The organism is Streptomyces sp. NBC_01264 (assembly GCF_026340675.1).
In the GTDB taxonomy this organism is placed as follows: Bacteria; Actinomycetota; Actinomycetes; order Streptomycetales; family Streptomycetaceae; genus Streptomyces.
The window spans coordinates 4,329,679-4,553,280 of sequence record NZ_JAPEOX010000001.1; the positions used below are offsets into that span (position 1 = coordinate 4,329,679).

A 223,602-nucleotide genomic window follows, 5' to 3' on the forward strand; every position below is an offset into this window, starting at 1 on the left:
CGGGGGTCCTCCCGGACAGGGGTGCGGGGCTGGGGTCGGGTGATCAAGGTTGCCGCAGGTGAACGGGGCGGACCAGGGGGCACGGGTGTCCTGGACCCGACATGTCCTCCACAGGACAGGTGGTCGGATCGGCCAGAAATCTCTGTGGGATACCGTGCCGCCCGCCCTTCGGCGGGGCCGCCGGTCAAGCTAGCCTGGCGCACGTACACAGGGCCTGTGAGCTGCATCGATACGCCCTGCAGGGTCTTCCAAGGGGTGGGCGTCAATGGTCGGTCGGCTAGAGCTCGATGACGTGACCGCATCGGTCTACCGGCGCAAACTGGCCCATCCTCACGACGGGGTCCCGGAGCTGGCCGAGCACCTCGGGCTGACCCCGGACGACGTACGCCGCTCGCTGGCCCGGCTCAGCGAGATGGCGCTGCTGCGCGGCGGCGGGGGCGATCCCGGACAGGGCCGCGCCATCGGTCCGGAGCTGGCCCTCCAGCTCCTCCAGGCCCGCCAGCAGGCCGAACTCGCCGCCCAGCAGCAGCGCATGGAGGCCACGCGGGCGGCCGTCGTCGGGCTGATGGCCGAGATCGCCGACTCCTCGTCGCAGGAGGCCTCGAAGTCCGGGATCCGGTACCTCGAAGGCATCGACGCGATCCGCGACCAGATCGAGCTGCTGTCCGCGGGAGCCCGCTCCGAGGTGCTGTCCTTCGCCCCCGACTCCCAGATGTCGCAGGCGAGCATCGAGGCGGCCCGGCCGCTGAACCAGCGCAACGTCGAGCAGGGCATCGAGATGCGGACCATCTACCTCGACAGCATCCGCCACGACCACCACGCCCGGGAGTACACGACGTGGCTGGAGGGCATCGGGGTCCACGTCCGCACCAGCCCGGTCCTGCCCAACCGGCTCACCATCGTGGACCGGCGCAGCGCCCTGGTGGCCGTCGACGCGACCAACACCGGGGCCGGGGCGGCGCTGGTCACCAGCCCGGGCCTCATCTCCCTGCTGGTCACGCTCTTCGAGCACATCTGGGAGGCCTCGGCCCCGCTCGGTCCGACGGCCGCGCCCGGCGAGCCGGAGCTCCTCACGCGGCAGCAGGCCGCGGTGCTCCAGCTCATGGCCGAGGGCCGGACGGACGAGGCCATCGCCCACGGCCTGGGCGTCTCCACGCGCACCGTGGGCCGGGTGATCACCGGGCTGCTCGCCCACCTGGGCGTCCGCAGCCGGTTCCAGGCCGGAATGCGCGCGGTCCAGTACGGATATCTGTCGCACTCACACCCGCACTCGCACCCGCATGCCTCGCGCGCCGATCAGGCCACGAGGTCGGCGTAGAGGATCACGTTGTTGGTGCGGTGGCCGTTCCTGATCTCGCCGCCGCAGGTCAGCAGGCGCAGCTCGGGGCGGTTGGTGTCCCCGTAGACCTTGTCGGTCGGGAAGTCCTTCTTGGCCACGTCCTCGATCTCGCGGATCTTGAACCTGGCCGTCCTGCCGTCCTCGCGCGGCACCTCGATCAGGTCACCGAGCTTGATCTTCTTGACGTTCTTCATCACCGCGGGCCCGTACTTCGTGTCGAAGTGCGCGACGAGGACGGACACCCCCTTCTCGCCCGGAGTCACTCCCTGGGTCCACCAGCCGGGGTTGTCCGCGTCGGTGTCCGCGTTCGGCACGCCGAGCTCGCCCGTCGCCGGGTCCACCGCGAGGTCGACCATCTTCTTCGCGTCCACCCCGGCCGCGTCGATCTTCATCCCGGTCGGCTTCGAGCGCGGCAGGGCGGCGGCGGCCGGGTGCCCGCCCTCGGGAGCGGGAGCCGCCGTGCTGCCCACCTCGGGATCCGCCGGCAGCCCGGTGCCGGTGCCGGAGCCGGAGCCGCACGCGGTGAGGGTCCCGCACGCGGTGAGCGCGACGATCGCGGCGACGGCGGCGGTACGGAAGGTGGCGCGCATCAGTGTTTCCCTCGGGTCGGCGTCACCTGCGGTGGCGACGACACGACGTTACGAGGGTCATGTCCGGATCGTCCGTCGGGAACGTAACAGCCGCCCGGACGCCACCCCGCGAAGCCGTTAAGGACGGACGAGGGCCCCTCCGGCCGAAGCCGGAGGGGCCACATCACGACATCACGACGTCACGGAAGCGAGGCGGGCTCGGCGGCCCTCGGCCCCGTCCTCAGCTGAGGCCCCTGCTGCGCTCGCCGATGCGGTCGCCCTGCGGGGTCCCGGCCCGCTTGAGTTCCGCCTTCGTGTGCGCTCCGCCCTTGACCTTGCTCCGGATCGGACCGGAGAACCCGTGCGCGTGCTCCACGGCACCGGGCAGGTGGGTCGCCTCCGCGGCCTTCGCGACAGCCGCCTGGAAGTCCTGCTTCTGCTCTTTGCTCATCCCGTCGTCACTCCCTAAAAAGACTCGGGGCACCCAATCGGACTACTGGGATCGTATGCATATAAAGGGCCCAACGCACCCGGACCGGACGTAACAAACCGTCGATCAAGGACGGTCGATCAGGGGCCGTCGATCAAGGACGCGGCGAACCCGGCCGCTCCGGCGGCCCGAGCACCTCGTAGACCAGTTCCTCCGGACACGGCGTGCCCCGCGGGATCTGGTACTTTGCCGCGATCCGGTACTCCCCCGGCGCCGGGGCGAGCAGTTCCGTCCACTCGTCGCCGATGCCGTCCGAGGGCGCCTTGAACAGGCACCCCGCCGTGTTCGCGTAGACCTTGGGCTCGGCGACCGTGCCCTTCGGCGTCGCCTTCCCGGCGGCCTTCGAGGCCTCCGTCTCCTGCGGCGGCTCCACCGGCTTGCCCGCGCCGTCCACCAGCCCCAGCCACGGGGAGTGCGGAATCCGCACGAGCACCCGGCCGGCCTGCTTGACGTCGATGACCAGCTGGTCGGCGCTGGCCCGCACCACCGTCGCCTGACCGGCGACCAGGTTCGTCGGGTCCGTGACCTTGAAGAGCTGCCAGTTCGCGTCGCCCCAGATCTGCTGGAGGTACGGGAGCCCCTCGCGCACGAGCTTCGCCTCGTCCCGCCCGCCCTCATCGGGTTTGTCGGCGGGCAGCACCACATAGTGCACGGCCCAGCGGTCCAGCCACTCGCGGTAGCTGTAGGAGGTCAGGGTGTCGTCGTAGAAGACCGGGTTGCGTTCCAGGTCGGCCTGCCGGTTCCAGCCGCGCGCGAGGTTCACGTACGCGGGGAAGGCGGAGGACTCCCGATGGCTGCTGGCCGGGACCACCTCGACGCGGCCCCGGTCGGCGCCCGCCCTCTGGAGCTGGTCCACCAGCGGGGCCAGCTCGCGGCTCCACGAGGCCAGCGGGGTGGTGCGGACGATGTCGGTGACGCTGTTGACGGTGATCCAGGCGGTCACTCCGGTCAGCGCGAGGAGCAGCCCGTACCAGCGCCGCGTGCGCGGGGCCTCGTACGGGAGGGCCGCCAGCAGCACCACCCCGCCGAACAGCATGGCCAGCCGGGTCACGTTCGAACCGACCTGGGAGTCGATCGCCCAGGTCAGCGCCACCCCGAGGGCGTAGATCGCGGAGGCGGTCCGGACCGACTTCCAGCCCTTCGGTACGAGGAACAGCGCGGCCAGCGCGCACGCGAACGGCAGCGCCGCCGAGATCAGCTTCATCGGCTGCGTCCCCGAGAAGGGGAACAGCCAGGAGGACAGCCCGACCACCGCCACCGGGGCCAGGCCGAGGGCGTACGCGCCCGGGCGCCGGCCGTTCAGGAACAGCGCGGCCGCGATCACGCCGAGGAACAGTCCGGCGACCGGGCTGGAAGCGGTGGCGATCGCCGCGAGCGGAGCGGCCACGGCGGCCTTCGCCCAGCGCCGCTCGGCCCATTTGCGGGGCCAGCAGAAGACGGCGGCGACGGCGCCGAGCGCGAACATCGCGCCGAGCCCGAAGGTGACGCGGCCCGACACGGCGTTGCACAGCAGCCCGTACACCCCCGCCAGGGCGGGCCACAGCGGCTCGCGGACGGCGCCCCGGCAGCGGGTCAGGATCATCGCGAGCAGCCCGGCCGAGACCGTACCGGCGATCATCATCGTGGTGCGGACGCCGAGCACGTGCATCACGTACGGCGAGACCACGCTGTACGAGACCGGGTGCATGCCGCCGTACCAGGCGAGGTTGTACGCCGAGTCGGGATGGCGGCCCACGAACTCCGCCCAGGCGTCCTGCGCGGCGAGGTCGCCGCCGCTGTTGGCGACGGCGAAGAACCAGATCAGGTGCAGCAGCCCGGCCAGCGCGGTGGCCACGGCCACGGGGTGCCGGCGGGCCCAGTCGAGGGCACGGAGCACCGACCCGGCGGCGCCGGCCTGCGGGCTCGGGGCCTGGGAGGCCTCAGGGGCCTCAGGGGCCTCAGGGGCCTCGACAGGGTCGGGAGCCTCGACGGGTTCGGGGGCCTCCGGGGCTCCGCCCCGGCCGTGGACCCGGGTCTCGGCCCGCGCCTGGTCCTGACCCGGGGTCCGGCCTTGGTTCCGGCCCTGGTCCTGGCCCTGGTCCTGGCCCTGGTCCTGCCGCTCAGCGGTGGTCACGCCGACGTACTCCCCACTCCGGTCCCTCGGGTGCGTCCCTCGGTTCGTAGACGCGGTCCGCCGCCCCGGGGTTGCCCCCGGGGCGGGCGTCGGACCTGCTCCGCGCTCGTGCGCGGCGGCGGCCGACGGCCGACGGCTCAGCCGACGCGCGTCAGCTTCTTGCCGACGCCGGGCGCGGTGAGGTCACCCTGCAACGCCACCGGCACCTTCACCTGGCTGGCACCCTCGCCGACGGTCAGCATGCCGATCTCCGAGCCCGCCTTGGCGGTCTGCGGAAGCTGGGTGGACCCGTCAGCCAGCTTGATGGCGATCGTGAGGGTCGGCCAGCCGACCGCCTGCACGTCGGCGGTGGCCACGACCGGGACCTGGGTGCCGAGGCCGTCGTCCACGTAGCCGACGACATCGCCCTTCTTCACGACGGGCTCGGCCGTGAGCATCTTCTGCGTGGCGATCATGATGTTCTTGCTCGCCGCGATCGCGGTGCCGAGGATCGGCACGCCGTGCTGACCGAGGACCGCTCCGACGATCAGCTGGTTGGTCTTGCCGACCTTCTTCTCGGCGGCGAAGAGCAGGTTGCCACCGGCCTTGGTGGTGGAGCCGGTCTTGATGCCGAGCGAGCCGTTGAAGGGCACCAGGTCGTTGTAGTTCCGCCACTCCTTGCCCGTGGGGTCGATCCACTTCGGCTTCTTGGTGATCGCGATCAGCTCCGGCATCTCGACGATCTTGAGGCCGAGCTTGACCTGGTCCTCGGCGGTGCTGACCGTGGTCGCGTCCAGACCCGAGGGGTCCGTGTACGTGGTGTTGGTCATGCCGAGTTCCCGGGCGGTGTCGTTCATCTTCTTGACGAACGCCTCCTGCCCGCCGTCCCAGCGCGCGAGCAGGCGCGCGACGTTGTTGGCGGACGGGATCATGATCGCGTTGAGGGCGTCCTCCTGGGAGATCTGGCCGCCCTCCTTCAGGTTGTTGACCGTGGACTCGCCCTCGGTCTCCTTCTTGCCGTCGTCGACCGCCGTCTTGTCGACGGGGATCATCTGGCCCTTCTCCCCCTTCTTCATGGGGAAGTCCTTGAGGATGACGTAGGCGGTCATGGCCTTGGCCACGCTGCCGATCGCCACGGGCTTCTGCTCGCCGAAGCTGCCGACGGTGCCGAGGCCGGCCGCGGCCATGTAGGCCTGGCCCTCCTTCGGCCAGGGCAGGGTCGGGTCCGCGCCCTTGAAGGTGTACGAGGCGTTCGCGGTCATCTTCAGCGTCGGAGCCGGCAGCGGGCGCACCAGCTGGACGACGGCGAGGACCACCGCGAGGAGCACCAGGATAGGCGCGTAGATCTTGAACCGCCGCAGGGCGGTCCGGGCCGCGCTCGGCGGCGGGGGCGGGTTGTTGGTGAGGTCCGCCAGCATGTCGAGCGGCGGCTTGGGCGGCAGCGGCTGCTGCGTGGTCCGCTCCGGGGACTCCTGCGTCACCGGGGTCCGCACGCCGGCGGGGACCGGGGTCCGCGCGGGGGCCTGACCCGGAGCGGGGGCCTGACCCGGAGCGGGGGCCGCGGGGGTCTTGGGGGGCGCGCCCGCGGTGGGCCGCGCGGGAGCGTCGTCGCCGCGCAGCGGTACGAAGGTGCTCTCCCGCTCTCCGGCGCCGGTACGCGGGGGCGCCGGCTGAGCCGCGCCACCCTGCCCGACGGTGCCGCGCCCGGCGGGGCGGGCGGTGTCGGGGTGGGCGGTGCCCTGCCCTGCGGGGCCGGGGGTGGCGGTACCGGGCTTGATGGCCCGGAACACGGCGGTCCGCTCGCTGTCGGTCGGCTCACCGTCGGCCGGAGCGGCCGGAGCCGGGGGCTTGACCGCCCGGAACACAGCCGTCCGCTCACTGTCCTCCGCCGACCCGCCCGGGGCGGATCCGGGCTTGACCGCCCGGAACACGGCAGTCCGCTCACTGTCGGTCGACTCACCGGAGCCACGACCGCCGGGGGTGCGGGGGGCACCGGGGGTGCCCGTACCGGTCCGGCCGCCCGGAGCCGCCGGGGTGCCGGGGGTGCCGGGCGCGCCCGTAGCGGTCCGGTCGCCCGGAGCCGCCGAGGCACCGGGGGTGCCGGACCCGGTCCGGCCAGCCGGGGTCGCAGGGGCGCCCGAGGCCGGCTGCTTGCCCGGCGCAGCCGGAGAACCCGAGGCACCCGAAGGACCCCGAGTACCGGAAGGAGCCGGTGCGGCCGGAGCGCTCGAAGACGCCTGGCTGCCGGCGGAAGCCGAACTACGGGCGGCGGTGTCGTTGCCCGGCGCAGCCGGAGAACCCGAGCCCCCGGTTCCGGAAGAAGCCGCGTTGCCGGCGGACGCCTGGTCGCCCGACGTGGTCGGAGAGCCCGGGGCGCCGGAGCCGGCCTGACGGCCCGAAGCCGCCGCAGACTCCGGGGCACCCGAAGGGGCCCGCGTGCCCGACGAGGCCGGGGTGCCCGAGGAATCCTGGGCGCCGGGGCCCGACGTGGTCGGGGAGCCCGGGGTGCCCGAAGGGGCCCGGGTGCCGGACGTGCCCGACGAGGCCGGGGTGCCCGAGGAAACCTGGGCGCCGGGGCCCGACGTGGTCGGGGAGCCCGGGGTGCCCGACCGGGTGCCGGGCGAGGTGGGGGTGCCCGGGGGTGGGGGGGGCGGCATGCGGAAGACGGCCGTGCGCTCGCTGTCCGCGGGGGCGTTCGGCGCTGCGGAATCCGCGGAGGCCGGGGGCGTGACCGTGCGGAACACCGCGGTGCGCTCGCTCTCGACCGACCCGGCGGCGGGCGCGGGCCCGTCCGAGGCGCCAGCACCGGAACCGGAAACCGAAGTGGAAGCGGAACCCGAGGCGGAGTCTGCGGGCAGATCCGTGCCGGCAGGAGGCGTCTCCGTACGGGACGGGATCGTACGGTCAGCGGCGGGCTCAGCCGAAGCGGAACCCGCGGAGCGACCGGCATCCGCCGAAGGCGCCACCGTACGGAACGAGGCCGTACGGTCGCCTCCGCCCGAGCCGGCGGCAGCCGTGGGCTCGCCGGAAGCGGAGGCCGGGGGCGTCACGGCGCGGGAGGCAGTCCTGTGGTCGCCGCCCGCCGGCCCGCCCGAGGATTCGGTACCGGAAGTGGCCGCGGGCGCAGCAGTCGAAGCCGCAGGTCGGCCGGCCTCGGTACGGGACCCCGCCCCGCCCGTCGCGTCCACGGGACGGGCCTCGGAGGCGCCTGTGCGGCCCGCGGACGCACCACCCGTACGCCGGGAAGCGGAATCAGTGGAGTCGGTCGAGGAGGCGCCATCGGCAGCCGGGGGCGTCACGGTGCGGAACACCGCCGTGCGCTCGCTCTCGACCGCGGAGCCCGCAGGGTCGCCGCCCTCGGACCCCGAAGCGGAGTCAGAATCGGAACCCGAAGGGGAGCCCGAAGCGGAACCCGGCACAGCCGCGTCCGCGGGCAGGGCCTTGAAGACCTCGGTCTGCGCGCCCGGAGCCGCCGGCGTGGCCGGCCCGTCGGACTCCTCGTCCCCGGAGGGCGAGGGCTCCGCCGTGGCCACCCACGCGGCCACCGCTTCGCGCAGCGGATCGCGGTCCGCCGGCCCGTCCTCCGAGTCCCTCGGGCGGAACAGCGACGCCCTCGGGTCACGCCCCTCGGACGACTCCGCCGTCCCCGACGTTCCTTCATCAACCGACTTGTCGGGGGACTCGCCCGCCACCAGTTCCTCCTCGTTCGCCTTCACGTCCGGCTGTCCGAATGTCTAACAGTGTCCCGTCTAGGGGGCATCGCCCCCGTGCTAGACGAGAACGACATAGCTGACGGTTCCCCCACAAAGCGGCCAGGCGCTCTCGACAGATGAATGTGAGAGGCGTCACCCTGTCACTCATCCACGCGGGGAGGCATGGATGGGCAAGAGCCGCAGAACGATTCCGGAGGAGCTTTTGCTGCTCGCCTTGGACCCGGCCACGGGTACCACGGCGCAGCCGCAGTCGCTCGACCTCGGCCTGGCCGGGGCACAGCTAGTGGAGCTGGCTCTGGCAGGACGGATAGCCCCTGATGGGGATCGTATCGCCGTGGTGATGCCACGGCCGACAGGAGATCCGACTCTGGACTCCGCACTGGAACTGCTGCGCAGGCGCGGCAGCCCGGTTCGGGCGGTCCACTGGATCGGCGGACCCCGACTGGGGCTCCGTCAGATTTACCTCGCTCACCTGGAGCGTTGCGGCATGGTGCATGCCGTCGCGGGCCAGATGTGCGGGGTGCTGCCGACGACTCGCTACCAAGCGACCGACACAGCGATCAGCCGGGAGATCCGAGGCCGGCTGGACAGTGCGATCCGCACCGGTGTACCGCCGGACCCGCGGACCGCGGCGCTTGCCGCACTGGCCCACGCGGTCGGACTCGGCAAGCACCTGTACCCCGGCAACGAGGGGCGGTCGTCCAGGTCCCGACTGCGGGACCTGATCCGGCACGACCCGATGGGCGGACTGGTGGCTCACGCCGTCATGGACGTCCAGAACGGCGTGGCCGCACAGCCGCGCCGCGACCGGGCACCGGCCCAGCCCGCCCGGGCAACGGCCGCAGCCGCCGCGCTGCAGCCGCGCCGGACCGGTGCGATGGCCCGCGTGGCCGCGCACTGATCCACCGGCGGGGCACGCACGGCCGTGCGCAAGGCCGTACGTAAGGCCGTACGCAACACCAGCAGGACAGCAGGACCGGCAACACCAGCAGCGCAGCAACACCAGCAGGGCAGCAGTGATCGCAACCGCCTACGCGCGGGGCGACGGGCCGGCGTACCGGCTCCGTCGTCCCGCGCGTTTGCTTTTCCCGCCCGTTCCCCAGCGAGGCCGCATGCTTCGGTGGCAGTCTGCTCACCAGCAGACACGCAGAGAGACAGCAACGGAAGACAGCAACAGAAGAAGGCGGAGGTGCCGTTCACGTGGCGTCCAATGTCAATCCCACCGTCCGACGCCGCCGACTGGGCATGGAGTTGCGCAAACTGCGCGAGGACAAAGGCATGACGGCCGAGCAGGTCGCGGAACGCCTGCTCGTCTCCCAGTCGAAGATCAGCCGGCTGGAGAACGGCCGCCGTTCCATCAGTCAGCGCGACGTCCGCGATCTGTGCGACGTCTACGAGGTCGAGGACCGGCGGCTCGTCGACTCCCTCATGCAGATGGCCAAGGATTCCCGTCAGCAGGGCTGGTGGCACGCCTTCGGGGACATCCCGTACAGCGTTTACATCGGCCTCGAGACGGACGCCGCCAGCCTGCGCACCTACGAACCCCTGGTGATCCCGGGGCTGCTCCAGACCCCGGAGTACGCCCAGTCGCTCGTCCGCGGCGCATGGCCGGAGACGGCTCCCGTCGACGTGGAGAAGCGCGTCCAGGTCCGGATGCACCGCCAGAAGCGGCTGCACGAGACCGAGAACAGCAATCCCGAGATCGGGCCGCTGCGTCTGTGGGCGGTCATCGACGAGGCCGCCCTGCGGCGGCACGTGGGCGATGCCCAGCTCATGATCCGGCAGCTCGAGTTCCTGATAGAGCAGTCGGAGAAGCCGCACGTGACGGTCCAGGTGATGCCCTTTTCGGTGGGCGCCCACCCGGGCGTCAACGGCCAGTACGCCATTCTGGAATTCCCGGACGCCTCGGACTCGACGGTCGTCTACATCGAAGGCGTGACGAGCGACTTGTACCTGGAGAAGGCCAACGACGTCCAGAAATACAGCGTGATGTACGAACATCTGCGCGCACAGGCCCACAACGTGGACCAGACGAGGCAGTTCATCGCGCAGATCATCGAGGACTTCGCCGGCAAGGGGTAAGGGGGATCGGGGAAGGGTTTCGGCGAAAAGGCCGGTACGGTACACCGTCACTCCCCGGCGGCAGAAGACCTGAATGGAATATGCCACTCGGTCGGGTGAACGCCCCCTTCGCACAACGGGCGCTGCGGGTAGCGTCGATCACGTCAGCCGGAGCAATGGCCGACATGACACCGGAACCACTCGCTGAACCGGAGAGAAACATGGCTATTCGTCAAGGTGCAACGGAAAACTGGACCAAGTCCTCGTACTCCGCCAACGGTGCCTGCGTCGAAGTCAAGTCCCCCGTCATGGAGGCCATCGCGGTCCGTGACTCGAAGGTGCAGGACGGCCCGTCCCTCACCTTCGCCCCCGGCTCCTGGACCTCGTTCGTCGCCGACGTGACCGAGGGCCGCCTGGGACGCCTCGTCTGAACGTCGAAGCGACCCTCCCGGCCCGTCGTCACACGATCAGCGCCACCGGCTTCACCGCAAGACCAGCACCACCTGCACCACTGACTGGAGCCCTCTCGCCCGGCCCGCCGTCGCCTGCCGAGGGGGCTCGGCCATGTCCGAGCCCCCGGGCCCAGCTCCCTCGCTACCTCAGCTGGTCGACGTACCGGTCCGTCCCCGGCACCGTCGGGACGAACGGGGCCACCAGCTCCACCCGCCCCAGCCCCGACTCCGCGACCTCCGCGTCCAGCCCCTGGAACCGGTCCCAGCACTCGCGCGGGTCGGCCTCCAGGAACCACAGCAGGGTCAGCCGGGTGTCGACCCCCTCCACCTGCTTGACGTACGTCATCCGGTCGCCGGGCAGCGGCGTCGGCCGGAAGACCGTCACCATCGCGGCCGGTGAGCCGGCCAGCCGCTTCGGCAGGGCCCGCGAGCGCAGCCACTCCAGCAGTTCGGCCCGCTGCTCCGAGCCCTCCGCGTCGATGACCTGGACCACGAGCCCGCCGTACGGGTGGTCGAGGGCGTGGAAGTCGCGGGGCCCGGCGGCGCCGTCCCGGTAGACGGTGGCCTCGTGGTCCTGGAACGCGGTGAAGACGTGGGTGCGGTCCTGGTAGACCCGGCCGTCGCGGTTGAGGCGCTTGTTGATGCCGACGGTCCACTTCATGTGCTCGTCGTAGCGGCCCTCGGTGACCCAGTACGTGGAGATGTAGCACCCGGCGGTCACGGGCTGGGCCACGGCCGACTTCTCCGGGTAGCGCAGCTCCTGGAGGTCGCGGGTGGCGACCCAGCGGCGGCCGGCGAACATCCAGGGCATGGCCATGGCACCGGCGTAGTAGTGGTCGTCCTCGTACCAGCGGTTGTACGCGAACTCGTGGCCCGGGTGCGGCTCGACCATGGTGATCAGCGCGTGGCCGGGGTGGACTCCGTAGGGGCCGACCGAGGCGAGCTCGGCATAGTCGTCGGCCCGGGTGTTCCGCTCGTCTGCTGTCATGAGAGACGGTCTAGCTGATGCGGCGTCAGATGGGGAGCCCTTGGGGGGCGTTCAGCATCCGATACATAGGTGCCGTCTACACCTTCCCGCGGCTACGATGCGCGCACCCGCCCCCCGAAGGAGCCCCCGTGCCCGCCTCCGCGCCCGCCTCCGCACGCTCCCGCACCACGCCGGTCGCCGCCCCGGCCGCGCCGTCCGCCCCGGCCACCCCTCCCCCGCCCTTCGCCGCGCGGATCCGTACGACCGCGCCCTCCGCCGTGCGCGAGATCCTCGCCGTCACCGCCCAGCCCGGCATGACCTCCTTCGCCGGCGGCCTGCCCGCCCCCGAGCTCTTCGACGCCGAGGGCCTGCGGGCGGCGTACGACTCCGCCTTCGCGCGGTCCGCCCGCCGCGCCCTCCAGTACTCGACCACCGAGGGCGCCCCCGAGCTGCGCGCGGCGGTGGCGGCCCGGCTCTGCGCGCAGGGGCTGGCGACCACCCCGGACGACCTGCTGATCACCACCGGATCGCAGCAGGGGCTCGGCCTGATCACGACCGCGCTGATCGAGCCGGGCGACGTGGTGCTCGTCGAGAACCCCACCTACCTGGCGGCGCTCCAGGGGTTCGAGCTCGCCGGCGCCCGGGTGGTCCCCGCGCCGTGCGACGACCAGGGCATCCTTCCCGACGCGCTGGCCGGGCTCGTCGCCCGCGAACGCCCCAAGCTGCTCTACACGATCCCCACCTTCCAGAACCCGACCGGCCGCACCCTCCCCGCCGACCGCCGCGCCGAGATCGCGGCGGTCGCGGCCCGGCTCGGCCTGTGGCTCCTGGAGGACGACCCGTACGGGGAACTGCGCTACGAGGGCCGCGAACTGCCCCGGCTCGCCTCCTACCCCGGGGCCGAGGACCGTACGGCGCTCCTCGGCAGCTTCTCGAAGGTCATGGCCCCCGGGCTCCGGCTCGGCTGGCTGCGCGCCCCGGCCGCGCTGCTGCGCGGAGCGGTGCTCGCGAAGCAGGCGGCGGACCTGCACACCTCGACGGTCGACCAGCTGGCGGCGGCGGAGTACCTGCGGACGGCGGACCTCGACGCGCACGTCGGCCGGGTCCGCGACGCGTACCGGGTCCGGCGCGACGCCCTCCTGTCGGGCCTGGCCGCCGCGCTGCCGCCGGGCTCCACGTGGAACCGCCCGGAGGGCGGCATGTTCGTCTGGGCCCGCCTGCCCGAGGGCCACGACGCGACGGACCTGTTCCGCTCGGCCACCTCCCGGGGCGTCGCCTTCGTCCCCGGAGCCCCCTTCTTCGCCCGCGCCCCGGACCCCCGCACCCTGCGGCTGTCGTTCACGACGCACACGCCGGAGGAGATCGAGGAGGGCCTGCGCAGGCTGGCGGGAGCCTGAGCCTCACCGGGCGGCCGCGGTCACCGGGTCGGCAGCCAGGCGTCGAGGGCGGCTGCCAGCTCGGCGTGCCCGGTGAAGACGTGTCCGCTCATGCCGAGGGCCCGCGCCGCCCGCACGTTCTCCTCGCGGTCGTCGACGAAGAGGAAGTCGGCGGGGTCGGCCTTCAGGGCGATCACGCAGTGGCGGAACGCCGCCGGGTCCGGCTTGGCCGCGTGGATCTTCCCGGAGAAGGCGACGTGGTCGAGGTCGTGCAGCCAGGGCTGGGCGGCGAGGAAGGCGTCCGCGTGATCGGCGGGGATGTTGGACAGCAGGGCGACCTCGGCGACCTCCCGCAGGGACTGCGCGTAGGCGACCATGCGCTCATCGACGCGTGACCAGCTGTCGATGTCGGCGAGCCGCAGCTGCTCGACGGTGTCGGGGTGGGCGGGGAGTGACAGCTGGTGCAGGACTGCCGTCCAGTACTCGGCTGCGGAGAACTGCCCCGCGTCGTAGGGCAGGCGGCAGGCCCAGTAGGCGGCGTCGAAGGCGTCCGCCGGAGCGCCACCGCTCAGCAGGGCCATCGCGTCCATGGCGCCGGGGCGCTGGTGGCGTGCGATGACGCCGAAGAGGTCGAACAGCACGATGGGTCGGTCCGTGGACACGGCGGGGGTTCCTTCCGCGCGGGGGTGGGGGGCAAGGCGCCTCGTGCCAGAGGCGGGTGGGGGCGGTCTGCGTCAGGCCCGAGCGGAGCAGCCGTACGGGCACGGGCACCGGCCCTCACCGGAGCCGGTACCGGGCTCGCCCTGGAGCAGATCATGCGGGGCCAGGGCCAGGCTCGAGGCGAAGAACGCCGAGGCCATGACGCGGGAGGTGGTGCGCAGGCGTCGCAGCAGCGGTGTGCGGGGGGACGTACTCATGTCGGAGCTCCTGGAGCGGTGTGGGCGGCAGGGGTGTGGGCCGAGGGGGTGTGCGGGGAGGGGTTCGGGCGCGGGCGGCCGCCGTCGGATCCGGTGCGCAGGACCCCGGCGGCCACGGCGGTGGTTCCGCAGAGCAGGGTCAGCAGGAGGAAGGCGTGGTTCAGGGCGACGAGGTGGGACAGCCAGCCGATGACGGCGGGGCCGGCGAGCATGCCGACGTAGCCGAGCCCCGCGACCCGGGAGACGTTGGCGCCGGCGGCGGCCGGGTCGGCGTGCCCGGCGGCGCTGAACAGCTGCGGGACACAGCCCGACAGGCCCAGGCCGAACAGGGCCCAGCCGGTGAACGCGGCCCACATCCACGGGCCGAGGGCCACGAGCGTGATGCCGACGGCGGCCGTGGCGGCGCCGTGGCGCAGGATCGCCACGGAGCCGAACCGGGAGACGAAGCGGTCGGCGAGGAGCCGGCCGGCTGTCATCGCCGCGGCGAAGGTGCCGTAGGCGAAGGCGGCCGTGGCGGCGGAAGCGCCGAGTACGTCCTTCAGGTGCAGGGCGCTCCAGTCGTTGGCGGCGCCCTCGCAGAGCATGACCATCAGCGCGAGGACGGCGAGGAGCCGGATGCGCCGCGCGGTGCCCCGGTGCGCGGCGTCCGGTGACGCCCCGGCCTCCGCCGCCGGGCCGCCGTCGGTAGCAGCGGGGGCCCCGGTGGCGGCGGGGCCCTCGGGAGCAGGGGCGGTCGGCAGCAGGGCGCGTGCCGAGGCCAGGGCGATCACGATGCCCACGGCTCCCGTGGCGGCCAGCGCCGCGGCCGGGTTCAGGCCGGCGCTCGCGGCGCCCGCCGCGACGAGCGCGGCCAGGACTCCGCCGACGGAGAAGGTGGCGTGGAAGCCCGACATGACGGGCCGGCCGTACGCCTTCTCCACGTGCACGGCGTGGGCGTTCATGCCCACGTCCAGACAGCCGTTGCAGAAGCCGAAGACCAGCAGGGCGCCTGCCAGCGTCCACGGATCGCGGGCCAGACCGGGCAGCACCAGGGTCGCGGCGCACAGCACGCCGGCGGCGGGGATCACGAGGCGCGCGCCGAGTCGGTCGGTGAGGCGACCGGCCACGCGCATCCCGAGGAAGGCGCCGAGCCCGAGCAGTACCAGCAGGCCGCCCAGGGCCGCGTGGCTGATGCCCACGCGCTCCTCAATGGCGGGGATGTGCACCACCCATGCGCCCATCAGGGTGCCGCACAGGACGAAGTAGACGTAGGTCGCCACTCGGGCGGTTCGAAGCGAACGTTCCATGCGACCCACCATAACGAACATGATTGATGTTCGTAAACCGCACTATCGAACATTTTGAATGTTTGAAGCTCGATGGTGTTCAATCGCGGCATGAGCAACGCAGACCGCCACGGGCTGATCGCGAAGGCCGTCAGGGACTCGGGCAGCGCCACGGTCCAGGAGCTCGCGGAGCTGACCGGGGCCTCCGAGATGACCATCCGGCGCGACCTCGACGCCCTGGCCGCCCAGGGCGCCCTCGAACGCGTCCGCGGCGGGGCGCGCACCCTGCTGCTCCGGGGCGAGGAGCCGCCCTTCGCGCTGCGCGCGCACGAGGCGGTCGAGGCCAAGCGCCGGATCGCGGCCGAGGTCTCCGCGCTCATCGCCGACGGCGAGAGCGTGCTGCTGGACAGCGGCACCACCTGCCTGGAGGTCGCCCGGCTCCTGCGCGAGCGGCCCGTCACCGTGATGCCGCTGTCCTTGCAGGCCATCCACCTGCTCAGCGAGACGCCCGGCCGGGCCACCCTGGTGGTGCCCGGCGGACAGCCCCGCGCCGCGGAGCAGGCCCTCACCGGCCCCCTCACCCTGGCCTCACTGGCGGCCCTGCGCTTCGACACCGCCGTCATCGGCTGCTGCGGGCTGAGCGCGGCCGACGGGCTGACCGCCTTCGACCTCGACGACGCCGCGGTGAAGAAGGCGGGCATCGCCGTGGCCCGCCGCACCATCGTCGCCGCGGACGGCGGCAAGCTCGGCCGCACCGCCTACGCCCACGTGGGCCCCTCCACGCTCCTGCACACCCTCGTCACCGACACGACCGCACCCGCCGCCGAGGTGGCCGCGCTGGAAGACGCCGGAACCGTCGTCAGAACCGCCTGACCGGGCCTTCGGCAACGCCGCGGCGACGGCGCCGCCCATCCCCTTCCCTCCCCGCGCCCCGCCCCGTAGCCTGACGCCCCGTCAGATCCATTGGGTCGTCAGGAGGCCGCACCATGTCGCCGCTACTGCTGCAGGGCAAGACCGTCATCGTCTCCGGCGTGGGCGCCGGTCTGGGCCATAAGGTCGCCGCCACCGTCGTCCGCGACGGCGGCAACGCCGTGCTCGGGGCCCGGACCGAGGCCAACCTCGCCAAGTCCGCCGCCGAGATCGACCCCGACGGCACGCACACCGCGTACCTGCCGACCGACATCTCCGACGAGCGCCAGTGCGAGGCCCTCGCCGCCCTCGCCCAGGAGCGGTTCGGCGGGGTCGACGCCGTCGTCCACGTCGCCGCCTGGGACTCGTACTTCGGCGGCCTCCAGGACGCCGACTTCGGCACCTGGCAGCAGATCCTCGACGTGAACCTGCTCGGCACCCTGCGCATGACCCGCGCCTGCCTTCCCGCGCTGAAGGCCGCCGGCGGCTCCGTCGTCATCATCGGCACCCAGTCCGCCATCGCCTCCCCCAACGAGGTGCAGCAGGCCGCCTACGCCGCCTCCAAGGGCGCGCTGACCTCCGCCATGTACTCCATGGCCCGCGAGCTCGGCCCGCACCGCATCCGCGTGAACACCGTGCTCCCCGGCTGGATGTGGGGTCCCCCGGTCCAGGCCTTCGTCACCTTCACCGCGCACACCGAAGGCGTGCCCGAGGCCGAGGTCCACGCACGGCTCACCGACCGGATGGCGCTGCCCGATCTGGCCACCGACGGGGACGTCGCGGACGCCGCGGCCTTCCTCGCATCGGACCGCGCACGGGCGATAACCGGCCAGTCATTGCTGGTCAACGCCGGGGAGCTGATGCGATGAGCCCCTCCGTGCCCGTGCGAGCGGATCGTATGCTCGGGCCATGACCACTCCGAGTGACGCTCCGACCGAGAACTCGATGCGCCGCGCGCTCCGCCGCGCCCGCGACGGCGTCGCGCTCGACGCGACCGAGGCGGCCGTACTCCTCCAGGCGCGCGGCGAGGCCCTGAAGGACCTCGCCGCCTCCGCCGCACGGGTGAGGGACTCCGGGCTCGAGGCCGCGGGCCGGCCCGGCGTCATCACGTACTCGCGCAAGGTCTTCATCCCCCTGACCCGGCTGTGCCGGGACAAGTGTCACTACTGCACCTTCGTCACGGTCCCCGGCAAACTGCGCCGCGAGGGCCACGGGATGTACCTGTCCCCCGACGAGGTCCTCGACATAGCCCGCAAGGGCGCCGCCATGGGCTGCAAGGAAGCCCTGTTCACGCTCGGCGACCGGCCCGAGGACCGCTGGCCCGAAGCCCGCGAGTGGCTCGACGCGCACGGCTACGACGACACCCTCGCCTACGTGCGCGCCATGGCCATCCGCGTCCTGGAGGAGACCGGTCTCCTCCCCCACCTCAACCCCGGCGTGCTGTCCTGGTCGGACCTCCAGCGCCTCAAGCCCGTCGCCCCGTCCATGGGGATGATGCTGGAGACCACCGCCACCCGCCTGTGGTCCGAGCCCGGCGGCCCGCACCACGGCTCCCCCGACAAGGACCCGGCCGTCCGGCTGCGCGTGCTCGAGGACGCGGGCCGCTCCAACGTCCCGTTCACCACCGGGGTGCTGATCGGCATCGGCGAGTCCTACGGGGAGCGCGCGGACGCGTTCTTCGAGCTGCGCCGGATCCAGCGCAGCTACCACGGCATCCAGGAAGTCATCGTCCAGAACTTCCGGGCCAAGCCCGACACGGCCATGCGCGGCATGCCCGACGCGGAGCTGGAGGAGCTCGCGGCGGCCATCGCCGTGGCCCGCCACATCCTCGGCCCGAGCGCCCGCATCCAGGCCCCGCCGAACCTGGTGGACTCCGAGTACGCGCTGCTCATCGGCGCCGGCATCGACGACTGGGGCGGGGTCTCCCCGCTCACCCCCGACCACGTGAACCCCGAGCGCCCCTGGCCGCACATCGAGGAACTGGCCGCGCGCACCGCCGCCGCGGGCTTCGAGCTGCGCGAACGCCTCACGATCTACCCGGAGTTCCTCCAGCGCGGCGAGCCGTGGCTGGACCCGCGCCTCCTGCCCCACGTGCGCGCGCTGGCCGACGCGGACAGCGGGCTCGCGGACGAGTCCGCGACCGTCGAGGGCCGGCCGTGGCAGGAACCGGACGAGGGCTTCACCGCCTACGGCCGCACCGACCTGCACACCACCATCGACACGCAGGGCCGTACCGGCGACCGCCGCGACGACTTCGACGAGGTCTACGGCGACTGGGAGGCCCTGCGCGAGGCCGCGGCCCCCGGGATGGTCCCCGACCCCGAGCGCATCGACAGCGACGTACGGGGGGCGCTCGCGCAGGCCGCCGACGACCCGACGAAGCTCACCGACGAGCAGGCGCTCGCCCTGCTGCACGCGGACGGCCCGGCGCTGGACGCGCTGTGCCGGATCGCGGACGACCTGCGGAAATCGGTGGTCGGCGAGGACGTCACGTACATCGTGACCCGCAACATCAACTTCACCAACGTCTGTTACACCGGCTGCCGCTTCTGCGCCTTCGCGCAGCGCCGTACGGACGCGGACGCGTACACCCTCTCGCTGGACCAGGTCGCCGACCGGGCCGCGCAGGCGTGGGACGTGGGCGCGGTCGAGGTGTGCATGCAGGGCGGCATCCACCCGGACCTGCCCGGGACGGCCTACTTCGACATCGCGCGGGCGGTGAAGGAGCGCGCCCCCGGCATGCACGTGCACGCCTTCTCCCCGATGGAGGTCGTCAACGGGGCGACCCGCACGGGGATGTCGGTACGGGACTGGCTGACCGCGGCCAAGGAGGCCGGCCTCGACTCCATCCCCGGGACGGCCGCGGAGATCCTGGACGACGAGGTCCGCTGGGTCCTCACCAAGGGCAAGCTGCCGACGGCGGACTGGATCGACGTGGTCTCCACCGCGCACGAGCTCGGCATCCGCTCCTCCTCCACGATGATGTACGGCCACGTGGACCAGCCCCGCCACTGGCTGGGCCACTTCCGCACGCTGGCGCGCATGCAGCAGGAGGCGCGGGCCAAGGGGGTGGAGGGCTTCACGGAGTTCGTGACCCTGCCCTTCATCCACACCAACGCCCCCGTCTACCTGGCGGGCATCGCCCGCCCCGGCCCGACGGTGCGCGACAACCGCGCCGTGACGGCGATGGCCCGCATCCTGCTCCACCCGCACATCACCAACATCCAGACCAGCTGGGTGAAGCTGGGCTCGGAGGGCGCGGCCGAGATGCTCCGCTCGGGCGCCAACGACCTGGGCGGAACCCTGATGGAGGAGACCATCTCCCGGATGGCCGGATCCAGTTACGGCTCGTACAAGTCCGTCCAGGACCTGATCGCCGTCGCCGAGGCGGCCGGCCGGCCCGCGAAGGCCCGTACGACCCTCTACGGCGAGGTCCCGGAGGAACGCCAGGCCGCGGCCCGCGCCTCGGACGGCCACCTGCCGGAGCTGCTGCCGGTCCTGGACTGACGCGCCGGCCCCGCGAACGCGTGCGGGCCCTGCCAGGGGGACAGCCCGGCAGGGCCCGCACGCCGAACCCCTTCGGGGTCTAGCCGACCAGGAGGTCCTTCTTCAGCTGCTTCAGCTCGCGGCCGTCGATGCCGAGGCCGTCCTTGAGGTAGGTGTCGAAGCTGCCGAACTTCGCGGTGACCTCGTCGTACCCGGCGTTGAGGTACTCGGGGCGCACGTCGAGCAGCGGCTTGTACACGGCGGCCTGGGCGGCCGGCAGGTGCGAGAGGATCGCGTCGTTGGCGGCCTTGCGGTAGTCGTTGCTGGCCAGGTAATCGGCCATCACGGTCTCGCTCGGCACGCCGAGGGCGGTCAGCAGGGAGGCGTTCGCCCAGCCCGTACGGTCCTTGCCCGCGGTGCAGTGGAACAGGACGGAGCGGTTGCGGTCGCGCTCGATGCCCTCGAAGACCTGGGTGTAGGCCTTCTTGCCGCCCTCGCCGCTGACCATGCCCTTTTCGGCGTCGACCATGGCCTTGACGGCCTCGTCGGGGGTCCTGGGCATGGTCTGGAAGGAGCCGGAGCCGGCGAAGACGTCGGCGACGACGTAGGTGGCGCCAGCCGGGACCTTGTCCACGTCCGTGGTGCGCTCGCTCTCCATGCGGAGGTCGAAGATGGTCTTGACGCGCAGGCGCTGGAGCTTGGCGAGGTCGTTCTCGGTGAGCTTGTTCAGCGCGTCGGAGCGGTAGATCTCGCCCATCTTGACCCACTGGCCGTTCGTGGTGCGGTAGCCGCCCGCGTCACGGAAGTTGGCGGTGCCGTCCAGCTTGATCAGCCGGTCGGCCAGGCGCAGGCCCTCGCCGCGCTCGGGCTCGAAGTCGAACCACTGGCGGTCGGCGGCGGGCAGCCCGCGGACCACGGCCTCGCCCTGGGCGCCGCCCTTGGCGACGACCTTGCCGTTCGCCTTGATCTCCACGCGCTTGGTGCCCTTGGCGTTCCACTTCAGGGTGAACGCCCCGTCGGCACCGGCGGTGACGGTGGCCTCGGTGAAGGGGATGGAGGAGTTGCCGTGGTGACCGCCCCAGTGGAAGTCCCACCCGTGGGCGGAGGCGGCGGGGGCCGCGACGATGGCGACGGTGAGCGTGGATGCGACGACGGTCGCGGCGAGCAGTGCCTTCTTCATGCCCCCGAGACTCTTGGCCTCCGAATAACGCAACGTGAACTCTGCATGGCCGAAATCGACCGGGCGTAAGTCCACTGTCAAAACGTGCCACCCATCTGGCCGGCGCCCCTCCCTGACGCGGAGCCCGCACCGCTGCGCGGGCTTCGCCCCGCTGCGCCGGGCACCTTCTCGACGCGGAGCTCGCACCGCTGCGCGGGCTTCACCCCGCTGCGCCGGACACCGTCCGGCGGTGGCTGGGCGGCGGTGCCGCCGTGGCCGCGTGGTGCGGGGCCGCGCCGCGCGTCGAATCGGGGGGCGGAATCCAGCCGTTCCCCGGCCCCATACCCCCCACACGACCGACTACTTCCGGACCCGATCGGTACTGTCCACTACAGTGCCCGCCAGAGCACGCGCGGGCAGTCCGGGGGGATCGACATGGACACGGCGACGGAAACGTCCGGGGAGCAGCAGAGCAGGCCCGGGGCCGCCCAGCCCCTCCAGGCGGCGCCCCCACCCACCGGCGGAGCCACCCGCGGGGCCACCAGCCTGGGCCCCGCCACCGGTCCCGCCGCCGGCGCCACCCTGGGCGGCCGCGCCGCCGTCACCACCGGTCTCTGGGGCCGCACCGAGCAGCAGGACTTCCGTAGCCGCGTCAGAGGAACCCTCCTCGGCTCCGCGATCGGCGACGCCCTCGGCGCGCCCGTCACCCCGCTCTCCCTCCCCGAGCTCCTCGAGACCCACGGCCCGGCGGGCCTGACCGAGCCGGCCCCCCACACCAGGGTCACCGCCGCCACGCAGCTCGGCCTCTTCACCCTGGACGGCCTGATACGGGCCCACGTACGCCGGGACACCGGCGCCTGGCACCCGCCGACCGACGTGCACCGCGCCTACCTCCGCTGGGCCCTCACCCAGAGCGACTGGGGCCCCGACGAGCGCCGCGAGGACAACGGCTGGCTCGCGCAGGAGGAGTGGCTCTACGCCCGCCGCTCCCCCGCCCGTTCCTCCTTGACCGGCTTCGCCGACGGAGTCCTCGGCACGCTCGCCCAGCCGAAGAACCCGACCGCCGTGGACCCGGCCGCCGCCACCCGTTCCGCCCCCTTCGGGCTGCTGGTCGGCTGGGAGCCCGCCCTGGTCCTCCAACTCGCCGTCGAGTGCGCCGTGCAGAGCCACGGACACCCCACCGCGTACCTGTCGGCCGGCGCGCACGCCGTCATCGTCCACGGCCTGACCCGCGGCGAGTCCCTCGACTCCGCCGTCCAGCGCGCACTGGGCCTGCTCGGCGTCCGCACCGGCCACCAGCCCGTCACCGACGCCCTGCAGCGCGCGCTGGGCGCCGTCACCGCGGGCGCCCCCTCACCGCAGACGGTCGAGGGCCTGTCCCCCGGCCAGGGCGGCTCCGCCGAAGAGGTACTCGCCGTCGCCGTGTACTGCGCCCTCGTCGCTGAGAACGTGGCGCACGGCCTGCGCCTCGCCGTGAACCACAGCGGGGACTCCGCGGCCACCGGCGCCCTGTGCGGCTCCCTGCTCGGCGCCCAGCACGGTGAAACGGCCCTCCCGGCGGCCTGGCTCGCCGGCCTGGAGGGCCGGGCCACGGTCCTGGAACTCGCCGACGACTTCGCCCTGGAGATGACCCAGGGCCCCGCCCTCCACGGCCCGGCGGCCACGTCCACGGCCTGGCTGACGCGATACCCGCGGGGGTGACCGCGGGAGTGACCGCGGGAGTGACCGCGGGGCGCCTCGGGGGTGCCTCAGGGCGACCTCGGGGGTGACCTCGGGGGCGACTTCCGGGGTGCCTCGGAGGTGACCTCAGGGAGGACCTCGGGCCGCCGCCCCGGGCCACGTCCACGACCGTGACCGCCGCCACGTCCGTGGCCGACGCACGCCCCTGCCCTCCGCACGCGCGAAGCCGTACTTTGGCCCTCCCCAGACCACGGAGGTGTCAGCGCACATGCGGATCGCCACGACCGTCTTCCTGACCGACCGCACCATCGCTCCCGTACCCCTCGCCCACGCGCTGGAGGAACGCGGCTTCTCCGGCCTCTACCTCCCCGAGCACACCCACATCCCGGTCAGCCGCGTCACCCCGGCCCCGATGGGTGGCGAGCTCCCGGAGATGTACGGCCGCACCCTGGACCCCTTCGTCGCCCTCGGCCAGGCCTCCGCCGTCACCGAGCGGCTCCAGCTCGGCACCGGCATCACCCTCGTCACCCAGCACGACCCCATCGACCTCGCGAAGCAGGTCGCCACGCTCGACCACCTGTCCGGCGGCCGCGTCACCCTCGGCATCGGCTACGGCTGGAACGTGGAGGAGGCCGCCGACCACGGAGTCGAGTGGCGCACCCGCCGCGAACTGGTCCGCGACCGGATGGCCCTGATGCGGTCCCTGTGGTCCCCGCAGCCCACGGCGTACGTGGGCGAGTTCTCCTCCGTACAGGCCAGCTCGGCGCACCCCAAGCCGGCCCAGCCCCCGCGCGAACTCGCCCCGGGCGTCCCCCTGTACGGCCCCCGCACCCTGATCGGCGGCCAGGCCGGCCCGAAGCTCTTCGCAGCCATCGCCGACCACAGCGACGGCTGGCTCCCGATCGGCGGAGGCGGCCTGACGGAGTCCCTCCCGGCCCTGCGCCAGGTCTGGGAGGCCGCGGGCCGCGACCCCAAGTCCCTCCAGGTGGTCCCGTACGCCGTCCAGCCGACCCCGGGGAAGATGTCCCACTACGCGGACCTGGGCATCGAGGAGGTCGTCCTCCAGCTCCCCTCGGAGGGGGAGGAGGAGATCCTGCGGGTGCTGGACGGGTTCGGGCAGTACTTGTGACTGCGCCTTCAGCCCCGAGGGATCAGCCGGCGATGCGGCGGACCGGCTGGCCCGTGATGCGCGCGATGGTCTCGAAGCCCGCGTCCTGGTGGAGGACCGTGAGCTTGTGATGCTGTGCGGTCACGGCAACGAGCAGGTCGACAGGGCTGGCGCACTGGTGGCAGCCCTCGTCGGCCAGCTTCTGCTGGAGTGCCGCCGTCTCCTCCCATACGGAGTCCCTGGCCACGAAGTACGGGAAGGTCTCCCGGAGCAAGCCATCGGCCTCGTAATAGGCCGGACGGCCGCCCACGGCGCGCAGGAACTCCTGGCGCACCGGTTCGCAGAGGCCCGCCTTTCCGGCCGTGACCACCTCGTCCCAGGCAGGTGCGGCCTGTCGACGGTAGAAGCGGACGAGTGCGCTCGTGTCGATCAGGAAGTTCTCGCTCACGCTGCCGGTCGCTCGCCGGGCGTCTGCTCGCCCTCGCTGACCTCTGCGCCCTCTGCGCCCTCACTGACCTCTACGCCCTCGATCGCCGAGAAATCGATCTCTCCGTCAGCGACCATCTCCCGCATACGTGCCACCGCCGCCGCTCTACGACGGCGGTCCGCGATCTCCCGCAGGGCGGCATTGACCGTGTCCCGCTTGGTCGTGGTCCCAAGGTGGCGGGCGGCCTCCGCCAGCGCTTCGTCGTCGAGGTCGATCACCGTGCGCGACATGATGGCCTCCAAGACGGGCGTATATACGATTCCCAAATAAGATATCACCGGAGCCTCAGCTCCGCCCAGACCGTCTTCCCGACCAGCCGGTCCCTGCCCCCCCCCCAGTCGGCGGCGACGGCGTCGACGATGCGCAGGCCGTAGCCGGTCTCGGCCCCGGCGCCGTACTCGTGCGGCAGGACGGCCGGACGGCGGTCCCGGCGGGCGTCGGACACCTCGATGCGCAGCGCCCCGGGGAGCAGGCTCAGGCGGAGCTCGAAGTCCCGGCCGGGGACCCGGCCGTGGGCCACGGCGTTGGCGGTGAGCTCGGCTACGAGGAGCCCGGCGTCCTCGGAGAGGCCGGACCGGTCGGGGATGCCCCAGTCGTGCAGCTCGACGAGCGCGAGGTGCCGGGCCAGGCGGGCTCCGCGCCGGGTGGAACTGAAACGCTGAGTGAACGTGCGTGCGAGGGTCTGGGGGGCGTCCGAGGGTGCGGTCATGCGGCCAACGTCCCGTGTGGGCTGGGGTGTTCCCAGCACCTGGACCGCTACTTTTCATCTGTACGAGTTCGCGCTCTGGACAGTGGTGGTCACCGACCGTGAGGCTGTTCGCGGGGAGGTGACCGCCGTGGCGAGCGTGGACGAGAGCGGTGACGACGAGGTCGAGCAGGACAGCGACCTCGAAAGCTTCGGGGACATGATCAAGGCGTTCCGCAAACGGGCCGACCTGACACAGGAACAGCTCGCGACCCTGATCCGCTACTCCGTCCAGTACATCGGCTCGGTGGAACAGGGCCGCCGCCACCCGTCGACCAAGTTCGTCGACCGGGTGGAGGAGAAGCTCGACGCCTTCGGCGTCATCCGCATCGCGGCGAACCAGCTGACGCGACGGCGGGGACTGGCGAAGTGGTTCCGGCGGTGGGCGGAGTTGGAACAGGGGGCGATCACCCTCCATACGTACGAGTGCCGCTCGATCCCAGGCCTGCTCCAGACCGAGGCCTACGCGCGGGCCCAGATCCGGGACGTACCCCCGCTGCCGACACCGGAGGACGCGGAGGCACGCGTGGTACTGCGGCTGCGCCGCCAGGCGCTGCTGCGCAAGACGCCGTTCATCGCCTTCAGCTTCATCATCGAGCAGTCGGTGATCGAGCGGCAGACTGGCGGCGCGGAGGTCACTGGGGAGCTGGTCGACCATCTGGTGGGGTGCGGGAGCCTGCCTAATGTGGATTTGCAGATCATGCCTACGGTGAGTCCTGTGCATGCTGGCACCGATGGCCCCTTTCGCCTCCTCGAAACCGAGGAGCACGAGCGGGCCGGTTACAGCGAGGGCCAGAAGACAGGCCACGTCATCACGGACCCGAAAGCCGTCAGCGTGCTCCACCAGCGGTATGCCAAACTTCGCATCCAGGCCCTCAATCCCGCCGAAAGCGCGGGCCTGTTGATGCGATTGCGAGGATCCCTGTGAACAGCTCCCAGATCCGGTGGTTCAAGAGCAGCTACAGCGGCAGCGAGGGCGACGACTGCGTCGAGGTCGCGAGTTGCCCCGACTCCGTCCACATCCGGGACTCGAAGCTGACCGCCAGTCCCGAGCTGGCGGTGTCCCCCCGGACCTGGGCTGCGTTCGTGGGCGGGGTCACCGGGGCCTGAGCTGCGGGCTGATCCTTGGCGTTGACAGGGTCCGGGGGGAGCCCGGCAGTCCAGTGTCCTTTCGGTGCGGGCCGGTCCCTCAAGGGCGCTCCCTGCGGTCGCGTCGCTTCGCGATGGCCTTCGGCCACCCTTGACCGACCGGCCCACCCCGAAACGCCACAAGACTTCCGGGATCCCCCCGGGGAACGGCCGGGAGGGACGAGTGGGGAGGGGCGGGCAGGCCGGAGAGGCGCAGCCTGCCTGTGGCCGGTGGGCATCTGGACACGGGCCCGGCAGGACCGTGAGCTCAGCCGGAACGGACGCGCGGGGCGGTCAGAGCATCCAGGGCCGGGGGGCTGGACACCCTTCCCGTGACGGTCGACAGCCACCACCGGCCGTGGCTGATCTAGCGGGCGACCTGGTCCCGCCGCTCCTGACGGGCCACGCGGTGCGCAAAGCCCGAACTGGGCGGTATAGACCATCAGTTAGGGCACGAGACCTATGCGATCATGAGCGTCGATTTCCGGCCGCTTGCCGGATTCTCATATTGATTGCAGAGGACCATGAAGCTCAACGTGTTCGCCCGTGTTCGGCAAGGACTGCTTGTTCTTGCTGCCTCCGTCGGTCTCGTGTTCGGTGTCTCGACGGCTCCGGCCCACGCCGCTGAGACGGTCTACTACGTCTCCATCGTCGAGATCCGCGCGAACCACTCCGGCATGTGCCTTGAGGTGGCTGACTGGAGCACCGCGAACGGTGCGGCCGTCCGTCAGTGGCCCTGTACGGGTGGCGCCAACCAGAAGTGGTACCGCGCCTACAAGTCGGGCACGCCTGTCGACGCGTACTTCTACGTGAACGTCAACAGCGGCAAGTGCATGGAGATCGGCGGCTGGAAGACCAACAACGGCGCACCCGCCAACCAGTGGGACTGCCACTACGGCCTCAACCAGCTCTTCTACGGCAGCGTCGGTCTCAACATGGACTTCTGGTACGCCCGCCAGAACATGTGCCTGGAGATAGCCGACTGGAGCACGCAGGCGGGTGCCCCCGCGCGACTGTGGACGTGCACCGGTGGCGCCAACCAGAGGTTCGACCTCAGGATCGTGTGATCCCCCGGGTGGGCGCCGGGCACCTGCCCGGTGCCCACCCGTGGTCAGATCGTGACGGGGCCGTGGGCGGTGGCGAACTCGACCGAGACCAGGCCCGGTTCCTCGTCCTCGGCCCAGGTGACGTCGATCTGGTCGAGGGGGTGGTCGGCCGGCTCTCCGAGGAATTCGGAGATGAAGGCGGCGTCGCCGGCGAGGGAGACCCCGTGGATGGTGGTGGCGGTGCGCGGGTCGGCGCTCGGGCGCTCCTCGTCGGGAACCAGCCACTGGAGGAAGAACGGTAGTTGCGGGTCCTCCATCAGGTCCAGCACGCCGATCTGCTTCCACCTCAGGTCGAACCCGTCGGGGCGGACGCGGTGGCCCTCGGCCGAGGTGCGGCCGAGGCGGGCCTCGACCGGGGCGATGTCGTCGACGGAGACCACCCAACCGAGCCAGCCGCCGCCCTCGGCGGCGCGGCGCGCGACCGCCTGGCCGAAGGGCGCGCGGTCGGCGGCGGGGTGGTCGAGCGTGGTGACGACCTCGACGTAGGTGCCGCCGCTCAGCGGAAGAATGAAATTGCGGGTGCCGAACCGCGGGTGCACGCCACCGTCGACGAACCCGGCGCCCAGGGACGACCCGATCCACTGGACGGTCGAGACGAAGCTGTCGCGGGCCACCGCATAGGACACGTGATCAAGTCGCACCGCGCCATCATCACCCGACAACCCGCACAAATCCCCACGCCACGCCCGCTAGGGCGTGTCCGCAATGTCAGTTGGGGAGCCATAGCCGTAGGCAGGCAAGGGTGACCAGGGCTTTGTAGTGGCGGGCTCGTTTGTCGTAGCGGGTGGCGAGGGCCTTGTTCTGCTTGAGCCGGTTGAAGCAGCGTTCGACGACGTTGCGGCGCCGGTAGACCGCACGGTCGAAACGGCACAGGCTCTCGCCGCGCCGCATACGCCCGCTGATCTGGTCGACGCGCTCGGGGATCGTGCAGGCGATGCCGCGTCGCCGCAGGTAGGAGCGGATCTTGCGGGACGAGTAGCCCTTGTCGCCGACCACCCGCTCCGGCCGGGTGCGGGGCCGGCCGGGCCCGCACCGTTTGATGCGGATGCGGGCCATGACCGGCTCGAACTGCGTGCAGTCGTTCACGTTCCCGCCGGTGATCGTGAACGCGAGAGGCCGGCCCTGCCCGTCGCAGGAGAGGTGGATTTTCGTGCTCAGTCCGCCGCGGGAGCGTCCGAGTGCTTCGCCGGTCCAGGGCCCCCTTTTCGGGCCCCGGCTGCGTGCTGGTGAGCTCGCACGATCGTCGAGTCGACGCAGACGATCGTCCAGTCGACCTCGCCGATCGCATCCGCGTGCTGCTGGACGTGGGCCAGGAGCCGGTCCCAGGTTCCGTCGGCTGACCAGCGGCGGAACCGTTCATAGACCGTCTTCCACGGCCCATACCGCTCCGGCAGATCCCGCCAGGCCGCACCCGTGGACAGCTTCCACAGGATCCCGTTGAGGACCTGACGCCGGTCTCGCACCGGACGACCCATCCGGGGCGGAGCCAGCAACGGCCCGATGACATCCCAGGCCTGATCAGTCAGTTCATGACGTCGCACCACGAACGGAGTAACGACCGATCGACATTGCGGACACGCCCTAGGTCTTCGGGTTCCAGTCCTGGGCCAGGAGGCCGAACAGGACCTCGTCCAGGAACTCGCCCATCACCCAGGCCGAGGAACGCAGCACTCCCTCACGGACGAAGCCGTTGCGCTCCGTGGCACGGATCATCGCGATGTTGTCCGCCAGCGTCTCGATCTGCAGCCGGTGCAGGCCGCGTACGACGAAGCCGTAGTGACACAGGACCGCGACCACGTCCGTGCTGTAGCCCTTGCCCCGGGCAGACGGCAACAGCCCGAGCCCGACGTGCGCGGACCGACTGTGGTTGTCGATCCCCCACAGCGTCGCGGTACCGAGCAGCGCACCGCTCTCCAGATCCACCACGGAGAACGGGACGTGCCCCTGTTCGCTGTCGTCGACCATGAACGACAGGCTCTTCGAGCCGGCCATCAGCGGTCGCCACGGTTGACCCGTGGCCCGGGACGCGGTGACCACGTCGTCGTGGAGTCCGGCATGAAGGATCGGAATGTCGTCCTCGTGCCGGGCCCTGAGCCCAACCGTCTTGCCTTTTAGCATGCAAGTGTCCTATCCGACCGCAGCCCCCGACGGCAACTGAATAGACCGGCTACAGAACCTCATCGTCCGCGTGCGCGCCGAACTCGGCGACGCGCACCTCCGCGATGTGCTCGTACCGGGCGATCCGGTCGGTCCACTCCGCGTCCACGCCGAACGCCACCTGCGCGAAGCCCACCTGCCGGACGGCCTCGGCCATGCCCGGATCGCCAGGGGCCAGCAGCCGCACCGGCGCGTCAAGCGCCACGGTGTGCGGCGGCACGAAGTACTCGTCCGGCAGAACGGTGCGCGCATGGACGAACGCACCGACGGCGACAACCGACCCGGCGCCCAACCGTGCGCGCTGCAGGACCGTTGCCGAGGTCGCCACATAGACGCACCGGCCGACCTCGCAGCCCAGCAGCGTGGCATGCGGCCCCACGAAGACGTGGTCACCGACAAGCACCGGCTGATCGCCGGCGACCGCAGACCCGCGCAACACCGCGTTCTCGCAGATCACCGCCGCCTCCCCGACCTCGATCCGAGACCCCTCGGCATCAAGCACCGCCCCGTACATCACCCGCGCCCTGGGCCCCACACGAACATCACCGACGAGCGTGGCCATCGGGGCGACGTAGGCGGTGGGATGAACCTGCGGTTCATGCCCGCGATGCCGGATACGGATTCCCTGCGCTTCAGTGGCCATGAGCGGATCCTCGCCCAACCGACCACGAGCATGCTGGCGGATTTCCGACGTCGCGCTACAACGCCACTAGATCAGCCACGGCCGGTGGGTAGCCGCTAAGCCGAGTGGGAGCACGTAACGATCTGTCGCGCCCCCCGACCCTGAGGCCGTCCTCATCCCCCTCTAGCTCCTAGTGGCTGCCGACCGTCACGGGAAGGGTGTCCAGCCCCCCGGCCCTGGATGCTCTGACCGCCCCGCGCCCCCGTCCCGGCTGAGCTCACGGTCCTGCCGGGGCGGTGCATGGATGCCCACCGGCCGGAGGGGGCTGCGCACAGCCAACCGGCCCGCTCCTCCCCACTCGTCCCTCCCGGCCGTTCCCCGGGGGGATCCCGGAAGTCTTGTGGCGTTTCGGGGTGGGCCGGTCGGTCAAGGGTGGCCGAAGGCCATCGCGAAGCGACGCGACCGCAGGGAGCGCCCTTGAGGGACCGGCCCGCACCGAAAGGACACTGGACTGCCGGGCTCCCCCCGGACCCTGTCAACGCCCCGCCCACCCCGCAGCACAAGCCCCCACCACCCCGCCCACCCAAAAACCCCTTCCCCTCCCCCCACCCGTCCGGAACCATGAACCGCATGGTGTCCACTGACCGGCTGCTGGCGTTCGCCGCCATGTCGTTGCTGCTGATCCTCATCCCCGGGCCGAGCGTGCTCTTCGTCATCGGGCGGGCGTTGTCCCAGGGGTGGCGGGCCGCGCTGATCACCGTGGCCGGGAACACGCTGGGGGCGTACGTGCTCGTCGTCGCCGTGGCCTTCGGGGTGGGGTCCGTCGTGGAGCGGTCCGTGCTCGTGTTCACGGCGCTCAAGCTCGCGGGGGCGGCCTACCTCGTCTACCTGGGGGTCAAGGCCTTCCGGCAGCGGCGTTCGCTCCGTGCGGAGTTCGGGGCGGGCGCAGCCGAGTACGGGAACTGGCGCTCGCTGTGGGAAGGGTTCGCCGTCGGGGTGGCCAATCCGAAGACGATCGTGTTCTTCGCAGCGGTCCTGCCGCAGTTCGTGGACCGGGACCAGGGGCACGTCACGGCCCAAATGCTGCTCCTCGGGCTCGTGTTCAACCTCATCGCCGTAGTCTGCGACAGCACCTGGGGCATGGTCGCCGCGACCGCTCGTAGCTGGTTCTCGCGCTCCCCGCAGCGGCTCTCCGCCGTCGGCGGAGCCGGCGGGCTCGCGATGATCGGCCTGGGTGTGACCGTCGCCGCGACCGGGCGCAAGGACTGATCCTCGGGTCGATCGCTGAGGCCGAGGACGCGGTCCAGGAGGCCTGGCTGCGGTTGAGCCGGACCGATGTCAGTGACGTGGAGAACCTGACTGACTGACTGACTGACTGACGACGGTCGTGGCCCGGCTCTGCCTGAACGGGCTGCGGGCCCGCGAGACGCGCCGGGAGGACTCCCTCGACGACCGGCTGGAGCGTGCTCCCCGCATGCCCGACCCCGTCCTCGCCCGGGAGGGTGGCGTGGTCGACCCCGAGCACGAAGTGCTGCCCCGATGTGGCGCTGCGGTCGGACGGCGGTACGGCGCGTGCCGGCCAGTCGGTGGTGCTCAGCGGGGCCCGGATCGTGGAGTCGCAGGCGGCCCTCTACAGCTCCCTCGCCCCGTTCGTCCGTCCGGTGCTCGTCAACGGGGCCGCCGGCGTGCTGTGCGTGGTCGAGGGCCGGCTGATGTCGGTGATGGCCTTCACCGTCACCGACGACGGCCGGATCGCCGCCATCGACGTGCTCACCGATCCCGACCGGGTGGACCTGGTCGAGCTCGGCCCCCTCCTCTTCGGCCCCCTCCTCTTCGACCCCCTCCTCTGACGCCCGGACCCCCCGCCCGTACCCTCTCCCCCATGATCGACTCACGCGCGCACATCCGGATCGCCCGGCCCTCCCTCGACCTCGCCGCCGCCGAGCGGTTCTACGTGGGAGGGCTCGGGCTCGACGTGCAGTGGCGGTCCACCGAGCGGGTCTCCGGGGAGCACGACCTGCTGATGGTCGGCCCCCTCGGGGGCGGCTGGCACTTCGAGCTGACCCATGACCCCGAGAACCCGGTGGCGCCCTCCCCCACCCCCGAGGACCTCTTCGTCGTCTACCTCGGCGAGGCCCCCGACGAGGCCCTGGTGGCCCGGCTCGTCGAGCACGGCGGGACCCGTACGCCCGCTCACAACCCCTACTGGGACACCTACGGGGTCACCGTCACCGACCCCGACGGCTACCAGCTCGTACTGTCCTCCCGCACCTGGGGCTGACGGGGGCCCAGTCTGTGCCCGGCCCGGTTCTCCCGACTCCCGGTCCCCCCGGCCGGTCGGGTGGGAGACTCGGCCGGACGCGACGATCTGAGGAGTTCCAGGCATGGCAACAGGCGCCCCCGACGCAGCGGTTCCGGAACCAGCCATACCCGGGCAGCGGGTCCTCGACCTCCTGGACAAGGCGATCGACCTCCAGACCCCGCTCGTGCGCAAGAACATCGCCCGGGCCCGCCAGCGGAACCCGGAGGCGACACCGGAACAGGTGATTCGCGGTCTGGAGCGGATGTACGTCACCGCCCTGGCCGGGACGGGTGCCGCGGTGGGAGGAACCGCGGCCGCGCCCGGAGTCGGCACGGGGATCGCACTGGCCCTGTCGGCGGGCGAGGCCCTCTCCTCCCTCGAGCTGAGCGCCCTCTTCGCGCTCTCGATCGCCGAGGTCCACGGGGTCCCCATCGACGAGGTCGAGCGCCGCCGGACGATCGTGATGGGGATCCTGCTCGGCGGGAGCGGCACCGCCACCATCTCCAAGGTCGCCGAGCGGACGGGTCAGCACTGGGGACGTCAGGTCGTCGCCAAGGTGCCCATCGAGACGTTGCGCCAGATCAACAAGGTCCTGGGGAAGAACTTCATCACGAAGTACGGGACCAAGCAGGGGATCATCGTGCTCGGTCGAGTGGCACCGTTCGGGATCGGCGCCGTGATCGGCGGTGGCGCCAACGCCGCCATCGGCACCTTGTCCGTCCGAGCCGGCCGTCGCGCGTTCGGCCCGCCCCCGACGTCCTGGCCCGGCGCCTGACCGGCCGTTCACTACCGCCAGAACTGCGCCAGGGCCGCGTCCTTGAACGGTGCCGGGCTCACGCTCAGTTCCCCGGCGAACGGCCGGTCGAGGGCCACCACCAGCAGCAGGCTGAAGCCGATCAGGCCCGCCACCGCCGAGACGAACAGCAGCTGCATCTTCAGGCTCCGCAGCCCGAAGAGGAAGGTGAGCGGGAGGATCACGAACGCGCCTCCGTACACCAGGACTTGGAGCAGTGGTGGCAGCGAGGTCTCGGCCATCGTCACCCGCGCCCGGCGCTGCGCGGCGACGTCGTTGAGGCGGCCGACGGCCTCCCCGTAGAAGGTTTCGCTCCGGGGGCCGGAGGGCTCGTAGGCCTGGAGTGCCGTGTACAGGGCGTGCGTCTGGTCGGCGGTGGCCTCGTAGCTGGGGCGGCCCTCGCGCATGAGGGGCCACTGGATCTCGACGACGGCGTGCACGTAGTCCCCCACCGCCCGGTCCACTCGGGCGCGTTCGGCGGGCGGGAAGACCTCTGCGCTGCGGACGACCAGGGCGAGGTCGGTGGCCTCGGTCGCGACGATGGTCTGGGTGTTCTCCAGTTGCGTCCACAGGGTGACGACGACGAAGGCGAGGATGATGCCGTAGATCGCGCCGAACATCCCCAGGGCCACCCCGACCATCTCGTTGTGGTCGCCGTCCGCGAGGTGCGGGAAGCGGCGGCGCGCGGCCAGGCTGCCGCCGATGGCGAGGGCGACGAAGCCGCCGACGAGGAGGACGCCGAGGAAGAATGTGCTGAGGTGATTGAGCAACCAGAGGATCATGTCCTGCCCAACGACCACCCCGTCGGGAGGGACCGCCCCGAAATCCGCGCGAGCGGGATCAGCGGGTGAGGGCGTACTCGACCCGGCGCGCCGGGCACCACCCGGCCTGGTACCTGAACCTGCGCGCCGACCCGACCGTCACCCTCCAGGTCGGCGCCGAGAGCTTCCCGGCGCTCGCCCGCCCCGCGACCCCGACGGAGGCGGAGGCGGAGCGGCTGTGGCCCGTGGTGGTGGCCTCGATGCTCGATGCCCGCCTGCGCGGCCTACCCGGACGCGGCCGCGCGGACGGGCGGCCGGGAGGTCCCGCTGGTCCTGGTCACCCGGCGGGACACCTCCCTCCGCGGCTGAACCTCAGCCACGCACCTTCGGCGCCTTCGGCAGCCCGGACGACAGCGCGGTCCCGGCTCCGCCGAGGGAGGCGTCGGTCGCCTTGGAGGCGGACCCGGCGGCCGAGGCGGTGATCTCCACCGCCGTCTTCGCGTCCTTCACGGCGCCGCCGGGGTGGTCGACGATCTCGCCGACGCGCTGGGTGATCGGGGGCCCCTGGATGGCGGGCTCGTCGGCGGCGTGCGCGAGGGCGGGGCTGAGGGCGAGGGCCGCCCCTCCGGACAGGACGAGGGCGGCGAGGCTGCGCTTGATGGCGTTCATGCCCGTCCCAACGACCCCGCGCGCCTACGGGTCACCGCCCGGCCCCGCCAACTCTCATCCAGATCAGCAAGGCCATCACGGCTGGCGGCCGGCGACCGGCAAGGTGGGTACCGCTCCTCCATCCCGCGGGCCGAGGCGGCGTACCAGGATGACGTGACACAGCAGGAGGAGGACACCCCGTGAGCCCGACACCCGACCGGAGCGCCAAGGCCGCCCGCCGGGACGACCTCGTCGAGGAGTTCGCCTTCTTGCCCGCCGAGCAGGCGGAGATCGACCGAGGGGCGGCGGAGATGATCGCCGTCGTCCGCGCGCACCGCCTCGCGGAGGTCCGCAAGCGGCAGCACATCACCCAGGTACAGGTCGCGGAAGCCATGGGGGTGACCCAGGCACGCGTTTCCCGGATCGAGAACGGCGAGCTGGAGCGCAGCGAGGTCGAGACCCTCGCCGCCTACGTGCGTGCCCTCGGCGACGATCAGTACACCCTCGGCTGACAACGCCCGCGGCCCCGGATCGGAGGATCGATCCGGGGCCGCGGGCGTGCATGACACAGCGGGGGGGGGGAGGGGCCGGGGGCCCCGGGGTCAGTCCTGGACCACCAGGGACGGGGTGGACTTCGTCAGGACCTCGCCGCGGAAGAAGGCGGGGCTGCGGCGTTCGGTGACGAACATGACGACCAGGCCGAGGGCCAGCAGGCCGACGCCGATGATGAAGACGCTGCCGACGCCGAAGACCGTGGAGCCGGAGCCGTACGACGGGTTCCACATGTCGATCAGGGTCTTGAAGAAGACCGTGGCGAGGAGGAGGCCGCCGAGGACCGGGAAGACGCCCTTGAAGAACAGGTCGCGGGTCGAGCGGCGCAGGTCGCCACGGAAGTACCAGGCGCAGGCGAAGGCCGTCAGCGAGTAGTAGAAGCAGATCATCAGGCCGAGCGCGAAGATCGTGTCGGTGAGGACGTTCTCGCTGAGCAGGGTCATCACCGTGTAGAAGACGCCGGTGGCGACGCCCGCCATGATCGTGGCGCGGCCAGGGGTCTTGAACTTCGGGTGGACCTTGGCGTAGGAGGGCGGCAGCGCCTCGTACGTGGACATGGCCAGGACCGTGCGGGCCACCGGGATGAAGGTGGTCTGCAGGGAGGCCGTCGCGGAGGCCAGGACGGCGATGAAGAGCAGGATGCCGAGCATCGGGCCCATCACCGGGCCGGCGAGGGCGGCGAAGACGTTGTCGGAGGTCTCCGGGTTGCCGAGGCCGAGGCCTTCGGTGCCGGAGCCGACGGCCATCTGGGCGGCGATGCCGGTGGCCAGGTACGAGCCGACCAGGACGACCATCGCGATGAGCGAGGCGCGGCCCGGGGTCTTCGCGGAGCCGGTGGTCTCCTCGTTGGTGGCCAGGCAGGCGTCCCAGCCCCAGTACATGAAGATCGAGAGCGAGAGTCCGGCGGTGAAGGCCGCCATGGACTCGACCGCGAAGGGGTTCATCCACTGCCAGGAGAAGTCCAGGCCGGTGTCGAAGGTGCCGGCGGAGGCCTTCTGGAAGGCCATCGCCACGAAGATGGCGAGGACGGCGAGCTGGAGGCCGACCAGCGCGTACTGGACGCCCTTGGTGGCCGTCATGCCGCGGTAGCTGATGGCGGTCGCGGCGGCGATGAGGGTGAGGCAGGTAGCGATGTGGACGAGCTTGTTGTCGTCCAGGGCGGAGATCGCCGGGTTGTTCGTGACCTCGCCCGCGAGGAGCCAGAAGTACGAGGTGGCGACGCCGGCCAGGTTGGAGAGCACGATGATCGTGGCGATCACCAGGCCCCAGCCGCACATCCAGCCGATCCGCGGGCCGAAGGCCTTCACGGTCCAGGTGAAGGAGGTGCCGCAGTCCGGCATGGCCTTGTTGAGCTCGCGGTACGCGAAGGCCACCAGCAGCATCGGGAGGAATCCGGCCAGGAAGACGGCCGGCATCTGCACGCCGACCTCACCGGCGGTGGAGCCGAGGGTGGAGGTCAGGCAGTAGACCGGGGCGACGGTGGAGATGCCGATGACGGCGCTTCCCACGAGGCCGACGGAGCCCTTGCCGAGGCCCTTGCCCCGTACGTCACCATCGGAGCCACCCCGGGGGGTGGCTCCGTCTACCGTGTCTCCGGCCTGGGGCCGGACGTCCAGCTGTGTCATACCTCAGGACGTTAGACGCTGCGTTTTCCACATCTGGAGGACTTAGGTCCGGATCCCCACATCCCGAAAGCCCTTGGAATCCCGAGACCGAGACTCTTCACGAGGATGTAATACAAGGTTCACAGGCCTGCCGATCATCGTTTCGGCAGGCCTGGACCTTTTATTTCGCGATGCGGAAACCGCAGCACTGTCCGTTTTGACCGGCTTCAAACTTTCCGGGTCAATCTTTGGTCAAGCCCAGACGTTCTTGGTCAAGCCCAGACGATCGACTGCATCTCGCTGTAGGCGTGCAGTGCGTACGAGCCCACGTCCCGCCCCACCCCGGACCGCTTGAAGCCGCCGAACGGCGCCTCCATGTTCCGCCCGATGGTGTTCACGCCGACCCCGCCCGCCCGCAGCCGCCGCGCCACGCGGAAGGCGCGCGCCGCGTCCGCGGACCACACGTAGCTGATCAGGCCGAAGTCGCTGTCGTTGGCCAGCGCCACCGCCTCGTCGTCGTCCCCGTCGAAGGGGACCACGACGACCACCGGCCCGAAGATCTCCTCCCGGACCACGCGCATGTCGTTGGTGCAGTCGACCAGCAGGGTCGGAGCCACGTAGAAGCCCTTGCCCGCAGCGGCGCCTTCACCCACCACCGGGCGCTCGCCGCCGAAGGCGATCCGGGCGCCCTCCTTCCGGCCCAGCTCGATGTACGACTCCACGCGGTCCCGGTGCGCCGCCGAGATGACCGGGCCCACCACGGTGCCGCGCACCGCCGGATCCCCGACCTTCATGAAGGCCAGGTACCCCTGCAGCTTCTCCACCAGCTGCTCGTACACCGACCGGTGGACGATCACCCGGGTCGGAGCCGTGCAGATCTGCCCGGAGTAGAAGGAGAAGGTGGTGCCGATCCCCATCACCGCCGCGTCCAGGTCGGCGTCCGCGAGCACGACCGCCGCGCCCTTGCCGCCCAGCTCCATCAGCTGCCGCTTCATGGTGCGGCCGCAGACCTCGGCGATGCGCTGCCCGACGCCCGTGGAGCCGGTGAAGGACACCATGTCCACGTCGGGTGAGTCCACGGCCGCCTCGCCGACCTCCACCGAGGTGCCGGAGACCACGTTGACCACGCCCGCCGGGACCCCGGCCTCGTGCAGGGCCTCGGCCATCCGGAACACCGACAGCGGGTCCTGCGGGGCCGGCTTGACGACCACCGTGTTGCCCATGGCCAGCGCCGGGGCCACCTTGCCCGCCGGGTTGGCCCACGGGTTGTTGTACGAGGTGATGCAGGTGACGACCCCGACCGGCTGGCGCACCTCCAGCGCGCCGAGGATGCTCGCCGCACCCATCGGGCCCGCCTCGGTGACCTGCGGCGGCAGCCCGCGCTCGACCGGTTCCAGCGCGCCCTTCGCGTACCGGCGGAAGCGGGCCACGCCCACCCCGACCTGCATGCCGCGCGCGATCCCGGTGGGGGCGCCCGTCTCGGCCTGGGCCAGCGCCGACCAGGGCTCGTACCCGCGCTGGATGATGTCCGCGGCCCGGTCCAGGATCGCCGCCCGCTCCTCCGGCTTCGTCCGGGACCAGCCCTCGAAGGCCGCGGCCGCGGCGCGCGCCGCGTCCTCGACCTGGCCGCGCGAGGCCTCGGGGGCCAGGCCGACGACGGATTCGTCGGCCGGGTTGACCACCTCGTAGTGCCCGCCGGCCGGCTCGACCCACTCGCCGCCGATGAAGAGTCTCTGGGCGTGGGGCTTCTGCGGGTTGTCCTGCGCGTTGCCCGTAGCGCTGCTCACCTGGTGCTCACCGTCCTCGTGTCCCGGCCCGAACGGAGCACGATCCCCGGGATCGCCCCCGTGACCTCGTCGTCGCGGATGGTCTCCACGCCGTTGACGCGTACGGACACCATGCCGATGGCCCGCGCGTCCAGCCGCGGGCTGTCCCCGGGCAGGTCGTGCACGAGCGTCGCGGGGCCGGCCTCGATCCGCTCCGGGTCGAAGAGCACCAGGTCCGCGTGGAAGCCCTCGGTGATCCGGCCGCGCTCGCGCAGCCCGAACAGCTGGGCCGGGTCGTCGGTGAGCATCCGTACCGCCTGCTCCAGCGGCACCAGCTTGCGCCCGCGCAGGCAGTCCCCGAGGAACCGGGTCGTGTACGGGGCTCCGCACATCCGGTCCAGGTGGGCGCCGGCGTCGGAGCCGCCGAGCATGACGTCCTCGTGCTGCCAGGTCTCGGCGCGCAGCGCCCAGCTCGCCGGGTCGTTGTCGGTGGGCATGGGCCAGAGCACCGTACGCAGGTCGTCGTTGGCGCAGATCTCCACCAGGCACTGGAAGGCGTCCTGGCCGCGCTCGGCGGCGATGTCGTTGACGACGCGGCCGGACAGGCCCTCGTTGGCCTCGCTGTAGGTGTCGCCGATGACGTAGCGGCCGAAGTTGGCCAGGCGCCGGAAGACCCCGGCCTCCTTGCTGGCCGCGCGGACCAGCATCTCGGCGCGCACGTCGGCGTCGCGCAGCTTCGCGATGCGCTCGGGGACGGGCAGGCCCAGGATCTCGCCCCAGCCGGGGATGAGGTTGAGGGCGCAGAAGGTGCCGAGCGACATGTTCATGGGCGTCAGGATCGGCATCGTCAGCGCGACGATGCGGCCGCCGGCCTTGCGGGCGCGCTCGCTGGGGATCAGCTGGCGCGGCACGCGCTCGGGGACGGAGGCGTCGATGGTGAGCACGTTCCAGTTCAGGGGCCGTCCGGCGGCCGCGCTCATCTCGACGAAGAGGTCGATCTCCTCGTCGGCGAACTGGTCGAGGCAGCCCGCGACGATCGCTTCGAGCTGGGTGCCCTCGTGCTCGGAGACCGCCCGGGAGAGCGCGAGGAGCTCCTCGGGCTTGGCGTGCCGGGAGGCGACGGGGGCGCCGGAGCCGTCGGAGTGGGTGGAGGACTGGGTGGTCGACAGGCCCCAGGCGCCGGCGTTCATGGCGTCGTGGAACAGGTCGAGCATCGCCTGCATCTGCTCTTCGGTGGGCTGGCCGCCGACGGCGTCCTCGCCCATGACGTGCCGGCGCAGCGCGCAGTGGCCGACCATGAAGCCGGCGTTGACCGCGATGCGGCCGTCGAGCGCGTCGAGGTACTCGCCGAAGGTGGACCAGGTCCAGTCGACGCCCTCTTCGAGGGCCTTGAGCGCCATGCCCTCGACCTTGCTCATCATGCGGCGGGTGTAGTCGGCGTCTTCCGGGCGGGCCGGGTTGAGGGGGGCCAGGGTGAATCCGCAGTTGCCGCCCGCGACGGTGGTCACTCCGTGGTTCATGGAGGGGGTCGCGTACGGGTCCCAGAAGAGCTGGGCGTCGTAGTGCGTGTGGGGGTCTATGAAGCCGGGGGTGAGTACGAGGCCTTGCGCGTCCTCGCTGGTCGTGGCGGGTTCGGTGACGGTGCCGGGCTCGGCGATGACGGCGATCCGGCCGTCGCGTATCCCGACGTCGGCGACGCGGGCGGGGGCGCCGGTGCCGTCCACGACGGTGGCGCCCTTGATCAAGTGGTCGAGCATGACGTCCTCTCTGCCGGTGTTCGCGTTACGCGCCGTCTCCTGGGGCTCCGCCCCAGACCCCGCTCCTCAAACGCCGGAGGGGCTGGATTCGGCCGGCGTGGCCCGCACGTGCGGGTCGCAGGTCCCTGCCGAATCCGGCCCCTCCGGGCAAGATCCAGCCCCGCCGGCGTTTGAGGCGCCGCCGGAGGCGCATGTGGCCGGGCCCACGAGCCAGGCGCGGGAGGAGGCCGGCCTCAGCCGGATCCAGCCCCTCCGGCGTTTGAGGAGCGGGGGTCCGGGGGCTGGTCCCCGGGAGCGGTGCCGCAGGGGGCCGACCCCGGGAGCGGGGCCGCGGGCGGACCGCCCAGGGCCCCGGTCGGGGGTCTTCGGCCGGCCGCGGCCTCCGTGCAACCCCCGGCCGGGGCCGGTACGGGGCGGCGGTCCGGGAAGACGCCGCCCCCGTTCCCCCGCGGGCTACGCGCCTTCGCGGAAGCGCGTGGTGCGGTGCACCGGGTCGGTGTCGATGTGCGGGATGACGTGCTCGCCGATGAGCTTGATGGTGGTCATCGTGTCCTCGGGCGAGACGCCGGTCGGCAGGCCGAAGGAGAGCTGGTCGGCGCCGGCCTCCTCCCAGCGCTTGCACTGGGCGCGCACCTCGGAGGGGTCGCCGCAGATGAGCAGCTCCTCCTCGATCAGCAGCTCGATGATCTCCGCGTTGTACTCGGGGAGGATCTCGGGCCACTCGGGGATCATCTCGGGGCGCGGGAAGGTGTCGTGGTAGCGGAAGACCAGCGACTGGAAGCGGTTCATGTTGGCGTTGACGGCGATCTCGACGGCCTTGTCGTGGGTCTCGGCGCAGATCGCGGTCGAGGTGACCATGACGTTGTCGTTGACGAAGGCGCCGATGGCCTTCGCCTCCTGGATCGCGGTCTTGTACTGCTCCAGCACCCAGGCCATGTCGGAGACCTTCTGGACGCTGAAGCCGAGGACTCCGAGGCCCTTCTTGGCGGCCATTGCGTACGAGGAGGGGGAGCCGGCGGCGTACCACATGGCCGGGTGGGCCTTGCCGTACGGCTTGGGGAAGATCTTCCGGGGCGGGAGGGACCAGTGCTTGCCCTGGAACCCCTCGTACTCCTCCTGGAGGAACATCTTGGGGAACTCGGCGATGGTCTCTTCCCAGATCTCCTTGGTGCCGTTCATGTCCTCGATGCCGGGAAGGAAACCGAGGATCTCGTGGCTGCCGGCGCCGCGGCCGGTGCCGAACTCGAAGCGCCCCTTGGAGAGGTGGTCGAGCATGGCGACCTTCTCGGCCACCTTGACCGGGTGGTTGACCGGGGCGAGCGGGTTGAAGATGCCGGAGCCGAGGTGGATGCGCTCGGTGGCGTGAGCGAGGTACCCGAGGAACACCTCGTTCGCCGAAAGGTGCGAGTACTCCTCCAGGAAGTGGTGCTCGGAGGCCCAGGCGTACTTGAACCCGGACTTGTCCGCCTGGATGACGTACTCGGTCTCCTCGATCAGCGCCTTGTGCTCTGCCTCGGGGTCGACCTTGGACCGTGCCTCAGGCACGTATCCCTGCACAAAGAGCCCGAATTCCAAGGGGATTCACCGTCCTTCTGTTTCTGACGTTGCGTCAGATTTGATGTCACGACTGTTCCATCGCGGGGGCGGGAGCGTCAATACCTGACGCTCCATCAGATACGGTCGGAGGGTCGCGGGAGGACCGCTAGGCGATGCTGACGCCCGCCATCCAGCCGCCGTCGATCACGAACGGCTGGCCGGTGATGTACGAGGAGTCCTCGCTGGTCAGGAACAGCGCCAGCTTGGCTATCTCCTCCGGCTGACCCACCCGGCCCATCGGCACCACGCGCTTGTAGAGGTCCGCCATGGCGTCCCGGGCCTCCTGCGGCAGGTCCGCCGGATTCGTGTTCCCGGGCGTGGCCATCGCGGTGTCCACGGCCCCCGGGCACATCGCGTTGACCCGGATGTTCTTCGCGGCCAGTTCCAGCGCGGCCACCCGGGTCAGGCCGAGGATCGCCGCCTTGGTCGCCGCGTACGTGCCCACGTACGCCATGCCCGTCAGGCCCGTGTACGAGGAGGTGTTCACGATCGTGCCGCCGCCGGCCGCCTCGATCTCCGGGGCCACCGACTTGATGCCGAGGAAGGCACCGACCTGGTTGACCTGGACCACCTGCTGGAACTCCTCCAGCGGGGTCGCGGTCAGTTCGTTGAAGCGCAGGATGCCCGCGTTGTTGACCAGGCCGTTGATCTCGCCGAAGGCCTCCTTGGCCACCGCGATGGCGGCCGCCCAGTCCTCCTCCCGGCTCACGTCCATCCGTACGTACCGGGCCCGGTCCTCGCCGATCTCCTTGGCGACCGCCGCGCCCTGCTCGTCCAGCACGTCGCCCAGGAGCACCTTGGCGCCCTCCGCGGCGAAGAGCCGGGCCTCCTGCTCGCCCTGGCCGCGCGCGGCGCCCGTGATGATGACGACGCGTCCGTCCAGCTTGCCTGGCTTGCCCATGCGTTGACCCCTAGCTCGCTAGTCGTTGAGGAGCGGGCCCACTTCGGACCCGAAAGCCGTGATCTGGTCGATGAGTTCGGCCCGGTCGCGGTTGCGGAAGCGGACCTGGATCTGGTCGATGCCGATCGCCTTGTACGCGCGCAGCGACTCGGCGAGCGCCTCCGCCTTGCCGGTGAGGGTCCGGCGGCCGGTTTCCCAGCCGGGCTCGCCGACGTACAGCGGGGCGGTGATCGCGCCGAACTCCACGGGTCCCGTGACCCCGGCCTCGGCGCGCAGCTCCTTGATCCGGGCGATCTGCGCCGGGAGCTTGTCGAGGGGGTCGCCCTGCGGGAGCCAGCCGTCGCCGCGCACGGCGGCCCGGCGGACGGCGGCGGGCGAGGAGCCGCCCACCCAGACCGGGATCCGGGACTGGACGGGCCGGGGCAGCTGCCCGAGGTCCTTGAAGGAGAACAGCTCGCCCTCGAACTCCGGGTACTCCTCGGGGCCCAGCGCGGCGCGCAGGGCGTCGAGGGTCTCGTCGAGGACGGCGCCGCGGCGCGCGAAGTCCACGCCGAGCACCTCGAACTCCTCCTTCACGTGCCCGGCGCCGACGCCGAGGATCAGCCGGCCGCCGGAGAGGTGGTCGACGGTGGCGTACTGCTTGGCGCTGAGCAGCGGGTGGCGCAGGCCAAGGATGGCGACGTGGCTGAGCAGCCGTACGTTCTCGGTGATCCCGGCCAGGAAGGAGAGGGTGGCGATCGGGTCGTACCAGATGGTGCTCATGGGGCCGGCCATGTGCCGCGGGATGGCCACGTGGTCGCAGGTGGCGACGTAGCCGAAGCCCGCCCGGTCGGCCGCCCTCGCTATCGCGGCGAGGTCCGCCGCGCCCGCCGTGGCCTCCCAGGGCTCGGCGTAGATGGTGCTCTGCGACTGGATCGGGAGCTGCATCCCGTAGACCAGCCGACCTTCCGGAAACACGCGCGCCATGGGCCGTACCCGCCTCGTCCTCGACTGCCGATTCGTCATACCCGTGCGGGGGCCATCGTCGTAGCTGACGGGTCGTCAGGCAAGGGGTCGGCGGGATACGCGTCCGCGTCCTGGATGTGAGCCCGTGACCTCGTGAGGGGTGTGCCGCGAGCGACCGGCCGCTAGGGTGCCGCCCGTGGATCTCTTTCTGACACTGGTCAGCGGGCTGGCGTGGACCCTCGTGTACGCCGAGGCGATCCGGGTGGGGCTGCGCGACCGGACGTACGCGATGCCCGTCGCCGCGCTCGCGCTGAACTTCGCGTGGGAATCGACCTATGCCGTACGGGAGTTCAGCGTCGGGGTCTCCGCGCAGGGCATCGTCAACGTGGTGTGGGCCCTCGCCGACATCGTCATCGTGTACACGTATCTGCGCTACGGGCGGGCCGAGTTGCCCGGCTTCGTGACCCGGCCGCTGTTCGCCGTCTGGACCGCGCTCCTCTTCGCGAGCGCCTTCGCCGTGCAGTGGCTCTTCCTCGCCCACTTCGGCCACCACGACGCGAGCCGCTACTCCGCGTTCCTGCAGAACCTGCTGATGTCCGGCCTGTTCATCGCCTTCTACGCGAGCCGGCGCGGCCCGACCGGACAGTCCCTGGTCATCGCGGTCGCCAAATGGCTCGGCACGCTCGCGCCGACCGTCCTCTTCGGTGTCATCGAGGACGCCCCATTCATCCTCGGGCTGGGGCTGCTCTGCTGCGTCTTCGACCTCGCGTACATCGCACTGCTCGCCCGGAACCCGGCCGCGCGCGAGCCCGTCAGAAGCCCTTCGGCCCCATCACGATGACCGGCTTGGCCGCCGGGTCGAGGGTCTCCAGGACCTTCTGCATGGCGGCCTTCGGGATGCCCACGCAGCCCTGAGAGGGGCCGTCGTGGTCCACGTGGAGCCAGATGTTGCCGCCCTTCTGTTCGCCCTCGGGCTTCGTCGGGTCGAGCGGGCTCACGCCCGTCCTGCGGTTGAAGTCGATGGCGACGACGTAGTCGAAGGAGCCGCTCAGCGACTCCCCGTTGACCCCGAGGCCGCTCGCCACGAAGCCGCTGTCCTGGTCGTACGGGAACTTCGTGCCCGGCGGCTTCGCCAGTAGCCCGCCCGCGTCGGTCAGCGCGAACACGCCCTCGGGGGAGGTCAGGTCCCCGTACGTACGCTCCGTCGACCAGCCCTTGGCTCCGTTGCGCGCGGGCCAGCTCTGGCTCTTCAGCCAGTCGGTGCCGGCCGCGGGGCGGCTGTACAGGGTCGCGGTGGACTCCGAGGAGTCCTTCGCCTTCCCGGTGACCAGGATCAGCTGGCGGGCGTCCGCGGGGATCTTCGCCCGGGTCCGCTCGCTGACCTCGGGCAGCCCCTGGAAGGGATCGCGCTCGGCGGCCCGCGCGGCCCGCTGCTCGGCGGGCGGGCGGGCGTCCGCTGCCGCCGGGGCGGCGGCGTTGGCCGGCGGGTCGTGCGCCAGGTACACCCAGGCCGCGCCGAAGCCGAGCAGTCCCAGGGCGGCCGCGAAGGCCAGTGGGCGCGAACCGCGCGGGCCCCGGGGGGCGCGGTCGCCGCGGTCGGCGCGCCGCTTACCGCCGGCCCGGGTGCGCCGGGTCGGGCCGGTCTGGCCGGTCGGGCCGCTCTGGCTGGTCGCACCGGGTGTGCGGGACGGACGGGTCGCGCGGGAGCCGGCTCGGGCGTGCTTGCTCATTGACCCGACCGTACACAGCCGATCTTCATTTTTGTTGACCGGTCAAGCGCCCGGCGTTTCCCCGGCGGATCGCGCGGCCGGTGACCCGGCCGGGAACCAGACCCGGACCGTCAACCCGCCGCCCGGCGCCGGGTTGGCCCGCGCCGTCAGTTCCGCGCCGTGCGCCCGCGCGATCGACGCGACGATCGAGAGCCCCAACCCGGCGCCCTCGCCCGCCGTATGCTGCCGCTCCGCCCTCCGCCGGAAGGGCTCCAGCAGCCGCGGCACGTCCTGCGGCTCGAGCACCGGACCGGTGTTGGAGACCGTCAGCACCCCCTCCGGGGACACCGTCACCTCCAGGCGGCCGCCCGCGCGGTTGTGACGTACGGCATTGGCCAGCAGGTTCCGTACGAGGTGCCCGAGGAGGGTCCGGTCGCCCGTGACGGTCAGCGGCGCGAGGTCCCGTACGAGGACCAGGTCCTGAGGGGCCGTCGCCTCGACGGCCGCCAGCTCCGTCTCCGCGAGTCCGGCCAGGTCCACCGGCTCCGTCGCCTCCAGCCCCTCCTCCGAGACGGCGAGCAGGAGCAGCGACTCCACGAGGTGCTGGCTGGAATCCGCGACCTCGATGAGCTTCGAGCGGATCCGGGCCACCTTCTGCGGCGGCGGGTCCCCCGCCAGGCCGATCTCGGCGGCCGCCCGCTGGACGGCGAGCGGGGTGCGCAGCTCGTGGGCGGCGTTCGCGGCGAACCTGCGCTGCGCCCCGACCAGGTCCTCCATCCGGTCGAGCATCCCGTCGAAGGTGTCCGCGAGCCGCTTGAGTTCGCCGGGCGGGGCCTGGAGGCCGATCCGCTCGTGGAGGTTGGCGCCGGACAGCCGCCGGGCCGTCTCGGTGATCACGCTGACGGGGCGCAGGACGCGGCCGGCCATCCACCAGGCCAGCCAGATGGACAGGACGGCGAAGACGGCGAGGGCGACGAGGGAGACGACCAGCAGCTCGTGGAGGGTGGCCTGCTCGACGGCGGTGGAGAGGTTGCGGGTGGCCTGCCACTGGGCGAGCAGCTCCGGCGAGGGGGTGGCGCCGGGGTCGAGCTTCTCGGCGGGGACGGGGAACTTCTGGCCCTCCACCGCGGGCGGCGGGGTGCCCTGATAGGCCGGCACGGTGGTCGTGACGGCTCCGCTGATGCGGCTGTAGAGGCCGTTGCGGAGCAGGATGTTGATCAGTGCGATCAGTCCGCCGCCCGCGAGGAGCAGCAGGGACCCGTAGAGGGCGGTGAGACGGGCGCGCTCGGATCGGAGCACTGCTCTCACCGTGGATCACCGATCCGGCCGTCGTCACCGCTCGGGTGGTCGTCACCGATCCGGTGGTCGTCACCGATCCGGTATCCGGCGCCCGGCACCGTCTCGATCAGCGGCGGCGCCCCCAGCTTGGCGCGCAGCTTGCTCAGGGTCACCCGTACGGCATTGGTGCTGTACGAGGTGTCCTCCTCCCACACCTGCTCGATCAGGTCGTCGTTGCCGAGGACGGCGCCCTCGGCGCGCAGCAGCGCCTCCAGCACGGCGAACTCCTTGCGGGACAGCGTCAGCCTGCGCCCCTCCCGGGTGGCGGAGCGGCGCGCGACGTCCACTGCCACGCCGGCCCGTTCCAGCACCGGCGGCAGGGCCGGCTGGACGCGCCGCCCCAGGGCCAGGACGCGGGCGAGGAGCTCGTCGTAGGCGAAGGGCTTGGTGAGGTAGTCGTCGGCGCCGAGGCCCAGGCCCTCCACCCGGTCCCGTACGGTTCCTGAGGCCGTCAGCATCAGGACGCGGGTCGGCAGCCGGTCGCGCACCACCTGGCGGCAGACCTCGTCGCCGTGCAGGCCCGGCAGGTCCCGGTCGAGGATCAGGACGTCGTACGCGCCCAGGCGCAGGCGGTTCAGGGCCTCCAGGCCGTCACTCGCCTCGTCCACGGCCAGCGCGTCGCCGCGCAGCCCCTCGGCGATCATCTCCCGCAGGAACTCCTCGTCCTCCACCACCAGAACTCGCATGGCGTCCTCTTTACCGGAGAGGAGCATTTCGCCGTTGTAAGCACGAGCCGTTAGAGAAGCGAAACCCGCTGTTCGCGCAGGCTCGGGCCCATGAAGCGATCCACGACCATGACCACGGCCGCGCTCCTCACCGGCCTCACCCTCTTCGTCACCGCGTGCACGGGCGGCGCCGGCGGCTCCGACGGAAAGAAGGACGAGAAGAACGACTCCTCGAGCTCCAGCGGCACGGGCGGCAGCGGTGGCGGCGCGGACGCCGACAACGCCCTCAAGCTGCGCAAGTGCCTGCGCGACAACGGCGTCGACGCCCCCGACCCGAAGCCCGGCGAGGACCCGCGCGGCATGACGCTGGGCGCGGGCGCGGACCAGGAGGTCCTGAAGAAGGCCATGGAGAAGTGCGGGATGCAGGCCCCCGGCTCCGGCGGCGAGACATCGCAGGCGGAGAAGGACAAGGCCCTCAAGCAGGCCAAGTGCATGCGGGACAACGGCTTCGACATGCCCGACCCTGAGTTCAACGGGAACATGCGGTCCGGGGTCTCGATACCCGACGGCGCCGACAAGGACAAGTTCATGGCCCAGCTGAACAAGTGCAGCGGGGACCAGTGAGCAAGGGCAAGAAGTGGGTCCTGGGCTCACTGGCCGTCGTACTCGCCGTCACGGGCGGCGGGTACGCGGTCGTCGCCCAGGCCGGGACGGACGGCGGTGGCGACGGCGGCGGCTCGAAGCAGGGCCGCGCGGACGGGCTGCCGGGGGCCACGTCGCCGGTCACGCGGAGCGACCTGAGCGCCGTGGTCAAGGCCGACGGGACGCTGGGCTTCGCGAAGGAGCGCAAGCTCAACGCGGTGGGCTTGGACGCGGCGGGCGGGGCGGGTGGGGCAGGTGGCGCCGGTGGCACCCCGGGCGCGGGTGGGGCTGGTGGGGCCGGAGCGGGCTCCGGGTCCGCCACCCTGACGTGGGTGGCGCCCCCCGGCTCCTCCGTCGAGCGCGACGGCAAGCTCTACGAGGTCAACGGCAAGCCGGTGCGTCTGATGTACGGCTCCACCCCCATGTACCGGTCCCTGAAGTCCGGGGACAAGGGCGAGGACGTCAAACAGCTCAAGCAGAACCTCCAGGCCCTCGGCTTCGGCACCGGCCTGGACACCACCGACGGCACCTTCACCGACGGCACGGTCACCGCCGTCAAGCGCTGGCAGAAGTCCCACAAGGTGAAGGAGACCGGCGAGGTCGGCAAGGCCGACATCGCCTTCGCCTCCGGACCCCAGCGGATCCAGAAGAACGACATGGCCGTCGGCGATGAGGCCGCCGCTGGCAAACCCGTCCTGACCCTGACCGGCACCGAGCGGATGGTCCGCCTGCAGCTCGACGTGGCCAAGGCCGCCAAGCTCAAGACCGGCGACCCGGTGACCGTGAGCATGCCCAACGGGGGCACCGCCAAGGGCAAGATCAGTTCGATCGGCACCACCGCCAACGGCGACGACCCGTCCTCGGGGGGCGGGGGCGGGAGCGGGGGCGGAGGCGGCGGGGGCGGCGGGGACCAGAAGCCCAAGGTCGGCGTCGAGGTCGCCCTCGACAACCCCGCGGAGGCCACGGGCCCCGACCAGTCGCCGGTCTCGGTGAGCCTGACCGGCGAGGTCCGCAAGGGAGTCCTCTCCGTGCCGGTCAACTCGCTCCTCGCCCTCGCCGGAGGCGGCTTCGGGGTCCAGGTCGTCGAGGACGGCAAGGTCCGCGAGGTCAAGGTCGAGCTCGGCATGTTCGGCCAGGGCCGGGTGGAGGTGAAGGGGGACGCCCTCAAGGAGGGCATGCTCGTAGGAGTCCCCAAGTCATGAACAAACACGCCCACGCGGTCGTCGAACTGGCCGGCGTCACCAAGGAGTACCCCGGCGGGGTCGCGGCCCTGCGCGGAGTCGACCTCACGGTCATGAACGGCGAACTCCTCGCCATCGTAGGACCGTCGGGCTCGGGCAAGTCGACGCTGCTGCACATCGTGGGGACGCTGGACCGGCCGACCGCCGGCCGCGTCGCCATCGCCGGGTACGACATCGCGAGCCTCTCCGACCGGTCGCTGTCGGCGCTGCGCTCCCGCCACGTCGGCTTCGTCTTCCAGTCCTTCCACCTGGTACCGGGCATCAGCGCCCGCGCCAACGTCGCCGAGGGGCTCCTCTACTCCGGCCTCTCCCGCGCCGAACGCGGACGGCGGGCGGAACGCGCCCTGGAGCGCGTCGGCCTCGGCGACCGCATGGACCACCGGCCGCACGAACTGTCCGGCGGGCAGAAGCAGCGCGTGGCGATCGCCCGCGCGGTGGCGGGCGAACCGGACCTGCTGCTCGCCGACGAGCCGACGGGCGCCCTGGACACGGCGTCCGGCGAGTCGGTCATGGAACTGCTGCACGAGCTCAACCAGGACGGGGCCACCATCGCCGTGATCACCCACGACAACGAGATCGCGGCGAGCCTGCCCCGCCAGGTCCGCATCCGCGACGGCGAGATCGTGGCCGATGTGTGGAACGCCGATGCGTTGGGGAACACGGACGCGCTGGGGGTGGGTGCGTAGTGGGTGCCCGTACGAAGGCGCGCGCGGCCGGGAAGAAGGCCCGCAAGCTGTCCCCGCCGCGACTCGGCCCCCGGGACGTGTTCCACGTGGGATCGGCGGGGCTGCGCTCGCGGCCCATGCGTGTGTTCCTGTCGGCGCTCGGGATCGCGATCGGCATCGCGACGATGATCGCGGTCGTCGGCATCTCCTCGTCGAGCCAGGCCAAGCTGCTCCAGGAGCTCGACAAGCTCGGTACGAACATGATGGTCGCGACCCCCGCCCCGTCGATGTTCTCGGGACAGGACACCAAGCTGCCGAAGGACGCCCCCGGCATGATCGCCCGGATCGACGGGGTCGAATCGGTGGGCGCGACGGGCGACGTGAAGGAGTCCGTGCGGCGCAGCGAGAGCATCCCCAAGGAGGAGACGAACGGCATCGCCCTCAAGGCGGCGAAGGGCGACCTCCTGAAGACGCTGCGGGCCCGGATGCACAGCGGGAGCTGGCTCAACGACGCGACGGGCCGCTACCCGTCCGTGGTCCTCGGGCACGTCACCGCCGAGCGCCTGGGCATCACGGGGCCGGGCGGGCAGGTCTTCATCGGCGGGCAGTACTTCACCGTGATCGGCGTCCTGGAGCCGATCCCCCTCGCGCCGGAGATCGAACGCTCGGCGCTCATCGGCTGGGGTGCCGCGCAGAGCCTCCTGGGCTTCGACGGCCATCCCACGTCCGTCTACGAACGCTCCGCCGACGACCGCGTCAAGGAGGTCCGGAACCTCATCGCCAAGACGGCCAACCCCGAGAGCCCGAGCACGGTCGCCGTCACGGACCCGTCGGCGGCCCTCCAGGCGAAGGCCGCCACCGAGGGCGCCTTCAGCACCCTCCTCCTCGGCCTGGGCGGCATCGCCCTGCTGGTGGGCGGGGTCGGGGTGGCCAACACGATGATCATCTCGGTACTGGAACGCCGCCACGAGATCGGCCTGCGCCGCTCCCTGGGCGCCACCAAGGGCCAGATCCGCATCCAGTTCGTCACGGAGTCACTGCTCCTGTCGGGGCTGGGCGGCCTGGCCGGCATCGTCCTGGGCGGCGCGGCCACGGCGGTCTACGCCCGAGCCGGCGACCTCCCCTGGGTGGTCCCCCTCTGGGCCGTCACCGGCGGCTTCGCCTCAACCCTGGCCATCGGCACGGTGGCAGGCCTCTACCCGGCGGTCCGCGCGGCGAAGCTGTCGCCGACGCTGGCACTGCAGGCTGGGTGAGGGGGGTGGGCGGGGTGGTGGGGGCTTGTGCTGCGGGGTGGGCGGGGGCGTTGACAGGGTTCGGGGGGCTGAGCACCCTTCCCGTGACCGTCGGCAGCCACTAGGAGCTAGAGGGGGATGAGGACGGCCTCAGGGTCGGGGGGCGCGACAGATCGCTACGCGCTCCCACTCGGCTTAGCGGCTACCCACCGGCCGTGGCTGATCTGGAGTGGGGGCGAGTTCTTCTCGGTTTGCCGGGAGTTCGAAGACGAGGTCGATTCCGTCGGTCTCGTTTTCGCGCTCGGCGACTCGGGTGAAGCCGAAGCCGGCGATGGTGGCCAGGGAGGCCGTGTTGTCGGATCGGATCGTGGCCCGGACGGTCCTGACGTCGGGTTCTTCGGCGGCCCTGGCCAGGAGGGCGGTCAGCATGGCGCGGGCGTAGCCCTGGCGGCGGTGGGCGGAGACGACGCTGTAGCCGATCTCGACCACGCCGGATTCGTCGGGCGGGCCGTGGAATCCCGCGTCGCCGATGACCGTCCCGTCCGGTTCCGACACTGCCGCCCGGGTGGTCCAGGGCGCGGCGGACGGGTCCTTGGCGTGCTGGTCCGCGCGGTAGCCGAAGATCCAGCGGGCGCGGTCGGAGACGAAGTACTCGTCGAGGGCCACCCCTGCCTCGGCGCTGCCGCCCGCGAGGTCGCCGTCTGCGAGAGCCCGTAGGGCCTTCGCGTTGAGCTTGACGAAGCGGACGCGCTTGGGGAGAAGTTCATTGCTCATCGCGGCGATGCTCACCCAGGGTTTGAGGGCTGTCCAGTCGATTTCCGACCCCGGTCAGCCCGCCGCCTGCTCGTCCTTCCGGCGTACCAGCTCGGTGATCCAGGCGGGTGCGTACGGGGAGGTGCAGCCGGGGGGCGTCGGGTAGTCCTTGAGGACCTCCAGGCGTTCGCCGATGGCGAGTGCGCGGGTGCGGTGGGCGGCGTGCTCGATGCCGATCTGGGTCAGGCAGTGGTTCATCGCCCACTGCAGGCGGTCGGGGGCCTCCTTCATCTCCGCCTCGATGACGTCGAGCAGTCCCGCGAGATCCAGGCCGTCCGGCTTCTTCGCCACCCGCTCGGTGGTCAGCGCCCATCCGGCACTCGCGACCACGGGATCGGCATCGGCGAACCACGCGAGGCGCAGCTCTTCGGCGTGGGGGCTCTTCTTCACCACGTAGTTCACGAGCCAGTCGTGGACCTTGGGCGTGCGCGCGTCGCGCAGCATGGTGTCCAAGTCGTCCTGCTCGAAGGCCTTCGGGCGGCAGATCAGGATCGCCAGCAGCCTCGCGGCGGTGTCCCCCGTCTCCCACAGCCGGCACGACAGGTCCTGCTGGGTCTTCAGCCGCTTCGCGACCGCGCGCAGCTTGCCGAGGTTCACCCCGTGATCGTCACCGTGCTTCTCGTTCACCGCCCGGATCTTCGGGTCCTCCAAGGCGGCCAGCTCGGCCATCACCGTCTCGATCATCGCCGTCTCTTCTTCCTCGCGCACGGGATTCAGCCTACGAGCCTGCACCGCTCCGCAGATCGGCCACGGAGGGTCCAACACCCCCGGAATCCATCTTTTGCTGACCCATCGCCCAGGCCCCCTGACCCCCGTAGGAGCACCCCTACCCCGGCTGTACACTGCAGCCACGAATCCGGGGGGATGACGCAGCCACGCCATCGCGTCCACTCCGTCTGCCGAGCGCCCATCGCGCGCGCCGGCCCCCCGACCAGTACTTATGTCCCAGGGGGGACCTTGAACTTCTCGCGCCACATGCGCCCCGGCCGTCTCGCGGTCTGCACGGCCATCGTCCTCGCCACCGGCGTGACCCTGGCCGGCACCGCCTCGGCCACCGGGGACCCCTCCCACGGCACCGTGGCCCGCCCGACCCCGAAGGCGGAAGCTCCGATCGGCCCGCTGCCCGCGAAAGGCAAGAAGGCCTCCGCCGGCCTGCGCGCCGCCGGTCTCGCCGCCCTGCGCTTCGACGCGGACGGCGACAACATCCCCGACTCGCTCTACCAGGCGATCAACGACGAGTACTTCGTGAACTCCGGTGGCGCCGCCGAGTCCTTCAAGTACAAGGTGGGCCAGGCCAGCGCCTACTTCGACTACAAGGACCTCATCCCGTTCGGCCGGATCGGCTCCGGTAACGAAACCGACATGCTGGGCCTTTCGGCCGACGGTGAGCTGTCCTTGCTCATCTCCTGGGGCCGTGAGGGAGCGGAGCAGAAGTCCTGGTCCGGCCGCGGCTGGGGCATCTACAACAAGGTCTTCGCCCCCGGCGACATCAACCGCGACGGCAACATCGACCTGCTGGCCCGCACCCCGGACGGCGTGCTCTACCTCTACCCGGGCAGCGGAAACCAGGACTCCCCGCTCAAGGCGCGCATCAAGGTCGGCGCGGGCTGGCAGGCCTACGACCAGCTGGTCGGCACCAACGACATCAACAGCGACGGCATCGCCGACCTGGTCGCCCGCGACTTCTCCGGCGTCCTCTTCGCCTACCTGGGCACCGGCAGCACCAGCGCCCCGTTCAAGCCCCGCGCCACGATCGGCTCGGGCTGGAACGCGTACAACCAGATCGTGGGCCTGGACGACTACGACGGCGACGGCCACGGCGACATGGTCGCCCGTACCGTCTCCGGCCAGGCGTACATCTACAAGGGCAACGGCAACGGCGGCTTCAAGCCGCGCATCAAGGGCAGCACCGGTTGGAACGTCGCCACCCTCTTCACCCAGCAGGGCGGCAACCCCGACTTCGGGCGCAACGATCTGTTCGCCCGCGACTCCGCCGGCACCCTCTGGTGGTACTACTCCAAGAACAACGGAACCCTCAGCGGCCGCCTGAAGGCCAGTGACACGGGCGGCTGGAAGGGCGCCAGCATCACCTCGGGCTCCTCCTTCACCAACGAGAACACGAGCGCCATCCTGGAGCAGGGCTCCAACGGCGCCCTCTACATCAACGGTGACTACAAGGGCCTCGGCTGGGGCTCGTACAACGCCCTGGCCGCCCCGGGCGACCTCAGCAACGACGGCACCGGCGACCTCCTGGGCCGCGACAAGTCCGGCAACCTGTACCTGTTCCAGGGCAACGGGGTCGGCGGCACCATGAACAAGATCAAGATCGGCGGCGGCTGGGGCGTCTACAACAAGCTGACCGGCGCCGGCGACCTCACGGGCGACGGCCGCGCGGACCTGCTGGCCCGCGACGGCTCCGGCAACCTCTACCTGTACGCCGGCACCGGAGTCCCCTCGGCCCCCTTCAAGCCGCGGGTCCGCATCGGTTGGGGCTACGAGGGCTACAAGCAGCTCGTGGTCACCGGTGACCTCACCGGAGACGGCCGCGCCGACCTCGTCGCCACCGACTCCGCGGGCGTCCTGTGGCGCTACGACTCCTACGGCACGGGCAAGCTGACCAGCCGTACCAAGATCGGCACGAACTACCAGATCTACCCGAACCAGTACTGACCCGCTGAAACCCGAGCCGGGGCACCCCTCCACCCGAGGGAGCGCCCCGGCTCGGTGCCGTGGTGAGACCGGGGCACTTGCTATAATCCTTCTGTCGGCCTTCGACGCCCCCCAACGGGTGGCGCGCGAAGGCTTTTTTTATGCCCTCCGACACTTCTGCCTCCGGCACGCCTCCCACCACCTACCGTGAGCTGCTCCGCAACCGTGAGTTCGTCGGCCTGTACGTCAGCTTCACGCTGACGGTGGCCGCGAGCACCTTGTCGGGCTTCGCGCTCGGCACGCTGGTCAACCAGCAGACCAAGTCCCCGTTCCTGACCGCCGTGAGCATGTACGGCGCCACCTTCGCGACGGTCCTCGGTGCGCTGACGCTGATGTCGGTCGCGGACGGAAACCGCCCTCGCCGGATCCTCGTCACGCTCCAGTGCGTCTTGCTCGTCAGCGTCGGCGCACAGGCAGTCCCGGGGCTGCCGCTCGCCGCCCGGTTCGGTCTGCTCCTCGTCCTGGGGTTCTTCCAGTCCCTGGGAACGGGCGCACGGATGGGGCTGCTCACCGAGGTGGTGCCCACCTCCGCCTACGCACTGGCACGTTCGCTGATGAACATCACCTCGGGAGGCATGGCCATCCTCGGCTACGCCATCGGCGCCGTACTGCTGCGGTACCTGAGCCCGCAGGAGGTCTTCGCCGTTGCGACGGCCCTGACCGGCGGCGGGTTGATCATCGTGGCGGTGACGGTCCGGGAACACTCGGTCCGTCTGACCCGTCGCCCCGGACTGCGCCAGACCTGGACCACGAACGTCGAGCTCTTCACCCACTCCGGCCAACGCGCGCTGCTGCTGAACCTGTGGATCCCCAATGGCCTGATCGTCGGCTGCGAGGCCCTGTTCATCTCCTACGCCCCCCATCACGCCGGCGTCTTCCTCGCCGCCGGATCGGCAGGCATGCTCCTCGGTGACCTCGCGGTCGGTCGGCTGTTCACCGCCGAGCGGCGAAGCCGCTACGCCTTCGCCCTGCGGCTGCTGCTCGCCGTCCCCTACCTGCTGTTCGCCGTCCACCCGCCCGTCCTGGTGGCGACCGCCGCGGTGTTCATCGCCAGTGTCGGCTTCGCCGCCACCCTGCCGCTCCAGGAGCAGCTCCTGGAGCTGACCCCCGATCCGGTCCGCGGCCAGGTCCAGGGAGTCGAGTCCGCCGGCCGGATGACGTGGCAAGGCATCGGAGCCGCGATCGCCGGCGGCATCGCCCAGTACTTCACCGCCGGCACGGCCATCACCCTCGTGGCCGCCGCCTCCGTCGCCATCAGCGTCTTCTCCCGGCCCGCCGTGGTGCGCGCCCGAGCCGTCCGCGCCCAGGCGGCCAAGGCGTAGGTTCCCACGACCGTACGAGCGGGGGCGCGGCCGGACGCGCCCGCCGCACCCCCGCGCATCCGCATCCTCCTCCCCCATAGGCCCGTTGAACCGGCGACCGTACTGCTTGCCGTTCCCGGAGCTTCCGTGCCCCCTTCCTCCCGGCCCGCCCCCTCCCTCCCCACCCCGCCCCCCGGCCTCCTGGCCGCGCGGGTGCGGGATCCGTACCCCTACTTCGCCTGGCTGCGCCGCCATTGCCCCGTCCGTGCCGAGCGCCGGGACGGGCGCCCCACCGTGTGGCAGATCTCCCGCTACGAGACGTGCGGGTGCTGCTCACCGACGAGCGGCTGAGCAAGGACCCGGGGCGGGTGCCCGGTTACGTCGCGGGGCCGGCCGGGCTGAACCCGCCGTGGAAGAGCTCCTGCGCTACGACTCCCCCGTGCGGGACGCCACCTTCCGCTGCGCAGCAGAATCGATCACCCTCCACGGGCAGGTGATCGGCGAGGGGGACATCGTCAGCCTGCTCATCGGCTCGGCGAACCGGGACGGCCACCGCTTCCCCGATCCGGACCGGCTCGATCTCGGGCGGACGCCCAACGACCACCTCGCCTTCGGCTACGGCCCCCACTTCTGCATCGGCGCCGCCCTGGCCCGCCTCGAGGGCGCCGTCGCGCTCCCCCTCCTGCTCCAGCGCCTGGGGCGCGTCGAACTGGCCAAGCCCGCCGAGGAACTCCCCTGGCGGCCGACCCGCGTCATGCGCGGACTGGCCTCACTGCCCGTAGTACGGAACTGACCCCTCCGCAGAACCACCCGAGCCCCCCGAGCCCCCAGCCTGGAGCACCCACATGCCCGACCCCGGCCCCGGCCCCGCAGTGCTGACGACCGAACCCACCCCGGGCGTCCTCCTCGTCACCCTCAACAGGCCGCACGTCCGCAACGCCGTCGACCGGCCCCTCGCCGAGGCGCTCGACGCGGCCCTCACCCGGCTGGAGGACGATCCGTCGCTGGCCGTGGGCATCCTCACCGGCGCGGAGGGCCACTTCTGCTCCGGCATGGACCTCAAGGCCTTTCCCACCGAAGGCGTCCCCGTCGTCGCCGGGCGCGGCCTGGCGGGGCTGACCCGGGCCCGGCTGCGCAAGCCGCTCATCGCCGCCGTCGAGGGTGCGGCCGTCGCGGGCGGCTTCGAGCTGGCCCTCGCCTGCGACCTCATCACCGCGGCCGACACCGCGTTCTTCGCCCTGCCCGAGGTGGCCCGCGGCCTGATCGCCGCCGAGGGCGGAGCGATCCGTCTGCCCGGCCGGCTCCCGTACCACGTGGCCATGGAGATGCTCCTGACCGCGGCCCCCCTGCCCGCCGCCGACGCGGCCCGCTACGGCCTGGTCAACCGTCTCACCCCCGAAGGCCAGGCCCTCGAGGCGGCCCTCGCCCTGAGCGCCCGCATCCAGGCGCACTCGCCCCACGCCGTCCACATCACGAAGCAGATCGTCCAGAACACCCGCGGCCTGGACGACCACGCCGCGTACCGCGTCCAGGACCCCCTCAGCACGCCCGTGTTCACCACCACGGCCGCCACGGAGGGAGCCCGGGCCTTCACCCAGAAACGCTCACCGGCCTGGGACGGCCCCCCGCCGGGCCGGCACACCTGATCCCCCGCTCCCCGCTCCCCGCTCCCCTCCGACCTCTCCCTCCCCCCGCACCCCCGGTCGTACGCTGGTCCGATGCACCCTTCACCTCGAACTCCCCGGCAGGCCGCCAGAATTGTCGTGCTCAACCCCGCCGGATCCGTGTTCCTCTTCCGCGAGAACAACGTGGAAGTCGGCATCCACTGGCTGCCGCCCGGCGGTGGCATCGATCCCGGGGAGACGCCCGAGGAGTGCGTACGGCGGGAGTTGCGGGAGGAGACGGGCTGGACGGACCTGCGACCGGAGCGGCTGCTCTGCACCTGGGAGCACGACTTCACCCACCAGGGCATCCCCGTACGCCAGCACGAGCACATCTACGTGACCACCGGCCCGCACCGCGATCCGGTACCGGAACACCCCGAGGCCCACTGGCGATGGCTGTCCCCGCACAGCCTCGCCACCCTCGGCGAACCCCTGTGGCCACCCCGCCTCGCCGAACTCCTCGACGAGTCCCCCACGGAGCCGGTCCACCTGGGGCTCCTCGCCTGACCGCCCCGGTCCGGGGAGGGCCCCGGCTAGCGGCCCCCGCCCGCCGGGCCCGTTGCCCGGGCGTACAGGGCGGATGCGTAGTCGGTCAGGATCGTGCTCGTCGAGACGTCGTCCGTGTCTCCGCCGGTCAGGACTCCGATGATCTTTCCGTCCGCCGCGATCCATGCGCTGCCGCTCGTGCCGGTGGGGAAGTCCGCGCAGTCGAAGCGCTGTTCCGTGGCGCTGAGCCGTACCGCGCGGGACACGCAGGTGCGCGGGACCTGGCGGCCCGACGGGTAGCCCGTCACCGTGACCTGTTCGTCCGTGCGGCCCGTGGTGTCCAGGACGGCGGCTCCGGTGACGTCCTCGACGGCGCGGCCCTCGGCGTCGGGGGCGAGGCGGGCGAAGGCCAGGTCGTAGTCGTCGTCCGTGCCGTCCGACCAGCGCGGGTCCTCGAAGACCTCCGCGATCCTCCAGGTGCCGTACGGGGCCCGCCCGTCCGCGTACGCGGGTGCGAAGGAGGCTCCGCGTTCGCCGGACCGGCCGGCGCTCAGGCAGTGGCCGGCGGTGGCGATCAGGTTCCGCCCGGGGCTGTGGACGACGGTCGCCGTGCAGTAGTGGTCGCCGGTCGCATCGCCCGCGAACAGCGCTCCCGCGAAGGCGACGGCCCCGCCCGGCGCGGAGGGTGACGCCGACGGTCCGGGGTTCCGGCCATCGGACTGTTGACGCCGTTCCGGTGCTTGCGACTGCGATGACGGCTGCGAAGGCGGCCGCGAAGGCGTCGTCGTGCGGGCCGCCTTCGCGTGCCCGCGGGCCTTGCCGTCACCGGCAGGGACCACCTTCGTCATGGCCGCGGACGCTCCGAGCGCCACCGCCGAGCAGAGCACCGCGGTCACCACGGTCCGCTTGTCCATCAGAGACACCCCTCCCCTTTGCTGCGGCGAAGCATGCCCTGCCCGCGGTGACCCCCGCAAGGCGAGGCGGCCCAGGGGGTCAGGTCAGTGCGCAGATGCGGCGGCGGCCCCCGGGAGACCTCCCCGGGGGCCGCCGCCCACTACGCCACCGCCACCGCCGCCGCTACGCCCCCGGCCACAGCCCTTCCGGGGTCAGCCCCAGCAGATCGATCGCGTTGCCGCGCACGATCCGGTCCACCACGTCCGGGGCCAGGTGCCCCATCTGGGACTCGCCGACCTCGCGGGATTTAGGCCACGTGGAGTCGGAGTGGGGGTAGTCGGTCTCGTAGAGGACGTTGGCGACGCCGATGGAGTCCAGGTTCTTCAGGCCGAAGGCGTCGTCGAAGAAGCAGCCGAAGACGTGCTCCGCGAAGAGCTCCGACGGCGGCCGCAGCACCTTGTCGGCGACGCCGCCCCAGCCGCGGTTCTCCTCCCAGACCACGTTCGCGCGCTCCAGGATGTACGGGATCCAGCCGATCTGGCCCTCCGCGTACATGATCTTGAGGTTCGGGAAGCGTTCGAACTTGCCGCTCATCAGCCAGTCCACCATCGAGAAGCAGCAGTTGGCGAAGGTGATGGTGGAGCCCACGGCCGGCGGGGCGTCCGCCGAGGTGGAGGGCATGCGCGAGGAGGAGCCGATGTGCATGGCGATGACCGTGCCGGTCTCGTTGCACGCCTCCAGGAAGGGGTCCCACTCGTCCGTGTGGATGGAGGGGAGCCCGAGGTGGGGCGGGATCTCCGAGAAGGCGACCGCCCGGACCCCGCGCGCGGCGTTGCGGCGGACCTCGGCGGCGGCCAGGCGGGCGTCCCACAGCGGGATGAGGGTGAGCGGGATGAGGCGGCCGTTCGCCTCCGGGCCGCACCACTCCTCCACCATCCAGTCGTTGTACGCGCGCACGCCGAGCAGGCCCAGCTGGCGGTCCTTGGCCTCGGTGAAGGTCTGGCCGCAGAAGCGCGGGAAGGTCGGGAAGCAGAGGGCGGACTGGACGTGGTTGACGTCCATGTCGGCGAGCCGGTCGGGAACCGAGAAGGAGCCCGGGCGCATCTGCTCGTACGTGATGACTTCGAGCTTGATCTCGTCGCGGCTGTAGCCGACGGCCGTGTCGAGTCGGGTGAGGGGTCGGTGCAGGTCCTCGTACACCCACCAGTCGCCTATCGGTCCGTCGTCGCCCTTGGCCCCCATCACGGGGGCGAACTTGCCTCCCAGGAAGGTCATTTCTTTCAGGGGGGCGCGGACGACGCGGGGGCCGACGTCGTGGTACTTGGACGGGAGCCGGTCCCGCCAGACGTTGGGGGGCTCAACCGTGTGGTCGTCCACCGAGATGATCTTCGGGAAGGTCTCCATGTCCTCACGGTAGCGTCAATCTGACGAACCGTCAGCTAGTTGGGCGCGCCCGGCTGCAGGATCCGCACGGACCACGCACCCGATCCGTGCGGACCAGGCACCGGATCCGCACGGACCGGCCACCGGATCCGTACGGACTGGGTCCGTTACGGACTGACGTGTACGCGCAACACAGGGCAGACTGGCCCTTACACCTATGGAAGGCAGGGGGGAGACCAGATGGACGGCACACCGGCCATCCCGCACCAGCGGAACCACCCCGAGTCCGGTGACACCGCCATTGCCGCAGCCGCCGGACCCGAAGTCGGAACCGGAGCCGGGCCCGGAGTCGAAGCGGCACCCGCCGCGGAAGCCGTCGACGCGGCCCCGGCCCCCACCGCCCCCGGAGGCAACCGGTTCTCCGTGCTCGGGCCCATCCGGGCCTGGCGCGGCGGCGAGCCGCTGAGCTCCGGGACCCCGCAGCAGCGGGCCCTGCTCGCGGTGCTCCTGCTGCGCGAGGGCCGCACCGCGACCGCGCCCGAGCTCATCGACGCCATCTGGGGCGAGGACCCGCCGCCGCAGGCCCTCGCGACCATCCGTACGTACGCCTCCCGCCTGCGCAAGATCCTCGAACCCGGGCTGCTCGTCAGCGAGTCCGGCGGCTACGCGATCCGCCTGCCCCACCCCGAGGCCCTCGACCTCGGCATCGCCCGGGCCCTCGCCGCCGACGCCGAGGCCGCGCGCGCCGGGAAGCCGAAGGACGGCTCCGCCGAGAAGGCCGCCCCCGGTGCCCCCGCCGGCCAGGGCGACCGCGCCCTCGCCCGTACGCTGCTGGCCCGCGCCCTGGACGTCTGGGACGGCGAACCGCTGGCCGGCGTACCCGGACCGCACGCCGGCACCCAGCGCACCCGGCTCACCGAGTGGCGCCTCCAGCTGCTGGAGACCCGCCTCGACCTGGACCTGGAGCTCGGCCACCACGCCGAGGCCGTCTCCGAGCTGACCGCGCTCACCGCCGCCCACCCGCTGCGGGAGCGGCTGCGCGAGCTGCTGATGCTCGCCCTCTACCGCAGCGGCCGCCAAGCCGAGGCCCTCGCCGTGTACGCCGACACCCGCCGGCTCCTCGCCGATGAACTCGGAGTCGACCCGCGCCCCGAACTCGCCGAGCTCCAACAGCGCATCCTGCGCGCCGACTCCGAACTCGCCCGAGCCGAGGACCCGGCCCCGGCGGCCGCCCCCGTGCACGTGAGGCCCGCCCAATTGCCCGCCACCGTCTCCGACTTCACCGGCCGCTCCAGCTTCGTCCGGGACCTCGGCGAGATCCTCGCCGGCGCCGAGGGGCAGGTGATGGCGGTCTCCGCCCTCGCCGGCATCGGCGGCGTCGGCAAGACCACCCTCGCCGTGCACGTCGCGCACGCCGCCCGCCCGCACTTCCCCGACGGGCAGCTCTACGTCGACCTCCAGGGCACCGAGGCCCGCCCCGCCGAGCCCGAAGCCGTCCTCGGCTCCTTCCTGCGCGCCCTCGGGACCCCCGACAGCTCCATCCCCGACTCCCCCGCCGAGCGGGCCGCGCTCTACCGCTCCACCCTCGACGGCCGGCGCGTCCTGGTCCTCCTCGACAACGCCCGCGACGCCGCCCAGGTCCGCCCGCTGCTGCCGGGCACCGCGGGCTGCGCCGCCCTCGTCACCAGCCGGGTCCGGATGGCGGGCCTGGCCGGCGCGCACCTCGTCGACCTCGACGTGATGAGCCCCGAGGAGGCGCTCCAGCTGTTCACCCGGATCGTCGGGGCCGAGCGGGTCGGCGCCGAGCGCCAGGCCGCCCTCGACGTGGTGGGCGCCTGCGGGTTCCTGCCGCTCGCCATCCGCATCGCCGCCTCCCGGCTCGCCGCCCGCCGCACCTGGACCGTCTCCGTGCTCGCCGCGAAGCTCGCCGACGAGCGCCGCCGCCTGGACGAGCTCCAGGCCGGCGACCTCGCCGTCAAGGCCACCTTCGAGCTGGGCTACGGGCAATTGGAGCCCGCGCAGCAGCGCGCGTTCCGCCTCCTGGGGCTGCCGGACGGGCCGGACATCTCCCTCGCGGCGGCAGCCGCCGTACTGGACCGGCCGGAGCACGACACCGAGGACCTGCTCGAAGCCCTGGTGGACTGCTCCCTCCTCGAATCGGCCGCGCCCGGCCGCTACCGCTTCCACGACCTCGTACGCCTCTACGCGCGTGCCTGCGCCGAGCGCGACGAGCAGCCGCCGAGCGGGTGCGACCGCGCCCTCGACCGGCTGCTGGACTTCTATCTGGCGACCGCCGCCGGGGTGTACGCCCTGGAGCGGCCCGGAGACCGGCTCGTGGCCCACCTGTCGGCCACCCGCCACCCCGGCCTGCGCTTCACCGAGCCGCACTCCGCGCAGGACTGGCTGTACGCCGAGGCCGGCCCGCTGCTCGCGTGCGTACGGCAGGCCGCCGTGTGCCCGTCCGGGCGCCAGGACCTGCTGCGGCGGGCCGTGGACCTGCTGTGGGCGGCCAAGGACCTCGCCGAATCGGGAGCCAACTCCAAGCAGTACGAGTCCGCCGCCACCGCGCTGCGCGACGCCGCCGAGGCCGCGAAGGACCCGTACGCCGAGGGCCGCGCCCGTACCACCCTCACCAACACCCACCTGGTCGCGGGCCGCTTCGCCGAGGCCGACGCCGAGGCCAGCCGGGCCATGTCCCTGGCCCGTACCGCGGGGGACCTGCTGCCCAGCTGCTGGGCGCCCAACGACCGGGGCATCATCGCGATCTACGAGGGCCGCTACGACGACGGCGAGCGGTACCTGCTGGAGGCCATCGCCAACTTCCGGGCCGACGCGAACCACGTCGGCGCGGCGAGCGCCCTGTGCAACCTCTCCCGCATCCACGTGGAGCAGGGCCGGCTCTCCAGCGCGATCGACCTCGCCCAGCAGGCCATCGCCATCTACGACCGGATGGGGCTCACCCTGCGCCTGGCCAACGGCCGCTACGCGCTGGGCATCGCCCTCACGCAGGCCGACCGGCTCTCCGAGGCGCACTCCCAGCTCAGCGACGCGCTGGCGCTGTTCCACGAGAACCGGCAGCCCCTGTGGGAGGGCGTGACGCACTTCCGGCTCGCCAAGGTCCATCTGGCGGCGCGCAGGCCCACGCTGGCCGCCTCGCACGCCGAACAGGCCATCGCCCTGCGGGGGATAGGCGGCGAGTGGAACCGGGCCAGGGTGCTGACCGTGCTCGGCAGGGCGCTGCGCCAGCTGGGGCAGCGGGACCGGGCGCGGGTGTGCTGGCGGGACGCCGAGGTGGTGTTCACCCAGCTCAAGTCGCCGGAACTGGCCGAGGTCCAGGCGCTGCTGGCGGCGGAGATCGCCGCCTGAGCTCGCCGCCCGAGCCGCGTTGAACGAGGCGTTCATCGTTCGTTTATCACCACCCGACAGAATGGGGTCATCGACTCGACGTGTCGGGGGGCACTCCCGGGTCGACCGGAGGACGACCCGTTCGGCGGTCCGCGGGGGAATCGCCGAACGGGACCCACTCACCCATCAGGAGAACCGATGACGACGAACGAGAACATCCTGCCGCCCGACGGTGACACCGCTCCGCTCGACAACCAGCTTTCGGATGTCGACATCAAGCCGCTGGACAACGACGCGGCCGGCGTGGAGATCAAGCCGCTCGACAACCACGCCGCCGGCGAGGAGATCGTGACGATGGACAACCACGCGGCCGGCGGCGGCCTGTAGGTGGGGGCGTAGGCCTCAGGACTCACAGACGCGTACGGCCCGGGGAACACGGGGGAACGGGGGATCCGGGCCGTACCGCAGTACGTACCACGGGGGACCGGGGGTCACGGGGGACCAACGGGGTGCACGGGGGGAACGGCGGCCGCGGTGGCCAGGAGGGGGACCACCGCGGCCGCCGCACGTGTGCGTGCGCCCGGTGGGGGGGGGACGGGGAGGAGACGGCGGGGCGGCTCAGCCGCCGAGCTGGAGCAGCCGCTGGTCGCCCCGGGCGGCTTCCAGCAGCGCCGGCGAGAACCGCTCCAGCTCCGCCCGCGTGTGCAGCGAGGCGGCGGCGGTCAGACTGACCGCGCCCACCGGGATGCCCGTACGGTCGAAGACCGGCGCGCCCAGGCAGCGGGCCGAGCGCTCGTACTCCGCGTCGTCGACGGCGTAGCCGCGTTCCCGGACCGTCCGCAGTTCGTCGGCGAGACCCTCCTCATCTGCGCGGGTCCGCAGGACGCCCTCGGCCTCCTCCGGCGGCAGGTGCGCGAGGACGGCCCGGCCGATCGCGGTGGCGTGCAGGGGGATGCGCATGCCGACGCGCGAGGAGGTCCGGTGGGACCCGGAGCCCTCGATCTTGCGGATGTACGTGAGGGCGTTGCCGCTGCGCAGGGCCAGGTGGACGGCCTGCCCGGTGCACTTCTGGAGGAACTCGAGCAGCTCGACGATGCCCTCGGGCCGGTCGGCGCAGACCTCGGCGGCCAGGGTGCGCAGCCGCAGGCCGACTCCGTAGCTGCCCTCGCCGTCGGTGACGGCGTAGCCCTGCTCGACGAGGGAGACCAGGATCCGGTAGGTGCTGGATTTGGGCACCCCGGCGGCGGCGGACAGCTCCGCGAGCCGGTGCGGGCCGCCGAAGGCGGTCAGCGCCTCGGTGATCCGCAGGGTCTTCTCCAGGGCACTGCCGTTCCCCTGGCTGCTCCCGTGGCCGCTCCCGTAGCCGACGCCCTGGCCCCCCACACTCTGACCCGGCACCTCACTTCGTATGGCACTGACCACGGAATCCCCAAGGGTTGGCAAAACCATTCGTTTCACCCTACGTCACGGGATGCCCCTTTTACCCGGGGCCGAAGGGCCTGAAATGCCGGGCGGCCGCTCCCTCGCTGACTAGGCTGACCGTGTGTTCACCTCCCAGGGCCCGACCCTCCGCGAACTGGCCGTACAGGCCCTGTCCTCCGTCGAGCGGGGCTACGACCTCCTGGCCCCGAAGTTCGACCGGACCCCCTTCCGCACCCCCGACCGGATGCTCGACGCGGTCGAGGAGACGCTCGCCCGCCACGAGGGCCCCTTCGACGCCGGACTCGACGTGTGCTGCGGTACGGGCGCGGGCCTCGGCCTGCTGCGCCGGCTGTGCCGGGGCCGGGTGACCGGGGTGGACCTGAGCTCGGGCATGCTCGCCGAGGCCGGGCTCGCCCACCCCGGGGCGGACCTGCTGAGGGCCGATGCCCGGCACCTGCCCGCCGCGCTCGGGGACTCGTACGACCTGGCCGTCAGCTTCGGCGCCTTCGGCCATTTCCTCCCGGCCGAGCGCCCCGCGGTCTTCTCCGGGGTCCACGCGGCGCTGCGCCCCGGCGGCGTGTTCGCCTTCCCGATCGGCGCCCCGATCGCGCCGAGCCGCCCGGCGTGGTGGGCCCTGTCCGGCTTCGACGCGGTGATGCGCGTGCGCAATGCCGTCTGGCGCCCGCCGTTCGTCATGTACTACCGCACCTTCCCGCTGGGCGGCGTCCGTACGGACCTGCGCGCCGCCGGGTTCACGGTCGAGACGCTCCCCCTGGACCACTTCGGCCGCCGGCCGGACGGCACGCCGAGGTGGCGACTGGTGCTGGCGCGCCGAGCCTGAGCCCCGCCCCCTCCCCTACTTCTCCGGCAGGCGGCCGATGTCGGAGACCGGGCCGAGGTGGCCGAGCTTGTCGGGGTTGGACACGGTGTGGACCGCCCGGACCACGCCGTCGGCGATGTCGAGCTCGACCACGCTGGCGACCCGCCCCTCGGCGTCGACGATCAGGGCGCCCGGCCGGCCGTTGACCAGCGTCGGCCGCAGGGAGGCGCCGAGCGAGCGGAGGCGGCGCAGTCCGCCGATGAGCAGCTGTCCGACGCGGCGCGGATCGGTCACCGACCGCGCGACCGCGCGGGCCTTGCCGCCGCCGTCCCCGTGGTAGACGACGTCGGGCGCGAGCATGTCGAGCAGGGCGTCCAGCTCACCGCCCGCCGCGGCGTCGAAGAACGTACGGGCGAGCTCCTCGCCCTCCGCCCGCCGGGCCGGGGTCGGCGGGCCGCCCGCGGCGATGCGTTTCCTCGCCCTGGCGAAGATCTGGCGGCAGTTCGCCTCGGACTTGCCGGTGGCCCGGGCCACCTCCGGGTACGCGTACCCGAACACCTCGCGCAGCATGAACACCGCGCGCTCCACCGGGGACAGGGCCTCCAGGAGGACGAGGAACGCCATCGACAGGGAGTCGGCCAGCTCGGCGTGCTCGGCCGGGCCCGGCCGTTCGTCGGACACGACGACGGGCTCGGGCAGCCACTCCCCCACGTACGTCTCGCGCCGGACCCGCGCCGAGCTCAGGTGGTTGATCCCCAGCCGCGTGACGGAGGTGGTCAGGTACGCCTTCGGGGCGGCGATCCCGGTCCCGGCCCGGTGTGCCTTGGCGAGCCCGAGGAACGCGTCCTGGACGATGTCCTCCGCGTCGCCCACCGACCCGGTCATCCCGTAGGCGATGGAGAACAGCAGCGGCCGGTACCTCACCGCGTCCGCGACGTCCGTTGATCCCTGCACGAAATCCTCCCCCGATTCGCTGTGTGCACTGTGTGCGACGTCCGGCAGGTTACCCAAGGGGGATCCGGCTCAACGATCATGAACAGCCTCGTGACCCGGGTCACACCATCCACGTGTCACAGGGCGCGGGGGCGCCTTGTCTTAGAGGGAGAACAGCAAGGAACAGCCGCCGAACGACCCACCCCAGCAAAGGAATCCGCCATGACCGCTCGCCTGAACCTCTTCGCCGACCCGGTCGCCGTCAAGGCGTGGAAGCACATCATCGCCGCGAGCAAGGCGCTCGGGGAGTCGACCCTGCCGGCCTCGACCCGCGAACTGGTCATGCTGCGCGCCAGCCAGATCAACGGCTGCGCCGGATGCATCGACATGCACACCAAGGACGCGGCGGCCGCCGGCGAGACCGCGGTACGCCTCCACCTGGTCGCGGCCTGGCGCGAGGCCACGGTGTACACCGACGCCGAGCGCGCGGCCCTGCTCCTGACCGAGGAGGCCACCCGCATCGCGGACGCGGCGGGCGGGGTCAGCGACGAGGTCTGGGCGAACGCCGCCAAGCACTTCGACGACGAGCAACTCGCCGCCCTGGTCACCCAGATCGCGCTCATCAACGCCTTCAACCGCGGCAACGTCATGGTCCAGACCCCGGCGGGCGACTACCAGCCGGGCCAGCTCCAGCACTGACCCACACACAGCACGGCTCCTCGCCTCCCCCCTTCCTCTCCCCTCCCTTCCCCTCCCCTCCCTCCCCTCCCCGAAGGACCGAGTGCTCCCATGAACATCGCGCTGTGGATCGTCACCGGACTCCTCGCCGTCGCCTACCTGCTCGGCGGCGCCTTCAAGGTGTTCACGCCGAAGGAGAAGATCGCCGCGAGCGGCGCCAGCGCGCGGTGGGTCGAGGACTTCGGCCCCGGCGCGGTGAAGGCGATCGGAGCCGTGGAGATGCTGGCCGCACTGGGCCTGACCCTCCCGGCCCTCCTGGACATCGCCCCGGTCCTGGCCCCCCTGGCCGCGGTCGGCCTGGTCCTCCTCATGCTGGGCGCCACCCTCACCCGCTACCGCCGCCACGAGCCCACGTACATGGCGGTGGACCTGGCCTACGTCCTCCTGGCCGCCTTCGTGGCCTGGGGCCGCTTCGGCCCGGAATCCTTCACGGGCTGACCTCGGCATGGTCCGTGACCACACGCCGGAACAGCCGGTGACCCGTCCTTCCTGAATGCTGCAGCGCCCAGTCCTGCGCGGTCTCCTGCTCGTCCTGAGGGCACGAATCGGCCCCGCATCCGTAAGCCACACAGAACACTTCCCACGCGGATCCGCCGGCGGGCACATGCCGGATGGTGTGCTCTACGAACCGGTAGCTGCTCCTCGGCATCAGTGAACCTCCGCCCTGTGAGCGCGAAGCCGGATGTTCGCATCCGTCACCCCGCTGTAGTCGAGGGCACTGCCCGCGTTCTCTCGCCGGACCGCCAGGCTCAGGCACTCGGGGCATCCCGGTGCGGCCTTTGGCGGATCGGCAGGAAACGGGTCACGCTGACTGGCCTGCTGCCAAAGCTTGATGGATCCCACCGCGTACCCCTTGAGCCGTAGCCGTCTGTCTCGGGTTCAGGCTTCACCGACGGACAGCTGATCCCCACATCCATGCGCGTCATGGACTAAAGATCACCTGAGGGCGGCTGCGCAGGCCCCGAGGAAGTCCCGTGCGTCGTCACCGAAGAGGGCCCGGTCCTCTAGGTGCGAGAACTCCTCACGGTGGCTCGCCACGTCCCGGGGGTCCCGGAAGACCATGACTCCGGTGGACAGTTCGACCGTGGCGATGCGGTCGTCGTAGACGGTGAAGGTGTTCAGCGGTGCGGGACCGGTCGGCACGGTCAGGGGGACGACGCCCAGCCTCACGTTCGGCAGGTGGGTGAGCGAGGCCAGGTGGTCGACCTGTACCGCGAGCGCGTCGGGCCCGACCAGGGGCCACCGGACAGCTTGCTCGGTGAGTATGAACGTGAACCGCTTGGAACGGTCGTACAGGACCTGTTGCCGTTCCAGCTTCCTGGCGATGGTCCTGGCGTGGTCGCCGGGGATGTGGGCGAGGCTGGCCCGGATGTATTCAGGGGTCGAGAGCAAGCCCGTGATCATCGACAGCAGGAAGAACCTAAGCTCGGCTGACGAAGCTTCGAGGCCGGCGAGTTCGAGTTGCTTCCTCTCCAGGCCCTTGCGCCGCATGCCCCGGGCACCCTGCCACTGCGTATGAGCGAGACGGGCCAGGTTCATGACCCGTGAGACCAGAGCGGGGTCGGCCTCACAGGCCCGCAGGATTTGCTCCACGTCCACGAGGGACGGGCGCACCTTTCCGTTCTCGATCCGGCTGACCTTCGACTGGGACATGTTGCAGCGGGCGGCGGCCCGAGCCCCTGAGAGCCCGGACCGCTTCCGGACGGCCTTCAGCAAGGCCGCCAGCTCTTCGCCGGACTGGCCGAGCTCCTCTGGTTCGACGCTCACGTACGGATGTACTCCAGGAACGGCACGGAAGCCTCCACGGCAACGCGCTGGTACTCGATGAACGGCGCGGGATCCCCCTCGTACAGCTCTCGGCTGATCTGTTTGCCGTCCGGTTCGTAGTGCATGAGCACCACGATGGAGCGGTCGAACATCCAGAAGTCCTCGACATCCGGGAGCGGGTTCGCCCGGTCGGTCACGTCAAGGATGCGGATCTCTTCTCCTGCCGGTGCCTGATGCTGGTAGTAGCGCTCGAATTCGAACCGCAGGTAGTCGCTCAGCGGCCGAGTGACGATGTGCACACGCCCTACGCTCCGACTGCGCACCATCTCGGTCCACGAGTCCTCGTACGGTCCGGGGAACCGGGCCCCCGCCTTGAAGGCTGCGAACTCGTCCGCTTCCTGAGGTACGAGGTACTGGGGCAGTGTCTCAAGCCGCCAGGCCTCCGCCTGGAACGTCTTGAACTTCGATGCCCAGTCCTCACCAACCAAGAGCACGGAAGGCCTCCCTGAGCACTGCCTCGGGGATCTCTACGAGCCCCTCGCCGGTCGGCGGGGTGAAGGCTGCGGATACGTCGCCCTGGACGATGAACGAACCGGACGCGGTCTGGTAGACGTTCGGGCAGTCGCCCTGCCCGCACTCGCCGTTTCCGTTGCCTGTGAGCCGGGTCAGTTCCTCACGTGCCATGTGAAGCCCCTCGGTCCCAAACCCCTGCTGGGCCTGATGCCAAGACCGTAGGGATCAACCGGTTATGCCGTCTATGCGCGAACGCGACTATGCGCGTCTTGGCATAAAGAGACCCGGCCTTCCGCGATGATCATGACGGTCCCGCCCGTCTCGGACTTGGGTTCTGAAGGCCGCACCCACCGGGTCGCGGCCGGCCGGGACCCGGTGGGCCGCGGTGCTTCTTTTGGTCTGAGTACTTGGGGAAAGAACCCTTCCCAGACCCCTCCAGCCTCCCGCCGGACAGGCGCTCACTCACACGGGTGAATCGGCCAACTGGGGTGGATTTCGCGGTGGTTGTCTGGCATATGCTCGCCCCGACAACTCTCAGACATGAGACGGCCCCCGCCGGGACTGCGAATCCCGATCGAGGGCCTGACCAACGAGGAAGTAGCACTCTTCCCTATGGCTTCGGTGCAGTTTACCGCGCCCGCGCGCGCGACATACGGGGTTCGGCACGCCAACGTCCGGCTCACCGGGCGGTTCACCGTGGTGAGCAACGACCTGATCCAGCATGGTGAGATGTCGGTGCTCGCGCGGTTCCTGGGGATCTACATCCAGTCGCTGCCGGCCGGGACGCCCATCGGCATCAAGGACCTGGTCAGGCGGCTGCCCGATGGGGAGATCGCCATCACCAAGGCACTGCGGGAACTGGTGGCGTTCGGCTACCTGGACCGGTCCCTGGTGAGCCTGCCGGGTGGGCGGATCGTCACCCGTACGGTGTCCTACAACCATCCCCGGGCCGCTGCCGTCGCGGCGGCGCGTCGTGGCCACGGTCCCGCTGCCCCGCCCACGGCACCCGCACCGGCGGAACCTGCACCGGAGCCGGTGCGCGTTGAGACGCCGCCGCCGGTCGAGGCTGGTCCGGAGCCCGCCGTGCCGACGGAGCCGGATGCGGCAGGGGACGTAGAGGTGGCTGCCGCGCCCGGCGGGGGGCTGCCCGGGCCCCGGGAGCGGGACGATCCCGGGCGGCGGCGGCTCGCGCGTGAGGTGCTCGCGGAGTTGCGGCGGGTCGATCCGCAGCTGTTGCTCGGGGAGCGGGACGTACGGTACCTCGCGGGTGGGGTCGAGGCCTGACTGGAGCGCGGGGCGGGGGTGCGGGCCACGGTGACCGCCCTTACGGCGAGACTGCCGGCGGGGCTGCGCAATCCGGCCGGGCTGATCGCCCACCGGCTCACGGCCCAGTTGCCACCGCCGCTGATTCCGCTGCCCCGCGCACCTGCCTTCGTACCTCCCGATCCCTTCGTGATCTGCCCGGAGTGCGAGCGCGCGTTTCGCAGTCCGACACCCGGGGCGACCTGCAAGGGATGCAGTACGTAGCGGGGGTCAGCGCTCGATGTCGAGCGTGAAGCGCCTGGTGCCCGTCCCGATCGTCTCGGCGTGGATCGAACCACGGGCCCGGTCGTACTTGCCGGTGCCGCCGGTGATCGCGTTGTCGAACGCGGGCGGAGGGCCCGGGACGAGGTGGCCGAAGACCATGCCCTGCGCGGCGATCTGGCCGCCCGGGAGGGTGTAGGTCACGACGCAGGCCTCCGCGCCGCCGTTGTCGACCCGGGTGGTCGTGCAGGTGCCGCCGGTCTCGCCGACCTGGTTGCCGTCCTTGTCGAAGAGCAGCGAGCGGAAGACCGTCCGGTCACCCTGCGCGGCGGCGCCGCCGGGGTTGACGGGGAAGCGCGACTGCTCCGCGAGCCGGCCGGTGAGGGTGATGACCTGGCCCTTGCCATTGCCGTTGCCCTTGTCGCGGTCGTGGGCGGCACCGATGTCCGTCGTGACGGCGGACGCGAGGGGGGGCGCAGGCGAGGAGGGCGACCAGTGCGGTGGCGGCCGAGCCGATACAGGCTGTTCTGGTGGGACGGCGCATGGGGGCTCCTGGGGACGGGGCTCATGGATGGTGGATGAATCATCCATAGCGGCGGATCTCGCGCCGCCGGGAGTGTCCCGGCGCGACCCACCGTCAGATCCGACCGATCGGACCAGCCCGAAGCCGTTGGTCCTTCCGTGCGGCGCAGCGCGCTCGCACGGCGTGTCCGGATCTGACAGAAGCTCGTCATTGCGGCCGTCGCGGCGGGGCGGAAGGATCAGCGCATGCCCGTACCGCACAGAGTCGTCATCGCGGCCTTCCCCGGTACCGAACTGCTGGATGTCACCGGCCCGGCCGAGGTGTTCTCCGTCGCCACACGGGTCGCCGCCACCATCACTGCTACCGGCACCACGGCCACCGGCACCGGCACCCCAGGCCCCGGCTATCTCGTCCGGATCGCCACCGCCGACGGCGGGCCGGTGACCACCTCCAGCGGTCCGGCTGCTGGCTGACCTGGCCCTGGACGAGGTGCGCGGCCGGGTCGACACCCTGCTCGTGGCCGGCGCGGTCGACCTGGTGGGCGACCGGGTGGAACCGGTGATCGACAGCGAGGTCACCCGCTGGCTGCGCGAGGCGGCGCCCGTGGCGCGCAGGACCGGGTCGATCTGCGCGGGAGCGCACCTGCTGGCCGCGGCGGGCCTGCTCGACGGGCTGGCCGCCACGACCCACTGGCTCACCGCCGCACGGCTGGCCGCCGACCATCCCGAAGTCACGGTGGATCCGGACCCGATCTTCATCCGGTCCGGGAGCGTGTGGACCTGCGCCGGTGTCACCTCGGGGCTGGACATGGCGCTGGCGATGGTCGCCGAGGACCACGGCCAGGCCCTCGCCCTCGCCACCGCGCGGATGATGGTCATGTACGTCAAACGCTCGGGCGGGCAGAGCCAGTTCAGCGTTCCGCTCTCGGCCCCGGCCACGTCCGGCGACCGGATCGACGACCTGCGCGTGTGGATCGCCGACCACCTCACCGAGGACCTCACCGCGGAGGCCCTGGCGGCACGACTGCACCTGAGCGTGCGGCTCCTGGGCCGGAGGCCCGTGATCGTCGACGCCGGGACGCCCGGCAGCGGCCGGAAGATCCACGACCGGATCACCGAGCTCGGAGTGGACCCCGGGGACGTCTCGCTGATCGTCCTCACGCACGGGCACATCGACCACTTCGGCTCCGCCGCCGAACTGCACCGGCTCACCGGTGCCCCCGTCGCCGGGCACGTCGCCGACCTCGGCCCGTACCGCAGCGGCCGGGTCCGCGAGCCGTACCTGCCCACGGGCCCGATGGGCCGGATCATGGACCGGAGCAAGGAGCTGCACGCTCGGGCCGAACCCGTCGAACCCCAGGTCCTGATCCGCGGTGAGACCTCCCTGGAGGACTTCGGGCTCGCGGCCCGCATCATGCCGACCCCGGGGCACACCGCCGGGTCGATCTCCGTCCTCACCGATGACGGGGACCTCGTCGCCGGCGACCTGGTCGCCAACTCCGTCATGGGGCTCATCCCGGGCAAGCCGGCGAACCCGCCGTTCCACGACGACCCGCGGCGCAACCTCGTCAGCCTGCGCGAGATGCTCGACCTCGCCCCCACCAGGCTCCACGTCGGCCACGGCGCCCCGCTGGAACCCGACCGGGTCCGCCGCTGGGCCGACCGCGAGCACGCCCGCCTGTCGAAGCGCGAAGCGACCGGCCGGATCGCCACACGTGCCGGGGACGCGGCGTGACCCTCCGTTCCCCGCTGGGTGTCGGCGCCGCGGGTCATACTCGTGCCGCGGCGCCGGCCGGAGCCGTAGGACGAGGGGAGCGATGACATGGCCAAGGTGCTGGTCTTCCACCACGGGCAGGGGCTGACGCCCGGCGTCCGGGCGTTCGCCGGGGAGCTGCGGCGTGCCGGACACGTCGTCCACGTCCCGGACCTGTTCGAAGGGCGGGTCTTCGACAGCCTCGACGAGGGCATCGGCTACGCCGGGGAGACCGGGTTCACCGCGATCACCGCGCGCGGAACCTCCGCCGCCGAGGTGCTGCCCGCGGGGCTCGTGTACGTCGGGTTCTCGCTCGGGGTCCTCCCGGCGCAGAAGCTGGCCCAGACCCGGCCCGGCGCGCGGGGCGCGGTGTTGATCGAGGCGTGCGTGCCCGTCTCGGAGTTCGGTGATGCCTGGCCCGGGGACGTTCCGGTCCAGGTCCACGGCATGGACGCGGATCCGTTCTTCGCCGGGGAAGGCGATGTGGACGCGGCCCGCGCGCTCGTCGGGACGGCCCGGGACGGACGGCTGTTCCTCTACCCCGGCGACCGCCACCTGTTCTGCGACAGCGGCCTGCCGTCGTACGACGAGGACGCCGCGCAGCGGGTCACCGGTCGGGTGCTCGCCTTCCTCGACCGCGTCGGATAGGCCTGGGGGCCGGCCTGGCCGGCCCCCTCCTCCACCCCAGGCCGGCCCCCGGCGTCGTCCGTGTCCTCAGCGGGTGCGCAGTTCGCGTTTGAGGACCTTGCCGCTCGCGTTGCGCGGGAGTTCGGTGACGAACTCCACCTCGCGCGGGACCTTGTAGTTGGCCATCTCCCGGCGGGACCACGCGATCAGGTCGTCGGCCGTGAGCACCGCTCCCGGGCGGCGGACCGCGTACGCCTTGCCCACCTCGCCCAGCCGCGGGTCGGGCACTCCGACGACCGCCACGTCGGCGATGTCCGGGTGCAGGCCGAGGAGTTGCTCGATCTCGGCGGGGTAGGCGTTGAAGCCGCCGACGATGAACATGTCCTTGATCCGGTCGGTGATGCGCAGGTTCCCCGCGGCGTCGAGGACGCCGACGTCCCCGGTGCGGAGCCAGCCCTCGGGGGTGATGGCCCCGGCGGTTTCGGCGGGGTCCTCGAAGTAGCCGCTCATGACGTTGTGGCCGCGCACCCACACCTCGCCGGCCCGGCCCGTGGGCTGGGGGCCGCCGTCCGCGTCCACGACCCTGACCTCCGTCCCGGGGATGGCCCGGCCCGAGGTCGACGCGATGGTCTCCGCCGGGTCGCCGCGGCGGCACATGGTGACGATGCCGCTCGCCTCGGAGAGCCCGTACGCGGTGAGGACGGTGCCGATGTGCAGCTCGCCGCGGAGCCGTTCGACGAGCTGCAGCGGGACCACGGCGGCGCCGGTGACGACCAGGCGCAGGGCGGAGAGGTCGTGGTGGGCGCGCTGGGGGTGGTCGAGGAGGGACTGGTGCAGGGTGGGCGGGCCGGGGAGTACGGAGATCCGCTCGGCGGCGATGTTGGCGAGGACGGTGTCCACGTTGAAGACGGGCTGGGGGACCATCGTCGCCCCGCGCATCAGGCAGGCGATGACCCCGGCCTTGTAGCCGAAGGTGTGGAAGAAGGGGTTCACGATCAGGTAGCGGTCGCCCTCGCGCAGTCCGGCGAGCTCGCTCCAGACCTCGTAGCAGCGCAGGGACTGGGCGTGGGAGATGACGGCGCCCTTGGGGCTGCCGGTGGTGCCGGAGGTGAAGATGATGTCCGAGGGGGCGGTGGCGGGGATCGCGTCCGTACGGGCCCGGACGGCCTCCGCGGTGACGGAGTCGCCGCCGGTCAGGAACTCCTTCCAGGTGCGGAAGGAGTCCGGGGCGTCCTCGGACAGGACGACGACCTGCTTCAGGTGGGGCAGGCCGGGCAGCGGCCCGGAGCCCTCGCCCTCGGCGGCGGCGCGGCGCAGGGAGGCGACGTAGGAGGTACCGAGGAAGGTGCCGGTGACGAAGAGGAGCCGGGCGCGGCTGCGCTGGAGGACGTAGGCGGCTTCGGAGCCCTTGAAGCGGGTGTTGAGGGGGACGAGGACGGCTCCGGCGGAGACGGCGCCGAGGGCGGAGACGATCCATTCGAGGGTGTTGGGCGCCCAGACGGCGACCCGGTCCCCCGGTTCCACGCCGGCGGCCATGCAGGCGGCGGCGGCCCGTTCGACGCGCTCGCCGAGCTGCGCGTAGTCGATCCGGACCCGCCCGTCGACGACGGCCTCGCGGTCGGCGTAGCGCTCGGCGGCGTGCCGTACGAGTCCGCCGATGCTGGTCCAGGCGAGATCGGCCCGTCCGTCCTCCGGCGTGTCCCGCGCCGTGTCCTGCGCCGCGTTCTCCACCGTGTCCTGCGCCGTGTCCGCGGCCCCGCGCGTGCGCTCGTCCTCGTCCTCGGTCATCGTCCGCCCTTCCCTGCAACACCACTAGCTGACTATCCGTCAGATTAGCTGTAGCCTTCGCGGCTGTCAGTACTGGTGCACCCCGGAGGTGGCGATGGCGGCAACGCTCAAGGACGCTACGGCGATAGTCGGCATCGGGCAGACCGCCTTTGCCAAACAACTGCCGCAGTCCGAAAAGGAACTGGCCTGCCGGGCCATTCTCGCGGCGCTCGAGGACGCGGGCATAGACCCGTCCGAGGTCGACGCCTTCTCCTCCTACACCATGGAGGAGACCGACGAGGTCGAGGTCGCCAAGGCCATAGGCGCCGGCGACGTCACCTTCTTCTCCAAGATCGGCTACGGCGGCGGCGGTTCCTGCGCCACCGTCGGACACCTGGCCGCCGCCGTCGCCACCGGCCAGGCGAGCGTCGGCGTGGCCTGGCGCTCGCGCAAGCGCGGCTCGGGGCCGCGGCCGTGGAAGAACACGGCCGTCCAGCTCCCCACCCCCGGTCAGTGGACGCGCCCCTTCGGGCTGCTGCGCCCCGCCGACGAGATCGGCATGCTGGCCCGCCGCTACATGCACGAGTACGGCGCCACCCGCGACCACCTCTTCAACGTCGCGATGGCCTGCCGCAACCGCGCCAACGAGAACCCGGCCGCGATGATGTACGAGCGCCCACTGACCCGCGAGATGTACATGACCGCCCGCATGATCAGCGACCCGCTCTGCCTCTTCGACAACTGCCTGGAGACCGACGGCGCGCTGGCCTGCGTCATCGTGAGCGCCGAGCGCGCCCGCGACTGCCGCCAGAAGCCCGTCTACGTCCACTCCGTCGCCCAGGGCCTGCCCTCCCAGCACCACGGGATGGTCAACTACTGGAACGACGACCCGCTCTCCGGCCCCGCCTGGACGGCCGCCCGACACCTGTGGAAGCAGGCCGACTTCGGCCCCCAGGACGTGGACGTCGCCCAGATCTACGACGCCTTCACCCCGCTGATCCCGCTCTCCCTGGAGGGCTACGGCTTCTGCGGGCGCGGCGAGGGCGCCGCCTTCACCGAGGGCGGTGCGCTGGAGATGGGCGGCCGGCTCCCCATCAACACCGGCGGCGGCGGCCTCAGCGAGGCCTACGTGCACGGCTTCAACCTGATCAACGAGGGCGTCAAGCAGCTCCGCGGCATCTCCACCGCCCAGGTGCCCGACGCGGCGACCTGCCTGGTGACCGCCGGTGAGGGCGTCCCCACGTCCGCCATCCTGCTGCGAGCGTCCTGATCAGCTGATTGAACCTGTGTCAGACATAGTTCCTGACCACAGGTTTTCCCATCGTGGAGGTGTGGCATGGGCGTGGAAGTGAAATCCCGCACCCAGTGCTGCTCCGCGCGGCCGGTGTCGGCTCGTGGGGGTGCTGATCGTCGTCACGCCCTGGTGCCGGTGAGCTGCGCGGGGCAGCAATGTCCGGTCCGTGTAGGCGTGTCCCTCCGGACGCTGGCCCGCCGAACTCGTAAGCCTGGCAGGGGAGGGTGTCCGGCGTCGCCTGGGCGTCGGACGTGTTGTCATATGCCGAGTTGGGCCGGTCTTGGACCGATCCCACCGGCTCACTTTCGGCACGGTCGGTGTAGTGATCGCGCCCGCTTCGAGGTCGTTAACCACGGCACGGATGGCCATCGCACCTGTGGTGCGGTCGGTCACCGTCTTCAACTGATGGGCAAGTCCACGTGCCGCAATACGCTGCCAAGCACCGTGATCGCGATCTCCTTGCCACCCGCAGCCGGGATTGAGACAGAAGGCCCATTTCCATCCGGGAGTGGTTGGCCGGTCGGGGGCTTTGCGGTGCCTGAGGGGGGTGAGGCATTGCGGGCAGTGCTTCGAAGTGTTGCGCGCCGGGACAGTGACGACGGCGATGCCTGTCTCAGCGGCCAGAAGCCGCATACGGTCCATGATCTGCCCGCGCACCTGCTGGGAGAGCCGAGTGTTGATTGTCCGGCCCATACCGCGCGCTTCCATGGAGCGGAGGTCTTCCCTGTAGATGACGCTCGCCCCAGCTGCGATGGCCTGATCGACCGCCCAACGGGCCGCTGCCCAGGCCAATGCATCGTTGAGATTCGACCGGCGTGCGCTGACCCGGCTGATTTCCTCACTCAGAACGGTGTTTTTGGCGACGAGGCAGTGCTGCTCAGCCCCGGCGATCAGCTGCTGATACCGCCTGGCTTTGGCGTGCAGATGTTCGGAAAGCCGGCGCAACCGGTGCTGCTTCGCGAGGACCCCAGCCGCCCGGAACAAGGCCCCGCCCCCCAGGACGGCTATCCTCCCGCCCTCGTGCACTCGGGCCGCACCCGCACTGAGCAGAGTGTTCAGGCCCCAGTCCACACCGAGCGCGACCACGTGCCCGCTGCGCGCCGCCATCGGGACCGGGTAGCTGTAGGCGAGATCGGCTCTTACACAGCCCTGGTACGGACGGAGCGTGGGCAGGTGCAGCACCGCATCCACAGGGATCGTCGGAGGCAGCTTGATAGGGCAGGCGACCCATGTCCAGTCCTTATAGGACTGCGGATCGGGGCGAGTGGGAAGCTGCAAGCGCAGCAGCGCCCGGCCCGGCTGATCCGCACGTTCGATGGTTGCCTGCTGCCCGTCACACGCCGACAACAACAGCATCGGTGCCACCCGGGGCGCCCTCTCCAGCACGAACAGGTCAGCCGGCATCCGGCCCTGCTGTTTGATGAACGTGGCAATCTGCCGGGTGCTGGATGTGATGACACTCGACGGCAGATTCTGCCCTCCAGGCACCATTTCGCGCACAGCGTCCCACTCCCAGCTCGTGCGCTTGCCGGGGTCGGCGGGCCAGGTCGTGACCACTCCGGCAGTCAGATCAGCACGCCACTTCACCGATCGGAGCGTACGCCCGGCCTGTTCCTGCGCCATTCGAACGATCCTGTCATTGACGCGGATGCCCCCAGGCGGCGCGATGGTCCAGCCAAGGCGGCGCAGCGCCATCCACGCATTCGACGGCAGCTTCCTGCCCGCGCCGTCCTCCCCGGAGGCGAGCGCATCCACATCCGGCCCGTTCCAGTGTGCGGCCAGCAGCTCGCCGACCATGCCGGAGACCAGGGTGGCTGCCCACCCGACACGATCCGTCAGCACGCTGGGGGTCAGTAGTTCGCCAGTCCCCTCATTCACCCCAGCCCGCAACAGGCCACGGGCACAGGCGGTCCGAGTCGTCTCGCCATCTGCCAGCGGCACCTTCCGGCTCATCCCTCACCCCCCGCATCCTGTGCTGTCATCCGATCAACGACACCACTGGCGAAAGGTCACCCGTTCGACTCGTGAACCCGTGCCCGGCAACCACGCCGGACGCCCACCACGACGAGAACGCAACATCACTACGGATACCCAAAGAACCATGTGAGTCTGAGGAGCTGACCAATGACCTCCGCATCCATAGAATCCGCTGACGAACTCCTCCTCCCCGTCCCCGACGGGGACGGTGCCCCCTTCTGGGAGTACGCCGCCCAGGGCGAACTACGCGTCCAGGCCTGCGCGGCCCCCGCGTGCGGGAAGCTGCGCTTCCCGCCCCGCCCCTGCTGCCCGCACTGCCGGTCCTTCGACTCCGAATGGCGCCGGATGAGCGGCCGGGGCCGGATCTGGTCGTACGTCCAGCCGCACCCGCCGCTGCTGCCCGCGTACGCCGCGCAGGCCCCGTACAACGTGATCCTCGTGGAGCTGGCCGACGCCCCGCAGATCCGCCTCGTCGGGAACCTCGTCACCTCCGCCGACGCCCCGCTGGACTCGATGGACCCGGCGCGGCTGCGCATCGGCGCGCGGGTCCAGGTGGTGTTCACCGAGACGGGCGGGATCGCGGTGCCGCGCTGGATCCTGGAGAAGTCGTGACGGCCCAGGGGACCCCCGGCCTGCGGGTGGAGCGGGACAAGACCACCGGGGTCGCGGTCGTCACCCTGGACCGGGAGCGCAAGCACAATGCGATCGACCTGGGGACCGCAGCCGAACTCGCGCGAGTATGGAGGGAGTTGCGCTACGAGGACGCGGTACGGGCGATCGTGCTGACGGGCGCCGGGCAGGCGGCCTTCTGCACGGGCATCGACCGGGGCGTCGAGGTGCCGCAGCCCTCCTCGCCGTACTCGGTGGACGACCCGCTCGTCGCCATCGGGCCGAAGGCCAACGACCTGTGGAAGCCGGTGGTCGCCGCCGTCAACGGCATGGCCTGCGGCGGGGCGTTCTACCTGCTGGGCGAGTCGGAGTTCATCATCTCCTCCGCCTCCGCGACCTACTTCGACCCGCACACCAGCTACGGGATGGTCAGCGCGTACGAGGCGATCTACATGGCGCAGCGCATGCCCTTCGGCGAGGCCGCCCGGATGTCCCTGATGGGCACGGCGGAACGGCTCTCCGCGCGGCGGGCGTACGAGATCGGCCTGGTCTCGGAGCTGGCGGAGCCCGGGGAGCTGCTCCCGGCGGCCCTGCGGGCGGCCGAGACGCTGGCCGGCTTCCCGACGGAGGCCGTGCAGGGCACCGTACGGTCCCTGTGGGCGGCGAAGCAGGCCACCCTCCAGCAGGCGCTGGCGCAGGCTCCGGGACTGGTGGCGCTGGGGAACCTGCCGCCCGAGCGGCAGGCGGAGCTGTTCGCCGGGCGCCGCGGCGGGGCGGGCCAGGAGCCCCGGATCCGCTGAGGCGGGGGCTGCCTTCGCGGGCCCCCGCCGCCGCTAGCGGGTCTTCCTCGTGGACCTGGGCTTCGGCTTGCTCGGGGTCTTGCCGCCCGTGCTGCCGCCGGTGGTGGTGGACCCGGTGCTGCCGGAGCCGGACGTCGAGGTCGGGGTGGGCGACGCGGTCGAGAGGGTCTGTACGGGGCCCAGGGTGCAGCGCTTGACCTCGCCCGCCTTGGCCGCGCTCGTCATCGGCAGGTCGACCGTCCGGCTCTCGCCCGCCTTGAGGGCGAGGTCCACAGAGCCGGAGTCGACCCGGCCGGAGGCGCCTTCGAAGACCAGCGGGACGCGGAAGGTGTGCCCGGACGCCGAGTCGGAGGTGACCTTGACGGTGGCCTTCGCCACCGAAGGCCCGGCGCAGGTGACGACCTCGGCGTGCGCGAGCGGCCGGGTCCCGGTGGCCGTGGCCGTGGCCGTGGGGGTGGCCGCGGAGCCGCCGCCGCTCCCGCCCGTGCCGCTGTAGCTCTTCTTCTTCGACTTGCTCTTGGAGCTGGAGCAGCCGCCCCCGCTGCTCTTGCTCTTGCCGCTTCCGCCCGTCGACGAGAACCCCGTCAGCGCGAGCACCACACCCACCAGTACCGCTGTGAGCCGGACCCGCCGTCCCGTGACCACCATGGCCTGAACCCCTCCCCGTTGGACAACCGGCGGCACGCTACCAGGAGGCTCGAGGCGCAACGGTACGGTGGCCGCCACGCGCGACGGCCGCGATCAGCCACTCCCCGGGGGGACACACCATGACCGACGAGACCAACACCAGCCCTGACGCCGGAGTCATCACGGCGATCGCCCGCCTCCAGGCCCGGCCCGGGCTGGAGGCGGAGGTCCGCGCGCAGGCCCTGTCCCTGGTCGCGCCGACCCGGGCCGAAGCGGGCAACGTCTCCTACCGCGCGTACGAGGACCCGACCGCTCCGGGTGCCTGGGTCGTCGTGGAGGAGTGGGCGGACTCCGCGTCCTGGGAAGCCCACCTGGCCTCCCCGCACCTGGCCGAGGCCCTGTCCCGTACGGGCGCCCTGCTGGCCGGGGCGCCGGTCGTGCGGGTGTTCCCCCCGGCGCTCCCCTCTTAGGGACCCGGGGGCGGGACTCCGGGGGCGGGACTCCGGGGGCGGACCCCACGTCCGGACCCCGCCCCGGACCCCGCCCCGGACTCCGCGTGCGGGACTCCGGGGGCGGGCGTAGCGTCGGGATCGAGATCCAGACCCACTCCCCCCGGAGGGCCGGGCATGATCCGCAACGTACTCGGCTCGTTCCTGGGTCTGATCGGAGCGACGGCCGCCGTCTGGAGCCCCTTCCGTGCCTGGTACGACGGCCGTCACGGGCGCGACTACCGCATCGAGGAGCTCTTCTCCTCCTCCGGGATCACCGATGACAAGGCCGCCCTGCTGGGCTCGCTGCTGCTGCCCTTCCTCTTCGCCGCCGTGCTCGCGCTGGTCGCGATCGTGCTGCGCTCCCGGCTGCTCATGGCCCTCTCCGGGGTCGTCGTCCTCGGCTTCGCCGTGCTCTGGATGGTCCGCCAGGGCCAGGCCGCGGGGAGCCTCTCGGTCGGCGGCGACGGCAGCGCGGGCCTCGGGGACGGCCTCGCCAACGCCTTCGGTGCGGGCGCCCTGCTCATCCTCGCGGCGGCCGTGATGAGCGGCCGGCCCCGCCGCCGCGACCGGGTCGCCAGGGAACCCGCCCCGGAGCCGTACCGGGAGCCGCACCCGGAGCCCGTCGAGGACCCTGACCGTCCCCCGGCCCCGTCGGCCTGGCCTCCGCCGCCGCAGGACCACTCGTAGGACCTCGGGGCCCTGCGCGACCTCATGGGCCTGTCCGCCGCCCGGACATGACGGCGGCCCCGTCCCCCCGGAGGGGGCGGGGCCGGCCAGCCGTTGCGGGCGGGGTGGGGATCAGGCCTCGACGACGCCGGACGCCGCGATCTCGACCTTGCCCTTGGGGGCGCCCGAGGCGGAACCGAGCGCCTCGATCTGGTCGACGAGCTCCTGGCCCGAGACGACCTCGCCGAAGACGACGTGCTTGCCGTCGAGCCACGGGGTGAGGACGGTGGTGATGAAGAACTGCGAGCCGTTGGTGTTCTTGCCTGCGTTCGCCATCGACAGCAGGTACTTGCGGTCGTGCTTCAGGGTGAAGTTCTCGTCGGCGAACTTCTCGCCGTAGATGCTCTTGCCACCCGTGCCGTTGTGGTTGGTGAAGTCACCGCCCTGCAGCATGAACTGCGGGATGACGCGGTGGAAGCCGGAGCCGGCGTAGCCGAAGCCGTTCTGGCCGGTGCACAGCTCGCGGAAGTTCTGGGCGGTCTTCGGGACGACCTCGTCGAAGAGGTTGAAGACGATGCGACCGGCGGGTGCGCCGTTGATGGTGATGTCGAAGAATACGTTGCTCATGGGGTCCATCCTGTCACTCCCGGTGCGGTGCGCGACCCCGAGGGGGCCGTGACGGGGCCCCCGGACGGCTCAGCCGCAGCTCAGGCCGCGGCTGAACCGGGTCAGCCTCCCGTACGGGTCCCCGTGCCCTTGGCGGCGTCCAGTGCGTAGACGCAGCGGTCCTTGCTGCACGCGTAGACCACGCCCGCCTCGGCCACCGGGGCCCCGGTGATCTCCCCGCCGGTGGCCAGTTTCCAGCGGAGCTGGCCGCCCGCCGCGTCCAGGGTGTACAGGCAGTGGTCGGCCGACCCGAAGTGGACGCGGCCGTCCGCGACCGCCGGGGAACCGGTGATCTCGCCGCCCGCCGCGAACCGCCACTTCGGGGTGCCGGTGACCGCGTCGAGCGTGTACACGGCGCTGCCCGCGGCCAGGTGGACGTTGCCCGCGGCCACGAGGACCGGGTCGGCGGCCTGCCGGGGCTCGGTGGCGATCCGCCAGCGGTCCTTGCCGGTGGCCGCGTCCAGGGCGTAGACGGTGCCCAGGTAGTCCGCGAGGTAGACCCCGCCGCCCGTGACGGCCGCGCCGGAGGCGAAGGCCGGGGGCGCGAGGAACACGGCGGGGGCCTCGAAGTGCCAGCGGACCCGGCCCGAGGCCCGGTCGATGGAGATCACCCGGGTGCCTGCGGCGACGTAGACGTTGCCGTCGGGCGCGGGGGTGACCCGTACGGGCACGTTCCCGCAGGAGGCCGCGTCGCCGACCGGGTACGACCAGGACTCCCGCCCGGAGCGGGCATCGAGGGCGCGCAGCCGGGCGTCCTGCCACACGTAGACCGTGCCCTCGTGCAGGACGGGGGCCGCCTCGGCGGTCTCGAACTCGCTCTGCGCGCCGGTCAGCTCCCACAGCTTGTGCCCGTTGGACGACTCCCAGGCCTGTACGCCGCCTCCGCGCGTGGCGGTGACGACGGTCCCCCGGTCGGCGCGCAGGGCGTACACCCAGGCGTCGGCGGACAGCCGCCAGCGCTCGGAGCCGTCACCGGCGTCGAGGGCGTAGAGGGAGGGGCCGTCGGAGGCGTGGATGCGCCCGTCGGAGACGGCCATGGACCAGGCGACGTCGCGGGTCTTGAACTGGCGGCGGCCGCTGGCCACGTCCAGGGCGTGCACCTCGAAGGAGGTGACGTAGAGCAGGTCGCCGGCGACGGTCGGGGTGCCCCAGACCTCGTTCGACATCCGGAACCGCCAGGGCCGCCAGCGGCCGCTGTCGGGGGCCGGACCCGGGTTCGGTACGAGGACCGAGGGCGCGGGGCCCGCCACCGGGGTACCGGCGGGCGGCCGGATCCAGCCGGTCGCGGAGTCCGCCGCTGCGGCGTGGGCGGCCGGGGCCGAGGCGGAGGCCTGCGGTCCGGGGCCGATCGGCACCGGGGAGCCGCCGAGCCGGACGGGCTCGCCCGAGGGCGCCATCGGGGGGTGCTCGGGCCGCTGCGGGACGGCCTGGCCGGTCCGCGGGTCGGTCCAGGGGTCGGCTCCGCCGCGCCGCCTGCGGTGCGTGGCGGGACCGGAGGCGGGACCGGCGCTCTCGATGGGCGCGGAGACACCGGCCCGGGGCAGCGCCGGCTTCGGCACGGCGGCAGCGGCCGCGGCGGCCGCCGCGGCGGCGTTGCGGTGACCGGCCCGCCGGGCCTCGATCATCGCGACGGCCCGCTCGGGCAGCCACGCCGAGGCGGTACCGCTCTCGTCGCCGCCCTCGAAGAGGTGCGGGGCCAGCTGCGCCTGCAGGTCGGCCGGGGTCGGCCGCTGCGTGGCGTCCATCTTCATGCAGGAGTCGATCAGCGGGCGGAGCTCGTCGGGGAGCCCCTCCAGGTTGGGGCCCTCGCGCAGCAGCATGAAGACCGTCTCCACCGGGTTCGCCCCGTGGTACGGCGGATGCCCAGTGGCGGCGAAGACCAGCGTGGAGCCGAGCGAGAACACGTCGCTGGCGCCCTTGACGCTGCGCGAGTCCTTGGCCTGCTCCGGCGACATGTACGCGGGGGTGCCGACGGCGACGTTCGTCATGGTCAGGCGGGTGTTGGAGACCCCGCTGGCGATGCCGAAGTCGATCACGCGCGGGCCGTCCTCGACGACGAGCACGTTGGAGGGCTTCAGGTCGCGGTGGACCAGGCCCGCCCCGTGGATGGACTGGAGCGCCTCGGCGATGCCGGCGGCGAGCCACCGTACGGCCTGGGCGGGCATCGGCCCGCACTCGTGGACGATCTCCTCCAGGGAGGGCGCCGGGACGTACGCGGTCGCCAGCCACGGCACGGCCGCGCGCGGGTCGGCGTCGACCACGGCCGCGGTGTAGAAGCCGGAGACGGCGCGGGCCGCCTCCACCTCACGGGTGAAGCGGACGCGGAACAGCTGGTCCTCGGCGAGCTCGGTGCGCACCGTCTTGATCGCCACCCGGCGCCCGGACGCCGACCGGGCGAGATAGACCAGCCCCATGCCGCCGGCGCCGAGCCGTCCCAGCACCTCGAAGGGGCCGATCCGTCTCGGGTCGTGCTGCGTCAGCTGCTCCACCACTCGCCTCCACACCCATCCCCGTACGGGGTCCCTCACGGGCCCCGCTCTTCCAGCCGTCGCCGGTGGGCATCGCCGTCGTCGCCGTCACGTCACCGGATGCGCGCGAGCCGCCGCGGGTCCCTGCCCCGTGCAGCGTCTCACCCCGGGGGCCGCCCGGGTCGCGCACCCCCGATTCTGTCAGGCCCGCGCCCGCTCCGGCCCCGGCACGGCGGGTGGCTGTGCACGGGGTGCGGGCAAAGTCGTACAACCCCCCGGGGGCCCGTGTGTCTAGCCCCCCGTTCAGTCAGTCGACACCCGGGAGAAACATGCGACACCGTTCGACTTCAGCCACCGTCATCGCCGTGGTGGTGCTCGGGGGACTGGCCGTGCCGGGGGCGGCGCATGCCTCGGCGGCGACTGCGGGGGCAAGATGAGCGCCACCCGTGAGGGAGCCGTCTCGTACCAGGGGTCTATGACGGTCCCGGTGTCCCCACCCCCGTCCATGTGCGGGACAAGAGGACGGGTCTGCGCGTCGCGTCCGTGACCCGCTTCCACCCCGTGCCCGCCGGATCCTGCGGACGACGGGCACGCGGAAACCCCGCGCGGGATCTCCGACCCGCTCAAGCTGGAAGCCCTCGGGATGTACACGCTCGAGGTGGACAAGGCGGGCGGCACCGTTGTCTGCGGTGACTTCGACTACGGGCTCCGCACGGAGGTCGCCCAGCCCGTCGCGCAGGGCACGGTTTCCCTGAGCAACCTGAAGTCCACCGTGTCGACGAGCCTCACCGGCTTCGACCCGCGGACCCAGAAGACCGCTCCGCTCAAGAACACCAAGGTCACCGTCTCCCACGAGGGCTCCGCTCGGCGGGAGGTGTCCACCGACGCGCAGGGCCGCCTGTCCTCGACCGTCACGTTCCTGGGCACGGAGAGCTCGACCGTGGTGACCGTCGACCTGGCGGCCACCCCGGAGAGGGGCCCCGGGACGGGCCGGGTCCGCGTGGCCGCGGACGGCCGGAAGGCCGAGGTCGTCCTCGATGCCGCCTCCCGGAACGTCACGGCCCGCTACGGGGAGGTCGTGAAGCTCACCGGCAAGGCCGTCATGATCGCCGCGGACGGCACGCGCACGCCCGTGCCCGAGGGCACCGCGCTCTCCACGGGGATCAACGGTGCCGTGACGAGGACGGGAGCGGACGGCCGGTTCGAGCGATCGGTACGGGCCTTGAGCCCCGCGGGCGTCTCGACCTGGTGGCTGGGCGGAAACGCGCATCCGTGGCTGTACGGCGGTGGGGGCCTCACCAAGGTCCGGCTCCTCGCGGCCACCGGCATCGGCGATTTCAAGGCCACGATCGACGCGGAACGGCGCGTGACCTTCACCGGGGGCACGGTCCTGAAGCCCGCCGCCGCCGACCCCGGTTCCACCCGCATGGAGGTGCAGTACTCGGCCGACGGCAAGACCGGCTGGACGACGCGCAAGACGTTCGGCTTCACCTTCAACCAGGCCTTCGCGCAGACCCTGCCGGGCGAGGCCGACGGCTACTGGCGGCTGCAGTACTCCGGGGGCAAGAGCAGTACGGGCGTGATCCTCGAACGCACCGTCACCCCGCCGGTCCGGCTGACCCGGACGGCGACGGCCTTCACCTCCTTCGACGCGGCTCCGGAGCCGGTCCGCAAGGGCCAGACCTTCACCATCAAGGGCACCCTGCGGCACGGGACGCCGGCGAAGGCCTACGCCGGCCGGACGGTGGTCTTCTGCTTCCGGCCCGAGGGCAGTCAGACCTTCGTCCACCAGGGCCAGACCAAGACCGCCGCGGACGGCACCTTCGCCCACTCTTTCAAGGCCGACCGCACCGGCACCTGGATCGCCCGCTACCGCGACGCCGACGGCAAGCACTTCGACGCCGAATGCCGCCGGGACGAACTCGCCGTGAACCCGTAACGCACATCCCGTACGGACCCTCCCCCGCAGGTCGGCCCGATCGGCCCAACCTGCGGGGAAAGGCGTACAACCCATCGGGGGTTCCACGGGTCTAAGCCCCGTTCAGCTCGTTCATGTCCGGGGGGATCCGTGCGTCACCGTTTGACCTCAGCCGTCGTCGCCGCAACTGCGCTGCTCGGGGGCCTGACCTTGACCGGGTCGGTCCATGCCGCGGCGGAGGGAGCCGACGGGTCCGGTGCGCCGGGTCCGTCCGCCTCGGCCCCCGACAGCGCCCCCGACGCTGTCGCCGCCTCCGACGTCGCCGCGGCCCCCGCCGCCGTCTGCCCGCCGGACATGTACGCCAGGCAGGACGGGTCCCTCAGCGTCCACAGCGCACAGGACGGGACGGGCGTGCCCGAGGGCCTCGCCGTCCACCTGCGGGACAAGAAGACGGGTCTGCGGGTCGCCTCCGTCGACACCTTCCGCAAGGTGACCGACCCGGAAGGCGTCTTCCCCGACTTCCAGCTGGTCTCGGAGCCGCTCAAGCTCGCCGCCCTCGGGATGTACACGCTGGAACTCGGCTCCGACGCCGAGCCCGTCGCCTGCGGGGACTTCGACTACCGGCTGCGCTCGGTGGTCACCCGGGTCGACGCGGCGGACGGGGTGTCCCTCGACCACCTCGGGACCACCGTGACGGCCGACGTCACCACCCTCGACCCGCGGACCGGGGCGAGCGCCCCGCTGAAGAACGCCAAGGTCCGCCTCTCCGGTGACCGCACCTCGCAGGAGGCCACCACGGACGCGCGGGGCCGCGTGTCCGCTCCGTTCACCTTCCGGGGTACGGAGGACCACACCGACGTGCGCGTCGACGTACTGGACACCCCGGAGCTGAGCCCCGGAAGCGGCAGCGAGACCGCCCGCGCGGTCCGCCAGAAGGCCGAGATCGTCCTCGACCCCGAGTCCCGGAAGCTCAAGGCCCGCTACGGATCGACCACCAGCATCACGGGCCGGGCCTACAGGACCGCCGCGGACGGCACGCGCAAGCCCGTCCCCGAGGGCACGCCGATGCTCGCGGACCTGGGCGGCGAGCCGAGGACGACGGCGGACGGCCACTTCGAGCGGCAGCTCAGGACGGTCCACCGCGGCCAGGTGAAGACCACGTGGGCGGGCGGCCGCTCCCCGTGGCTGCGGTACGTGAGCGCCGAGACCGAGGTCGAGGTCGTCGAGGTCAGCTACTTCACCGACGTCAAGACGACGATCGGATCCGCCGGCGTGACCTTCACCGGGAGCCTCGCCCACAAGCCCCTCAGCCCGGCCCCCACCCTCGTCGAAGTGCAGTACTCGGCCGACGGCAAGACGGACTGGACGACGCGCGAGGTCTTCACCGTGGACCTCGGCTCCACCCGGTTCGACCGGACCCTGCCGGGCGAGCCGGACGGCTACTGGCGCCTGCGCTACGCCGCCGCCCCTCGCATGCAGGGCTCCGTCACCGAGCCCGTGCGGCTGACCCGGACCGCGACGGAGTTCACGAAGTTCAACGCGGGGCCGGAGCCCCTGGGCAAGGGCCAGACCTTCTTCGTCAAGGGCACCCTGCGGCACGGAACCCCGGCGAAGGCCTACGGCGGCCAGCTCGTGCTGTTCTACTTCCAGGCCGCCGGCAGCCAGGAGTACGTCTACCAGGGCCAGGCGCGGACCACCGAGGGCGGCGCCTTCTCCCACACCTTCACCGCCGAGGGCACCGGCAGCTGGATCGCCCGCTACCGCGACGCCGACGGCAAGCACTTCGACGCCGAGAGCCGCCGGGACGAGGTCACCGTGAAGCCGTAGCCGTAGCCATAGCCATAGCCATAGCCATAGGCCTAGCCGCCCGTCCTGGTCCGGGGCTCCGAGAGCAGCCCGAAGACCGCGCCCTGGTTGTCCGCGACCACCGCGATGCGCCCGTACGGGGTGTCGAAGGGGTCGGCCGTGACCCGGCCGCCGAGGCGCTGGACCATCGCGACGGACTGGTCGCAGTCCGGGACGGCGAAGTACGCGAGGAAGTGCGCGGGCATGATCTCCGGGAAGGCGTCGGTGATCAGGCTCCGCCCCAGGACGGCGGTGTCCGAGCCGGGCGCCTTGCCGGGCGGGGACCAGACGCGGTACTCGATGCCCGAGGCGTCGTCGTTCTGGTCCTCGGGGACGTAGCCGAAGACCTTGGCGTAGAAGACGTCCACGACGTCGCGGGCCCGGGTGTACACCTCGGACCAGCAGTACGTGTAGGGCTCGTTCTGGGCGTCGAAGCCGTGGTGGGTGCCGGGCTGCCACAGGCCGAAGACGGCCCCGCCGGGGTCGGCGGCCATCGCGGCGGTCCCGTAGGGGCCGACCGGCGTCGGGTCCATCACCATCTGGCCGCCGGCGGCGCGGATGCGCTGGGCGCAGGCGTACGCGTCGGTGGTGTAGAGGTAGATCCCCCAGACGGTCGGCATGCGGCCGTCGGGCTTGGGGGCGAGGGCGGCGACGTTGCGGCCGCGGCTGTAGGCCTGGGTGTAGTGGCCGTACTCGGCTCCCGCACTGTCGGCGAAGGTCCACCCGAAGAGCTCACCGTAGAAGCGCTTGCCGGCTTCCACGTCCGGCAGGGAGGCGTCGACCCAGCAGGGTGAGCCTTCCGCGAATGCGGCCATGAGCCCGGTTCCTTCCGTTGTGCGGGGGTGTGCAAGGGTGTGGAACCTCCGCGCACGTTCTGCCTCGTTCGCCCAGTCATGTCCTCCGGATCATGATGTGCCCGAAAACTTGTCCACAGCCTGTTGATAAGACTATTCGGGGGACAGCGTCCTGAGCCGGACGGCGCGCCCGGGGCGCCCGCCCGGCCGGAATCGGTCGCACCGGCGGGCCGGGACGGGGGTACGCCCAGGCCAGGGGTCCCGTAACCCCATTTGCAGGCGGCCGAATCGCGCGCCGATCACCCCTCGGTAAGCTGACGGCATGACAGGACAAGTACGCACCGTCGACGGTCGCGTTGCCGGCCGGCGCGGTCAGGCGACGAGGCAGAAGCTGCTCGACTGCCTCAGCGAGATGCTCAGCTCCTCGCCGTACCGCGACGTCAAAGTGATCGACGTCGCCCGCAAGGCCGGTACCTCCCCCGCGACCTTCTACCAGTACTTCCCGGACGTCGAAGGCGCCGTCCTGGAGATCGCGGAGCGCATGGCCAACGAGGGCGCGCAGTTGACCTCACTGGTCGAGGGGCGCGCGTGGGTCGGCAAGGCGGGCTGGGCGGCGGCCGAGGAACTCGTCGACGGCTTCCTGGAGTTCTGGCGGCGCAACGACGCGATCCTGCGGGTCGTCGACCTCGGCGCGGCCGAGGGCGACAAGCGGTTCTACAAGATCCGCATGAAGATCCTCAACTCCGTCACCAACTCCCTGACGGAGTCGATGAAGGAGCTCCAGGCCAAGGGCAAGGTCGACAAGGACGTGAGCCCGGCGGCGATGGCCGGTTCGCTGGTCGCCATGCTCGCGGCGGTCGCCTCGCACCAGAAGGGCTTCCAGACCTGGGGCGTCAAGCAGGCGGAACTGAAGCCGAACCTGGCGCTCCTGGTCCACCTGGGCATCACGGGCAAGAAGCCCACGAAGTGAGCGGCGGACCCCCACAGGGTCCGCCGCCGCCTTCACCCCTCTTACGGAACCTCCGCCGTGATCAGCGACGCTCCAGGCGGAACAACCGGATCTCGCGCTCGATGCGCGCCTGGTACGCCGCGTAGGGCGGCCAGAACTTCAGCACCGCCTGCCACGCCGCCGCGCGTTCCTCACCCGCCAGCAGGCGGGCGCGTACGGCGATGTCCTGACCCTTCCAACTCACTTCCGCGTCAGGGTTCTTGAGCAGGTTCCCGGTCCACGCCGGGTGTCCGGGGCGGCCGAAGTTCGAGCCGATCAGGATCCAGCTCGCCCCGTCCTGCTCGGGCATGCACGCGAGCGGGGTGCTGCGCGGTTCGCCGGTCTTGGCTCCCTTGGCGGTGAGGATCACGCCGGGGAGCATCTGGGCGCTGAGGATGACCTTGCCGCGGGTCAGCTTGTGCACCGCCTTGTCCATGGCGGGGATGAAGTGCGGTGCGATCTTGGCGAACAGCATGGTCGAGGAGACCTTCTGCATCAGCTTGACTCCGGGCGCCATCAGACGGTCACCTTCTCGTTCCGTGGGGCGGGGGCGGGGGCTTGTGCGGGCGCGGGTGCGAGGGGCGCGCGGGGCGCGAACAGCCCGGCGGCCTCCGCGGCGTGGGCGCGCAGCCGGTGGACGGGGCCGAAGAGCAGTTCGTCGGCGGCCGCCCGCTTGAAGTAGAGGTGCGCGTCGTGCTCCCAGGTGAAGCCGATCCCGCCGTGCAGCTGGATGGCCTCGCCCGCGGTGATCCGCAGTGCCTCCAGGGCCTGGGCCAGGGCGAGTCCGCCCTGTCCCGGGTCCCAGGCGGCGTAGTAGGCGGCGGAGCGGGCCGCCTGGACCTGTACGTAGAGGTCGGCGAGGCGGTGCTTGACCGCCTGGAACGAGCCGATGGCCCGGCCGAACTGCTCGCGCTGCTGTACGTACTCCACGGTGCGGGCGAGCGCCTGCCCGGCCGCGCCGACCGCCTCGGCGGCCAGGACGGCGGCGGCGCCGCGTCCGGTGGCGGCGAGGGCGGCGCCCACATCGGCCTCCTCGGAGTCGCCCAGCAATTCGGCTTCCACGTCACGGAGTTGGATCCGGCCCTGCGGGCGGGTCTCGTCCAGGGTGGTCTGCCGCGCCCGTACGAGGCCCGGCGCGTCCTCCCGCACGAGGAACAGCAGGGTGCGGCTGCGGGCGAAGCCTCCCGTGTGCGCGGCGACCAGCAGCAGCGAGGCGCTGTGCCCGTCGAGCACCTGGGCGACCTCCCCGTACAGCCGCCAGCCGCCGTCCACGGCGCGGGCCTGCACCCCGCCGGCCCGGCCGCCGCCGGCCCATTCGCCCGGGGCGTCGTCCCCGGTCAGCGCGAGGGCGGTGGCCAGGGCGGGGCCGGGTACGGCCAGTGCGGCGGTGAGCCCGCCCGTCGCGAGCGGCGGGAGCAGGGCGGAGCGCTGGGCGCCGGTGCCCAGGGCGGTGACCAGCGGTACGGCGAGCACGGCGGTGGCCAGCAGCGGCGAGGGCAGCAGCACCCGCCCGGTCTCCTCGCAGGCCAGGACCAGGTCGGCGGGGGTGCAGCCGACGCCCCCGTACTCCTCGGCCACGGCGATGCCGGGCAGCCCGAGCCGTTGGGCGAGCTGCTGCCACAGCTCGGTGTCGTGTCCGGCGGCGGTGCGGACGGCGGCCTTGACCTCGTCCGGGCCGCAGCGTTTGCCCAGGATCTCGCGCAGGGTACGCCGTATCTCGTCCTGCTCCGCGGTGAAGGCGGCATCCATCGTCGGGCTCCTCCCCGTATCTGACGGGCCGTCATGTTAGGGCGATCGGCGCCATATGCACAGGGGGCGGACGGGCCCGCGATATGCGCGGGGCGCTCCCCTCAGAAGTGGGTGGCGATGCCGAAGGCCCGGCGGAGTTCCGCCATGTCCCGCCGGTCGCGGTCCGTGGGCTCGTACCCCTGATGGAAGAAGACCTGCTGCTCGGCGGACAGGCACGGGACGACGACCCCCTCGATCGCACCCGTCACGAAGCAGGAGGCGGGATAGGGGAAGGGGCGCTCCGGATCCAGCGAGGCCTGGACCGCCGAGCCGTCGCCGCCGCCCGCGAAGACCAGCGGGTGGAGGTCGATCTCCCGGCCGTTGGCGTGCGTGACGACGAACCGCACGGGGCGCCAGTCCAGGCTCTCGGAGAAGCCCGCCTCCGCGAGGGCCGCCACCACGGCGGGCTCCTGCTCCTGCCGGTGCATCAGGTCCAGATCGCGGTGGTCCCGGGTCCGGCGGCCGAGGAGCGCGTCGATCCCCCACCCGCCACCGACCCAGACCTCCACCCCCGCCCGGCGCAGCAGCGCCAGCACGGACAGCACCTCGGCGGCCTCCATCACGCGGTGCAGCCTAGGAGGGGCCGCGCCCCCCACTCAACCCACCGGGACCCCCTAGCATCTGACGGTACGTCAGTTGTACCGTCAGGCCATGCCTGTCACCCCTGGACCCCTCTCCGCCACCGCCGGCCCCCAGGCCCGGCCCCGCCGGGTCGCCGTCGTCGGCGTCGCCCTCTCGGACTGCGGCCGGGTGGACGGCCCCACCCCGTACGCCCTGCACGCGCAGGCCGCCCGCCGGGCCCTGGCCGACTCCGGCCTGGACCGGTCGGTGATCGACGGCTTCGCCTCGGCCGGCCTCGGCATCCTGGCGCCCGTGGAGGTCGCCGAGTACCTGGGCCTGCGCCCCACCTGGGTCGACTCCACCTCGGTCGGCGGCTCCACCTGGGAGGTCATGGCCGCCCACGCCGCCGACGCCATCGCGGCCGGCCACGCCAACGCCGTCCTCCTCGTCTACGGATCCACCGCGCGCGCCGACATCAAGGCCCGCCGCCGGACCTCGAACCTCTCCTTCGGGGCGCGGGGCCCGCTGCAGTTCGAGGTCCCGTACGGGCACACGCTGGTCTCCAAGTACGCGATGGCCGCGCGCCGCCACATGCACGAGTACGGCACGACTCTGGAGCAGCTCGCCGAAGTCGCCGTCCAGGCACGGGCGAACGCCGCCACCAACCCGGACGCGATGTTCCGCGACCCCATCACGGTCGACGACGTCCTGTCCTCCGGGATGATCGCGGACCCCTTCACGAAGCTGAACTGCTGCATCCGCTCGGACGGCGGCTGCGCGGTCCTGCTGGCCGCGGAGGACTACGTACCGGACACGGCCAAGGAGCCCGTCTGGATCCTCGGCTCCGGCACCGCCGTCTCGCACACCACGATGTCGGAATGGGAGGACTTCACCGTCTCCCCGGCGGCCGTCTCGGGCCGCCAGGCCTTCGCCCGCGCCGGGCTCACCCCGGCGGACGTGGACCTCGCCGAAATCTACGACGCCTTCACCTACATGACGCTCGTCACCCTGGAGGACCTCGGCTTCTGCGCGAAGGGCGAGGGCGGTGCGTTCGTGGAGAAGGGACGCCTCCTGCGGGACGGCGAGTTCCCGGTCAATACGGACGGCGGCGGACTCTCCGCCTGCCATCCGGGCATGCGCGGTCTCTTCCTCCTCGTCGAGGCGGTACGCCAACTCCGCGGCGAAGCGGGTGAGGGACAGGTACGCAAACGGGGCGGAAGCCTCCCGAAGATCGCCCTCGCCTCGGGCACGGGAGGCTGGTTCTGCTCGTCGGGCACCGTGATCCTCGGACGCGACTGATCACTTGTCAGTCCGGCTGAGTAAGCTCCCGGAGGGGCCGGCACCTCGGTGCCCACGGCCCCTACGGGGAACTCCAGCCATCACGGGGATTTGACTTGATATCGAACCTGCTGCGGCGTTCGCGCGCCGCTCTCGCCATTACGGTCGCCACCGGCGCGCTCCTGACGGTCGCCTCGCCGGCCCAGGCCGTCTCGGGGCCGCCGACGCTGGCCGCATCGGCCTTCCTGATGGACGGCACCACGGGAGCCACGCTCGCCAGCAAGCTGGGTGACACCAAGCGCGAGGTCGCCAGCACCACGAAGATCATGACGGCCTACGTCGTCCTCACCACTCCGGGCATCGACCTCAACAAGCGGGTCACCGTCCAGCAGGAGTACCTGGACTACGTCTACCGGGAGGGCGGGAGCTCGGCCCACCTGAAGGCCGGCGCCACCCCGACCGTCCGCCGGCTGCTGTACGCGATGATGCTGCCCTCGGGCTGCGACGCCGCCTACGCGCTCGCCGACACCTTCGGCTCGGGCACGACCAGGGCGGCCCGCGTCGCGGACTTCATCGCGAAGATGAACGCCAAGGCGAAGACCCTCGGCATGGCCAACACCACCTACGACAGCTTCGACGGCATCTCGCCCGCGGGGAAGGGCCAGTCAACCGCCCGCGACCTCGCGAAGCTCACCCGCGCCGCGATGAAGGGCACCACCTTCAAGTCGATCGTCAAGACCGCCTCGTACAGCAGCGACGGCACCTCCACGGACGCCACGTGGCTGAACACCAACCTGCTGATCAAGCCCGGACACGCCTACCAGACCCCCGGCGCCATCGGCGTCAAGACGGGATCCGGCACGGCCGCGGGCCAGTGCCTCGTCTTCTCCGTGACCCGCAACGGCAAGACGATCATCGGCGTCCTGCTGAAGTCCGACGACCGCTACCCGGACGCGATCAAGCTCACCGACTGGGCCCTCGGCCCGGCCGCCGGTGCCACGACCAAGCGCGCCACCACCGAGCCCATCCCGGACGTCCTCGACTGATGTCGTGACGCCCTGACGCCCTGATGTCGCGACATCCACGGGGGCGCCCCACCCGACCTCTCCGGCCGGGCGGGGCGCCCCCGTTCGTCATCCCCCGGAGCGGGGCGGGCGCGGGCCACGTACGCAAACACCGTGAAACCTCCCACAGGGGGCAATCACCCCCGCCGCGAACGGCTGTTCCGCACCTCCGGCACCCTCAATCCCCGGCGCGACCGGTCCCCTCGCCGGTCCGGCTGCGTAAGCTCCCCGAGGGGCCGGCGCCTCGGTGCCCACACCCCCTCGGGGAATCTCCAGCCATCACGGGAACTGACTTGATATCGAACCTGCTGCGGCGCTCCCGCGCCGCTCTCGCCGTCACCGTCGCCACCGGCGCGCTCCTGACGGTCGCCTCTCCGGCCCAGGCCGCCTCCGCGCCGCCCACCACCGCCGCCTCCGCCTTCGTGATGAACGCCTCCACGGGCGCCACGCTCACCAGCAAGCTGGGCGACGTCAAGCGTGAGGGGGCCAGCACCACGAAGATCATGACGGCCTACGTCGTCCTCACCACTCCGGGCATCGACCTCAACAAGCGGGTCACCGTCCAGCAGGAGTACCTGAACTACGTCGCCCGGGAGGGCGCGAGCTCGGCCTACCTGAAGGCCGGCGCCACCCCCACCGTCCGCCAGCTGCTGTACGCGCTGATGCTGCCCTCGGGCTGCGACGCCGCCTACGCGCTCGCCGACACCTTCGGACAGGGCTCGACCCGGGCGGCACGCGTCCAGAGCTTCATCTCGAAGATGAACACCAAGGCGAAAGACCTTGGCATGACGAACACCCACTACGACACCTTCGACGGCATCTCGCGCGGCAACACCTACATCACCGCGCGCGACCTCGCGAAGCTCACCCGCGCCGCGATGAAGGGCACCACCTTCAAGTCGATCGTGAAGACCACCGCGTACAGCAGCGGCGGCACGTCCACCGTCGCCACGTGGAAGAACACCAACCTGCTGATCCAGCCCCGCCCCACCGGATACGGGATCCCGGGCGCCATCGGCGTCAAGACCGGCACCGGCACGGCCGCGGGCAAGTGCATCGTCTTCGCCGCGACCCGTAACGGCAAGACCGTCATCGGCGTCCTGCTGAAGGACGAGGAGCGCTACGCCGACGCGATCAAGCTCATCGACTGGGCCGCCGGACCGGCCGCCACGTCGTCGCTCCAGCGCAGCGCCACCGAGCCCATCCCGGACGTCCTCGACTGATGTCGTGACGCCCTGATGCCCTGACGCCCTGACATCCACGGGGGCGCCCCACCCGACCTCTCCGGCCGGGCGGAGCGCCCCCGTTGCGCATGCGGCCCCTCCGTCGCAACGTCTCTACGTTCCTAGTACTGCCAGCGGGGCTGCGCGCCGTCCATCCGGCAGTAGATCATCCGCCGGTTGGCGGCGTGGGTGGAGCGTCCGAGGTCGGCCTTGCGGCAGAACTGGCCGGCGTTGTAGCAGTTCCCCGCGTTGGAGACGATCTCGCAGACTCCGCTCGGAGGCTCCTGCGGCGTCTTGCTCGCGACCGGCGGTTTCGCCGTGCTGCGGCTGGGCGTCGGGGCCGGCTTGGCATCGGCGGGTGCCGGGGTCCGGGTCCGCGGCGGGGCCTTCGTGGGGGTCGGAGTCGGAGTCGGAGTCGGTGTCGGCGTCGGCGTCGGCGTCGGCGCCGCGGAGGAGGGCGGGGCCGAAGTGGCGGGGGCCGAGCTCGCCGGTGCGGAGGAGGCCGGTGCGGAGCTCGACGGGACGGCCGGGGCCCCGCCACCCCCCGACGCGGGCCCGCAGGCCACCGCGACACCGGCGACGACCAACGCCACCAGGGCTCTTCGTATAGCGCCGACGCTCTTGTCCATTCCCACGTCTCCCCACCCTCACGACTCGCGTAAAGCACGTAAAACGCACACATCGTAGTGACGGCCGAGCCGCGTGGTGTTCGATTGAGAAATGACGAGCGAGACGAGCGACCTGAGCGACTTCCACGCCACCCTGCACTCCCTGCGCGTCTGGGACGGCCCGCTGCCCTCCTTCGACACGGCCACCGCACCGGCCGAGCCGCTCGAGCTGTTCCGGGAGTGGTTCACGCACGCCGCCAAGGCGGGGCAGCCGGAGCCGCACACGATGAGCCTGGCGACGGTGGACGCGGACGGGCGGCCCGACGTACGGACGCTCATGCTGCACGACGCCGACGAGCGCGGCCTGCACTTCGCCTCGCACTCCACCAGCACGAAGGGCCGACAGCTGGCCGGGCAGCCGGACGCCGCGCTGGGCTTCTACTGGCCGGCGGTGGCCCGCCAGATCCGCATCCGGGGCCGGGTCACCGCCTGCGACGCGGTGGAGAGCCGGGCCGACCTGGCGGTCCGCACGCGCGGGGCACTTGCAGCGGCGCTGACGGGCCACCAAAGCGAGGTGCTGGCCTCCCGGGAGGAACTGGCCGCCGCCGCGGCGCGCTCCTGGGAGCGGGCCGGCACGGAGCCGGACGCCCCGGCGCCGACCTGGACCCGTTACGTCCTCGCCCCCACGGAGATCGAGTTCTTCCAGGGCGACGTCACCCGCCTGCACACCCGCCTCCACTACACCCGCACACCCACCACCCCCTGGACCCGCCACCTCCTGTGGCCGTGACCCCCGTCCAGCCGCCCGGCGCCTGAGACGGCCCGGGCCCATTCAGCCGTCCGGCGTTTGAGGCGCGGGTCCGGGCAGCGCCCGGGGGCCGGTGGAAGGGCGGGTAGGGGACTCCGCCCCGCAGGGCCGCGCCACCCACACCCGGTCAGGCGACGCGCGGCGCGAACACCGCCACCCAAACACCCTCCGCCGCCTCCCGGAAGGCCACTTCCAGGTCCATGCCCACGCGCAGCCCCACCCCCGGCTCCGCCCCCTCCCCACCCACGACCTCGGTCATCATCCGCGGCCCCTCCGCAAGATCCACCACCGCCGCCACATAAGGCACCCGCCCCCCGAAGGGCGGCAGGTCGTTCCGGTGGATCACCGACCAGGTGTACAGCGTGGCCCGCCCGCTCGCCGTCTCCCACGTCACGCGGTCCTCCCCCGCCCAGCAGGCCGGGCAGAACTCCCGCGGGTAGTGGTGCGCCTTGCCGCACTCCCCGCAGCGGCGCAGCAACAGCCGCCCCTCCGCCGCCGCGTCCCAGTAGGGCCGCGTGAAGTCGTCGATCTCCGGCAGGTCGAACCGCGCAGCCGTACCGGCTCCAGTACTCACGACACCACTCCTCCGGGGCACACCCATCACTCAACCTGACGTATCGTCAGTTCACCGGATCCCGCCGCATCCCACAAGCCCCCACCACCGAGGGCCGACCCCGGGGCCGCACCCCCCGGGGGCTCGCCCACACCGCCCCACCACTCCCCGTAATCGATCCGCAACCGATTCCCTCCTCGTCCGAGACCCACCGCCCCCGTACGGCGATACGCTCACACCTCATGCCCGGAGTCCCCACAGCACCCGACCTGTCCACCCAGCCCCGCCCGGTCTACGTGATCGGCGCCGGCCCCGGCGGCCTCGCCGTCGCCGCCGCGCTGCGCGCCCGCGGGGTCCGCGCGGTGGTCGTGGAGAAGTCGGAGTCGGTCGGCGCCGCCTGGCGGAAGCACTACGACCGCCTCCACCTGCACACCACGCGCCGCCTCTCCGCCCTGCCCGGCCTGGCCATACCGCGCCGCTTCGGACGCTGGGTGGCGCGCGAGAACGTGGTGCGGTACCTGGAGAAGTACGCCGAGTTCCACGAGCTGGAGATCGCCACCGGCATCGAGGTGACCCGCATCGAGCCCACCACGGACACCCACCCCGAAGGCTCCGACGGCTCGGCAAGCTCCTCGCCCACCACCCCCGGCTGGACCCTGCACGCGTCCGGCGGCCGCGTCATGGCGGCGGGGGCGGTCGTGGTCGCGACGGGCTTCAACCACACCCCGTTCGTCCCCGACTGGCCCGGCCGGGACGCCTACCCGGGCCCCCTCGCGCACGCCGCCGAGTACCGCAACCCTGCCCCGTACGCCGGCCAGGACGTCCTCGTCGTCGGCGTCGGCAACACGGGCGCCGAGATAGCCGTCGACCTCGCCGAAGGCGGCGCCTCCCGGGTCCGGCTCGCGGTGCGCACGGCCCCGCACATCCTGCGCCGCTCCACCGCCGGCTGGCCCTCCCAGCGGACCGGGATCCTGATCCGGCGCCTCCCCGTCCGCCTGGTCGACCGGCTCGGCGCGATCGTCGGCAAGGTCTCGGTCCCGGACCTGTCCGCGTACGGACTCCCGCGCCCCACCACCGGCCTGTACAGCAGGGTCAAGCAGGGGGCGATCCCGATCCAGGACGTCGGCCTGATCGACGCGGTCCGCACGGGCCGGGTGGAGCCCGTGGCCGCCGTCGAGTCCTTCGACGGAGCCGAGGTGGTCCTCGCGGACGGCTCCCGGATCACCCCGGACGCCGTCATCGCGGCAACCGGCTACCGCCGCGCCCTGGAGGGCCTGCTCACCGGCCTCGACGTACTGGACGACCGAGGCCGCCCCCGCACCCACGGCGCCAAAACCCCACCGGGCGCCCCGGGCCTGTATTTCACGGGCTTCACCAACCCGATCAGCGGAAACCTCCGCGAACTGGCCCTGGACGCCGAGAAGATCGCCAAGCGTATCGCCCGTACGACGGGCACGCGGTAGACCCCTCCCCCGCGCGCGGGTCCGTTGTCAGTGGTCTGGTGCAGCATCGGCACATCGGCGGTGATGCGCCGACCCGTCGAAGCACACACGTGGGGGACCACCATGCTGATCACGAACCGCCAGGTCGCGGCCCGCTCCTTCCTGAAGCCGCTCTACGCGGACGCGTACTACCCCGACCACGTCCTCGACCAGGGCCGGGCCATCCTGCTCCGGCTGTGCGCCCGCATCGAGGCGGAGGCCCCCTCGGACCTGGCCGCGCTGTACGTGCTGACGGGTGCGGCGACCGAGGAGTTCAACCTGCTGGAAGCGGAGTTCGAGGCCGCCGGGAGCGAGATCGAGACCGTCGCGCGCGAGGAGATAGCCGAGGACTTCGCCTTCGTGGCCTCCGCGTACGGATTCCAGGACGCGGACGTGGAGGCGCTCATCGCCCCCCGGGAGTGGTGAGGCCCCCCAGGCCTTCGGGCCCCGCAGGCCCTCTGACCTCGGCCGAATACTGGTCTGGACCGGCCCGCGGCAATCTGAGACCGTTCCCTGAACGACCCCTGGCGTCCGGCCTCGGGGGGTTCCACACATCACCTCCACCAGCTTTCCTGTGCATCCCTGTTCCTGACGGCACGTCAGTTCAGTAATCTGACTACGCGTCAGTTATTGAGATTCGTCGAGGTTCATCGAGCAGGAGCGGGCGGAACGATGCTTGGATCTACTCACGGCACCCTCACCACCGACTTCCGCGCACGTGTCGAGGCCTGCGGGGAGACCCCCAGGACGGCCGTCCACTCCACAGCGGCCCCGTCCGCCGAGGACACGGTCGCGCTCGACGTCAGCGGTCGGCCCCTGCACGCCGACGCTCCCGACCTGGACCGGTTCTTCCGGCCCGAGTCCGTGGCGGTCATCGGCGCCTCGGACGCCGACGGCAGACCCAACACCGGCATCACCCGCCAGCTCATCGCCTGGGCGGAACGCGTCGGCGCCCGGCTGCACCCCGTGCACCCCACCCGGACCACCGTCTTCGGGCTGCCCTGCCACGCCTCCGTGGCCGACCTGCCCGAACAGGTGGACCTCGCCGTCCTCCTGGTCGCCGACCCGCTCCCGATCGTGGAGCAACTGGCTGAAGTCAAGGTCAAGTTCGCCGTGGCCTTCGCCTCCGGCTTCGCCGAGACCGGCGACGAGGGCGCCGCCGCACAGGCCCGCCTGGGCGCCGCCGTACAGCGCTCGGGCCTGCGCCTGCTCGGCCCCAACACGAACCTCAACGCCTTCGAGAAGTTCCGCGACGACCTCGACGGCCCGGCCATCGCGCTCATCACCCAGTCCGGCCACCAGGGCCGGCCGGTCTACACCCTCCAGGAGCTGGGCATCCGCCTCTCCCACTGGGCGCCCACCGGCAACGAGGCCGACCTCGAAACCTCCGACTTCATCTCCTACTTCGCCGAGCAGCCCGAGGTCGGGGCCATCGCCTGCTACGTGGAAGGCCTCAAGGACGGCCGGCAGTTCCTCCTCGCCGCCGACCGGGCCGCCCGCAACGGCGTCCCCGTCGTCGCCGTCAAGGTCGGCCGCACCGAGACCGGCGCCCGCATGGCCGCCTCGCACACCGGGAAGCTGACCGGCGCGGACACCGTCGTCGACGCCGCCATGCGGCAGTTCGGCGTCATCCGCGTCGACGGCCTCGACGAACTCCAGGACACCGCCGCCCTCCTCGCCCGCGCCCGCAAACCGCTGGCCGACGGCGTGGTCGTGTACTCCATCTCCGGCGGCACCGGCGCCCACTTCTCCGACCTGGCCACCGAGGCGGGCCTCAGCATCCCCACCCTCTCCCAGGCCAAGCAGGACGAGCTGCACCAGTGGATCCCGGAGTACCTGGGCGTCTCCAACCCTGTGGACAACGGCGGCCACCCGGTCGGCGACTGGCGCGGCCGCAAGATCATCGACGCGATCCTCGCCGACCCCTCCGTAGGCGTCCTGATCTGCCCGATCACGGGCCCCTTCCCTCCCATGAGCGACAAACTGGCGCAGGACCTCGTGGACGCGGCCGAGCAGACCGACAAGCTGATCTGCGTGATCTGGGGCTCCCCGGTCGGCACGGAGGAGGCCTACCGCACCACCCTCCTCGGCTCCTCCCGGGTCGCGACCTTCCGCACCTTCGGCAACTGCATCACCGCCGTCCGCGCCTACCTCGGCCACCACCGCTTCACCGCCGCCTACCGCTCCCCCTTCGAGGACGCCCCGCGCACCACCTCCCCCTCCTTCCGCAAGGCCCAGGCCCTCATGCGTCCGGGCCAGCAGCTCAGCGAGCACGCGGCGAAGCAGCTCCTGCGCGCCTACGGGATACGCGTGCCCCGGGAACAACTGGTGACCAGCGCCGCAGCGGCCGTACGCGCCGCCGGACTGGTCGGATACCCGGTCGTCATGAAGGCCTCGGGCCCCCAGCTCGCCCACAAGACCGAACTGGGCCTGGTCAAGATCGGCCTGACCTCCGCGAGCCAGATCCGGGACGCCTACCGCGAGTTGACGGACATCGCCCGCTACGAGAACGTCCCGCTGGACGGGATCCTCGTCTGCCAGATGGTGGAACGCGGCGTCGAAATGGTCGTCGGCGTCACCCAGGACGACCTCTTCGGCCCCACCGTGACGGTGGGACTGGGCGGAGTCCTGGTGGAGGTCCTGCACGACGTGGCCGTACGGGTCCCTCCCTTCGGCGAGGACCAGGCACGGGCGATGCTGGGGGAACTCCGTGGGCACGCACTGCTGGAGGGCGTACGGGGGGCGCCCCCCGCGGACGTCGACGCGCTGGTGGAGGTCATCCTGCGGGTCCAGAGGATGGCGATGGAACTGGGCGACGAGCTGTCGGAGCTGGACATCAACCCGCTGATGGTTCTCCCCCGGGGCCAGGGGGCGGTGGCGCTGGACGCCCTCGCCATCTGCCACTGAGAGGCCACCCGCCCTCCTCCTCGACGCGGAGCTCGCACCGCTGCGCGGGCCTCCGGCCGGCGGTGGCCCGGCGGGGCTGCCGCCACCGCCGTCCCGGCGCGGGGCCCGGTGGGCGCGTGCGGGCAGGCCCTGCGGGGCGAAGTCCCCTACCCACCCTTCCACCGTTCCCCGGGCCAGCCCGGACCCGGTCCTCAAACGCCGGACGGCTGAAAAAACCAAACCCCGGCCGGGGCTGAAGTGTCCCCAGGCCGGGACTGAGCTGTCCCCCGGCCGGGGACGGGGGCTGCGGGGCCAGGGCCGGGGACGGGGGCGGGGTGGGGTGTTGGCCGGGACGTAAAGCGTGATTTGTGGCGCACAAGAAAGCCACAACTGTCGAACGTCGGGGACAGGGCGCCTAAATCATGCAGTCCAGGCCAACACCCCACCCCGCCCCCGGCACCGGCCCACCACCCGCAGCCAACCCGCGCGCAGGCCAACCCCAGCCCCGCCGGCGCTTGAGGCGCAGGGGCCCGGGGACTGGTCCCCGGCAACGGCGCCGCACCCACACCCCCACCCACCGACCAACAGGAGCCCACCATGACCGACACCCCGGAGGACGAAGTCCTCCACCGCTTCGAGAGCGGCGTCCGCTGGATCACCCTCAACCGCCCGGAGGCGATGAACGCCGTCACCTGGGACCAACGCGAACGCATCATCGGCCTCCTCACAGAAGCCTCCGCCGACCCCGACGTCCGCGCCGTCGTCATCACCGCCACCGGCAAGGGCTTCTGCGCGGGCGCCGACCTCCGAGGAGCGCCCGCCGCGCCGGCGGAGCGGGTCGTCGGGGACGTGGCCCGCATGATCCGGCTCGGCGCACAGCGCCTGATCACGGCCGTGCTCGACTGCGAGAAGCCGGTCATCGCCGCCGTGAACGGCACCGCGGCCGGCATCGGCGCACACCTCGCGCTCGCCTGCGACCTGGTCATCGCCGCCGAACAGGCCCGTTTCATCGAGGTGTTCGTCCGCCGGGGCCTGGTCCCGGACGGCGGCGGCGCGTACCTGCTCCCCCGCCTCGTCGGCCCGCAGAAGGCGAAGGAGCTGATGTTCTTCGGGGACGCCGTCCCCGCGGCCGAGGCGGAGCGGCTCGGCCTGGTGAACAAGGTGGTTCCCGCGGAGGCGCTGGAGGAGACCGCCCGGGAGTGGGCGGAGCGCCTCGCCCAGGGCCCCACCCGCGCCCTGGCCCTGGCGAAACAGCTGGTCAACGCCTCCCTGGACGGCGACCGGGCCACGGCCCTCGCCGCCGAGGCCACCGCCCAGGAGCTCAACATGACCACGGCCGACGCGAACGAGGGGGTCGCCAGCTTCGTGGAGCGCCGCACCCCGAAATACCTCGGCCGGTAAGCCGGGTAAGCCGGGCAAGCCGGGACGCCCCGCTACATCCGCGGGTCCGGCGTGAGCAGAGCGAACACCGCTCCCGTCGGGTCCGCCGTCCACGCCATCCGCCCGACCTCCGGGAGATCGGCGGCGGGCATCAGCACCGAGCCCCCGCCGCCCCGGACCGCGGCCACGGTCGCGTCCACATCGGCGACGTTGAAGTACGGCACCCAGCGGGGAACCTCGTTGCCCGTGCCCTCACCCAGCGGCGCGACCCCTCCGAAGGAGCCGTCCTCCTGGTCCCCGTCGGCGATGCTCAGCACCCGGTAGGTCATCCCGGGTGCGTCCATCTCCGCCGAGCGCCACCCGAAGAGGCCGGCGTAGAACTCGACGGCCGCGACCGGGTCGGCGACGTGCAGCTCCGCCCAGACCAGGGCGTTGACCTCGGAGGTCAGCCCCAGCCCGGCGGTCCTCCCCGGCTGCCAGCACGCGAACTCCGCGCCCTGCGGGTCGGTGAACTGCGCCAGCCACCCCTCCCCCATGACGTCCCCGGGCTCCATGCGGACCGTTCCGCCGCCCGCCCGGACGGCCGCCGCCGTCTCCTGGATGTCGGGGGTGTCGAAGTGCAGCATCCACGCCGGCTTGGCGCCCTCCTCGGTGAGCGGCCCGAGGGCGGCGACGGTCTTGCCGTCGACCTGGAAGAAGCCGTAGCCGCCCGCCTCGGGGCCGAGGGAGAGGAACTGCCAGCCGAAGACCCCGGTGTAGAACGAGACGGCCCCGTCGGTGTCGGGGCTCCCGAGGTCGAGCCAGTTGGGCGATCCCTTGCGGAAATCGGTGCCGAGCATGAAGTTCCTCCTGTGCCTGCGTACGTCCGCCGCTGCTACCGGGTCGGGGCGGGCCCCCGGTCCCCCCGCCACGATGCCGAGCCCGTACGGGGCCCGCGCCCCGGGGAGCCCCGTACGGCGGTGGAATCACCCGTACGGACGCGCCCCGCCCGCACCCGTGTCCGTATCTGTGGGATGTACGGCCCCACGGCCATGGCGGGAGGCCGCGCGGACCCCGAAGACTGGTGCTGACCCGCAGGGGACCCACGAAGGGACGACCGGCCATGACAACGGCAACGACACCGGTACCGGTACCGGTACCCGACTCACGCCTCGCCAAGGAGGCCACCGAACTCGTCCGGGACAGCGTGAGCGAGCTGCTCTACGACCACTCCCGCCGCGTGTACTTCTTCGGCAGCCTCCAGGGCCGCCGCCTCGGCATCGAGGCCGATCCGGAACTGCTCTACGTGGCCTCGATGTTCCACGACCTCGGCCTCACCGAGCCCTTCCGCACCAGCGGCCGCCGCTTCGAGGTGGACGGCGCCGACGAGGCGCGCCGCTTCCTGCGGACCCACGGGGTCCCCGAGGACGCGGTGCGCCGGGTGTGGACAGCGATCGCCCTGCACACCACCCCGGGCATCCCGGAGCACATGGAGCCCGAGGTGGCCCTGGTGACGGCCGGCGTGGAGTACGACGTGCTCGGCATCGGCTTCCACGACCTCTCCGAGGCGGACCGCGCGGCGGTCGTCGCCCTGCACCCGCGACCGCGGTTCAAGGAGCGCATCCTGCGCGCCTTCGCCGACGGCGTGGGGCCCAAGCCCGAAACGGCCTTCGGCAACATCAAGGCCGACGTGCTCGCGCACCACGTGCCCGGTTTCGAGCGCGCGGACTTCGTACGCGTCGTCCTGGACTCGCCGTGGCCCGAGTAGCCGCCCGGCCCGCCCCGCACAGCATCGTCATCGTCGCCTTCGACGGCGTGCAGCTGCTCGACGTCACGGGTCCCGCAGAGGTGTTCAGTACCGCCAACCTGCACGGTGCCCGCTACGAGGTCCGGATCGTCTCCCCGGACGGGTCCGACGTCCGGACCTCCTCGGGCGTACGCATCGGTGCGGACGGCGGCCCGGACAGCCTCCCGGCGCGGCCCGGGACGCTCGTGGTCCCCGGCCGCAGCGACTGGCGGCGGGCCGTCGCCGATCCGGCCCTGACGGGGCTGGTCGGCGAGCTGGTGCGGCGTTCGCGCCGGGTCACCTCGGTGTGCGCGGGGGCCTTCGTCCTGGCGGAGACCGGGGTGCTCGACGGGCGGCGGGCGGTCACGCACTGGAGGCTCGCGGCGCAGCTCGCGGCGGCGTACCCGCGGGTGCGCGTGGAGGCGGATCCGGTGTTCGTGCAGGACGGGCACGTGGTCACCTCCGCCGGGGTGACCTCCGGCATCGACCTCGCGCTGTCCCTGGTCGAGGAGGACCACGGGCCGGCCGTCGCCCGGGAGGTCGCGCGGGAGCTGGTCGTCTTCATGGCCAGGCCCGGCGGGCAGTCCCAGTACAGCGCCCGGCTGACCCCGCGCGAGGCCCGGCACCCGGTGCTGCGCACGGTCATGGACGCCATCGGGGCCGACCCGCGGCTCGCGCTCGATGAGGTCGCCCGGGACGCCGGGATCAGCGGCCGGCACCTCGCCCGGCTCTTCCGTTCGGAGACCGGGATGACGCCGGGGCAGTACCTGGAGTCCATCCGCCTCGAAGCCGCCCAGGTCCTCCTGGAGGCCGGGGACGATCCGGTGGACACGGTGGCCGAGCAGTCGGGCTTCGGCTCCGCCGAGACGATGCGCCGCGTCTTCCAGCACACCCTGGACCTCGCCCCGACGGCCTACCGCGCCCGCTTCCGCAGCACGCGCACGTCCCCGCCGTCGGGGTCGCCGATCAGCACGAACAGCTCGGGCTCCGCCGAGGTGCCCGCGACCTCCCACCTGAGCGAGGCCTCCGGGCACTCGGGCACGGTGAGGACCACGGCCGCCCGGTCGTAGAAGCGGTCCGCCTCCCGGGGCTCCCACGTGCCGTGGCCCGAGCAGCGGTCGACCACCTCGAACCCGTCGTCCACCGGCAGCTTCTCCGCCGTCACCCCGCCCTGCGCGTCGAGTTCCAGGCGGATTCCGGCACCGGTCCACTCGCCGACGTAGTCGCCCTGCGACAGGACCGGCGGCTGGTACGGCCCCGACCGCGACGGCCAGGCCGAGCCGGCGACGAAGGCCACCACGGCCGCCACCGCCGCCACCCCGAGCGTCCACCGCCGCACCGAGGACTTCGTCCGCTGCCGCATCCGTGCGTACACGGCCACCGCCACCGGGAGCACCCCGGCGGCCGTGAGCCAGCCGCACGTGGCGGCGTACGGCGCGCTCGTCAGCAGGGCCACCGGGGTGGCGTACACGGCGCTGAGCACGGCGAGGACCGGCAGGGCCCACCAGGGTGCAGGGATGCGGGTGCGCACACCGGCGGCGTTCGAGAGCGCCATCACGGGGACGGTGACGAGCGTGCTGTGCACCCAGCCCAGCGCGAAGGCCAGCAGCGGCAGGACGAAACAGATGAAGACCAGCCCGACGATCGCGCCGATACCGCCGCCGTAGCCCTGGCCGTAGGGGTCGTCCATCACTTCCGCGAAGGTGGCCATCTGGTAGAACACCCCGGCGGCCACGAACTGCCCCGCGGCGACGGTCTCCCCGCCCGGCGCGGCGCCGCTCCAGTCGCGTCCCTTCGGCTGCGCCACGGCCACGCCGTTCCACGTGCCAGCACCCACGGCGATCCCCCCGGATCATTAATTGAACACGTTCAATCCATGGCGAACCCTACACCCCCCTTCCTATCTGACGCACCGTCAGCTTCAATCGGGAGGGTGATGGGACACGCAGGGATGGCGGCCACCGTCGTCCGATACCTCAGGTCAGTCGGCTCCCTCCCCTCCGCCGCCGCGGAGCCCGGGGCCGAGCCCGTCGAAGCACTGCCCCGCCCCGATCTGCGGGCCGTCGGCGAACACGAGCGTGCACCCGTCAGCCCCGCCGAGTTCCGCGCCGTACTGGGGAACTTCGCCAGCGGGGTCACGATCATCACCTCGCCGCCCGGCGAGGGCGAGGAGGGTCCGGCCGGCTTCGCCTGCCAGTCCTTCGCCTCGCTCTCCCTCGACCCCCCGCTGGTCACTTTCATGGTGGCCCGTACGTCGACCACCTGGCCCCGCATCGCACGCACCGGGGTGTTCTGCGTGAACATCCTCGGCGCCGAACAGGGCGACCTGTGCCGGGCCTTCGCCGTCAGCGGCGCCGACAAGTTCGCCGGGGTCGCGCACACCCCGGCCCCCGCCACGGGCTCCCCGCAGCTCGACGCCGTGCCCGCCTGGATCGACTGCCGGATCCACGCCGTGCACACCGGCGGCGACCACCTCATCGTGGTCGGCAAGGTCGAGGCCATGGGCGCGGCCGGCGAGGGCGAGCCCCTGCTCTTCCACAAGGGCCGCTTCGGCCGCTTCGCCGACTGACCCGGGCCGGTGGCGCCCCACCACGAGAGGGGCCCCGGCCGCAACGGCCGGGGCCCCTCTCGCGTCCGCGCCCCCGATGTCAGAACGTGAGGACCCCCCGCGCCACCCGCCCGTGGTGCGCGTCGTCCACGGCCTTGGCGAAGTCCTCGACCGGGTAGACCTCCGTGACCAGTTCGTCCAGCAGCAGCCTGCCCTGCCGGTAGAGCTCCGCGTAGAGCGCGATGTCCCGCTGCGGGCGCGAGGACCCGTACCGGCAGCCCATGATCGTCTTGTCCAGGTACATGGACGAGACCTGGAAGGCCGCCTCCTCCTTGAAGCCGGGCACGCCCAGCAGGACCGCCTGTCCGTGCCGGTCCAGGAGGTCGATGGCCTGCCGGATCAGCTTGACGTTGCCCACGCACTCGAAGGCGTGGTCCGCGCCCGTGGGCAGGATCTCCTTCACCGCCGCCGAGGAATCGGCGACCGCCGAGGCGTCGATGAAGTGCGTGGCGCCGAACTGCCGGGCCACCGCCTCCTTCGCCGGGTTCGCGTCGATCGCCACGATCGTCGTGGCACCCGCGATCCGCGCGCCCTGGAGCACGTTGAGCCCGATGCCGCCCGTGCCGATGACGACCACGCTCTCGCCGCGGTCCACCTTCGCCCGGTTCAGCACGGCGCCCACGCCCGTCAGGACCCCGCAGCCGATCAGGGCGGCCGAGGTCAGCGGGATGTCCTGGGGGATCTTCACCGCCTGCACGGCCTTGACGATCGTCCGCTCCGCGAAGGCCGAGTTGGACGCGAACTGATAGAGCGGCTTGCCGCCCCGCGAGAACGGCTGACCCGGCATCCCGATCGCCTTGCGGCACATCGTCGGCCGGCCGCGGTCGCAGTCCGCGCACGCCCCGCAGTTGGCGAGCGTGGACAGGGAGACGTGGTCGCCGGGCGCCACGTGCGTGACCCCGGAACCGACCGCCTCCACCACGCCCGCGCCCTCGTGCCCGAGGACCACCGGCGGCGGGAACGGGATCGTCCCGTCGATCACCGAGAGATCGCTGTGACACAGCCCGGCCGCCGCTATCGCGACCAGCACCTCCCCCGGCCCCGGGTCCCGGATCTCCAGATCGTCGACCACCTGGGCCTGCTTGCCGTCGAATACGACGCCTCTCACCTGGACTCCTTAGGCAGGCCGAGCACGCGCTCGGCGATGATGTTGCGCTGGATCTCGTCCGAGCCGCCGTAAATGGTGTCGGCGCGGGTGAACAGGAACAGCCGCTGCTCCTCGTCGAGTCCGAGTTCGTACGGGGTCCCCTGCGACCAGTGCCCCGGCCCGGCGGTGGCCACCGCGCCCCGGACCTCCACCGCCAGCTCCCCGAGCCGCCGGTGCCAGCCGCCCCACAGCAGTTTGGCCACGCTGGGCGCGCCGGGGTCGGCTCCCGCGGAGCCGTCGGCGCCCGCGGCGCCCAGCGTCCGCAGCGCGTTCCACCGCATCGTGCGCAGCTCGGCCCACTGCCGTACGAGGCGTTCGCGTAGGACCGGGTCGCCCGCACCGGCGTCCACGTACGCCCGGACCACCCGCTCCAGTTCGGCCGCGAAGCCGATCTGCTGGACGAGCGTGGAGACCCCGCGCTCCAGGGCGAGCAGTCCCATGGCCACGGACCATCCGTTGCCCTCCCCGCCCACCACCTCGGCGGCGACGGCCCCGTCGAAGAACACCTCGTTGAACTCGGAGGTCCCCGACATCTGCCGGATCGGCCGGACCTCGACCCTGCCCGGCTGGTCCATGCGGACCAGGAGGAAGGACAGCCCGCGGTGCCGCACCGACCCGGCGCCGGTGCGCGCCAGGACGAAGCACCAGTCGGCGTCCTGGGCGAGCGAGGTCCAGATCTTCTGCCCGGTGACCCGGAACGATCCATCGGCGGTGTCCCGTACGGCCGTCGTACGAATTCCCGCGAGGTCGGAGCCGGCGCCCGGTTCGGAGTACCCCTGGCACCACAGCTCCTCGCCGCGGGCGATGCCGGGGAGGAAGCGGGCCCGCTGCTCCGGGGAGCCGTAGGCGATCAGCGTCGGCGCGAGGAGGTTCTCACCGATGTGGCCGACCCGGGCCGGGGCGCGCGCGGCCGCGTACTCCTCGGCCCACACCACCTGCCCGGTGAGGGAGAGCCGCCGGTTGCCGTAGGCATCGCCCTCCCCGGTCTCCCAGCCCTGACCGATCCATCCCGCGCCCCCCAGCTCGCGCTCCCACGCGCGCCGGGTCTCGACGCCCTCGTGCTCACTGCCCGGCCCTCCGAGGCCGACGGCCTCCGCGTACGGGCCCACGAGGTGCTCCGCCAGCCACGCCCGCGCGCGACCGCGCAGCTCCTCGTCCTCCTCGCCGAAGCGGAAGTCCATGGTCGGTACCCCCCTTGGGTCCTGTCCGGCCGCTGCGGCCGGCCTCTCGCGCCTTGGCACGCGTACGCGCCGCTCCAACGGGTCCACCGGGCTCTGCCGGGATCTGCCGGAACGCCCGGCGCACCGGAACACCCGAACCGCCCGGCCAGGGCTACGCGTTGGGGCGGTCCTTGGCGGCCGCCGCCTTGGCCATGGCTTCGAGCTGGGCGAGCATCGGCATCGGGTCGGTGCCCACCGTCCCGGGCAGGAAGTCGGCGATCTTCTCGGGGGTCCAGGAGCCCTCGGCGTAGCCGGCGCGCAGTTCGCGGGGCTGGGCCCAGACGGCGATCTTCGGTCCGGCGATCGTGTAGACCTGCCCGGTGATCTTCTCGCCGCCGACGGCGACGGCCTTGTCGGAGAGCAGGTAGGTCACGAGCGCGGCCACGTCCTCGGGCTCGCCGATCTCCTTGAGCTCCATCGGCACGTTGGCCGACATCCGGGTGCGCGCGACGGGCGCCACGGCGTTGGAGGTGACCCCGTACTTGGCCAGGCCCAGCGCGGCCGACCGTACGAGCGAGATGATCCCGCCCTTGGCGGCGCTGTAGTTGGCCTGGGCCACCGAGCCCTGGTGGTTGCCGCTGGTGAAGCCGATCAGCGTGCCGGTCCCCTGGCGTCGCATGACGGCGGAGGCGGCGCGGAAGACGGTGAAGGTGCCCTTGAGGTGGGTGGCGACCACCGGGTCCCACTCCTCCTCGGACATGTTGAACAGCATCCGCTCGCGCAGGATGCCGGCGACGCACACGACTCCGTCGATGCGTCCGTACTGGGCGAGCGCGGTGTCCACGATGCGCTGGCCGCCCGCCATGGTCGAGATGTCGTCGGCGACGGCAACAGCTTCCCCACCAGCGGCGATGATCTCCTTCACCACCGCTTCGGCGATCTCGCTGGTGGGCTCGTTGCCCTCCATGCCCACGCCGTAGTCGTTGACGACGACCCTGGCACCTTCGGCGGCCGCGGCGAGTGCCACGGCCCGCCCGATGCCCCGGCCGGCGCCTGTGACGGCGACGACTTTGCCTGCCAAGAAGTTCCCCACGTCCGGCCCCTTCCCGCGTTTTCTGACGGTCCGTTAGATTCTATGGGCAGTCAGATGTACGAGCACAAGCCCCAGTTCGTCACAGCGGTTCATTTCACTCCGAGGAGCTGATGAGATCGATGGCCATGCCCGCCGAGTTCCACGACATCGCCAAGCGCGTCAACAACTGGGGCCGGTGGGGCGCCGAAGACGAGATCGGCACCCTCAACCTCATCACCGACGAGGTGGTCCGCGCGGCCGCCGCCGAGATCCGTACCGGCCGCCGGATCCCCATGGCCCTCCCCCTCAAGGAGGACGGGGTGCAGTCCGGCATGATCCCCGGCCGGATCAACCCGCTGCACACGATGGTGCAGATCAACCAGGAGCTCTTCGGCCCGGGCACGGTGGCCTGCAGCGACGACGCGGTGACCTTCGGCCTCCAGGCCGGCACCCACTGGGACGCGCTCACGCACGTCTCGCACTCGGGGAAGATCTACAACGGTCGCCCGGCCGGCACCATCACGGCCCACGGCCGCGCCGAGTTCAGCGGCATCGACAAGGCCGGGCACATCGTCTCGCGCGGGGTCCTGCTGGACGTGGCCCGCGCCAAGGGCCTGGACCGGCTCCCCGGCGGCCACGCGGTCACCCCGGAGGACCTGGAGCAGGCGGAGGAGTTCGCCGGGGTCACCGTCCGCGCGGGCGACATCGTTCTGGTCCGCACCGGCCAGGTGCAGGTCTACCTCGCGGGCGACAAGCACGGCTACGGCTACCCGTCGCCCGGCCTGTCCGTCCGTACGCCCGAGTGGTTCCACGCCCGGGACGTGGCGGCCGTCGCGAACGACACCCTGACCTTCGAGATCTTCCCGCCGGAGATAGACAACCTGTGGCTGCCGGTGCACGCCCTGGACCTGGTCGAGATGGGCATGCACCAGGGCCAGAACTGGAACCTCGAAAAGTTGTCCACAGCCTGTGCGGAAGAATCCCGCTACTCCTTCCTCCTCTCGGCCATGCCCGAACCCTTCGTCGGCGCGGTCGGCACCCCGGTGGCCCCGATCGCCATCCTCTGAGCGGGGACGGGGACGGGGGCGGGGCAGCGGGTACCGGGCCAAACCCTTTGCCAGGGAACCGATCGGCCAGCTAGGTTCACCCAGCCGTCCGTCTCTTGCCGGACCGGCGCCGTCGACGAGGAGGTGTGGAGCACATGCGCACGAGTGCCCAGCAGGTGAGCCCGCGTACCGACCTCTGCCACCTCCTCACGACGGAGACACCTTGTCGTTCCACATCACCCCGCTGACCGACCCCGCTCACGGCGCGCACAGCCGACGCCTCGCATGGCTGGCGTCCGACGCCGATTCCAGCCCCGTCGGGACGGCCTTCCTGCGCCTGTTCGACGGCGGACAGGCGCACCTGGCCGAACTGACCCTCCACGTGCACCCCGTGGAGCGCCGCGAGGGCGTCGGATCCCGGCTCCTCGAGGTGGCCGTGGCCGCCGCCCGGGACGACTCCCGGCGCTGCGTCACCGCGCAGGCCGAGGCCGGATCGCCCGGCGACCGCTTCCTGGCGGCCCGCGGCTTCCGCAAGGTGCTCACCCTGAGGTTCGCCCGCCTGCCACTGGCCGACCTGGACACCACCGCCCTCGCGGCCGTCATCGAGCGGCCGCATCCCGGCTACCGGCTGGCGTCCTGGCCGGGGACCGTCCCCGACGACCTCGCCCAGACCTTCGCCGACTCGCGCCGCGCCATGGACGACATGCCCATGGAGGACACCGACCACGGCATCACGGCCTGGGACGTGGACCGCGTCCGGGCCGCCGCCAAGGCCGTCGAACAGCGCGGTGACCAGCTGCACACCGTCGTGGCCGTCGACACCTCGGACGGCTCGATCGCCGGGTTCACCGAACTCGTCGTCCCCGGCAGCGGCAAGGGCGACGCCGTGCACTACGGCACCGCCGTGCTGCCCGAGCACCGCGGACACGGCCTCGGCCGCTGGATGAAGGCCGAGTCGATCCGACGGGCCCACGAGCACCATCCGGACCTCGGCGGCCTCCTGACCGACACCGCCGACAGCAACACGCACATGCGGAACATCAGCGACAGCCTCGGCTACCTGCCCACGCACACGACACTGCAGTACCAGCTCGACCTGTAGGGACGAGCCGAAGGGCCGGACCCGGCCATCGCCCGGTCCGGCCCTTCGCGTTCCCCGGTCAGCCCTTGGCGCAGATCACGTCGTACGGGCGGCCCACCGCCATCACGAGCTGCATCGGCTTGTTGGTCCCCGACGGGCACTCTGCCTTCGTCTTGACCAGGCCGAGCACCTTGTACGTGCCCGAGCCGCCCGAGGCGCACGGCACTTCCTGCGCCTGGCCGGTCACGCAGTCGCCCTGTACCAGCTGGCCGCCGCCGGCGCCCGCGTCACCGGGGTGTTCGCCGGTCAGGTTGCGGCCGCAGACGGTGTTGGTGGGGATGCCGCCCGACTTCGCGGAGCCGTAGGACATGCTCACCTGGATCATCAGGTCGGTACCGGGCGGGCACTGGATCGCGCCCGGCAGGATGCTGGCGTCCTTGATGTCGATCGCCTTGAAGGTGGCTCCGGACGCCGAGCACTTCCGCGGCCGGTAGCCGTCCGGCGGGTTGTCCGGGTCGGGGCCTCCGCAGTCGCCCACCGCCCATGTACTCGACGTGTCGGAGGAGGACTCCGGATTTCCGGGGTCCTTGGAGGAGTTGGCGGGCGCCGGTGCGGAAGCCGAGGGCTTGGCGTCCGCCTTGTCGTCGTTCTTGCCGAGCCACTGGGAGGCTCCGTACACGGCTGCGATGAGCAGCACGAGGACGAGGAGGCCGGGGAGCTTGCTCCCACGGCGCCCCGGGGCGGGTGGAGGCGTCGCCTCGTACGGGTTTGCCATGCGCTTCTCCTGCGGTGAGGGGGGACTTCGGGGTGGGACGGCGTGCCCCGCACAGAGACACGTCATGGACACCTCATGGTTCCACCCCGCCCGCCCTCAGCGGCAGAGCGGCGGTTCCTCCTCCGTGGCGCGGAAGGTGACCGTGGGACCCGAGTCGTGGCGGACGAAGCGCGCCTCGACCGCCGAGACGAGCGTCATCGTGCCCGCCGTGTACGGGTCGTCCCAGACGGCCGCGTCCAGCTCCTGGTCCGGAACCTCCGGATCGGCGCGCCACCAGCGGCCCGCGAACTTCGTGAACCGGATTCCGCAGTGCACGTACAGGTCGTGCGCGTACGGGACTCCGAGCGCGTCCGGGTCGGTCAGAACGGCCGACTCCGTCGCCTCGGGCATCACGCTCGGCGGTCCCGCGGTCGCGGCCGGCGGGGCCGGCATCCGGCCCCCGCCGCCCGGCAGCCACTGCGGGACGAGGACGGCCAGCACCGCGGCGGCCGCCACCAGTCCGGCCGCGGCCGCCCTCCGGCGGCGGCGGATCCGGGCGGCCGCCCGGACCGCGCCGTGCGGTGTCGGCGCCGCGACCGGCACCGCCGGCCGGTCCGCCAGCGCGTGCAGGGCGCTGCGCAGCTCTTCTTCGGGGAACCCGTTCATCGCGCCTGCGCCTCACTCGGGGTCGTGGTCTTGGTTGCGCCCTCGCCCGGCCAGAGGTCGGGGTGGGACCGCAGGCGGGTCAGGGCCCGCGCGGTCAGGCTGGTCACCGTGCCGTTGGGGCAGCCCAGGATCTCCGCCGTCTGCTCGACGGTCAGGTCCTGGTAGTAGCGCAGCACCAGGACGGCCCGCTGGCGCCGTGGCAGGCCGAGCAGCGCGCGTTCGAGCAGGTCGGCAGCCGCGACCGCCTCGGCCGCGGGCTCGACGGAGCCGCCCGCCGCATCGGGCAGGGCCGCGTGGGGAAGCTCGTGGTTCCAGCGCCTGCGGCGCCAGGTGCAGTACGTGGTGACCATGACCTTGTGCGCGTAGCCGACCGGCGCGTCGTACCGGCCCGCGCGGGCCCAGCGGTCGTACACCTTGGCCAGGGTCACCTGCACCAGGTCCTGCCCCAGATGCCAGTCGCCCGTCAGCAGCCGCGCGGTGCGGAGCAACGGCATTCCCTCTGCCGCGACGAACTCCGCGAACGATTCCTCGGATGGATCCACCCGGCAACACCCCCTCACCCTCAAGACGACTTGGGGGTGCCGTCGCATTGCAGCACGGAGGCACCGACTTCACGGCCGGGCCGGGCTCCAGCCGGTCGACGGCCGGAGGCCGGCGCAGCGGCGCGAAGCCGGGGAGGCCCGCCAGGGCCGAGCCGTGCGAGCGGCGCGTGAAGAAAGGGTGCTGCGGGTGGCGGCGGCGCGCATGCACGCCCCGAGCGCGGCACGGCGGCCGCCACCCCACGACCCGCACTCGTCAAGGCAGGACTGACCCTTGGCGTCCCCTCGCGACGAATCGTTCAACACAAGAGTGATCACCAGTTGACGAACCGTCAACACCTCGTTAGAGGTACAAGCGCGGTTCCCGGATCCCGCCCCGGATTTCCGGCTCGTCCGCAACGGCCTCCGCGGTCTTCTCCTCGCGGTCGATCTCGCACCAGATCCGCTTCCCGGCGCCCTCGCGCTGCCAGCCCCAGCGGTCCGCCAGCCCGTCCACCAGTTCCAGCCCCCGCCCGCCCGTGTCGTCCCCCGCGGCCTGCCGCGGGGACGGGGCCCGGTCGCTCGCGTCCGCGACCTCCACCCGCACCCCCGGCTCCCCGAAGAGCATGCGCAGCACGGCCGGACAGCCGGTGTGCACGACGGCGTTGGTGACCAGCTCGGAGATCAGCAGGATCAGCGTCTCCGCGAGCGGCTCGTCATCCCCTATGCCGCAGCCCGCGAGCCGGGAGCGGGCCCATCGGCGGGCCCGGCCGACCTCGGCGGGGTCCGGTCCTACCTCCAGCTGAACCTGAAGCACCTGCACCGCTCACACCATCCGAACCGGCGGACACTTCGCCTCGCGACAGGACGGAGTCACCGAGTGTGACCCCGTTGCGGAGCAGCATGGTTGACATACAGTCACCGCAACAAGCGCTTCGGGCATATTCCAGCGTGAAGGAGTAGGCGTGGTGCATACTGTGCGACGCTCGCGCCGCTCAACCGCTCGCATTCCCGGGAGCGTACCGGAGCGGCCCCCCGCCTCCGGGCCGCAATGAGTCGGGCGAAGGACACAAACCGATATCAACTCTATGTAATCGGACATGCGTCCCGCGCCGTCCCTCCCGTGCCCGGCCGTCACTGTGCGCGAGCTGCTCCACGGCCGCGAACTACTCCGCCGCCGCCAGCAGCTCCGCCGCCAGCGCCTCCTCCCCCTGCGCCGCCGTCCGCCACTGCTCCGCCCGCACCCAGGCCCGCTTCAGGTGCAGGTGCACGTCCGCCTCCCAGGTGAAGCCCATCCCGCCGTGCACCTGCAGGCAGTCCCGGGCATTGCGCACGGCCGCCTCGTCGGCCAGCAGCTTGGCCCCGGCCACCTCCGCCGGGTCCGCCGTCACGGCGGCCGCGTAGACCGCCGTACGGGCCACCTCCGCGCGCACCAGCATCTGCGCGCACAGGTGCTTGACCGCCTGGAACGCCCCGATCGGCTGCCCGAACTGCTCGCGCTCCTTGGCGTACCGCACCGCCAGCTCCACCGTGCGCAGCGCGCTGCCGAGCTGCAGGGCCGCCGTCAGCAGCGCCCCCTCGTCCCGGTACGTCCCGGCCGCCACCGGCCGCCCCGGTACGGAGACCCGTGCCAGCGGGGTCAGCGGGTCCGCGGAGCGCACCGGCTCCCCCGAGTAGACCTCGACCGGTTCCCCGTCCGCGCCGAGCACCGCGTCGGCCTCCCCTAGGTGGGCCACCAGCGGGCCCTCCAGGTCGAAGGCCGTCACCACCGCCTCGCCCTCGGCGGCTCCCGCGACCAGCCCGGCGGCCAGGTGGGTGGCGACCAGCGGGCCCGGCAGCAGGGCCCGGCCGGCCTCTTCGAAGACGAGGACGGCCTCCGGCAGCCCCAGCCCGACCCCGCCCTCGTCCTCCGGGAGCCGCAGCGCGAAGAACCCGGCCTCGCCGAGCTCCCGCCACAGGACCCGGTCCACGGCCCGGCCCGTGGTGGCCGCCCCGTCCACCGAGGCGCGCAGCGCCTCGCGGTCGTAGCGGCCCTCCAGGAGGTCCCGTACGCCTGCCCGCAGGTCCCGCTGGTCCTGCGTCGGCTGGAAGTCCACGGAACGCTCACCTGCCCTTCGGAAGGCCGAGGATGCGCTCGGCCACGATGTTCTGCTGGATCTGCGAGGTGCCCGCCGCGATCGTGTAAGAGAGCGAGGACAGCCGGTCCAGGGTCCACTCCTCCTCCAGCGAGAGGGACTGGGCCCCCAGCACCTCGGCGGCCGTGTCGTACAGCTCCTGGCGCGCGTGCGAGTAAGCCAGCTTGAAGACGCTGCCGCCGATGCCGGGGACGCCGCCGGAGCGCTCGGACTCGCTGACGTTCCACTGGGTGAGCCGCCACAGGGCGCCGAACTCCCCGTACAGCCGGCCCAGCCGGCGCCGCAGCACCGGGTCGTCCCAGCGGCCGTTGGCCTTCGCGGCGCGCGCCAGCTCGCCGAGCGTGCGCCGGCAGGCGACGACCTCGCCGACGAAGGCGGTGCCGCGCTCGAAGGACAGGGTCACCATGGTGACCCGCCAGCCGTCGTTCTCGGCGCCGACCCGGTTGGCGACCGGGACCCGTACCTCGTCGAGGAACATCTCCGCGAACTCGGTGGACCCGGCCAGGGTGCGCAGCGGCCGGATCGTCACCCCCGGCGCGTCCATCGGCATGGCCAGCCAGGAGATCCCCCGGTGCTTGGGGGTCTCGGCGCTGATGGGATCGGTCCTGACCAGCAGCTCGCACCAGTCGGAGACCTCCGCGTGTGAGGTCCATATCTTCGAGCCGGTGATCACGTACTCGTCGCCGTCGCGGACCGCGCGGGTGCGCAGCGAGGCCAGGTCGGAGCCCGCGTCCGGCTCGCTGAAGCCCTGGCACCACATCTCGTCGCCGCGCAGCACGGGCGGCAGCCAGCGCGCCCGCTGCTCCGCGGTGCCCTCGGCGGCGATGGTCGGGCCGGCGTGCAGCAGCCCGACGAAGTTCGCTCCGACGTACGGGGCTCCCGCGCGCTCGGTCTCCTCCAGGTAGATCAGGTGCTGGGTGGGGGTGGCCCCGCGGCCGCCCGCGTCCACCGGCCAGTGCAGTCCGGCGTACCCGGCGTCGTACAGCCGGCGCTGCCAGCCCGCGTCGTAGGCGCGGCGGCCCGGCCAGTCGTCGGGCGAGGGCTTGGGCGGCAGGTCCGGGAGCACGTACGCGAGCCAGGCCCGCAGCCGGGCCCGGAACTCGCGTTCCTCCTCGGTATAGGTGAGGTCCACTGCGCCTACCGCCCCGTCCGCCGGTCCTTGTCGAAGTCAAGTCCGAGCATACGGATGGCATTTCCACGCATGAGCTTGTATACGGTTTCTTCGTCGAGGCCCTTGACGTGGTCGAGGGCGACCTCCTTGGTGTGCGGGAAGGTCGAGTCCACGTGCGGGTAGTCGGTCTCGAAGGTGGCGTTGTCGCGGCCGACGACGTCCAGCGAGGCGATCCCGTGCTTGTCGCGGAAGAAGCAGCAGAACATCTGCCGGTAGTAGTACGTGGACGGCGGCTCGGGGATCAGGTCCTTGACCCCGCCCCAGGCGCGGTGCTCCTGCCACACGTCGTCGGCGCGCTCCAGGGCGTACGGGATCCAGCCCATCTGGCCTTCGCTGTACGCCAGTTTCAGCGTCGGGAACTTCACGAGCACCCCGCTGAACAGGAAGTCCATCATCGAGGCCATGGCGTTGTTGAAGCTGAGCGCGGCCTGCACGGCGGGCGGGGCGTCGGGGGAGGCGGCGGGCATCTGGGAGCTGGAGCCGATGTGCATGTTGATGACGGTGCCGGTCTCCTGGCAGACGGCGAAGAAGGGGTCCCAGTAGCCGGAGTGGATGGACGGCAGGCCGAGGTAGGTGGGGATCTCGGAGAAGGTCACCGCCCGCACCCCGCGCGCGGCGTTGCGGCGGATCTCGGCGACGGCCAGGTCGATGTCCCAGAGCGGGATGATGCAGAGCGGGATGAGCCGGCCGCCGCTGTCCCCGCACCACTCCTCGACCATCCAGTCGTTGTACGCGCGCACGCAGGCCAGGGCGACCTCCTTGTCCTTGGCCTCGGCGAAGGTCTGCCCGCAGAAGCGCGGGAAGGTCGGGAAGCACAGGGAGGCCTCGACGTGGTTGAGGTCCATGTCGAGCAGGCGTGCCTTGGGGTCCCAGCAGCCGCGCCGCATCTCCTCGCGGGTGATGCCCTCCAGGGTCATCTCGTCCCGGTCGAAGCCGACGGCGGCGATGTTGCGCTTGTACGGGAACTTCAGGTCCTCGTAGATCCACCAGTCAGTGGGCGGGCCGTCGGGGTCCATGGTGATCACGTACTTGCCGCCGGTGTAGGCGAGCTCGCCGATGCCGGCGGTGAGCGCCTTGGGTCCGCGGTCGCGGTACTTGGCGGGTAGCCACACGTCGAAGAGGTGGGCCGGTTCGATGACGTGGTCGTCGACGCTGATGATCCGAGGCAGTTCCATGGTGTCCCCTCGCTGATCTGATGGCGAATCTGATGGTGCGTCAGAAATCTGGAACCAAGCTAGCTCCCCACCCCTGGACCGACAAGCGTCCGCGCCCTACGCTCTGCCCTTGATCTGACTATCCGTCAGGTCGTGTCGGCCAGGGGAGGTCGGTCCGGGATGACGGACAGCACCGCAGTCGAACTCAGCCGGTCCCGCACGCTCTGGGACCTGATCACCCGCCGGGCCGCCATGACCCCGGACGCCCCCGTCCTCATCGAGGCCGCGGAGGGCTCCTCAGCCGACGCCGCCGCCGACCGCCGGCTGACCTTCGGGGAGCTGCGGGACCGCTCCGAGCAGGTCGCGGCCGGCCTGTACGACATGGGCGTGCGCCCCGGCACGGTGGTCGCCTGGCAGCTCCCCACCCGCATCGAGACCGTGCTGCTCTCGGTCGCCCTCGCCCGCATCGGCGCCGTCCAGACCCCCGTGATCCCCTTCTACCGGGACCGCGAGGTCGGCTTCGCGCTGCGCGAGTCGAAGGCCGAGTTCTTCGCCGTCCCCGGCGTCTGGCGCGGCTTCGACCACACCGCGATGGCGCACCGCCTCGGCGCCCATGGCGTCTTCGAGGCCTACGACTCCCTGCCCACGGGCGACCCGGCGGTGCTCCCCCCGCCCCCCGCCGAGGGCGTCTCGGTCCGGTGGATCTACTGGACCTCGGGCACCACCTCGGACCCCAAGGGCGTCCTGCACACGGACCGCTCGCTCATCGCGGGCGGCTCCTGCCTGGCCCACGCCCTGCACCTGTCACCGGACGACGTCGGCTCGATGGCCTTCCCGTTCGCCCACATCGCCGGACCCGACTACACGGTGATGCTGCTGCTCTACGGGTTCCCGGCGGTCCTCTTCGAGAAGTTCGCGATGCCCGACGCCCTGGACGGCTACCGCCGCCACGGGGTCACGGTCGCCGGCGGCTCCACCGCCTTCTACTCGATGTTCCTCACCGAGCAGCGCAAGGACCCGTCCGACAAGCTCATCCCCAGCCTCCGCCTCCTCGCGGGCGGCGGCGCGCCGAAGCCCCCGGAGATCTACCACGCGGTCGTCCGCGAGCTGGGCTGCCAGCTCACCCACGGCTACGGCATGACCGAGGTCCCCATGATCACGATGGGCGCCCCCGACGACACCGCGGAGAACCTCGCCACCACCGAGGGCCGGCCGCCGCAGGGCATGTCGATCCGCATCACGACCCCGGAGGGGACGCTCCTGCCCCCGGACACCGACGGGGAGGTCCGCCTGCGCGGGGAGGCGGTCTGCCAGGGATACCTGGGGCGGGAGCAGAACACCGGCGTCTTCGACGCCGACGGGTACCTGGTCACCGGCGACCTCGGGCACCTCACGAAGGACGGCTACCTGGTCCTCACCGGCCGCAGCAAGGACGTCATCATCCGCAAGGGCGAGAACATCTCGGCGAAGGAGATCGAGGACCTGCTCCACCTGCTCCCCGGCGTGGCCGACGTCGCGGTCATCGGCCTCCCGGACCCGGAACGCGGCGAACGCGTCTGCGCCGTCGTGGAGCAGCCCGCGGGCGCGGCCCCGCTGACCCTCGCCGAGGTGACCTCCCACCTGCGCACGGAGGGCCTCTCCACGCACAAGCTCCCGGAACAACTGGAACTGGTCGAGGCCCTGCCCCGCAACGACGCCTTGCGCAAGGTCCTCAAGTACAAGCTCCGCGAACGCTTCGCGTAGCGGGGGACGCCCACGAGCGCGGCGGGGCCGCGGGACTCCGCCCCGCCACCCCGCTCCGCCCCGCCGGGGCCACGCGTCCGGCGCCGCCGGGGCCACGCGTCCGGCGCCGCCGGGCTACGCGTCCGGCGCCGCCACCCCGCAGTAGCCGGCGAAGGCCGCCAGGATCTCGTCCTCCGTGATGCGGCCGTCGCCGTCCGCGTCCAGGGCCGCCGCGACCGGTTCCGCGAGCTCCTCCGGGGTGCCGAGCACGCGCAGGACGCGCGCCGTCGCCGCCGGGGTCGCGCCGAGCCCGTCCGAGTCCGCCGCCGCGATCACCGCCCGCAGGAACGGCCGTGCGATCTCCGCGAACCGGTGCGGGTTGTCCCGCAGCCGCTTCGCCGCGCCCGTGACGAACTCCTCGCGGGACACCCGCTGGTCCCCGTCCACGTCCGCGATGCCGGCCATGCCCTGCCAGAAGGCCTCCGCGCCGGCGAACACGGCCTGGCCCCTGTCGGACCGGGCAGCCACGGCGAATTCGGCCAGGACCGCCCTGGCCGCCGTACTGAAGTCCTCCCGGTCGATGTACCCGGACCCGTCCTGGTCGAAGGTGGCGAAGCGGGCGGCGATCTTGCGCTCGTATTCTGCGCTGTCCATATTCGGCGTTCCGCCTTCACATATGCGGTGGGGTGCAGTTCAAGACAGGACAGGAGCGTAAGGCCTACGTGGCCTGCGCGTTAAGCGAAGCGGGCAAGCAGGTGGCCGCATCGAACCAGCGCACGAGGAGCGCGGCGGGGCGCGTACGCGTGTACCCATGTCATGGGGCCGGCATTCGCGTTCACCCCCGCGACGCTCCTAGCACGCGGGGCCCGGTTCCCGGAGGAGGTTCTGGCAAAACGGGCGCACACCCCCGCATGCCCACTACATTCGAGTGGTCGACACACGGCTGCGAAACCGGGAATCCGGCTGGGGGCACGATGCCGAAGGACGCACCACCGCGCTGGGACCGCCGCATGCAACAACGCCTGGCCCGCGGCGAGGCCGCCGCGCTCGGAGAGCTGTACGACCGCTTCGCCTCGCTCGTGCACAGCCTCGCCCACCGGGTCCTGGGCGACGAGAAGGCCGCCGACCGGGTCACCCGCGAGGTCTTCGGCTACATCTGGGAGAACCCGGACGCCTACGACCCCAAACAGGGCTCCATGCGCTCCTGGGTCGCCCGCATCACCCAGGGGCAGGCCGTGGCCCGCCTGCGCCAGGCCGAACTGGGCAACGGCTCCCGCGAGGAACTGGAACAGAAAGTGCGCAGCGCCAACGCGGCGGCCCGGGCCGACTTCATCGTCACCTCCATGCCCGCACCCCTGCGGGCCGCGCTCGAACTCGCCTACTTCAAGCGCCGCGACTACCGCCAGGCCGCCGCCGACCTGCAGATCAGCGAGGACGAGGCCCGGCGCCGGCTGCGCCTGGGCCTGCAGCTCCTGTCCACGGCCAACGCCGTCCCGCGCGAGGACACCGTCCCGCCGGGATACGGTCCCTCCGGATATGGAACCGCCCGATGACGATGCCGCCGAGCCCCTTCGGTGAAGAAGACGGCGAAGAGTACGAACGGCCCCCGAACCCCGGCGGCCCGGCGCGCATACCAGGCCCGCGTGGGGCGGCCGACGACCTCGAGGACCTCGACGACCTCGACGACGCCGAGTACGCGAAGTTCACGGAGTACCCGGTCATCACCGACTTCCCGGTCGTACCGGCACCCGCGGAGCCCGACCCCGAGCCCGTCCCTGCCGCGCCGCCGCCCAGCCACGCCGTACTGAAGTCCCTGCTCGGCGCCTGGGCCCTGGCGGCCTGCTCCGCGGAGGAGACCCAGGCCGTCGAGGACCACCTCACGGAATGCGCGCCCTGCGCCGAGGAGGCGCTGCGGCTGCGCGACGCCGTGGCGCTGCTGCACCCGGAGGAGAGCCTCGACCTCAAGCCGCTGCTGCGCTCGCGCGTGCTGGAGGACTGCCTCGGCAAGCGCCCCGCCCGCATCCCAGTCCCGGTGTGGGCCAGCCCGTACGACACCGAGACGGCCCGGCTCGACTCGCTGCTGCGGGACTTCGGGGACTCGGAGTGGCACACGCCGGTCCGGCTGAAGTGGTTCGAGGAGGAACGCCGCCAGACCCGCCGGACCACGGTGGCCGGGGTCATCGGGCACCTGCTGGCGGTGGACGGCCTCGTGGCGTCCGCGCTGGGTCTGGACGACCCCCTGGGCCCCGCCGGATCCGCGGGCACCCCGGCCGAGCGCACGGAACGGTTCTGGGAGGACTCCCCGTACCCGACCACCCGCCGCGTCCGCGAGCCGTGGCGGGAGCAGGGCCACACCCTGGTCCGTACGGTCTCCTTCGCGGGCCGCGGCGTGGCCGAACTGGACGTGGACTACGGCGCCTTCGCGCTGCCCCTCGGGGACGCGTTCCTGGAGCGGGCCTTCGAGTGCTGGGTCCACGCCGTGGACATCGCGGAGGCGGTGGACTATCCGTACGGGCCGCCGGCCGCGCCCCACCTGAACCGGATGATCGACCTGGCGGCCCGGCTGCTGCCGGCGGCCCTGGCCGGGCGGCGGCGGGCGGGACTGGCGGCGCCGCCGCGCGGGCTGGTCGCGGCGGGGGCGCCGGGCCGGACCCTGCACCTGGAGATCGAGGGTGCGGGAGGCGGCGGCTGGGACATCGCGCTGGACTCCCCCGCAGCCAAGCCCTCACCGGACCACACGGTGGCCCGGATCGCCCTGGACGGCACCGAATTCTGCCAGCTCGCCGCGGGCCACATCTCCCCGGAGGATGCCGCGGTCGGCCAGAACGGCGACCGCGAGGCCATCCGCGACGTCCTCTTCGCGGCGGCGTCCCTGAGCCGGATGTAGAGCCGGTCGGATGCGGGGCGGGCCGGATGCGGGGGCCGGGTCCGTGCGGCCGGGCCCGGCCGGCGGTTACGTGAAGACGACCGTCCGGGTCCCGTTCAGCAGGACCCGGTGCTCGCTGTGCCACTTCACGGCCCGCGCCAGCGCCTGGCACTCCACGTCCCGCCCGATCGCCACGAGCTGGTCCGGGGTGACCTCGTGCCCCACCCGCTCGACCTCCTGCTCGATGATCGGGCCCTCGTCCAGGTCCGCCGTCACGTAGTGAGCGGTCGCACCGATGAGCTTCACGCCCCGGGCGTGCGCCTGGTGGTAGGGCTTCGCGCCCTTGAAGCTCGGCAGGAACGAGTGGTGGATGTTGATGATCCGCCCGCTCAGCTCCTTGCACAGGGTGTCCGACAGCACCTGCATGTACCGGGCGAGGACCACGAGGTCGACCTCCTCGGCACGCACCAGCTCCAGCAGCCGCGCCTCCGCCGCCGCCTTCGTGTCCTTCGTCACCGGGATGTGCACGAACGGGACCCCGTACGAGCCGACCAGTTCCTCGAAGTCGGTGTGGTTCGAGACGACGGCCGCGATCTCCACCGGCAGCGCACCGATCCGGTGCCGGAAGAGCAGGTCGTTGAGGCAGTGCCCGAACTTCGACACCATCAGCACGATCCGCATGCGCTCGTCGGAGCGGTGGATCTGCCAGTCCATCCGGAAGGTGTCGCCGATCGCGGCGAAGCTGGCCCGCAGCTTCTCCACGGTCACCGGGGCGTCGGCCGCGAAGTGGACCCGCATGAAGAACAGGCCGGTGTCGCGGTCGCCGAACTGCTGGCTGTCCTCGATGTTGCACCCGGTCATGAACAGATAGCTGGACACGGCGTGCACGATGCCCTGCTTGTCGGGGCACGAAAGGGTCAGTACGTACTGCTGCGGGGCCTGGGGCTGCGGGTCGTCGCTCATGACCCGACAGCCTTCCACATCACACCGCGCGCGTGAGGATCCTCAGGACGTCGAGTGACCGCGGACGCGCGTCCGCGTCGTCCCCGTCCGCCGTCGACAGCCGTACGTGGGCTTCGCGCGCGGCCCGTACCGCCTCCGGCCAGGCATGGTGCTCCAGGTATCCGGAGACCGGGGCGTCGGGGCCTATCTGGTGCATGATCCGCAGCACGCGCAGCACGGCGAGGTCCACGAGGGCCGCCTCCTGCGAGTCGCGGAAGATCGTGCCGACGTACTTCTCCGCGGACCAGCTGTCGAGCCAGGTGTCCTCGACGAGCCGGTACACGGCGTCGGTGACGTCCCCGTACCCTTCGGCGCCGGCCAGCCAGGTGTCCTCCTGGAACGCGGGGTCGGAAAGCATGTGCAGCGCCGAGCGCACGTTGCTGCGCCAGCGCCACCACGGCATGTCATTGAGGGGCATGCCGCCCATGGTGGAGGAGCGGCCGCCGTGGGCGGAAGAGTTCTTCGAACCTTGGGCGAATGTCACGCTTTCGATCGTACGTTCCCGTGCGGCGTGATCTTCAGGCGCCCGGACCCGGGGGCCCGGACCCACCCGGCGCTCACTCACCGTGTGCGCGCCACCCGTAATTCACCTGGATGTCACTGGATGTTGTGTACACCTCACACTTCAGTTACCCGGGGGGCGGAATGGTGCATGCACATGACCACCCGGCGATCCGCAGCGGCACTCTCCCGAACCCTTCTGGCCCGGACCACGGCCATGGCGATGGGCGCGTGTCTCGTCGCCGGCTGCGGGGCGCTCCCCGGGGGCTCGGGGGGCTCCGGGGACGCCGACACCCTCACGGTCATGACCTTCGCTCCGGAGGAGTCCAAGGCGACCAACATGCCCGGCATGCCGGGCATGGCCAAGGCCTACGAGCGCTGGGTCAACGCCAAGGGTGGCATCAACGGCCGCAAGCTCCGCGTCCTGACCTGCGACGAGCGCAACACGCCCACCGGCGCCGCCGACTGCGCCCGCAAGGCGGTCGCCGAGAAGGCCGTCGCCGTCATCGGCTCCTACAGCCAGCACGGACGCGCCTTCCTGGCCCCGCTGGAAGTCGCGGGCATCCCCTTCATCGGCGGGTACGGGGTCTCCCCCGAGGAGTTCCAGTCCCCGCTCTCCTACCCGGTCAACGGCGGCCAGCCCGTCCTGGTGGCCGGCGCCGGCCACCAGCTGGGGCGCACCTGCGCCAAGGTCGCCCTGGTCCGCCCCGACACCCTCGCCGGCGATTCCCTGCCGGGCCAGCTCAACTCCGGCCTCAAGGCCAACCAGATGGACGGGGCCAGCGACATCCGGGCCGCCGAGGACTCCGCGGACCTCTCCGCCCAGGCCGGCGAGGCACTGGTCGACTCCACCCCGAAGGGCGGCGGGAAGGGCACGAAGGACGGCAAGGAGAAGGGCTGCGTGGCCGCCGTGCTCGGCGCCCGCACCGAGACCTTCTTCGACGCCTTCCGCCGCCTCGACTCCCAGGACCGCAAGCCTCAGATCTCCTCGGTGCTCGGCTCGGTCAGCCAGGCCCTGGTCGACCGCACCGGCGGCAAGGAGAGCCCCTTCGAGGGCGCGTACGTCACGAGCTGGTACCCGGTCTCCACCGACCCCCTCTGGGCGCAGATGCGTAACGTGATCTCCGACTACGCCTTCGGCGACAACGCCGTGGACCCCGACGACAGCGGCGCCCAGACCACCTGGATCGCGTACACGGTGTTCGGCGAGATGGTGAAGCGGTTCAAGGAGGACGAGGAGATCACCGGGCGCACCCTCACCCGCAGGCTCAACCAGGCCGATCCCGTCACGACCGGCGGCCTGACCCCCGAACTCAGCTGGCGCTACCAGGACATGCGCGCCGTCTCCGGCTTCCCCCGCATGGTCAACGGCCGGGTCACCTTCCAGGTCGTCCAGCAGGGCCGCCTGGTGGCCCAGCAGGTCGGGGCGGCGGCGTCCATGGACATGACCAAGACCCTGGAACAGGCCCCCCGTTCGAGCTAGGGAGCGCCCCTAGAGCTGGCTCTTGTCCCGCTTGGTGAGGTCGTACTTGCCGGCGATGGAGTTCCACAACCCGGCCGCGGTCTCCTTGGCCCGGGTGGCGTCACCGCTCGACTTGTTCCCGTCCGAGGCGTTGTCGGTGGTCTTGGCCTTGCCGTCCTTGCACTTGTCGCCGTCGCCCTTGATGTCGTCCGCCCAGTCCGCGTAGCTGTTGTCGGCCTCGGCGGAGGACTTCCACGCCTTGGTGAGGGCCGCGGTCAGCTTCCCGTCGTTCGGGAGCTTGTCCACCTTGAGCTCCTGGAGCCGGGTCACCAGCTCCTGGCGCTGCCGGGCCGCGTCGCGCAGGTCGGTGGCCGCCTGATCCAGGTTGCTGCAGCTCTTGATGTCCTCGACGGCCTTGATCACCGCGGCCCGGCTGTCGTTGCTGTCCGCGAGGAGCTTGTCGAGCTGGACCGCCTGCGGCTGCGCGGGGTCCAGCGCGGCCTCTCCGGAGTCCGCGGCGGAGCTGCCGGGGGTCGGGGCGGGTGCCACGGCGGCCGGGTCGTTGTTCTGGGCCTTGCCGTCACTGAGCAGCGCGCCGACCCCGAGCCCGACGACGGCCAGGCCGATGACGACGGCGGCGATGATCGCGGGAGAGACCTTGCGGGGGGCCGGCGGCTCCGCGTAGGGCGGCGGCTGCTGCTGGTACTGCTGCGGCGGCGCGTACTGCTGCTGGGGCGGCTGCTGCTGGTACTGCTGCGCGTACTGCTGTTGCTGCGGGTGGGGGCGCTGCTGCGGCGGCTGCCGGCGGAGCACCGGCTCCTGGACGGGGGGCAGTTGCGCCGTGTGCTGCAACTCCTCCCCCCGGAACAGCCCGTCGAACCCGGCTGCGGGATCGGCCGGCCCGGCCGGCACCGGCGGGATGAACTGCGTCGCGGCCTCGTCGTGGGAGGGGCCCGCGGGGACCGGCGGTATGTACTGGGTGGCCGCCTCGCCGTGCGGCGGACCCGCGGGGACCGGCGCGATGAACTGCGTCGCCGCCTCCTCGTGCGCGGGGGCGGCGGGCACCGGCGGAATGTACTGGGTGGCCGCCTCCGGCAGCGGCGGGTAACCGTAGCCGTGCGGGTCGCCGGGGCCCTCGTAGCCGGGGCCGACCACGTGACCCTGCGGGTAGCCGTAGGCGGGGCCCTCAGGTGCGGGGTATCCGTAGGCGTGCTGACCGTAGGCGGGCCCGCCGTCGGAGGGCTGCCCGTAGGACGGCTGGCCGGGCAGGTACTCCGGCTCCCCGCCGGGCTGCGCGGGCGGCTGCGTCGGCGGCTGCGCGGGTACGTACGGGCCCCACGGCTCGCCTCCCTGCGGGCTGCCGCCCTGTCCGCTCTCCGTCACCGGAACTCCCTTTCCGACCTGTCCGCGTCTACGGAACCGTCGGCTCACGCTACCGGTCCCCGCCGAGTTTGCCAGTGTCGGCCTCGTCGACAGGGGCCGGGCATCCGGTACCGGCGGGAATTCGACGCGGCCCGTACAACCCCCGGGGCGGGTCGGCCGTCAAACCCCGCGGAAGATCACATGGACACACGGGGGACAACCGGTGAACAGCTTCAAGAGGACCATGACGGCCGTCGGTACGGCGGTCGTGCTGACGGCCGTGGGGGCGCTGGCCGCTCCCGCGGCGCATGCCGCGCCCGGCGCCGCGCCGGTGAGCGCTGCGGCGGACGCGGAGGCGAAGGCGGCCAAGGCCGCTTCGGGGGTCTACGCCAGCATCTTCCAGCGTGCGCACAACGAGTTCGCCGTCTACCTCGACGACGTCTGGCTCCCGAAGCGGGTCGAGGTGCGCCGGGCCGGCACCGACAAGGTCGTCGCCGTCGTCGACGACCTCACGTACCACCAGGAGGATTCCGGTGAGTCGGGTGTGGAGGGCCGCGACTGGTACGAGGGCGACAAGCCGCTCGTCCTCGACGACATGGCCGACTACGAACTGGACGTGTACTCCGGGGCCAACGGCGACGTGATCACCCGCAGCGCGGGTCGGTCCACCTACGCCCTCGACGCCAGGATCGAGGCGAAGTCCAGCCAGCAGGAGTTCTCGCTGGACGACCTCGACACCCAGGTCACCGGTACGGTCACCGCGGTCCACCCGCGCACCGGTGAGCGGCTGCCGCTGGCGGGCGCGCGGGTCCGGGCCGCGCTCGGAGAGGGCTCGGCCGACGTGGTGTCCGACGCGCAGGGGAAGTTCGCCACTTCCGTCTCCGCCCTCGGCACCGAGAGCCAGGCCTCCATGTACGTCAACGTGGCCCTGGCGAGCGGGGACACCGAGACGCGCGTATCGACCCCGGCGAAGATCCGGGCGCAGAAGGCCGCCCTGACCCTGTCCACGACGGGTCCCTTCACCGCGCGGTACGGGACCAAGGTGACGCTGCGCGGCACGCTCACCCGCACCGCCGACAACGGCACCGTGAAGCCCGCCGCCGGACGGCGCGTGCTCCTGTCGGGGATCCAGAACATGGAGGCCTTCGCCGGCGCCGACGGCAGCTACACCGCCTTGGCCCCGGTCTACCGTCCCGGTTCCCTGAACGTGGCCGTCGGCGACAGCTGGCTGGTCGGGGACCGTACACGGACCGCGACCGTCACGAAGATCACCCACATGACCAAGGTCACCGAGGAGAAGATCGCCTCCAGCGACAAGTACGGCAAGCTCACCATCAGCGGCAAGGTCACGGTCGACGGCTACACCACCCAGCAGGCGTCGATCGAGATCCAGTACTCGGACCGGGGGCGCTGGGTCACCCGGCAGTCCTTCGTGGTGCCCTACAACAAGACCTTCTCCGTGACGGTCAGCACACCGAGCACCCGGCAGGTCAGCGGGTGGCGGGTGTACACGCCGGGCACCACCAACATCGCCCCCAGCACGGGCACCCAGGTGCTCCGCACGACGCGCACCGAGACCCGGATCACCGACGCCCGCTTCGGGCCCCGCACCGTGGCCAAGGGCAAGCAGCTGTTCGTCCTCGGAGTGCTGAACAACTACAGCCCCGAGGGGGGCTACACCATCTACCCCGGCCAGAAGGTCCGCTTCTACTTCCGGCCCGACGGTTCCACGGAGTGGAAGGAGATGGGCACCGCCGTGACCCGGGCCGACGGATCCGTGGGCAAGAAGTTCACCGCGGAGACCAGCGGCTACTGGCGCATCCGGTTCGTCGACGCCGATGCCAGCCACCTCGCCTCGACGGGCATGGAAGGCCGCATCCGCGTCACCGGCTGAACCGGCTGACCTCGCCGGCCCCGCCGCCCGGCCCCCGGGCGGCGGGTCAGCCGACGGGCTCCAGGCGTGCGGTGAACTCCCGGGCAGCCGGTTCCTCCCGGTACGGGTCCAGGCGGGTGCGGAAGTCCTCCAGGTACACCGTCCCGCGGTGGGACCGGATGCCCGACAGGAGCTCCGCCGCCTGGGTGGCCGTCTGGCAGGCGGCCTCCACCTCGCGCTGCTGCACCCGCGCCGCCGCCAGCAGGAGCAGGCCGATCGCCCGGCGCCGCGCCTTGCCCGCCGGGAGGTCCCGCAGGGACTCCTCCGCGCGGCTCGCCGCCGCGTCGGCCTGGCCCAGGTCCCGGTGGCAGTGCGCCAGTTCGTCCGCGAGGTAGGCCCGGTCGAAGTGCCGGATCCACTCGGGGTCGTCCCCCGACTCCGGCTCCGCCCGCTCCAGCGCGGTCAGCGCCCGCGAGGACAGCACCGCCGTCGAGCGCGCGTCGCCGAGGAGCGCGTGCCCGCGCGCCTCCGCCGCGTAGAACATCGCCTCCACCCGGGGGGTGACCTGGCCGCGGGTGCCCTCCTGTGCCGCTCTGGCCAGCTGCGCGATCTCCCTCGGGTTGCCCAGTTCGGCGGCGAGGTGACTCATCGAGGCCGCCAGTACGTAGCCCCCGTACGCCCGGTCGCCGGCCGCCTGGGCGAGCCGTAGCGCCTGGATGTAGTAGCGCTGGGCCAGGCCCGGCTGGCCCGTGTCCACCGCCATGTAGCCCGCCAGCTCCGTGAGGCGGGCGACCGCCGCGAACAGGGCCCGGCCCACCGGCTCCCGGTACGAGCCGCCGATCAGGCCGGAGACCACCGAGTTGAGGTAGTGCACGACCACCGGGCGCACGTGCCCGCTGCCGAAGCGGTGGTCGAGGTCCTTGAGCGCCTGGGTGGTGGCCCGTACCGCCTCCACGTCCGACATGCCCACTCGCGAGCCGCCGCTGCGTGCGACCTGCGCGTCCGCCCCGGTGATCAGCCAGTCGCGGCTCGGCTCGACCAGCGCCGAGGAGGCCACGCTCGAGCCCGACAGGAAGTCGCGCCGGCCCACGTCGCTCCGCCACAACTCGCTGACCTGCTCGATCGCGCCGATGACGGTCGGGGAGAACTGCAGGCCGACGCCCGAGGCGAGGTTCTTGCCGTTGGCCATGCCGATCTCGTCGATGGTGACGGTCCGGCCGAGTTTGCGGCCCAGCGCCTCGGCGATGATCCCGGGGGCCCGGCCGCGCGGCTGCTGGCCGCGCAGCCAGCGGGCCACCGAGGTCTTGTCGTAGCGGAGGTCGAGCCCGTGCTCGGCCCCGCACATGTTGACGCGCCGGGCGAGCCCGGCATTGGAGCACCCGGCTTCCTGGATGAGCGCCTGCAGCCGTTCGTTCGGCTGGCGGGCGACGAGAGGCCTGGCTGCCATGAAAACCCCCAGAGACGCGGGTGATCGTTCGAATGATCACTTCCCGCCTGATGTGCGGGGAATCTTCCCCATTGCGTCCTGTCGCTACCCACCTACGGCGCCCCGGCCTCCTACGCGCCCCCCGCGATGCACCGATGCGCCCCGCATGCAGGATCGATGCTCCCGAGCCCGGCGGGTTTACGCCCGTAACCCCCGGTGACCGCAAGAGTTGTGTTGCACGTGGAAGAGACCATCGGAGTCACGGAGACCGCGCCCATCCCCCTGCAGCGCAGTGAGCCGCTGCTGGACCATGCCGTGCGGTACACGGAAGAACGGCACTGGGATGTCTTCGCCGGCACCTGGCTGGAGTCCGTCGACGGGCGGGAGCGGTGCTCGTGCGGGGCCGCGGAGTGCCCGGTGCCCGGCGCGCACGCGGCGGGCAAGGACTGGGCCTCGCAGGCCTCCGGCAGCGCCGTGCAGGTCAGGCGGCTCTGGGGGAAGAACCCGAAGGCCGCCATCCTGCTGCCCACCGGCCGGACCTTCGACGCGCTCGACGTCCCGGACGCGGCCGGCTTCCTGGCCCTGGCCCGGCTCCAGCGCATGCAGCGCACCCTCGGACCGGTGATCGCCAACCCCGCGGGGCGGATGCTGTTCTTCGTCCTGCCCGGCGCCGGGGCGAAGGTGCCCGACCTGCTGCGCAAGATCGGCTGGCAGCCGGCCCAACTCGACCTGGTCGCACGCGGTGAGGGCGAGTACGTGCCCGCGCCGCCGACCCGGATCGGCGGGCGCGGCTCGGTGCAGTGGGCGCAGCCCCCGACTGCCGCGAACCGGTGGCTGCCGGACGTGGAGGAGCTGATCGACGCCCTGGCCTACGCGTGCGGGCGCGAGGCGGCGGCGGAACGGGCCCGGCGCGGGGCCTGACCAGCGGACATATCCGCCGGGAAACTCATGACATAAGTAACTGCTCCGCCTCTCCCCCTCCTCCTATGGTGAGAAAAGCAGGACACGGGGAACAGAACGAGAGGCAGGCGCATGCCGGACCAGGGCGTTGCGACGGGCGGGGCGACGGACGGAGCGGGCGGCGGTGCGCGACCCGCGCCGACCGCCGCACCCGCCGTGCGGGTCGAGGGTTTGTGGAAGCGGTTCGGCCAGCAGGTGGCCGTGTCCGGGATCGATCTCGAGCTGCCCGCCGGGCAGTTCATCGGCCTGGTCGGGCCGAACGGCGCGGGCAAGACGACGACCCTGTCCATGGTGACCGGGCTGCTGCGCCCGGACATGGGCCGGGTGTTCGTCGCCGGGCACGACGTGTGGGCGGACCCGGTGCAGGTGAAGTCCCGGATCGGCGTGCTGCCGGAGGGGCTGCGACTCTTCGAGCGGCTCTCCGGACGGGAACTGCTCGGCTACATGGGCCGGTTGCGGGGGCTGCCGGGCCGTGAGGCGGACAGCCGGGCCACGCAGCTGCTGGACATCCTGGACCTGGCCGGTTCCCAGCACAAGCTGATCGTCGACTACTCGACGGGCATGCGGAAGAAGATCGGCCTGGCGGCCGCACTGCTCCACAACCCCGAAGTGCTCTTCCTGGACGAGCCGTTCGAGGGCGTGGACCCGGTGTCCGCGCAGACCATCCGCGGAGTGCTGGAACGTTACACCTCCTCCGGAGCCACGGTCGTCTTCTCCTCCCACGTCATGGAGCTCGTCGAGTCGCTGTGCGACTGGGTGGCCGTCATGGCCGCCGGCCGGATCCGGGCCGCGGGCCCGCTGGCCGACGTACGGGGCGACGCGCCCTCGCTGCAGGCCGCGTTCCTGGAGCTGGTCGGGGCGCAGGGCCGGGCCACGGGCGAGTCCCTGGACTGGCTCGGCGGCGGGTCGAACGGCAACGGGGCGGGCAGCGGGGCGGGCGTCCGATGAGCACGTCCGTCACGCCCGTCGCGCCCGTCGACATCATCCCGATCTTCGTCCGCCTCAAGCTGTCGCTCCTGCGCAACGGGCTCAAGGGCTCCTCGACGCGCAAGGCCGCCTACTTCGGCGCCCTCGCCTTCGCGCTCGTCATCGCCTTCTTCGCCACGCTCGGCCTCATCGTGCTGCGCGGCAACGCGCACGCCGGCGCGGTCGTCGTCCTGCTGGCGGCGATCACGGCCCTCTGCTGGACCTTCGTACCGCTGTTCTTCTCCACCGGCGACGAGACGCTCGACCCGACCCGGCTGGTCATGCTGCCGCTGCGCCCGAGGCCGCTCGTACGGGCCATGCTGGCCGCCTCGCTCGTCGGCATCGGGCCGCTGTTCACGCTGTGCCTGGCCGTCGGCTCGGTGATCGCCGTCGCCCGGGGCGCGGCGGGCGTGGTGGCAGCCGTACTGGCCGTGCCGCTGCTGCTGGTCGGCTGCGTCGCCCTGGCCCGTGCGGTGGCCACCGCCAACGTCCGGCTGCTGACCAGCCGCAAGGGGCGCGACCTCGCGCTGCTCAGCGGCCTGCTCATCGCGATCGGCGCGCAGGTGGCGAACTTCGCCGCCCAGCGACTGTTCCAGACCGGCGGCCTGGACAAGCTGGAGCCGGCCGGGGAGGTCGTCCGCTGGCTGCCGCCCGCGACGGCCGTCGGGATGGTGGACTCCGCGAGCGAGGGCTCGTACGGGATCGCCGCCGCCCAGCTCCTCATCACGGTCGCGGCCCTCGGCCTGCTGCTCCGGTTCTGGGAGCGCAGCCTGACCAAGCTGATGGTCACCCCCGACGGTTCGACGATCGCGGCCGCCAAGGAGAAGAAGAAGCGGGCGAACGGCGAGGGCGGCCGCGGCTGGTCGATCCTGCCGGACGACCGTACGGGCGCGGCCGCCCAGCGCGTGCTGCGCTACATGGTGCGCGACCCGAAGACCAAGGCGGCCTGGGTGTCGGCCCTGGCGCTCGGCCTGATCATCCCGGTCGTCAACGCCTTCCAGGGCGCCGGCTCTGTGTACCTGGCCTGCTTCGCCTCGGGCATGATCGGCCTCCAGATGTACAACCAGTTCGGGCAGGACACCTCGGCGTTCTGGATGGTCGCACAGACCATTTCGAGCACCCGGGACGCCTACGTGGAACTGCGCGCCCGCGCCCTGGCCCTCGCGCTGGTCACCGTGCCCTTCACGGTGGTGGTCGCGACCGTCACGGCCGGCCTGCTCGGCGACTGGGCCGGACTGCCCGGCGCCCTCGGCCTGGCCCTGGCCCTGCTCGGCTCGATGCTGTGCACGGGAGCCCTGGCGTCCGCCCATCTCGCGTACTCGATCCCGACCGACGGTGCCTTCAAGAGCGTCGCCCCGGGCCAGGGCGCCCTCGCGTGGGCGGCCCTCCTCGGCGGCCTGCTCTCCTCGGCCCTGATCAGCTCCCCGCTGATCGCCCTGGCCGTCTACTTCAGCGCCACGGACCAGAAGTCCCTGGCCTGGATCCTGCTCCCCCTCGGCCTGGCCTGGGGCGCGCTGGCCGCCTGGGCCGGGCTGCGCCTCGCCGCCCCGGCGGTGGTGCGCAAGCTTCCCGAGATCCTGGTGGCGGTCAGCAAGGGCTGACCGGCCGACCGGCCGCGCCTGCCCGCGTCAGGCCGAACGGGCCGTGGGCCTCCGCTCCCCTCGGGGACGGAAGGCCCACGGCCCGTTCGTTCGTGGAGCCGCCGATCAGGAGCCGGCGGTCAGAGGGTCAGGCGGTCGGGAACTTGGCGATGAAGGCGCTGCCGACACCGACGACATCGTCGAAGCTGCGCTTCCCGGCACCGAACTCGGTGGCCGCCATGGCGCGCTTCTTGCCGTTCACGATCTCCCAGACGGTGGCGTCGGCCAGCGACCTGACCATCGTGCCGTTGGCGGGAGCAGCCTTCGCGGCGGCCGAGGCCAGCCACTGGCCCGGGGTGCCGAGCAGCGGGCGCTGGTCGTAACCGAAGCCGGTGAAGTCGGCGTTGGTCAGGGGGACCGCCACGCCGCCGGCCATCACGTAGACGGTGGCGTCGGCGCCCGAGACCTCCTTGACGATGGAGCCGTTGGGCACCTGCCGGGTCGCGGCGGCGGCCAGCCAGTCGGTCGGAACGCCCATCAGGGCCTGCTGGTTGTACCCGTTGGCGGTCCACTCGGCACCCGAGATGTGCAGCGCCGCACCGTTCACGATCACGTAGCGGGACGGGTCGTTGCCGGTCTGGTCCATCACCACGCGGCCGGTCGACACGGTCCGCTGCGCCGCGGCCTGCAGCCAGGCGGTCGGGAGGCCGTAGTCGGCGCGGAGGTTGTAGCCGTCCTCGGTCCAGTCCGACGCGGAGATCGGCAGCGCGGCACCGTCGATGATGACGTACCGGTTGGCGCCGCCGGCCTGGTCGTGGACCACGGTGCCGGCGGGCGGGGCGCTCGGCAGCCCGTTGAAGGCGTTGGGGTCGATGGTCACGACCTTGCCCAGGTCGTAGTGGTCCAGGGCGACGTCCGAGCCGGCCACCGGGACACCGGCCCCGGCGATCATCACCCGTACGTCCGGGCCGTTCGGCGACTTCACCAGGGTGCCGTTGGCCAGGGAGGAGGGAGCGGGGTAGGTCGGGGCGTTGGGGTACGGGTCCGCGTGGTCGGCACCGAGGTTGTAGCGGGGGCCGCAGTTGGGCCAGGCGCCCTGGCCCTGCCCGGCCAGGATCTTCTCGCCGATCAGGATCTGCTGCTGCTTGGTGGCGTGGTCCGCCCGGTCGGCGTACTGCGTTCCGCCGTAGGCGCGCCAGGTCGGCATCGATATCTGGAGACCGCCGAAGTAGCTGCCGGAGGGGTCGATGATCTTCCAGTTCCCGCTGGCCTCGCACTGCGCGACCTTGTCCCAGGTGGCGACGGAGGCGGCGGAGGCGGGGGTGCTCGCGAGGAGCGGGGCGGCGAGGGCCAGCAGGGCGGTGGCGGCGGTGGCGAGTGCGGAGTTCTTGCGGGCGGCGGCGGAGCGCATCGGGATTCCCTCGGGGCAGCGGGTCTGGGTGTCGGCGGCGGAGCGGCCGGGCCCGAGCCGCCCGGCTTGTTCGGGCCGGGCGGCTCAGGGGCGGTGCTCAGGGGTGGCGCTCAGTCGTGGCGCTCACCGGTGGATCTCAGCTGCGGCGCTCAGTCGTGGCGCCGGACCGGGATCAGGCGGTCGGGAACTTGGCGATGAAGGCGCTGCCGACACCGACGACGTCGTCGAAGCTGCGCTTGCCGGCGCCGAACTCGGTGGCCGCCATGGCGCGCTTCTTGCCGTTCACGATCTCCCAGACGGTGGCGTCGGCCAGCGACCTGACCATCGTGCCGTTGGCGGGAGCAGCCTTGGCGGCGGCCGAGGCCAGCCATGCGGCGGGGGCACCGTCAAGGGGGCGCTGGTCGTAACCGAAGCCCGTGAAGTCGGCGTTGGTCAGCGGGACCGCGACGCCACCGGCCATGACGTAGACCGAGGCGGAGGACCCGGAGGCGTCCTTGACGATGGTCCCGTCGGCGACCTGCTTGGTCACCGCCGAGCCGAGCCACTCACCGGGGACACCCATCAGGGACAGCTTGTCGAAGCCGACGCTCGTCCACTCGGTGGCCGAGATGCCCACCGGGGTGCCGCCCACCATGACGTAGCGGGAGGAGTCGGTGCCCGACTGGTTCATGACGACCGTGCCGGACTGCAGCGGCTTGGCGACGACGCCCTTCAGCCACTCGGCCGGAACACCCATCAGGGTCTGCTCGTTGTACTTGTCGGCCGTCCACTCGGAGCCGGAGATGTGCAGCGCGGAGCCGGCGACCATCACGTAGCGGGACGGGTCCGTGCCCGACTGGTCCATGACCACGATGCCCGTCGCCACCGTCCGCTGGGCCGCGTTCTTCAGCCAGGAGGTCGGAACGCCCATGTCGGCCCGGGTGTTGTAGCCGCCGGAGACCCAGTCGGCGCCACCGATCTTGAGCGCGGCGTCACCGATGATCACGTACCGGTCCGCACCGCCGGCCTGGTCGTGGACCACGGTGCCCGACGGCGGGGCGCTGAAGAGGGACCGGAAGGCCTGGTCGTCGATGGTGACGACCTTGCTCATGTCGTACTTGTCAGGCGTGACGTCGGAGGCCGCCACCGCGAGACCGGCTCCCTTGATCAGGACCTTGACGGCCGGGCTGCTCGCCGACTTCACGAGCGTGCCTTCGGCCAGCGAGGCCGGGTTCGGGAGGGAGGGGGTCGAGCTGCCGGCCGGGGAGACGTAGCCGCTGATCTTCTGGCCGCCCCAGGGACGCTCACCAACGGCCGCGTCGTAGCTGGAGGCAGTGCTGACGTGACCCGCACCGCCGCCCTGGTTTCCGCCGGTGATGGTGACCTTGTCGCCGGACACCCCGGTCACCAGGGCCACGTGGGCGGCCCAGTCGCTGCCGTTGTAGTCGAAGACGACCGCGTCACCGACGTGCGGCGTGTTGGTGATCGTCCCGTACTTCTTTCCGTAGGCCATGAAGCTGGCCGCCCCGTCGGTCAGGGTCGCCAGACCCGTGACCCCATTGCGGGCCCAGACCCAGCCGGCGAAGTCGGCACACCAGGCGTGGGCCGTACGGCCGTTGCTGCAGCTGTTGTACTGGTTGGGGCCACCGTCGTAACCACCGTGGGCGCAGGCTCCGTTGCCTTCCTCGGCACGGGCGGTGGCGGCGATTCCGTCGGTCAGCGTCGAGGCGCTGGCCGGGTTGGCGACCACCATGGTGAACGCGGTCGCCGCCAGGGCTGAGGTGGAGGCGATGCGGATGGCGATGGTCTTGATGCTGCGGGACATGACGAAGCTCCTGATGGCGTGAAAGGAAGTGTGGTGTCGCTGCGGAGACCGCAGACGGGCCTGGTGAAGGCCGAAGAGTGGGGGCGCGCCGGGCCGGTGGGGACGGCTGCCCTGCAGGAGCAGCTGTCGGGCCGGTGGGTGCGATGCCCGGGTGGTGCGGTGCGAATCGGCGCCGGCGGTTGATCGGCCGGGCGGTGGTGCTGGTGGTGGTGCGAGTCCTGCGGGTTCTACGGGGCTGTGCGTTCTACGGGTCCTGCCGGTTCTGCGGGTCCTGCCGGTTCTGCGGGTCCTGCTGTGAAGTTCGTGGGCCGTGGCCGGGTGGCGCTTTCGGCGCTGCTGCCCCGGGCGGCGGGGTCGGCTACTCCCAGGCGGTGGTGTTCCTGCCGACCGGAGCGGTCTCCCAGGCGGTGGTGTTCTTGCCGACGGGGGCGGTCTCCCAGGCGGTGGTGGCGCTGACTCGGGTCTCGCTGGTGTTTCCGGTTCCGTGGGTCGCCAGGGCCGGGGTGACGGTGGCGACGGCCAGGGCGAGGGAAGCGACCGCGGCGGCCTTGACGAGGCGAGTGCGAAGCATGGGAGTGGTCCTTTTCAAGAGCTGGGATGACTGGCCGGGTGGCCTTTTCCGGTCTCACGTCCCGCGGTGACGTTTCCTCCGGTCTTGCCTTCCAGGTGGTGTTCCCTTCCGGCGATCACTACTTTCGTCGCAGCTCAGCGTGGGTGGAAGGGCTTTCAGGTGGACGGAACCGGACCTGGACCGTTCTGGCCACGGGTGCCGGAAGCGGCCAGCAGGAGGTGCTCGTAGTACGGCGTGACGAGGGGGACCCCCACACGGCCGACCGTCCACCCGCGCAACGCCGGCACCTCCTCGACCGCACGACGGCACAGGACCTCCGTACGCCCCTCCGCCTCGGCCAGGCTGTCCGCGATCAGGTAGACGCCGAGCGTCGGCCCCGGCAGCGCGCCCGACAGTGCACCTGACAGCGCGCCCGGGCGGGCACCCGAACGGACACCCGGATGCGTGGACACGTGCTCCACCGGGCCGCAGCCAGTGGGATCGGCATCGGCGAGGGCGCGGACGAGTTCGCCCGCGTGCGCGGGGAGTTGGGCTCCGGGCGCGGATGCGTGCAGGGCCGCGTGGATGAGATACATGCACCCCACCCTCCCGAAGACTTCACAACGGGCAAATACCCTGAAGCTGGACGGTTCGGGCCCTGACCGGAAGCGGCCACGACTCCCCGAGCTACCCGTAGGACGCGCGTGCGATTATCGGCTGACCTTGACTTACGGGTGTACACAGGGGGGGGAACCGCTGTGCTGGCAACACTTGGTCTCGACGCGACAGCCGAGGCCGTCTACCGCACGATGCTCGCGCGCCCGCGCGACGGAGTGCGCGCTCTCAGCGAGCAACTCGGCGTCACCGACGCGGAGGTCCGGAGCAGCCTCGACCTGCTCAGCGAACTGGCTCTGATCCGCCCGTCCTACGAGCAGGAGGGCGAGCTCCGCGCCGTCTCGCCCGAGGTCGGCATGGAGATCCTCATGGCCCGCCAGCAGGCGGACCTCGCGGCCCAGCAGCTGCGCATCGAGGCATCACGGGCGGCCGCCGCCCAGCTGATCGCGGAGTTCGCCGATCTGAGCCCGACCGGCTCCAGTCCCGGCGTCGAGCAGCTGGTGGGGCTGGACGAGATCCGGACCAGGATCACCGGCCTGGCGCACGGGGTCCGGTCCGACCTGATGACCTTCGCACCCGGCGGAGGGCACCGGCCGGAGACCCTGGAGGCGTCGAAGGCCAGCGACCTGGCCCTGCTCGGCCGCGGGGTGCGGATGCGGTCGTTGTTCCAGGACAGCGTCCGCAACAGCCAGAGCACCGTGGCCTACGCGACGTGGCTGGGCGAGCTCGGCGGGGAGGTCCGTACCGCACCCGATCTGCCGACCCGGCTGATGCTCTTCGACCGCACCACGGCCGTCATCCCGGTCAGCAGCGAGGACAGCGCGGCGGGGGCCGTGGTCCTGACCGGCCAGGGCACCCTGACGGCGCTGTGCGCCCTCTTCGAGAACGTCTGGTCGAACGCCCGGCCGCTGGGCGCCGCGTCGGAGGAGCGGGACGACAGCGGGCTCAGCCCGCAGGAGACCACGGTGATCCGGCTGCTGGCGCAGGGGCTCACCGACGAGGCCATCGCCAAGCGGCTCGCCGTCTCGCCGCGTACGGCCCGCCGACTGGCCACCGGCCTGATGGAGCGGCTGAACGCCGCGAGCCGCTTCGAGTTCGGAGTCCGCGCGGTCCAGCGCGGCTGGCTGCCCGGTACGGAATAGCCGCCGGGTCCGGCAGGGTCCGACGCCACGGCAGGAAGCCCCCGGCCGCCTCGTGACGAGGCGGCCGGGGGCTTTGCGTCGGTACGGCCGTTGGAACAGCCGTTGGCGCAGCGGTCATCCGGCCCGGCCGAGGCGGACCAGCATCTTGCCGGTGTTCGCGCCGCGCATCATGCCGAGGAAGGCCTCCGGGGCGTGCTCGATGCCGTCGACGACGGTCTCCTCCGTCACCAGGCTGCCGTCCGCCAGCCATCCCGCCGCCCGGCCGATCCACTCCGGGAACAGGTCGAATTGACTTCCTCCAATCGCCCTGAAAGGCGAGGATTCTCCGGCTGCGGGTGGTCACCCCGTGTGGGAGACCACCCGCTTCGGGTGGGTTCCTGCTTCCTCCCCACCGGAGTGGGGCTTGTGCGCGCTGCCGGGCTGCTGCCTGGTCCTACGTGCGCTCTACAGGCGTTTACTCGCGCCGTTACCGGCGTGAGGCCCCCAGTCCAGGGGTGCGTGGTTCAGCCGCTGCGAGGATGCGGCGGCCTTCATGCTTGACGTTCCGTCCGGCGTTCCAGTCCCGGTCGTGCCGGGTTCCGCAGTTCCCACAGGTCCATTCCCGGATATGCAGAGGCTTGGGGCCATCGCGGAATCCGCAGGCTGAACACAATTGGGAGCTGGGGAAGTCGCGGGCGACCTTGACGAACTTCCGTCCGTACCGGATCGCCTTGTACTCGCAGAACATCAGGAATTGGGACCAGCCCGCGTCGTGCACGCTTTTGGCCAGGCGGCCACGCGCCATTCCTCGCACGTTCAAGGTCTCCGCGAAGACGGCTTGGTTCTCGCTCGTCAGCCTGTGAGACCACTGGTGGTGGAAGTTCCGGCGCGCATCCGCCACCTGGGCGTGAGCGCGAGCGACCTTGATTCGGGCCTTGTCCCGGTTGTTCGATCCCTTCTTCCTCCGCGACAACTCCCGCTGCCGCTTCTTCAGCTTCTTCTCCGCCCGCCGCAGGTACTTCGGTGAGGCGATGTGCGTCCCGTCCGCGAGGACCGCGAACCGGGTCAGGCCCAGGTCGATGCCCTGGTCGCAATCGACTGGTGAAAGCATGTCGGCGGCCGGGGCGGTCTCGACCACGAAGGAGGCCCAGTACCTCCCGGAGCGGTCCTTGATCAGCGTCACGCTCGACGGGACGGAGGGCAGATCGCGGGTTCACTTGACCCGCACGTCTCCGACCTTCGGCAGGCGCAGCTTGCCGTCATCAAGGATCTTGAACCGGTCAGAGGCGGTGAAACGGGCGGACTCCCGATTGTCCTTCTTCGACTTGAAGCGCGGCGGAGCAACCTTGGGACCCTTGCGCTTGCCGGTCTTGGAATCCTCATGCGCGGCCCACGCTTTGTCCAGGTCCCTCAGCGCCTGTTGCAGCACACCGACCGGGGCATCCGACAGCCAGGCCCGCTCCCCGGTCTTCTTCGCGGTGGTGATCAGAGCCTTGGACAGGTACGGGTTCTTCGGGACCCGCAGGTACGGACCCTCGGCGGTTCGCCGGCTCGGGTTGCCAAGCAGCTTGTTCGACGCCTTGACGGGCTTGATCCGGGACAGCGCATCGTTCCAGACCACGCGCTTGCACCCGAACACCCGGCGGGCGCTGATGGCCTGACCAGGCGTCGGATAGACGCGGTACTGGTAACGGAGTTGTACGCCAAACACCGTACTCCGATTGGAATATGGTCGAATATTAGAACATTTGCACTGGCAGGCGATGCGTTTCCCTCATGCACGGCCACTTGGTCTTCGTTACAAAGTAGCGGCACCAGTCTTTACCGATCAGCACCTGCGAGGTTCACGCAGGCGGCCATCGCCCGCTGGAGGAGCAGCGGATCACCGCGTACGAGGAGCTGGCCGAGGCCCGCCTGGAACTCGGTGAACACCACAAGCTGGCCGACGAGTTGGCGGGCCCCGCCGCGGCGCACCCGCTGCGTCAGCGGCTGCGCGGCAGCCAGATGCGGGCGCTGTACCGCGCGGGCCGTCAGAGCGAGGCCCTCGCCGTCTACGCGCACCTGCGCGAGCTCTTCGCCGAGGAACTCGGCATCGACCCGGGGGTGGAGCTCTCGGCCCTGTACGAAGCCATCCTCCGCCAGGATCCCGCGCTGGTGCGGGTGGGGGCGGGGGGCGCGGGCGCGGGTGCGGGACCGGGTGCGGGCGCGGGCCCAGGTGCGGGACCGGGCCCAGGTGCGGGACGGGGTGCGGCTGCGGGACCGGGTGCGGGCGCGGGACCGGGTGCGGGCGCGGGCCCTGGGGCAGGCCCAGCCGCAGGGCCGGCCGCGGAGCCCGGACCGGCGTCTTCGGAGGAGGCGGCCCGGGGCCGCTCCCGGGCGGCCGGGCGCGGTGGCGGGATCGGTCCCGGGGGCCTGCCCGCCCCCGTCAGCTCCCTCGTGGGCCGCGAGGAGGCCGTCGCCCGGGTGTGCGCGGCACTCCGGGCCGGCCGGCTGGTGACGCTGTGCGGGCCCGGCGGCGTGGGCAAGACCCGGCTCGCGCTCGCCGCGGCGGCGCGGCTGGAGGGGGCCCACCCCGACGGCGTGTGGTTCGTGGAACTCGCCGGCGCGCACGGTACGTCGGTCGCCGAGACGGTGGCCGCCACGATCGGGATGCGCGAGGACGACGCGGGCGGCGGCTCGGTCGGGGAGCGGCTCGCCGAGGCCTTGCGCAGGCGCACGGCACTGCTCGTACTCGACAACTGCGAACACCTCCTCCCGGCCGCGGCGGCCCTCGCCGAACAGCTCCTGCGCCGCGCCCCCGGCCTGCGCGTCCTCGCCACCAGCCAGGAGCCGCTCGCGCTCTCGGGCGAGGTGATCGAGGCCGTCGCCCCGCTCGCGGAAGCCCAGGCCGTGGAACTGTTCGCGGCCCGTGCGGCCGCTGCCGCCCCCGGCTTCGCCCTCGGCCCCGACACCGCCGAGGCCGTGGCCCTGATCTGCCGCCGGCTGGACGGGATCCCGCTCGCGCTGGAGCTCGCCGCGACGCGGGTACGGGTCCTGGGGGTGGAGACCCTGGCGGAACGGCTGCACGACCGGTTCCGGCTGCTCAACCAGGTACGCCGCGACGCCCCGGCCCGCCAGCGCACGCTGCGCGCGACGATCGACTGGAGCTGGGGGCTCCTCTCCCCGGCCGAGGCGGCCGTACTGCGCCGGCTGTCGGTGTTCGCGGGCGGATTCACCCTGGAGGCGGCCGAGACGGTGTGCGCGGACCCGGACGCGGGGGTCGCCCGCGAGGACGTGCTCGATCTGCTCACGCGGCTCGTGGACTGCTCGCTCGTGGTGTCGGCCTACGGGGGCCCGGCGGACGGGGACCCGGCGTACGGACACACCGCGTACGGGGACACGCGGCTGAGGCTGCTGGAGTCGGTGGCGGCGTACGGACTGGAGCGGCTCGACGCCGCCGGGGAGACGGACGCGACCCGGCAGCGGCACGCGGAGTACTGCACGGGCTTCGCCGAGCGCGCGGCCGGGCATCTGCGCGGGCCCGGCCAGGGCGAGTGGCTGCGGCGGCTCGACCGGGAGAGCCTCAACGCCCGGGCCGCCCTGGAGCACGCGGGAGCCGGGGAGTTGGGGCGGCGGCTGGTCGGCGCGCTGTCCTGGTACTGGTTCCTGCGCGGCCGGATCCAGGAGGCCACCGAGGCCGGCCGGAGGGCGGGCTCCCCGGCCCTGCACGCCGCCTTCGCCCTGCTCGGCGGGGACGACAGCCACCTGGACGGCGACTTCGCCGGCGCCGAACTCCGCAGCCAGTGGCTGCTGGCCCACGCCCGGTGCGGATTCGGCTCCGGATCCGGATCCGGCTCCGGCTCCGGCATGCAGGTGGGGAGCGAGCTCGGACTCCTCCCCGAACGGTTCCGCGAGGGCGGCGACCGATGGGGCGACGGGGCCGCGCTGCTCACCCTCTCCACGCGGGCCTTCTACGACGGCGACCTCGCGGAACTGCGCCGCAACGCGGAGGCGGCGGCCGCGGTGTTCACGGAACTCGGCGATCGCTGGGGCCTGTTGCAGACCTCGGAGCAGCTCGGCATCCTCGCCGAGGTGACCGGGGACTACGCGGCCGCGGCACGGCTGCACGAGGACGGCGTACGAGACGCGCAGGAACTGGAGTTGTGGACGCACGCCTCCTTCCGGCTGGCCCGGCGGGGCCGCATCGCGCTGCTGACCGGCGACCTGGCGCACGCGGCCGACCTGCACGGACGGGCCCTGCGGCTGGCGGAGGAGCAATCCCATCGCCCGGCCGAGCAGTTCGCGGCGATCGGGCTGGCCCTGGGCGCGCGGCGCGGCGGCGACCTCGACGGAGCCGAGGCCCTGCTGCGGCCGTGGCTCGCCTGGAACCAGCGGCTCGGGGTGGACTCCGGGGCGGCGCTGGTCCTGGCGGAGCTGGGGTACGTGGCGGAGTTGCGGGCGGATCCGGCCGCGTCGGAGTCCCTCCACCGGGACGGCCTCGCGGCGGCCCGCCGCACCGGGGACCCCCGTGCGCTCGCCCTGGCCCTGGAGGGCCTGGCGGGGATCCTCCCGCCCGCCCGGGCGGCCTCCCTGCTGGGCACGGCGACGGCGCTACGCGCCTCGGCGGGCACCCCGCGCCCCCAGGCGGAGCGCGCCGACACCGACCGCGCGGCGGCCCGAGCCCGCGCGGCCCTGGGCCCGGAGGCTTTCACGGCCGCCTTCGCGGCGGGCGAGGGGCTCCCGCTGGGGAACAGCTCGGGTTGTTGGGGGGTTTCTGACCGCTGGCTTGTGCTGCGGGGTGGTCGGGGGCGTTGACAGGGTCCGGGGGGAGGAGGGGGGAGGAGCGGCCGAGTCACGAATGCGCAGCCCCCTTCGGCCGGTGGGCATCTGGGCACCGCCCCGGCAGGACCGTGAGATCAGCCGGGACGGGGGCTCGGGGCGGTCAGAGCATCCAGGGTCGGGGGGCTGAGCACCCTTTCCGTGACCTTCGGCAGCCACTAGGAGTGGGGGGATGGGGAGGGGCTCAGGGACCGGGGTGACGCCGCGCCCCCTCTCTTACGCCGATGCCTTGATGCCCTCCAAGAACGGTTCCACCGCCGCGCGCCAGGCTGCCGGGTGGTCGTAGTGGAGGTAGTGGCCGGCGTCCGGGATCTCGGCGTACTGGCCGGCTGGCAGGACGCGGACCATTTCCTGGGCCTCCGCCCGGCCCAGTTCGCCGTCCAGGCCGCGGACGACCAGGGTCGGGCAGCGGACCTGGGCGAGTTCCTCCCAGTGGGCGTCGTGCACCCACGTCTCGCGGGCGGTCAGCATCTGGCGGCGCGAGAAGAGCGGGCGCCAGCCGTCTTCGGCCTCGTGCATCACCTCGGCGAAGAACTCGCCCCGGCCTGGGTCCGGGCGCTCGACCCGCGGGTCGTCCTCGCCGAACCAGCGCCGTGCGGCGTCCTGGGTGGGGAACGGCAGCGGCCAGTGGCGGAACCATTCCTCCCATTCCTGCTGCGAGGCCTCCCCCAGCGCGGACGCCCGCATGTCGCAGATGACCAGGGCCGCCACGAGGTCGGGGCGGCGGGCCGCGAGCTGCCAGGCGGTGAGGGCGCCCATGGAGTGGCCAATCAGCGTCACCGGCGCGAGGCCGAGCTGCTCGACGGCCGCTTCGGCGTCGGCGACGAAGGCCTCGCGGCCGTAGGCGACGGAGCTGGCGGAGGTCACGGGGCGTTCGCTCTGGCCGTGGCCGCGCTGGTCGAGGGCCACGACGCGGCGGCTCGCGCCGAGCCAGCGGGCGGTGCCCGCCCAGTGGAAGGCTCGGCCCATCAGGCCGTGCAGTAAGAGGGCCGCGGGCTCACCCGGGGGCGGCTGGGGCGTCGCCCGGTCCGGGTCCGCGCCCGCAGTCGCTCCGCGGAACTCCCAGGCCGCCAGGCGTACGCCGTCGGCCCCCGTCACATCGAGGCGTCGTACCACCGCAGATGCACCCCCTTCGCTCCCGGCCACAGTATCGAACCCGTATTCGAAAACGGGGTTCTCGCCGACAACACCGCTCTTTCGAGTGACCTTGCTCAAGGATTGACCGCCGCTGCCGATGGAGATCCTTTCAACAGGGAGGCGGACCGCTCGGGGAAGACGGTCCGAAGGGATGACCTTGAGAGCTCGGGGCTCCAGGTCAAGCAGGGGAGGACCGGTCCCGGCGCCGTAAGGCGCCGGGACCATCCATACAGATCCGCACCGGTCCACGCCGGCCGACACCAGCCGGATTCGCTCGCACTGGCGACCCGATCGAACGCCCGTGCGTCAGCCTGTCGAAGACCCCCCAGCCCCTCCGTCCGTCAGCGCTTCGCCACGAACACGTGCGAGGCGATGTCCGCCTCCAGCTCCGCGGCCTCGCCCCCACTGCCGACCAGCACACCGCCGGGCGACTCGGTCACGCTGACCACCGAGCCGGGCTGCACGCCCGCCCGCCGCAGCGTGTACATCAGCTGTGCGTCCGTCTGGATCGGCTCGCCGATCCGGCGGATCACCACGGTCTTGCCCTCCACGCCCGGGTCCAGCTCCGCCAGGCTGACCATGCCCTCCTCCAGGAAGGGATCGGCCTCGGCCTTCTCGCCCAGTTCCTCGAGCCCCGGGATCGGGTTCCCGTACGGCGATTCGGTCGGGTGGCGCAGCAGCTCCAGCACCCGCCGCTCCACCGCCTCGCTCATCACGTGCTCCCAACGGCAGGCCTCGGCGTGCACCTGCTCCCACTCCAGGCCGATGACGTCGACGAGCAGACACTCCGCGAGGCGGTGCTTGCGCATCACCCGCGTCGCCAGCCGGCGCCCCTCTTCGGTCAGCTCCAGGTGCCGGTCGCTGGCGACGGCCACCAGGCCGTCGCGCTCCATCCGCGCCACCGTCTGGCTCACCGTCGGACCGCTCTGATCGAGCCGCTCGGCGATGCGGGCGCGCATGGGGACCACACCTTCCTCTTCCAGTTCGAGGATGGTGCGGAGGTACATCTCCGTGGTATCGATCAGTCCGGACATTCGTGCCCCTCGGATTGCGTGCGCTGGCCCTGCCCCCAATTCTGACCCATCGCGCCGACAACCGTCCCGTGTAGGACGTCAAGGGCCGTTCCGGACTGCCTCGAAACACCCCCCGCGCCCCGGTGGCCACCTCTCATTACGCCGCCCACCGGGCCTTTCGCCCCGTGGATTGACGTTCGTATTGACAGGCCCTTGGTCCAGACCGCACGGTGAGCGGCGGACACGGACGACAACCTCAACCACTCCCACCCCGGAAGGCCATCGGCGTATGAGCGAGAGCAAGCTGGCCGGTCAGTTCTTCGACGCCGCGATCGGCCTGCTGGAGCGGGTACGGGACGAGGAGTCCGCCCGGATCAGCGAGGCCGGCACCGTCATCGCGGACGCCGTGGCCGCCGGGAACAAGCTCTTCGCCTTCGGCGCCGGGCACTCCTCGCTCCCCGCCCAGGACGTGGTCTACCGGGCCGGCGGGCTCGCCCTCATGAACTTCCTCGCCGTCCCCGGCACCGCGGGCATCGACGTCATGCCCGCCACCCTCGGCAGCGCCCTGGAGCGCGTCGACGGCCTCGCCGGGGCGGTCCTGGACAGCAGCCCGGCCAGTGACGGCGACGTCCTCGTGATCATCTCCCTCTCCGGGCGCAACGCGCTGCCGGTCGAGATGGCCATGAACGCCCGCGCGATCGGCCTCAAGGTCATCGGCGTCACCTCAGTGGCCTACGCGACCGACACCAAGTCCCGCCACGTCTCCGGCACCTTCCTCAAGGACCACTGCGACATCGTCCTCGACAGCAAGATCGCGGTCGGCGACGCCGAGCTCACCCACGAGGGCATCGAAGCCCCCTTCGCCCCCGCCTCCACCGTCGTGACCAGCGCGATCATGCAGGCGGTCATGGCCGCCGCGGCCGGCGAGCTCGTCGCCCGCGGGGTCGAGCCGCCGCTGCTGCGCTCGGGCAACGTGGACGGCGGCCACGAGTGGAACGGCCGCGTCATGCAGGAGTACGGCGACCGCATCTTCTTCCGCCACTAGGCCGTACGCGGGCTCCACGTCGCCAGGTCCAGGTCCGCCGCTACGCGGGCCGCCACCTCCTCCGCGTACGCCGCGTCCGCGCGCTCGAAGGCGGCCCTGGACGGTCCCCGCAGGAACGTCAGCGTCCCCAGGCTCCGGCCCCGGCTGCGCAGCACCGTGCACAGGGCGTGCGCGGCCCCCTCGGGCCAGCGCCGCGCGCCCGCCCACGCCCCGTCGGCCTGCCCGCGCGGCGCGCTCGTCCGCACCGACCCGGCCCGGTCCAGCGCCTGCAGCGCCGGGTGGCCGGGCTCGTAGCGCACCGGGATCGCCCCGGGCTCGGGGAGCCCCAGTCCGGGCGGGGAGGCCGACCAGCGCAGCAGCCGCGGGGGCTCGGGGTCCCGTAGCGGATCCAGTACGTCCACCAGCGCGTGCTCGGCGAAGCCCGCCAGGGCGAACTCCAGCCGCACCGCAGCCGCCTCCACCGGGTCCTCGCACTCGGCGGCGGCCCGCCCGGCCCGGTACAGCTGATGGGACCGGAACCGCAGCTGCGCCGTGTCCAGCTGCGCCTGCCGGGCCTCGGTGACGTCCTGGAACAGCAGCGCGACCCCGAGCGGTACGGGTTCCTCCGCGAGCGGCGACGCCAGGCGCAGGAACCCGCACCGCCAGCACCGCCGCCGCACGCCCTCGGGGCCCCGTACGGACACCCACAGCTCCAGCGGCGCCGGGGGCGCGCCCTCGGCCAGTACGTGCTGCAGGGCCCCCTCCAGCTCCTCCACCCCCTGCGCGAGCAGCTCCCCCAGCGGACGCCCGAGCAGCACCGTCCGCCCGGACCCGAAGGCGCGGGCGGCATGGACGTTGACCACGGCCGGCCGCAGATCCACATCCACGAGCACGACCCCCCAGGAGGCGTCCTCCATGAGCGCCTCGCTCAGGGCGATGGAACGCTCCAGGTCGATCTGCGCGTGCACCTCGCTGAAGGCGCAGTACACCCCAGCCGGCTTCCCGTCGGCGCCCGGCACCCCGGCGGACTGGGTCCGCACGAGCACCCGCCCGCCGTCCTTGGTCAGCAGCGCGAACTCGTGCACCTGCCGCCCCGGAACGTCCTGCGCGGACATCAGCCTGTCCTGCACGTCCTGCGCGTCGGCGGCCCGTACGGCCCACCCGGCGAACCCCTTGCGCCCCACGGCCTCGATCGCCGACCACCCGAGGATCCGCTCGGCCTCACGGTTCCAGTGGGTGATCACGCCATCGGCATCGAACGCGCACAAGGCCGCGTCCATCCCGTCCAGCAGCGCCGCGAGCAGATCGTCGGCGGTCTCGTCACGTCCGGATGCAGTCACCTGGGCCCCCTGCAGGTGTTCGCGTGTGCGGCACGTCACGTCATTGAACTCGAACGTGACGCAGCCCACACCCACTTCCCGCAATCATCCCGGTATGTCCGGCACCCAGGGGCTGTCCGGTCAGCCGAGAAGCACCACGAGGAGCGCGATGACGGCAAGCGTGACCGCGGCGATCGCCACGTTCGCCCCGCCCGGCCGCACCCACCGCTCCCGCCGCGCGGCAGCCCGGGCCGGGCCTCGGCCCGGATGTCGTGCAGCTCGGCCCACCGCAGCCGCACCCGCAGGAAGCTCCGACAGGGTGGCAGCGAGGCCCGCAAGGGCCTCGATACGGGGAGTACGGTCACTTGTGTGGCGCCCAAGAAGATCACGGACACGATCCCTCAGGACCAGCTGCGGGAACTCGTCACCTGGCTCCAGGAGGAGCACGGCCCTGCCACCGAGGGCGAGCGCGCGGCCGCGTTCGATGAGCTGAAGGTTCTCGACGCCGAGCACGAACGCCGCCGTCGCCGGGGGGCTCCGGAGGCCCTGGATACGCCTGCAGAATCGCCCCCGAAATTCGGTTGAGCGCGACCTGCGGGGGTGCCTACAGTGGTGGCACACAGAAGGGAGGTGGTTGCCGCAATGTACGGAAACCGGACGCGTGAGGTGGCTGCGGGCTAAAGCGCCCGCTGTCGCACGCACCTAGTGCGGTGCCTGGCGGAGTCGCCGGCGCCAATCCCAAGCAGTCACCCGACCCGCGAGCTCGCCGGTACGTCCGGCCGGCTTCCCCCACTGCAGGGGGGAAACCCGAGCTCGCGGGTCGCCTGCGTGTACGGGCCCCTACGGGGTCACGGGCAGAGGCGTTCCACGCGCCAGGTGCCGGCCTCCAGGACGTAGCGGAGGCGGTCGTGGAGGCGGTTCTCGTGGCCCTGCCAGAACTCCACCGCGTCGGGGACCACACGGATGCCGCCCCACTGCGGGGGAACCGGAACCTGTTCGCCCTCCGGGTAGCGGGCCTCCAGTTCCGCGTAGCGGCGGTCCAGCTCCGCGCGGGAGGCGATCACCGTGGACTGTTCGCTGGCCCAGGCGCCCAGCTGGGAGCCGTGCGGACGGGAGCGGAAGTACGCCGCCGTCTCGTCGCGGCCGATGCGGGAGGCCGTGCCGGTGACGATGACCTGGCGGGCGATGGGGTGCCAGGGGAAGAGCAGGGAGACGAAGGGGTTGGCGGCCAGTTCGCGGCCCTTGCGGGAGTCGTAGTTCGTGAAGAACACGAAGCCGCGGTCGTCGAACTGCTTCAACAGGACCGTGCGCGAGCTGGGGCGGCCGTCGGGAGTCGCCGTCGCGACGACCATCGCGTTAGGTTCAAAGACGTTCGCCTCCGCCGCGTCCCGGAACCAGCGCGCGAACTGGCCCATCGGCTCCTCGGCGAGGCTCTCCTCGGCGACGAGCTGGGAGCGGTACTGCTTGCGCATGTCGGCAGGGTCAAGGTGCTGATCGGTCACGCGGCCATCCTGCCGCAGTGGGACGTCAGCGACTGTGCCGTATGTCACGCTTCCCCGCGCCAAGCGGAACGGACAAAATCTTGGGGCCGGTCCGACGGTCCCGAACGGATGACCATCGGCCGTGCCGGGCATCAACGGGGATGACCGCGCCGGACCGCGAATCACGCCGGGAGCCGCGCGTGTTCGCACTATTTGAGGAGCCGCCTGATGTCCGACTTCGTACCCGGTCTCGAGGGAGTCGTCGCGTTCGAAACGGAGATCGCCGAACCCGACAAGGAAGGTGGGTCGCTGCGCTACCGGGGCGTCGACATCGAAGACCTCGTGGGCCACGTCTCCTTCGGGAACGTCTGGGGCCTGCTCGTCGACGGTGCCTTCAACCCCGGCCTGCCGGCCGCCGAGCCCTTCCCGATCCCGGTGCACTCCGGTGACATCCGGGTCGACGTGCAGTCCGCGCTCGCCATGCTCGCCCCCGTGTGGGGTCTGAAACCGCTGCTCGACATCGATGAGCAGACCGCTCGTGACGACCTCGCGCGAGCGGCCGTCATGGCGCTGTCGTACGTCGCGCAGTCCGCGCGCGGCCAGGGCCGGCCGATGGTCCCGCAGAGCGAGATCGACAAGGCCGAGTCCGTGGTCGAGCGGTTCATGATCCGCTGGCGCGGCGAGCCCGACCCGCGCCACGTCAAGGCCGTCGACGCCTACTGGACCTCGGCCGCCGAGCACGGGATGAACGCCTCGACCTTCACCGCGCGCGTCATCGCCTCGACGGGTGCCGATGTCGCGGCCGCGCTGTCCGGGGCGGTCGGTGCCATGTCCGGACCCCTGCACGGTGGGGCGCCCTCGCGCGTCCTCGGCATGATCGAGGAGATCGAGCGCACCGGCGACGCCGTGGCGTACGTGAAGAAGGCCCTGGACAAGGGCGAGCGGCTGATGGGCTTCGGCCACCGCGTCTACCGCGCCGAGGACCCGCGCGCCCGCGTGCTGCGGCGTACGGCCAAGGAGCTGGACGCCCCGCGCTACGAGGTGGCCGCCGCGCTGGAGAAGGCCGCCCTGGAGGAGCTGCACGCGCGCCGTCCCGACAGGGTGCTCGCGACGAACGTGGAGTTCTGGGCCGCGATCATGCTGGACTTCGCGGAGGTCCCGGCGCACATGTTCACCTCGATGTTCACGTGTGCCCGGACCGCCGGCTGGTCCGCGCACATCCTGGAGCAGAAGCGCACGGGCCGCCTGGTCCGTCCCTCGGCCCGCTACACCGGGCCGGGCGTGCGCAACCCGCGTGAGATCGAGGGCTTCGCGGACATCGCCTCCACTGCCTGAGCGAACGACCGCGCCGGCCGCCCCCGCACAGGGCCGCCGCCGTGACGGACGGGCGCCGCATCCCCTCGGGGGTGGGGCGCCCGTCGCGTTTCGGTGGCCGCGGATTCAGCCGAGTTCCGAGTCCAGGATGCGGGCCCATTGGGCTACCACCCGCGCCCGGCGGGCGGTGTCGTCGGTGAGGACGTTGGCCAGGCCCAGGCCGCGGGCCATGTCGAGCAGGCCCTGCACGGTTTCCCGTACGCCCGGTACGGACTCGTCCGCGCCCAGCAGTTCCACGGCCATGCGGTGGGTCTCGCGGCCGACGCGGGCCTCCAGCTCGGCCACGCGGGGCCGCAGCTGCTCCTCGTGGGAGGCCGCGACCCAGAGCTGGAGGGCGGCGCGGAACATCGGGCCGGTGTACAGGTCGATGAGCGCCCCGACCACATCGGCGCGGGCCGCGGCGGCGCCTCGGGGGAACAGGTCCAGCAGGGCGGTGGAGCGCACCTCGGCCATGTACTCGACGGCCGCCGTGAACAGTTCCTCGCGGGTGCGGAAGTGGTGCTGGGCCGCTCCGCGCGAGACCCCGGCGCGCTCCGCGACCACGGCGACCGTGGATCCGGCCCAGCCTTGTTCCGCGAGGCAGGAGACGGCCGCTTCGAGGAGGTGGCGGCGGGTGACGCGGCTGCGGGCCTGCTTGGGGCCCGTCTCCGTGGTCACCGGAGCCATGACGGCTCCCGTCGCTCGAAGCGGGCGGTGATGCCCTCGCGGGCCTCGGCGGAGGCGAAGTGCCGGGCGGACAGCTCGGTGAGGGCGGTGCCGTCCCGCTCCAGGGAGGCCCGTACCGGGGCGGTGACCAGACGTTTCGTCGCGGCCAGGGCCTCGGGGCCGGCCTTGAGCAGGCCGTCCAGGACGGGGGCGAGCACCTTGTCGACGTCCGCGTCCGGAGTGTGGAGGGTGAGCAGGCCGATGCGGGTGGCTTCGGCGGCGTCGAAGACCTCGGCGGTCAGGAAGTAGCGGGCGGCGGCGCGGGGGTCCAGGCGCGGGAGCAGCGGCGCGGAGATCACGGCCGGGACGACCCCGAGGTGCGTCTCCGTGAAGGCGTACGTGGACGCCTGCTCGGCGGCGGCGATGTCGCAGACGCCGAGCAGCCCGAGGCCCCCCGCGCGGACGTGGCCGGTGACCCGGGCGACGACGGGCACGCGGAGCTCCGCGATCTCCCGGAGCAGGGCCAGGAAGTCCGCGGGGTCGCAGGGGGATTTGAGGTCGGCGCCGGCGCAGAAGGTGGTGCCGGTGTGGGTGAGGACGATGGCGCGGGTTGACGCTTCGGCGGCTGCCGTGGCGAGGGCGGTACGGAGTTCCTGGACCAGGGCGGCGGAGAGGGCGTTGCGGTTGGCCGGGGAGTCGAGGGTGAGGGTGGTGAGGCCGGGCGTTCGCTCGGCGTGGACCAGTGGGGGCATGTCTCTCCTCCGGAGGGGGTGGTCGGCTCGGTCGGAATCCCCTCCGGGGAGGGTATGCGGGCCGCCTGCGGCGGGCTCGGGTGGGCTGGGGTGGGCCCCGGTGGGCTGAGGTGGGTCTGGTCGGCTCCGGTCGGCCGGTGCGGGTGGCTTGGCCTTGCGGGGCGGAGTCCCCGCTGCGACCTTTTGCCGCTGCGCGGGGCGGAGTTCCCCTACCCGCCCTTCCACCGTTCCCCGGGCTCTGCCCGGACCCCGGTCCTTAAGCGCCGGACGGGCTGAAAGCGGGGTACCGGGCTGCGCCCGGACCCCCTGGGGCTCCGCCCCAGACCCCGCGCCTCAAACGCCGGCGGGGCTGGATTTTGGCTGATGTCGGCTCGTACCCGCGCGCACCGGTGGGCCACTTCAGCCTCGCCGGCGTTTGAGGCGCGGGGGTCCGGGGGCTAGCCCCCGGGAACGGCGCCGCACGCGGCAACGGGTCCGGGCGGAGCCCGGCTGGGGGTCCCCCCGGACGGAGTCTGGGGGATGGTGGAAGGGCAGGTAGGGGACCTCGCCCCGCTGGGCACCCCAGCCGCACCCGACCACGATCCTCGTGCCGGGACGGCAGTGGAACCACCACCGACCCGCCACGGCCGGACGGAGTCCGGCGCAGCGGCCCGAAGCCCGCGCAGCGGTGCGAGGGGCGCGTCGAGAAGGCGGGCTCAGTAGGACTTGGGCAGGCCCAGGGTCTGGTGGGAGATGAAGTTCAGGATCATCTCCCGGCTGACCGGGGCTATCCGGGCCACCCGGGAGGCGACGATCAGCGCGGCCAGGCCGTACTCACGGGTGAGGCCGTTGCCGCCCAGGGTGTGGACGGACTGGTCCACCGCCCGGACGCACGCCTCCCCCGCCGCGTACTTCGCCATGTTCGCCGCCTCCCCCGCCGCCATGTCGTCGCCCGCGTCATAGAGGTGGGCCGCCTTCTGCATCATCAGGCGGGCCAGTTCGAGGTCGATGTGGGCGGCCGCCAGGGGGTGGGCGATGGCCTGGTGGGCGCCGATCGGGGTCTTCCAGACCTGGCGGGTCTTCGCGTAGTCCACGGCCCGGGACAGCGCGTAGCGGCCCATGCCGATGGCGAAGGCGGCGGTCATGACGCGCTCGGGATTGAGTCCCGCGAAGAGCTGGAGCAGGCCCGCGTCCTCGTCGCCGACCAGGGCGGAGGCGGGGAGGCGCACCTCGTCAAGGACCAGCTCGAACTGCTTCTCCGCCGCCTGGAGTTCCATGTCTATGGGGGTGTGGGTGAAGCCGGGGGCCTCTCGGGGGACGATGAACAGGCAGGGCTTGAGGCTGCCCGTCCGGGCGTCCTCCGTGCGGCCCACGATGAGGGTGGCGTCGGCGATGTCCACGCCGGAGATGAAGACCTTGCGGCCGGTGAGGACCCAGTCGTCGCCGTCCCGGCGGGCCGTGGTGGTGATGCGGTGGGAGTTGGATCCGGCGTCGGGTTCGGTGATGCCGAAGGCCATGGTGCGGGTGCCGTCGGCGAGCCCGGGGAGCCAGGTCCGCTTCTGGTCCTCGGTTCCGAAGCGGGCGATGACCGTGCCGCAGATGGCGGGCGAGACGACCATCATGAGGAGCGGGCAGCCGGCGGCGCCGAGTTCTTCGAGGACGATGGACAGTTCGGCGATGCCGCCGCCTCCGCCGCCGTACTCCTCCGGGAGGTTGACGCCGAGGTAGCCGAGTTTGGCGGCGTCCGCCCACAGTTCGTCGGGGTGGCCGCCCTCGCGGGCGATGCGGGCGAGGTACTCGCGACCGTACTTGCGCCCGAGGGCGGCCACCGCCGCGCGCAGGGCCTGGTGTTCTTCGGTTTCCAGTGGGGTGGTGCCGAGGGTGGAGCTCATGCTTCCTCCTGGACTACGGCGAGCAGGGCGCCGAATTCGACCTGTTGGCCGGTGACGGCGTGGAGCGCGGTGAGCGTGCCGGAGGCGGGCGCGAGGATGCGGTGCTCCATCTTCATGGCCTCCAGCCAGAGCAGGGGCTGCCCGGCGGTGACGGGACTGCCGGGGGTGAGGCCCTCGGCGACGCGGACGACGGTGCCGGGCATGGGGGCGAGCAGGGAGCCCGGTTCGGTGCGGTCCTGGGGGTCCTCGAACCGGGGGACGGGGGTCAGGGCGTGGGAGCCGAGCACGGAGTCCACGTAGGTCGTGTTCGATTTTTGTTTCACGTGGAACAGCCGCCGGACGCCGTCCACTTCGAGGGCCACCGCGTGGCGTGCGGCGGACAGGATGCGCACTCCGGGGTGGTCGAGGAGCTCCGGAGGCCCGCTGCGGGACGGGTGGTAGCGGACTTCGTGCTCGGCCCCGGCCGCCGTGTACCGGCGGCTCTGCGGCTGGGAGCGGAGGTTGCGCCAGCCGCCGAGCCGGGTGGCGAGCGGGGCGTCCGGGTCGGGGGCGGAGTCGGCGAGGGCGGCGGCGAGCGCGCTGAGCGCGGGCCCCCGGTCGTCGGGGCCGGCCTCGGTGAGGGCGGGCAGGTGGCGCTCGTAGAACCCGGTGTCGAGCCGGGCCGCCGCGAACTCCGGATGCCGCAGGGAGCGTACGAGGAGTTCGCGGTTGGTGGTCAGCCCGTGGATCCGGGCTCCGGCGAGGGCGTGGGCCAGGGCGCGGACGGCCTCGGCGCGGGTCGGGGCATGGGCGACGACCTTGGCCAGCATGGCGTCGTAGTGGACGGAGACGGTGTCGCCGTCGGTGAAACCGGTGTCCACACGGACCGTCGAGGGGACGTCGAGGGTGTGCAGGACACCGGTCTGCGGACGCCAGTCGGCGGCCGGGTCCTCGGCGTAGAGACGGGCCTCGACGGCGTGTCCGGCGGGCGCGGGCGGGTCCAGGGGGAGGGCGGCGCCCTCGGCGATCCGCAGTTGCAGTGCGACGAGGTCGATCCCGAAGACCGCTTCGGTGACGGGGTGTTCCACCTGGAGGCGGGTGTTCATCTCCAGGAAGTACGGGCGGCCGTCGGCGGTGACCAGGAACTCCACCGTGCCCGCACCCTCGTACGAGACCGCGCGGGCGGCGGCCACGGCGGCCTCGTGGAGCGTGGTGCGCAGGGCCTCGGGCAGGCCAGGGGCGGGGGCTTCCTCGATGACCTTCTGGTGGCGCCGCTGGAGGGAGCAGTCGCGGGTGCCGAGCGCCCAGACGGTGCCGTGGGAGTCGGCGAGGATCTGCACCTCGACGTGGCGGCCGCGCTCCACGTAGGGCTCGGCGAAGACCTCTCCGTCGCCGAAGGCGGACAGGGCCTCGGCGGAGGCGGCTTCGAGGGATTCCTTGAGGGAGTCGAGGTCGCGGACCACCCGCATCCCGCGGCCGCCGCCGCCCGCCGCCGCCTTGAGGAGCAGCGGGAGGTCGGCGGTGGTGGCCACGTGCGGGTCGACGGGGTCGAGCAGCGGGACCTTGGCTGCGCGCATCAGCTCCTTGGCCCGGGTCTTGGAGGCCATGGCCTCCATGGCCTCCGGCGGCGGGCCGACCCAGGTGAGCCCGGCGGCGCGGACGGCGCGGGCGAAGTCGGCGTTCTCGGAGAGGAACCCGTAGCCGGGGTGGACGGCGTCGGCGCCCGCCGCGAGGGCGGCCGCGATGACCAGGTCGCCGCGCAGGTAGGTGTCGGCGGGGGCCGCGCCGGGCAGCCGTACGGCCGCGTCGGCCGCGCGGACGTGCAGGGCGTCGGCGTCGGGGTCGGAGTGGACGGCGACGGTGGCCAGGCCGAGCGCGCGGGCCGTGCGGAAGACGCGGACCGCGATCTCGCCGCGGTTGGCGACGAGGAGGCTGGTCAGGGGGTTCAGCGGGTTCTGGGGCGTGTTCAGAGTCATGTGCGGGCTCACATCCGGAAGACGCCGAAGCCGCCACGGGCGCCCTCGACGGGGGCGTTGTGGACGGCCGACAGGCACAGGCCGAGGACGGTGCGGGTGTCGCGCGGGTCGATGACCCCGTCGTCGTACAGCCGTCCGGACAGGAACATCGGCAGGGACTCGGACTCGATCTGCGCCTCCACGAAGGCGCGCATGCCGGCGTCGGCTTCCTCGTCGTACGGCTGACCCTTCGCGGCGGCCGACTGGCGGGAGACGATGGACAGCACGCCGGCGAGCTGGGCGGGTCCCATGACGGCGGACTTGGCACTGGGCCAGGCGAAGAGGAAGCGGGGCTCGTAGGCGCGGCCGCACATGCCGTAGTGGCCGGCGCCGTAGCTGGCGCCGATGAGGACGGAGAGGTGGGGGACCTTCGAGTTCGAGACCGCGTTGATCATCATCGAGCCGTGCTTGATGATGCCGCCCTGCTCGTACTCCTTGCCGACCATGTAGCCGGTGGTGTTGTGGAGGAAGAGCAGCGGGATGTCGCGCTGGTTGGCGAGCTGGATGAACTGGGCGGCCTTCTGCGATTCCGCGCTGAAGAGCACCCCCTGGGCGTTGGCGAGGATGCCGACCGGGTAGCCGTGCAGGCTGGCCCAGCCGGTGACCAGGCTGGTGCCGTAGAGGGGCTTGAACTCGTCGAAGTCGGAGGCGTCGACGATCCGGGCGATGACCTCGCGGGGGTCGAAGGGGGTCTTGAGGTCGGCGGGGACGATCCCGAGGAGCTCCTCCGGGTCGTGGAGGGGTTCCTCGGCGCGTGCCGGATCGGGGTGCGCCTTGCGGTGGTTGAGGCGGGCGACGACGCGGCGGGCCTGGCGGATGGCGTCGTGCTCGTCGAGGGCGTAGTAGTCGGCGAGGCCCGAGGTCCGGGCGTGCATGTCGGCTCCGCCGAGGGACTCGTCGTCGCTCTCCTCGCCGGTGGCCATCTTGACGAGCGGCGGGCCGCCCAGGAACACCTTGGAGCGGTCCTTGATCATGATGGTGTGGTCGGACATGCCGGGGATGTACGCGCCTCCGGCGGTGGAGTTGCCGAGGACGACGGCGACGGTGGGGACCCCGTCGGCCGAGAGGCGGGTGAGGTCGCGGAAGATGGCGCCGCCCGGGATGAAGATCTCCTTCTGGGAGGGGAGATCGGCGCCGCCGGACTCGACGAGGCTGATGCAGGGCAGTCGGTTCTGCCGGGCGATCTCGTTGGCGCGGAGTGCCTTCTTGAGCGTCCAGGGGTTGGAGGCGCCGCCGCGGACGGTGGGGTCGTTGGCCGTGACCAGGCATTCGACGCCTTCGACGGTACCGATGCCGGTGACCATCGAGGCACCGACCGGGTAGTCGCTCCCCCAGGCGGCGAGCGGGGACAGCTCCAGGAACGGGGTGTCCGGGTCGAGGAGCAGCTCGACCCGCTCACGGGCGAGGAGCTTGCCGCGGGTCTTGTGCCGGGCGGTGTACTTCTCGCCGCCGCCGGCGAGGGCGGCGGCGTGCGCGGCATCGAGCTCGGCGAGGCGTGCCAGGGCGGCGGTACGGGCCTGCGTGTGCTCGGGGGCGAGCGGGTCGACGGCACTCTTGAGGCGGGTCACGGGGTCCCCTCCGGGGTGGTGGTGGGCGCGGGGGGCTCCGCGAGTGGCTCCGCGGGTGGTTGCGGCAGCCCTGCCGGGGCCTCCGTGGGGGGTTGCGGCGGGGCCGCGGGTGACTCCGCGGGCCGTGGCGGCAGGGCCGCGGGGGCCTGCGCGGGTGGCTGCGGCAGCCCTGCGGGGAGGTCCGTGGGGGGTTGCAGCAGGGCTGCCGGGATGTCCATGTGGCGGGAGCGGAGCCATTCGCCCAGGGCCTTGGCCTGGGGGTCGAAGCGGTGGCCGGAGGCCACGCCGTCGCCGAGGATCCGGGTGACGGTGAAGTTGAGGGAGCGCAGGTTCGGGAGCTCGGCGCGGGTCACTTCCAGTGGGGCCGTCTCGGGGAGCAACGCCTTGAAGGCTTCGACGGTGAGGGTGGTGCGCAACCAGTCCCAGGCGGGGGCGGTCTCGGCCCACAGCCCGACGTTGGCGTCCCCGCCCTTGTCTCCGCTGCGGGCCCCGACGAGGGTGCCGAGCGGGACCCTGCGGGTGGGGGTGGTGGGCTCGGGGGTGGTGGGCCCTGCGGGGCTTTCCCCCACCCCGCCCCTTCCCGAAACCGGGGGCTGCGCCCCCGGACCCGCCGGGCCGGGCTCCGCCCAGGGCCCTTCGGGGGCTCCGCCCCCGGACCCCCGCTCCTCAAACGCCGGAGGGGCTGGATGTGGCGCCGGAGGGGCTGGAACCGCCGCCTCAGGGGCGCGGTTCGGGGCGAGCAGGATGCGGGTGCCGTCCGGGAGGACTGCTGTGTGGGGGACCTCGGTGGAGGGGGTGCAGAGCGACTCGAAGACTCCGTACGGCTGGGCCGGGGACGGGGGGGCCGTGACGTGGAAGCCGGGGTAGCTGGCCAGGGCCAGTTCGATGGCCGCCGAGGTCAGGGCCCGGCCCACCCGGTCGGGGGACGGGTCCCGGACGACCAGGCGGAGCAGCGCGCTCGCGGTCTCCTCGGTCGGAGCGTCCTCGTGGTCCGTACGGGACAAGGTCCAGACGACCGACTCCACCGGCGTCAGGAGCGGAGCCAGCTGCTCCCGCACCAGCGCCGCCTTCGCGTCGATGTCCAGGCCCGTCAGGACGAAGACGACCTCGTTGCGCCAGCCACCGATGCGGGTCACGCCCACCTTCAGGGTGCCGGGCGGGGCCTCCCCCAGGACCCCGGAGATGCGGACCCGGTCCGCACCCGCCTCCGACAGCCGGACCGTGTCCAGGCGGGCCGTCACGTCGGGGCCGAGGTAGCGGACTCCCTGGGTCTCGTAGAGGAGTTGGGCCGTGACCGTACCGACGGAGACGACGCCGTCCGTGCCCGGGTGCTTCGTGATGACCGACGAGCCGTCCGATGAGATCTCGGCCAGCGGGAAGCCGGGCCGGGTGACGTCGTGCCGGGTGAAGAACGAGTAGTTGCCGCCCGTGGCCTGGGTGCCGCACTCCAGTACGTGGCCCGCCACCACCGCCCCGGCCAGCCGGTCGTGGTCGTCCGGCGCCCAGTCGAACCACCAGGCCGCGGGCCCGCTCACCAGCGCCGCGTCCGTGACCCGGCCGGTCACCACCACGTCCGCGCCCGCCCGCAGGCAGGCCGTGATCCCGGCGCCGCCCAGGTAGGCGTTCGCGGTGAGTGCGCCCGCGCCCGGTCCCGGGTACGGCATCAGGTCGTCGCCCTCCACGTGTGCCACCGCGACCGGGACGGACAGCTTCGCGGCCAGCGCGCGTACCGCTCCGGCGAGTCCCGCCGGGTTCAGGCCGCCCGCGTTCACGACGATCCGTACGCCCCGCTCGTGGGCCAGGCCGAGGCACTCCTCCAGCTGGCGCAGGAAGGTTTTGGCGTAGCCGAGTTCCGGGTTCTTCAGGCGGTCGCGGCCGAGGATCAGCATGGTCAGCTCGGCCAGGTAGTCCCCGGTCAGTACGTCGAGGGGGCCGTCCGTCAGCATCTCGCGCAGGGCGTCGAAGCGGTCTCCGTAGAAGCCCGACGCGTTGCCGATGAGGAGGGGGCGACGGGTCATCGGGAGGCCCCCGGCGTGCGGCCGGGGCCCGCCGGGCCCGCGAAGGCCTGGGCGATGTCGAGCCAGCCGTCGGCGTCGGGGCCGGACGCCGTCAGGGCCAGGTCGGCGCGGTGGGCGCGCTGGGTCACCAGCAGGCAGAAGTCGAGCGCCGGGCCGGTGACCCGCTGCGGTGCGTCCTCGGGACCGTACGTCCACAGCTCGCCCGGGGCTCCCGGGGCTCCCGGAGCCGTCAGCTCCACCCGGAACTCCCCCGTCGGCGCCGGCAGGCCCCGTACCGCGTACGCGTAGTCGCGCGCCCGCACTCCGATCCGTGCCACGTGCCGCAGCCGGGCCGTGGGTACGCGGCGCACCCCGAGCGCGTCCGCCACGTCCTGGCCGTGCGCCCAGGTCTCCATCAGGCGGGCGCTCGCCATCGACGCGGCCTTCATCGGCGGCCCGTACCAAGGGAACTTGGCGTCGGGCGAGGCCGCGGCGAGGGCCCCGTCGAGTGCGGCGCGGCCGTCCCTCCAGCGGGCGAGCAGCTCGGCGGGGGCCAGTGCGGCACCTTTCTCGGCGCCCGCGTCGACGAAGGAGTCGGGGGCCTTCAGGGCCTCCTCGACCAGCCCTGCGAAGGCGGCGGCGTCGGTGAGCGCGAGCAGGGCGGCCCGGTCGGTCCAGTGGAGGTGGGCGATCTGGTGGGCGAGGGTCCAGCCGGGGGCGGGTGTGGGCTTCGCCCAGTCGGGGGCGGGCAGCTCCCCGACCAGGGAGTCGAGTTCCCGGCCCTCCTCGCGGAGATCGCCGAAGACGGCGACGACGGCGGAGGTGTTCTCGACAGCGGATGGATCGGGCACGGGTGCGCTCCCCTTCTCGGCGTGAGGGGAAGCGTGGCAGTCGCCAGGAAAACAATCAAGCGTGCTTGCATTTATTCTTGGACGCGAACGGGTGGGGGTAGGAGGGGACTTGGGCAGTCGGCGATGCCTTCGTGACGGGAGCGGTACCGGGCGTGCCCTGCGGGCGGCCGTCCCCTACCCGCCCTTCCACCATCCCCCAGACTCCGTCCGGGGGGACCCCCAGCCGGGCTCCGCCCGGACCCGTTGCCGCGTGCGGCGCCGTTTCCGGGGGCCAGCCCCCGGGCCCCCGCTCCTCAAACGCCGGAGGGGCTGGATTTACCTGCGGGCAGGCGCAGGTAGGCGCCGGGGCTGGATGGCGCGGAGCGCCATTTCAGCCGTCCGGCGTTTGAGGACCGGGGTCTGGGGCGGAGCCCCAGGGGGCCCGGGCCCAGCCCCCGGGAGCCCCCGCGCGGGGCTCCCCTTGCGCGGCGCCCGGCTCCGCGGCGAGGATCCCCGGCACGGCCTAGCGCGCGACAGGGACAGGGACGGGGACGGGGACGGGGACGGGACATGGATGTGAACGCGTACGGGGACGAAGGCGTGCTCGCGGGTGCTGTCAAAGGCGTGATGTTCGACTTCTCCGGCACCCTCTTCCGCGTCCAGCCCACCGAGGACTGGCTGCGCGCGGTCGTGGCGGACAGCGGGATCGAGCTGCCCGAGGCCGAACTCACCGGGTTGGCCGTCCTGCTCGAGGAGGCGGGCGCCCTGCCCGGCGGGGCCTCGCCGCGGCGGTTGCCGGGCCGGCTGGAGCCGCTGTGGCGGGAGCGGGACCTGAGCCCCGAGCAGCACCGGGCCGCGTACACCGCCCTCACCCTCGAGGTGCCGCTGCCCTCCCCGGAGCTGGCCGACGCCCTCTACGAGCGGCACTGGACCCCCGCGGCCTGGCGGCCCTACCCCGATACCGCCGCCACCCTCGCCGCCCTGCACGATCGGGGCGTCCCCGTCGCCGTCGTCAGCAACATCGGCTGGGACCTGCGCCCCGTCTTCCGCGCCCACGGGGTCGACCGGTACGTCGACGCGTACGTGCTCTCCTTCGAGCACGGAGTCCAGAAGCCCGATCCCCGCCTGTTCCGGGTCGCCTGCGAGGCGCTCGGGGCGGCGCCCGCGGATGTGCTCATGGTCGGCGACGACGCCGTCGCGGACGCCGGGGCCGCGGCGCTGGGGTGCCCGGTCCGGCTGGTCGAACACCTGCCGGTCGAGCAGCGGCCCAGTGGGCTGGGCGCGGCGCTCGGGCTGCTCGGTCCGCTCGGGCTGCTCTGACGGCTGCCACCGTCAGGACGCGCCGTCGGCCGCCCGGCGGGTGAAGTCCATCGTCCAGTTGTGGACCCAGACCTCGCCCCCGTCGGCCGAGAAGAACTGCTCCCACCGCGGGGAGTCCGTGTCCGTGCGCGACCACACGAACCGCACCCGGACCGCCTTGCCCTCGTAGGTGTCCTCGCCCTCGAAGACTCCCGTCCCCGTCGTCGCGTCGAACCGTCCCATGACGGGCGGGAAGAGGGTCCCGGTGCGGCGGCTGCCCCAGTTGAGGGCCCACTGCTCGCGCTCGTGGTCGTAGAGGCGCAGGGTCAGTCCCGCGAATCCCTTCGTCGGGAACTCGATCTCGTCGAAGCTCGCGGCGCCGTCGAAGTGGCGGGTGGCCCGGGACACCGCCGGGAACTCCTCCCAGCCGCTGTCCGCGTCCAGGAAGTCGACGAGCCAGCGGTTGGCGACGTCCCAGTTGCCGGCGAAGAAGTCGAAGTCGTTCATGTGCGGTCTCCCCAGAAGGCTGTTCTCCGTGCTGATGGGGGAACCGTAGGAGGACTCCACTGACATCCTGTGTCAGTGAAGTCCACATGAAGTCCAGCCGACTGCTCTCGATCCTGCTCCTGCTCCAGACGCGGGGCCGGATGACCGCCGCCGAGCTCGCCGGGGAGCTGGAGGTGTCGGTCCGTACGGTCTACCGCGACGCGGAGGCACTGGCCGCCGCCGGCGTCCCGCTGTACGGCGACGCCGGACACAGCGGCGGCTACCAGCTCCTCGACGGCTACCGCACCCGCCTCACCGGGCTGGCCGCGGGCGAGGCGGAGGCGCTCTTCCTCACCTCCATGCCCGGCCCCGCCGCCGAACTCGGCCTCGGACAGGCCCTGTCCACCGCCCAGCTGAAGCTGCGTGCCGCGCTGCCCGCCGAGCTGCGCGCGCAGGCCGACCGGATGCGGCTGCGCTTCCACCTGGACGCGCCCGGCTGGTACGCGGAGCACGAGGAGACCCCGCACCTGGCGCGGATCGCCGACGCGGTGTGGCGGGGGCGGGTCGTCGGGGTCCGGTACCGGCGCTGGAAGGCGCCCCACGAGGTGGACCGGCGACTGGCCCCGTACGGGCTGGTCCTGAAGGCGGGGCGCTGGTACCTGGTCGCGGGCTCGGCGGCCGAGCAGGGCGCGCCGGGTACGTCGGGTACGTCGGCCGCGCCGGGTACGCCGGCCGCGCCAGGTGCGCCGGCCCCCGCCGGCCCCCCGTTCACCTACCGCGTGGACCAGATCCTGGCCGTCCGCGAGACCGACGAGGAGTGCGCGCTCCCGGACGGCTTCGAGCTGGCCGCCCACTGGCGGCGCACGCAGGCCGAGTTCCACGAGCGGCTGTACCCGGAGGAGGCGGAGGTACGGGTCTCCGCGCGCGCGGCCGCCCGGCTGACCGGCGCCCAGGCCAGGGCCCTGGCCGCCACCGGGACCCCGGACCCGGAGCTGCCCGGGTGGACACGGGCGGTCCTGCCGATCGAGTCGCAGGACCACGCGCAGGCGCGGTTCCTGGAGCTCGGCGCGGAGGCGGAGGTGCTCGCCCCACCCTCCCTGCGCCGCCGCATCGGAGCGGCCGCGGCCGCGACGGCGGCCCGCTACGGGACTGCGGGGGCGGGCGGAGCCGAGGGCGGGGGCGAGCCCGGGTGACGGTTCGCACAGGAACGGGTGAGGCCTTCCCTCCGGCGCGGGCGGCTGGGATGCTCCGCGCATGACGACTCGTGGAATGTATTTCGCGACCGCCGCCCTGAGCGCCCTCGCGCTGGGCGTGGCCATGGCCAGCGGCTGGGGCCAGGACTTCCCGGACGGGGAACGGCCGACCGGGACGACCGGGACGGCGCACGTCGAGGCGAACGTCCAGCACGCGGACGTGAAGCCCCTGCCCGCCCCGCCGGCGGGCGACATCATCTGGAACTGACCGGGACCGACCGGAGCGGACCGAGCGACCGAGCTGACCGGACCGGCGTGGCCTGAACTCGCCCCACCCCTCCCCCATCCGACCCTCAAACCTCCCTGGAACAAAGGGAGTCGGTATACGGTCGTCGCCGACCAGGACGGGCACGAGGTACGGGGCACGGGGGCTGGAGCGATATGAGTGTCGACGTTCGCTATCTGGTGGAACGGATCGCGCTGACCCTGATGGCCGTATCGGGCGTCGTGGTCCTGATCGCGGACCTCTTCGGGCGGCTCGACGAGACCCTCCGCACGCAGGTCGCCCGGCTCGACACCAGCTTCCAGGCGCAGCTCGCCAAGCTGGACATCCGATATGGCGTCAGTGAACCCTTTCCGCCGGTACTTGGCGACGAAAACCAAGTGAACGTGCAGGTGGCAGACAACATGACGCACGGTTCTGACATCGGGATGAGGATTCCAGCTCGGCGACATTAACCACTGCTAGGTTCCCGATCGTGAGCCAAGACACCCTGGTCAAGCGACAGTTCGGGCACCGTGCCCGGCTCGCGCTGTCGCCTGCCGGGGTTCGCAAGGCAGATGATCAGGCACACGCGGCCCGCACCATGTGGAATCTGCTACATGCGTGGTGGCGGATGATGCCGAAGGAGAAGCGGACCCTGACGAACGCGGATGCAGCGATCCGCCAGGCCCGGGGCGACATCGACTTTCTTGCTGTTCTTCCCGCGCAGGCCGCGCGAGCGGTGCTGAAAACGTACTTCCAGGCATGGAAGAACTGCTGGGACGGCCGGGCCGACGCCCCGAACTTCAAGGGCCGGCTGCGCACGGTGATGTCCGTGGACGTCCCGCAGGGCCGGGACCTGAACATTATCCGCGTGCATCGCAGGTGGGGCATGGCCAACCTGTCTAAGGTCGGCCGGGTCCGCTTCCGGTGGACCAAGGACCTGCCCGTGGGCAAGCGTGCAGGCCTGGAGAACCGAGTCACCGGGGCGCGGCTGGTCAAGGACGCTCTCGGCTGGCATATCGCCTTCCGCGTCCAGGCCCTTCAGGTCAAGCCCGAGCCCCACCAAGGGCCAGAGATCGGCATCGACGTGGGCGTCACTGTCCCCATCGCCCTCTCAGACGGTGAGACGTACGAACACGACGAGTGGCTGACGGAGAGGGAGCAGGCGAAGCTCCTGCACCTGGAGCAGCGCGCCGCACGGCGTAAACGGCACCGCACTCCCGGCGAACGGACCAGCCGCCGACTGCACCACACCTACGACCAGATCGCAGGACTCCGCGCGAAAGCCAAGCGCAGGGCACTGGACTGGCAGCACAAGACGACCACCACCATCGCCCGCACCTACGGCACGGTCGTGGTCGAAGCACTCACCATCACGAACATGGTCAAGTCCGCCAGGGGAACCATCGAAGAGCCGGGGAAGAACGTCGCCCAGAAGTCTGGGCTGAACCGTTCGATCAGCGGGGAGGCGTGGGGCCGGACGGTCACCATGCTGACGTACAAAACCGCCCGGCTCGGCGGCACCCTGCACAAGGTCCCCGCACCCAACACCTCCCAACGCTGCTCAGGGTGCGGCTTGACCACGCCCGGCAGTCGGGAGTCCCAGGCCGTGTTCGTATGCAAGAACCCGGACTGCGGGTGGTCGGGCAACGCCGACTGGAATGCGGCCCGGAACGTCTTGCATCTGTACCGGATGGGCCTCGCGCTCGTCCCGGCTGCCGGGAGGGCAGTCTCCAGGCGTGCCAAGCGCGTCGAGCCCGCTGCCGCAAGGTAAGCAGGAATCTCCCAGCTCCAGCCGGGAGAGCACTTCAAGATCAGTTCGGCTGAGAGCTCCGTGGGCGGGTCCGCCGGCTGTCCGGCTGCGCGTCCTGCTGCCCGGCCTGCGGGTCGGTCTGCGAGCGGACCGCGCCCATGCTCGCCACGATGACCAGCGCGATCGCCGCCGCGTCGAGCGCCGACAGCGCCTGGTTCAGGATCAGGAAGCCGGCCGTCGCGGCGATCGCGGGCTCCAGGCTCATCAGGATCGCGAAGGTCGGCGCCGGGAGCCTGCGCAGGGCGAGCAGCTCCAGCGTGTAGGGCAGTACCGAGGACAGCAGCGCCACGCCCAGGCCCAGGCCCAGGGTCTCGGGGCGCAGCAGGGCCGAGCCGGCCTCGATCACGCCGAGCGGCAGGGACAGTACGGCCGCCACGGCCATCGCCAGCGCCAGCCCGTCCGCCTGGGGGAACCGGCGGCCGGTCCGCGCGCTGAACACGATGTACGCCGCCCACATGCCGCCCGCCGCGAGGGCGAAGGCCGCGCCCAGCGGATCGAGGCCGCCGAGGCCCCCTCCGCCGTGGGTGGACAGCAGGACGACTCCGGCCAGCGCCAGCCCGGCCCACAGCAGGTTCAGCAGCCGGCGCGAGACCACGACGGAGAGCACCAGCGGGCCCAGCACCTCCAGGGTGACGGCCGGGCCGAGGGGGATCCGGTCGATGGCCTGGTAGATGAACCCGTTCATGCCGGCCATGGTCACGCCGAACCAGACCACGGTCGACCAGTCGGACCGGGAGTACCCGCGCACCTTGGGCCGGCAGACGAGCAGCAGCACCAGCGCGGCCGCGGCGAGGCGCAGCGTGACCACGCCGGCCGCGCCCGCCCGCGGCATGAGCATCACCGCGAGGGCGGCACCGAACTGCACCGAGACGCCGGCCGTGATGACCAGCGCGACCGGGCCGAAGCGGTCCCGGAAGGAGCCGTCCGCGGGGGCGGGGACCGGGGCGGCTTCCGTCGCTTGCGCGGACACGGTGGTCTTGGCGGTGCTCGGGGGGCAGGAGGGTGCGGGCATTTATCCAGATTAGGGGGTGCGTAAGGACCGTGCTTCCGTGTTTTGCCTTACATCCCGTGTGCGTCCGGTTCCGGCGGGCCCTCGTGCAGCCCCTCCGCCAGGACCTCCGCCAGGTGGCGGGCCCGGCCGCCGGCCAGCTGCGCGATCTGGGTCCGGCAGGAGAACCCGTCCGCCAGCACCTCCGTACCCGGGGCCGCCGCCCGCAGGGACGGCAGGAGCTGCTCCTCGGCGCAGGCCACGGAGACCTCGTGGTGCCCGGGCTCGAAGCCGAAGTTGCCCGCGAGGCCGCAGCAGCCTCCGCTGAGCCCGCCCGTCAGCCCGGCGCGCTCGCGCAGCCGGCGGTCGGGGCCGTCGCCGAGGACGGCGTGCTGGTGGCAGTGGGTCTGGCCGGCGACCGGCCGGTCGAGGCGGGGCGGCTGCCAGTGGGGGGCGTGCTCCTCCAGGGTCTCGGCGAAGGTTCGGACGGCCGCTGCGAGACGGGATGCGCGGGGGTCCTGCGGGAGCAGGGCGGGCAGATCGGTGCGGAGCGCTGCCGCGCAGCTCGGTTCGAGGACGGTGACGGGGCCCTGCGGGTCGCCTACGGCGTCCAGGGTGCGGCGGAGGACCCTGCGGGCGGTGTCCAGGCGGCCCGTGGAGATGTAGGTCAGCCCGCAGCAGACCCGCCCCGCCGGGACCACGGGCTCCAGGCCGGCGGCCCGCAGGACCCTTACGGCGGCGTGGCCGGCCTCCGGCGCGAGGTACTCCGTGAACGTGTCCGGCCACACCGTCACGACGGTCGCGGCACCGGTCGCCCCGGGCTCCGCCCCGGACCCGGACGGGCCCTGCGGGGCGAGGTCCCCTACCCGCCCTTCCACCGTTCCCCGGGGCTGCGCCCCGGACCCCCTGGGGCTCCGCCCCAGACCCCGGTCCTCAAACGCCGGACGGCTGAAATGGCGCTCCGCGCCATCCAGCCCCTCCGGCGTTTGAGGAGCAGGGGTCCGGGGACTGGTCCCCTGCAACGGCGCCGCATCCGGCAAAGGGTCCGGGCGGAGCCCGGGGAACCGTGGAAGGGCGGGTAGGGGACCTCGCCCCGCAGAGCCGGCCAACCCGCGGGTGAACGGGGTCCGGGCCAGCCGGGGCAGGGGCCGGGACCGCTCCAGGCCCGGGACGCGGAGGAAGCGGGACACCAGGTTCACCGGGCCCGCCGCCCGGAGGGTGGCGATCAGGTGGAGCCAGCCCGGGAGGCCGCCCAGGGCGTAGTGGGAGAGCGGGCGCAGCCGGCCCGCCCAGTGGCGGTGGAGGAACTCCGCCTTGTAGGAGGCCATGTCGACGCCGACGGGGCAGTCGCTGCGGCAGCCCTTGCAGCCGAGGCACAGATCCAGCGCCTCGGCGACCTCCGCCGACCGCCAGCCGTCGGTCACGATCTCCCCGGCCAGCATCTCGTGCAGCAGCCGCGCCCGCCCCCGCGTGGAGTGGCGTTCCTCGCCCGTGGCCCGGTACGACGGGCACATCACCCCCGGCCCCCCGACCTCGGTCGACCGGCACTTGGCGACGCCGACGCACCGCGCCACCTCCCCCGCGAAGGGCAAGCTGGGCAACACCGCGAAGCGGAGGTTCTCGTCGAGGCGGGCCGGGCGGACCAGGATCCCGGGGTTCATGCCGCCCGCCGGGTCCCAGACCCGCTTGTAGGACTCGAAGAGCCCGATCGCCGCGGGCCCGTACATCCGCGGCAGCAGTTCCGCCCGCGCCTGCCCGTCCCCGTGCTCCCCGGACAGGGAGCCGCCGTGCGCGACCACCAGGTCGGCGAGGTCCGAGGAGAAGGCGCGGAAGCGGGCCACGCCGGGCGGCGTCACCAGGTCGAAGTCGATCCGTACGTGCACGCAGCCCTCGCCGAAGTGGCCGTACGGGGATCCGCGCAGCCCGTGCTCCGCCAGCAGGGCCCGGAATTCCCGCAGGTAGGCGCCGAGCCGGGCGGGCGGTACCGCGCAGTCCTCCCACCCGGGCCAGGCCATGGTCCCGTCGGGCATCCGGGTGGCGGTGCCCGCCGCGTCCTCGCGGATCCGCCACAGGGCCCGCTGCGCCGCCGGGGCGGTGAGCAGCAGGCCGTCCACGGCGTCGGAGGCCCGCAGCACGGCCCGGGCGGCGCCCTCGTCGCGCATCTCCACGAACAGCCAGGCCCCGCCCCGCGGAAGCCCGGCGGCGGCCCCGCCCACCAGGTCGGCGGCCATCCCCTCCACGGTCAGCGGTCCGTACTCCAGCAGCCCCACCGCGGCGGCCGCGGCCGCGCTCTCGTCGGCGTACCCGAGGACGGCCAGCGCCGGTGCGGGCGGCAGCTCCACGAGCCGTACGAGCGCCTCGGTGACCACGCCGAGCGTGCCCTCGCTGCCGCAGAACGCCCGGGCCACCCCGGTGCCCCGCTCGGGGAGCAGCGCGTCCAGGCCGCCGTAGCCGGAGATCCGCCGCGCGAAGCCGTCGGCCGGGCCGCCGGCCATGCCGGTGCGCAGGACGGCCAGGTTCCCCGACACCAGCTCCCGCAGCCCGTCGGGCGCGCCCTGCCAGCCGGTGCCGAGCCGGTACGAGGCGCCGTCGTACGCCGTCACCGCCAGCTCGGCGACGTTGTCGGCGGTGGTCCCCCAGGCCACGGAGTGGGCCCCGCAGGCGTTGTTGCCGATCATCCCGCCGAGCGTGCAGCGGGAGTGCGTGGAGGGGTCCGGTCCGAAGGTCAGCCCGTGCGGGCGGGCCGCGTCCCGCAGCCGGTCGAGGACCAGGCCGGGCTGGACGACGGCGGTGCGGGCGGCCGGGTCCAGGGAGACGAGGGCGTCCAGGTGGCGGGTGAGGTCCAGGACGACGCCGACGCCCGTCGCCTGGCCCGCGATGGAGGTGCCGCCGCCGCGCGGCACGACCGGGACCCCGGCCGCGGCGCACACCGCGAGCGCGGCGGCCACGTCGTCGGCGTCGTACGGGGCGACCACGCCGACCGGGACGCGGCGGTAGTTCGAGGCGTCCATCGTCGTCAGGGCCCGGGCGGCGGCCCCGAAGTCGACCTCTCCGCGCAGGTTCTTCCGCAATGTCCGTTCGAGTTCACCGGGTGACGTCACGCCGGACAGCCTCCCACCGCCTCCGGCCCGTCCGTGTCGTCTCATCGGGTGGACGCGGCTCCAGGACGCGGACCCGGACCCGATACGCTCGGCTCGTGGCCGAGATCCAGATTCCCGCTGACATCAAGCCCGCCGACGGACGCTTCGGCGCGGGCCCCTCCAAGGTGCGGACCGAGGCGCTGGACGCCCTCGCCGCCACCGGTACCTCCCTGCTCGGAACCTCCCACCGTCAGGCCCCGGTCAAGAACCTGGTCGGATCGGTGCGCCAGGGCCTCCGGGACCTCTTCTCCCTCCCCGAGGGCTACGAGGTGATCCTGGGCAACGGCGGCTCCACCGCCTTCTGGGACATCGCGACCGCCGGTCTCATCGAGCGGAAGTCGCAGCACCTCACCTTCGGTGAGTTCTCCTCCAAGTTCGCCAGCGCCGCGAAGTCCGCGCCGTGGCTGGACGCCCCGTCGGTGATCTCCTCCGACCCGGGCACCCACCCGGATCCGGTCGCCGAGGCGGGCGTGGACGTGTACGCGTACACCCACAACGAGACCTCGACGGGTGTCGCGGCGCCGATCAAGCGCGTCGCGGGCGCCGACGCGGGTTCGCTCGTCCTGGTGGACGCCACCTCGGGCGCCGGCGGTCTGCCGGTGGACATCACCGAGACCGACGTCTACTACTTCGCCCCGCAGAAGTCCTTCGCCTCCGACGGCGGCCTGTGGCTGGCGGCGTTCTCGCCGGCGGCCCTGGAGCGCGCGGCCCGCGTGCACGCCTCCGGCCGGCACATCCCGGAGTTCTTCTCGCTGCCGACGGCGATCGACAACTCGCTGAAGAACCAGACGTACAACACCCCGGCGCTCTCCACCCTCTTCCTGCTGGACCAGCAGCTGGAGTGGATGAACAGCCAGGGCGGTCTGGAGTTCACGACCGGCCGTACGTCGGCCAGCGCGGCCCACCTGTACGGCTGGGCCGAGGCGTCGAAGTACGCCAGCCCGTTCGTCGCGGACTCCGCCAAGCGCTCGGCCGTCATCGGCACGATCGACTTCTCGGACGACATCGACGCGGCGGCAGTCGCCAAGGTGCTGCGCGCCAACGGCATCGTGGACACCGAGCCCTACCGCAAGCTCGGCCGCAACCAGCTCCGTATCGCGATGTTCCCGGCGATCGACCCGGCGGACGTGCAGGCGCTGACCGCGTGCGTGGACTACGTGATCGAAGCCCTCTGACGGATACGCTCCGAAGCCCCCGGTGACATCTCGTCACCGGGGGCTTCGCGTTGTCCGGTTCCTCGCCGAAGAGGCCCCGATCCGGTTCTGAGCCGGTCCTGAGGCAGTCCTGAACGAGCCCTGAAGAACGAAGTCCCGCGCGCGGCCCGGAACCCCGGGACCTTGGTCCCAAAAATCGGGGCAAAGAGCCCGCAAACGGAGGATCCTCACCGCCTCCACGGCCTGCGGTTTTATGGCGCGGGACCTTCGACAGGGGGCCCCGGCGGCCCCTCGGAGGGGCGCAACCAACCACCCCAGGATGTCCCTCATGTCTGGTGTGCCGGGAACGAACCCCGGCCCGTTCAGGAGGAACCCCATGCGCAAGGCACTCACCCTCTCGGCGATCGCCCTCGCCTCGTCTATGGCCCTGGCAGTCCCCACCGCCGCGTTCGCAGCCGACGCCACCCCCGCCGCGCACAGCAGCGCGAGCGCCGACGCCAAGACCGCCCCGGTGGCCCTGAAGGTCTCGCCCTCCTCCGGCAAGCCGGGCGACTCCGTCCAGATGTCGATGGAGGTTCCCGACGGCTCGACGAACCTGTCGATCTCCTCCGAGGCCCTGAACAACGTCAAGATGACCGACGGGCGCGGCGCCACCGCCACCATCGCCAAGGTCGCCGACGGCAACTACGGCATCTCCCTCACCGGCACCGGCCCCAAGGGCGAGAAGCTCCAGGCCACCGCCCAGATCGCGGTCAAGGACGGCAAGACCGCCCCGGTGGCCCTGAAGGTCTCGCCCTCCTCCGGCAAGACGGGCGACTCCATCCAGATGTCGATGGAGGTTCCCGACGGCTCGACGAACCTGTCGATCTCCTCCAAGGCCCTGAACAACGTCAAGATGACCGACGGGCGCGGCGCCACCGCCACCATCGCCAAGGTCGCCGACGGCAACTACGGCATCTCCCTCACCGGCACCGGCCCCAAGGGCGAGAAGCTCCAGGCCACCGCCCAGATCACGGTCAAGGACGGCAAGACCGCCCCGACGCCGGGCACTTCGACGCTGAGCCTGTCCCAGGACCACGGCAAGCCGGGCGAGAAGATCCAGGTCACCATCAAGACGGCGCCGAACGAGAAGAGCGCCTTCATCAAGTCCGACGCCTTCGGCGGCCAGGTAAACCTGAAGAACGACGGCAAAGGCGTCTGGACCGGCACCGCGGTCGTCGCCAAGGACGTCAAGTCCGGCTACTACGGCGTCGACGCCTTCGCGGGCGGCAAGAAGTTCGACACCGTCAAGTTCTCCACCGACGCCACCGGCCCGGTCAACCCGAAGCCGGCCCCGCTCGACCCGAGCCAGCACAAGACCCCCAAGGGTTCCGTGAACACCGGCCAGGCCCCGCTCGGATGGGTCCCCTCGGACGCGGCAGACAATGGCTGAGCAGTCCACCCCTGAACACGCCCCCCGCCGGAGCGGCCGCGCCCTGCGCGTGGCCGCCTTGGCGGGCGCCGCCGGCCTCACGGCCTTCCTGATCACTTCCTGCGCCTCCGGCGGTGACGACGCGGCCAAGAACAACCCGGCCGACGCCAAGAACGCCTCGGTACTGAGCGCCTCCGTCCCGGACCGCATCGTGATCCCGGACATCAAGGTCGACGCCCCGCTCGACACCGTCGGGCTCGACGCCAAGGGCGTCATGCAGGAGCCCGATTTCGCCAAGCCCAAGGACGCGGCCTGGTACAAGGAGGGCCCGACCCCCGGGGAGAAGGGCGCGGCCGCCATCGTCGGGCACATGGACACCCCCCAGGCGCCCGAGGCCGTCTTCTACAACCTCAAGAAGCTGAAGAAGGACGAGAAGATCGAGGTCCACCGCGACGACGGCTCCACCGCCGTCTTCGCCGTGGACGAGGTCGACACCTTCAAGAAGGACCAGTTCCCCACCGACAAGGTCTACGGCGACACCCACGGCAAGGCCGAGCTCCGCGTCATCACCTGCGGCGGCGAGCTCACCAAGGACCGCCACTGGGACGCCAACGTCGTGGTGTTCGCGCACCTCGTCGGTAAGGAATGACCCCTCTGCCCGGGCTGGTTCCGGTCGGGCTGGTTCTGGTTCGGGCTGGTTCCGGTCGGGCTACTTGGCCACCGCGAAGCGCATCAGGGCCTGCTCGTCACCCGGCTTGATCTTTCCGGTCTCGTTGATGACATGGAGCTTCCAGCCGGCCCCGTCGCGGACCGCCTTGGCCACGGCGCAGCCGTTGTCGCTGCCGAGCAGGCTCGGCCAGATGTCGGCGACCTGCTGGGTGCTGCCGCCCGTGCCGTCGTACACCTTGAAGCTGATGTTGCGGGCGCTCTGGAAGGAACTGCCCTTCTTGTACGCGGCGGCGACGAAGACGATGGACGTGACGTTGCCCGGTATCCGGGCGAACTCGACGGTCACCGTCTCGTCGTCGCCCTCGCCGTGGCCCGTCTGGTTGTCCCCGCTGTGCCGCAGCGAGCCGTTGCCCATGGGATCCAGCGAGTCGAGGCCCGCGAGGCGGACCGGGTCCGAACCCTGCATCGCGATCGCGATGAGGTCCAGGTCCGTCCCGACCTTCCGCTTGAGCTTGCCCAACAGGCCGCCGCTGCTGCCCACGGTGGGGTCCCACGAGACACCGATGGACAGGTGGGTTACGCCGCCCAGGTCCGCGGGGCCGTCTTCCTTGGTGAGCGTGATCATGCGCAATCCTCACAAATAGCAGTGCGATACCGACTCCTGCAGTCTGCCTGACGCCGGTTCGTTTGCGGAGCCGCTCGGCGCACGCGATACCTTCAGGGCCTCGGCATCCGGTGTTCCGCGGATGCCGTACGGCGCGGTACAGCGCGGTACACCGCAGTGCAGCTTGGAGGCAGCAGCGTGAGCGTGCGAGTGACGGCGGCCCAGGACGGCGTGGACCCCTTCGGCACGGCCCGGCTGCGACGCGGGGTGCTCGACGCCTGGGGCGCGGGCCCGGCCCGGTTCCGCGAGGACGCCAACGCCGAGGAGGACCTGGCGCTCGGCGGCTACCGCGACCGGCTCGTCGTCGAGCTCGCGCAGAACGCCGCCGACGCGGCCGCCCGCGCCGGGGTCCCCGGCCGGCTGCGGCTCACCCTGCACGCGGGCACCGACCAGCCCGACGGGCACGCGCTGCTCGCCGTCTCCAACACCGGCTCCCCGCTGGACGCCACCGGCGTGGAGTCGCTGTCCACCCTGCGCGCCTCCGCCAAGCGCGACGACTCCTCGGGGAGCGTCGGCCGCTTCGGCGTCGGCTTCGCCGCCGTCCTGGCCGTCTCCGACGAGCCCGCCGTCCTCGGCCGGCACGGCGGCGTGCGCTGGTCCCTGGCCGAGGCCCGCGAACTGGCCCGGGGCGCCGCCGTCGGCAGCTCCGGACTCGGCGAGGAGCTGCGCCGCCGCGACGGCCACGTCCCGCTGCTGCGCCTCCCGCTGCCCGCCGAGGGCACCGCGCCCGAGGGCTACGACACCGTCGTGGTGCTCCCGCTGCGCGACGCCGCCGCCGAGGAGCTGGCCCGACGGCTGCTCGCCGCCGTCGACGACGCCCTGCTGCTGACCCTGCCGGGGCTCGCCGAGGTCGTCGTCGACACACCGGCCGGGGGCGTGCGGACGCTGACCCGCCGCACCGAAGGCCCGTACACCGTCATCGCCGACTCCGCCTCGGACATCAAGCGCTGGCGCACCGTGCGCCACTCCGGCCCCATCGAGAAGGCCCTGCTCGCCGACCGGCCCGTCGAGGAACGGCTGCGGCCCGTCTGGGCCGTGTCCTGGTCCGTGCCCGTCGACTCCGAAGGCGCCCCGGTCCGCCCCGCGACCGCCGCCGTGGTGCACGCGCCGACCCCGACCGACGAACCGCTCGGCATCCCCGCGCTGCTCATCGCGACCCTGCCGCTGGACACCACCCGCCGGCACCCCGCGCCGGGGCCGCTGACGGACTTCCTCGTGGAGCGCGCGGCCGACGCGTACGCCGAACTGCTGGGCTCCTGGGATCCGGTGAGCACCGCGCTCGTGGACCTCGTACCCGGTCCGCTCGGCAAGGGCGAGCTCGACGGGGCCCTGCGCGCGGCCGTCATCGCGCGCCTGCCCCGTACCGCCTTCCTCGCGCCCGCCGCCCCGCCCGAGGAGCCGGCGGAGGGGGAGCCGCTGGAGCGGGCCGCCCTGCGCCCCTTCGAGGCCGAGGTGGTGGAGGGCGCGGGCGCCGACACCGTACGGGTCCTCGCGGAAGTGCTGCCGACCCTGCTCCCGGCCGGGCTGGAGCGCCGCCCCGAACTGCGCACCCTGGGCGTGGGCCGGCTGCCGCTGGGCGAGGCCATCGAGCGGATCGCGGGCATCGAGCGGACCCCCGCGTGGTGGTACCGGCTCTACGACAGCCTCGCCGGGGTCGACCCCGACCGGCTCTCCGGCCTCCCCGTGCCGCTGGCCGACGGCCGCACCGCGATCGGGCCCCGGCACCTGCTGCTGCCCGGCGCGGACGCCCCCTCGGCGGGCGGGCCCGAGCAACTGGCCCGGCTCGGCCTGAAGGTGGCCCACCCCGACGCGGTGCACCCGCTGCTGGAGAAGCTCGGCGCGCTCCCGGCGAGCCCGCGCGCCGTCCTGACCACCCCGCAGGTGCGGGCGGCCGTCGCGGCCTCCCTGGACTCCGGGGAGATCTGGGACGAGGACGCCCTCGACCCCGAGGAACTCGCCGACATCGTCCTGGGCCTGGTCCGGGACGCCGAGCTCTCCCCCGGCGACGAGCCCTGGCTGGGCGCGCTCGCCCTGCCCGACGAGGACGGCGAACCGACCCCGGCCGGCGAACTGCTGCTGCCCGGGTCCCCGCTGGCCTCCGTGGTCCGCGAGGACGAGATCCCCTACGTGGACGCCGAGTTGGTGGAGCGCTGGGACGAGCGGACCCTCACCGCCGTGGGCGTCCTCGCCGCCTTCCAGCTGGTCCGCGCCACCGACGTGGTCCTGGACCCGGACGAACTGGAGCCCCGCGACGGGGACTTCGCCGAGCCCGACGACGCCGGCCTGCTCGACGCCGTCGACGTGTGGTGCGAGGACCTCCTCGACCAGCTCCCCGAGACGCCCGTGCCGCCGGTGGCCACCGAGCTGGTCGCCGTACGGGACCTGGACCTGGTCGACGACGACTGCTGGCCCCAAGCCCTGGCCATGCTGGCACAGCCCCCCTTCCGGGACGCCCTGACCCAGCCCGTGCGGGTCCTGCTCCCGGACGGCACCACCCGCTCCGTGCGCTCGTACACCGCCTGGTGGCTGCGCGACCACCCGGTCCTGGACGGCCGCCGCCCGGCCGGCCTGCGCTCGGCGGGCGGCGACCCCCTCCTGTCAGGCCTCTACACCCCGGCGGACGCCACCGGCTTCGAGGACGAGCAGGTCCTGCGCGCGCTGGGCGTACGCACCACCGTGCCCGCCCTGCTGGAGGAGCCGGGCGGCGCCGCCGAGCTGCTCGGCCGCCTCGCCGACCCGGACCGGGAGGTCGGCGGACGCCAACTGCACGGCCTGTACGGGGCGCTGGCGGACCTGGACCCCGAGCAGGTCACCCTGCCCGACGAGCTGCGCGCGGTCGTGGACGGCGAGGTGGTCGTGGTCGACGCGGCCGAGGCGCTGATCGCGGACGCCCCGGACCTGCTCCCCCTGACGGCCGGCCTCCCGCTCCTCCCGGTCACCCCGTCCCGGGCCGCCGATCTGGCGGAGCTGTTCCAGGTCCGGCGCCTGTCGGAGACGGTCCCGGCGGAGGTCACCACCGAGGGCGAGGAGCACGAGGTCCCCGAGTCGGTGCACCAACTCCTGGGCCCGGCCACCCCGAAGAGCTACGTGGAGCACGAGGAACTCCTGGCGGGCGGCATCGAACTCGACTGGCGCCGCACCCCGGACGGCACCCTGCACGCCTCCACCCTGGAGGGCGTCGCGGCGGCCCTGGCCTGGGCGGCGGGCCAGTGGCCCCGCCGCTTCGAGGTGGCGGCCCTCCTGGAGGACCCGACTCGCACGGCGGAACTGGCCCGGGACCGCTGGTTCGACTGAGGCTCAGACCGCCGGTCCGAAGCCCGTCACCGTCGGGTGGGGCTTCGCCGTGCCCTTGCCCGGGAAGATCTTGACCTTGCCGGAGGCGTTGGCGGACCAGAGGTCCGGGATGCCGTCACCCGTGAGGTCGCCGTCGGAGCCGACGCGCGGGTGGCCGGCCGGGGCCAGGGTGGTCAGGACCGGCCCGGCGGCCGGATTGGCGAAGGCCGTGAAGTCCGGTGCGTCCGGGGTGCCCTTGATGGTGAAGGCCCGGACCGTGCCGTCCTTCTGCGAACGGGCCCACAGGGTCGGGAAGTCCGTGCCCTGTGCCCGGCCCGAGGTGAGGAGGTCCGCTGACCTTGGGCGCCGCCGGGTCCCCGGCAGCGGCGGCCGGCGCCGCGGCGGCCAGCAGGGCCAGGGCCGCTGTCGAGAGTGCGCGTGCTCGTTTCACGTGGTGGTTCCCCCCAGGGAATACGGAAACTCGGTGTCGGACGGCCGTAATCTTCCACAGGGGCCACCGCCCCGCATCGGCATTGAACGATCACCGTCACGTACCGGCCACGCCTCCAGGGGGGTGACCGTCAGCCCACCGGCGTGAGCAGCGCGTCCGCGATGGCCGTGCGGGCGTAGAGGACCGAGCGGCCGGCACGGTGGCCGGTGACCAGGCCCGCGTCGCGCAGGGCCGTGAGGTGCTGGGAGACCGCGGCGGTGGACAGGCCGCTGTGGCGGGCCAGTTGGGTGGTGGAGGCCGGGGTGTCGAGTTCGGCCAGGAGCAGCGTGCGGGAGCGGCCCAGTACGGCGGCCACGGCGTCGGTGGCCTTGGTGGCGCGGGGCTCCCAGAGGGTGCCGATCCCCCGTGCCGGGTAGGCCAGTTGGAGCGGGTCGGGGGCCACCGAGCGGGTCAGGACCCGGGGCCAGGCGAAGGCGGAGGGCACCAGCAGGAGGCCGGGGCCGGTCTGGGCGCGGGTCAGCGCGCAGGCCCGGCGGACCATGCGCAGGGTGCCCGAGTCCCAGGTCACGGTGGAGTGGAGCTCGTTGAGGACGTGCGCGGAGCCGTGTTCGGCGACCTGCCGGGCCCGGTGGAACACGTCGGCCTCGAGGAGCTGGCGGATCCGGGGCCAGTAGGGGGCGAGGGCGAGTTCCCAGTAGGTCTGGATCTCGTCGGTGACCTTCTCCAGTACGGCTTCGGGGTCCTCGTGGAGCAGCCTCAGGCGGGCGGACGGGCGGCCCTTCGACGTGAGGGTGGCCAGGTCGGCGCGTACGTTCTCCGGGCTGCCGGCGCGGATGGCCGCCAGCTCGGCGGCGAGTTCCGGGAAGGGGCCGGCCGGGGTCGGGTTGAGGAAGTCCGCGAGGTAGCCGCCGCCCGGGATGAGGGCGGCGAGCCAGCCCCGGTCCAGGCCCGCGCTCTGCAGCCGGGGCCGCACCTGCGCGGCCCAGCGGCGGTGCAGCGGCGGATCGCTCTCCGCGTTCAGCAGCCGGTAGCTGGTGACGACCTCCCACATCGGGGACACCGCGAAGCGGGTCTGCGCCAGGTCCGCCGCGGAGAAGTTCAGTTCGTATTCCATGGTCCCGCGTGCCCCCGCCGCCGTTTCCGCCCATTTGATTCGGCCCCACCTTAATCAATGGGCACCCTCCTGCCCAGAGCGCAGGCTCCTCTCATGCCCTCCTCCTTCCGCGGTCTTCCGCCCCTCGTCTGGACCCTCTTCGCCGGTACGGTCGTCAACCGGCTCGGCTACCTCGTCACCCCGTTCCTCGTCTTCCTCCTCGCCGACCGGGGCATCACCGGTTCCGACATCTCCTTCGTGCTCGGCGCGCTGGGCGCCGGCCACCTCCTCGGACCGGCCCTCGGCGGACTGCTCGCCGACCGGATCGGCCGCCGCCCCACCATGCTGATCGGGCTCATCGGCTCCGCCGTCGCCCAGGGCGCCCTGTTCCTGGCCCCGGGGCTCTGGACGATGGCCGCCTCCGCGCTGCTGCTCAGCACCGCCGGAGCCACCGTCGGGCCCGCCACCTACGCACTGCTCGCCGACGCGGTGGACACCGGCTGGCGGCAGCGGGCGTACGCCCTGTTCGGCTGGGGCGTCAACATCGGGACGGCCGTCGCCGGGGTCCTCGGCGGCTTCCTGGCCGCGCACGGCTACTGGCTGCTCTTCGCCGTCGACGCCGGTTCGGCCCTCGTCTACGCCGCCGTGGTCGCGACCCGGCTGCGCGAGCCGGCCCGCACCGCCCCGACCAAGGCCTCGGGAACGGGCTACGGGGTCGTCCTGCGCGACCGGCTGATGCTCCTGCTGCTCCCGCTGCTCGGCATCCAGCTGTTCGTGTACTCGCTGACCGAGGTGGCGCTGCCGCTGGCCGTCCGCGACAGCGGCCTCTCGCCGGCCGTGTACGGGGCCCTGGCGGCGGTCAACGCCCTCCTGGTGGTGGGCCTGCAGCCGTTCGTGACGGCCCGGCTGTCGGGACTGCCGCAGCTGCCGGTGCTCGCCGCGGGCAGCACCCTGATCGCCTCCGGGGTGGCACTGACCGGGGTCGCGGACTCCGTCACCGGCTACGTGGTCTCGGTGGTCGCCTGGTCGCTCGGCGAGGTGGCCGTGGCCGGCATCGCGGCCTCGCTGGTGGCCGACCTGGCTCCGGCCGACGCCCGGGGCCGCTACCAGGGAGCCTTCAGCTGGACCTGGGGCACGGCCCGCTTCGCCGCCCTCACCCTGGGCGTCGCCCTGTACACCGGGGTCGGGCCGGCGGTCCTGTGGTGGGGCGCCCTCGTCGCCGGACTGCTCGCCTCGGTGGCGGTCCTGGGCCTGCGCGGCCGGATCGCGACGCGCACGGAGCGGGACCTCGGCCTGGCGGCGTAGGGCACCCCAGGGCTAAACCGACTCGACCACGACCGGGTGCCCCGACAGGAGCCGCCCCAGGTCGTCCACGTCCGAGGTGAACACCGTCACCTGTGCGCCTCGCCTCGACTTCGCGACGGCCACGGCAGCCAGGACGGCGTCGATGGCGTACGTGTGGCCGTGCAGCCCCGCCTCCGTGAGGAGTGCACGCGCGAGGCCGACGAGCGGGTCATCCGCGTGGACGACTTCGATGCGGGACAGTGACCAGTCCCAGAGCCGGGGCTCCTTGCCCGGCCGTGGATCCCATGCCTCCAGCGTCGTGAGCCCCGAGGTGACGACCGGCACCTTGCGGTCCCAGGCCTTGTTGACCAGACCGACGATGGCCCGGTCCCCGCGCACCGCTTTGGACAGCACCTCGGAGTCGAAGACGAACACCCGCGGGCGATGAACGGGCGCGGGCTTCGACGGCGGCGTCATGCCGCAGCCTGCTGTCCTGAGTCGGGGGTCACCTCGGCTCCGGCTCTCAGCGCATCGTGTTTGGCGTCGATCTCGGCGAGCCACTCGTCCGTGGCACGGAGTTCCTCGTCGGTCAGGGCGCCGTACTCCTCCTGAAGGCCGGCCGACAGCTCACCCAGCTTGTCCACCGCGTCCCTGCGGGCCGCCGCTTCCGTGATGTACGCCGACACCCCGCGCGCGTCCACCCGGGAACGGATCGACTCCAGCAGCTCCTCAGGCACGGTGATCGTGATCTTCTTCGTAGCCATATGGCAAGTATGGCTACCGCGCGAACCGCCCGTCCAGTCCCCCAACGGGTGACCCGAACGGCCCACGTTCACGCCGGGAACCTCCGGTCCACCCACCGGAAGGTGAACTCGATGAGCGCGGCCGCCACGGCCGCGATGCCCACGGCGGTCCACGGCATCACGGCCCCCTCCAGCTTGAGCTGGAAGAAGTTCTGCAGCCAGGGCACGACGAGCACGATCAGGAACGCCCCGCCCATCGCGCCGACCAGGCCCACCCGCCACCAGGTGTACGGACGGGCGATGATCGCCAGCACCCACATCGAGGTCAGGAACAGCGCGAGCGTCGCGGCGCTGGTCTCGGCCTTGAGTGCGTCGGGGCCGGAGTAGTGGTGGCGGGCGATCCCGTACGTCACGAAGCAGGCGACGGCGGCGATGACCCCGCCCGGGATCGCGTACCGCATCACGCGTTTCACGAAGTGCGGCTTGGCCCGCTCCTTGTTCGGCGCCAGCGCCAGGAAGAAGGCCGGGATGCCGATGGTCAGCGTGGACAGCAGCGTCAGGTGGCGCGGCAGGAACGGGTACTCGACCTGGGAGCAGACCACCAGGACGGCCAGCAGCACCGAGTAGACCGTCTTCGTGAGGAAGAGGGTGGCCACCCGGGTGATGTTGCCGATGACCCGGCGGCCCTCGGCGACCACCGAGGGCAGGGTGGAGAAGCTGTTGTTGAGGAGCACGATCTGCGCGACCGCCCGGGTGGCCTCCGAGCCGGAGCCCATCGAGACGCCGATGTCGGCGTCCTTGAGCGCGAGCACGTCGTTGACCCCGTCGCCGGTCATGGCGACCGTGTGGCCCCGGGACTGGAGGGCGGCGACCATGTCGCGCTTCTGCTGGGGGGTGACCCGCCCGAAGACGGCGTTCCGGTCGAGGACCTCAGCCATCTCGCCCTGGTCGGCGGGGAGGGTGCGCGCGTCGACGGTGTTCTCGGCGCCGGGCAGCCCCAGCTTGCCGGCGACCGCGCCCACGGAGACGGCGTTGTCCCCGGAGATGACCTTGGCCTTGACGTCCTGGTCCTCGAAGTAGCGCAGGGTGTCGGCCGCGTCGGGGCGCAGCCGCTGCTCCAGGACGACGAGGGCGGTCGGCCTGACCCCGGTGGCCACGGCCGGGTCGTCGAGTTCGCGGGCGGCACGGCCCAGCAGGAGGACCCGTAGGCCCTGCTCGTTGAGGTCGTTGATCTCCTCCAGGGCCGGGTCCCCGGCCGGGAGCAGCACGTCGGGGGCACCGAGCAGCCAGGTGTTGTTCTCGCCGTCGCCCTCGCTGAAGCTGGCGCCGCTGTACTTGCGGGCGGAGGAGAAGGGCAGCGATTCGGTGCAGCGCCACTCAGCGCTGTCGGGGTAGGCGTCGATGATCGCCTGGAGGCTGGCGTTGGGGCGCGGGTCGCTCTCGCCGAGCGCGCCGAGCACCTTCTTGACGTACGCGGCGTCCGCGCCGCCGAGCGGGCGGCACTCGGTGACGTCCATGCCGCCCTCGGTGAGGGTGCCGGTCTTGTCGAGGCAGACCACGTCGACGCGGGCGAGCCCCTCGATGGCGGGCAGCTCCTGCACCAGGCACTGCTTGCGGCCGAGCCGGATGACGCCGATGGCGAAGGCGACGGAGGTGAGGAGGACGAGGCCCTCGGGGATCATCGGGACGATGCCGCCGACGGTGCGGGCGATGGCGTCCTTGAGGTTGTTGTCCTTGACGATCAGCTGGCTGATGATCAGGCCGATGGAGGTCGGGACCATCATCCAGGTGACGTACTTGAGGATGGTGGAGATGCCGGAGCGCAGCTCGGAGTGGACGAGCGTGAACCGGGAGGCCTCTTCGGCGAGCTGGGCGGCGTAGGCCTCGCGGCCGACCTTGGTGGCGGTGAAGGCGCCGCCGCCGGCGACGACGAACGAGCCGGACATGACCGGGTCGCCGGGCTTCTTCAGGACCGGGTCTGCCTCGCCGGTGAGGAGGGATTCGTCGATCTCCAGGCCGTCGGCCTCGCCGACGAGTCCGTCGACGACGACCTTGTCGCCGGGGCCGAGCTCGATGACGTCGTCGAGGACGATCTCGGAGGTGGAGATCTCGGCGGTGCGGCCGTCGCGGCGGACGCTGGGTTTGGCCTCGCCGATGACGGCGAGGCCGTCGAGGGTCTTCTTGGCGCGCATCTCCTGGATGATGCCGATGCCGGTGTTCGCGATGATCACGAAGCCGAAGAGGCTGTCCTGGATCGGCGCGACGAAGAACATGATCACCCAGAGGACGCCGATGATGGCGTTGAAGCGGGTGAAGACGTTGGCGCGGACGATCTCGGACGTGGAGCGGCTGCTGCGGACGGGGACGTCGTTGACGGCTCCGCGGGCGACGCGCTCGGCGACTTCGGCGGTGCTGAGGCCTGCCGGCTTGAACCGGGGTGCGGGTGGCCTGACCGGGTGTACGGGATCGAGCTCGGCCCCCGCGTCGATGGCGGTCCCGGCGGGTGCGGGGCCGGGGCTGGCGCCCGGCTCCGGTCCCTCTGATTCGATCTGCGCCCGCTCCGTCATGGTTCCGACGTTAAGGGGCGATTCCCCCACTCACCCGCCGAAAGATACGAAGATCCGACTTCCGGATGAGTCAAATCCTCCTCGGGTACCCCCTCCGGACCGGCAAGGCCGGCGGCTGCGAAGCAGCCGTTCAGGGGCGCGGGGAACTGCGCGCCCAGCCACAGCGGACCCGCACGGCCGCGGGCGCCGGGCACCGGCCCGGGCAGCGCGGGGGATGCCGGGCGCTAGCCCGCGTGGGGCGCCGGGCCCGCCCCGGGGGCTTCGCCGCGAGCGGCCAGCTCAAGGGCGTGCCGCTTCAGCGCGGCATCGCGTCCGCGGACGTACCAGAGGCCGATCAGGCCGAGAACCCCGCCGACCGCGCAGGTCCAGACCCACCACAGCATGCCCCGGTCCGCGAACCACCCGTAGAAGGGGAGCTGGAAGAGGAAGAGGGCGAACCAGATGATCGTGCCGCCGGTCACGGTGCCGACGACCGGACCCTCGAGGGGCTCGGGGGCCTCGTGCTGCGCAGTCCATTTCGCCATGGGGACAAGTCTAGGCCGGTCGGCGCAGGGTCTACGCGCGGAGATAGACGGCCCTTCGTTCATGTGTTCATACTGAAACGGTTTGGGCTTGGCCCGTTTTCGCCGTATGAAACCACCACTGAGGACCAGGACCCCATGAGCACGACGGCCCCCGTGGACCGCTACTTCAAGATCTCCGAGCGCGGCTCGACCGTCGGCCGCGAGGTCCGCGGCGGGTTCGCCACCTTCTTCGCGATGGCCTACATCATCGTGCTGAACCCGATCATCCTCGGCAGCGCGAAGGACATGTACGGCCATCAGCTCGACGGCGGCCAGCTGGTCACCGCCACCGTGCTGACCGCGGCCTTCACCACCCTCCTGATGGGCGTGATCGGCAACGTCCCGATCGCGCTCGCGGCCGGCCTCGGCGTCAACACCGTCGTCGCCCTCCAGCTCGCCCCGCGCATGAGCTGGCCCGACGCCATGGGCATGGTGGTCCTGGCCGGCTTCGTGGTGATGCTGCTGGTCGCCACCGGCCTGCGCGAGCGGGTCATGAACGCCGTCCCGCTCGGCCTGCGCAAGGGCATCGCGATCGGCATCGGCCTGTTCATCCTGCTGATCGGCCTGGTCGACTCGGGCTTCGTCACCCGCATGCCCGACCTCGCGCACACCACGGTCCCGATCCAGCTCGGCAGCAACGGCCACCTGCACGGCTGGCCCGTCCTGATCTTCGTGGTCGGCGTCCTGCTGACGCTGACCCTGATCATCCGCAAGACCCCCGGCGCGATCCTGATCTCCATCGTGGCCATGACCGTCGCCGCCCTGGCGATCCAGCTGATCACCAAGCTCCCGGACGCCGCCTGGGGCCTGACGGTCCCGGAGTGGCCGGGCAACCCGGTGGCCGCGCCCGACTTCGGCCTGATCGGTCAGGTCAGCCTGTTCGGCGGCTTCGGCAAGGTCGGGATGTTGACGGGCATCCTGTTCGTCTTCACCGTGCTGCTGTCCTGCTTCTTCGACGCGATGGGCACCATCCTCGGCGTCGGCGACGAGGCGAAGCTGACGAAGCCGGACGGCTCCTTCCCCGGCATCAACCGGGTGCTGTTCGTGGACGGCCTGGCCGTCGCCGCGGGCGGGGCCTCCTCCTCCTCGGCCACCACCTGCTTCGTGGAGTCCACGGCGGGCGTCGGCGAGGGAGCCAGGACGGGCCTCGCGAACATCGTGACCGGCGGCCTGTTCGCCGTGTCGCTGTTCCTCACGCCGCTCGCCACGATGGTCCCCTCGCAGGCGGCCACGCCCGCCCTCGTCGCGGTCGGCTTCCTGATCATGGCCGGCTCGGTCAGGGACATCGACTGGAACGACTTCACCATCGCCGTCCCGGCCTTCCTGGCCATGGTGATGATGCCGTTCACGTACTCGATCACCAACGGCATCGGCATCGGCTTCGTGGCCTTCTCCGTACTGCGGCTGGCGACCGGCCGCGGCCGCGAGGTCCCGGTGGCCATGTACGTCGTGTCCGCGGTTTTCGTCTTCTACTACGCGATGCCGGCGCTGGGTCTCACGTAACCCGTTCGGCGGTACCCGGAGGAGCCCGGCTCACGCAGCCCCGTAGAACTTCTCCGTCTCGTCGACGGCCGCCTTGAAGCGTTCGTCGAAATCGTCGCGAATGAGCGTCCGGACCACATAGTCCTGGACGCTCATTCCTCGTTTGGCGGCATGAGTCCGGAGCCTGTCGAGGAGCTCCCCGTCTATGCGCATGCTCAGCACATGTGTCCCCATGCCGAAAGAGTCGGGGCACAGGGCATGGACGCGTGTCACTTTCCGGAGCCGACTCACCCGTACGAGTGACACCAGATAAGTGGTGTTCCTTAGGTAGAGTAATGAGTTACTCTAAAGACATGCATGACCTTTCCCATGGTGACGACGCAGCCGCCGTGAACGACCTCCGCTCCGCCGTCATGCGGCTGGGCCGGCGCCTCAAGCACCAGCGCGTCGACGAATCGCTGAGCCCGACCGAGATGTCGGTCCTCGGCACCCTCGCCCGCTGCGGCCAGGCCACCCCCGGTGAGCTGGCCCGGCGCGAGCACGTGCAGCCGCCGTCCATGACGCGCATCGTCGCGTTGCTGGAAGCCAAGGGACTGGTCACGCTGGAACCGCACCCCGACGACCGCCGCCAGAAGGTGGTCCGCCAGACGGAGGAGGCCGAAGCGATGCTCGAAGAGAGCCGTCGCAAGCGCAACGCCTTCCTCGCCGGGCTCGCGGCCGAGCTGACCGAGGACGAATGGGCGAAGCTGCGCGAAGCCGCGCCCGTCCTGGACAAGCTCGCGCACCTATAGGAACGACGCCAGGAGGCGACCCCTTTTGAGTACGGGACCCGGAGCAGACTCCGCCCCCGGCCACACACCCACCACTACGCGCGCCGCCGCCGGGCCCGCGCCGGGCAAGAACTCCATGTTCAGCTCGCTGAAGATCCGGAACTACCGGCTCTTCGCCACCGGCCAGGTCGTCTCGAACACCGGGACCTGGATGCAGCGCATCGCCCAGGACTGGCTGGTCCTCTCCCTGACCGGCTCCGCCTCCGCGGTCGGCATCACCATCGCGCTGCAGTTCCTGCCGATGATGCTGTTCGGCCTCTACGGCGGCGTACTCGCCGACCGGCTCCCCAAGCGCCCGCTGCTGCTGTGCACCCAGGCGGCCATGGGCCTCACCGGCCTCGCCCTCGGTGTCCTCACCCTCGCCGGTCACGTCAACGTCTGGCACGTCTACCTCGCCGCCTTCCTCCTCGGCCTGGTCACCGTCGTGGACAACCCGGCCCGGCAGACCTTCGTCTCCGAGATGGTCGGCAAGGACCAGGTGGCCAACGCGGTCAGCCTGAATTCGGCCAACTTCCAGTCCGCGCGACTGGTCGGCCCCGCCATCGCGGGTGTCCTCATCACCGCCGTGGGCTCCGGCTGGGCCTTCCTGCTCAACGGCCTGTCCTTCGCCGCACCGATCGCGGCCCTGCTGCTGATGCGGACCCGCGAACTGCACCGGATCGAGGTCCAGCCCCGCGCCAAGGGCCAGCTCCGGGAAGGCCTGCGCTACGTCGCCGGGCGGCCCGAGCTGATCTGGCCGATCGTGCTCGTCGGATTCATCGGCACCTTCGGCTTCAACTTCCCGATCTGGCTGTCGGCCTTCGTCAGCAAGGTCTTCCACGGCGACGCGGGCACGTACGGCCTCTTCAACACGCTGATCGCGGCAGGCTCCCTGGTGGGCGCACTGCTGGCGGCCCGGCGGGGTCTGTCCCGCCTGCGGCTGCTGGTCGCGGCGGCGGTGCTGTTCTCCGTCCTCCTGCTGGTGACGGCCTTCGCACCGGGCTTCTGGCTGTTCGCGGCGCTCCTCGTCCCGATCGGTGTCTTCGGCCTGACGGTGAACGTCACCGCGAACTCCAGCGTCCAGATGGCCACCGACCCCGAGATGCGGGGCCGGGTGATGGCCCTGTTCATGATGGTCTTCACCGGCGGCACCCCGATCGGGGCCCCGCTGGTCGGCTGGGTCACGGACACGTACGGCGCGCGGATCGGCATGGCCGCGGGCGGAGCGGTGTCGCTGGCCGCGGCCCTGGTGATCGCCGTCGTCCTCTCCCGGGTCGGCAACCTCCGCCTCAGCGTGAGCCGCCACGGCGTGAACTTCGTCCCGTCGGAGCGCCCCCGCCAGCTGGTCACGGCGGCGTGAGACCCCCGGAGGGGCTGGATCTCCCTCAGGAAATCCAGCCCCTCCGGCGCTCACGTGCGGGCCGGGGGCAGCCAATTCCAGCCCCTCCGGCGCTTGAGGAGCAGGGGTCCGGGGACTGGCACCCGGCGACGGCGCCGCACGGCGACCACATGGCTAGGCTCGGCACCATGAGACTGTTCGCAGCCGTCATCCCGCCCGAGGCGGCCCTCTCGGAACTGTCCGAGGCCGTGCGCGGCCTGCGCGACGACCACCTCCGCTGGACCGCGGAAGCGGGCTGGCACTTCACGCTCGCCTTCATGGGCGAGGTCCGGGAGGAGCTGCTCCCCGAGCTCCGCACACGCCTCGCCCGCGCCGCCGCGCGGACCGCACCCTTCCCGCTCCGCATCCACGGCTCCGGCCACTTCGGCCACCGCTCCCTGTGGGCGGGCGCCGCCGGGGACCTCGACTCCCTGCGCATGCTCGCCGAGCGCGCCGACGCCGCCGCCCGGCGTTCCGGGGTGCCCATGGAGCAGCACCACCGCTACACCCCCCACCTCACCCTCGGCCGGCTCCGCGACGAGCGGCACGACGTCCGCCCCTACTGCACGGCCCTGGCCGCCTTCGAGGGCGCCGCCTGGCAGGTCGGCGAGCTCAGCCTGGTCCGCAGCAATCTGCCCGACTCCGGGGTCCCGGGCGAACAGCCCCGCTACGAGGTCGTCGGCTCCTGGGAACTGGGAGGGCCTGTCGCCGAAGTGCCGTCGTAGCCCGAAGGGCGGCCCTGGCCCGCCCCTCCGTACGAAGGGCGGGCCCGGTCGCGTTAGGCTCGACGGGTGGATCCCAAGACCAGAAACCGCGTCATGGCCGGTGTGCTCGTTCTGATGTTCGTCGTGGTGGCCGTGGCCGCCGCGGTGGGCCAGTAGACCGGCGGCCCACCGCCCCGGCAGCTACCAGGCGAACGCCTCCGGGGCCGGACCCGGCCCCGGGAAGACCTCGTCCAGTCCCGCCAGCACCTCCGGCGACAGCTCCAGCTCCACCGCCCGCAGCGCGGACGCGAGCTGCTCCGGCGTACGCGGCCCGACGATCGGCCCCGTGACCCCCGGACGCGTCAGCAGCCAGGCCAGGGCGACCTCGCCGGGCTCCAGGCCGTGCTTGTCCAGCAGGTCCTCGTACGCCTGCACCTGCGCCCGTACGGAACTGTTCGCGAGCGCGTCCGCGGAGCGGCCGGTCGCGGTCCGCCCCGACTCCGACGCCTTGCGGATGGCCCCGCCGAGCAGCCCGCCGTGCAGCGGGGACCACGGGATGACGCCGAGCCCGTACGCCTCGGCCGCCGGGATGATCTCCAGCTCCGCCCGCCGCTCGGCGAGGTTGTAGAGGCACTGCTCGCTGACCAGGCCGAGCCGCCCCGAGCGCGCCGCGGCCTCGTTGGCCTGGGCGATCTTCCGGCCGGGGAAGTTCGAGGAGCCCGCGTAGAGGATCTTGCCCTGCTGGATCAGGACCTCGACGGCCTGCCAGATCTCCTCGAAGGGCGTCAGCCGGTCGACGTGGTGGAACTGGTAGATGTCGATGTAGTCGGTGTTCAGGCGCTTGAGGCTGGCGTCGACGGCCCGCCGGATGTTCAGCGCCGACAGCCTGTCGTAGTTCGGCCACGGGTCGCCCTCGGCGGCCATGCTCCCGTAGACCTTGGTGGCGAGGACCGTCTTCTCCCGACGGCCGCCGCCCTGGCCGAACCAGGTACCGATGATCTCCTCGGTGCGGCCCTTGTTCTCGCCCCACCCGTAGACGTTGGCGGTACCAAACAATCCACTTTGACGCCGTACCCGCAGAAGTTCTAGCGTCGATCCCCAAGCACCACAGGGGATGGGGAGAGCAAGTGGCAAGAGTCCTTGGAGTAGTCCGCCTGTCGAAGGTGTCGGACGAGACCACATCGCCGGAGCGTCAGCGCCGATCGATTCAACGATGGGCCGATCAGGAAGGGCACGTCGTCGTCGGGTGGGTCGAAGACATCGACGTATCCGGCAGTGTCGAGCCGTGGAAGCGCCCTGACTTCAGCAAGTGGCTGCCGTCCACTATTGGCAAGGAGGTCAGCTCGATCGAACACCGGATCGCGCTGGAGGAGTCCCGGGCCGACGAGTACGACATCATCTGCGCGCTGAAGCTCGACCGCCTCTCACGGCGTGTGCTCCACGTACACACGCTCGTGGAGTGGTGCGAGAAACACGGCAAGGAGGTCGCCACCGTCGAGGACGGGATCAACCTGAACACGCAGATGGGCAAGCTGCTGTTCAGTCTGATCGCGTCGTTCGCGGAAGGGGAGCTCGAAGCCATCAAGGCCCGGGCGAAGTCCTCGTACAACCACCTGGTGAAGGAGGGACGCTGGCGCGGGGGCCGGATTCCGTACGGCTACCGGGCGGAGAAGCAGGACGCCGGTGACGGCTGGGGACTGATCCCGGACGACTATGGAACGGACACCGCAGGAACGCTGCGTGAGATCGTCCGACGGCTCATCGAGGGAGAGTCGGCGAACAGCATCGCCCAGTGGCTCAACGAGGACCCGACCAAGACCCCGGTGTCACTCGACGCCCAGTACATCAGGAACGGCAAGCCACCGAAGGGGGGCCGGTGGACCGCCGCGAACACAGCCAAGGTGGTGCGCTCCCTGAACGTTCTCGGTCAGATGGAGGTGACGGAGGAAGTTGTCATCGACGGCCAGAAGACGAAGCGAACCCGCGTCGTCCGTGACACGGAAGGACGCCCTCTCCAGCGGGCGGAGCCGCTGATCACTCAAGAGGAGTGGGAACTGGCGAACAAGAAACTGGACGAGAACACCAGCAAGCGCAACGGCAACCGGAAGGGCGGCTCCCCGATGCTCAGGGTCGCCTTCTGCACCTGCGGAGAACCCGCGTACCTCGGCCCGGGGCGAAACTGGCCGTACTACCGCTGTGCGTCCCGGACCACTCACAAGCCCTGCCCTACGGGCAGCAAGGGCATTGCGGCTCATGTGCTGGAGGGAGCCGTCGAGGAGGTCTTCCTGCGTGCGGCCGGCGATGTCGAGGTCGTGCGGAAGGTCTTTCGCCCGGGCGTCGACTTCACGCGGGACATCGAGGAGGTGAACCGCGCGCTGGCCGAGTTGCGCGAGGACCGCGAAGCCGGTCTCTACTCCAGCGAGCTGGGCAAGCAGGAGTACCGGGAGACGTACAAGCGGCTGGACGCACGACGCGAGCAACTCATGGCCCAGCCCACCCGGCCGGATGGCTGGGACGAGATCCCGACGAATGAGACCTACCGCGAGCGCTGGGCAAAGCTGTCGACCCAGCACGAGAAGGGCAAGGAACTCCGGGCAGCCGGAGTCAGGGCGGTCATCCACGCTGAGAAGCTGCCGCCCCTGACCGCTGTGCAGGCGATGTCCCCGGAAGGACATGACGGCATGTGGCAGGAAGGAAAGGGCCGCGTGCAGGTCTTGATCCCGATGGACTTCAAGCGCCGCGTCCGGGACCTGGCGGCGGTGCACAGCGAGAGCTGACCGTCTCTTCCTTGGACGGCAGGAGGGCCCCGCTACAGGCCCTCCCCTGCTCTGTAGGATTCCTGCCAGGTCGCCGCCGTCGCTCCCGACTGCCGAGACCGAGTCCGGGTCAGAAGTCCTGGGCACCCTGTGAGGACCATGCCGGCCGTGTCTGGTCCACCCCCGCGAAGAAAGGGAGGCACATGTCCCGCCACCAGGCGGGGGTAACTGGCGCACCCGTGCGCCGCACAGGAAGGAGCCGCGCTCAGTGGCTATCCACTTCGGCACCGGCCGCTCTTGGGACGGGATCTCCCAGCACGAGTACCGGCGCATGGCCCAGGACTCACGGCACCAGCTCGCCTACCGCGTCCACTTCGCCGCTCTCGGGTGGGCCGACTGCCAGGGCCACGCGAGCTTCGGTCCGGGGAAGTTGGCCGCTCTACTGGGCAAGGAGGACCAGCCCCTGTCGGACCAGAGCGCGACCAATGCCGTCATCCGAGCGAAGCGGCTGGACCTCGTGTCACCGCGATCCGGGGCCGCTTGCCTCGTTGTCCCTCCTCACCTCTTCCAGAAGAGGAAGGGCGCTCCGGTCCCGTGCCGCATTCACCAAGACCGATAGGCACCGCTCCCGTGTGTAGCCCACACACGCCTCACGTGTACCGGCAACGCCTCTGAGCTGCGGAAACGCACGCCGCCTCTCTTATCTTTTTGGCCTCACAGTGCGGCCCCTGCCGGGGCCGATAGCACAAAGCGTCATGCTGAGCAGCGGCGAAGGGGAGCAAGGCGCGGCAGCGCCCTCAGCGGCAGAGGCAAGGGCGGCCGTCAGGCCGCCGTCGCCCGAGCCTGCTTCGGCAGACGGCCCCTCAGGGGCCCAAGAAACGTAGGACAGGAAGCGAACCAGGTGGGGCGCTGCGCGCCCCAAAAGAGTGAAGCCTCGAAAGATGAACTCAAAAGGGCTGCACTCTTGTGCAGCCTCCTGGCCAACGGTCGGATGGGGTGAAGCGGCTTGACCTGTGTGTTCTTCACAATCACCTCCCTTCGCCATCGCCTGACGGCCTTTGGAACCGTGGCAGGATCTCAGCCGCCAAGACGTGGCGGTCTGCCCTGTCAGACCCAGGGGGTCATACCCCACCCCTTCGCCGCCGACCTGAATGGCTGTGCCGGTCAGCCATTCTCGGCGTTGTCATGGAGGGCGGCTTCGGCAATCTGACGTACGCGGTCGAGAGTGATGCCGGTGCGCTCCTCGACTGCGAGGGGGTGGTCGGTGGGTTCGAGCTCGCACGATGAGACCGAGGGCTATCCCGTGCGCTCGACCCACGCGAAGGACGTGCACCAGCGGCGGAAACCTTGGTGCCCCGTTCGGCCTGTGTGGCTCATGCACTCGATGTCCACCGCTGCTCCGTCGTCCGAGGCCGGCGCCTGCCAATCGCAGCGCAGGCACTCGGCCTCGAACGTCACGTCCGTCCCCGGGTGCCGACTGATGCGGTGTTCCACGTACCGCAGGACTGAACTCGTCATCGCAACCTCCGGGTCCGGTGCGGATGGTTGCGGATCTCCACGTCGGCGTCCGTCGCCGCCGACAGATCGCCCAGATCCCGAGCCTCCTGCCGCTGCGCGACCAGGGCCGTACACACCCCACACCCGTCCGCCGGTTTCGGCGGCAGGTTCGGCAACGACAGGTACATCGGCCCCGACATCGTCGTCTTCGCTCTGCTCACGCTGTGCGCCTCCCCGCTCGCTCAATCAGTGGAGACGATGGTCCAGCCGCTGATCAGCGGGATCTAGCCCGTTTCCCGTTCACGCAAGAATCCGTCCCGGATGTCAGCAAGCATCGCTCTCATTGCGTCGCCGACGGTGGCCACTGAGGCGAAGCGCTCGTACTTGTCGACGTACAGGGCGACATCCCTTGGATCGGTCACAATCACCTCGGCGTGCGTGGTCTCGACCGTCACCATTCGGTCGTCCCGAATGACGAAGGAGTGCCCCGGCACGTCGGTCTGCGGACGGTCCAGGGGGACGACTCGGACGTCCACGTTCGGCAGGCGAGAGACGGAGGCGATGCGGTCCAGCTGTCCGGCCATCATCGCGGGCGGGAGAAGACTCCAGCGCAGCACAGGTTCCGTGATGACGAAGCGGAGCTGTTTGCCGGTGTCGTACAGCACCCGTTGACGCTCGATCCGAGCTCCGATGGTGCGGGCAAGCTGATCCTCGCTCAGTCCCTTGCCTTGCAATACGGCGCATACATATTCGGGTGTCTGCAACAGCCCGGGGACCAGGGAGGGCTGGAACAGCCGCAGCAGCTTCATCGAGGCTTCCAGAGCCCGGATCTCCTCCTGCTTCCGGTGGAAGCCCATACGCCGGAAAAGCCGCCAGGCCGTCGCCTCAGTGGCCTGGGCACGCGCCGCAGCCATGTACTCGGCCTTGACCTGCTCGGACACATCCAAGGCCGTAAGGATGAGCTCCACGTCCACCACACTGGGCGCCACGTGGCCGTTCTCGATCTTCGACAGCTTGGCGGTGGACATGACGGCGCTGCGTGCGACGGCCTTGGCCTCCTTGCCGGATGCCTGCCGGAGCGCCCGCAGTGCTGATCCCAGTTCGGTTCTGTTCACCCGCCGTACGTCGCCCACCATTCGGAAAACGGCTCGGCGTGAGCGAGAGCCGTGTCCCGGTAGCGGACGAAGTCCGCCGCCCGCCCGGTATCAAGGAACTCCGGCCCGCGGAACGCACCCGTGTCGTCGTAGTTCATGACAACCGGGGAAGTCTCGTCGAACAGCCAGAAGTCCGGCACCCCTTCCAGGGGGTTCGGCTTCTCGGTGATGTCCAGGATGAAGAACTCCTCACCGCCCGTCATGTTCTTCATGTACCCCCAGCCGAGCTCGTAGCGTAGGTAGGCCGTCAACGGTCGGGAGACGATGTGCACCCGGTACATCCGTCTGCCGGCCTGCGTGGCGGCTCGGACGGTCTCGACCCACCCCGCGTTGTAGTCCTCCGGCTGCGGCTCACCCGCGAGGAACGCGCGCAGGTTCTCTGCGCTCGACGGCACGTTGTAGTCGTCCAGGATCTCCAGCCGGAACGCTTCTCGCTCGAAGGTCTTGAACCGCTCAGTCAGGTTGCTAGATGAGCTGATCACGGATGGCCTTCCGGATGAGTTCGATGGGGATCTCGACCAACGTCTCGTGCGCGGGGACTGCCAACCCGTGGTCAGCCGGCGTCTCACCTTGGACCAGGAGTGTCCCCCTGTCCGTCGCGTACAGCGTTGGGCAGTCCCCGTTCTCGCAGCTCGTTACAAGCTTCCTGACCTTCACGCCGTGCCCCCTCGCTGTGCCCGTCTGTGGTCAGATCCCATGCTCTCGACCATCACTGGGTCGGCGCAAGGACTGGCAGTTTCCAGAACGGGAAAGCTGGGATCGCAGTAGAAGGACCCGAAAGGAAGCTGTAGAGCCCAAAAACTCAAGCCTCTAGATCCTCTATGTGCTCCAGAGTGTGAACCACATCTGGATGCCCCTGTCCCATCAGGCGGACCTGATCCGCATATAGAGCACGGAAAAGTGCCAGCGCCTGCTCAGACTCTCCCATCAGAAGTACATGAAAGGCAAGGTAATCCCGAGCCTGCAAGGTTCGACTATCGTCTTCCCCATGCACCCGAGCACGATCTTCAGCAAGCCGCCTGTAGGCCAGCAGGGCAGACTCCATATCCCCAGAGCTACGCAACCACGAAGCCAAGCGCATAACCGTAGAAATGGTTTGTGGATGATCCCGGCCGAGGATCATTTCACAATCCACAAGCAGTTTCGAGAAGCCGGATACCGCCACATCGATTTCGCCGCTTCGCCCCTTCCAGTGCCATAGGAGCCCTTGCACATCAAGAGTATTAGGGTGCCGTGGACCTCTTTCTATCAGATTTGCGTTTAGGATCTCCTCGCTGATCACAGCAGCTGCCGCCGGGTCCCCACCTGCACCAATAGCATCCGCCAAATGGGCTTGGATCTCCAACACGCTTGGATGCCCAGCCCCCAGCGCTTTCCTCTGGTCTGCGAGAAGCGACTCAAACACTCCAACGGCTCGCGTAAATGATTCGACCTCCGCATACAAGTCACCCAGACGATGACGCGCAGAGAAAGTTTCCTCGCTACGCTCTCCATGAATTCGAGCAACGTCTCGTATAACCTCGCACAGCAGGATGATTGCACCATCCATGTCACCTGATGCAGCAACCTCATCCGCGAGATGCATCCGAGTATGGTGCGTATGCGGATGATCTCGACCATAGAGTCGAATTTCATCTTCTAGCAATTCCTCGCATGTCGCGAATGCGCCAGCCAAATCGCCCGCGCGACTGCGGGCCGCAACCAACCTTCGACGGGTATCGAGGGTCCACTCGCTATCAGCCCCCTGGACCCGAATTCTATCGCGAAGGAGTTCCTCGAAAGCTCGAACAGACCCAATCGAATCACCAGCACCACCCAGGAATTCGGCTATTACGCTCCGCACATGGAGGACATCTTCGGCGTCGTCACCTTGCCTCCTAGTCTCATCCACTTGGAGTGATTCATATTCCGCCAACGCACCGGGCAAGTTACCAGCCTGGTCTAGAGCGTCCGCCTTGCGAATCCGTATGTAATACAGATCAGAATGATCGGGATCGATTGCTTCGACTGCCACCCGCAGATCAGTAAAGTGATCAATAGCGGAAGCTGCCAGACCTGCTTCAAGGAGGCTCTGACCATGCCGGAAGAGAAGTTCGTGACACCACTCATCGATAAGCACCGAACCGTGGTTGCGACGCAATATTTCCGCACTAGAACGCAGCGCTTGGACATCACCTGATTGAGCTGAACCATCGGGCCAAAGTTCCAGCAGGCCATCAGCCATAGCCAGGGCGGCTGCAGCGAGCACCTCCGGATCCAATCCCTCGATAACTGCGCGCTGAACGAGGGCGTGCACTCTGATCAGAGCAGACTCGCCATCCCCGCCATCACCGATTTCTATCAGGCTAAGCTTGCGCAGATTTTGGAGTGCACCCCGAGCATCATGGGCCTCAATTTCTCCGTCCTGTGCATTGCCAGAGATCGTGACAGCTCTGTTCCTGGACAAGTATTTCAGACCGGCCCGAGTAACAAAAACATCCTCAAGAAAACCACTGGGGTCGAGAATGGCTGCAAGGTGAAGTGCAGGGCGGGCCAACCCAGACGGCGATAGAGCATCTGCTTGCTCAATAGAAAGCGACCACGTGGCGGCAACAGTGGTTTGGTGATCATCCGGAAGACTAGTTGAGTCCGGAAGCAATCTATTGAGCGAGCGCCTCTTATCGGCAAGGAGCGAACGGTAGCTCGCGCAGTCCATGTTTACATCGACGAGGTAGGCAGCGCATTGAGCGAGCGCCAATGGCAGATGGCCGAGATCCAGTGAAACGAGAGAAGCCTCTTCTAGGTCAATCTCTCGACCATGAGCCGCTAGTTTACTCGTGAGATATCTGACAGCTTCTGCCGGCTCAAAAAGGCCCACATTAATACGCTTACAGGACGGGCCAGACAGTGCCGCATCCCGACGACGAGTAGTTGATAGAACCTTGCCAGTTGCACTACTCGGAGGCCACAGGCCGCTGAGAGTATCCGGTCCAGCTACATTATCGAGTACAACCAGCCACCTAAGAGAAGTGGTCTGCGCCCAGCTCAGGAATTTGCTAGCGGTACTCTCAGGATCACTAGCGTCCACCCCCGAGATATCGCAGATCGCCCGACTATAAGCGGATTGAACACTCTCACGGCTTGCCGCAGGGGCCCACACGATAACATCGAATAGTTTTCCCGCCAAGGCCTGCCTGGCATAGTGTGCGGCGAGTTGGGTTTTCCCCACTCCACCCGGACCCATCAAAAATTTCACCTGAACGTCGTCATTAGACGTGTTCAACAGATCAAGTTGATCGCGCCGCTGAAAACATTCAGCCTCGCGCGGAATGTTACCAACCAAAAGAGGCCAGCGATTGGTCTCACGCGACTGACCATTGAGAACAACTTGAGCTATATACCCCGCTGCGAGACCGCCTGCGTTAGCGAAGATCGAAGTGTCCGCAGCGACTTGTAGGCCTTGTAGATCGCCGGCAGCAGTCAGCCCAGATCCGCCGCCGGCTGCTGAGGGAGTTCCATGTGCAGGCCGCCTTCAACGTTGAGCACACCGCCCGCCACTGAACCGTGTTGGGCCTGCACTTGGAGGTCTCCACCGACCGCCAGGCCTTGTTGCCCCGCAGATGTACTCCCACGACCAAGTCCTCCGAGAGCCACGACGTCACGCAAGCCCTGTAGGGCTTCGTTCTGTGCCTCCGGGGGCAGCTCGTCCAGGAAGTCCTCGAACCGAGTCCGCCAGGAGTCTTCGAGCCGCGCATGGATAGCGACGTGTCCGTCGGGCGCCTGCTCCAGCTCGCCAGCCGTACGGTCCAAGCGAGTCAAGACTGCTTGTTCGCGGGTGGCGTCACCCCTTCCCAGCAAGACCCCAACCCGACCCCGCACAAGCATCCACACATCGGTACCGATGGCCTGTACGACTGCCGTACCGCCTGCCGCTGCAATGGCGGTCAAAGCCTCGTTCAGCATGCAGTGTCCCCTCCCGCTGCGCCCTCGATGAACGATAGACGAGCACGCGGCAAAAGCACTCGGAGTCAGCACAACTACCTACAGAGACGGGGCTTCTGGGGGTTCTGGGCAGCCATGAACCGTGTCGCGGCTGGTGAGGCAGGACAGCACGCTGAAGCAGGTAGACCCGCGACTCCGCCCATGGGTCGCGGGTCTGCAGCGCAGCTTCTGGCGCCTACGGCGTGGGTCAGTCGGCCAGCGGGAGGTGGACCCGGTTGCCCGAGGCTGCGAACTCTGCCGACTTCTTGAGCATGCCCTCGGCGATCTCTTCCTCCGACGCCGCCGGCTCGTCGCCGCCGAACTGCTCAGCGATGCTTCTGCTGATCTCCATCGACCTGATCATCGTCGACGACATCGGGCTCCTGTCTGTCTCCCCGGACGCCGCCGAGGGCTTCTACCAGCTGGTCGACGCCGCATGAGGGCCGGCCGCCGAGAACGTACAGAGGGCGGTGGTCAGCCGTCTATGCATCAACGCGACTATGCGCGTTGTCGCATAAATCGAGGGCTGCGCGGGCCGCTCTTGCCTGGAGTGGACTCGAAGCAGTTGGCTTGGGTCCCATGAAGTACACGCAGCTCGGACGCACCGGACTCAAGGTCAGCCGACTCGTCCTCGGCACAATGAACTTCGGTCCGCAGACAGACGAACCGACCAGCCACGGAATCCTGGACACCGCCCTCGACGCAGGTCTGAATTTCGTGGACACGGCCAATGTGTATGGGTGGGGTGAGAACAAGGGCCGCACCGAGGAGATCATCGGCACCTGGTTCGCCCAGGGCGGTGGCCGGCGGGAGAAGACGGTCCTCGCCACCAAGGTGTACGGCTCCATGTCCCGCGAGGGCGAGACCTGGCCGAACGAGGACCGACTGTCGGCGCTGAACATCCGCCGGGCCGTCGAGGCCAGCCTCAAGCGGCTCCAGACCGACCACATCGACCTCTACCAGTTCCACCACATCGACCGCCTGACCCCCTTCGAGGAGATCTGGCAGGCCGTGGACGTGCTCATCCAGCAGGGCAAGATCCTCTACGCGGGCTCCTCCAACTTCCCCGGCTACAAGATCGCCCAGGCCAATGAGACGGCCGCCCGGCGCGGGATGGTCGGCCTGGTCAGCGAGCAGTGCCTCTACAACCTCGCCGAGCGGCGGGCCGAGATGGAGGTCATCCCGGCGGCCCAGGAGTACGGGCTCGGGGTCATCCCGTGGTCGCCGCTGCACGGGGGCCTGCTGGGCGGGGTCATCAAGAAGGAGGTCGAGGGCGGCCGGCGCGCCTCCGGCCGGTCCGCGGACGCGCTGGCCAACAGTTCGGTACGGGCGCAGGTGCAGGCGTACGAGGACCTGCTGGACAAGCACGGCCTGGAGCCGGGCGAGACGGCCCTGGCCTGGCTGCTCACCCGGCCGGGAGTGACGGGCCCCATCGTCGGCCCGCGCACCGCCGAGCAGTTGGAGAGTGCCCTGCGGGCGCTGGAGCTGGAGCTGAGCGAGGAGGTGCTGGCCGGGCTGGACGAGATCTTTCCCGGGCCGGGGCCGTCCCCGGAGGCCTTCGCCTGGTGATCAGGTAGCCGTACGTACGGTGGTCGCCGTCCCTTCGCCCTGGGCGGCGACCACCTCCTACTCAAGCTGGCGTCAAAATGCCCGCTTGGCGGTGTCGAAGTAGTTGATACCGGCGTCGAGGGCCGTGTCCATGAGGGCGTGGCTCTCCGGCTCTCCCGTCTGGGGGCCGAAGTTCATGGTGCCGAGGACAAGTCGGCTGACCTTGAGACCGGTGCGTCCGAGCTGCGTGTACTCCATGGGCCACTAGCCAACTGCCTGGAGTGCGCTCGAAGCAAGACCCGCCCGTGAAGCGCGTGTTACGTGTCCTGCTTACGTGTCCCGGCGGGGCCGGTACGGGCCGCCCAGGCCCCAGGCCTGGTGGAGGACCGCCGCGAACTCCCCGGCCAGGCGGTGCTCGCCCGAGGCGTTGGGGTGCGTGCCGTCGTAGGTGTCCCGGTCGATCTCGTACGCCTCCGGGCGCGCGGCCAGCAGGATCGGCGAGGCGGGGGTCGACAGGTCGGCGACGGCCTTGGCGAGGAGCTCGTTGAACAGCTCGACCTGCCGCGCGAAGGGCGCGTCGTCGCGGGCCCTGATGTTGGGTATGACGGGCAGCAGGACCATCCGTATCCCGGGCCGGGCGGCGCGGGCCTCCGCGACGAAGGCGCGGACGTTGGCGGCGGTGCCCTCGGCCGCGGTGTAGAAGCCCAGGTCGATCAGCCCGAGGGAGACCAGCAGCACGTCGGCCCGGGCGGCGCCGGCGGCGGGCCCGATGAGCGGGGCCATGTGCTGCCAGCCCTCCCCCCAGCCGGCCAGGTGCCGGCGGGCCTCGGCGGGGAAGCCGGGGTCGGCGTAGGCATCGCTGGTCGGCGCGTCCGCGCGGGCGTCGTAGAGCCCGCTGCGGGGCCCGACGATCTCGTACGGGCCGCCGAAGGTGGTGTCGAGGTGCTGCCACATCCGGTAGCGCCAGGTGTAGTCGCCGGCGCATCCGACGGTCATGGAATCCCCGACGAACATGAAACGCATCCGGACATCTTCGCGGATCACCGGAGCACGGCCCCTGTGATGCCGGACACGCGGGCGGGCTGGCAGGGTAGGGGGATGCGCCCGCACCTGCTGACCCTGACCGCCGCCGCCGCTGTTGCTCTCGCCCTGCTGCCCTCGGCGGCTGTGGCCGCTACCGGGCCGACGGCGTCCGGATCGTCGGGGTCCGCGTCCGGGTTCACGATCACCGATCCCCGGATCAAGGAGTCGAGCGGGCTCGCGGCCAGCCGGATCCACCCCGGCGTCTACTGGACGCACAACGACAGCGACGACGGCCCGTACGTGTACGCCGTGGACTCCGCGACCGGGAAGACGGTCGCGCGGATCACCCTGACGGGCATCGGCAAGCCGCGGGACGTCGAGGGGATCTCGCTGGGCCCGGACGGGCGGCTGTACGTCGGCGACATCGGCGACAACCTGGGCGGCTCCTGGAACCACGTGTGGATCTACCGCTTCGCCGAGCCGAAGACCCTCGGGGACGCCACGCTCAAGGCCGAGCAGTTCACGGTGAAGTACGCCGACGGGCCGCGGAACGCGGAGGCGCTGATGGTCCATCCGGTGACGGGGCGGGTGTACATCGCGAGCAAGGACGAGAAGGCCGGCGGGCTGTACGAGGGCCCGGAGTCGCTGTCCGCCTCCGGTACGAACACCTTCCGGCGGATCGGGGACGTCCCGTGGGTCACGGACGGGGCGTTCTCCCCCGACGGGGGGCGGCTCGTGCTGCGGGGGTACTTGTGGGCTCGGACGTACCCGTGGAAGGACGGGCGGGCCGTCGGGGACGGGGAGGCGGTGGCCGCGCCGTGGCAGGGACAGGCGGAGTCCGTGACGTACACGGCGGACGGGTCGACGCTGATGTTCGGGGCGGAGGGGGTGGGGAGCCGGGTCGTGGCGGTGCCGGTCGCGGCGGCCGCGAAGCCGTCGCCGTCGTCCTCCGCCCCCGGGGCTCCCGCTCCCGCGCCGGGCGCGCCCGGGGCCCCCGAGGGCGGGAGCTTCACGAAGGGCGCGCTCGTCCTGGTCACCGCCCTGACCCTCACCCTGGCCGCGAAGCGGCTCCTGCGGCGCCGCCCCAAGCCCTGACCCTCCGGGCCGGGGGCCGGTGGGCGGGTGCGGGTGGGTGCCCTGCGGGGCTGTCCCCTACCCGCCCTTCCACCGTTCCCCGGGCTCCGCCCGGACCCGCAAAGACCCTGGGGCTCCGCCCCAGACCCCGGTCCTCAAACGCCGGACGGCTGAAAAGACCCGACCGCCGGCGGGCACGTGCGGTCCGGCGCCGACCAAAATCAGCCCCTCCGGCGTTTGAGGAGCAGGGGTCCGGGGACTGGTCCCCGGCAACGGCAACGGCGCCGCGCCGCTGTGGCTCAGGCTCCCTGGATCGGGATCTGGTGGGTGTCCGGCGGCGGTGTGGCTGCCGCCGGCGTCGGCTGGGACATCGTGGACAGGAGTTGGCGGGCCAGGCCCAGGCCCGTGCCGCCCATCGTCAGGGCCTTCGCGAACATCTCCGACATGCCCTCCGCCCCGTTGAGCAGGATCATGTGCTCCACGTTGCCGAAGGCGCCCGCCCCCGCCTCCACGATCGCCGGCCAGTTCTCGGCGAGTTGCTGCGCGACCACCGCCTCCTGGTTCTCCGCCAGCGCGGCGGCCCGCGCCGCGATCGACGCCGCCTCCGCGAGGCCCTTGGCCTTCGCCGCCTCCGCCTGCGCCAGCCCGTTCGCCTGGGCCGACGCCGCCTGCGCGAGGCCCTTGGCCTGGGTCGCCGCCGCCTCCGCCTCGCCGGTCGCGCGGGTGGCCGTCGCCGCCGCCAGGCCCCGTGCCTCCGTGGCCTTCGCGTCGGCCGCGGCCGCCGTCGTCACCCGGGTCGCCTCGGCCGCGGCCGCCAGCTCCGTCTCCTTCGCCTTGGCCTGCGCCGCCGAGATGCGCGCGTCGCGGTCCGCCTCGGCCCGGGTCCGGGTCTCGTACGCCGCCGCGTCCGCCGGCTTGCGTACGTCCGCCTGGAGCTGCTGCTCGCGCCGGTGCGCCTCCAGCTCCGCCACCCGGGTCTCCTGGACCACGACCTCCTGCTTCGCCGCCGCCTCCGACAGCGGGCCCGCCTGCCGGGCCGTCGCGGCCGCCTTGTCCCGCTCGGCCTGGTAGCCCGCCTGGAGGATCTCGCTGTCCCGGGTGGCTTCCGACATCCGGGCGAAGGCGGCCTGTTCGGCCTCGGTGGCCCGCAGGTTGGCGTCCGCCTGGGCGATCCGCGCGTCCCGCTGGACGGCCGCCGCGTGCGGCATCGCCAGGTTCTTGATGTAGCCCGTCGGGTCCTCGATCTCGTGGATCTGGAGGGAGTCGACGATCAGGCCGAGCTTCTCCATCTCCGTACCGCACGCCGCCCGGGTCTGCCCGGTCAGCTTCTCCCGGTCGCGGATCATGTCCTCGACCGTCAACCCGCCCACAATGGACCGCAGATGGCCCGCGAAGACGATGTGCACCCGCTCGGGCATCATCTTCTGCTGGTCCAGGAAGCGGCGGGCCGCGTTGGCGATGGACACGAAGTCGTCGCCGATCTTGAAGATGACCACGCCCTTGACCCGGAGCGGAATGCCCTGGTGGGTCACGCAGTCCACGTTGAGCTGGGTCTCGTTGAGGTCCAGCGACAGCTTGCGCACGGCCTGCACCCCGGGCAACACCATCGTTCCCCGCCCGGTGACGATCCGGAAGCCCATGCCTTCCGCGATGCCCTCCGTCTTGTGCGCGGAGCCGGAGATGACCAGCGCCTCGTTGGGTTCGGCCACCCGCCACATGAGCTTGAACAGGCCGATCGCAGCCGCGATCGCACCCACGACAATCCCTGCCAGTACGCCGACAGACATCGGCAACTCCCCCTCGTACGCGGCGGCGTTCGCCACCGAGAAGGCGAGTGTGCTCCCGCGTCAGGGCGGCGTGAAGACGGCGTCCGAATCTTGTCGCCATCTTGATACGCGAGGGCTACGAGAGGCCGGGGTGCGCCGCCCCGCCCCTGGTCAGTCCCCGTACGCGGCCATCACGTAGACCGTCCGCGGCGGCAGGTACTCGACCACCGTGACCACCGTCCCGACCGCCAGCCGGCCCGTCCCCGGGGCCGGGTGCGCGAGGAAGTGCTCGGCTCCGCCCCGGATCCGCACGATGACCTCGCCGACCAGCCCCGGCCCGACCGTTCCGGTGACCCGGCCGTCCAGCCCCACCATGTCCGATTCCCCCATGCACCGAGCGTACGGGGCTATCCCCGTACGGGCTCCTCGTCGAGCCGGTATTCCTCGCCGTCCGCGTGGTAGCCGTACAGCTCCCCGTAGCGGCCCCAGTCCGTCGCCGTCTCCAGCTGCTGTTCCAGCTGCTCGCTCGTGTAGTGGTGCGAGAGCAGGTCGCGGAAGAACCCGGCCCGCTGCGTGCCGCCCCGCGAGCGCTCCAGGGTGGTGTGGATCAGGTGCACCAGCGGGACCTCCATGGCCCCCTCGGCGAACAGTTCCTTCGACTCCTGTACGTCGGCCCCCGCGAAGGCGGTGCCGCGCGCGGTCAGCACCAGGTGCAGTCCCCGTACCTCGGCCAGGCCCAGCAGTTCCAGCCCATCCACCAGGGGCAGTACGTCGTCCACCTCCAGGCCCAGTTCCTCGGCGAGGTCGGCGAGGTCGACGGTGCCCTCCCCGGTGCCGCGCTGGAGCACGATCTCGGCGAGGCCCGCCATCCCGTCGACGCTGGCCGCCGGGAGCGGGGTGTTGGCCGGGGTGCGCTTGGCGGGCGGGGCCGCGGGCGTGATGGCGGTGGCCTGGGCGGTGCGGCCGGTCATCACCGCGTACACGGCGTCCACGATCCGCTCGAAGTCGGCGCCGGACCGGTCCCGGGGCCGGGCCAGGTCCACCGCGAAGGTCTCCTTGATGGTTCCGTAGGGCCGCGAGCCCAGCACCACCACCCGGTCCGCCATCAGCACGGCCTCCTCGATGTTGTGCGTGACCAGCACCACCGCCTTGGCGGGGAAGCGGCCGGAGGCCCACAGCTCCATCAGCTCACCGCGCAGGTTCTCGGCGGTGAGCACGTCCAGTGCGGAGAACGGCTCGTCCATCATCAGCACGTCCGGCTCCACGACAAGGGCCCGGGCGAAGCCGACGCGCTGGCGCATCCCGCCGCTGAGCTCCTTCGGGTAGGCCGATTCGAAGCCGTCCAGGCCGATCAGGTCGATGGCCTCCACCGCCTGGCGGGCCCGCGCCTCCCGGTCCATGCCCTTGGCCTCCAGGCCCAGTTCCACGTTCTGCTGCACCGTGAGCCAGGGCAGCAGCGCGAAGGTCTGGAACACCATGGCCGTGCCCGGGTTCGCCCCGCGCAGCTCCTCGCCCCGGTAGATGACCGAGCCGGAGCTGGCGGGGATCAGCCCGGCGAGGCAGCGCAGCAGGGTGGACTTGCCGCTGCCGGACTTGCCGAGGAGGGCGACGATCTCGCCCTCGTGGATCTCCAGGTCGATGCCGCCGAGCACGGGCAGTTCCCCGTCGGCGCCGGCGTAGGACTTGGTGAGGGCGGCGGCCTGGAGGATCGTGGTCGCGGTCGTGGGCGCGGTCATCGCTGCGGGCTCCTCGGACGGGTTCGGCGGGCTGGGCGGGTTCGGCAGGCCCGGCGCGTTCGGCGGGGTTCGGCGCGTTCGGGGGTCAGAGGGAGTAGCGGCGCTCCGCGAGCCGGTACAGGGGCCGCCAGAACAGCCGGTTGAGCCCGACGACGTACATGCTCATGACGGCGATCCCGGCGATGAGCTTCGGGAAGTCCCCGTCCTCGGTGGCGTGGAAGATGTACGCGCCCAGCCCGGTCGCCGACAGGGTCGTCCCGGCGAAGGTGACGACCTCGCCGACGATGGAGGCGTTCCAGGCGCCGCCCGAGGCGGTGATGCCTCCGGTGACGTACGAGGGGAACACGGCCGGGATGATCAGGCGCTTCCAGCGCTGGAGCCCGCGGACGCCGAGGTCGTCCATGGCATCCTTGAGATCGGAGGGGATGGCCATGGCTCCGGCGATGGCGTTGAAGAGGATGTACCACTGCGCGCCGAGGGCCATCAGCAGGACGCAGCCGATGTTGATGTTCAGCCCGGTCCTCAGGAAGAACCAGACGGCCACCGGGAAGAGCAGGTTCGCGGGGAAGCTCGCCAGGACCTGCACCACGGGCTGGGCGATCTTCGTGAGCCGGGGCGAGGAGCCGATCCACACGCCCACGGGCACCCACACGACGGTGGCGGCGGCGACCAGCACGATCACCCGGACGAAGGTGATCAGCCCGAGCAGCAGCGGCTCCCCGAAGACCCCGAGGCCGGTCTCGCGCTGGAGGTAGCGCACGAGGTCGTACAGGCCCCACAGGATGACGGCTCCGGCGACGACGGTGAAGACCGCGTCGCCGGTCCGGCGGCGGGCCGGGTCCACGGACAGCGCCATGTCGTCGCGGCCCAGGACGCGGGCGGCCCGGCCGGTGGCGTCGCGGGCGGGGGCGGTGGCCCGGCCGAGCAGGCGCGGCCAGTGGGAGCGGCGCAGGAAGTCCAGTACGTAGCTGCGCTGGACGTCGGTGGACTCCGACTGCTCGTTCTTGTACTTCTCCGCCCAGGCCGTCAGGGGCCGCCAGAAGAGGAAGTTGACGGTGACGATGGTGACGGTCATCGCGAGGATGACCCAGCCGACCTTGGTGAGGTCGCCCTCGCCGATCGCCGTGCCCGCGTACGAGCCGAGGCCGGGGACGGCGTACTCCTGCCCGGAGACGGAGACCGCCTCGGAGGCCACGAGCATGAACCAGCCGCCGGCGAAGCTCATCATGCCGTTCCACACCAGGTCGATGACCCCGGCGGGGACCTCCACGCGCCAGAAGCGCATCCAGCGGGTGAAGCCGAACGAGCGGGAGACCTCGTCGAGCTCGCGGGGCAGCGAGGTGAGGGTGGCGTAGAACCCGAAGGTCATGTTCCAGGCCTGGGAGGTGAAGATCGCGAAGATGACGGCGCATTCGAGGCCGAGGAGCGAGCCGGGGAAGAGCGCGACGAAGAAGGTGACGAGGACGGAGAGGAAGCCGAGGACGGGGACGGACTGGAGGATGTCCAGCGCCGGGATCAGTACCCGTTCCAGGCGGCGGCTGCGGGCGGCGGCGTAGGCGTAGCCGAAGGTGAAGACCACGGAGGCGATCAGCGCGATGAACATGCGCAGGACGCTGCGGGCGGCGTAGTACGGGAGCTTCGCGGGGTCCGTGTCCACGTCGGGGACGTCGGCGGGGTCGAAGTTGACCGTGGTGCCCTTGCCGACCTGGAGGATCGCGTACCCGAGCACCAGGAAGGCGGCCGCCACGGCGAAGTCCACCCAGGACAGGCGGGTGCGGGTGGGGGCCGCCTGGCCGGTGTGGGTCTCGGGGCGCACGGAGGTCTTCATCCCGCCCAGCGGATCACGCCGTGCGGGCTCCCACACCCCAGGTCACCCAACCGGGCGAGGCCCTCCCGTGGCGGCCCGGCCGTCTCCGGCCGGGAGCACCCGTCCTGCGGGAGGGGCCCCGGTCAGGACCGGTCGGCCAGGGCCGCTTCCACGGCTTCGCCGGGCGCGGGCGCCGCCGGGGCGGCGGCCTGGGGGCGGCGCAGGAAGGTCAGCCACAGGGCCACCGCCATGCCGAGGACCGCCGCGAAGGAGGCCAGGGTGTAGGCGACGCAGACCCGGGTGGAGACCTCGCCGGGGAGCAGGGTCGCGCCGACGAGGACCAGGGTGGCCACGGCCCAGCCGAGCAGTTGCAGGCGGTGCTTGTGCAGGACCAGGAGGGCCTGGCCGAGCACCATGGCCAGCATGTAGCAGAGGGTCCCGGCGGAGATCCAGAAGAACACGGCGTGGCCGAGGCCCGCCTCGGACTTGAAGAGCACCTCGATGAGCCACGGGCCGAGCAGGGTGGCCGGGAGGCCGCCGGCCAGGCCGAGCACGATCACGACCAGCGAGGTCCGCCCGAGCAGCCGGGAGAAGCCAGCGCGGTCCCCGGCGGCCGCCGCGGTGGACAGTCCGGAGAGGAGCGAGGCCTGGAGCGAGCCGAAGACGAAGAGCGGCACCCGGGCCAGCACGATCGCGTTCAGCAGGCCCGCGACGAGCGCGCCGTCCTCGGGGGCGAGGAGTTTGGTGCTGACCACGGCGGCGTTGACGACGACCTGGGACAGCAGGGTGGAGACGACGAGCGGGCCGAGGCCGCCGAGCAGCACCGACCACCGGTCGTACGGGCCCTTGCCGAGGCCCCGGAAGACGGGGACCGAGGTGACCAGGGCGGCGATGAGCGGGGCGGCCGTGAGGATCAGCGCGAAGGCCAGCGGGGAGCGGACCCCGGCGAGGGCGAAGCCCACGGCCAGGCCGATGCGCAGGCCGCCGTCGATGCCGAGCTGCCAGCCGAAGGGGCCGAACCGGCCGAGGCCGGCCAGCACCCCGCGGCAGATGTTGCTGATGGCCATCGCGGCGAAGGCCAGGCCGAGGGCGCCGACCATCTCGGTGTGCCCGTAGAAGAACGTGTCGGCCAGGAGCGGGGCGGCCCAGGCGAGCCCGGCCCCCAGCAGGACGATCATGCCGAGGGTGAGCACGGCGATCTGGCGCAGGATCCCGGAGACGCCCGTACCGGCGACGCGGTGCGCGGCGACGATCCGGGTGAGCTCCTGCTCCACGGGGAAGAAGAGGCCGATGCCCACGGACATGAGGATCGTCCAGAGCACCGAGAGCGCGGCCATGCCCTCGGTGTCGAGGCTGTGGCCCGCCGCCATCAGGTGGATGTACGAGGCCGCGCCCAGGACGACCGTGCCGGTGATCACCAGCAGGGTGCCGGGGGGCAGCGCGCCCGCGATCCTGGCGAGCGGCGACCGCTTGGCGGTCACCGCCGTGTCCCGGGCGGCCGCCGCGTCCGGGACGGCCGCCGCGTCCGGGGCGTTCACGACTGCTGGGCGGCCTTCACCTTGAGCGGCTCCCACCAGGCGCGGTTCTCGCGGTACCAGGTGATCGTCGACGCCAGGCCCTCTTCGAAGCCGACCTGCGGGGCGTAGCCGAGCTCCTCGCTGATCTTGCTGATGTCGAGGGAGTAGCGCAGGTCGTGGCCCTTGCGGTCCTCGACCGGCTCGACCATGTCCCAGTCGGCGCCGGCGGCGTCCAGCAGCAGGCCGGTGAGCTCCTTGTTGGTGAGCTCGACGCCGCCGCCGATGTTGTAGACCTGCCCGGCGCGGCCCTTGTGCAGGGCCAGCTCGATGCCCCGGCAGTGGTCCGCGACGTGCAGCCAGTCACGGATGTTGCCGCCCGTGCCGTACAGCGGGACCTTCTTGCCGTCGATCAGGTTGGTGGTGAAGAGCGGGATGACCTTCTCGGGGAACTGGTACGGCCCGTAGTTGTTGGAGCAGCGCGTCACGACGACGTCCATGCCGTGGGTGCGGTGGTAGGCCAGCGCCAGCAGGTCGGAGCCCGCCTTGGAGGCGGAGTACGGGGAGTTCGGCGCGAGCGGCCACTCCTCGGTCCAGGAGCCCTCGCTGATCGAGCCGTACACCTCGTCGGTGGAGACGTGGACGAAGCGGCCGACGCCGTGCTTGCGGGCGGCGTCCAGCAGCACCTGGGTACCCACGACGTTGGTCATCACGAAGGGGCCGGCACCGGCGATGGAACGGTCCACGTGGGACTCCGCGGCGAAGTGCACCACCGCGTCGTGACCGGCCATGACCTGGTCGACGGCCTCGACGTCGCAGATGTCACCGCGGACGAACGCGTAGCCGGCGTGGCCCGCCACGGGTGCGAGGTTCTCCTCGACGCCCGAGTAGGTCAGCTTGTCGAAGACCGTGATCCTGGCGGCAGGATCTGCCGAGAGTATGGAGCGGACGAACTGCGAGCCGATGAAACCGGCGCCACCGGTCACGAGAATGCGCATAGTGCCTTCACTCTACTGGGCCGCACCGGGGGGACGGCCGCCGGACCTCGTCGTCTATCACCCCCGAAGGGCCGCAACGTATGGTGGCACGCATGCGTGGAATCCTCCTTGCAGGCGGCACCGGCTCCCGGCTCTGGCCCCTGACCCGAGCCGTGTCGAAGCAACTGCTTCCCGTCTTCGACAAGCCGATGATCTACTACCCGCTCTCCACGCTGGTCATGGCGGGTATCCACGAGATCCTGATCATCACGACCCCCGAGGACCAGGACCAGTTCCGGCGCCTCCTCGGTGACGGATCACAGTTCGGCCTCGATCTGCGCTACGCGGTCCAGGAGCGCCCCGCCGGCATCGCCCAGGCGTTCACGCTCGGGGCCGAGTTCATCGGCGACGAGCCGGTCGCCCTGATCCTCGGCGACAACATCTTCCACGGCAGCGGCCTCGGCACGCGCCTGGCCGAGCGCACCGACCCCAAGGGCGGCGTCGTCTTCGCCTACCCGGTCTCCGACCCGACCGCGTACGGCGTGGTGGAGTTCGACGAGGACGGCCGGGCGATATCCATCGAGGAGAAGCCCGAGAAGCCGAAGTCCCGGTACGCGGTGCCCGGGCTGTACTTCTACGACAACCGGGTCGTCGAGATCGCCCGCACGATCGAGCCGAGCGCCCGCGGCGAGCTGGAGATAACCGCCGTCAACGAGGCCTACCTCAGGAAGGGCGACCTGGAGGTCACCGTCCTGGACCGCGGCACGGCGTGGCTGGACACCGGGACCTTCGTCTCCATGGTCCAGGCCTCGGAGTTCGTACGCGTCATCGAGGAGCGCCAGGGCTTCAAGATCGGCTGCGTCGAGGAGGCGGCCTGGCGGGCCGGCTTCCTCACCGACGACGGGCTGCGCGAGCTGGCCCGACCCCTGCTGAAGAGCGGCTACGGCGCCTACCTGCTGGCCCTGCTCGACGAGAAGAGCTGCGCGTGACGTTCCGCGAGCCCTCCCCACAGCCACTCGCCCCGGACCGGGCGACCGACTGGCGAACCCCTCCCGTCCCGTCCCTCCCGAAGGCCCCGGTGCACTCCTCATGACCACTCTCGACATCATGCTGCCCTACTACGGCAACGTGGCCCTGATGCAGGCCGCCGTGCGCAGCGTGCAGGCCCAGACCGACTCCGACTGGCGGCTCACGGTCGTCGACGACGGCAAGGAGCCGACCGTCCCCGGCTGGTTCGCGGAGCTCGGCGACCCGCGCGTCTCCTACCAGCGCAACGAGCAGAACCTCGGCGTCACCGGCAACTACCGCAAGTGCCTGGGGCTGGTCCGCGAAGAGCACTTCGTAATGATGGGCACCGACGACATCATGCTGCCCGAGTACGTGGCCACCGTCCGGGCCGCGATCGCGAAGCACCCGGGCATCGGCATGGTCCAGCCGGGCGTCGAGGTCATCGACGGCGCGGGCAAGCCCACCGAGGGACTCGCCGACCAGTCCAAGCGCCGCCTGTACAAGCCCCGGTTCACCGGTGAGGCGCTGATGGGCGGCGAGGTGCTCGCCACGAGCCTGCTGCGCGGGAACTGGCTGTTCTTCCCCTCCATCTGCTGGCGCACCGATGCCGTGCGCACCGCGGGCTTCCGGGACAACCTGGAGGTCACCCAGGACCTCGCCCTGGTCATCGACCTGCTCCAGGCCGGCGAGCAGATGTTCCTGTCGGACACCCTGTGCTTCCAGTACCGCCGCCACGCCGTCAGCATCTCCTCCCAGCAGGCCTTCACCGGAAAGCGCTTCGAGGAAGCGAACCGCTTCTTCCTCGACGTCGCGGACCGTCTGGACAAGGAGGGCTGGACGAAGGCCGCCAAGGCCTCCCGGCTCCACCTGTCCTCCCGGATCCACGCGCTGACGATGCTCCCCGGCGCACTGAAGAACAAGCAGAGCGACGGCGCCCGCACCCTGCTGCGGCACGTCGCCGGCTCTGACCACCGCTGACGGCGCACCCCCACCCCGACAGCCGCCCTCCCCCTCCCCACCGTCCGGAGCCCACGCCCATGTCGCACACCAGCCAGCCCCTCCCCCGTGTGGCCGTCCTCGGAGCCACCGGCTTCATAGGCCGGGCACTGTGCGCCACGCTCGACGAGCGCGGCCACGGCCTGCTCGCCGTCGCCCGCAAGCAGCCGGCCGTCACCCCGCCGGGGGAGTTCGCCACCTTCGACCTCACCCTGGACCCGCCGGCCGAGTTGGCCGAGCTCCTGACGGCCCACCGCATCGACGTCGTCGTCAACGCGGCGGGCGGCAGCTGGGGCCTGACGGACGAGCAGATGGTCCCCGCCAACCTCGGCATGGCCGAACGCCTCCTGGAGGCACTGCGCGGCATGGCGAAGCCGCCGCGGCTGGTGCAGATCGGATCCGTGCACGAGTACGGCCTCTTCCCGGTCGGCACGAGCTACTCCGAGGAGTCCCCCGCGCGTCCCTCGACGCTCTACGGGCAGCTCAAGCTCCGGGCCACCGAGCTGATCACCGAGGCCGTCCGCGAGGACGGCCTGGACGCCATCGTGCTGCGCCTGGGCAACGTCATCGGCGCGGGCCAGCCCGCGCACAGCCTCCTCGGCGTCATGGCGGGCAAGCTGGCCGAGGGCGAGGCCGCCGACGGCGCGGAGCTGTCCCTGATGCCCCTCACCGCCCAGCGCGAGTTCCTCCACCTCCAGGACGGGGTCGACGCCGTCGTCCTCGCCCTCGCCCCGGAACGCGCCTGCCCGCCGGTCCTCAACCTCGGGCTCGGCCGGGCGACGTCCGCCCGCGAGGTGGTCGAGCTGCTGATCGAGGAGAGCCGCGTACCGACCCGCATCGTGGAGGTGCCCGCCCCGGCCGGCACCGGCCCGGAGACCGAGTGGCAGCAGCTCGACATCTCCGCCACCGAGCGGGCGCTGGGCTGGAAGCCCGTCCGGAGCCTGCGCGACGCCGTCTCCGAGCTGTGGACCGCCGTGCGCCCGCCCGTCGGCGTCTGAGCCGGACCGCCGGTCCCCGTAGGCCCACCGCCGAGCCCGCCGCCGCGCCCCGGCGGACCCCCTTCAAGGAAGTCTGACTCCCCTATGTCTCGCAGCGCACCAGTCCTGCCCGGCCGGCGCGGAACCCTCGGTGAGCTGTACTCACCGCGGGCCAACAGCTTCGGCGTCCTGCGCCTGGTCCTCGCCTCGTCGGTCGTGCTCTCCCACGTGTGGCCGCTCGGCTGGGGTCCCCTGGACCCGCTGTGGAAGTACAGCGGACAGCAGACCGACGTCGGCAAGATGGCCGTCATCGGCTTCTTCGTCCTGTCCGGATTCATGATCACGGGCAGCGGCGCCCGCAGCACCTCCGGCCGATACGCCTGGCACCGCGCCCTGCGCATCCTGCCCGGCCTGTGGGGCTCGCTCCTCGTCTCCTCGCTGATCATCGTCCCCTTCCTGTACTCCTACCTCCACGGCTCGGTGGACGGGTACTGGAACCACCCCCAGGGCCCGGTCAGTTACCTCCAGGGCACGTGGAACACCTCGATCAGCACCCACTGGGACATAGCCGGTGTGCTGGCCGAAGGAAAGGCCCGCGGAACCAACTTCGACCCCGGCGTCAACGGCGCCCTGTGGTCCCTGAAGTACGAGATCCTCTGCTACGTCATGGTCGGCGTGCTGGCCGCCTCCGGTGTCCTCACCCGGGCCCGCAAGCTCGTCCCGCTGTCGGCCGCCCTGCTCGGCATCCTGATCCTGCGGGACTGGATCGCCGCCCCCTCGCTGCGCGGCATCCCCGCCAACATGAGCGCCGCCGTGGAGGTGCCGTTCCTGGGCGCCATGTCGGTGCACTTCATCATTCACCTGTGCTTCGTGTTCCTGATCGGCGCCACGTTCCAGCTGTACCGCGACCGGGTGCCGGTCCACGACGGCCTGGCGCTGCTGTGCGCCGCGGTGCTCGGCGGGTCGCTGGCCTTCGGCGGGGTCTTCGTCTTCGGCTACCCCGCGTTCGCCTACCTGCTGCTGTGGCTCGCGATCCGGCTGCCGCGGCCGTTCCAGAAGATCGGGCGCAAGCGGGACTACTCGTACGGCATCTACATCTACGGCTTCACCGTGGAGCAGGCCCTCGCCCTGCTGGGCTACGCCAAGTACGGCAAGCCGGTCTTCCTGCTGCTGGCCATGGCCGGCACGCTGGTGCTGGCGGCGCTCTCCTGGCACCTGATCGAGTCGCCGGCCATGAAGCTGAAGAACTGGACGCCGTGGTTCGTCCGCAGGCTCCAGCAGCGCGGGACCGCGGCGGCGCAGCCGCAGCCGCAGACCCAGTCGCAACCCGCCGGGGAGCCGGAGCCGTCCCCGGTGACCACCGGCGGCTGACGCACCGGCGGGAGAATGCGAACGGCGGTGGCCGGGCCCGAAGGGGCCCGACCACCGCCGTTTCTGCTGTTCAGAAGCCGATCAGAAGCTGATCAAGAGTGGCCCAGATCCGGGGCCAGGGGGTCCGTGGTCAGGACCGAGCCGGAGTCGGAGGACGGCCGGAGGTGGAACTCGTCCGAGGCCATCGAGTCCAGCACGGGCGGCGCCGGCCGCGGCGGCTTCGGCATGACCGCGGCTTCCGAGTGGCCGCCGCAGCCGTAGGACAGGGAGACCAGCCGGCCGTCGGCCGGTCCGAACTCGTTCGCGCAGACGCCGAACGCCTGGCCCAGCGAGCCGCCGATCGCGACGAGGAAACCACAGGAGACGCACGAGGCCGGGGCCGCCTGCGCCATCGGGGTCTTCGCGCCGAAGGACTCGTCCCAGCGGTCGGCCGCGCTGTGCAGCCCGTAGCGGGAGAGCACCCGCGCCCGCCGCATGCCCAGCTCCTCCGCGACGGAGGTGATGGAGCCGCGTACGGGCACCACCGCGCGGTCGGTGACGTCGGCGTCCTCCGCCTCGACCAGTTCGGCCATCTCGGTGGACACCACCGAGTTCGGCGGCGGGGCGTCCTCACCCGACCAGCCGGCTTCCAGCCGCAGGTCCTCGGCGTCCGTGGGGAGCAGGTCCCCGGGACCCATGTCACCCGGGCGCAGCCGCTCGCTCCACGGCACCCACTCGGGGGCCAGCAGGGCGTCGTCACCCGGCAGGAGCACCGTTTCGTCGAGGGTGACGTTCTTCGCGCGGGAGGCGCGCGTCACGGTTACGGCCCAGCGCCAGCCCCGGTAGCCGGGGTCCTTGCACTCGAAGAAGTGCGTGACGACCCGGTCACCTTCCGCGATGGCGGCAGTGTGCTCGCCCACCACTCCGGGGTAGGCGGCCTCTTCGGCCGCCGCTCGGGCGAGGTCCACCGCCTCGACGCACAGGCGGTCGGGGGTACGGCTTCGCGTCGTCGCAGCACTCACAGGTCTCGTTCTCTCCTACGCCGTCTCACGAGTGCGCCGTCCGTACTTGTCGTCCACAACGACCCGTCGGCTGTCCCTACGTAGCGCGGGCGGAGCGGACCAGGGGGCCGCGTCGACGTCCACGCCCGATCGGGTTCCAGGGCGCACCTACCTGCGATCCATTCTGCGGGATCGCGAAGAGGCGCGCGGCCAGGAGCAACCGCCGGTGGCGCGCTACGCACGCTACCTCCTCCAGCGCCTTCGGCCCACATGCAAGGTCCGATTCGCGGACAACCCCACTACCGGCCATCTCCGCGCAACGCGCCGGGAAGGGTCCGGAGGGGGCAAGTGGGGCACTATGGCCACGTGGCACCCGTACGGTCGTCCGATGACGGCTCGGGACCGGCCAGGCGGGCCGGCCGGGCCTTCGGGCGTGCCCTCCACCTGCCGTTCACCGGAACGGCGCGCGGGATCCGGCGCGCCACGCACGCGCACGGGGCGGGCGAATCGGGCCTCGGCAAGCTGATCGAGCTGCACGCCATCAACGGCGCCGGTGACGTGATGATCACAGTCGCGCTCGCCTCCACCGTCTTCTTCTCCGTCCCCACGGACGAGGCACGCGGCCGAGTGGCCCTGTACCTCGCCATCACGATGGCCCCCTTCACCCTGCTGGCCCCCGTGATCGGCCCCCTGCTGGACCGGCTGCCGCACGGGCGGCGGGCCGCGATGGCCGGCGCGATGCTCACCCGGGCCCTGCTGGCCGTGATGATGTCGGGCGCGGTGGCCACGGGCGGCCTGGAGCTGTACCCGGCCGCCCTCGGGGTCCTCGTCGCCTCCAAGGCCTACGGCGTGGTCCGCAGCGCGGTCGTCCCCCGACTCCTCCCACCGGGGTTCTCCCTGGTCAAGGCGAACTCCCGGGTCACCCTGGCCGGCCTGCTCGCCACCGGCGCCGCCGCGCCCGTGGGCGCCGCCCTGCACACGATCGGTCCGCCGTGGCCGCTCTACGGGGCGTGCGCGATCTTCATCTGGGGCACCTTCGCGGCGTTCACGCTGCCCCACAAGGTGGACGAGGCCAAGGGCGAACGCCGGGCCCGGCTTTCCACCCACGAGGCCCACTCCAAGCGCCCGGGGCTGCGCACGGTCAGCCGGCCGGTGCTGTGCGGGCTGCTGGCGAACGCGTCGATGCGCGGGCTGTCCGGGTTCCTCATCTTCTTCCTGGCGTTCCTGCTGCGCGAGCACCCCCTCGCCGGGCAGAGCGCGGCGGTGTCGCTGGGCATCGTCGCCGTCTCGGCGGGCGTCGGCAACGCCTGCGGGACGGCCGTGGGGGCCTGGCTCCGCGCCCGGGCGCCCGAGGCGATCATCGCCACCGTGCTCTCCCTGACGCTGGCGGTGGCCGTCCTCGCGGCGGTGTTCTTCAGCGGGGTGTTCATCGCCGTCCTGGGCACGACGGCCGGCTTCTGCCAGGCGCTGGCGAAGCTCTCGCTGGACGCGATGATCCAGCGCGACGTGCCGGAGGCCGTCCGGACGTCGGCGTTCGCCCGCTCGGAGACGGTGCTCCAGGTGGCGTGGGTGCTGGGCGGCGCGATCGGCATCGCGCTTCCCCTGAACGGCGTGCTCGGCATGTCGGTGGCCGCGGCGGTCGTCGCCCTGGGCACGACGATGGCCCTCCGCGGCTTCCTGACCTCCCCGCGCCACCAGCACACCACGCCGTCGCGCCCCCGGGTGGCGTAGCCGCTGCCCTGCGGGGCCGGCCGGCACGTGAAGGTCGGCGGTTGGAAAATCCAGCCCGTCCCCGGCCTGCACGTGGACGCCGGGGGTGGGAAAATCCAGCCCCTCCGGCGTTTGAGGAGCGGGGTCCGGGGCGGCGCCCCGGAAAGCCCGGCGCAGCCGGAGGCGCTCGCGCCACGGCGCCGCAGCCGAATCCCGTCCCGCAGCGGAAGCCACACCGTGGGACCCCGTGCAGCGGCGCAGCCCACCCGCCCGATAGCCTTCGGCTCATGACCGCACCGCTTTTCTCGGGTAGGGCCCGCCGCAGCGTCGCGGCCCTCGGAGCCGTTTCCGCCGGCCTCCTCCTCCTCTCCGCGTGTGACAAGCCGACGCCGCTGGCGACCGTGACGGTCGGCACCTCGTCGGTGTCCACCGAAGCCGCCTGCAGCGACGCCAAGGAACTCACGGGCGAGAAGGTCCAGGAGTGCTTCAACGACCTCAAGCACTCCAAGAACATCGACTACGGCCGCGGCGACACGCTGCGCCTCGGTGTCGAGCCGGACGTCGTCGAGGACGGCAAGAAGTGGCAGGCGGTCCTCGACGGACAGCCCATCACCGAGCCCTCCTCCAACACCTACCGCAGCTTCCCCGGCGCCGACCTGTTCGCCACCGGCGGCCAGGGCGAGGCCCCGGCCTCCAAGAAGCTGAACATCGTCCAGGTCTCCGAGGACGGCAAGCCCCTCGCCGTCTGGGCCTTCAACGTCAAGCTCAAGTAGTCACACGCCCACCATGCGCGCGCTCATCGTGACCGCGGTGACGGCGGAGGCCGACTCCGTCGTCCGAGGCCTGTCCGGTCCGGTCCCTCATCCGGACCACGTCCCCGTCGACGAGCACAGCCCGGACCACGCCCCCGGCAGCGAACCGCCGCGCACCCTCCCCGGCGGTTACCTCATCCACCGCCGGGGAGCCTTCGACGTACTGGTCGCCGGGGTCGGCCCGGCCGCCGCGGCCGCCGGCGCCGCGACCGCCCTGGCGCTCGCGGCAGCCCCCGGCTACGGCCTCGTCGTCTCCGCCGGCATCGGCGGCGGGTTCGCGCCCGCCGCCCCGATCGGCTCCCTCGTGGTCGCCGATGCCATCGTCGCCGCCGATCTGGGCGCCGAGACCCCGCAGGGGTTCCTCACCGTCACCGAACTCGGCTTCGGCCGCAGCGTGCACCTGCCTCCCGCGGAGCTCGCCGCGCGCGCCGCCGAGGCGACCGGGGCGCTCCTCGCGCCCGTCCTGACCGTCTCCACCGTCACCGGCACCGCCGCCCGTACGACCGCCCTCGCCGCCCGCCACCCGCTCGCCGGGGCCGAGGCCATGGAGGGCTTCGGGGTCGCCGAGGCCGCCGCCGCCCACGGGCTGCCCGTGCTGGAGGTCCGTGCCGTCTCCAACGCCGTGGGCCCGCGGGACCGCGACGCCTGGCGGATCGGCGACGCGCTGACGGCGCTGGCCGACGGCTTCCGGGCCCTGGGCCCCGTACTCGCTTCCTGGGGAGGACCCTCATGACCGGAACCGACGCCGGAACCGACCCCGCAACCGCCGCCGGCCTCGCCCGGCCCGTACGGATCGCGTACTCGCCCTGCCCGAACGACACCTTCGTCTTCGACGCCTGGGCCCACGGCCGGGTCCCCGGCGCGCCCGACCTCGACGTCACCTTCGCCGACATCGACGTCACCAACGGCCTGGCCGAGCGCGGCGAGGACTGCGAGTTCGACGTGCTGAAGGTGTCCTTCGCCGTCCTGCCGTGGGTCCTCGACGACTACGCGCTACTCCCGTGCGGCGGCGCGCTGGGCCGTGGCTGCGGCCCCCTGGTCCTGACCCGGGAGCCGGGCCTGGACCTGACCGGCAGGACGGTCGCGGTCCCGAGCGAACGCTCCACCGCCTACCTGCTGTTCCGGCTGTGGGCCGCCGACGTGCTGCCCGAAGGGGTCGGCAAGGTGGTCGTCCTCCCCTTCCACGAGATCATGCCCGCCGTGCGCGACGGCCGGGTCGACGCCGGACTGGTCATCCACGAGGCCCGCTTCACCTACCAGGACTACGGACTGCACTGCCTGGCCGACATGGGCGAGCACTGGGAGTCCACGACCGGCCTGCCGATCCCGCTCGGCGCGATCATCGCCAAGCGCTCCCTGGGCGCGGACGCGCTGCGCGCGCTCGCCGAGTCGGCCCGTACCTCGGTCCGGATGGCCTGGGCCGACCCGGAGGCGTCCCGGCCCTACGTACGGGCGCACGCGCAGGAGCTGGACCCGGCCGTCGCCGACCAGCACATCGGGCTGTACGTCAACGAGTTCACCGCCGACCTCGGCGAAGCCGGCTACGCGGCGGTGCGCGGCCTGCTGACCAGGGCGGCCGCAGAGGGACTGGTTCCGGCCATCGCGGCCGACGCACTGGCCTTCCCGTAGGACATGACCGTGCCCCGCCGCCCGCGAGGGCGACGGGGCACGGTCCCGCGCACGGCTCAGACGTCGAGCTGGTCGGCCACCGCACGCAGCATGCCGGCGATCTTCCCGCCGTGCGCCTTGTCGGGGTAACGGCCCCGCTCCAGTTGCTGCGTGACGTTCTCCAGCAGGGTCGTGAGGTCCTGCACGATGGACGCGAGCTCGTCGGGCTTGCGCCGCTGCGCGGCCGCGACGGAGGGTGCCGGATCCAGGACGATCACCGAAAGTGCCTGGTCACCGCGCTGCCCCGCGACAACACCGAACTCGACGCGCTGGCCGGGCTTGAGCGCGTCCAGCCCGTCGGGGAGCACCGACGAGTGAACGAAGACGTCGCCGCCGTCGTCGCGGGAGAGAAAGCCGAAGCCCTTCTCGCTGTTGAACCATTTGACCTTGCCGGTAGGCACGTCCGTCCTCTGTCCTTGCGTTCGTCGGGTGGGAAGCGGGCCGCAGACCCGCACCTCTCAGGCTAGTTGCCCCTCTCCGGGTGACAAGACGTTCCCCGGTCCTTCGCGGGTGACCGCTCCGGCCAGGGAACTACCCTGGTCGAGTGACTGTTACTCCTCAGCCCGAGCCCGCGGACCCCGACGCGGCCCGTCCCGGTGATGCGCTCGTCAAGGCCGGCGGCATCGTCTTCATCGTGGGCGCCGTCGCCACGCTCGCCACGATGGCCCCGCTCTTCCTCGACACGGATCCGTTCCCGTCGTACGCGTGGGCCGTCTGCATGCTCATGGGCGTCGGCTTCATGATCTCGGCGGCGGGCGTGCTGCGCTCGGCCGCCGCGCAGCGCACGGCGGCCCGCGCCTCGCAGGCGTAGGGGGGCTTCGGCTACGCCGGCTACGCGGTCCGCCTGCGCTCGTACTCCGCGAGCCAGGCCGGCAGCTCCGTGAGGTCCGTCAGGACCACGTCCGCGCCCGCCTCCCGCAGTTCCGGCTCCGGGCACGGGCCCGTCGGGACCGTCACCGACACGGCTCCGGCCGTACGGGCGCCGCGGACGTCGCCGACGTGGTCGCCGACGTAGACCTGGGCGGCGTACTCGCGCAGGGCGATCGCCTTGGCCTCCGCCCACAGCGAGCCGATGACCGCGTCGGGCTTGATCTCCAGGTGGTCCAGGTGCAGGCGTGCGTTGGGCTCGTGCTTGGCGGTGACGACGATCGCGCGGCCGCCCAGCGCACGGACCGCCTCGACCGCCTCGCGGGCGCCGGGCATCGCCGGGGTCGGCGCGATGGCGTGGGTGGGATAGATCTCCCGGTAGCGGTCGGCCATGGCGGGGATGTCCGCCTCCGGGAACCAGTACGCGAGCTCCTGGTCCAGCGGCGGACCGAGGCGCGAAACGGTCTGCGCGGTGTCGATGTACGTGCCCGTCTCGGCCGAGAGCGCCTCGAAGGCCGCCTTGATGCCCGGCCGGGAGTCGATGAGGGTCATGTCGAGGTCGAACCCGACGGTCAGCTGCGTCTCGGGAGTCATGGCTCCATTGTGCCGATCCGGGCACCGCGACCGGGAACGTAGACTTAGCCTCGCCTTACCAGACAGTGAAATTTGGTGACATGTCAGCCCCCGCTCCCGCGGCTCCCGCGCGTCCCCTCCCCGCGGCCCCCACGGCGGGTCGGCGCGCCCTGACGGCCCGTCGCATCGCGTGGACGGCGGGCGGCCTCGCCGCACTGCTGTGCGCGGTGCTCCTCAGTCTCGCCGTCGGCGCCCGCGCCGTCCCTCCCGGCGAGGTCTTCGACGCGCTCTTCCGGGGCGCCACCGGACCGAACGCCGAGGTCGTCCGCACGCTGCGGGTACCGCGCACCCTCATAGCCCTGATGGTCGGCGCGGGCCT

General features: G+C 71.8%; 207 protein-coding genes and 7 pseudogenes (2 of these 214 cut by a window edge). 103 read left to right on the forward strand and 111 right to left on the reverse strand.

Going from position 1 to position 223,602, the window contains the following annotated elements; all coding sequences use genetic code 11:
• A protein-coding gene (locus OG435_RS19960; protein ID WP_266878414.1) for an adenylyltransferase/cytidyltransferase family protein crosses the window boundary here: on the reverse strand, position 1 shows a 1-nt sliver of it. 413 nt of this gene lie to the left of the window's left edge; a 1-nt sliver of its 414-nt coding sequence is all that appears in the window; only part of the start codon is in view: it crosses the left edge, with 1 base visible at position 1; its stop codon lies off the left edge, out of view.
• A 291-nt stretch (positions 2-292) separates the two neighbouring features.
• Here OG435_RS19960 and OG435_RS19965 point away from each other — a divergent pair, with 291 nt between their 5' ends.
• Positions 293-1,318, forward strand: a complete 1,026-nt coding sequence (locus OG435_RS19965) for a helix-turn-helix transcriptional regulator (protein WP_266878415.1) — start codon at positions 293-295, stop codon at positions 1,316-1,318.
• On the opposite strand, the gene OG435_RS19970 is transcribed toward OG435_RS19965, so the two are convergent.
• From OG435_RS19970 to OG435_RS19985, 4 genes are all read right to left on the reverse strand, one after another.
• The gene (locus tag OG435_RS19970) at positions 1,297-1,929 is read right to left on the reverse strand and encodes a sortase domain-containing protein (RefSeq protein WP_266878416.1); all 633 of its coding nucleotides are present in this window, start codon (positions 1,927-1,929) and stop codon (positions 1,297-1,299) included. The genes OG435_RS19965 and OG435_RS19970 overlap by 22 nt on opposite strands.
• A 220-nt stretch (positions 1,930-2,149) precedes the next feature.
• Positions 2,150-2,359: a hypothetical protein gene (locus tag OG435_RS19975; protein ID WP_266878417.1), complete on the reverse strand. Its 210-nt coding sequence runs from the start codon at positions 2,357-2,359 to the stop codon at positions 2,150-2,152.
• Positions 2,360-2,492: 133 nt separating this feature from the next.
• Entirely contained in the window at positions 2,493-4,511 is a 2,019-nt protein-coding gene (locus OG435_RS19980) for an MFS transporter (protein WP_430625659.1), read from the reverse strand.
• 137 nt (positions 4,512-4,648) lie between these two features.
• Entirely contained in the window at positions 4,649-6,421 is a 1,773-nt protein-coding gene (locus OG435_RS19985) for a D-alanyl-D-alanine carboxypeptidase family protein (RefSeq protein WP_266878418.1), read from the reverse strand.
• Positions 6,422-6,926: 505 nt separating this feature from the next.
• Between OG435_RS19985 and OG435_RS19990 the strand changes: the two genes are divergently transcribed.
• The 4 genes from OG435_RS19990 (at position 6,927) to OG435_RS20005 (ending at position 10,695) form a co-directional block, all read left to right on the forward strand.
• Positions 6,927-8,228, forward strand: coding sequence for a hypothetical protein (locus OG435_RS19990; RefSeq protein ID WP_266878419.1), 1,302 nt, complete (start codon positions 6,927-6,929; stop codon positions 8,226-8,228).
• A gap of 141 nt (positions 8,229-8,369) precedes the next feature.
• Entirely contained in the window at positions 8,370-9,104 is a 735-nt protein-coding gene (locus OG435_RS19995) for a GOLPH3/VPS74 family protein (RefSeq protein WP_266878420.1), read from the forward strand.
• 299 nt (positions 9,105-9,403) lie between these two features.
• Positions 9,404-10,285: a helix-turn-helix domain-containing protein gene (locus tag OG435_RS20000; RefSeq protein ID WP_266878421.1), complete on the forward strand. Its 882-nt coding sequence runs from the start codon at positions 9,404-9,406 to the stop codon at positions 10,283-10,285.
• A 200-nt stretch (positions 10,286-10,485) separates the two neighbouring features.
• Positions 10,486-10,695 (forward strand): DUF397 domain-containing protein, encoded by a 210-nt coding sequence (locus tag OG435_RS20005; RefSeq protein ID WP_266878422.1) that lies wholly within the window; start codon positions 10,486-10,488, stop codon positions 10,693-10,695.
• Between the two features lie 163 nt (positions 10,696-10,858).
• Here OG435_RS20005 and OG435_RS20010 read toward each other — a convergent pair whose 3' ends face one another.
• On the reverse strand, positions 10,859-11,704 hold the full coding sequence (locus OG435_RS20010) for a hypothetical protein (RefSeq protein WP_266878423.1): 846 nt from the start codon (positions 11,702-11,704) through the stop codon (positions 10,859-10,861).
• Positions 11,705-11,832: 128 nt separating this feature from the next.
• Here OG435_RS20010 and OG435_RS20015 point away from each other — a divergent pair, with 128 nt between their 5' ends.
• A complete protein-coding gene (locus OG435_RS20015) occupies positions 11,833-13,080 on the forward strand; it encodes a PLP-dependent aminotransferase family protein (protein ID WP_430625660.1) in 1,248 nt (415 codons plus the stop codon).
• Positions 13,081-13,100: 20 nt separating this feature from the next.
• Here OG435_RS20015 and OG435_RS20020 read toward each other — a convergent pair whose 3' ends face one another.
• The 3 genes from OG435_RS20020 to OG435_RS20030 all read right to left on the reverse strand — a co-directional run bounded on the left by OG435_RS20020 (position 13,101) and on the right by OG435_RS20030 (position 15,262).
• A complete protein-coding gene (locus OG435_RS20020) occupies positions 13,101-13,721 on the reverse strand; it encodes an HAD family hydrolase (protein ID WP_266878424.1) in 621 nt (206 codons plus the stop codon).
• A 72-nt stretch (positions 13,722-13,793) separates the two neighbouring features.
• Positions 13,794-13,976, reverse strand: coding sequence for a hypothetical protein (locus OG435_RS20025; protein WP_266878425.1), 183 nt, complete (start codon positions 13,974-13,976; stop codon positions 13,794-13,796).
• Positions 13,973-15,262 carry an MFS transporter gene (locus tag OG435_RS20030; protein WP_266878426.1) on the reverse strand — a complete coding sequence of 430 codons (1,290 nt, stop codon included), beginning with the start codon at positions 15,260-15,262 and terminating at the stop codon, positions 13,973-13,975. The genes OG435_RS20025 and OG435_RS20030 overlap by 4 nt, the downstream gene beginning before the upstream one ends.
• Before the next feature lie 90 nt (positions 15,263-15,352).
• Here OG435_RS20030 and OG435_RS20035 point away from each other — a divergent pair, with 90 nt between their 5' ends.
• The 3 genes from OG435_RS20035 (at position 15,353) to OG435_RS20045 (ending at position 19,657) form a co-directional block, all read left to right on the forward strand.
• Positions 15,353-16,114 (forward strand): DeoR/GlpR family DNA-binding transcription regulator, encoded by a 762-nt coding sequence (locus OG435_RS20035; protein WP_266878427.1) that lies wholly within the window; start codon positions 15,353-15,355, stop codon positions 16,112-16,114.
• Between the two features lie 113 nt (positions 16,115-16,227).
• Positions 16,228-17,019 (forward strand): SDR family oxidoreductase, encoded by a 792-nt coding sequence (locus OG435_RS20040; protein WP_266878428.1) that lies wholly within the window; start codon positions 16,228-16,230, stop codon positions 17,017-17,019.
• Between the two features lie 40 nt (positions 17,020-17,059).
• A complete protein-coding gene (locus OG435_RS20045) occupies positions 17,060-19,657 on the forward strand; it encodes a bifunctional FO biosynthesis protein CofGH (RefSeq protein ID WP_266878430.1) in 2,598 nt (865 codons plus the stop codon).
• A gap of 79 nt (positions 19,658-19,736) precedes the next feature.
• On the opposite strand, the gene OG435_RS20050 is transcribed toward OG435_RS20045, so the two are convergent.
• Entirely contained in the window at positions 19,737-20,816 is a 1,080-nt protein-coding gene (locus OG435_RS20050) for a tyrosine-protein phosphatase (protein ID WP_266878431.1), read from the reverse strand.
• A gap of 414 nt (positions 20,817-21,230) precedes the next feature.
• Between OG435_RS20050 and OG435_RS20055 the strand changes: the two genes are divergently transcribed.
• Both OG435_RS20055 and OG435_RS20060 read left to right on the forward strand, forming a co-directional pair.
• Positions 21,231-22,496, forward strand: coding sequence for an ADP-ribosylglycohydrolase family protein (locus OG435_RS20055; RefSeq protein WP_266878432.1), 1,266 nt, complete (start codon positions 21,231-21,233; stop codon positions 22,494-22,496).
• A gap of 247 nt (positions 22,497-22,743) precedes the next feature.
• Positions 22,744-23,604 carry a TIGR03619 family F420-dependent LLM class oxidoreductase gene (locus OG435_RS20060; RefSeq protein WP_266878434.1) on the forward strand — a complete coding sequence of 287 codons (861 nt, stop codon included), beginning with the start codon at positions 22,744-22,746 and terminating at the stop codon, positions 23,602-23,604.
• 22 nt (positions 23,605-23,626) lie between these two features.
• Here OG435_RS20060 and OG435_RS20065 read toward each other — a convergent pair whose 3' ends face one another.
• From OG435_RS20065 to OG435_RS20075, 3 genes are read right to left on the reverse strand one after another with little or no spacing between them, the layout of a single operon-like run.
• Positions 23,627-24,031, reverse strand: coding sequence for a PIN domain nuclease (locus OG435_RS20065; RefSeq protein WP_266878436.1), 405 nt, complete (start codon positions 24,029-24,031; stop codon positions 23,627-23,629).
• Positions 24,028-24,300 carry a type II toxin-antitoxin system VapB family antitoxin gene (locus tag OG435_RS20070; protein ID WP_266878438.1) on the reverse strand — a complete coding sequence of 91 codons (273 nt, stop codon included), beginning with the start codon at positions 24,298-24,300 and terminating at the stop codon, positions 24,028-24,030. The genes OG435_RS20065 and OG435_RS20070 overlap by 4 nt, the downstream gene beginning before the upstream one ends.
• A 44-nt stretch (positions 24,301-24,344) precedes the next feature.
• A complete protein-coding gene (locus OG435_RS20075) occupies positions 24,345-24,779 on the reverse strand; it encodes an ATP-binding protein (RefSeq protein WP_266878439.1) in 435 nt (144 codons plus the stop codon).
• Here OG435_RS20075 and OG435_RS20080 point away from each other — a divergent pair.
• From OG435_RS20080 to OG435_RS20090, 3 genes are all read left to right on the forward strand, one after another.
• Complete coding sequence (locus OG435_RS20080) at positions 24,778-25,743, forward strand: helix-turn-helix domain-containing protein (protein WP_430625661.1); 966 nt, start codon at positions 24,778-24,780, stop codon at positions 25,741-25,743. The genes OG435_RS20075 and OG435_RS20080 overlap by 2 nt on opposite strands.
• On the forward strand, positions 25,740-25,925 hold the full coding sequence (locus OG435_RS20085; RefSeq protein WP_430625662.1) for a DUF397 domain-containing protein: 186 nt from the start codon (positions 25,740-25,742) through the stop codon (positions 25,923-25,925). The genes OG435_RS20080 and OG435_RS20085 overlap by 4 nt, the downstream gene beginning before the upstream one ends.
• Positions 25,926-26,467: 542 nt before the next feature.
• Entirely contained in the window at positions 26,468-27,010 is a 543-nt protein-coding gene (locus OG435_RS20090) for an RICIN domain-containing protein (RefSeq protein WP_266878441.1), read from the forward strand.
• Between the two features lie 44 nt (positions 27,011-27,054).
• Here the strand turns inward: OG435_RS20090 and OG435_RS20095 are convergent, their stop codons facing one another.
• The 4 genes and pseudogenes from OG435_RS20095 to OG435_RS20110 all read right to left on the reverse strand — a co-directional run bounded on the left by OG435_RS20095 (position 27,055) and on the right by OG435_RS20110 (position 29,849).
• A complete protein-coding gene (locus OG435_RS20095) occupies positions 27,055-27,690 on the reverse strand; it encodes a VOC family protein (protein WP_266878443.1) in 636 nt (211 codons plus the stop codon).
• Between the two features lie 67 nt (positions 27,691-27,757).
• Positions 27,758-28,590, reverse strand: a pseudogene (locus OG435_RS20100) (IS5 family transposase).
• Between the two features lie 40 nt (positions 28,591-28,630).
• Positions 28,631-29,167 (reverse strand): GNAT family N-acetyltransferase, encoded by a 537-nt coding sequence (locus OG435_RS20105; protein ID WP_266878444.1) that lies wholly within the window; start codon positions 29,165-29,167, stop codon positions 28,631-28,633.
• Between the two features lie 49 nt (positions 29,168-29,216).
• Complete coding sequence (locus tag OG435_RS20110) at positions 29,217-29,849, reverse strand: gamma carbonic anhydrase family protein (RefSeq protein ID WP_266878445.1); 633 nt, start codon at positions 29,847-29,849, stop codon at positions 29,217-29,219.
• A gap of 609 nt (positions 29,850-30,458) precedes the next feature.
• Between OG435_RS20110 and OG435_RS20115 the strand changes: the two genes are divergently transcribed.
• The 4 genes from OG435_RS20115 (at position 30,459) to OG435_RS20130 (ending at position 32,905) form a co-directional block, all read left to right on the forward strand.
• Positions 30,459-31,097 carry a LysE family translocator gene (locus tag OG435_RS20115; protein WP_266878446.1) on the forward strand — a complete coding sequence of 213 codons (639 nt, stop codon included), beginning with the start codon at positions 30,459-30,461 and terminating at the stop codon, positions 31,095-31,097.
• A gap of 233 nt (positions 31,098-31,330) precedes the next feature.
• Positions 31,331-31,678, forward strand: a complete 348-nt coding sequence (locus tag OG435_RS20120) for a hypothetical protein (protein WP_266878447.1) — start codon at positions 31,331-31,333, stop codon at positions 31,676-31,678.
• Between the two features lie 32 nt (positions 31,679-31,710).
• The gene (locus OG435_RS20125) at positions 31,711-32,109 is read left to right on the forward strand and encodes a VOC family protein (protein ID WP_266878448.1); all 399 of its coding nucleotides are present in this window, start codon (positions 31,711-31,713) and stop codon (positions 32,107-32,109) included.
• Between the two features lie 103 nt (positions 32,110-32,212).
• Positions 32,213-32,905 (forward strand): hypothetical protein, encoded by a 693-nt coding sequence (locus tag OG435_RS20130; protein ID WP_266878450.1) that lies wholly within the window; start codon positions 32,213-32,215, stop codon positions 32,903-32,905.
• Between the two features lie 11 nt (positions 32,906-32,916).
• Here OG435_RS20130 and OG435_RS20135 read toward each other — a convergent pair whose 3' ends face one another.
• The gene (locus OG435_RS20135; protein WP_266878452.1) at positions 32,917-33,705 is read right to left on the reverse strand and encodes a DUF4239 domain-containing protein; all 789 of its coding nucleotides are present in this window, start codon (positions 33,703-33,705) and stop codon (positions 32,917-32,919) included.
• Between the two features lie 65 nt (positions 33,706-33,770).
• On the opposite strand from OG435_RS20135, the pseudogene OG435_RS50360 reads away from it, so the two are divergent.
• A pseudogene (locus OG435_RS50360) lies at positions 33,771-33,935 on the forward strand (nitroreductase/quinone reductase family protein); the annotation flags it as partial.
• Positions 33,936-34,056: 121 nt separating this feature from the next.
• Here OG435_RS50360 and OG435_RS20140 read toward each other — a convergent pair.
• Complete coding sequence (locus tag OG435_RS20140) at positions 34,057-34,353, reverse strand: hypothetical protein (RefSeq protein WP_266878454.1); 297 nt, start codon at positions 34,351-34,353, stop codon at positions 34,057-34,059.
• A 179-nt stretch (positions 34,354-34,532) separates the two neighbouring features.
• Here OG435_RS20140 and OG435_RS20145 point away from each other — a divergent pair, with 179 nt between their 5' ends.
• A complete protein-coding gene (locus OG435_RS20145) occupies positions 34,533-34,844 on the forward strand; it encodes a helix-turn-helix domain-containing protein (protein WP_266878456.1) in 312 nt (103 codons plus the stop codon).
• 90 nt (positions 34,845-34,934) lie between these two features.
• Here OG435_RS20145 and OG435_RS20150 read toward each other — a convergent pair whose 3' ends face one another.
• The 6 genes from OG435_RS20150 to OG435_RS20175 form a co-directional block, all read right to left on the reverse strand.
• Positions 34,935-36,509: an APC family permease gene (locus OG435_RS20150; RefSeq protein ID WP_266878458.1), complete on the reverse strand. Its 1,575-nt coding sequence runs from the start codon at positions 36,507-36,509 to the stop codon at positions 34,935-34,937.
• A 251-nt stretch (positions 36,510-36,760) separates the two neighbouring features.
• Entirely contained in the window at positions 36,761-38,275 is a 1,515-nt protein-coding gene (locus OG435_RS20155; RefSeq protein ID WP_266878460.1) for an aldehyde dehydrogenase family protein, read from the reverse strand.
• A complete protein-coding gene (locus OG435_RS20160; protein WP_323187853.1) occupies positions 38,272-40,011 on the reverse strand; it encodes an N-acyl-D-amino-acid deacylase family protein in 1,740 nt (579 codons plus the stop codon). Before OG435_RS20160 ends, OG435_RS20155 begins: the two co-directional genes overlap by 4 nt.
• A gap of 453 nt (positions 40,012-40,464) precedes the next feature.
• Positions 40,465-41,586 carry an LLM class flavin-dependent oxidoreductase gene (locus OG435_RS20165; RefSeq protein WP_266878462.1) on the reverse strand — a complete coding sequence of 374 codons (1,122 nt, stop codon included), beginning with the start codon at positions 41,584-41,586 and terminating at the stop codon, positions 40,465-40,467.
• Positions 41,587-41,713: 127 nt separating this feature from the next.
• Positions 41,714-42,508 carry an SDR family NAD(P)-dependent oxidoreductase gene (locus OG435_RS20170; protein WP_266878464.1) on the reverse strand — a complete coding sequence of 265 codons (795 nt, stop codon included), beginning with the start codon at positions 42,506-42,508 and terminating at the stop codon, positions 41,714-41,716.
• Positions 42,509-42,526: 18 nt separating this feature from the next.
• Positions 42,527-43,474 (reverse strand): LLM class F420-dependent oxidoreductase, encoded by a 948-nt coding sequence (locus OG435_RS20175; RefSeq protein ID WP_266878466.1) that lies wholly within the window; start codon positions 43,472-43,474, stop codon positions 42,527-42,529.
• Positions 43,475-43,649: 175 nt separating this feature from the next.
• Between OG435_RS20175 and OG435_RS20180 the strand changes: the two genes are divergently transcribed.
• On the forward strand, positions 43,650-44,294 hold the full coding sequence (locus OG435_RS20180; protein WP_266878468.1) for a hypothetical protein: 645 nt from the start codon (positions 43,650-43,652) through the stop codon (positions 44,292-44,294).
• Here the strand turns inward: OG435_RS20180 and OG435_RS20185 are convergent.
• From OG435_RS20185 to OG435_RS20195, 3 genes are read right to left on the reverse strand one after another with little or no spacing between them, the layout of a single operon-like run.
• Entirely contained in the window at positions 44,266-45,183 is a 918-nt protein-coding gene (locus tag OG435_RS20185; RefSeq protein ID WP_266878470.1) for a hypothetical protein, read from the reverse strand. The two genes, OG435_RS20180 and OG435_RS20185, sit on opposite strands and share 29 nt — an antisense overlap.
• A 42-nt stretch (positions 45,184-45,225) precedes the next feature.
• A complete protein-coding gene (locus tag OG435_RS20190) occupies positions 45,226-46,461 on the reverse strand; it encodes a sensor histidine kinase (RefSeq protein WP_266878472.1) in 1,236 nt (411 codons plus the stop codon).
• 5 nt (positions 46,462-46,466) lie between these two features.
• On the reverse strand, positions 46,467-47,186 hold the full coding sequence (locus OG435_RS20195; protein ID WP_266878473.1) for a response regulator transcription factor: 720 nt from the start codon (positions 47,184-47,186) through the stop codon (positions 46,467-46,469).
• Between the two features lie 90 nt (positions 47,187-47,276).
• Between OG435_RS20195 and OG435_RS20200 the strand changes: the two genes are divergently transcribed.
• Genes OG435_RS20200 through OG435_RS20215 form a run of 4 tightly spaced genes read left to right on the forward strand, consistent with a single transcriptional unit; the run spans position 47,277 to position 50,966 of the window.
• A complete protein-coding gene (locus OG435_RS20200; protein WP_266878475.1) occupies positions 47,277-47,789 on the forward strand; it encodes a hypothetical protein in 513 nt (170 codons plus the stop codon).
• Positions 47,786-49,009, forward strand: a complete 1,224-nt coding sequence (locus OG435_RS20205; RefSeq protein ID WP_266878477.1) for a peptidoglycan-binding protein — start codon at positions 47,786-47,788, stop codon at positions 49,007-49,009. Before OG435_RS20200 ends, OG435_RS20205 begins: the two co-directional genes overlap by 4 nt.
• On the forward strand, positions 49,006-49,734 hold the full coding sequence (locus OG435_RS20210; protein ID WP_266878479.1) for an ABC transporter ATP-binding protein: 729 nt from the start codon (positions 49,006-49,008) through the stop codon (positions 49,732-49,734). The genes OG435_RS20205 and OG435_RS20210 overlap by 4 nt, the downstream gene beginning before the upstream one ends.
• Positions 49,734-50,966, forward strand: coding sequence for an ABC transporter permease (locus OG435_RS20215; protein WP_266878481.1), 1,233 nt, complete (start codon positions 49,734-49,736; stop codon positions 50,964-50,966). The genes OG435_RS20210 and OG435_RS20215 overlap by 1 nt, the downstream gene beginning before the upstream one ends.
• A gap of 174 nt (positions 50,967-51,140) precedes the next feature.
• Here the strand turns inward: OG435_RS20215 and OG435_RS20220 are convergent, their stop codons facing one another.
• A complete protein-coding gene (locus OG435_RS20220) occupies positions 51,141-51,719 on the reverse strand; it encodes a GNAT family N-acetyltransferase (RefSeq protein ID WP_266878483.1) in 579 nt (192 codons plus the stop codon).
• A gap of 54 nt (positions 51,720-51,773) precedes the next feature.
• On the reverse strand, positions 51,774-52,442 hold the full coding sequence (locus OG435_RS20225) for a DNA alkylation repair protein (RefSeq protein ID WP_266881926.1): 669 nt from the start codon (positions 52,440-52,442) through the stop codon (positions 51,774-51,776).
• Positions 52,443-52,715: 273 nt separating this feature from the next.
• Here OG435_RS20225 and OG435_RS20230 point away from each other — a divergent pair, with 273 nt between their 5' ends.
• From OG435_RS20230 to OG435_RS20255, 6 genes are all read left to right on the forward strand, one after another.
• A complete protein-coding gene (locus tag OG435_RS20230) occupies positions 52,716-54,428 on the forward strand; it encodes an FG-GAP repeat domain-containing protein (protein ID WP_266878485.1) in 1,713 nt (570 codons plus the stop codon).
• Positions 54,429-54,568: 140 nt separating this feature from the next.
• Complete coding sequence (locus OG435_RS20235) at positions 54,569-55,789, forward strand: MFS transporter (protein ID WP_266878486.1); 1,221 nt, start codon at positions 54,569-54,571, stop codon at positions 55,787-55,789.
• Positions 55,790-55,915: 126 nt separating this feature from the next.
• On the forward strand, positions 55,916-56,119 hold the full coding sequence (locus OG435_RS20240) for a hypothetical protein (RefSeq protein ID WP_266878487.1): 204 nt from the start codon (positions 55,916-55,918) through the stop codon (positions 56,117-56,119).
• Between the two features lie 58 nt (positions 56,120-56,177).
• Positions 56,178-56,561, forward strand: a complete 384-nt coding sequence (locus OG435_RS20245; protein ID WP_266878488.1) for a cytochrome P450 — start codon at positions 56,178-56,180, stop codon at positions 56,559-56,561.
• A gap of 52 nt (positions 56,562-56,613) precedes the next feature.
• Positions 56,614-57,414: a crotonase/enoyl-CoA hydratase family protein gene (locus tag OG435_RS20250; RefSeq protein WP_266878489.1), complete on the forward strand. Its 801-nt coding sequence runs from the start codon at positions 56,614-56,616 to the stop codon at positions 57,412-57,414.
• 72 nt (positions 57,415-57,486) lie between these two features.
• A complete protein-coding gene (locus tag OG435_RS20255; protein ID WP_266878490.1) occupies positions 57,487-57,939 on the forward strand; it encodes an NUDIX hydrolase in 453 nt (150 codons plus the stop codon).
• 26 nt (positions 57,940-57,965) lie between these two features.
• Here the strand turns inward: OG435_RS20255 and OG435_RS20260 are convergent, their stop codons facing one another.
• A complete protein-coding gene (locus tag OG435_RS20260) occupies positions 57,966-58,832 on the reverse strand; it encodes a trypsin-like serine peptidase (protein WP_266878492.1) in 867 nt (288 codons plus the stop codon).
• Between the two features lie 163 nt (positions 58,833-58,995).
• A complete protein-coding gene (locus tag OG435_RS20265) occupies positions 58,996-60,216 on the reverse strand; it encodes an amidohydrolase family protein (protein ID WP_266878494.1) in 1,221 nt (406 codons plus the stop codon).
• Positions 60,217-60,435: 219 nt separating this feature from the next.
• On the opposite strand from OG435_RS20265, the gene OG435_RS20270 reads away from it, so the two are divergent.
• Both OG435_RS20270 and OG435_RS20275 read left to right on the forward strand, forming a co-directional pair.
• On the forward strand, positions 60,436-63,561 hold the full coding sequence (locus tag OG435_RS20270; protein WP_266878496.1) for an AfsR/SARP family transcriptional regulator: 3,126 nt from the start codon (positions 60,436-60,438) through the stop codon (positions 63,559-63,561).
• Between the two features lie 177 nt (positions 63,562-63,738).
• On the forward strand, positions 63,739-63,927 hold the full coding sequence (locus tag OG435_RS20275) for a hypothetical protein (RefSeq protein WP_266878497.1): 189 nt from the start codon (positions 63,739-63,741) through the stop codon (positions 63,925-63,927).
• Between the two features lie 231 nt (positions 63,928-64,158).
• On the opposite strand, the gene OG435_RS20280 is transcribed toward OG435_RS20275, so the two are convergent.
• Positions 64,159-64,938, reverse strand: coding sequence for an IclR family transcriptional regulator (locus OG435_RS20280; RefSeq protein WP_266878499.1), 780 nt, complete (start codon positions 64,936-64,938; stop codon positions 64,159-64,161).
• Positions 64,939-65,083: 145 nt separating this feature from the next.
• Between OG435_RS20280 and OG435_RS20285 the strand changes: the two genes are divergently transcribed.
• Entirely contained in the window at positions 65,084-65,803 is a 720-nt protein-coding gene (locus tag OG435_RS20285) for a class I SAM-dependent DNA methyltransferase (protein ID WP_266878500.1), read from the forward strand.
• A gap of 15 nt (positions 65,804-65,818) precedes the next feature.
• Here OG435_RS20285 and OG435_RS20290 read toward each other — a convergent pair whose 3' ends face one another.
• Positions 65,819-66,736 carry an RNA polymerase sigma-70 factor gene (locus OG435_RS20290; protein WP_266878502.1) on the reverse strand — a complete coding sequence of 306 codons (918 nt, stop codon included), beginning with the start codon at positions 66,734-66,736 and terminating at the stop codon, positions 65,819-65,821.
• Positions 66,737-66,937: 201 nt separating this feature from the next.
• Here OG435_RS20290 and OG435_RS20295 point away from each other — a divergent pair, with 201 nt between their 5' ends.
• Positions 66,938-67,414, forward strand: coding sequence for a carboxymuconolactone decarboxylase family protein (locus OG435_RS20295; RefSeq protein ID WP_266878504.1), 477 nt, complete (start codon positions 66,938-66,940; stop codon positions 67,412-67,414).
• Between the two features lie 90 nt (positions 67,415-67,504).
• A complete protein-coding gene (locus OG435_RS20300; protein WP_266878506.1) occupies positions 67,505-67,891 on the forward strand; it encodes a DoxX family protein in 387 nt (128 codons plus the stop codon).
• A gap of 498 nt (positions 67,892-68,389) precedes the next feature.
• Here the strand turns inward: OG435_RS20300 and OG435_RS20305 are convergent, their stop codons facing one another.
• From OG435_RS20305 to OG435_RS20315, 3 genes are read right to left on the reverse strand one after another with little or no spacing between them, the layout of a single operon-like run.
• Complete coding sequence (locus tag OG435_RS20305) at positions 68,390-69,220, reverse strand: helix-turn-helix domain-containing protein (protein WP_266878508.1); 831 nt, start codon at positions 69,218-69,220, stop codon at positions 68,390-68,392.
• A complete protein-coding gene (locus tag OG435_RS20310; RefSeq protein ID WP_266878510.1) occupies positions 69,217-69,714 on the reverse strand; it encodes a DUF6879 family protein in 498 nt (165 codons plus the stop codon). The genes OG435_RS20305 and OG435_RS20310 overlap by 4 nt, the downstream gene beginning before the upstream one ends.
• Positions 69,698-69,904 (reverse strand): hypothetical protein, encoded by a 207-nt coding sequence (locus OG435_RS20315; protein ID WP_266878511.1) that lies wholly within the window; start codon positions 69,902-69,904, stop codon positions 69,698-69,700. The genes OG435_RS20310 and OG435_RS20315 overlap by 17 nt, the downstream gene beginning before the upstream one ends.
• Before the next feature lie 441 nt (positions 69,905-70,345).
• Between OG435_RS20315 and OG435_RS20320 the strand changes: the two genes are divergently transcribed.
• The gene (locus OG435_RS20320; protein WP_266878513.1) at positions 70,346-71,017 is read left to right on the forward strand and encodes a hypothetical protein; all 672 of its coding nucleotides are present in this window, start codon (positions 70,346-70,348) and stop codon (positions 71,015-71,017) included.
• Between the two features lie 249 nt (positions 71,018-71,266).
• On the opposite strand, the gene OG435_RS20325 is transcribed toward OG435_RS20320, so the two are convergent.
• The gene (locus OG435_RS20325) at positions 71,267-71,848 is read right to left on the reverse strand and encodes an allene oxide cyclase barrel-like domain-containing protein (RefSeq protein ID WP_266878515.1); all 582 of its coding nucleotides are present in this window, start codon (positions 71,846-71,848) and stop codon (positions 71,267-71,269) included.
• Between the two features lie 177 nt (positions 71,849-72,025).
• Between OG435_RS20325 and OG435_RS20330 the strand changes: the two are divergent.
• The 3 genes and pseudogenes from OG435_RS20330 to OG435_RS20340 all read left to right on the forward strand — a co-directional run.
• A pseudogene (locus tag OG435_RS20330) lies at positions 72,026-72,833 on the forward strand (GlxA family transcriptional regulator); the annotation flags it as partial.
• 57 nt (positions 72,834-72,890) lie between these two features.
• Positions 72,891-73,514, forward strand: a pseudogene (locus OG435_RS20335) (MBL fold metallo-hydrolase); the annotation flags it as partial.
• Positions 73,515-73,601: 87 nt separating this feature from the next.
• Positions 73,602-74,180 (forward strand): dienelactone hydrolase family protein, encoded by a 579-nt coding sequence (locus tag OG435_RS20340; protein WP_266878517.1) that lies wholly within the window; start codon positions 73,602-73,604, stop codon positions 74,178-74,180.
• Between the two features lie 66 nt (positions 74,181-74,246).
• Here the strand turns inward: OG435_RS20340 and OG435_RS20345 are convergent, their stop codons facing one another.
• On the reverse strand, positions 74,247-75,947 hold the full coding sequence (locus OG435_RS20345) for a FadD3 family acyl-CoA ligase (RefSeq protein WP_266878519.1): 1,701 nt from the start codon (positions 75,945-75,947) through the stop codon (positions 74,247-74,249).
• Between the two features lie 94 nt (positions 75,948-76,041).
• Between OG435_RS20345 and OG435_RS20350 the strand changes: the two genes are divergently transcribed.
• Positions 76,042-77,196, forward strand: a complete 1,155-nt coding sequence (locus OG435_RS20350) for a lipid-transfer protein (protein WP_266878521.1) — start codon at positions 76,042-76,044, stop codon at positions 77,194-77,196.
• Here the strand turns inward: OG435_RS20350 and OG435_RS20355 are convergent, their stop codons facing one another.
• Positions 77,197-79,017 carry a zinc ribbon domain-containing protein gene (locus tag OG435_RS20355; RefSeq protein ID WP_266878523.1) on the reverse strand — a complete coding sequence of 607 codons (1,821 nt, stop codon included), beginning with the start codon at positions 79,015-79,017 and terminating at the stop codon, positions 77,197-77,199.
• Positions 79,018-79,344: 327 nt separating this feature from the next.
• On the opposite strand from OG435_RS20355, the gene OG435_RS20360 reads away from it, so the two are divergent.
• Together OG435_RS20360 and OG435_RS20365 are read left to right on the forward strand one after the other, a co-directional pair.
• Complete coding sequence (locus tag OG435_RS20360; protein ID WP_266878525.1) at positions 79,345-79,809, forward strand: Zn-ribbon domain-containing OB-fold protein; 465 nt, start codon at positions 79,345-79,347, stop codon at positions 79,807-79,809.
• A complete protein-coding gene (locus tag OG435_RS20365; protein WP_266878527.1) occupies positions 79,806-80,606 on the forward strand; it encodes an enoyl-CoA hydratase/isomerase family protein in 801 nt (266 codons plus the stop codon). Before OG435_RS20360 ends, OG435_RS20365 begins: the two co-directional genes overlap by 4 nt.
• Before the next feature lie 33 nt (positions 80,607-80,639).
• Here the strand turns inward: OG435_RS20365 and OG435_RS20370 are convergent, their stop codons facing one another.
• Positions 80,640-81,254 (reverse strand): hypothetical protein, encoded by a 615-nt coding sequence (locus OG435_RS20370; RefSeq protein ID WP_266878529.1) that lies wholly within the window; start codon positions 81,252-81,254, stop codon positions 80,640-80,642.
• Positions 81,255-81,373: 119 nt separating this feature from the next.
• Here OG435_RS20370 and OG435_RS20375 point away from each other — a divergent pair, with 119 nt between their 5' ends.
• Both OG435_RS20375 and OG435_RS20380 read left to right on the forward strand, forming a co-directional pair.
• Positions 81,374-81,703, forward strand: coding sequence for a putative quinol monooxygenase (locus tag OG435_RS20375; protein ID WP_266878530.1), 330 nt, complete (start codon positions 81,374-81,376; stop codon positions 81,701-81,703).
• A 156-nt stretch (positions 81,704-81,859) separates the two neighbouring features.
• Complete coding sequence (locus OG435_RS20380; RefSeq protein ID WP_266878532.1) at positions 81,860-82,411, forward strand: hypothetical protein; 552 nt, start codon at positions 81,860-81,862, stop codon at positions 82,409-82,411.
• 111 nt (positions 82,412-82,522) lie between these two features.
• On the opposite strand, the gene OG435_RS20385 is transcribed toward OG435_RS20380, so the two are convergent.
• Positions 82,523-83,017 carry a peptidylprolyl isomerase gene (locus tag OG435_RS20385; RefSeq protein WP_266878534.1) on the reverse strand — a complete coding sequence of 165 codons (495 nt, stop codon included), beginning with the start codon at positions 83,015-83,017 and terminating at the stop codon, positions 82,523-82,525.
• A 101-nt stretch (positions 83,018-83,118) separates the two neighbouring features.
• Positions 83,119-85,548 (reverse strand): PQQ-binding-like beta-propeller repeat protein, encoded by a 2,430-nt coding sequence (locus OG435_RS20390; protein ID WP_430625663.1) that lies wholly within the window; start codon positions 85,546-85,548, stop codon positions 83,119-83,121.
• A gap of 619 nt (positions 85,549-86,167) precedes the next feature.
• Between OG435_RS20390 and OG435_RS20395 the strand changes: the two genes are divergently transcribed.
• On the forward strand, positions 86,168-87,463 hold the full coding sequence (locus OG435_RS20395) for a hypothetical protein (RefSeq protein WP_266878538.1): 1,296 nt from the start codon (positions 86,168-86,170) through the stop codon (positions 87,461-87,463).
• Positions 87,464-87,604: 141 nt separating this feature from the next.
• A complete protein-coding gene (locus tag OG435_RS20400) occupies positions 87,605-89,269 on the forward strand; it encodes a hypothetical protein (RefSeq protein WP_266878540.1) in 1,665 nt (554 codons plus the stop codon).
• Between the two features lie 32 nt (positions 89,270-89,301).
• Here the strand turns inward: OG435_RS20400 and OG435_RS20405 are convergent, their stop codons facing one another.
• On the reverse strand, positions 89,302-90,102 hold the full coding sequence (locus OG435_RS20405; RefSeq protein ID WP_266878542.1) for a VOC family protein: 801 nt from the start codon (positions 90,100-90,102) through the stop codon (positions 89,302-89,304).
• 301 nt (positions 90,103-90,403) lie between these two features.
• Here OG435_RS20405 and OG435_RS20410 point away from each other — a divergent pair, with 301 nt between their 5' ends.
• On the forward strand, positions 90,404-91,051 hold the full coding sequence (locus OG435_RS20410) for a TetR family transcriptional regulator (RefSeq protein ID WP_250742709.1): 648 nt from the start codon (positions 90,404-90,406) through the stop codon (positions 91,049-91,051).
• A 61-nt stretch (positions 91,052-91,112) separates the two neighbouring features.
• Here OG435_RS20410 and OG435_RS20415 read toward each other — a convergent pair whose 3' ends face one another.
• The 3 genes from OG435_RS20415 to OG435_RS20425 form a co-directional block, all read right to left on the reverse strand.
• Positions 91,113-91,586, reverse strand: coding sequence for a nitroreductase family deazaflavin-dependent oxidoreductase (locus OG435_RS20415; protein ID WP_266878546.1), 474 nt, complete (start codon positions 91,584-91,586; stop codon positions 91,113-91,115).
• Positions 91,586-92,818: an acyl-CoA dehydrogenase family protein gene (locus OG435_RS20420; protein WP_266878547.1), complete on the reverse strand. Its 1,233-nt coding sequence runs from the start codon at positions 92,816-92,818 to the stop codon at positions 91,586-91,588. Before OG435_RS20420 ends, OG435_RS20415 begins: the two co-directional genes overlap by 1 nt.
• Positions 92,819-92,919: 101 nt before the next feature.
• A complete protein-coding gene (locus OG435_RS20425) occupies positions 92,920-93,417 on the reverse strand; it encodes a nucleotidyltransferase domain-containing protein (RefSeq protein ID WP_266881930.1) in 498 nt (165 codons plus the stop codon).
• A 91-nt stretch (positions 93,418-93,508) separates the two neighbouring features.
• On the opposite strand from OG435_RS20425, the gene OG435_RS20430 reads away from it, so the two are divergent.
• From OG435_RS20430 to OG435_RS20440, 3 genes are all read left to right on the forward strand, one after another.
• Complete coding sequence (locus OG435_RS20430) at positions 93,509-94,717, forward strand: acetyl-CoA acetyltransferase (RefSeq protein WP_266878549.1); 1,209 nt, start codon at positions 93,509-93,511, stop codon at positions 94,715-94,717.
• Positions 94,718-94,812: 95 nt separating this feature from the next.
• A complete protein-coding gene (locus tag OG435_RS20435) occupies positions 94,813-95,742 on the forward strand; it encodes a D-alanyl-D-alanine carboxypeptidase family protein (protein WP_266878551.1) in 930 nt (309 codons plus the stop codon).
• 311 nt (positions 95,743-96,053) lie between these two features.
• Positions 96,054-96,983, forward strand: coding sequence for a D-alanyl-D-alanine carboxypeptidase family protein (locus OG435_RS20440; protein WP_266878553.1), 930 nt, complete (start codon positions 96,054-96,056; stop codon positions 96,981-96,983).
• 122 nt (positions 96,984-97,105) lie between these two features.
• Here OG435_RS20440 and OG435_RS20445 read toward each other — a convergent pair whose 3' ends face one another.
• The gene (locus tag OG435_RS20445; protein ID WP_266878555.1) at positions 97,106-97,576 is read right to left on the reverse strand and encodes a hypothetical protein; all 471 of its coding nucleotides are present in this window, start codon (positions 97,574-97,576) and stop codon (positions 97,106-97,108) included.
• A gap of 127 nt (positions 97,577-97,703) precedes the next feature.
• On the opposite strand from OG435_RS20445, the gene OG435_RS20450 reads away from it, so the two are divergent.
• The gene (locus tag OG435_RS20450) at positions 97,704-98,381 is read left to right on the forward strand and encodes a pyridoxine/pyridoxamine 5'-phosphate oxidase (RefSeq protein WP_266878557.1); all 678 of its coding nucleotides are present in this window, start codon (positions 97,704-97,706) and stop codon (positions 98,379-98,381) included.
• 145 nt (positions 98,382-98,526) lie between these two features.
• On the opposite strand, the gene OG435_RS20455 is transcribed toward OG435_RS20450, so the two are convergent.
• Complete coding sequence (locus tag OG435_RS20455; RefSeq protein WP_266878559.1) at positions 98,527-98,973, reverse strand: Zn-ribbon domain-containing OB-fold protein; 447 nt, start codon at positions 98,971-98,973, stop codon at positions 98,527-98,529.
• 221 nt (positions 98,974-99,194) lie between these two features.
• Between OG435_RS20455 and OG435_RS20460 the strand changes: the two genes are divergently transcribed.
• The 4 genes from OG435_RS20460 (at position 99,195) to OG435_RS20475 (ending at position 104,720) form a co-directional block, all read left to right on the forward strand.
• Positions 99,195-100,415 (forward strand): flavin-containing monooxygenase, encoded by a 1,221-nt coding sequence (locus OG435_RS20460; RefSeq protein ID WP_266878561.1) that lies wholly within the window; start codon positions 99,195-99,197, stop codon positions 100,413-100,415.
• 102 nt (positions 100,416-100,517) lie between these two features.
• Positions 100,518-100,859 carry a DUF5713 family protein gene (locus OG435_RS20465; protein ID WP_266878563.1) on the forward strand — a complete coding sequence of 114 codons (342 nt, stop codon included), beginning with the start codon at positions 100,518-100,520 and terminating at the stop codon, positions 100,857-100,859.
• A 246-nt stretch (positions 100,860-101,105) separates the two neighbouring features.
• Complete coding sequence (locus OG435_RS20470; RefSeq protein WP_266878565.1) at positions 101,106-103,340, forward strand: acetate--CoA ligase family protein; 2,235 nt, start codon at positions 101,106-101,108, stop codon at positions 103,338-103,340.
• A gap of 576 nt (positions 103,341-103,916) precedes the next feature.
• Complete coding sequence (locus OG435_RS20475) at positions 103,917-104,720, forward strand: enoyl-CoA hydratase/isomerase family protein (protein WP_266878567.1); 804 nt, start codon at positions 103,917-103,919, stop codon at positions 104,718-104,720.
• Between the two features lie 32 nt (positions 104,721-104,752).
• Here OG435_RS20475 and OG435_RS20480 read toward each other — a convergent pair whose 3' ends face one another.
• The gene (locus OG435_RS20480; protein WP_266878569.1) at positions 104,753-105,538 is read right to left on the reverse strand and encodes a VOC family protein; all 786 of its coding nucleotides are present in this window, start codon (positions 105,536-105,538) and stop codon (positions 104,753-104,755) included.
• Positions 105,539-105,801: 263 nt separating this feature from the next.
• Here OG435_RS20480 and OG435_RS20485 point away from each other — a divergent pair, with 263 nt between their 5' ends.
• The 3 genes from OG435_RS20485 (at position 105,802) to OG435_RS20495 (ending at position 109,033) form a co-directional block, all read left to right on the forward strand.
• Positions 105,802-106,446: an HD domain-containing protein gene (locus tag OG435_RS20485; RefSeq protein ID WP_266878571.1), complete on the forward strand. Its 645-nt coding sequence runs from the start codon at positions 105,802-105,804 to the stop codon at positions 106,444-106,446.
• Positions 106,434-107,534, forward strand: coding sequence for a GlxA family transcriptional regulator (locus tag OG435_RS20490; RefSeq protein WP_266878572.1), 1,101 nt, complete (start codon positions 106,434-106,436; stop codon positions 107,532-107,534). Before OG435_RS20485 ends, OG435_RS20490 begins: the two co-directional genes overlap by 13 nt.
• 881 nt (positions 107,535-108,415) lie before the next feature.
• Positions 108,416-109,033 (forward strand): flavin reductase family protein, encoded by a 618-nt coding sequence (locus tag OG435_RS20495; RefSeq protein WP_266881932.1) that lies wholly within the window; start codon positions 108,416-108,418, stop codon positions 109,031-109,033.
• 79 nt (positions 109,034-109,112) lie between these two features.
• Here OG435_RS20495 and OG435_RS20500 read toward each other — a convergent pair whose 3' ends face one another.
• From OG435_RS20500 to OG435_RS20510, 3 genes are all read right to left on the reverse strand, one after another.
• The gene (locus tag OG435_RS20500; protein ID WP_266878574.1) at positions 109,113-110,180 is read right to left on the reverse strand and encodes a Zn-dependent alcohol dehydrogenase; all 1,068 of its coding nucleotides are present in this window, start codon (positions 110,178-110,180) and stop codon (positions 109,113-109,115) included.
• Positions 110,177-111,400: an acyl-CoA dehydrogenase family protein gene (locus OG435_RS20505; RefSeq protein ID WP_266878576.1), complete on the reverse strand. Its 1,224-nt coding sequence runs from the start codon at positions 111,398-111,400 to the stop codon at positions 110,177-110,179. The genes OG435_RS20500 and OG435_RS20505 overlap by 4 nt, the downstream gene beginning before the upstream one ends.
• Before the next feature lie 151 nt (positions 111,401-111,551).
• Positions 111,552-112,472: an SDR family oxidoreductase gene (locus tag OG435_RS20510; RefSeq protein WP_266878578.1), complete on the reverse strand. Its 921-nt coding sequence runs from the start codon at positions 112,470-112,472 to the stop codon at positions 111,552-111,554.
• A 119-nt stretch (positions 112,473-112,591) separates the two neighbouring features.
• On the opposite strand from OG435_RS20510, the gene OG435_RS20515 reads away from it, so the two are divergent.
• Positions 112,592-113,518 carry a cyclase family protein gene (locus OG435_RS20515; protein WP_266881934.1) on the forward strand — a complete coding sequence of 309 codons (927 nt, stop codon included), beginning with the start codon at positions 112,592-112,594 and terminating at the stop codon, positions 113,516-113,518.
• A 202-nt stretch (positions 113,519-113,720) separates the two neighbouring features.
• The gene (locus OG435_RS20520; protein ID WP_266878579.1) at positions 113,721-114,599 is read left to right on the forward strand and encodes a GNAT family N-acetyltransferase; all 879 of its coding nucleotides are present in this window, start codon (positions 113,721-113,723) and stop codon (positions 114,597-114,599) included.
• 58 nt (positions 114,600-114,657) lie between these two features.
• Here OG435_RS20520 and OG435_RS20525 read toward each other — a convergent pair whose 3' ends face one another.
• The 7 genes from OG435_RS20525 to OG435_RS20555 all read right to left on the reverse strand — a co-directional run bounded on the left by OG435_RS20525 (position 114,658) and on the right by OG435_RS20555 (position 120,997).
• Positions 114,658-115,353 (reverse strand): hypothetical protein, encoded by a 696-nt coding sequence (locus tag OG435_RS20525; RefSeq protein ID WP_266878580.1) that lies wholly within the window; start codon positions 115,351-115,353, stop codon positions 114,658-114,660.
• A 96-nt stretch (positions 115,354-115,449) separates the two neighbouring features.
• Positions 115,450-115,998, reverse strand: a complete 549-nt coding sequence (locus tag OG435_RS20530; RefSeq protein ID WP_266878582.1) for a hypothetical protein — start codon at positions 115,996-115,998, stop codon at positions 115,450-115,452.
• Entirely contained in the window at positions 115,995-116,540 is a 546-nt protein-coding gene (locus OG435_RS20535) for a SigE family RNA polymerase sigma factor (protein ID WP_266878584.1), read from the reverse strand. The genes OG435_RS20530 and OG435_RS20535 overlap by 4 nt, the downstream gene beginning before the upstream one ends.
• Positions 116,541-116,880: 340 nt before the next feature.
• Positions 116,881-117,339 (reverse strand): ATP-binding protein, encoded by a 459-nt coding sequence (locus OG435_RS20540; RefSeq protein ID WP_266878585.1) that lies wholly within the window; start codon positions 117,337-117,339, stop codon positions 116,881-116,883.
• A gap of 343 nt (positions 117,340-117,682) precedes the next feature.
• Entirely contained in the window at positions 117,683-118,612 is a 930-nt protein-coding gene (locus OG435_RS20545; protein ID WP_266878587.1) for an acyl-CoA dehydrogenase family protein, read from the reverse strand.
• A 7-nt stretch (positions 118,613-118,619) separates the two neighbouring features.
• Positions 118,620-119,783 carry an acyl-CoA dehydrogenase gene (locus tag OG435_RS20550; protein WP_266878589.1) on the reverse strand — a complete coding sequence of 388 codons (1,164 nt, stop codon included), beginning with the start codon at positions 119,781-119,783 and terminating at the stop codon, positions 118,620-118,622.
• A gap of 5 nt (positions 119,784-119,788) precedes the next feature.
• Positions 119,789-120,997 (reverse strand): amidohydrolase family protein, encoded by a 1,209-nt coding sequence (locus OG435_RS20555; protein ID WP_266878591.1) that lies wholly within the window; start codon positions 120,995-120,997, stop codon positions 119,789-119,791.
• A gap of 159 nt (positions 120,998-121,156) precedes the next feature.
• On the opposite strand from OG435_RS20555, the gene OG435_RS20560 reads away from it, so the two are divergent.
• The gene (locus OG435_RS20560) at positions 121,157-122,719 is read left to right on the forward strand and encodes a class I adenylate-forming enzyme family protein (protein WP_266878593.1); all 1,563 of its coding nucleotides are present in this window, start codon (positions 121,157-121,159) and stop codon (positions 122,717-122,719) included.
• A 114-nt stretch (positions 122,720-122,833) separates the two neighbouring features.
• Here OG435_RS20560 and OG435_RS20565 read toward each other — a convergent pair whose 3' ends face one another.
• Positions 122,834-123,352 carry an EF-hand domain-containing protein gene (locus OG435_RS20565; protein ID WP_266878594.1) on the reverse strand — a complete coding sequence of 173 codons (519 nt, stop codon included), beginning with the start codon at positions 123,350-123,352 and terminating at the stop codon, positions 122,834-122,836.
• A gap of 320 nt (positions 123,353-123,672) precedes the next feature.
• Between OG435_RS20565 and OG435_RS20570 the strand changes: the two genes are divergently transcribed.
• Both OG435_RS20570 and OG435_RS20575 read left to right on the forward strand, forming a co-directional pair.
• A complete protein-coding gene (locus OG435_RS20570) occupies positions 123,673-124,251 on the forward strand; it encodes a sigma-70 family RNA polymerase sigma factor (protein WP_266878596.1) in 579 nt (192 codons plus the stop codon).
• A gap of 2 nt (positions 124,252-124,253) precedes the next feature.
• Positions 124,254-125,585: a maleylpyruvate isomerase N-terminal domain-containing protein gene (locus OG435_RS20575; RefSeq protein WP_430625768.1), complete on the forward strand. Its 1,332-nt coding sequence runs from the start codon at positions 124,254-124,256 to the stop codon at positions 125,583-125,585.
• Between the two features lie 66 nt (positions 125,586-125,651).
• Here OG435_RS20575 and purU read toward each other — a convergent pair whose 3' ends face one another.
• Positions 125,652-126,527: a formyltetrahydrofolate deformylase gene (purU, locus tag OG435_RS20580; protein WP_266878599.1), complete on the reverse strand. Its 876-nt coding sequence runs from the start codon at positions 126,525-126,527 to the stop codon at positions 125,652-125,654.
• 19 nt (positions 126,528-126,546) lie between these two features.
• Entirely contained in the window at positions 126,547-126,993 is a 447-nt protein-coding gene (locus OG435_RS20585) for an SCO4402 family protein (RefSeq protein ID WP_266881936.1), read from the reverse strand.
• 231 nt (positions 126,994-127,224) lie between these two features.
• Here OG435_RS20585 and OG435_RS20590 point away from each other — a divergent pair, with 231 nt between their 5' ends.
• Positions 127,225-128,550: an ABC transporter substrate-binding protein gene (locus OG435_RS20590; protein ID WP_266878601.1), complete on the forward strand. Its 1,326-nt coding sequence runs from the start codon at positions 127,225-127,227 to the stop codon at positions 128,548-128,550.
• 9 nt (positions 128,551-128,559) lie between these two features.
• Here the strand turns inward: OG435_RS20590 and OG435_RS20595 are convergent, their stop codons facing one another.
• Entirely contained in the window at positions 128,560-129,912 is a 1,353-nt protein-coding gene (locus tag OG435_RS20595; RefSeq protein WP_266878603.1) for a hypothetical protein, read from the reverse strand.
• Positions 129,913-130,114: 202 nt separating this feature from the next.
• Here OG435_RS20595 and OG435_RS20600 point away from each other — a divergent pair, with 202 nt between their 5' ends.
• Positions 130,115-131,785, forward strand: a complete 1,671-nt coding sequence (locus OG435_RS20600; RefSeq protein WP_266878604.1) for a hypothetical protein — start codon at positions 130,115-130,117, stop codon at positions 131,783-131,785.
• Positions 131,786-131,831: 46 nt separating this feature from the next.
• Here OG435_RS20600 and OG435_RS20605 read toward each other — a convergent pair whose 3' ends face one another.
• Positions 131,832-133,211 carry a transcriptional regulator gene (locus tag OG435_RS20605; protein WP_266878605.1) on the reverse strand — a complete coding sequence of 460 codons (1,380 nt, stop codon included), beginning with the start codon at positions 133,209-133,211 and terminating at the stop codon, positions 131,832-131,834.
• A 219-nt stretch (positions 133,212-133,430) separates the two neighbouring features.
• Between OG435_RS20605 and OG435_RS20610 the strand changes: the two genes are divergently transcribed.
• From OG435_RS20610 to OG435_RS20620, 3 genes are all read left to right on the forward strand, one after another.
• Complete coding sequence (locus OG435_RS20610; RefSeq protein ID WP_266878607.1) at positions 133,431-134,111, forward strand: bifunctional DNA primase/polymerase; 681 nt, start codon at positions 133,431-133,433, stop codon at positions 134,109-134,111.
• A gap of 111 nt (positions 134,112-134,222) precedes the next feature.
• Positions 134,223-135,098 (forward strand): ABC transporter ATP-binding protein, encoded by an 876-nt coding sequence (locus tag OG435_RS20615; RefSeq protein ID WP_266878609.1) that lies wholly within the window; start codon positions 134,223-134,225, stop codon positions 135,096-135,098.
• Positions 135,095-136,717 carry a transporter gene (locus tag OG435_RS20620; RefSeq protein WP_266878611.1) on the forward strand — a complete coding sequence of 541 codons (1,623 nt, stop codon included), beginning with the start codon at positions 135,095-135,097 and terminating at the stop codon, positions 136,715-136,717. The genes OG435_RS20615 and OG435_RS20620 overlap by 4 nt, the downstream gene beginning before the upstream one ends.
• Before the next feature lie 127 nt (positions 136,718-136,844).
• Here OG435_RS20620 and OG435_RS50140 read toward each other — a convergent pair whose 3' ends face one another.
• The 4 genes from OG435_RS50140 to OG435_RS20640 form a co-directional block, all read right to left on the reverse strand.
• Positions 136,845-138,107 (reverse strand): transglycosylase family protein, encoded by a 1,263-nt coding sequence (locus OG435_RS50140; RefSeq protein ID WP_323187855.1) that lies wholly within the window; start codon positions 138,105-138,107, stop codon positions 136,845-136,847.
• Between the two features lie 172 nt (positions 138,108-138,279).
• Positions 138,280-139,911 carry a CHAP domain-containing protein gene (locus OG435_RS20630; RefSeq protein WP_266878613.1) on the reverse strand — a complete coding sequence of 544 codons (1,632 nt, stop codon included), beginning with the start codon at positions 139,909-139,911 and terminating at the stop codon, positions 138,280-138,282.
• Positions 139,912-140,269: 358 nt separating this feature from the next.
• Positions 140,270-140,482 (reverse strand): hypothetical protein, encoded by a 213-nt coding sequence (locus OG435_RS20635; RefSeq protein ID WP_266878615.1) that lies wholly within the window; start codon positions 140,480-140,482, stop codon positions 140,270-140,272.
• A gap of 155 nt (positions 140,483-140,637) precedes the next feature.
• Complete coding sequence (locus OG435_RS20640) at positions 140,638-141,057, reverse strand: hypothetical protein (RefSeq protein ID WP_266878616.1); 420 nt, start codon at positions 141,055-141,057, stop codon at positions 140,638-140,640.
• A 162-nt stretch (positions 141,058-141,219) separates the two neighbouring features.
• On the opposite strand from OG435_RS20640, the gene OG435_RS20645 reads away from it, so the two are divergent.
• Positions 141,220-142,218: a helix-turn-helix transcriptional regulator gene (locus tag OG435_RS20645; RefSeq protein ID WP_266878618.1), complete on the forward strand. Its 999-nt coding sequence runs from the start codon at positions 141,220-141,222 to the stop codon at positions 142,216-142,218.
• A gap of 466 nt (positions 142,219-142,684) precedes the next feature.
• On the opposite strand, the gene OG435_RS20650 is transcribed toward OG435_RS20645, so the two are convergent.
• Positions 142,685-143,401, reverse strand: coding sequence for an RNA-guided endonuclease TnpB family protein (locus OG435_RS20650; RefSeq protein WP_430625769.1), 717 nt, complete (start codon positions 143,399-143,401; stop codon positions 142,685-142,687).
• Between the two features lie 9 nt (positions 143,402-143,410).
• Complete coding sequence (locus tag OG435_RS20655; protein ID WP_266878622.1) at positions 143,411-143,908, reverse strand: transposase; 498 nt, start codon at positions 143,906-143,908, stop codon at positions 143,411-143,413.
• A 203-nt stretch (positions 143,909-144,111) separates the two neighbouring features.
• On the opposite strand from OG435_RS20655, the gene OG435_RS20660 reads away from it, so the two are divergent.
• Positions 144,112-146,991 (forward strand): ATP-binding protein, encoded by a 2,880-nt coding sequence (locus tag OG435_RS20660; RefSeq protein WP_266881938.1) that lies wholly within the window; start codon positions 144,112-144,114, stop codon positions 146,989-146,991.
• A gap of 240 nt (positions 146,992-147,231) precedes the next feature.
• Here OG435_RS20660 and OG435_RS20665 read toward each other — a convergent pair whose 3' ends face one another.
• A complete protein-coding gene (locus OG435_RS20665; RefSeq protein WP_266878624.1) occupies positions 147,232-148,131 on the reverse strand; it encodes an alpha/beta fold hydrolase in 900 nt (299 codons plus the stop codon).
• 362 nt (positions 148,132-148,493) lie between these two features.
• On the reverse strand, positions 148,494-149,186 hold the full coding sequence (locus OG435_RS20670; RefSeq protein ID WP_266878626.1) for a metal-dependent transcriptional regulator: 693 nt from the start codon (positions 149,184-149,186) through the stop codon (positions 148,494-148,496).
• A gap of 268 nt (positions 149,187-149,454) precedes the next feature.
• On the opposite strand from OG435_RS20670, the gene OG435_RS20675 reads away from it, so the two are divergent.
• A complete protein-coding gene (locus OG435_RS20675) occupies positions 149,455-150,210 on the forward strand; it encodes an SIS domain-containing protein (RefSeq protein ID WP_266878628.1) in 756 nt (251 codons plus the stop codon).
• Here OG435_RS20675 and OG435_RS20680 read toward each other — a convergent pair.
• The gene (locus tag OG435_RS20680; protein WP_266878630.1) at positions 150,207-151,529 is read right to left on the reverse strand and encodes a PAS domain-containing protein; all 1,323 of its coding nucleotides are present in this window, start codon (positions 151,527-151,529) and stop codon (positions 150,207-150,209) included. The genes OG435_RS20675 and OG435_RS20680 overlap by 4 nt on opposite strands.
• Positions 151,530-151,877: 348 nt before the next feature.
• On the opposite strand from OG435_RS20680, the gene OG435_RS20685 reads away from it, so the two are divergent.
• Positions 151,878-152,093 carry a hypothetical protein gene (locus tag OG435_RS20685; RefSeq protein WP_266878632.1) on the forward strand — a complete coding sequence of 72 codons (216 nt, stop codon included), beginning with the start codon at positions 151,878-151,880 and terminating at the stop codon, positions 152,091-152,093.
• Between the two features lie 263 nt (positions 152,094-152,356).
• On the opposite strand, the gene pdxH is transcribed toward OG435_RS20685, so the two are convergent.
• Positions 152,357-152,980, reverse strand: a complete 624-nt coding sequence (gene pdxH, locus OG435_RS20690; protein ID WP_266881940.1) for a pyridoxamine 5'-phosphate oxidase — start codon at positions 152,978-152,980, stop codon at positions 152,357-152,359.
• A 237-nt stretch (positions 152,981-153,217) separates the two neighbouring features.
• On the opposite strand from pdxH, the gene OG435_RS20695 reads away from it, so the two are divergent.
• On the forward strand, positions 153,218-154,324 hold the full coding sequence (locus OG435_RS20695) for a citrate synthase 2 (RefSeq protein WP_266878634.1): 1,107 nt from the start codon (positions 153,218-153,220) through the stop codon (positions 154,322-154,324).
• A gap of 105 nt (positions 154,325-154,429) precedes the next feature.
• Here the strand turns inward: OG435_RS20695 and OG435_RS20700 are convergent, their stop codons facing one another.
• The 7 genes from OG435_RS20700 to OG435_RS20730 all read right to left on the reverse strand — a co-directional run bounded on the left by OG435_RS20700 (position 154,430) and on the right by OG435_RS20730 (position 164,041).
• Positions 154,430-155,029, reverse strand: coding sequence for a TetR/AcrR family transcriptional regulator (locus OG435_RS20700; protein ID WP_266878636.1), 600 nt, complete (start codon positions 155,027-155,029; stop codon positions 154,430-154,432).
• A complete protein-coding gene (locus OG435_RS20705; RefSeq protein ID WP_266878637.1) occupies positions 155,017-155,760 on the reverse strand; it encodes an enoyl-CoA hydratase family protein in 744 nt (247 codons plus the stop codon). Before OG435_RS20705 ends, OG435_RS20700 begins: the two co-directional genes overlap by 13 nt.
• 695 nt (positions 155,761-156,455) lie before the next feature.
• Positions 156,456-157,631, reverse strand: a complete 1,176-nt coding sequence (locus OG435_RS20710) for an acyl-CoA dehydrogenase family protein (RefSeq protein ID WP_266878639.1) — start codon at positions 157,629-157,631, stop codon at positions 156,456-156,458.
• Positions 157,628-159,586 carry an acetyl/propionyl/methylcrotonyl-CoA carboxylase subunit alpha gene (locus OG435_RS20715; protein ID WP_266878641.1) on the reverse strand — a complete coding sequence of 653 codons (1,959 nt, stop codon included), beginning with the start codon at positions 159,584-159,586 and terminating at the stop codon, positions 157,628-157,630. The genes OG435_RS20710 and OG435_RS20715 overlap by 4 nt, the downstream gene beginning before the upstream one ends.
• A gap of 8 nt (positions 159,587-159,594) precedes the next feature.
• Entirely contained in the window at positions 159,595-161,193 is a 1,599-nt protein-coding gene (locus tag OG435_RS20720; protein ID WP_266878643.1) for an acyl-CoA carboxylase subunit beta, read from the reverse strand.
• The gene (locus OG435_RS20725) at positions 161,190-163,211 is read right to left on the reverse strand and encodes an acyclic terpene utilization AtuA family protein (protein WP_266878645.1); all 2,022 of its coding nucleotides are present in this window, start codon (positions 163,209-163,211) and stop codon (positions 161,190-161,192) included. Before OG435_RS20725 ends, OG435_RS20720 begins: the two co-directional genes overlap by 4 nt.
• Positions 163,208-164,041, reverse strand: a complete 834-nt coding sequence (locus OG435_RS20730; RefSeq protein WP_266878647.1) for a TIGR03084 family metal-binding protein — start codon at positions 164,039-164,041, stop codon at positions 163,208-163,210. The genes OG435_RS20725 and OG435_RS20730 overlap by 4 nt, the downstream gene beginning before the upstream one ends.
• A gap of 549 nt (positions 164,042-164,590) precedes the next feature.
• Here OG435_RS20730 and OG435_RS20735 point away from each other — a divergent pair.
• Complete coding sequence (locus tag OG435_RS20735; RefSeq protein WP_266878649.1) at positions 164,591-165,340, forward strand: HAD family hydrolase; 750 nt, start codon at positions 164,591-164,593, stop codon at positions 165,338-165,340.
• A gap of 12 nt (positions 165,341-165,352) precedes the next feature.
• On the opposite strand, the gene OG435_RS20740 is transcribed toward OG435_RS20735, so the two are convergent.
• Positions 165,353-165,826, reverse strand: coding sequence for a hypothetical protein (locus OG435_RS20740; protein WP_266878650.1), 474 nt, complete (start codon positions 165,824-165,826; stop codon positions 165,353-165,355).
• Between the two features lie 86 nt (positions 165,827-165,912).
• Between OG435_RS20740 and OG435_RS20745 the strand changes: the two genes are divergently transcribed.
• From OG435_RS20745 to OG435_RS20760, 4 genes are all read left to right on the forward strand, one after another.
• A complete protein-coding gene (locus tag OG435_RS20745; RefSeq protein WP_266878652.1) occupies positions 165,913-166,998 on the forward strand; it encodes a helix-turn-helix transcriptional regulator in 1,086 nt (361 codons plus the stop codon).
• Between the two features lie 61 nt (positions 166,999-167,059).
• Positions 167,060-167,266: a hypothetical protein gene (locus OG435_RS20750; protein WP_266878654.1), complete on the forward strand. Its 207-nt coding sequence runs from the start codon at positions 167,060-167,062 to the stop codon at positions 167,264-167,266.
• 173 nt (positions 167,267-167,439) lie between these two features.
• Positions 167,440-167,736: a hypothetical protein gene (locus OG435_RS20755; RefSeq protein WP_266878655.1), complete on the forward strand. Its 297-nt coding sequence runs from the start codon at positions 167,440-167,442 to the stop codon at positions 167,734-167,736.
• A 20-nt stretch (positions 167,737-167,756) separates the two neighbouring features.
• The gene (locus OG435_RS20760) at positions 167,757-169,037 is read left to right on the forward strand and encodes an RNA-guided endonuclease InsQ/TnpB family protein (RefSeq protein WP_266878656.1); all 1,281 of its coding nucleotides are present in this window, start codon (positions 167,757-167,759) and stop codon (positions 169,035-169,037) included.
• A 40-nt stretch (positions 169,038-169,077) separates the two neighbouring features.
• Here the strand turns inward: OG435_RS20760 and OG435_RS20765 are convergent, their stop codons facing one another.
• Both OG435_RS20765 and OG435_RS20770 read right to left on the reverse strand, forming a co-directional pair.
• On the reverse strand, positions 169,078-170,088 hold the full coding sequence (locus tag OG435_RS20765; protein WP_266878657.1) for an EamA family transporter: 1,011 nt from the start codon (positions 170,086-170,088) through the stop codon (positions 169,078-169,080).
• A gap of 47 nt (positions 170,089-170,135) precedes the next feature.
• The gene (locus OG435_RS20770) at positions 170,136-173,210 is read right to left on the reverse strand and encodes an FAD-binding and (Fe-S)-binding domain-containing protein (RefSeq protein ID WP_430625664.1); all 3,075 of its coding nucleotides are present in this window, start codon (positions 173,208-173,210) and stop codon (positions 170,136-170,138) included.
• 50 nt (positions 173,211-173,260) lie between these two features.
• On the opposite strand from OG435_RS20770, the gene serC reads away from it, so the two are divergent.
• The 3 genes from serC (at position 173,261) to OG435_RS20785 (ending at position 176,418) form a co-directional block, all read left to right on the forward strand.
• A complete protein-coding gene (serC, locus tag OG435_RS20775) occupies positions 173,261-174,379 on the forward strand; it encodes a phosphoserine transaminase (protein WP_266878658.1) in 1,119 nt (372 codons plus the stop codon).
• Positions 174,380-174,734: 355 nt separating this feature from the next.
• Positions 174,735-175,790, forward strand: a complete 1,056-nt coding sequence (locus OG435_RS20780) for a hypothetical protein (protein WP_266878659.1) — start codon at positions 174,735-174,737, stop codon at positions 175,788-175,790.
• On the forward strand, positions 175,783-176,418 hold the full coding sequence (locus OG435_RS20785) for a class F sortase (RefSeq protein WP_266878661.1): 636 nt from the start codon (positions 175,783-175,785) through the stop codon (positions 176,416-176,418). The genes OG435_RS20780 and OG435_RS20785 overlap by 8 nt, the downstream gene beginning before the upstream one ends.
• Positions 176,419-176,478: 60 nt before the next feature.
• Here OG435_RS20785 and OG435_RS20790 read toward each other — a convergent pair whose 3' ends face one another.
• Positions 176,479-177,063, reverse strand: a complete 585-nt coding sequence (locus OG435_RS20790) for a TerD family protein (protein ID WP_266878663.1) — start codon at positions 177,061-177,063, stop codon at positions 176,479-176,481.
• Between the two features lie 177 nt (positions 177,064-177,240).
• Here OG435_RS20790 and OG435_RS20795 point away from each other — a divergent pair, with 177 nt between their 5' ends.
• Positions 177,241-180,396 (forward strand): sacsin N-terminal ATP-binding-like domain-containing protein, encoded by a 3,156-nt coding sequence (locus OG435_RS20795; protein ID WP_266878664.1) that lies wholly within the window; start codon positions 177,241-177,243, stop codon positions 180,394-180,396.
• Between the two features lie 560 nt (positions 180,397-180,956).
• On the opposite strand, the gene OG435_RS20800 is transcribed toward OG435_RS20795, so the two are convergent.
• Positions 180,957-181,940, reverse strand: coding sequence for an ArsR/SmtB family transcription factor (locus OG435_RS20800; RefSeq protein ID WP_266878666.1), 984 nt, complete (start codon positions 181,938-181,940; stop codon positions 180,957-180,959).
• A gap of 93 nt (positions 181,941-182,033) precedes the next feature.
• Here OG435_RS20800 and OG435_RS20805 point away from each other — a divergent pair, with 93 nt between their 5' ends.
• Complete coding sequence (locus tag OG435_RS20805; protein WP_266878668.1) at positions 182,034-183,224, forward strand: MFS transporter; 1,191 nt, start codon at positions 182,034-182,036, stop codon at positions 183,222-183,224.
• Positions 183,225-183,236: 12 nt separating this feature from the next.
• Here the strand turns inward: OG435_RS20805 and OG435_RS20810 are convergent, their stop codons facing one another.
• The 4 genes from OG435_RS20810 to OG435_RS20825 all read right to left on the reverse strand — a co-directional run bounded on the left by OG435_RS20810 (position 183,237) and on the right by OG435_RS20825 (position 187,037).
• Entirely contained in the window at positions 183,237-183,680 is a 444-nt protein-coding gene (locus OG435_RS20810) for a hypothetical protein (RefSeq protein WP_266878670.1), read from the reverse strand.
• Positions 183,677-183,967: a hypothetical protein gene (locus tag OG435_RS20815; protein ID WP_266878672.1), complete on the reverse strand. Its 291-nt coding sequence runs from the start codon at positions 183,965-183,967 to the stop codon at positions 183,677-183,679. The genes OG435_RS20810 and OG435_RS20815 overlap by 4 nt, the downstream gene beginning before the upstream one ends.
• Positions 183,968-184,035: 68 nt before the next feature.
• Positions 184,036-186,513, reverse strand: a complete 2,478-nt coding sequence (locus OG435_RS20820; protein ID WP_266878674.1) for a cation-translocating P-type ATPase — start codon at positions 186,511-186,513, stop codon at positions 184,036-184,038.
• A gap of 224 nt (positions 186,514-186,737) precedes the next feature.
• Positions 186,738-187,037 carry a DUF2530 domain-containing protein gene (locus tag OG435_RS20825; RefSeq protein WP_266878676.1) on the reverse strand — a complete coding sequence of 100 codons (300 nt, stop codon included), beginning with the start codon at positions 187,035-187,037 and terminating at the stop codon, positions 186,738-186,740.
• Between the two features lie 135 nt (positions 187,038-187,172).
• On the opposite strand from OG435_RS20825, the gene OG435_RS20830 reads away from it, so the two are divergent.
• A complete protein-coding gene (locus tag OG435_RS20830; protein ID WP_266878678.1) occupies positions 187,173-188,579 on the forward strand; it encodes an NCS2 family permease in 1,407 nt (468 codons plus the stop codon).
• 30 nt (positions 188,580-188,609) lie between these two features.
• Here OG435_RS20830 and OG435_RS20835 read toward each other — a convergent pair whose 3' ends face one another.
• The gene (locus OG435_RS20835; RefSeq protein WP_250747478.1) at positions 188,610-188,792 is read right to left on the reverse strand and encodes a BrnA antitoxin family protein; all 183 of its coding nucleotides are present in this window, start codon (positions 188,790-188,792) and stop codon (positions 188,610-188,612) included.
• 119 nt (positions 188,793-188,911) lie between these two features.
• On the opposite strand from OG435_RS20835, the gene OG435_RS20840 reads away from it, so the two are divergent.
• The 3 genes from OG435_RS20840 to thpR all read left to right on the forward strand — a co-directional run bounded on the left by OG435_RS20840 (position 188,912) and on the right by thpR (position 191,470).
• Positions 188,912-189,349, forward strand: coding sequence for a MarR family winged helix-turn-helix transcriptional regulator (locus OG435_RS20840; RefSeq protein ID WP_214954723.1), 438 nt, complete (start codon positions 188,912-188,914; stop codon positions 189,347-189,349).
• A 25-nt stretch (positions 189,350-189,374) separates the two neighbouring features.
• Positions 189,375-190,727 carry an MFS transporter gene (locus tag OG435_RS20845; RefSeq protein ID WP_266878680.1) on the forward strand — a complete coding sequence of 451 codons (1,353 nt, stop codon included), beginning with the start codon at positions 189,375-189,377 and terminating at the stop codon, positions 190,725-190,727.
• A 167-nt stretch (positions 190,728-190,894) separates the two neighbouring features.
• Positions 190,895-191,470 carry an RNA 2',3'-cyclic phosphodiesterase gene (gene thpR / locus OG435_RS20850; RefSeq protein ID WP_266878681.1) on the forward strand — a complete coding sequence of 192 codons (576 nt, stop codon included), beginning with the start codon at positions 190,895-190,897 and terminating at the stop codon, positions 191,468-191,470.
• Between the two features lie 180 nt (positions 191,471-191,650).
• Here the strand turns inward: thpR and OG435_RS20855 are convergent, their stop codons facing one another.
• On the reverse strand, positions 191,651-192,505 hold the full coding sequence (locus OG435_RS20855) for an aldo/keto reductase (RefSeq protein WP_430625665.1): 855 nt from the start codon (positions 192,503-192,505) through the stop codon (positions 191,651-191,653).
• Between the two features lie 71 nt (positions 192,506-192,576).
• Here OG435_RS20855 and OG435_RS20860 point away from each other — a divergent pair, with 71 nt between their 5' ends.
• The gene (locus tag OG435_RS20860) at positions 192,577-194,226 is read left to right on the forward strand and encodes a recombinase family protein (protein ID WP_266878682.1); all 1,650 of its coding nucleotides are present in this window, start codon (positions 192,577-192,579) and stop codon (positions 194,224-194,226) included.
• 247 nt (positions 194,227-194,473) lie between these two features.
• Positions 194,474-194,824: a hypothetical protein gene (locus tag OG435_RS20865; protein WP_266878683.1), complete on the forward strand. Its 351-nt coding sequence runs from the start codon at positions 194,474-194,476 to the stop codon at positions 194,822-194,824.
• A 545-nt stretch (positions 194,825-195,369) separates the two neighbouring features.
• Here the strand turns inward: OG435_RS20865 and OG435_RS20870 are convergent.
• From OG435_RS20870 to OG435_RS20900, 7 genes and pseudogenes are all read right to left on the reverse strand, one after another.
• Positions 195,370-195,483, reverse strand: a pseudogene (locus OG435_RS20870) (DUF2199 domain-containing protein); the annotation flags it as partial.
• A 503-nt stretch (positions 195,484-195,986) separates the two neighbouring features.
• Complete coding sequence (locus tag OG435_RS20875; RefSeq protein ID WP_266878684.1) at positions 195,987-196,817, reverse strand: helix-turn-helix domain-containing protein; 831 nt, start codon at positions 196,815-196,817, stop codon at positions 195,987-195,989.
• Positions 196,814-197,338 carry a DUF6879 family protein gene (locus OG435_RS20880; RefSeq protein ID WP_266878685.1) on the reverse strand — a complete coding sequence of 175 codons (525 nt, stop codon included), beginning with the start codon at positions 197,336-197,338 and terminating at the stop codon, positions 196,814-196,816. The genes OG435_RS20875 and OG435_RS20880 overlap by 4 nt, the downstream gene beginning before the upstream one ends.
• Positions 197,322-197,513, reverse strand: coding sequence for a hypothetical protein (locus OG435_RS20885; protein WP_266878686.1), 192 nt, complete (start codon positions 197,511-197,513; stop codon positions 197,322-197,324). Before OG435_RS20885 ends, OG435_RS20880 begins: the two co-directional genes overlap by 17 nt.
• A 145-nt stretch (positions 197,514-197,658) precedes the next feature.
• A complete protein-coding gene (locus tag OG435_RS20890) occupies positions 197,659-200,178 on the reverse strand; it encodes a tetratricopeptide repeat protein (protein WP_323187856.1) in 2,520 nt (839 codons plus the stop codon).
• Between the two features lie 137 nt (positions 200,179-200,315).
• Positions 200,316-200,798: a hypothetical protein gene (locus tag OG435_RS20895; protein WP_266878688.1), complete on the reverse strand. Its 483-nt coding sequence runs from the start codon at positions 200,796-200,798 to the stop codon at positions 200,316-200,318.
• A 226-nt stretch (positions 200,799-201,024) separates the two neighbouring features.
• Positions 201,025-201,168: a hypothetical protein gene (locus tag OG435_RS20900; RefSeq protein ID WP_266882317.1), complete on the reverse strand. Its 144-nt coding sequence runs from the start codon at positions 201,166-201,168 to the stop codon at positions 201,025-201,027.
• Between OG435_RS20900 and OG435_RS50705 the strand changes: the two are divergent.
• Positions 201,161-201,253: pseudogene (locus OG435_RS50705) on the forward strand (ATP-binding protein); the annotation flags it as partial. The gene OG435_RS20900 and the pseudogene OG435_RS50705 overlap by 8 nt on opposite strands.
• A 142-nt stretch (positions 201,254-201,395) precedes the next feature.
• On the forward strand, positions 201,396-202,385 hold the full coding sequence (locus OG435_RS20910) for an aldo/keto reductase (RefSeq protein WP_266878689.1): 990 nt from the start codon (positions 201,396-201,398) through the stop codon (positions 202,383-202,385).
• An 87-nt stretch (positions 202,386-202,472) separates the two neighbouring features.
• Here the strand turns inward: OG435_RS20910 and OG435_RS20915 are convergent.
• Positions 202,473-202,622: pseudogene (locus OG435_RS20915) on the reverse strand (aldo/keto reductase); the annotation flags it as partial.
• A gap of 72 nt (positions 202,623-202,694) precedes the next feature.
• The gene (locus tag OG435_RS20920) at positions 202,695-203,387 is read right to left on the reverse strand and encodes a GDSL-type esterase/lipase family protein (RefSeq protein WP_266878690.1); all 693 of its coding nucleotides are present in this window, start codon (positions 203,385-203,387) and stop codon (positions 202,695-202,697) included.
• A gap of 75 nt (positions 203,388-203,462) precedes the next feature.
• Between OG435_RS20920 and OG435_RS20925 the strand changes: the two genes are divergently transcribed.
• On the forward strand, positions 203,463-204,482 hold the full coding sequence (locus tag OG435_RS20925; RefSeq protein WP_266878691.1) for a WD40 repeat domain-containing protein: 1,020 nt from the start codon (positions 203,463-203,465) through the stop codon (positions 204,480-204,482).
• Between the two features lie 278 nt (positions 204,483-204,760).
• On the opposite strand, the gene OG435_RS20930 is transcribed toward OG435_RS20925, so the two are convergent.
• From OG435_RS20930 to rfbB, 6 genes are all read right to left on the reverse strand, one after another.
• Complete coding sequence (locus OG435_RS20930; protein ID WP_266878692.1) at positions 204,761-206,248, reverse strand: SPFH domain-containing protein; 1,488 nt, start codon at positions 206,246-206,248, stop codon at positions 204,761-204,763.
• Between the two features lie 150 nt (positions 206,249-206,398).
• A complete protein-coding gene (locus tag OG435_RS20935; RefSeq protein WP_266878693.1) occupies positions 206,399-206,617 on the reverse strand; it encodes a hypothetical protein in 219 nt (72 codons plus the stop codon).
• 17 nt (positions 206,618-206,634) lie between these two features.
• Entirely contained in the window at positions 206,635-207,963 is a 1,329-nt protein-coding gene (locus OG435_RS20940) for a nitrate/sulfonate/bicarbonate ABC transporter ATP-binding protein (protein ID WP_266878694.1), read from the reverse strand.
• 85 nt (positions 207,964-208,048) lie between these two features.
• A complete protein-coding gene (locus OG435_RS20945; RefSeq protein ID WP_266878695.1) occupies positions 208,049-209,791 on the reverse strand; it encodes an ABC transporter permease in 1,743 nt (580 codons plus the stop codon).
• Between the two features lie 122 nt (positions 209,792-209,913).
• A complete protein-coding gene (locus tag OG435_RS20950) occupies positions 209,914-211,308 on the reverse strand; it encodes a lipopolysaccharide biosynthesis protein (RefSeq protein WP_266878696.1) in 1,395 nt (464 codons plus the stop codon).
• On the reverse strand, positions 211,305-212,282 hold the full coding sequence (gene rfbB, locus OG435_RS20955; RefSeq protein WP_266878697.1) for a dTDP-glucose 4,6-dehydratase: 978 nt from the start codon (positions 212,280-212,282) through the stop codon (positions 211,305-211,307). The genes OG435_RS20950 and rfbB overlap by 4 nt, the downstream gene beginning before the upstream one ends.
• 92 nt (positions 212,283-212,374) lie before the next feature.
• Between rfbB and rfbA the strand changes: the two genes are divergently transcribed.
• From rfbA to OG435_RS20975, 4 genes are all read left to right on the forward strand, one after another.
• Entirely contained in the window at positions 212,375-213,250 is an 876-nt protein-coding gene (gene rfbA / locus OG435_RS20960) for a glucose-1-phosphate thymidylyltransferase RfbA (RefSeq protein WP_266878698.1), read from the forward strand.
• 100 nt (positions 213,251-213,350) lie between these two features.
• Positions 213,351-214,247 carry a glycosyltransferase family 2 protein gene (locus tag OG435_RS20965; protein WP_266878699.1) on the forward strand — a complete coding sequence of 299 codons (897 nt, stop codon included), beginning with the start codon at positions 213,351-213,353 and terminating at the stop codon, positions 214,245-214,247.
• Positions 214,248-214,306: 59 nt separating this feature from the next.
• The gene (locus OG435_RS20970) at positions 214,307-215,263 is read left to right on the forward strand and encodes an NAD-dependent epimerase/dehydratase family protein (RefSeq protein ID WP_266878700.1); all 957 of its coding nucleotides are present in this window, start codon (positions 214,307-214,309) and stop codon (positions 215,261-215,263) included.
• Between the two features lie 84 nt (positions 215,264-215,347).
• Positions 215,348-216,613 carry an acyltransferase family protein gene (locus OG435_RS20975; protein WP_266878701.1) on the forward strand — a complete coding sequence of 422 codons (1,266 nt, stop codon included), beginning with the start codon at positions 215,348-215,350 and terminating at the stop codon, positions 216,611-216,613.
• Between the two features lie 92 nt (positions 216,614-216,705).
• Here OG435_RS20975 and OG435_RS20980 read toward each other — a convergent pair whose 3' ends face one another.
• The gene (locus OG435_RS20980) at positions 216,706-217,614 is read right to left on the reverse strand and encodes a DUF3027 domain-containing protein (RefSeq protein ID WP_266878702.1); all 909 of its coding nucleotides are present in this window, start codon (positions 217,612-217,614) and stop codon (positions 216,706-216,708) included.
• A gap of 327 nt (positions 217,615-217,941) precedes the next feature.
• Between OG435_RS20980 and OG435_RS20985 the strand changes: the two genes are divergently transcribed.
• The 4 genes from OG435_RS20985 to OG435_RS21000 all read left to right on the forward strand — a co-directional run bounded on the left by OG435_RS20985 (position 217,942) and on the right by OG435_RS21000 (position 221,744).
• On the forward strand, positions 217,942-219,324 hold the full coding sequence (locus tag OG435_RS20985) for an MFS transporter (RefSeq protein ID WP_266878703.1): 1,383 nt from the start codon (positions 217,942-217,944) through the stop codon (positions 219,322-219,324).
• A gap of 266 nt (positions 219,325-219,590) precedes the next feature.
• A complete protein-coding gene (locus OG435_RS20990; RefSeq protein ID WP_266878704.1) occupies positions 219,591-220,076 on the forward strand; it encodes a DUF2771 domain-containing protein in 486 nt (161 codons plus the stop codon).
• Positions 220,077-220,089: 13 nt separating this feature from the next.
• A complete protein-coding gene (locus OG435_RS20995; protein ID WP_266878705.1) occupies positions 220,090-220,848 on the forward strand; it encodes a futalosine hydrolase in 759 nt (252 codons plus the stop codon).
• Positions 220,845-221,744 carry a 1,4-dihydroxy-6-naphthoate synthase gene (locus OG435_RS21000; protein ID WP_266878706.1) on the forward strand — a complete coding sequence of 300 codons (900 nt, stop codon included), beginning with the start codon at positions 220,845-220,847 and terminating at the stop codon, positions 221,742-221,744. Before OG435_RS20995 ends, OG435_RS21000 begins: the two co-directional genes overlap by 4 nt.
• A 56-nt stretch (positions 221,745-221,800) precedes the next feature.
• Here OG435_RS21000 and OG435_RS50145 read toward each other — a convergent pair whose 3' ends face one another.
• Positions 221,801-222,184, reverse strand: a complete 384-nt coding sequence (locus OG435_RS50145; protein ID WP_323187858.1) for a cold-shock protein — start codon at positions 222,182-222,184, stop codon at positions 221,801-221,803.
• A gap of 143 nt (positions 222,185-222,327) precedes the next feature.
• On the opposite strand from OG435_RS50145, the gene OG435_RS21010 reads away from it, so the two are divergent.
• The gene (locus OG435_RS21010) at positions 222,328-222,594 is read left to right on the forward strand and encodes a hypothetical protein (RefSeq protein WP_266878707.1); all 267 of its coding nucleotides are present in this window, start codon (positions 222,328-222,330) and stop codon (positions 222,592-222,594) included.
• Positions 222,595-222,614: 20 nt separating this feature from the next.
• Here OG435_RS21010 and OG435_RS21015 read toward each other — a convergent pair whose 3' ends face one another.
• Complete coding sequence (locus OG435_RS21015) at positions 222,615-223,244, reverse strand: HAD family hydrolase (protein ID WP_266878708.1); 630 nt, start codon at positions 223,242-223,244, stop codon at positions 222,615-222,617.
• An 80-nt stretch (positions 223,245-223,324) separates the two neighbouring features.
• Between OG435_RS21015 and OG435_RS21020 the strand changes: the two genes are divergently transcribed.
• Positions 223,325-223,602 carry the beginning of a FecCD family ABC transporter permease gene (locus OG435_RS21020; RefSeq protein WP_266878709.1) on the forward strand. It continues 784 nt past the right edge of the window, so only the first 278 of its 1,062 coding nucleotides appear in the window; it begins with the start codon at positions 223,325-223,327; the stop codon falls past the right edge of the window.

What these genes read in the sequence shown, in the direction of transcription:
- OG435_RS20355 (WP_266878523.1), bottom strand. Translation starts at nt 79,017, where the DNA reads ATGGTCGGCGAGCTGCTGGCCGCACACTGGAACGGGCCGGATGTGGAT.
- OG435_RS20425 (WP_266881930.1), bottom strand. Translation starts at nt 93,417, where the DNA reads ATGGAGGCCGCCGAGGTGCTGTCCGTGCTGGCGCTGCTGCGCCGGGCG.
- OG435_RS20925 (WP_266878691.1), top strand. Translation starts at nt 203,463, where the DNA reads ATGCGCCCGCACCTGCTGACCCTGACCGCCGCCGCCGCTGTTGCTCTC.
- OG435_RS20415 (WP_266878546.1), bottom strand. Translation starts at nt 91,586, where the DNA reads ATGGCGCCCGGAGTCAAGCTGATGCAGAAGGTCTCCTCGACCATGCTG.
- OG435_RS20035 (WP_266878427.1), top strand. Translation starts at nt 15,353, where the DNA reads ATGAGCAACGCAGACCGCCACGGGCTGATCGCGAAGGCCGTCAGGGAC.
- OG435_RS20135 (WP_266878452.1), bottom strand. Translation starts at nt 33,705, where the DNA reads ATGATCCTCTGGTTGCTCAATCACCTCAGCACATTCTTCCTCGGCGTC.
- OG435_RS21000 (WP_266878706.1), top strand. Translation starts at nt 220,845, where the DNA reads ATGACCGGAACCGACGCCGGAACCGACCCCGCAACCGCCGCCGGCCTC.
- OG435_RS20255 (WP_266878490.1), top strand. Translation starts at nt 57,487, where the DNA reads ATGCACCCTTCACCTCGAACTCCCCGGCAGGCCGCCAGAATTGTCGTG.
- OG435_RS20575 (WP_430625768.1), top strand. Translation starts at nt 124,254, where the DNA reads ATGCCGCCGAGCCCCTTCGGTGAAGAAGACGGCGAAGAGTACGAACGG.
- OG435_RS20460 (WP_266878561.1), top strand. Translation starts at nt 99,195, where the DNA reads ATGCCCGGAGTCCCCACAGCACCCGACCTGTCCACCCAGCCCCGCCCG.
- OG435_RS20420 (WP_266878547.1), bottom strand. Translation starts at nt 92,818, where the DNA reads ATGGATGCCGCCTTCACCGCGGAGCAGGACGAGATACGGCGTACCCTG.
- OG435_RS20325 (WP_266878515.1), bottom strand. Translation starts at nt 71,848, where the DNA reads ATGGATGATTCATCCACCATCCATGAGCCCCGTCCCCAGGAGCCCCCA.
- OG435_RS20570 (WP_266878596.1), top strand. Translation starts at nt 123,673, where the DNA reads ATGCCGAAGGACGCACCACCGCGCTGGGACCGCCGCATGCAACAACGC.
- OG435_RS20375 (WP_266878530.1), top strand. Translation starts at nt 81,374, where the DNA reads ATGACCGACGAGACCAACACCAGCCCTGACGCCGGAGTCATCACGGCG.
- OG435_RS20700 (WP_266878636.1), bottom strand. Translation starts at nt 155,029, where the DNA reads ATGGCTCCGGTGACCACGGAGACGGGCCCCAAGCAGGCCCGCAGCCGC.
- OG435_RS20125 (WP_266878448.1), top strand. Translation starts at nt 31,711, where the DNA reads ATGATCGACTCACGCGCGCACATCCGGATCGCCCGGCCCTCCCTCGAC.
- OG435_RS20800 (WP_266878666.1), bottom strand. Translation starts at nt 181,940, where the DNA reads ATGGAATACGAACTGAACTTCTCCGCGGCGGACCTGGCGCAGACCCGC.
- OG435_RS20270 (WP_266878496.1), top strand. Translation starts at nt 60,436, where the DNA reads ATGGACGGCACACCGGCCATCCCGCACCAGCGGAACCACCCCGAGTCC.
- OG435_RS20820 (WP_266878674.1), bottom strand. Translation starts at nt 186,513, where the DNA reads ATGACGGAGCGGGCGCAGATCGAATCAGAGGGACCGGAGCCGGGCGCC.
- OG435_RS20565 (WP_266878594.1), bottom strand. Translation starts at nt 123,352, where the DNA reads ATGGACAGCGCAGAATACGAGCGCAAGATCGCCGCCCGCTTCGCCACC.
- OG435_RS20945 (WP_266878695.1), bottom strand. Translation starts at nt 209,791, where the DNA reads ATGAAGACCTCCGTGCGCCCCGAGACCCACACCGGCCAGGCGGCCCCC.
- OG435_RS20380 (WP_266878532.1), top strand. Translation starts at nt 81,860, where the DNA reads ATGATCCGCAACGTACTCGGCTCGTTCCTGGGTCTGATCGGAGCGACG.
- OG435_RS20480 (WP_266878569.1), bottom strand. Translation starts at nt 105,538, where the DNA reads ATGCTCGGCACCGATTTCCGCAAGGGATCGCCCAACTGGCTCGACCTC.
- OG435_RS20780 (WP_266878659.1), top strand. Translation starts at nt 174,735, where the DNA reads ATGCGCAAGGCACTCACCCTCTCGGCGATCGCCCTCGCCTCGTCTATG.
- OG435_RS20470 (WP_266878565.1), top strand. Translation starts at nt 101,106, where the DNA reads ATGCTTGGATCTACTCACGGCACCCTCACCACCGACTTCCGCGCACGT.
- OG435_RS20175 (WP_266878466.1), bottom strand. Translation starts at nt 43,474, where the DNA reads ATGGCGCGCGTGTTTCCGGAAGGTCGGCTGGTCTACGGGATGCAGCTC.
- OG435_RS20815 (WP_266878672.1), bottom strand. Translation starts at nt 183,967, where the DNA reads ATGGCTACGAAGAAGATCACGATCACCGTGCCTGAGGAGCTGCTGGAG.
- OG435_RS20605 (WP_266878605.1), bottom strand. Translation starts at nt 133,211, where the DNA reads ATGGCAGCCAGGCCTCTCGTCGCCCGCCAGCCGAACGAACGGCTGCAG.
- OG435_RS20710 (WP_266878639.1), bottom strand. Translation starts at nt 157,631, where the DNA reads ATGAGCTCCACCCTCGGCACCACCCCACTGGAAACCGAAGAACACCAG.
- OG435_RS20810 (WP_266878670.1), bottom strand. Translation starts at nt 183,680, where the DNA reads ATGACGCCGCCGTCGAAGCCCGCGCCCGTTCATCGCCCGCGGGTGTTC.
- OG435_RS20185 (WP_266878470.1), bottom strand. Translation starts at nt 45,183, where the DNA reads ATGAGCAAGCACGCCCGAGCCGGCTCCCGCGCGACCCGTCCGTCCCGC.
- OG435_RS20995 (WP_266878705.1), top strand. Translation starts at nt 220,090, where the DNA reads ATGCGCGCGCTCATCGTGACCGCGGTGACGGCGGAGGCCGACTCCGTC.
- OG435_RS20040 (WP_266878428.1), top strand. Translation starts at nt 16,228, where the DNA reads ATGTCGCCGCTACTGCTGCAGGGCAAGACCGTCATCGTCTCCGGCGTG.
- OG435_RS20265 (WP_266878494.1), bottom strand. Translation starts at nt 60,216, where the DNA reads ATGGAGACCTTCCCGAAGATCATCTCGGTGGACGACCACACGGTTGAG.
- OG435_RS19995 (WP_266878420.1), top strand. Translation starts at nt 8,370, where the DNA reads ATGGGCAAGAGCCGCAGAACGATTCCGGAGGAGCTTTTGCTGCTCGCC.
- OG435_RS20770 (WP_430625664.1), bottom strand. Translation starts at nt 173,210, where the DNA reads ATGAGACGACACGGACGGGCCGGAGGCGGTGGGAGGCTGTCCGGCGTG.
- OG435_RS20735 (WP_266878649.1), top strand. Translation starts at nt 164,591, where the DNA reads ATGGATGTGAACGCGTACGGGGACGAAGGCGTGCTCGCGGGTGCTGTC.
- OG435_RS20050 (WP_266878431.1), bottom strand. Translation starts at nt 20,816, where the DNA reads ATGAAGAAGGCACTGCTCGCCGCGACCGTCGTCGCATCCACGCTCACC.
- OG435_RS20930 (WP_266878692.1), bottom strand. Translation starts at nt 206,248, where the DNA reads ATGTCTGTCGGCGTACTGGCAGGGATTGTCGTGGGTGCGATCGCGGCT.
- OG435_RS20940 (WP_266878694.1), bottom strand. Translation starts at nt 207,963, where the DNA reads ATGACCGCGCCCACGACCGCGACCACGATCCTCCAGGCCGCCGCCCTC.
- OG435_RS20910 (WP_266878689.1), top strand. Translation starts at nt 201,396, where the DNA reads ATGAAGTACACGCAGCTCGGACGCACCGGACTCAAGGTCAGCCGACTC.
- OG435_RS20895 (WP_266878688.1), bottom strand. Translation starts at nt 200,798, where the DNA reads ATGCTGAACGAGGCTTTGACCGCCATTGCAGCGGCAGGCGGTACGGCA.
- OG435_RS20695 (WP_266878634.1), top strand. Translation starts at nt 153,218, where the DNA reads ATGTCCGACTTCGTACCCGGTCTCGAGGGAGTCGTCGCGTTCGAAACG.
- OG435_RS20830 (WP_266878678.1), top strand. Translation starts at nt 187,173, where the DNA reads ATGAGCACGACGGCCCCCGTGGACCGCTACTTCAAGATCTCCGAGCGC.
- OG435_RS20990 (WP_266878704.1), top strand. Translation starts at nt 219,591, where the DNA reads ATGACCGCACCGCTTTTCTCGGGTAGGGCCCGCCGCAGCGTCGCGGCC.
- OG435_RS20080 (WP_430625661.1), top strand. Translation starts at nt 24,778, where the DNA reads ATGCGGCCAACGTCCCGTGTGGGCTGGGGTGTTCCCAGCACCTGGACC.
- OG435_RS20110 (WP_266878445.1), bottom strand. Translation starts at nt 29,849, where the DNA reads ATGGCCACTGAAGCGCAGGGAATCCGTATCCGGCATCGCGGGCATGAA.
- OG435_RS20765 (WP_266878657.1), bottom strand. Translation starts at nt 170,088, where the DNA reads ATGCCCGCACCCTCCTGCCCCCCGAGCACCGCCAAGACCACCGTGTCC.
- OG435_RS20055 (WP_266878432.1), top strand. Translation starts at nt 21,231, where the DNA reads ATGGACACGGCGACGGAAACGTCCGGGGAGCAGCAGAGCAGGCCCGGG.
- OG435_RS20105 (WP_266878444.1), bottom strand. Translation starts at nt 29,167, where the DNA reads ATGCTAAAAGGCAAGACGGTTGGGCTCAGGGCCCGGCACGAGGACGAC.
- OG435_RS20530 (WP_266878582.1), bottom strand. Translation starts at nt 115,998, where the DNA reads ATGAACGGGTTCCCCGAAGAAGAGCTGCGCAGCGCCCTGCACGCGCTG.
- OG435_RS20260 (WP_266878492.1), bottom strand. Translation starts at nt 58,832, where the DNA reads ATGGACAAGCGGACCGTGGTGACCGCGGTGCTCTGCTCGGCGGTGGCG.
- OG435_RS20740 (WP_266878650.1), bottom strand. Translation starts at nt 165,826, where the DNA reads ATGAACGACTTCGACTTCTTCGCCGGCAACTGGGACGTCGCCAACCGC.
- OG435_RS20075 (WP_266878439.1), bottom strand. Translation starts at nt 24,779, where the DNA reads ATGACCGCACCCTCGGACGCCCCCCAGACCCTCGCACGCACGTTCACT.
- OG435_RS20900 (WP_266882317.1), bottom strand. Translation starts at nt 201,168, where the DNA reads ATGGAGATCAGCAGAAGCATCGCTGAGCAGTTCGGCGGCGACGAGCCG.
- OG435_RS20030 (WP_266878426.1), bottom strand. Translation starts at nt 15,262, where the DNA reads ATGGAACGTTCGCTTCGAACCGCCCGAGTGGCGACCTACGTCTACTTC.
- OG435_RS20790 (WP_266878663.1), bottom strand. Translation starts at nt 177,063, where the DNA reads ATGATCACGCTCACCAAGGAAGACGGCCCCGCGGACCTGGGCGGCGTA.
- OG435_RS20750 (WP_266878654.1), top strand. Translation starts at nt 167,060, where the DNA reads ATGACGACTCGTGGAATGTATTTCGCGACCGCCGCCCTGAGCGCCCTC.
- OG435_RS20755 (WP_266878655.1), top strand. Translation starts at nt 167,440, where the DNA reads ATGAGTGTCGACGTTCGCTATCTGGTGGAACGGATCGCGCTGACCCTG.
- OG435_RS20630 (WP_266878613.1), bottom strand. Translation starts at nt 139,911, where the DNA reads ATGTCCCGCAGCATCAAGACCATCGCCATCCGCATCGCCTCCACCTCA.
- OG435_RS20590 (WP_266878601.1), top strand. Translation starts at nt 127,225, where the DNA reads ATGACCACCCGGCGATCCGCAGCGGCACTCTCCCGAACCCTTCTGGCC.
- OG435_RS20475 (WP_266878567.1), top strand. Translation starts at nt 103,917, where the DNA reads ATGACCGACACCCCGGAGGACGAAGTCCTCCACCGCTTCGAGAGCGGC.
- OG435_RS20725 (WP_266878645.1), bottom strand. Translation starts at nt 163,211, where the DNA reads ATGACCCGTCGCCCCCTCCTCATCGGCAACGCGTCGGGCTTCTACGGA.
- OG435_RS20785 (WP_266878661.1), top strand. Translation starts at nt 175,783, where the DNA reads ATGGCTGAGCAGTCCACCCCTGAACACGCCCCCCGCCGGAGCGGCCGC.
- OG435_RS20495 (WP_266881932.1), top strand. Translation starts at nt 108,416, where the DNA reads ATGGCGGCCACCGTCGTCCGATACCTCAGGTCAGTCGGCTCCCTCCCC.
- OG435_RS20835 (WP_250747478.1), bottom strand. Translation starts at nt 188,792, where the DNA reads ATGGGGACACATGTGCTGAGCATGCGCATAGACGGGGAGCTCCTCGAC.
- OG435_RS21015 (WP_266878708.1), bottom strand. Translation starts at nt 223,244, where the DNA reads ATGACTCCCGAGACGCAGCTGACCGTCGGGTTCGACCTCGACATGACC.
- OG435_RS20250 (WP_266878489.1), top strand. Translation starts at nt 56,614, where the DNA reads ATGCCCGACCCCGGCCCCGGCCCCGCAGTGCTGACGACCGAACCCACC.
- OG435_RS20315 (WP_266878511.1), bottom strand. Translation starts at nt 69,904, where the DNA reads ATGGCACGTGAGGAACTGACCCGGCTCACAGGCAACGGAAACGGCGAG.
- OG435_RS20200 (WP_266878475.1), top strand. Translation starts at nt 47,277, where the DNA reads ATGAAGCGATCCACGACCATGACCACGGCCGCGCTCCTCACCGGCCTC.
- OG435_RS20275 (WP_266878497.1), top strand. Translation starts at nt 63,739, where the DNA reads ATGACGACGAACGAGAACATCCTGCCGCCCGACGGTGACACCGCTCCG.
- OG435_RS20005 (WP_266878422.1), top strand. Translation starts at nt 10,486, where the DNA reads ATGGCTATTCGTCAAGGTGCAACGGAAAACTGGACCAAGTCCTCGTAC.
- OG435_RS20295 (WP_266878504.1), top strand. Translation starts at nt 66,938, where the DNA reads ATGACCGCTCGCCTGAACCTCTTCGCCGACCCGGTCGCCGTCAAGGCG.
- OG435_RS20170 (WP_266878464.1), bottom strand. Translation starts at nt 42,508, where the DNA reads ATGGGCAAGCCAGGCAAGCTGGACGGACGCGTCGTCATCATCACGGGC.
- rfbA (WP_266878698.1), top strand. Translation starts at nt 212,375, where the DNA reads ATGCGTGGAATCCTCCTTGCAGGCGGCACCGGCTCCCGGCTCTGGCCC.
- OG435_RS20300 (WP_266878506.1), top strand. Translation starts at nt 67,505, where the DNA reads ATGAACATCGCGCTGTGGATCGTCACCGGACTCCTCGCCGTCGCCTAC.
- OG435_RS20840 (WP_214954723.1), top strand. Translation starts at nt 188,912, where the DNA reads ATGCATGACCTTTCCCATGGTGACGACGCAGCCGCCGTGAACGACCTC.
- OG435_RS20210 (WP_266878479.1), top strand. Translation starts at nt 49,006, where the DNA reads ATGAACAAACACGCCCACGCGGTCGTCGAACTGGCCGGCGTCACCAAG.
- OG435_RS20150 (WP_266878458.1), bottom strand. Translation starts at nt 36,509, where the DNA reads ATGACACAGCTGGACGTCCGGCCCCAGGCCGGAGACACGGTAGACGGA.
- OG435_RS19970 (WP_266878416.1), bottom strand. Translation starts at nt 1,929, where the DNA reads ATGCGCGCCACCTTCCGTACCGCCGCCGTCGCCGCGATCGTCGCGCTC.
- OG435_RS20225 (WP_266881926.1), bottom strand. Translation starts at nt 52,442, where the DNA reads ATGATCGAGACGGTGATGGCCGAGCTGGCCGCCTTGGAGGACCCGAAG.
- OG435_RS20970 (WP_266878700.1), top strand. Translation starts at nt 214,307, where the DNA reads ATGTCGCACACCAGCCAGCCCCTCCCCCGTGTGGCCGTCCTCGGAGCC.
- OG435_RS20130 (WP_266878450.1), top strand. Translation starts at nt 32,213, where the DNA reads ATGGCAACAGGCGCCCCCGACGCAGCGGTTCCGGAACCAGCCATACCC.
- OG435_RS20450 (WP_266878557.1), top strand. Translation starts at nt 97,704, where the DNA reads ATGACGAGCGAGACGAGCGACCTGAGCGACTTCCACGCCACCCTGCAC.
- OG435_RS20560 (WP_266878593.1), top strand. Translation starts at nt 121,157, where the DNA reads ATGACGGACAGCACCGCAGTCGAACTCAGCCGGTCCCGCACGCTCTGG.
- OG435_RS20370 (WP_266878529.1), bottom strand. Translation starts at nt 81,254, where the DNA reads ATGGTGGTCACGGGACGGCGGGTCCGGCTCACAGCGGTACTGGTGGGT.
- pdxH (WP_266881940.1), bottom strand. Translation starts at nt 152,980, where the DNA reads ATGCGCAAGCAGTACCGCTCCCAGCTCGTCGCCGAGGAGAGCCTCGCC.
- OG435_RS20140 (WP_266878454.1), bottom strand. Translation starts at nt 34,353, where the DNA reads ATGAACGCCATCAAGCGCAGCCTCGCCGCCCTCGTCCTGTCCGGAGGG.
- rfbB (WP_266878697.1), bottom strand. Translation starts at nt 212,282, where the DNA reads ATGCGCATTCTCGTGACCGGTGGCGCCGGTTTCATCGGCTCGCAGTTC.
- OG435_RS20715 (WP_266878641.1), bottom strand. Translation starts at nt 159,586, where the DNA reads ATGACTCTGAACACGCCCCAGAACCCGCTGAACCCCCTGACCAGCCTC.
- OG435_RS20395 (WP_266878538.1), top strand. Translation starts at nt 86,168, where the DNA reads ATGTACACGCTCGAGGTGGACAAGGCGGGCGGCACCGTTGTCTGCGGT.
- OG435_RS20025 (WP_266878425.1), bottom strand. Translation starts at nt 13,976, where the DNA reads ATGAGTACGTCCCCCCGCACACCGCTGCTGCGACGCCTGCGCACCACC.
- OG435_RS20060 (WP_266878434.1), top strand. Translation starts at nt 22,744, where the DNA reads ATGCGGATCGCCACGACCGTCTTCCTGACCGACCGCACCATCGCTCCC.
- OG435_RS20235 (WP_266878486.1), top strand. Translation starts at nt 54,569, where the DNA reads ATGCCCTCCGACACTTCTGCCTCCGGCACGCCTCCCACCACCTACCGT.
- OG435_RS20920 (WP_266878690.1), bottom strand. Translation starts at nt 203,387, where the DNA reads ATGCGTTTCATGTTCGTCGGGGATTCCATGACCGTCGGATGCGCCGGC.
- OG435_RS19975 (WP_266878417.1), bottom strand. Translation starts at nt 2,359, where the DNA reads ATGAGCAAAGAGCAGAAGCAGGACTTCCAGGCGGCTGTCGCGAAGGCC.
- OG435_RS20430 (WP_266878549.1), top strand. Translation starts at nt 93,509, where the DNA reads ATGCCTGTCACCCCTGGACCCCTCTCCGCCACCGCCGGCCCCCAGGCC.
- OG435_RS20525 (WP_266878580.1), bottom strand. Translation starts at nt 115,353, where the DNA reads ATGGCAAACCCGTACGAGGCGACGCCTCCACCCGCCCCGGGGCGCCGT.
- OG435_RS20615 (WP_266878609.1), top strand. Translation starts at nt 134,223, where the DNA reads ATGCCGGACCAGGGCGTTGCGACGGGCGGGGCGACGGACGGAGCGGGC.
- thpR (WP_266878681.1), top strand. Translation starts at nt 190,895, where the DNA reads ATGAGACTGTTCGCAGCCGTCATCCCGCCCGAGGCGGCCCTCTCGGAA.
- OG435_RS20515 (WP_266881934.1), top strand. Translation starts at nt 112,592, where the DNA reads ATGGCCATGCCCGCCGAGTTCCACGACATCGCCAAGCGCGTCAACAAC.
- OG435_RS20115 (WP_266878446.1), top strand. Translation starts at nt 30,459, where the DNA reads ATGGTGTCCACTGACCGGCTGCTGGCGTTCGCCGCCATGTCGTTGCTG.
- OG435_RS20745 (WP_266878652.1), top strand. Translation starts at nt 165,913, where the DNA reads ATGAAGTCCAGCCGACTGCTCTCGATCCTGCTCCTGCTCCAGACGCGG.
- OG435_RS20090 (WP_266878441.1), top strand. Translation starts at nt 26,468, where the DNA reads ATGAAGCTCAACGTGTTCGCCCGTGTTCGGCAAGGACTGCTTGTTCTT.
- OG435_RS20045 (WP_266878430.1), top strand. Translation starts at nt 17,060, where the DNA reads ATGACCACTCCGAGTGACGCTCCGACCGAGAACTCGATGCGCCGCGCG.
- OG435_RS20465 (WP_266878563.1), top strand. Translation starts at nt 100,518, where the DNA reads ATGCTGATCACGAACCGCCAGGTCGCGGCCCGCTCCTTCCTGAAGCCG.
- OG435_RS20350 (WP_266878521.1), top strand. Translation starts at nt 76,042, where the DNA reads ATGGCGGCAACGCTCAAGGACGCTACGGCGATAGTCGGCATCGGGCAG.
- OG435_RS20505 (WP_266878576.1), bottom strand. Translation starts at nt 111,400, where the DNA reads ATGGACTTCCGCTTCGGCGAGGAGGACGAGGAGCTGCGCGGTCGCGCG.
- OG435_RS20070 (WP_266878438.1), bottom strand. Translation starts at nt 24,300, where the DNA reads ATGTCGCGCACGGTGATCGACCTCGACGACGAAGCGCTGGCGGAGGCC.
- OG435_RS20640 (WP_266878616.1), bottom strand. Translation starts at nt 141,057, where the DNA reads ATGTATCTCATCCACGCGGCCCTGCACGCATCCGCGCCCGGAGCCCAA.
- OG435_RS20405 (WP_266878542.1), bottom strand. Translation starts at nt 90,102, where the DNA reads ATGGCCGCATTCGCGGAAGGCTCACCCTGCTGGGTCGACGCCTCCCTG.
- OG435_RS20320 (WP_266878513.1), top strand. Translation starts at nt 70,346, where the DNA reads ATGGCTTCGGTGCAGTTTACCGCGCCCGCGCGCGCGACATACGGGGTT.
- OG435_RS20635 (WP_266878615.1), bottom strand. Translation starts at nt 140,482, where the DNA reads ATGCTTCGCACTCGCCTCGTCAAGGCCGCCGCGGTCGCTTCCCTCGCC.
- OG435_RS20345 (WP_266878519.1), bottom strand. Translation starts at nt 75,947, where the DNA reads ATGACCGAGGACGAGGACGAGCGCACGCGCGGGGCCGCGGACACGGCG.
- OG435_RS20360 (WP_266878525.1), top strand. Translation starts at nt 79,345, where the DNA reads ATGACCTCCGCATCCATAGAATCCGCTGACGAACTCCTCCTCCCCGTC.
- OG435_RS20935 (WP_266878693.1), bottom strand. Translation starts at nt 206,617, where the DNA reads ATGGGGGAATCGGACATGGTGGGGCTGGACGGCCGGGTCACCGGAACG.
- OG435_RS20805 (WP_266878668.1), top strand. Translation starts at nt 182,034, where the DNA reads ATGCCCTCCTCCTTCCGCGGTCTTCCGCCCCTCGTCTGGACCCTCTTC.
- OG435_RS20965 (WP_266878699.1), top strand. Translation starts at nt 213,351, where the DNA reads ATGACCACTCTCGACATCATGCTGCCCTACTACGGCAACGTGGCCCTG.
- OG435_RS20585 (WP_266881936.1), bottom strand. Translation starts at nt 126,993, where the DNA reads ATGGGCGGCATGCCCCTCAATGACATGCCGTGGTGGCGCTGGCGCAGC.
- OG435_RS20160 (WP_323187853.1), bottom strand. Translation starts at nt 40,011, where the DNA reads ATGCTCGACCACTTGATCAAGGGCGCCACCGTCGTGGACGGCACCGGC.
- OG435_RS20670 (WP_266878626.1), bottom strand. Translation starts at nt 149,186, where the DNA reads ATGTCCGGACTGATCGATACCACGGAGATGTACCTCCGCACCATCCTC.
- OG435_RS20485 (WP_266878571.1), top strand. Translation starts at nt 105,802, where the DNA reads ATGACAACGGCAACGACACCGGTACCGGTACCGGTACCCGACTCACGC.
- OG435_RS50140 (WP_323187855.1), bottom strand. Translation starts at nt 138,107, where the DNA reads ATGCGCTCCGCCGCCGCCCGCAAGAACTCCGCACTCGCCACCGCCGCC.
- purU (WP_266878599.1), bottom strand. Translation starts at nt 126,527, where the DNA reads ATGAGCGACGACCCGCAGCCCCAGGCCCCGCAGCAGTACGTACTGACC.
- OG435_RS20385 (WP_266878534.1), bottom strand. Translation starts at nt 83,017, where the DNA reads ATGAGCAACGTATTCTTCGACATCACCATCAACGGCGCACCCGCCGGT.
- OG435_RS20620 (WP_266878611.1), top strand. Translation starts at nt 135,095, where the DNA reads ATGAGCACGTCCGTCACGCCCGTCGCGCCCGTCGACATCATCCCGATC.
- OG435_RS20825 (WP_266878676.1), bottom strand. Translation starts at nt 187,037, where the DNA reads ATGGCGAAATGGACTGCGCAGCACGAGGCCCCCGAGCCCCTCGAGGGT.
- OG435_RS20975 (WP_266878701.1), top strand. Translation starts at nt 215,348, where the DNA reads ATGTCTCGCAGCGCACCAGTCCTGCCCGGCCGGCGCGGAACCCTCGGT.
- OG435_RS20010 (WP_266878423.1), bottom strand. Translation starts at nt 11,704, where the DNA reads ATGACAGCAGACGAGCGGAACACCCGGGCCGACGACTATGCCGAGCTC.
- OG435_RS20220 (WP_266878483.1), bottom strand. Translation starts at nt 51,719, where the DNA reads ATGAGCAATGAACTTCTCCCCAAGCGCGTCCGCTTCGTCAAGCTCAAC.
- OG435_RS20675 (WP_266878628.1), top strand. Translation starts at nt 149,455, where the DNA reads ATGAGCGAGAGCAAGCTGGCCGGTCAGTTCTTCGACGCCGCGATCGGC.
- OG435_RS20705 (WP_266878637.1), bottom strand. Translation starts at nt 155,760, where the DNA reads ATGCCCCCACTGGTCCACGCCGAGCGAACGCCCGGCCTCACCACCCTC.
- OG435_RS20410 (WP_250742709.1), top strand. Translation starts at nt 90,404, where the DNA reads ATGACAGGACAAGTACGCACCGTCGACGGTCGCGTTGCCGGCCGGCGC.
- OG435_RS20555 (WP_266878591.1), bottom strand. Translation starts at nt 120,997, where the DNA reads ATGGAACTGCCTCGGATCATCAGCGTCGACGACCACGTCATCGAACCG.
- OG435_RS20195 (WP_266878473.1), bottom strand. Translation starts at nt 47,186, where the DNA reads ATGCGAGTTCTGGTGGTGGAGGACGAGGAGTTCCTGCGGGAGATGATC.
- OG435_RS20340 (WP_266878517.1), top strand. Translation starts at nt 73,602, where the DNA reads ATGGCCAAGGTGCTGGTCTTCCACCACGGGCAGGGGCTGACGCCCGGC.